This window comes from Streptomyces sp. JN8 (assembly GCF_055808075.1).
In genome coordinates this window covers 4881438-5112123 of the sequence record NZ_CM147852.1, presented here as the reverse complement: position 1 = coordinate 5112123, position 230686 = coordinate 4881438, and the positions used below count along the sequence as shown (strand labels likewise).

General features: G+C 72.8%; 186 protein-coding genes, 3 tRNA genes, 3 rRNA genes, 1 pseudogene and 1 riboswitch (2 of these 194 only partly in view). Of the genes and pseudogenes, 68 read left to right on the top strand and 125 right to left on the bottom strand.

Annotated features, from left to right (window positions below):
• The 5 genes in view from ACY0MR_RS22560 to ACY0MR_RS22540 are tightly spaced (at most 12 nt apart) and all read left to right on the top strand, a layout consistent with a single transcriptional unit that may run on beyond the window.
• Window positions 1-919: the 3' portion of a hypothetical protein gene (locus ACY0MR_RS22560; RefSeq protein WP_473554950.1), read on the top strand. 302 nt of this gene lie to the left of the window's left edge; only the last 919 of its 1221 coding nucleotides appear in the window; its start codon lies off the left edge, out of view; the stop codon is at window positions 917-919.
• Between the two features lie 4 nt (window positions 920-923).
• Window positions 924-1613, top strand: coding sequence for a DUF4129 domain-containing protein (locus ACY0MR_RS22555; protein WP_473554948.1), 690 nt, complete (start codon window positions 924-926; stop codon window positions 1611-1613).
• Window positions 1610-2812, top strand: coding sequence for a DUF4350 domain-containing protein (locus ACY0MR_RS22550; protein ID WP_473554945.1), 1203 nt, complete (start codon window positions 1610-1612; stop codon window positions 2810-2812). Before ACY0MR_RS22555 ends, ACY0MR_RS22550 begins: the two co-directional genes overlap by 4 nt.
• Window positions 2809-3792, top strand: coding sequence for an AAA family ATPase (locus ACY0MR_RS22545; protein WP_388798142.1), 984 nt, complete (start codon window positions 2809-2811; stop codon window positions 3790-3792). The genes ACY0MR_RS22550 and ACY0MR_RS22545 overlap by 4 nt, the downstream gene beginning before the upstream one ends.
• Window positions 3793-3804: 12 nt before the next feature.
• Window positions 3805-5115 (top strand): DUF58 domain-containing protein, encoded by a 1311-nt coding sequence (locus tag ACY0MR_RS22540; protein WP_473554942.1) that lies wholly within the window; start codon window positions 3805-3807, stop codon window positions 5113-5115.
• A gap of 69 nt (window positions 5116-5184) precedes the next feature.
• Here ACY0MR_RS22540 and ACY0MR_RS22535 read toward each other — a convergent pair whose 3' ends face one another.
• The 5 genes from ACY0MR_RS22535 to ACY0MR_RS22515 all read right to left on the bottom strand — a co-directional run bounded on the left by ACY0MR_RS22535 (window position 5185) and on the right by ACY0MR_RS22515 (window position 12599).
• Complete coding sequence (locus ACY0MR_RS22535) at window positions 5185-5685, bottom strand: hypothetical protein (protein ID WP_388798136.1); 501 nt, start codon at window positions 5683-5685, stop codon at window positions 5185-5187.
• Between the two features lie 196 nt (window positions 5686-5881).
• A 5S ribosomal RNA gene (gene rrf, locus ACY0MR_RS22530) occupies window positions 5882-5998 on the bottom strand.
• A 73-nt stretch (window positions 5999-6071) separates the two neighbouring features.
• A 23S ribosomal RNA gene (locus tag ACY0MR_RS22525) occupies window positions 6072-9187 on the bottom strand.
• 287 nt (window positions 9188-9474) lie between these two features.
• Window positions 9475-11000: ribosomal RNA gene (locus ACY0MR_RS22520) — 16S ribosomal RNA — on the bottom strand.
• Together the 16S, 23S and 5S rRNA genes form the textbook arrangement of a ribosomal RNA operon.
• A gap of 591 nt (window positions 11001-11591) precedes the next feature.
• Complete coding sequence (locus ACY0MR_RS22515) at window positions 11592-12599, bottom strand: stage II sporulation protein M (protein ID WP_388807188.1); 1008 nt, start codon at window positions 12597-12599, stop codon at window positions 11592-11594.
• A 119-nt stretch (window positions 12600-12718) separates the two neighbouring features.
• Between ACY0MR_RS22515 and ACY0MR_RS22510 the strand changes: the two genes are divergently transcribed.
• Window positions 12719-13681, top strand: a complete 963-nt coding sequence (locus ACY0MR_RS22510; protein WP_473554938.1) for an RDD family protein — start codon at window positions 12719-12721, stop codon at window positions 13679-13681.
• 38 nt (window positions 13682-13719) lie between these two features.
• On the opposite strand, the gene ACY0MR_RS22505 is transcribed toward ACY0MR_RS22510, so the two are convergent.
• From ACY0MR_RS22505 to ACY0MR_RS22470, 8 genes are all read right to left on the bottom strand, one after another.
• The gene (locus ACY0MR_RS22505; protein WP_392868253.1) at window positions 13720-14334 is read right to left on the bottom strand and encodes a hypothetical protein; all 615 of its coding nucleotides are present in this window, start codon (window positions 14332-14334) and stop codon (window positions 13720-13722) included.
• A gap of 197 nt (window positions 14335-14531) precedes the next feature.
• The gene (gene ahcY / locus ACY0MR_RS22500; RefSeq protein WP_361850431.1) at window positions 14532-15986 is read right to left on the bottom strand and encodes an adenosylhomocysteinase; all 1455 of its coding nucleotides are present in this window, start codon (window positions 15984-15986) and stop codon (window positions 14532-14534) included.
• Window positions 15987-16347: 361 nt separating this feature from the next.
• Window positions 16348-17316 carry a cation diffusion facilitator family transporter gene (locus ACY0MR_RS22495; RefSeq protein ID WP_473554934.1) on the bottom strand — a complete coding sequence of 323 codons (969 nt, stop codon included), beginning with the start codon at window positions 17314-17316 and terminating at the stop codon, window positions 16348-16350.
• A gap of 66 nt (window positions 17317-17382) precedes the next feature.
• Window positions 17383-18534, bottom strand: coding sequence for a mannose-6-phosphate isomerase, class I (gene manA / locus ACY0MR_RS22490; protein ID WP_473554932.1), 1152 nt, complete (start codon window positions 18532-18534; stop codon window positions 17383-17385).
• 234 nt (window positions 18535-18768) lie between these two features.
• The gene (locus ACY0MR_RS22485) at window positions 18769-19917 is read right to left on the bottom strand and encodes an SIS domain-containing protein (RefSeq protein ID WP_388807198.1); all 1149 of its coding nucleotides are present in this window, start codon (window positions 19915-19917) and stop codon (window positions 18769-18771) included.
• Between the two features lie 772 nt (window positions 19918-20689).
• Window positions 20690-20869, bottom strand: a complete 180-nt coding sequence (locus tag ACY0MR_RS22480) for a Trm112 family protein (RefSeq protein WP_388807200.1) — start codon at window positions 20867-20869, stop codon at window positions 20690-20692.
• A gap of 95 nt (window positions 20870-20964) precedes the next feature.
• Complete coding sequence (locus ACY0MR_RS22475; RefSeq protein ID WP_473554929.1) at window positions 20965-22329, bottom strand: phosphomannomutase/phosphoglucomutase; 1365 nt, start codon at window positions 22327-22329, stop codon at window positions 20965-20967.
• 103 nt (window positions 22330-22432) lie between these two features.
• The gene (locus ACY0MR_RS22470) at window positions 22433-22867 is read right to left on the bottom strand and encodes a DUF3499 domain-containing protein (protein ID WP_361850441.1); all 435 of its coding nucleotides are present in this window, start codon (window positions 22865-22867) and stop codon (window positions 22433-22435) included.
• 299 nt (window positions 22868-23166) lie between these two features.
• On the opposite strand from ACY0MR_RS22470, the gene ACY0MR_RS22465 reads away from it, so the two are divergent.
• On the top strand, window positions 23167-23622 hold the full coding sequence (locus ACY0MR_RS22465; RefSeq protein WP_361850439.1) for a metallopeptidase family protein: 456 nt from the start codon (window positions 23167-23169) through the stop codon (window positions 23620-23622).
• Between the two features lie 71 nt (window positions 23623-23693).
• Here the strand turns inward: ACY0MR_RS22465 and ACY0MR_RS22460 are convergent, their stop codons facing one another.
• The 3 genes from ACY0MR_RS22460 to ACY0MR_RS22450 form a co-directional block, all read right to left on the bottom strand.
• Entirely contained in the window at window positions 23694-25244 is a 1551-nt protein-coding gene (locus ACY0MR_RS22460; protein WP_473554926.1) for a DUF5719 family protein, read from the bottom strand.
• Complete coding sequence (locus ACY0MR_RS22455) at window positions 25241-29002, bottom strand: glycosyltransferase family 2 protein (protein ID WP_473554924.1); 3762 nt, start codon at window positions 29000-29002, stop codon at window positions 25241-25243. The genes ACY0MR_RS22460 and ACY0MR_RS22455 overlap by 4 nt, the downstream gene beginning before the upstream one ends.
• 438 nt (window positions 29003-29440) lie before the next feature.
• Window positions 29441-29704 (bottom strand): WhiB family transcriptional regulator, encoded by a 264-nt coding sequence (locus ACY0MR_RS22450; RefSeq protein WP_015033978.1) that lies wholly within the window; start codon window positions 29702-29704, stop codon window positions 29441-29443.
• A 697-nt stretch (window positions 29705-30401) separates the two neighbouring features.
• On the opposite strand from ACY0MR_RS22450, the gene ACY0MR_RS22445 reads away from it, so the two are divergent.
• The 3 genes from ACY0MR_RS22445 to ACY0MR_RS22435 are packed head-to-tail and all read left to right on the top strand — an operon-like array spanning window position 30402 to window position 33197.
• Window positions 30402-30911, top strand: a complete 510-nt coding sequence (locus ACY0MR_RS22445; protein WP_361850415.1) for a cysteine dioxygenase — start codon at window positions 30402-30404, stop codon at window positions 30909-30911.
• A 13-nt stretch (window positions 30912-30924) separates the two neighbouring features.
• On the top strand, window positions 30925-31878 hold the full coding sequence (cofD, locus tag ACY0MR_RS22440; protein WP_473554920.1) for a 2-phospho-L-lactate transferase: 954 nt from the start codon (window positions 30925-30927) through the stop codon (window positions 31876-31878).
• On the top strand, window positions 31875-33197 hold the full coding sequence (locus tag ACY0MR_RS22435; RefSeq protein WP_388807211.1) for a coenzyme F420-0:L-glutamate ligase: 1323 nt from the start codon (window positions 31875-31877) through the stop codon (window positions 33195-33197). Before cofD ends, ACY0MR_RS22435 begins: the two co-directional genes overlap by 4 nt.
• 37 nt (window positions 33198-33234) lie before the next feature.
• Here ACY0MR_RS22435 and ACY0MR_RS22430 read toward each other — a convergent pair whose 3' ends face one another.
• From ACY0MR_RS22430 to ACY0MR_RS22420, 3 genes are all read right to left on the bottom strand, one after another.
• A complete protein-coding gene (locus tag ACY0MR_RS22430; protein WP_361850409.1) occupies window positions 33235-34197 on the bottom strand; it encodes a DNA-3-methyladenine glycosylase family protein in 963 nt (320 codons plus the stop codon).
• Window positions 34198-34311: 114 nt separating this feature from the next.
• A complete protein-coding gene (manB, locus tag ACY0MR_RS22425) occupies window positions 34312-35394 on the bottom strand; it encodes a mannose-1-phosphate guanylyltransferase (protein ID WP_388807213.1) in 1083 nt (360 codons plus the stop codon).
• A 104-nt stretch (window positions 35395-35498) separates the two neighbouring features.
• Complete coding sequence (locus ACY0MR_RS22420; RefSeq protein WP_473554917.1) at window positions 35499-36992, bottom strand: peptidoglycan recognition protein family protein; 1494 nt, start codon at window positions 36990-36992, stop codon at window positions 35499-35501.
• Between the two features lie 137 nt (window positions 36993-37129).
• Between ACY0MR_RS22420 and ACY0MR_RS22415 the strand changes: the two genes are divergently transcribed.
• The 5 genes from ACY0MR_RS22415 to ACY0MR_RS22395 all read left to right on the top strand — a co-directional run bounded on the left by ACY0MR_RS22415 (window position 37130) and on the right by ACY0MR_RS22395 (window position 45032).
• Complete coding sequence (locus tag ACY0MR_RS22415) at window positions 37130-37882, top strand: TIGR03089 family protein (RefSeq protein WP_361850403.1); 753 nt, start codon at window positions 37130-37132, stop codon at window positions 37880-37882.
• A gap of 363 nt (window positions 37883-38245) precedes the next feature.
• Window positions 38246-39475, top strand: coding sequence for an LCP family protein (locus ACY0MR_RS22410; RefSeq protein ID WP_473554915.1), 1230 nt, complete (start codon window positions 38246-38248; stop codon window positions 39473-39475).
• Window positions 39476-39744: 269 nt separating this feature from the next.
• Window positions 39745-41487, top strand: a complete 1743-nt coding sequence (locus tag ACY0MR_RS22405) for an LCP family protein (protein WP_473554913.1) — start codon at window positions 39745-39747, stop codon at window positions 41485-41487.
• Between the two features lie 50 nt (window positions 41488-41537).
• Window positions 41538-43319, top strand: coding sequence for an LCP family protein (locus tag ACY0MR_RS22400; RefSeq protein ID WP_473554912.1), 1782 nt, complete (start codon window positions 41538-41540; stop codon window positions 43317-43319).
• Window positions 43320-43505: 186 nt separating this feature from the next.
• Window positions 43506-45032, top strand: coding sequence for an LCP family protein (locus ACY0MR_RS22395; protein WP_473554909.1), 1527 nt, complete (start codon window positions 43506-43508; stop codon window positions 45030-45032).
• Between the two features lie 73 nt (window positions 45033-45105).
• Here ACY0MR_RS22395 and ACY0MR_RS22390 read toward each other — a convergent pair whose 3' ends face one another.
• The gene (locus ACY0MR_RS22390; RefSeq protein ID WP_361862043.1) at window positions 45106-45639 is read right to left on the bottom strand and encodes an acyl-CoA thioesterase; all 534 of its coding nucleotides are present in this window, start codon (window positions 45637-45639) and stop codon (window positions 45106-45108) included.
• Between the two features lie 130 nt (window positions 45640-45769).
• Here ACY0MR_RS22390 and ACY0MR_RS22385 point away from each other — a divergent pair, with 130 nt between their 5' ends.
• Window positions 45770-47047: an LCP family protein gene (locus ACY0MR_RS22385; RefSeq protein ID WP_388807226.1), complete on the top strand. Its 1278-nt coding sequence runs from the start codon at window positions 45770-45772 to the stop codon at window positions 47045-47047.
• A 60-nt stretch (window positions 47048-47107) separates the two neighbouring features.
• Here ACY0MR_RS22385 and ACY0MR_RS22380 read toward each other — a convergent pair whose 3' ends face one another.
• Window positions 47108-48280 carry an acyl-CoA dehydrogenase family protein gene (locus tag ACY0MR_RS22380; RefSeq protein ID WP_473554907.1) on the bottom strand — a complete coding sequence of 391 codons (1173 nt, stop codon included), beginning with the start codon at window positions 48278-48280 and terminating at the stop codon, window positions 47108-47110.
• 126 nt (window positions 48281-48406) lie between these two features.
• Here ACY0MR_RS22380 and ACY0MR_RS22375 point away from each other — a divergent pair, with 126 nt between their 5' ends.
• On the top strand, window positions 48407-49732 hold the full coding sequence (locus tag ACY0MR_RS22375) for a UDP-glucose dehydrogenase family protein (RefSeq protein WP_361857100.1): 1326 nt from the start codon (window positions 48407-48409) through the stop codon (window positions 49730-49732).
• A 33-nt stretch (window positions 49733-49765) separates the two neighbouring features.
• On the opposite strand, the gene ACY0MR_RS22370 is transcribed toward ACY0MR_RS22375, so the two are convergent.
• The 4 genes from ACY0MR_RS22370 to ACY0MR_RS22355 all read right to left on the bottom strand — a co-directional run bounded on the left by ACY0MR_RS22370 (window position 49766) and on the right by ACY0MR_RS22355 (window position 53824).
• Entirely contained in the window at window positions 49766-50698 is a 933-nt protein-coding gene (locus ACY0MR_RS22370; RefSeq protein ID WP_392866332.1) for a membrane dipeptidase, read from the bottom strand.
• A 152-nt stretch (window positions 50699-50850) separates the two neighbouring features.
• Complete coding sequence (locus ACY0MR_RS22365; protein ID WP_473554904.1) at window positions 50851-52077, bottom strand: dipeptidase; 1227 nt, start codon at window positions 52075-52077, stop codon at window positions 50851-50853.
• Window positions 52074-52571: a 5-(carboxyamino)imidazole ribonucleotide mutase gene (purE, locus tag ACY0MR_RS22360; protein ID WP_361857106.1), complete on the bottom strand. Its 498-nt coding sequence runs from the start codon at window positions 52569-52571 to the stop codon at window positions 52074-52076. Before purE ends, ACY0MR_RS22365 begins: the two co-directional genes overlap by 4 nt.
• Window positions 52572-52630: 59 nt before the next feature.
• Window positions 52631-53824, bottom strand: a complete 1194-nt coding sequence (locus ACY0MR_RS22355) for a 5-(carboxyamino)imidazole ribonucleotide synthase (protein WP_392866329.1) — start codon at window positions 53822-53824, stop codon at window positions 52631-52633.
• Between the two features lie 134 nt (window positions 53825-53958).
• Between ACY0MR_RS22355 and ACY0MR_RS22350 the strand changes: the two genes are divergently transcribed.
• A complete protein-coding gene (locus tag ACY0MR_RS22350; protein WP_361857089.1) occupies window positions 53959-54474 on the top strand; it encodes a GtrA family protein in 516 nt (171 codons plus the stop codon).
• An 85-nt stretch (window positions 54475-54559) separates the two neighbouring features.
• On the opposite strand, the gene ACY0MR_RS22345 is transcribed toward ACY0MR_RS22350, so the two are convergent.
• Together ACY0MR_RS22345 and ACY0MR_RS22340 are read right to left on the bottom strand one after the other, a co-directional pair.
• Complete coding sequence (locus ACY0MR_RS22345; RefSeq protein ID WP_361857087.1) at window positions 54560-55831, bottom strand: ATP-binding protein; 1272 nt, start codon at window positions 55829-55831, stop codon at window positions 54560-54562.
• 218 nt (window positions 55832-56049) lie between these two features.
• Entirely contained in the window at window positions 56050-56727 is a 678-nt protein-coding gene (locus tag ACY0MR_RS22340; protein WP_187283934.1) for a response regulator transcription factor, read from the bottom strand.
• Between the two features lie 427 nt (window positions 56728-57154).
• Here ACY0MR_RS22340 and ACY0MR_RS22335 point away from each other — a divergent pair, with 427 nt between their 5' ends.
• A complete protein-coding gene (locus ACY0MR_RS22335; RefSeq protein ID WP_388806028.1) occupies window positions 57155-58675 on the top strand; it encodes a peptide MFS transporter in 1521 nt (506 codons plus the stop codon).
• Window positions 58676-58755: 80 nt separating this feature from the next.
• On the opposite strand, the gene ACY0MR_RS22330 is transcribed toward ACY0MR_RS22335, so the two are convergent.
• From ACY0MR_RS22330 to ACY0MR_RS22305, 6 genes are all read right to left on the bottom strand, one after another.
• The gene (locus tag ACY0MR_RS22330) at window positions 58756-60177 is read right to left on the bottom strand and encodes a hypothetical protein (protein ID WP_388806030.1); all 1422 of its coding nucleotides are present in this window, start codon (window positions 60175-60177) and stop codon (window positions 58756-58758) included.
• 14 nt (window positions 60178-60191) lie between these two features.
• Complete coding sequence (locus ACY0MR_RS22325; protein WP_404085087.1) at window positions 60192-61256, bottom strand: hypothetical protein; 1065 nt, start codon at window positions 61254-61256, stop codon at window positions 60192-60194.
• On the bottom strand, window positions 61253-62137 hold the full coding sequence (locus ACY0MR_RS22320; RefSeq protein ID WP_388806034.1) for a COG1361 family protein: 885 nt from the start codon (window positions 62135-62137) through the stop codon (window positions 61253-61255). The genes ACY0MR_RS22325 and ACY0MR_RS22320 overlap by 4 nt, the downstream gene beginning before the upstream one ends.
• Window positions 62137-62838, bottom strand: coding sequence for a peptidase (locus ACY0MR_RS22315; RefSeq protein WP_361859054.1), 702 nt, complete (start codon window positions 62836-62838; stop codon window positions 62137-62139). The genes ACY0MR_RS22320 and ACY0MR_RS22315 overlap by 1 nt, the downstream gene beginning before the upstream one ends.
• Before the next feature lie 255 nt (window positions 62839-63093).
• Entirely contained in the window at window positions 63094-63513 is a 420-nt protein-coding gene (locus ACY0MR_RS22310; RefSeq protein WP_361859057.1) for an ATP-binding protein, read from the bottom strand.
• 94 nt (window positions 63514-63607) lie between these two features.
• Complete coding sequence (locus ACY0MR_RS22305; RefSeq protein WP_361859060.1) at window positions 63608-63976, bottom strand: STAS domain-containing protein; 369 nt, start codon at window positions 63974-63976, stop codon at window positions 63608-63610.
• Between the two features lie 222 nt (window positions 63977-64198).
• Here ACY0MR_RS22305 and ACY0MR_RS22300 point away from each other — a divergent pair, with 222 nt between their 5' ends.
• The 3 genes from ACY0MR_RS22300 to ACY0MR_RS22290 all read left to right on the top strand — a co-directional run bounded on the left by ACY0MR_RS22300 (window position 64199) and on the right by ACY0MR_RS22290 (window position 68691).
• Entirely contained in the window at window positions 64199-65125 is a 927-nt protein-coding gene (locus tag ACY0MR_RS22300) for an RNA polymerase sigma factor SigF (RefSeq protein WP_361859062.1), read from the top strand.
• 204 nt (window positions 65126-65329) lie between these two features.
• A complete protein-coding gene (locus ACY0MR_RS22295) occupies window positions 65330-66556 on the top strand; it encodes a DegT/DnrJ/EryC1/StrS family aminotransferase (protein WP_388806037.1) in 1227 nt (408 codons plus the stop codon).
• A complete protein-coding gene (locus ACY0MR_RS22290; protein WP_473554896.1) occupies window positions 66553-68691 on the top strand; it encodes a lipopolysaccharide biosynthesis protein in 2139 nt (712 codons plus the stop codon). Before ACY0MR_RS22295 ends, ACY0MR_RS22290 begins: the two co-directional genes overlap by 4 nt.
• 19 nt (window positions 68692-68710) lie before the next feature.
• Here the strand turns inward: ACY0MR_RS22290 and ACY0MR_RS22285 are convergent, their stop codons facing one another.
• The 6 genes from ACY0MR_RS22285 to ACY0MR_RS22260 all read right to left on the bottom strand — a co-directional run bounded on the left by ACY0MR_RS22285 (window position 68711) and on the right by ACY0MR_RS22260 (window position 75893).
• Window positions 68711-69769 (bottom strand): glycosyl hydrolase, encoded by a 1059-nt coding sequence (locus ACY0MR_RS22285; protein ID WP_473554894.1) that lies wholly within the window; start codon window positions 69767-69769, stop codon window positions 68711-68713.
• On the bottom strand, window positions 69766-70224 hold the full coding sequence (locus ACY0MR_RS22280; protein ID WP_361859073.1) for a hypothetical protein: 459 nt from the start codon (window positions 70222-70224) through the stop codon (window positions 69766-69768). Before ACY0MR_RS22280 ends, ACY0MR_RS22285 begins: the two co-directional genes overlap by 4 nt.
• Window positions 70225-70358: 134 nt before the next feature.
• The gene (locus ACY0MR_RS22275) at window positions 70359-72407 is read right to left on the bottom strand and encodes a hypothetical protein (protein WP_473554891.1); all 2049 of its coding nucleotides are present in this window, start codon (window positions 72405-72407) and stop codon (window positions 70359-70361) included.
• 121 nt (window positions 72408-72528) lie between these two features.
• A complete protein-coding gene (locus ACY0MR_RS22270) occupies window positions 72529-73284 on the bottom strand; it encodes a polysaccharide deacetylase family protein (protein WP_388806270.1) in 756 nt (251 codons plus the stop codon).
• A 50-nt stretch (window positions 73285-73334) separates the two neighbouring features.
• On the bottom strand, window positions 73335-74711 hold the full coding sequence (locus tag ACY0MR_RS22265; RefSeq protein ID WP_473554889.1) for a glycosyltransferase family 2 protein: 1377 nt from the start codon (window positions 74709-74711) through the stop codon (window positions 73335-73337).
• Window positions 74712-74810: 99 nt separating this feature from the next.
• Window positions 74811-75893 (bottom strand): GNAT family N-acetyltransferase, encoded by a 1083-nt coding sequence (locus ACY0MR_RS22260; RefSeq protein ID WP_403315725.1) that lies wholly within the window; start codon window positions 75891-75893, stop codon window positions 74811-74813.
• Window positions 75894-76089: 196 nt separating this feature from the next.
• Between ACY0MR_RS22260 and ACY0MR_RS22255 the strand changes: the two genes are divergently transcribed.
• A complete protein-coding gene (locus tag ACY0MR_RS22255) occupies window positions 76090-76443 on the top strand; it encodes a VOC family protein (protein ID WP_392209108.1) in 354 nt (117 codons plus the stop codon).
• A gap of 34 nt (window positions 76444-76477) precedes the next feature.
• Here the strand turns inward: ACY0MR_RS22255 and hutI are convergent, their stop codons facing one another.
• Genes hutI through hutU form a run of 4 tightly spaced genes read right to left on the bottom strand, consistent with a single transcriptional unit; the run spans window position 76478 to window position 81961 of the window.
• The gene (gene hutI, locus ACY0MR_RS22250; RefSeq protein ID WP_388806051.1) at window positions 76478-77725 is read right to left on the bottom strand and encodes an imidazolonepropionase; all 1248 of its coding nucleotides are present in this window, start codon (window positions 77723-77725) and stop codon (window positions 76478-76480) included.
• 26 nt (window positions 77726-77751) lie between these two features.
• Window positions 77752-79092, bottom strand: coding sequence for a formimidoylglutamate deiminase (locus ACY0MR_RS22245; protein ID WP_473554884.1), 1341 nt, complete (start codon window positions 79090-79092; stop codon window positions 77752-77754).
• The gene (locus ACY0MR_RS22240) at window positions 79083-80279 is read right to left on the bottom strand and encodes an allantoate amidohydrolase (RefSeq protein WP_388806272.1); all 1197 of its coding nucleotides are present in this window, start codon (window positions 80277-80279) and stop codon (window positions 79083-79085) included. The genes ACY0MR_RS22245 and ACY0MR_RS22240 overlap by 10 nt, the downstream gene beginning before the upstream one ends.
• Before the next feature lie 17 nt (window positions 80280-80296).
• Window positions 80297-81961, bottom strand: a complete 1665-nt coding sequence (hutU, locus tag ACY0MR_RS22235; protein WP_403315730.1) for a urocanate hydratase — start codon at window positions 81959-81961, stop codon at window positions 80297-80299.
• A 102-nt stretch (window positions 81962-82063) separates the two neighbouring features.
• On the opposite strand from hutU, the gene ACY0MR_RS22230 reads away from it, so the two are divergent.
• The 6 genes from ACY0MR_RS22230 (at window position 82064) to ACY0MR_RS22205 (ending at window position 86150) form a co-directional block, all read left to right on the top strand.
• Window positions 82064-83401 carry a type III PLP-dependent enzyme domain-containing protein gene (locus tag ACY0MR_RS22230; RefSeq protein WP_451059923.1) on the top strand — a complete coding sequence of 446 codons (1338 nt, stop codon included), beginning with the start codon at window positions 82064-82066 and terminating at the stop codon, window positions 83399-83401.
• A gap of 32 nt (window positions 83402-83433) precedes the next feature.
• Window positions 83434-83919, top strand: coding sequence for an SRPBCC family protein (locus ACY0MR_RS22225; protein ID WP_404085107.1), 486 nt, complete (start codon window positions 83434-83436; stop codon window positions 83917-83919).
• Between the two features lie 151 nt (window positions 83920-84070).
• Window positions 84071-84463: a roadblock/LC7 domain-containing protein gene (locus ACY0MR_RS22220; protein ID WP_473554881.1), complete on the top strand. Its 393-nt coding sequence runs from the start codon at window positions 84071-84073 to the stop codon at window positions 84461-84463.
• Window positions 84460-85260 (top strand): transcriptional regulator, encoded by an 801-nt coding sequence (locus ACY0MR_RS22215; RefSeq protein ID WP_388806061.1) that lies wholly within the window; start codon window positions 84460-84462, stop codon window positions 85258-85260. Before ACY0MR_RS22220 ends, ACY0MR_RS22215 begins: the two co-directional genes overlap by 4 nt.
• A gap of 41 nt (window positions 85261-85301) precedes the next feature.
• The gene (locus ACY0MR_RS22210; RefSeq protein ID WP_361849058.1) at window positions 85302-85694 is read left to right on the top strand and encodes a roadblock/LC7 domain-containing protein; all 393 of its coding nucleotides are present in this window, start codon (window positions 85302-85304) and stop codon (window positions 85692-85694) included.
• Between the two features lie 84 nt (window positions 85695-85778).
• Complete coding sequence (locus tag ACY0MR_RS22205; RefSeq protein WP_361849061.1) at window positions 85779-86150, top strand: hypothetical protein; 372 nt, start codon at window positions 85779-85781, stop codon at window positions 86148-86150.
• 111 nt (window positions 86151-86261) lie between these two features.
• Here ACY0MR_RS22205 and ACY0MR_RS22200 read toward each other — a convergent pair whose 3' ends face one another.
• A complete protein-coding gene (locus tag ACY0MR_RS22200) occupies window positions 86262-87107 on the bottom strand; it encodes a MurR/RpiR family transcriptional regulator (protein ID WP_392866301.1) in 846 nt (281 codons plus the stop codon).
• Between the two features lie 375 nt (window positions 87108-87482).
• On the bottom strand, window positions 87483-88871 hold the full coding sequence (locus ACY0MR_RS22195; RefSeq protein WP_388806066.1) for a cystathionine beta-synthase: 1389 nt from the start codon (window positions 88869-88871) through the stop codon (window positions 87483-87485).
• A gap of 118 nt (window positions 88872-88989) precedes the next feature.
• Here ACY0MR_RS22195 and ACY0MR_RS22190 point away from each other — a divergent pair, with 118 nt between their 5' ends.
• The 3 genes from ACY0MR_RS22190 to ACY0MR_RS22180 all read left to right on the top strand — a co-directional run bounded on the left by ACY0MR_RS22190 (window position 88990) and on the right by ACY0MR_RS22180 (window position 92539).
• A complete protein-coding gene (locus ACY0MR_RS22190; protein ID WP_388806273.1) occupies window positions 88990-90000 on the top strand; it encodes an SGNH/GDSL hydrolase family protein in 1011 nt (336 codons plus the stop codon).
• A 112-nt stretch (window positions 90001-90112) separates the two neighbouring features.
• Window positions 90113-91333 (top strand): acetyl-CoA C-acetyltransferase, encoded by a 1221-nt coding sequence (locus tag ACY0MR_RS22185; RefSeq protein ID WP_388806068.1) that lies wholly within the window; start codon window positions 90113-90115, stop codon window positions 91331-91333.
• A 354-nt stretch (window positions 91334-91687) separates the two neighbouring features.
• Window positions 91688-92539, top strand: coding sequence for a hypothetical protein (locus tag ACY0MR_RS22180; RefSeq protein WP_473554877.1), 852 nt, complete (start codon window positions 91688-91690; stop codon window positions 92537-92539).
• Window positions 92540-92715: 176 nt separating this feature from the next.
• On the opposite strand, the gene ACY0MR_RS22175 is transcribed toward ACY0MR_RS22180, so the two are convergent.
• On the bottom strand, window positions 92716-93045 hold the full coding sequence (locus ACY0MR_RS22175; RefSeq protein ID WP_361849073.1) for a hypothetical protein: 330 nt from the start codon (window positions 93043-93045) through the stop codon (window positions 92716-92718).
• 118 nt (window positions 93046-93163) lie between these two features.
• On the opposite strand from ACY0MR_RS22175, the gene ACY0MR_RS22170 reads away from it, so the two are divergent.
• Entirely contained in the window at window positions 93164-93394 is a 231-nt protein-coding gene (locus tag ACY0MR_RS22170) for a DUF4287 domain-containing protein (protein WP_030315254.1), read from the top strand.
• 86 nt (window positions 93395-93480) lie between these two features.
• Here the strand turns inward: ACY0MR_RS22170 and ACY0MR_RS22165 are convergent, their stop codons facing one another.
• Window positions 93481-94383: a Bax inhibitor-1/YccA family protein gene (locus ACY0MR_RS22165; RefSeq protein WP_148003878.1), complete on the bottom strand. Its 903-nt coding sequence runs from the start codon at window positions 94381-94383 to the stop codon at window positions 93481-93483.
• 200 nt (window positions 94384-94583) lie between these two features.
• Window positions 94584-94668 (bottom strand) — tRNA-Leu (locus ACY0MR_RS22160).
• Between the two features lie 375 nt (window positions 94669-95043).
• Between ACY0MR_RS22160 and ACY0MR_RS22155 the strand changes: the two genes are divergently transcribed.
• Both ACY0MR_RS22155 and ACY0MR_RS22150 read left to right on the top strand, forming a co-directional pair.
• Window positions 95044-95814, top strand: coding sequence for an ABC transporter ATP-binding protein (locus ACY0MR_RS22155; RefSeq protein ID WP_361849079.1), 771 nt, complete (start codon window positions 95044-95046; stop codon window positions 95812-95814).
• Between the two features lie 88 nt (window positions 95815-95902).
• Window positions 95903-98434 (top strand): ABC transporter permease, encoded by a 2532-nt coding sequence (locus tag ACY0MR_RS22150; protein ID WP_403315746.1) that lies wholly within the window; start codon window positions 95903-95905, stop codon window positions 98432-98434.
• 59 nt (window positions 98435-98493) lie between these two features.
• Here the strand turns inward: ACY0MR_RS22150 and ACY0MR_RS22145 are convergent, their stop codons facing one another.
• From ACY0MR_RS22145 to ACY0MR_RS22105, 9 genes are all read right to left on the bottom strand, one after another.
• Window positions 98494-99801, bottom strand: a complete 1308-nt coding sequence (locus ACY0MR_RS22145) for a class I SAM-dependent methyltransferase (protein WP_473554874.1) — start codon at window positions 99799-99801, stop codon at window positions 98494-98496.
• Between the two features lie 208 nt (window positions 99802-100009).
• The gene (locus tag ACY0MR_RS22140; RefSeq protein WP_361849085.1) at window positions 100010-101389 is read right to left on the bottom strand and encodes an NAD(P)/FAD-dependent oxidoreductase; all 1380 of its coding nucleotides are present in this window, start codon (window positions 101387-101389) and stop codon (window positions 100010-100012) included.
• A gap of 380 nt (window positions 101390-101769) precedes the next feature.
• The gene (locus tag ACY0MR_RS22135) at window positions 101770-102684 is read right to left on the bottom strand and encodes a Ppx/GppA phosphatase family protein (RefSeq protein WP_388806075.1); all 915 of its coding nucleotides are present in this window, start codon (window positions 102682-102684) and stop codon (window positions 101770-101772) included.
• The gene (locus ACY0MR_RS22130) at window positions 102681-103229 is read right to left on the bottom strand and encodes a DUF501 domain-containing protein (protein WP_388806077.1); all 549 of its coding nucleotides are present in this window, start codon (window positions 103227-103229) and stop codon (window positions 102681-102683) included. The genes ACY0MR_RS22135 and ACY0MR_RS22130 overlap by 4 nt, the downstream gene beginning before the upstream one ends.
• A 40-nt stretch (window positions 103230-103269) precedes the next feature.
• A complete protein-coding gene (locus tag ACY0MR_RS22125) occupies window positions 103270-103740 on the bottom strand; it encodes an FtsB family cell division protein (RefSeq protein WP_361849094.1) in 471 nt (156 codons plus the stop codon).
• 94 nt (window positions 103741-103834) lie between these two features.
• Window positions 103835-105121: a phosphopyruvate hydratase gene (eno, locus tag ACY0MR_RS22120; protein ID WP_361849097.1), complete on the bottom strand. Its 1287-nt coding sequence runs from the start codon at window positions 105119-105121 to the stop codon at window positions 103835-103837.
• A 414-nt stretch (window positions 105122-105535) separates the two neighbouring features.
• Window positions 105536-106258 carry a transglycosylase family protein gene (locus ACY0MR_RS22115; protein ID WP_388806081.1) on the bottom strand — a complete coding sequence of 241 codons (723 nt, stop codon included), beginning with the start codon at window positions 106256-106258 and terminating at the stop codon, window positions 105536-105538.
• 3 nt (window positions 106259-106261) lie between these two features.
• Window positions 106262-106434, bottom strand: a riboswitch (cyclic di-AMP (ydaO/yuaA leader).
• A gap of 255 nt (window positions 106435-106689) precedes the next feature.
• Window positions 106690-107730, bottom strand: coding sequence for a transglycosylase family protein (locus tag ACY0MR_RS22110; protein WP_473554870.1), 1041 nt, complete (start codon window positions 107728-107730; stop codon window positions 106690-106692).
• A gap of 217 nt (window positions 107731-107947) precedes the next feature.
• Window positions 107948-109267 (bottom strand): cytochrome P450 family protein, encoded by a 1320-nt coding sequence (locus ACY0MR_RS22105; protein ID WP_388806085.1) that lies wholly within the window; start codon window positions 109265-109267, stop codon window positions 107948-107950.
• 140 nt (window positions 109268-109407) lie between these two features.
• On the opposite strand from ACY0MR_RS22105, the gene ACY0MR_RS22100 reads away from it, so the two are divergent.
• Window positions 109408-110607 (top strand): globin domain-containing protein, encoded by a 1200-nt coding sequence (locus ACY0MR_RS22100; RefSeq protein ID WP_473554867.1) that lies wholly within the window; start codon window positions 109408-109410, stop codon window positions 110605-110607.
• Window positions 110608-110640: 33 nt separating this feature from the next.
• Here the strand turns inward: ACY0MR_RS22100 and ACY0MR_RS22095 are convergent, their stop codons facing one another.
• The 3 genes from ACY0MR_RS22095 to ACY0MR_RS22085 form a co-directional block, all read right to left on the bottom strand.
• Window positions 110641-111606: a nucleoside triphosphate pyrophosphohydrolase gene (locus ACY0MR_RS22095; RefSeq protein WP_361849112.1), complete on the bottom strand. Its 966-nt coding sequence runs from the start codon at window positions 111604-111606 to the stop codon at window positions 110641-110643.
• 19 nt (window positions 111607-111625) lie between these two features.
• Window positions 111626-112270: a SurA N-terminal domain-containing protein gene (locus tag ACY0MR_RS22090; protein ID WP_361849115.1), complete on the bottom strand. Its 645-nt coding sequence runs from the start codon at window positions 112268-112270 to the stop codon at window positions 111626-111628.
• A gap of 80 nt (window positions 112271-112350) precedes the next feature.
• Window positions 112351-113382, bottom strand: coding sequence for a glycosyltransferase family 2 protein (locus tag ACY0MR_RS22085; RefSeq protein ID WP_451061707.1), 1032 nt, complete (start codon window positions 113380-113382; stop codon window positions 112351-112353).
• A gap of 126 nt (window positions 113383-113508) precedes the next feature.
• Between ACY0MR_RS22085 and ACY0MR_RS22080 the strand changes: the two genes are divergently transcribed.
• Complete coding sequence (locus ACY0MR_RS22080) at window positions 113509-116319, top strand: YfhO family protein (RefSeq protein WP_473554863.1); 2811 nt, start codon at window positions 113509-113511, stop codon at window positions 116317-116319.
• A 235-nt stretch (window positions 116320-116554) separates the two neighbouring features.
• Here the strand turns inward: ACY0MR_RS22080 and ACY0MR_RS22075 are convergent, their stop codons facing one another.
• The 4 genes from ACY0MR_RS22075 to ACY0MR_RS22060 all read right to left on the bottom strand — a co-directional run bounded on the left by ACY0MR_RS22075 (window position 116555) and on the right by ACY0MR_RS22060 (window position 119089).
• Window positions 116555-117055, bottom strand: a complete 501-nt coding sequence (locus tag ACY0MR_RS22075; protein WP_473554861.1) for a hypothetical protein — start codon at window positions 117053-117055, stop codon at window positions 116555-116557.
• 73 nt (window positions 117056-117128) lie between these two features.
• Window positions 117129-117728, bottom strand: a complete 600-nt coding sequence (locus tag ACY0MR_RS22070; RefSeq protein WP_473554858.1) for a GNAT family N-acetyltransferase — start codon at window positions 117726-117728, stop codon at window positions 117129-117131.
• Window positions 117725-118459, bottom strand: coding sequence for a DUF2625 domain-containing protein (locus ACY0MR_RS22065; RefSeq protein WP_473554856.1), 735 nt, complete (start codon window positions 118457-118459; stop codon window positions 117725-117727). Before ACY0MR_RS22065 ends, ACY0MR_RS22070 begins: the two co-directional genes overlap by 4 nt.
• Window positions 118460-118531: 72 nt before the next feature.
• Window positions 118532-119089 (bottom strand): PPOX class F420-dependent oxidoreductase, encoded by a 558-nt coding sequence (locus ACY0MR_RS22060; RefSeq protein WP_473554854.1) that lies wholly within the window; start codon window positions 119087-119089, stop codon window positions 118532-118534.
• Between the two features lie 185 nt (window positions 119090-119274).
• Here ACY0MR_RS22060 and ACY0MR_RS22055 point away from each other — a divergent pair, with 185 nt between their 5' ends.
• The 3 genes from ACY0MR_RS22055 (at window position 119275) to ACY0MR_RS22045 (ending at window position 121062) form a co-directional block, all read left to right on the top strand.
• Window positions 119275-119739, top strand: coding sequence for a hypothetical protein (locus ACY0MR_RS22055; protein WP_473554851.1), 465 nt, complete (start codon window positions 119275-119277; stop codon window positions 119737-119739).
• 91 nt (window positions 119740-119830) lie between these two features.
• A complete protein-coding gene (locus ACY0MR_RS22050; RefSeq protein WP_473554849.1) occupies window positions 119831-120520 on the top strand; it encodes an RNA polymerase sigma factor in 690 nt (229 codons plus the stop codon).
• The gene (locus ACY0MR_RS22045) at window positions 120517-121062 is read left to right on the top strand and encodes a hypothetical protein (RefSeq protein WP_473554846.1); all 546 of its coding nucleotides are present in this window, start codon (window positions 120517-120519) and stop codon (window positions 121060-121062) included. Before ACY0MR_RS22050 ends, ACY0MR_RS22045 begins: the two co-directional genes overlap by 4 nt.
• 78 nt (window positions 121063-121140) lie before the next feature.
• Here the strand turns inward: ACY0MR_RS22045 and ACY0MR_RS22040 are convergent, their stop codons facing one another.
• The 4 genes from ACY0MR_RS22040 to ACY0MR_RS22025 all read right to left on the bottom strand — a co-directional run bounded on the left by ACY0MR_RS22040 (window position 121141) and on the right by ACY0MR_RS22025 (window position 126228).
• The gene (locus ACY0MR_RS22040; RefSeq protein WP_361863337.1) at window positions 121141-121542 is read right to left on the bottom strand and encodes an LppU/SCO3897 family protein; all 402 of its coding nucleotides are present in this window, start codon (window positions 121540-121542) and stop codon (window positions 121141-121143) included.
• 122 nt (window positions 121543-121664) lie between these two features.
• Window positions 121665-123302: a protein kinase domain-containing protein gene (locus tag ACY0MR_RS22035; protein WP_473554844.1), complete on the bottom strand. Its 1638-nt coding sequence runs from the start codon at window positions 123300-123302 to the stop codon at window positions 121665-121667.
• Entirely contained in the window at window positions 123299-124090 is a 792-nt protein-coding gene (locus ACY0MR_RS22030; protein ID WP_404085137.1) for a hypothetical protein, read from the bottom strand. Before ACY0MR_RS22030 ends, ACY0MR_RS22035 begins: the two co-directional genes overlap by 4 nt.
• A gap of 83 nt (window positions 124091-124173) precedes the next feature.
• A complete protein-coding gene (locus tag ACY0MR_RS22025) occupies window positions 124174-126228 on the bottom strand; it encodes an N-6 DNA methylase (protein ID WP_473554840.1) in 2055 nt (684 codons plus the stop codon).
• A gap of 184 nt (window positions 126229-126412) precedes the next feature.
• On the opposite strand from ACY0MR_RS22025, the gene ACY0MR_RS22020 reads away from it, so the two are divergent.
• Complete coding sequence (locus ACY0MR_RS22020; RefSeq protein WP_403315785.1) at window positions 126413-127114, top strand: hypothetical protein; 702 nt, start codon at window positions 126413-126415, stop codon at window positions 127112-127114.
• 329 nt (window positions 127115-127443) lie between these two features.
• On the opposite strand, the gene ACY0MR_RS22015 is transcribed toward ACY0MR_RS22020, so the two are convergent.
• The 6 genes from ACY0MR_RS22015 to ACY0MR_RS21990 all read right to left on the bottom strand — a co-directional run bounded on the left by ACY0MR_RS22015 (window position 127444) and on the right by ACY0MR_RS21990 (window position 141423).
• On the bottom strand, window positions 127444-127923 hold the full coding sequence (locus ACY0MR_RS22015) for a hypothetical protein (RefSeq protein ID WP_473554838.1): 480 nt from the start codon (window positions 127921-127923) through the stop codon (window positions 127444-127446).
• Window positions 127924-127927: 4 nt separating this feature from the next.
• Window positions 127928-138541: a LamG-like jellyroll fold domain-containing protein gene (locus tag ACY0MR_RS22010; protein WP_473554837.1), complete on the bottom strand. Its 10614-nt coding sequence runs from the start codon at window positions 138539-138541 to the stop codon at window positions 127928-127930.
• A 270-nt stretch (window positions 138542-138811) separates the two neighbouring features.
• The gene (locus tag ACY0MR_RS22005) at window positions 138812-139435 is read right to left on the bottom strand and encodes a type 1 periplasmic-binding domain-containing protein (RefSeq protein WP_392866263.1); all 624 of its coding nucleotides are present in this window, start codon (window positions 139433-139435) and stop codon (window positions 138812-138814) included.
• The gene (locus ACY0MR_RS22000) at window positions 139432-139770 is read right to left on the bottom strand and encodes a hypothetical protein (protein WP_361854215.1); all 339 of its coding nucleotides are present in this window, start codon (window positions 139768-139770) and stop codon (window positions 139432-139434) included. Before ACY0MR_RS22000 ends, ACY0MR_RS22005 begins: the two co-directional genes overlap by 4 nt.
• Window positions 139771-139907: 137 nt before the next feature.
• On the bottom strand, window positions 139908-140654 hold the full coding sequence (locus ACY0MR_RS21995; protein WP_361854217.1) for an N-acetyltransferase: 747 nt from the start codon (window positions 140652-140654) through the stop codon (window positions 139908-139910).
• A 61-nt stretch (window positions 140655-140715) separates the two neighbouring features.
• Window positions 140716-141423: an HNH endonuclease family protein gene (locus tag ACY0MR_RS21990; RefSeq protein ID WP_473554835.1), complete on the bottom strand. Its 708-nt coding sequence runs from the start codon at window positions 141421-141423 to the stop codon at window positions 140716-140718.
• A gap of 119 nt (window positions 141424-141542) precedes the next feature.
• Between ACY0MR_RS21990 and ACY0MR_RS21985 the strand changes: the two genes are divergently transcribed.
• The gene (locus ACY0MR_RS21985) at window positions 141543-143420 is read left to right on the top strand and encodes an endonuclease/exonuclease/phosphatase family protein (RefSeq protein WP_473554832.1); all 1878 of its coding nucleotides are present in this window, start codon (window positions 141543-141545) and stop codon (window positions 143418-143420) included.
• Between the two features lie 142 nt (window positions 143421-143562).
• Here ACY0MR_RS21985 and ACY0MR_RS21980 read toward each other — a convergent pair whose 3' ends face one another.
• The gene (locus tag ACY0MR_RS21980; RefSeq protein ID WP_473561864.1) at window positions 143563-144417 is read right to left on the bottom strand and encodes an SCO6745 family protein; all 855 of its coding nucleotides are present in this window, start codon (window positions 144415-144417) and stop codon (window positions 143563-143565) included.
• A 121-nt stretch (window positions 144418-144538) separates the two neighbouring features.
• Here ACY0MR_RS21980 and ACY0MR_RS21975 point away from each other — a divergent pair, with 121 nt between their 5' ends.
• Window positions 144539-145123, top strand: a complete 585-nt coding sequence (locus ACY0MR_RS21975) for a TetR/AcrR family transcriptional regulator (RefSeq protein ID WP_473554830.1) — start codon at window positions 144539-144541, stop codon at window positions 145121-145123.
• Between the two features lie 33 nt (window positions 145124-145156).
• On the opposite strand, the gene mfd is transcribed toward ACY0MR_RS21975, so the two are convergent.
• The 3 genes from mfd to ACY0MR_RS21960 form a co-directional block, all read right to left on the bottom strand.
• The gene (mfd, locus tag ACY0MR_RS21970; RefSeq protein ID WP_388806129.1) at window positions 145157-148696 is read right to left on the bottom strand and encodes a transcription-repair coupling factor; all 3540 of its coding nucleotides are present in this window, start codon (window positions 148694-148696) and stop codon (window positions 145157-145159) included.
• Window positions 148697-148887: 191 nt separating this feature from the next.
• Window positions 148888-151458, bottom strand: coding sequence for an ABC transporter permease (locus ACY0MR_RS21965; protein WP_404085151.1), 2571 nt, complete (start codon window positions 151456-151458; stop codon window positions 148888-148890).
• Entirely contained in the window at window positions 151455-152243 is a 789-nt protein-coding gene (locus ACY0MR_RS21960; protein ID WP_388806133.1) for an ABC transporter ATP-binding protein, read from the bottom strand. Before ACY0MR_RS21960 ends, ACY0MR_RS21965 begins: the two co-directional genes overlap by 4 nt.
• A 438-nt stretch (window positions 152244-152681) precedes the next feature.
• Here ACY0MR_RS21960 and ACY0MR_RS21955 point away from each other — a divergent pair, with 438 nt between their 5' ends.
• Entirely contained in the window at window positions 152682-154247 is a 1566-nt protein-coding gene (locus tag ACY0MR_RS21955; protein ID WP_388806135.1) for an MFS transporter, read from the top strand.
• 21 nt (window positions 154248-154268) lie between these two features.
• Here the strand turns inward: ACY0MR_RS21955 and ACY0MR_RS21950 are convergent, their stop codons facing one another.
• Both ACY0MR_RS21950 and ACY0MR_RS21945 read right to left on the bottom strand, forming a co-directional pair.
• A complete protein-coding gene (locus ACY0MR_RS21950; protein WP_073915971.1) occupies window positions 154269-154457 on the bottom strand; it encodes a DUF397 domain-containing protein in 189 nt (62 codons plus the stop codon).
• The gene (locus ACY0MR_RS21945) at window positions 154454-155314 is read right to left on the bottom strand and encodes a helix-turn-helix domain-containing protein (RefSeq protein WP_073916575.1); all 861 of its coding nucleotides are present in this window, start codon (window positions 155312-155314) and stop codon (window positions 154454-154456) included. The genes ACY0MR_RS21950 and ACY0MR_RS21945 overlap by 4 nt, the downstream gene beginning before the upstream one ends.
• Before the next feature lie 103 nt (window positions 155315-155417).
• Between ACY0MR_RS21945 and ACY0MR_RS21940 the strand changes: the two are divergent.
• Window positions 155418-155898 (top strand): annotated as a pseudogene (locus ACY0MR_RS21940) (ATP-binding protein).
• Between the two features lie 9 nt (window positions 155899-155907).
• Here ACY0MR_RS21940 and ACY0MR_RS21935 read toward each other — a convergent pair.
• From ACY0MR_RS21935 to ACY0MR_RS21915, 5 genes are all read right to left on the bottom strand, one after another.
• Window positions 155908-158190 (bottom strand): FG-GAP repeat domain-containing protein, encoded by a 2283-nt coding sequence (locus ACY0MR_RS21935; protein ID WP_473554824.1) that lies wholly within the window; start codon window positions 158188-158190, stop codon window positions 155908-155910.
• A gap of 69 nt (window positions 158191-158259) precedes the next feature.
• A complete protein-coding gene (locus tag ACY0MR_RS21930) occupies window positions 158260-158640 on the bottom strand; it encodes a VOC family protein (protein ID WP_404085157.1) in 381 nt (126 codons plus the stop codon).
• Window positions 158641-158816: 176 nt separating this feature from the next.
• Complete coding sequence (locus ACY0MR_RS21925) at window positions 158817-159731, bottom strand: cellulose-binding protein (RefSeq protein ID WP_473554822.1); 915 nt, start codon at window positions 159729-159731, stop codon at window positions 158817-158819.
• A 158-nt stretch (window positions 159732-159889) separates the two neighbouring features.
• Entirely contained in the window at window positions 159890-162532 is a 2643-nt protein-coding gene (locus ACY0MR_RS21920) for an SUKH-4 family immunity protein (protein ID WP_473554819.1), read from the bottom strand.
• 7 nt (window positions 162533-162539) lie between these two features.
• Window positions 162540-163538 (bottom strand): SMI1/KNR4 family protein, encoded by a 999-nt coding sequence (locus ACY0MR_RS21915; RefSeq protein WP_361856678.1) that lies wholly within the window; start codon window positions 163536-163538, stop codon window positions 162540-162542.
• A 267-nt stretch (window positions 163539-163805) separates the two neighbouring features.
• On the opposite strand from ACY0MR_RS21915, the gene ACY0MR_RS21910 reads away from it, so the two are divergent.
• On the top strand, window positions 163806-164321 hold the full coding sequence (locus tag ACY0MR_RS21910) for a YwqJ-related putative deaminase (protein ID WP_361856675.1): 516 nt from the start codon (window positions 163806-163808) through the stop codon (window positions 164319-164321).
• A 10-nt stretch (window positions 164322-164331) separates the two neighbouring features.
• Entirely contained in the window at window positions 164332-164823 is a 492-nt protein-coding gene (locus ACY0MR_RS21905; RefSeq protein ID WP_388806149.1) for an SUKH-3 domain-containing protein, read from the top strand.
• On the opposite strand, the gene ACY0MR_RS21900 is transcribed toward ACY0MR_RS21905, so the two are convergent.
• Window positions 164786-166132, bottom strand: coding sequence for a sensor histidine kinase (locus ACY0MR_RS21900; protein WP_392866238.1), 1347 nt, complete (start codon window positions 166130-166132; stop codon window positions 164786-164788). The genes ACY0MR_RS21905 and ACY0MR_RS21900 overlap by 38 nt on opposite strands.
• Window positions 166133-166247: 115 nt before the next feature.
• Here ACY0MR_RS21900 and ACY0MR_RS21895 point away from each other — a divergent pair, with 115 nt between their 5' ends.
• From ACY0MR_RS21895 to ACY0MR_RS21865, 7 genes are all read left to right on the top strand, one after another.
• Complete coding sequence (locus ACY0MR_RS21895; RefSeq protein WP_473554816.1) at window positions 166248-167108, top strand: hypothetical protein; 861 nt, start codon at window positions 166248-166250, stop codon at window positions 167106-167108.
• Between the two features lie 13 nt (window positions 167109-167121).
• Window positions 167122-167193 (top strand) — tRNA-Gln (locus ACY0MR_RS21890).
• A 106-nt stretch (window positions 167194-167299) separates the two neighbouring features.
• Complete coding sequence (gene glmU, locus ACY0MR_RS21885) at window positions 167300-168748, top strand: bifunctional UDP-N-acetylglucosamine diphosphorylase/glucosamine-1-phosphate N-acetyltransferase GlmU (protein ID WP_388806155.1); 1449 nt, start codon at window positions 167300-167302, stop codon at window positions 168746-168748.
• A 120-nt stretch (window positions 168749-168868) separates the two neighbouring features.
• On the top strand, window positions 168869-169843 hold the full coding sequence (locus ACY0MR_RS21880; RefSeq protein ID WP_361856662.1) for a ribose-phosphate diphosphokinase: 975 nt from the start codon (window positions 168869-168871) through the stop codon (window positions 169841-169843).
• Between the two features lie 253 nt (window positions 169844-170096).
• Window positions 170097-170690: a 50S ribosomal protein L25/general stress protein Ctc gene (locus ACY0MR_RS21875; RefSeq protein ID WP_361856661.1), complete on the top strand. Its 594-nt coding sequence runs from the start codon at window positions 170097-170099 to the stop codon at window positions 170688-170690.
• Between the two features lie 108 nt (window positions 170691-170798).
• On the top strand, window positions 170799-171395 hold the full coding sequence (gene pth, locus ACY0MR_RS21870) for an aminoacyl-tRNA hydrolase (RefSeq protein ID WP_473554814.1): 597 nt from the start codon (window positions 170799-170801) through the stop codon (window positions 171393-171395).
• A 42-nt stretch (window positions 171396-171437) separates the two neighbouring features.
• Entirely contained in the window at window positions 171438-171881 is a 444-nt protein-coding gene (locus ACY0MR_RS21865; RefSeq protein ID WP_388806161.1) for a hypothetical protein, read from the top strand.
• 92 nt (window positions 171882-171973) lie between these two features.
• Here ACY0MR_RS21865 and ppc read toward each other — a convergent pair whose 3' ends face one another.
• The gene (ppc, locus tag ACY0MR_RS21860; protein WP_388806163.1) at window positions 171974-174703 is read right to left on the bottom strand and encodes a phosphoenolpyruvate carboxylase; all 2730 of its coding nucleotides are present in this window, start codon (window positions 174701-174703) and stop codon (window positions 171974-171976) included.
• 249 nt (window positions 174704-174952) lie between these two features.
• Here ppc and ACY0MR_RS21855 point away from each other — a divergent pair, with 249 nt between their 5' ends.
• The 3 genes from ACY0MR_RS21855 (at window position 174953) to ACY0MR_RS21845 (ending at window position 178549) form a co-directional block, all read left to right on the top strand.
• Window positions 174953-175924 carry an acyl-CoA desaturase gene (locus tag ACY0MR_RS21855; protein WP_388806276.1) on the top strand — a complete coding sequence of 324 codons (972 nt, stop codon included), beginning with the start codon at window positions 174953-174955 and terminating at the stop codon, window positions 175922-175924.
• Entirely contained in the window at window positions 175924-176607 is a 684-nt protein-coding gene (locus ACY0MR_RS21850; protein ID WP_148005190.1) for a TetR/AcrR family transcriptional regulator, read from the top strand. The genes ACY0MR_RS21855 and ACY0MR_RS21850 overlap by 1 nt, the downstream gene beginning before the upstream one ends.
• A 211-nt stretch (window positions 176608-176818) precedes the next feature.
• On the top strand, window positions 176819-178549 hold the full coding sequence (locus tag ACY0MR_RS21845) for an FG-GAP-like repeat-containing protein (protein ID WP_388806165.1): 1731 nt from the start codon (window positions 176819-176821) through the stop codon (window positions 178547-178549).
• Window positions 178550-178679: 130 nt separating this feature from the next.
• Here ACY0MR_RS21845 and ACY0MR_RS21840 read toward each other — a convergent pair whose 3' ends face one another.
• Window positions 178680-179522 (bottom strand): trans-aconitate 2-methyltransferase, encoded by an 843-nt coding sequence (locus ACY0MR_RS21840; RefSeq protein WP_388806167.1) that lies wholly within the window; start codon window positions 179520-179522, stop codon window positions 178680-178682.
• Between the two features lie 163 nt (window positions 179523-179685).
• Between ACY0MR_RS21840 and ACY0MR_RS21835 the strand changes: the two genes are divergently transcribed.
• Window positions 179686-180183 carry a MarR family winged helix-turn-helix transcriptional regulator gene (locus ACY0MR_RS21835; RefSeq protein ID WP_361846593.1) on the top strand — a complete coding sequence of 166 codons (498 nt, stop codon included), beginning with the start codon at window positions 179686-179688 and terminating at the stop codon, window positions 180181-180183.
• On the opposite strand, the gene ACY0MR_RS21830 is transcribed toward ACY0MR_RS21835, so the two are convergent.
• From ACY0MR_RS21830 to rsmI, 15 genes are all read right to left on the bottom strand, one after another.
• The gene (locus ACY0MR_RS21830; RefSeq protein ID WP_388806170.1) at window positions 180142-180927 is read right to left on the bottom strand and encodes a LuxR C-terminal-related transcriptional regulator; all 786 of its coding nucleotides are present in this window, start codon (window positions 180925-180927) and stop codon (window positions 180142-180144) included. The two genes, ACY0MR_RS21835 and ACY0MR_RS21830, sit on opposite strands and share 42 nt — an antisense overlap.
• 301 nt (window positions 180928-181228) lie before the next feature.
• Entirely contained in the window at window positions 181229-182368 is a 1140-nt protein-coding gene (gene galK, locus ACY0MR_RS21825; RefSeq protein ID WP_361846589.1) for a galactokinase, read from the bottom strand.
• Window positions 182365-183351, bottom strand: coding sequence for a UDP-glucose 4-epimerase GalE (gene galE, locus ACY0MR_RS21820; RefSeq protein ID WP_361846587.1), 987 nt, complete (start codon window positions 183349-183351; stop codon window positions 182365-182367). Before galE ends, galK begins: the two co-directional genes overlap by 4 nt.
• On the bottom strand, window positions 183348-184391 hold the full coding sequence (galT, locus tag ACY0MR_RS21815) for a galactose-1-phosphate uridylyltransferase (protein ID WP_473554808.1): 1044 nt from the start codon (window positions 184389-184391) through the stop codon (window positions 183348-183350). The genes galE and galT overlap by 4 nt, the downstream gene beginning before the upstream one ends.
• Window positions 184392-184551: 160 nt before the next feature.
• Complete coding sequence (locus ACY0MR_RS21810) at window positions 184552-185238, bottom strand: response regulator transcription factor (protein WP_361846601.1); 687 nt, start codon at window positions 185236-185238, stop codon at window positions 184552-184554.
• A 159-nt stretch (window positions 185239-185397) separates the two neighbouring features.
• On the bottom strand, window positions 185398-187158 hold the full coding sequence (locus tag ACY0MR_RS21805) for an outer membrane protein assembly factor BamB family protein (protein WP_473554806.1): 1761 nt from the start codon (window positions 187156-187158) through the stop codon (window positions 185398-185400).
• Between the two features lie 13 nt (window positions 187159-187171).
• Window positions 187172-189019: an outer membrane protein assembly factor BamB family protein gene (locus ACY0MR_RS21800; RefSeq protein ID WP_473554803.1), complete on the bottom strand. Its 1848-nt coding sequence runs from the start codon at window positions 189017-189019 to the stop codon at window positions 187172-187174.
• A 112-nt stretch (window positions 189020-189131) separates the two neighbouring features.
• Window positions 189132-190937 (bottom strand): ABC-F family ATP-binding cassette domain-containing protein, encoded by a 1806-nt coding sequence (locus tag ACY0MR_RS21795; RefSeq protein WP_403315840.1) that lies wholly within the window; start codon window positions 190935-190937, stop codon window positions 189132-189134.
• Between the two features lie 79 nt (window positions 190938-191016).
• Window positions 191017-192309, bottom strand: coding sequence for an acyltransferase family protein (locus tag ACY0MR_RS21790; RefSeq protein WP_473554801.1), 1293 nt, complete (start codon window positions 192307-192309; stop codon window positions 191017-191019).
• Between the two features lie 133 nt (window positions 192310-192442).
• A complete protein-coding gene (locus ACY0MR_RS21785; protein ID WP_473554798.1) occupies window positions 192443-193348 on the bottom strand; it encodes a 4-(cytidine 5'-diphospho)-2-C-methyl-D-erythritol kinase in 906 nt (301 codons plus the stop codon).
• On the bottom strand, window positions 193345-194217 hold the full coding sequence (rsmA, locus tag ACY0MR_RS21780; protein ID WP_388806185.1) for a 16S rRNA (adenine(1518)-N(6)/adenine(1519)-N(6))-dimethyltransferase RsmA: 873 nt from the start codon (window positions 194215-194217) through the stop codon (window positions 193345-193347). Before rsmA ends, ACY0MR_RS21785 begins: the two co-directional genes overlap by 4 nt.
• Before the next feature lie 71 nt (window positions 194218-194288).
• The gene (locus ACY0MR_RS21775) at window positions 194289-195539 is read right to left on the bottom strand and encodes a ubiquitin-like domain-containing protein (RefSeq protein ID WP_473554795.1); all 1251 of its coding nucleotides are present in this window, start codon (window positions 195537-195539) and stop codon (window positions 194289-194291) included.
• Window positions 195540-195610: 71 nt separating this feature from the next.
• Entirely contained in the window at window positions 195611-196483 is an 873-nt protein-coding gene (locus tag ACY0MR_RS21770) for a TatD family hydrolase (protein ID WP_361846569.1), read from the bottom strand.
• A 99-nt stretch (window positions 196484-196582) separates the two neighbouring features.
• Window positions 196583-197002, bottom strand: coding sequence for a hypothetical protein (locus ACY0MR_RS21765; protein WP_361846567.1), 420 nt, complete (start codon window positions 197000-197002; stop codon window positions 196583-196585).
• Between the two features lie 139 nt (window positions 197003-197141).
• Window positions 197142-198029 (bottom strand): 16S rRNA (cytidine(1402)-2'-O)-methyltransferase, encoded by an 888-nt coding sequence (rsmI, locus tag ACY0MR_RS21760; protein ID WP_361846565.1) that lies wholly within the window; start codon window positions 198027-198029, stop codon window positions 197142-197144.
• Window positions 198030-198081: 52 nt separating this feature from the next.
• Here rsmI and ACY0MR_RS21755 point away from each other — a divergent pair, with 52 nt between their 5' ends.
• The 3 genes from ACY0MR_RS21755 (at window position 198082) to ACY0MR_RS21745 (ending at window position 202600) form a co-directional block, all read left to right on the top strand.
• Complete coding sequence (locus ACY0MR_RS21755) at window positions 198082-199836, top strand: dolichyl-phosphate-mannose--protein mannosyltransferase (RefSeq protein ID WP_473554791.1); 1755 nt, start codon at window positions 198082-198084, stop codon at window positions 199834-199836.
• Window positions 199837-199941: 105 nt separating this feature from the next.
• Window positions 199942-201591, top strand: a complete 1650-nt coding sequence (locus tag ACY0MR_RS21750; protein ID WP_404085184.1) for a penicillin-binding transpeptidase domain-containing protein — start codon at window positions 199942-199944, stop codon at window positions 201589-201591.
• A gap of 157 nt (window positions 201592-201748) precedes the next feature.
• A complete protein-coding gene (locus ACY0MR_RS21745) occupies window positions 201749-202600 on the top strand; it encodes an EamA family transporter (RefSeq protein ID WP_388806194.1) in 852 nt (283 codons plus the stop codon).
• A gap of 36 nt (window positions 202601-202636) precedes the next feature.
• On the opposite strand, the gene ACY0MR_RS21740 is transcribed toward ACY0MR_RS21745, so the two are convergent.
• On the bottom strand, window positions 202637-202912 hold the full coding sequence (locus ACY0MR_RS21740) for a DUF7848 domain-containing protein (protein WP_473554788.1): 276 nt from the start codon (window positions 202910-202912) through the stop codon (window positions 202637-202639).
• A gap of 300 nt (window positions 202913-203212) precedes the next feature.
• A complete protein-coding gene (locus ACY0MR_RS21735; RefSeq protein ID WP_473554786.1) occupies window positions 203213-203995 on the bottom strand; it encodes an SDR family NAD(P)-dependent oxidoreductase in 783 nt (260 codons plus the stop codon).
• A 194-nt stretch (window positions 203996-204189) separates the two neighbouring features.
• Here ACY0MR_RS21735 and ACY0MR_RS21730 point away from each other — a divergent pair, with 194 nt between their 5' ends.
• Window positions 204190-204927, top strand: a complete 738-nt coding sequence (locus tag ACY0MR_RS21730) for a 2OG-Fe dioxygenase family protein (protein ID WP_361846553.1) — start codon at window positions 204190-204192, stop codon at window positions 204925-204927.
• 104 nt (window positions 204928-205031) lie between these two features.
• Window positions 205032-205649, top strand: a complete 618-nt coding sequence (locus ACY0MR_RS21725; protein WP_388806201.1) for a LysE family translocator — start codon at window positions 205032-205034, stop codon at window positions 205647-205649.
• Window positions 205650-205678: 29 nt separating this feature from the next.
• Here the strand turns inward: ACY0MR_RS21725 and ACY0MR_RS21720 are convergent, their stop codons facing one another.
• From ACY0MR_RS21720 to ACY0MR_RS21695, 6 genes are all read right to left on the bottom strand, one after another.
• On the bottom strand, window positions 205679-206194 hold the full coding sequence (locus ACY0MR_RS21720) for a YbaK/EbsC family protein (protein WP_388806203.1): 516 nt from the start codon (window positions 206192-206194) through the stop codon (window positions 205679-205681).
• A 27-nt stretch (window positions 206195-206221) separates the two neighbouring features.
• Entirely contained in the window at window positions 206222-207286 is a 1065-nt protein-coding gene (locus tag ACY0MR_RS21715; protein WP_388806205.1) for an ArsR family transcriptional regulator, read from the bottom strand.
• Window positions 207287-207518: 232 nt separating this feature from the next.
• On the bottom strand, window positions 207519-208754 hold the full coding sequence (locus ACY0MR_RS21710; protein WP_388806207.1) for a serine hydrolase domain-containing protein: 1236 nt from the start codon (window positions 208752-208754) through the stop codon (window positions 207519-207521).
• A 39-nt stretch (window positions 208755-208793) separates the two neighbouring features.
• Window positions 208794-209561, bottom strand: coding sequence for an energy-coupling factor ABC transporter ATP-binding protein (locus tag ACY0MR_RS21705; RefSeq protein ID WP_388806209.1), 768 nt, complete (start codon window positions 209559-209561; stop codon window positions 208794-208796).
• A complete protein-coding gene (gene cbiQ, locus ACY0MR_RS21700) occupies window positions 209549-210310 on the bottom strand; it encodes a cobalt ECF transporter T component CbiQ (protein ID WP_361846541.1) in 762 nt (253 codons plus the stop codon). Before cbiQ ends, ACY0MR_RS21705 begins: the two co-directional genes overlap by 13 nt.
• Window positions 210311-210342: 32 nt before the next feature.
• The gene (locus ACY0MR_RS21695) at window positions 210343-211395 is read right to left on the bottom strand and encodes an energy-coupling factor ABC transporter permease (RefSeq protein ID WP_404085192.1); all 1053 of its coding nucleotides are present in this window, start codon (window positions 211393-211395) and stop codon (window positions 210343-210345) included.
• A 144-nt stretch (window positions 211396-211539) separates the two neighbouring features.
• Here ACY0MR_RS21695 and ACY0MR_RS21690 point away from each other — a divergent pair, with 144 nt between their 5' ends.
• Window positions 211540-211917 (top strand): SsgA family sporulation/cell division regulator, encoded by a 378-nt coding sequence (locus tag ACY0MR_RS21690; protein WP_388806215.1) that lies wholly within the window; start codon window positions 211540-211542, stop codon window positions 211915-211917.
• A 65-nt stretch (window positions 211918-211982) separates the two neighbouring features.
• Here ACY0MR_RS21690 and ACY0MR_RS21685 read toward each other — a convergent pair whose 3' ends face one another.
• On the bottom strand, window positions 211983-214169 hold the full coding sequence (locus tag ACY0MR_RS21685; protein ID WP_388806217.1) for an MMPL family transporter: 2187 nt from the start codon (window positions 214167-214169) through the stop codon (window positions 211983-211985).
• 122 nt (window positions 214170-214291) lie between these two features.
• A complete protein-coding gene (locus ACY0MR_RS21680) occupies window positions 214292-214864 on the bottom strand; it encodes a TetR/AcrR family transcriptional regulator (RefSeq protein ID WP_388806219.1) in 573 nt (190 codons plus the stop codon).
• Between the two features lie 181 nt (window positions 214865-215045).
• Here ACY0MR_RS21680 and ACY0MR_RS21675 point away from each other — a divergent pair, with 181 nt between their 5' ends.
• Window positions 215046-218357 carry a S41 family peptidase gene (locus ACY0MR_RS21675; RefSeq protein WP_392866201.1) on the top strand — a complete coding sequence of 1104 codons (3312 nt, stop codon included), beginning with the start codon at window positions 215046-215048 and terminating at the stop codon, window positions 218355-218357.
• 19 nt (window positions 218358-218376) lie between these two features.
• Here ACY0MR_RS21675 and ACY0MR_RS21670 read toward each other — a convergent pair whose 3' ends face one another.
• From ACY0MR_RS21670 to ACY0MR_RS21650, 5 genes are all read right to left on the bottom strand, one after another.
• Window positions 218377-218883 carry a GNAT family N-acetyltransferase gene (locus ACY0MR_RS21670; RefSeq protein WP_388806223.1) on the bottom strand — a complete coding sequence of 169 codons (507 nt, stop codon included), beginning with the start codon at window positions 218881-218883 and terminating at the stop codon, window positions 218377-218379.
• A 129-nt stretch (window positions 218884-219012) separates the two neighbouring features.
• A complete protein-coding gene (locus tag ACY0MR_RS21665) occupies window positions 219013-219189 on the bottom strand; it encodes a hypothetical protein (RefSeq protein WP_388806225.1) in 177 nt (58 codons plus the stop codon).
• 176 nt (window positions 219190-219365) lie between these two features.
• Window positions 219366-220256: an SDR family oxidoreductase gene (locus ACY0MR_RS21660; protein WP_388806227.1), complete on the bottom strand. Its 891-nt coding sequence runs from the start codon at window positions 220254-220256 to the stop codon at window positions 219366-219368.
• Window positions 220253-221146, bottom strand: coding sequence for an alpha/beta fold hydrolase (locus tag ACY0MR_RS21655; protein WP_404085344.1), 894 nt, complete (start codon window positions 221144-221146; stop codon window positions 220253-220255). Before ACY0MR_RS21655 ends, ACY0MR_RS21660 begins: the two co-directional genes overlap by 4 nt.
• Window positions 221147-221154: 8 nt before the next feature.
• Window positions 221155-222687, bottom strand: coding sequence for a flavin-containing monooxygenase (locus tag ACY0MR_RS21650; RefSeq protein ID WP_404085198.1), 1533 nt, complete (start codon window positions 222685-222687; stop codon window positions 221155-221157).
• A 329-nt stretch (window positions 222688-223016) separates the two neighbouring features.
• On the opposite strand from ACY0MR_RS21650, the gene ACY0MR_RS21645 reads away from it, so the two are divergent.
• Window positions 223017-223652, top strand: coding sequence for a MerR family transcriptional regulator (locus ACY0MR_RS21645; protein ID WP_388806280.1), 636 nt, complete (start codon window positions 223017-223019; stop codon window positions 223650-223652).
• A 40-nt stretch (window positions 223653-223692) separates the two neighbouring features.
• Here ACY0MR_RS21645 and ACY0MR_RS21640 read toward each other — a convergent pair whose 3' ends face one another.
• Window positions 223693-224496 carry an exodeoxyribonuclease III gene (locus ACY0MR_RS21640; protein ID WP_388806230.1) on the bottom strand — a complete coding sequence of 268 codons (804 nt, stop codon included), beginning with the start codon at window positions 224494-224496 and terminating at the stop codon, window positions 223693-223695.
• A 50-nt stretch (window positions 224497-224546) separates the two neighbouring features.
• On the opposite strand from ACY0MR_RS21640, the gene ACY0MR_RS21635 reads away from it, so the two are divergent.
• Window positions 224547-225026: a GNAT family N-acetyltransferase gene (locus ACY0MR_RS21635; RefSeq protein ID WP_361848637.1), complete on the top strand. Its 480-nt coding sequence runs from the start codon at window positions 224547-224549 to the stop codon at window positions 225024-225026.
• A gap of 194 nt (window positions 225027-225220) precedes the next feature.
• Window positions 225221-226552, top strand: coding sequence for a hypothetical protein (locus tag ACY0MR_RS21630; RefSeq protein ID WP_473554777.1), 1332 nt, complete (start codon window positions 225221-225223; stop codon window positions 226550-226552).
• Window positions 226553-226730: 178 nt separating this feature from the next.
• On the opposite strand, the gene ACY0MR_RS21625 is transcribed toward ACY0MR_RS21630, so the two are convergent.
• The 6 genes from ACY0MR_RS21625 to glp all read right to left on the bottom strand — a co-directional run.
• Window positions 226731-226804: transfer RNA gene (locus ACY0MR_RS21625), tRNA-Ala, on the bottom strand.
• 94 nt (window positions 226805-226898) lie between these two features.
• Window positions 226899-227930 (bottom strand): divisome protein SepX/GlpR, encoded by a 1032-nt coding sequence (gene sepX / locus ACY0MR_RS21620; RefSeq protein WP_473554775.1) that lies wholly within the window; start codon window positions 227928-227930, stop codon window positions 226899-226901.
• Between the two features lie 137 nt (window positions 227931-228067).
• Entirely contained in the window at window positions 228068-228661 is a 594-nt protein-coding gene (locus tag ACY0MR_RS21615) for a GNAT family N-acetyltransferase (RefSeq protein WP_361848713.1), read from the bottom strand.
• A gap of 14 nt (window positions 228662-228675) precedes the next feature.
• Window positions 228676-229248, bottom strand: a complete 573-nt coding sequence (locus ACY0MR_RS21610; RefSeq protein ID WP_473554772.1) for a MogA/MoaB family molybdenum cofactor biosynthesis protein — start codon at window positions 229246-229248, stop codon at window positions 228676-228678.
• Complete coding sequence (moaC, locus tag ACY0MR_RS21605) at window positions 229245-229730, bottom strand: cyclic pyranopterin monophosphate synthase MoaC (protein ID WP_361848628.1); 486 nt, start codon at window positions 229728-229730, stop codon at window positions 229245-229247. The genes ACY0MR_RS21610 and moaC overlap by 4 nt, the downstream gene beginning before the upstream one ends.
• Before the next feature lie 57 nt (window positions 229731-229787).
• Window positions 229788-230686 carry the 3' portion of a molybdotransferase-like divisome protein Glp gene (gene glp / locus ACY0MR_RS21600; RefSeq protein ID WP_392866341.1) on the bottom strand. 361 nt of this gene lie beyond the right edge of the window, so the window shows 899 of its 1260 coding nt (coding positions 362-1260); its start codon lies off the right edge, out of view; the stop codon is at window positions 229788-229790.

The window sequence follows — 230686 nt, the reverse complement described above, 5'->3', positions numbered from 1 at the left end:
GGTGAAGACCCTCCGCACCTACTGGCGCACCGTGCTGGCCATCACGGTCACGGTCGCGGTGGTCTCCCAGATCGCCAACATCCTGGCCCAGCAGTACCTCGCCCCGGACGTTCCCGCGGCGAACCCGGACGCCACCCCCGCGGAGGCGCTCGAGCAGTCCCTCGACGCGGCCCAGGCCTCCCTGATCGGCCTCGGCCCCGCCCTGCTCGTGACGCTGATGGGGTCCCTGATCAGCGCCGCGCTGCTGACCGTCGTCATCAGCCGGGCCGTCCTCGGCCGCCCGGTCTCGCTCGGCGCCGCCTGGCAGGAGGCCCGCCCGCGCCTCCTGCAGCTCGTCGGCCTGACCCTGCTGCTCGCGGCGATGAGCTCCGCCGTCGTGATGGTCGGCCTGCTCCCCGGCCTGCTGATCGGCGGCGCCGCCGGCGTCGCCCTGACCCTCCTCGGCGGCCTCGGCGCCCTGGTGGCGGCCGTCTGGCTGATGATCCGCTTCAGCCTGGCCTCCCCGGCCCTGATGCTGGAGCGCGGCGGCGTGTTCACGTCCCTGAAGCGCTCGGCCAAGCTCGTTCAGGGCGCGTGGTGGCGCATCTTCGGCATCACGCTCCTCACCCAGCTGCTGATCTTCATCTTCTCCATGATCATCGCGATCCCGTTCACCATCATCGGCATCGCGGTCGACGGCGACGGCTTCTCCGACATGCTCTCCGGCACGTCCACCTCCTTCGGCTGGCCGTTCCTGATCGTCACGGGCATCGGCGGGGTCATCACCAGCGCGATCACGTACCCCGTGTCGGCCGGTGTGACCGTCCTCCTCTACGTGGACCAGCGCATCCGCCGCGAAGCCCTGGACCTCGAACTGGCACGGGCCGCGGGCGTCCCCGGCTACGGCCCCACCCCGGGCACCCAGACCGTCGGAGGCTGATGCCGTGACGGTCACGGGAGGAACGACCACGGCACCGGCACGGCTCACCGCCGACGACACACCGCTGGACATCTCCCGCGTCCCCGCCCGAGAGGCGGCGGAACGGGAGTTGTCCGAGCCGATGTACCACGAGAACGACCCGAACCTCCTCCAGCGCGGCCTCGACCGCTTCTGGGAGTGGGTCGGCGACCTCTTCGACGCCGCCTCCGGGGCCACGCCCGGCGGCGTGATCGGCCTCGTCGTGGTCGCACTCCTCGTGATCGCCGCGGTCGCCGCCCTGTGGTGGCGCCTCGGCACCCCCCACCGCGCACCCGGCGCCACCGGCGACTCCCTCTTCGCGGACGGCCCGCGCACCGCCCGCGACCACCGGGAGGCCGCCGCAAGCCACGCCGCCGCCGGCCGCTGGAACCAGGCCGTCCAGGAACGCACACGGGCCATCGTCCGCGCCCTCGAGGAACGCGCCCTGCTCGATCCGCGCCCCGGCCGCACCGCCGACGAGGCTGCCGCCGAGGCGAGCCGCTCCCTGCCCGCCCACGCGGACGACCTGCGCCTCGCCGTCCGCGTCTTCGACGACGTCACGTACGGCGGCCGCACCGCCGACGAGCCCGCGTACCGCCGCATCGAAGAGCTGGACACCGTCCTGGAGCGCACCCGCCCCACCCTCGACCCCGCCGCCTCGGGAACGCCCGTATGAGCCGCACGGCCACCAGCACGACGTCGACCGCCCTCTCGGCACGCCAGCTGTGGACCCGGGCCCGCGGCGCGGCCCTCGTCCTCGCCCTGGTCCTCGTCGGCGGCCTCGCACTCGCCACACTGCGCTCCTCCGACGCCCACGGCGCCCTGGACCCCCGCTCCGCCGACCCGAACGGCAGCCGGGCCGTCGCCGAGCTCCTCAAGGCCCGGAGCGTCGACCTCACCGTCGCCACCACCCTCGACGCGGCGACCGCCGCGACCGGCCCCGACGCCACGCTGCTGGTCACCACACCCGACCTGCTGACGCGGTCCCAGCAGGCCACGCTCCACCGGGCCATGGCGGACTCCACCGGCCGCACGGTCCTCATCGGCGCGGGACGCCCCTCCCTCGACACCCTCGCCCCGGGAGTCACCAGCTCCCTCAGCACCCCGGTGGAGAACCGCGCCCCCTCCTGCACCCTGGCGGCGGCCGTCCGCGCCGGCAGCGCCGACCTCGGCGGCGAGCGCTACCGCACCGCCCCCGGCACGGCCGCCGACTCCTGCTACCCCTCCGACGGCCTGCCGACCCTGCTCCGCCTCCCCGGACCGGGCACCGCCGACACCGTCCTCCTCGGCTCGCCCGACATCCTGCTCAACCAGCATCTCGACCAGCAGGGCAACGCCTCGCTCGCCCTGCAACTCCTCGGCTCCCGGCCCCATCTCGTCTGGTACCTCCCGTCCCTGACCGATGCCTCCGCCGCCGCCGACTCACCCGAGGACGGCACCACGGGCGGCTTCCTCTCCCTCGTCCCCTCCGGCTGGCTGTGGGGAGCGCTCCAACTCGCGCTCGCCGCCGTGCTCGCCGCCGTCTGGCGCGCCCGCCGACTCGGCCCCCTGGTGACCGAGCGCCTGCCCGTCGCCCTCCGCGCCTCCGAGGCCACCGAGGGCCGGGCCCGCCTCTACCGCAAGACGAACGCCCGCGACCGCGCCTCCTCCGTCCTGCGCACCGCGACCCGCACCCGGATCGCCCCGCTGCTCGGCGTCCCCGTCCAGGACGCCCACTCTGCCGACCGCCTCCTCCCCGCCCTCTCCGCCCGTCTCCCGGGGACCACGGCGGACCCCCCGCACCTCCTCTTCGGCCCGGCACCCGCCGACGACGCCGCTCTCATCCGCCTGGCGGACCAACTCGACGCCCTCGAAAGAGAGGTACGCACCTCATGAGCGCCCCGACCCCCGAGACCGCCACGACCTCGGACAGCGCCCGCGCCTCCCTGGAGGCCCTGCGCACCGAGATCGGAAAGGCCGTGGTCGGCCAGGACCCCGCCGTCACCGGTCTCGTCGTCGCCCTGCTCTGCCGCGGACACGTCCTCCTCGAAGGCGTCCCCGGCGTCGCGAAGACCCTGCTGGTCCGCTCGCTCGCCGCAGCACTCGAACTCGACACCAAGCGCGTCCAGTTCACCCCCGACCTCATGCCGAGCGACGTCACCGGATCCCTGGTCTACGACACCCGGACCTCCGAGTTCTCCTTCCAGCCCGGCCCGGTCTTCACGAATCTGCTGCTCGCCGACGAGATCAACCGCACGCCCCCCAAGACCCAGGCCTCGCTCCTGGAGGCCATGGAGGAGCGTCAGGTCACGGTCGACGGCACTCCGCGCGCCCTGCCCGACACCTTCCTGGTGGCCGCGACGCAGAACCCCGTCGAGTACGAGGGCACCTACCCCCTCCCCGAGGCCCAACTGGACCGTTTCCTGCTGAAGCTGACGGTCCCTCTGCCCTCACGCGCGGACGAGATCCAGGTCCTCACCCGTCACGCGGAGGGCTTCGACCCCCGCGACCTGAAGGCCGCCGGCGTCCGCCCCGTCGCGGGTCCCGCCGACCTCGAAGCCGCCCGGGCCGCCGTCGCCAAGGTCTCGGCCTCGGCCGAGATCGCCGGCTACGTCGTCGATATCTGTCGTGCCACGCGTGAATCCCCCTCACTCACCCTCGGGGTCTCTCCCCGAGGCGCCACCGCCCTGCTCTCCACCGCCCGCGCCTGGGCCTGGCTCACCGGCCGGGACTACGTCACCCCGGACGACGTGAAGGCCCTCGCCCTCCCCACCCTGCGCCATCGCATCCACCTGCGGCCCGAGGCCGAGATGGAGGGAGTCACCCCCGACTCCGTCATCAACTCGATCCTCGCCCACGTCCCCGTCCCCCGCTGAGAACGGCGCCCCATGGCCCTCACCGGACGAACAGCGCTGCTCGCCGCCCTCGGATCGCTCCCCGTCGGCGTCCTCGCCCCCAGCTGGGCGGGGATGCTCCTGGTGAACGCGCCCCTCTCCCTCGCAATTCTGTGCGACTACGCCCTGGCGGCACCAGTGCGAACGCTCCAGTTCACCCGAAGTGGTGATACATCCGTTCGACTCGGTGACACGGCCACCGTCCACCTCACCGTCACGAACCGCTCCCGCCGGCGACTCCGCGCCCGGCTGCGCGACGCCTGGCCGCCCAGCAGCTGGCTCCCCGGCACCGAACAGGCCGCCTCGCGCCACCGCCTGACCGTCCCCGCCGGCGAACGCCGCCGCCTGAGCACGAGCCTGCGCCCGACCCGCCGGGGCGACCGCCACGCGGAGCGCGTCACGGTCCGCTCCTACGGCCCGCTCGGCCTGGCGGCCCGCCAGAGCCATCACGAGGTCCCCTGGACGGTCCGCGTCCTGCCCCCGTTCACCAGCCGCAAGCACCTGCCGTCCCGCCTGGCCCGCCTCCGGGAACTCGACGGCCGCACCAGCGTCCTGACCCGCGGTGAGGGCACGGAGTTCGACAGCCTCCGGGAGTACGTCCCCGGCGACGACACCCGCTCGATCGACTGGCGGGCCACCGCCCGGCAGTCCACGGTCGCCGTCCGCACCTGGCGCCCCGAACGCGACCGCCACATCCTGATCGTCCTCGACACCGGCCGCACCTCGGCCGGCCGGGTCGGCGACGTCCCCCGCCTCGACGCCTCGATGGACGCCGCGCTCCTCCTCACGGCGCTCGCGTCCCGCGCCGGGGACCGCGTGGACCTCCTGGCCCACGACCGGCGTCTCCGTGCCCAGGTCCGGGGACGTTCCGCCGGAGACGTCCTGCCCGCCGTGGTCGACGCGCTCGCCCCGCTCGAACCGGAGCTGGTGGAGACCGACGCCCGCGCCCTGGCCGCGGCGGCTCTCGCCCGAGCTCCCCGCCGTTCGCTGATCGTCCTCCTGACCAGCCTCGACGCGGCTCCGATCGAGGAAGGCCTGCTCCCGGTTCTGCCGCAGCTCTCCCAGCGCCACACGGTGCTGCTCGCGTCGGTCTCCGACCCGCACGTCGCCCGGATGGCCGCGACCCGGGGCTCGATCGAGGGTGTCTACGAGGCGGCTGCAGCCACGCAGACCCAGTCCCAGCGCACCCGCACCGCGGACCAGCTCCGCCGGCACGGCGTGACGGTCGTGGACGCCTCCCCCGAGGCCCTCGCTCCCGCCCTGGCGGACGCCTATCTGGCCCTCAAGGCGGCCGGCCGCCTGTAGGCCTTCGCGTACCGATGGCCGGTCCGACAGGAAGCCGGACCGGCCATCGACGGGATGGCCCGCTCCGACTCAGCGGAACACGACGGAGGCCTCCCCGGCCGCGGCGCTGAAGGAGCCCGGGCACAGGAACGAGCCCGACACCTTGGTCGCCGTGAAGGGGGTGTTCACGTACTTCCTGGTGGCTCCGTCACGGTTCCAGACGATGTTCGTGACCTTGTAGCGGCAGGAGACGAACGACTGCTTGCCGGTCAGGTCGATGACGTCGGTCGTCGCCGTCCCGGCGGCGTCGTCGAAGGTGAAGGCCGGGTCGTTGTTGAGCGAGGCGGTGATGCCTCCGCCACAGGCCAGGTTCCCGCCGGGCTTGTTGATCGTGGACCGGTCGACGGTGAGTGCGCTCGGAGGAGTCGCGCCGGCGTCGGCTCCGGTCCATGTGCAGGTGTTGCCGGACACGACGATCACGCCGTCGACCTCCGCGCCGGCGGCCGCACCATCGCGGGCCGACGCGGGAACAGCGATGCCGACCGCCATCACGAGCGCGGCCAGACCGGTCAGAGTGGGGGTGTACTTCATGTCGCTCTCCTTGCCACGGCTTGTGGGTGGGGGGAACCCGGTCCGCTCGGCTGGGCCGCCGGCCGGGTTCGGAGTGCGCCACGGAGCGTGGCACAGCGACCTTGAAATGTCATGACTGCGTCAAGGAATGGCCGAAAAAGAGCTGAACGCAGAAAAGCCCCGCACCATGTCGGTGCGGGGCTTTCCCACAATGATTGTTCGGCGGCGTCCTACTCTCCCACAGGGTCCCCCCTGCAGTACCATCGGCGCTGAAAGGCTTAGCTTCCGGGTTCGGAATGTAACCGGGCGTTTCCCTAACGCTATGACCACCGAAACACTATGAAGTTGAACTCGACCGGCAAAGGGAGTTCATTGCTTCAGAACTAACACAGTGGACGCGAGCAACTGAGGACAAGCCCTCGGCCTATTAGTACCGGTCAGCTCCACCCATTACTGGGCTTCCACATCCGGCCTATCAACCCAGTCGTCTACTGGGAGCCTTACCCTCTCAAGGAGGTGGGAATACTCATCTCGAAGCAGGCTTCCCGCTTAGATGCTTTCAGCGGTTATCCCTCCCGAACGTAGCCAACCAGCCATGCCCTTGGCAGGACAACTGGCACACCAGAGGTTCGTCCGTCCCGGTCCTCTCGTACTAGGGACAGCCCTTCTCAATATTCCTACGCGCACAGCGGATAGGGACCGAACTGTCTCACGACGTTCTAAACCCAGCTCGCGTACCGCTTTAATGGGCGAACAGCCCAACCCTTGGGACCGACTCCAGCCCCAGGATGCGACGAGCCGACATCGAGGTGCCAAACCATCCCGTCGATATGGACTCTTGGGGAAGATCAGCCTGTTATCCCCGGGGTACCTTTTATCCGTTGAGCGACGGCGCTTCCACAAGCCACCGCCGGATCACTAGTCCCGACTTTCGTCCCTGCTCGACCCGTCGGTCTCACAGTCAAGCTCCCTTGTGCACTTACACTCAACACCTGATTGCCAACCAGGCTGAGGGAACCTTTGGGCGCCTCCGTTACCCTTTGGGAGGCAACCGCCCCAGTTAAACTACCCATCAGACACTGTCCCTGATCCGGATCACGGACCGAGGTTAGACATCCAGCACGACCAGAGTGGTATTTCAACGGCGACTCCACCATGACTGGCGTCACGGCTTCAAAGTCTCCCACCTATCCTACACAAGCCGAACCGAACACCAATATCAAACTGTAGTAAAGGTCCCGGGGTCTTTCCGTCCTGCTGCGCGAAACGAGCATCTTTACTCGTAGTGCAATTTCACCGGGCCTATGGTTGAGACAGTCGAGAAGTCGTTACGCCATTCGTGCAGGTCGGAACTTACCCGACAAGGAATTTCGCTACCTTAGGATGGTTATAGTTACCACCGCCGTTTACTGGCGCTTAAGTTCTCAGCTTCGCCCTGTCGAAACAGAGCTAACCGGTCCCCTTAACGTTCCAGCACCGGGCAGGCGTCAGTCCGTATACATCGCCTTACGGCTTCGCACGGACCTGTGTTTTTAGTAAACAGTCGCTTCTCGCTGGTCTCTGCGGCCACCCCCAGCTCACGGAGTAAATCCGATCACCAGTGATGGCCCCCCTTCTCCCGAAGTTACGGGGGCATTTTGCCGAGTTCCTTAACCATAGTTCACCCGAACGCCTCGGTATTCTCTACCTGACCACCTGAGTCGGTTTAGGGTACGGGCCGCCATGAAACTCGCTAGAGGCTTTTCTCGACAGCATAGGATCATCCACTTCACCACAATCGGCTCGGCATCAGGTCTCAGCCTTAATGTGTGACGGATTTGCCTATCACACGGCCTACACCCTTACCCCGGGACAACCACCGCCCGGGCTGGACTACCTTCCTGCGTCACCCCATCGCTTACCTACTACCACCTTGGGTCGACGGCTCCACCACTTTCCATTCCCCGAAGGGTCCGGAACGGCTTCACGGCCTTAGCATTAATGGGCTCGATATTGGGCGTTTCAAAGCGGGTACCGGAATATCAACCGGTTGTCCATCGACTACGCCTGTCGGCCTCGCCTTAGGTCCCGACTTACCCTGGGCAGATCAGCTTGACCCAGGAACCCTTGGTCAATCGGCGCACACGTTTCTCACGTGTGTATCGCTACTCATGCCTGCATTCTCACTCGTGAACCGTCCACAACTCGCTTCCACGGCTGCTTCACCCGGCACACGACGCTCCCCTACCCATCACAACACCCGTTGGGGCTTAACGCTGCAATGACACGACTTCGGCGGTACGCTTGAGCCCCGCTACATTGTCGGCGCGGAATCACTTGACCAGTGAGCTATTACGCACTCTTTCAAGGGTGGCTGCTTCTAAGCCAACCTCCTGGTTGTCTCTGCGACTCCACATCCTTTCCCACTTAGCGTACGCTTAGGGGCCTTAGTCGATGCTCTGGGCTGTTTCCCTCTCGACCATGGAGCTTATCCCCCACAGTCTCACTGCCGTGCTCTCACTTACCGGCATTCGGAGTTTGGCTAAGGTCAGTAACCCGGTAGGGCCCATCGCCTATCCAGTGCTCTACCTCCGGCAAGAAACACACGACGCTGCACCTAAATGCATTTCGGGGAGAACCAGCTATCACGGAGTTTGATTGGCCTTTCACCCCTAACCACAGGTCATCCCCCAGGTTTTCAACCCTGGTGGGTTCGGTCCTCCACGAAGTCTTACCTCCGCTTCAACCTGCCCATGGCTAGATCACTCCGCTTCGGGTCTTGAGCGCGCTACTGAATCGCCCTATTCGGACTCGCTTTCGCTACGGCTTCCCCACACGGGTTAACCTCGCAACGCACCGCAAACTCGCAGGCTCATTCTTCAAAAGGCACGCAGTCACGAGAGCCCGAAGGCTCCGACGCTCCCACGGCTTGTAGGCACACGGTTTCAGGTACTATTTCACTCCGCTCCCGCGGTACTTTTCACCATTCCCTCACGGTACTATCCGCTATCGGTCACCAGGGAATATTTAGGCTTAGCGGGTGGTCCCGCCAGATTCACACGGGATTTCTCGGGCCCCGTGCTACTTGGGTGTCTCTCAAACGAGCCGTCAATGTTTCAGCTACGGGGGTCTTACCCTCTACGCCGGACCTTTCGCATGTCCTTCGCCTACATCAACGGTTTCTGACTCGCCTCACAGCCGGCAGACTGTGAAAGAGAGATCCCACAACCCCGCATGCGCAACCCCTGCCGGGTATCACACGCATACGGTTTGGCCTCATCCGGTTTCGCTCGCCACTACTCCCGGAATCACGGTTGTTTTCTCTTCCTGAGGGTACTGAGATGTTTCACTTCCCCTCGTTCCCTCCACATGCCCTATGTGTTCAGGCATGGGTGACAGCCCATGACGACTGCCGGGTTTCCCCATTCGGAAACCCCCGGATCAAAGCCTGGTTGACGGCTCCCCGGGGACTATCGTGGCCTCCCACGTCCTTCATCGGTTCCTGGTGCCAAGGCATCCACCGTGCGCCCTTAAAAACTTGGCCACAGATGCTCGCGTCCACTGTGTAGTTCTCAAACAACGACCAGCCACCCATCACCCCACCCGACAAGCAGGTGAGTTCACTGGGGCCGGAATCTTGAAGGACGACCAGCCGGCCGTACCCTCAGACACCCAACAACGTGCCAAGCGTGAGCAACCCTCCGTGTCCTTCTTTCCACGCCGAAGCAGTACTCGAAGAACCATCAGGTTCACTCACGCCAACTAATCAACGTTCCACCCATGAGCTGACCGTGCAGAACGTTTGCCTGCAATCGGTACTGTGCTCCTTAGAAAGGAGGTGATCCAGCCGCACCTTCCGGTACGGCTACCTTGTTACGACTTCGTCCCAATCGCCAGTCCCACCTTCGACAGCTCCCTCCCACAAGGGGTTGGGCCACCGGCTTCGGGTGTTACCGACTTTCGTGACGTGACGGGCGGTGTGTACAAGGCCCGGGAACGTATTCACCGCAGCAATGCTGATCTGCGATTACTAGCAACTCCGACTTCATGGGGTCGAGTTGCAGACCCCAATCCGAACTGAGACCGGCTTTTTGAGATTCGCTCCGCCTCGCGGCATCGCAGCTCTTTGTACCGGCCATTGTAGCACGTGTGCAGCCCAAGACATAAGGGGCATGATGACTTGACGTCGTCCCCACCTTCCTCCGAGTTGACCCCGGCGGTCTCCTGTGAGTCCCCATCACCCCGAAGGGCATGCTGGCAACACAGGACAAGGGTTGCGCTCGTTGCGGGACTTAACCCAACATCTCACGACACGAGCTGACGACAGCCATGCACCACCTGTATACCGACCACAAGGGGGGCACTATCTCTAATGCTTTCCGGTATATGTCAAGCCTTGGTAAGGTTCTTCGCGTTGCGTCGAATTAAGCCACATGCTCCGCTGCTTGTGCGGGCCCCCGTCAATTCCTTTGAGTTTTAGCCTTGCGGCCGTACTCCCCAGGCGGGGAACTTAATGCGTTAGCTGCGGCACCGACGACGTGGAATGTCGCCAACACCTAGTTCCCAACGTTTACGGCGTGGACTACCAGGGTATCTAATCCTGTTCGCTCCCCACGCTTTCGCTCCTCAGCGTCAGTAATGGCCCAGAGATCCGCCTTCGCCACCGGTGTTCCTCCTGATATCTGCGCATTTCACCGCTACACCAGGAATTCCGATCTCCCCTACCACACTCTAGCCTGCCCGTATCGGATGCAGACCCGGGGTTAAGCCCCGGGCTTTCACACCCGACGTGACAAGCCGCCTACGAGCTCTTTACGCCCAATAATTCCGGACAACGCTTGCGCCCTACGTATTACCGCGGCTGCTGGCACGTAGTTAGCCGGCGCTTCTTCTGCAGGTACCGTCACTTTCGCTTCTTCCCTGCTGAAAGAGGTTTACAACCCGAAGGCCGTCATCCCTCACGCGGCGTCGCTGCATCAGGCTTTCGCCCATTGTGCAATATTCCCCACTGCTGCCTCCCGTAGGAGTCTGGGCCGTGTCTCAGTCCCAGTGTGGCCGGTCGCCCTCTCAGGCCGGCTACCCGTCGTCGCCTTGGTAGGCCATTACCCCACCAACAAGCTGATAGGCCGCGGGCTCATCCTTCACCGCCGGAGCTTTCAACCAGCCCCCATGCGGAAGCCGGTGTTATCCGGTATTAGACCCCGTTTCCAGGGCTTGTCCCAGAGTGAAGGGCAGATTGCCCACGTGTTACTCACCCGTTCGCCACTAATCCACCCCGAAGGGCTTCATCGTTCGACTTGCATGTGTTAAGCACGCCGCCAGCGTTCGTCCTGAGCCAGGATCAAACTCTCCGTGAATGTTTACCCGTAATCGGGTGACACTCGCGTTGAGCGGGACGGTCATGCCGGAATGTGGCCGACCGTCCACAGCGTCCTCGCTGTGTATGTCGCCTACCAACCACAAGGGCCGGCAGGACTTTCAAAGGAACCTCGCCATCCGAAGATGGACGGGGTATCAACTAATCTGGCGTTGATTTTTGGCACGCTGTTGAGTTCTCAAGGAACGGACGCTTCCTTCGTACTCACCCTCTCGGGCTTTCCTCCGGGCTTTCCCTTCGGTCTTGCGTTTCCGACTCTATCAGATCTTTCCGATCCGATTTCCTCGGTGCTTTCCGGTCCCTTTTGTTTTCACTCCGGGGGCCTTTCGGCGGTTCCGACTTTATCAGAATCATTTCGGCCGACCTAATCGGCGGCTTGCTTGATTCGGATGAGAATCGGGATGGCTCCGTGGAATTCAATTCCCGACCGGAGCGAGGTGAGACTCTACTTGATCGCTGCCGAACTGTCCAGTTCCAGGCAACCGTTTGAATCTACCTCCCCACGTCCGCCATGTCAATGGCTTTTGTGGGCACCGGAGGACACTAGCAGGTCCGCAGGGCCGGACGCACATCAGGCGGCGGTGGGGAGCCGGGCGCTGCGGTCGGCTTCCTCCAGGTCTCCCTGGTCGCCGGCGCGAGCGGCGCGGCCGCCGAGCACGTAGACGTAGGTCAGGAAGAGCAGCTCGGCGGCGATGCCGATGGTGATGCGGGCCCAGGTCGGCAGGCCGGAGGGGGTGACGAAGCCTTCGATGAGGCCGGAGACGAAGAGGACGAGCGCCAGGCCGATGGCCATGCCGACCGCCGCGCGACCCCGTTCCGCGAGGGCCGCGCGGCGGGTGGTGGGGCCGGGGTCGATGACGGTCCAGCCGAGGCGGAGGCCCGTGCCGGCGGCGACGAAGACGGCGGTCAGTTCGAGCAGGCCGTGGGGAAGGATCAGGCCGAGGAAGACGTCGAGGCGGCCCGCGGAGGACATCAGGCCGATGCCGACGCCGACGTTCAGCATGTTCACGAAGAGGATCCAGAGCACCGGGATGCCCAGGAAGGCGCCCAGGACCAGGCACATCGCGGCGGCCTGGGCGTTGTTCGTCCAGACCTGGGCGGCGAAGGAGGCCGCGGGGTTGCTGGAGTAGTACGTCTCGTACTGCCCGCCGGGGCGGGTCATCTCGCGGAGGTCGGCGGGGGCTCCGATCGCGGCCTGGACCTCGGGGTGCGTGCCGATCCACCAGCCGATGAGGACGGCGAGCAGGGTGGAGAGGACCGCGGTGGGGACCCACCAGCGCCGTGAGCGGTAGACGGCCGCGGGGAATCCGGCGGTGAGGAAGCGGGCCGCGTCGCGCCAGGAGGAGCGGCGGGTGCCGGTGACGGTGGCGCGGGCGCGGGCCACGAGCTGGGTGAGCCGCGCCGTGAGCATGGGGTCCGGGGCGCTCGACTGGACGATCGAGAGGTGGGTGGCCGCGCGCTGGTAGAGGGACACGAGTTCGTCGGCCTCGGCGCCGGTGAGCCTGCCGCCCTTGCGGAGGAGCTGGTCGAGGCGTTCCCACTCGGCGCGGTGGGCGGTGACGTAGACGTCGAGGTCCATGATCGGCTGCTGCTCCAGGCATCGGCTGCGGAGGGTTCCGTACTGCTGCGGCGCGCTGCGGGTCAGCTTGGCAGACTGGCGTTCGGAGGGGTCGGGAAGGTCGGAGAAGGGTGGGTGCCGTGAGTGACGTGGTGACCGGGGACGCCGTCGTACTGGGGTTGCAGCCGGCGCGGCTCCCGAGCCGGGCGCTGGCGGTGCTCATCGACCTGGTGGTGGTGTGGGCCGTGTACCTGTTGATCACGCTCGGTCTCGCGGTGGCCACCGCGTCGCTCGACGAGGCGGCGGTGATGGCGCTGTCCATCGCCTCCTTCCTGCTGATCCTGGTGGGGGCGCCGATCGCGGTGGAGACGCTGTCCCACGGGCGGTCCCTCGGGAAGCTGGCCTGCGGTCTTCGTGTGGTGCGGGACGACGGTGGGCCGATCCGGTTCCGGCACGCGCTCGTGCGGGGGGCCATGGGGGTCGTGGAGATCCTGATGACGTTCGGGGTCGTCGCCTGTGTCTCGTCGCTGGTGTCGGAGCGGGGGCGGCGGCTCGGGGACGTCTTCGCCGGGACGCTCGTCGTGCGGGAGCGGATCCCCGCGGCGCGGATGCTCGTCGTGCCCCCGCCGCCGCCGTACCTGGTGGGGCGGTTCGCCGGGCTGGACCTGTCGGCGGTGCCCGAGCCCCTGTGGCTGGAGATACGGCAGTACCTCACGCGGGCGCGTGAACTGGACGCGGTGGTGGGGCGGCGGCTCGCGGAGCGGCTTGCCGACGAGTTGGTGGCCCGGACGGGGACGCCTCCGCCGCCGGGAGTCCCGGCCGCGGCCTACCTGGCGGGTGTGGTGGCCGAGCGGCAGGCGCGGGACGCCCGGCGGGCGTTCGGTTCGACGAGTCCCGAAGCGCCCGGGTCGACCGGGACGGCCTGGATCGCGGGGACGTCGGAGGCGGCGGGGACGGCAGGTGCCGTGGGGATGCCGGCCGGGGGTTCTCCCGGGGCGCCGGCGCAGGTGGCGTCGCGGCCCGCCCCGCCGGTCGCCGCGCCTCCCGCGGTCGGCGGTCCCGAGGCGGCCGCGCCTGCCACGGGCTTCGCTCCGCCCGCCTGATCGCCGGCCACCAGAGGCCGGTCGTCAGACGCCGGTCGTCAGGGGAAGACCGAGGGCGGGGTCTGCAGGTCCTCCAGTTCGATGCCGGGGGCTGCCAGGACCACGTCGCCGGCGATGTGGACGGTGTGCCGCTCGCCCGTGTCCAGGGCGCTGACCTGGTACTCGTCCACCATCAGGGGGCCGTTGTCAGTGGCGTGCGCTTCACTTCCGATCAGGGCCCAGGACTGGTCGACCGTGAGGGGGGCGAGCACCGGGTCCGTGAGGGCGACGAGCCTGACACGGGTCTCGGGGGAATCGGGGGTGAGGCGCAGGAGTCGCGTGAGCGCGACGAGGAACGCCGGGGAGGTGCCGGTGAAGGCGTGGGCGCGCACATTGCCTTCGGTGGCGTGGGTTCCGGTGGGGTCCGTACGGACCCAGGTGACGCCGTCGAGGGCCGCGCCGCGGACCTGCCAGCCGGCGGCGTGGAGTTCCAGGCGGAGGGGGCGGCCGAGTTCGTCGACGGCCAGGTCGACGGAGCCGCGGTGGTCGCCCGAGGGGGTGGTGACCTGTGAGACGTAGCGCCAGCCGGAGGGGCCGGGTGCGCAGTGGAAGTGTTCGTCACCGAGGGGGGTGTGATCGTGCGGGTCGTGGAGCGAATAGCGGCCGCGGGGCATGGGGCGGGTCCTCGGGACGGGGGTTTCGGGGTGCGGGCGGCGGGGGCGTAGGGCCCGTGGGGTCCTGATCTCCGCCGGCCGCGTCGCCCGGGACGGGGCAGGCCCCCCGGCACGGGGGTGCGGGGGGCCTGCCTGAGTTCCTCGACGGATGTCCGGGACGGCGCCGCGTCGGTGCGCGGGCGCCGCCGGCCGGGGCATCAGTAGCGGTAGTGGTCCGGCTTGAACGGGCCTTCGACCTCGACGCCGATGTAGGCGGCCTGCTCGGGGCGGAGGGTCGTCAGCTTGACGCCGAGGGCGTCGAGGTGGAGGCGGGCGACCTTCTCGTCGAGGTGCTTGGGGAGCACGTACACGTCGGTCGGGTACTCCTGCGGCTTCGTGTAGAGCTCGATCTGGGCCAGGGTCTGGTCCGCGAACGAGTTCGACATGACGAAGGAGGGGTGGCCGGTCGCGTTGCCCAGGTTCAGCAGGCGGCCCTCGGACAGCACGATGAGGACCTTGCCGTCGGGGTACGTCCAGGTGTGGACCTGCGGCTTGACCTCGTCCTTGACGATGCCGGGGGTCTTGGCGAGGCCGGCCATGTCGATCTCGTTGTCGAAGTGGCCGATGTTGCCGACGATGGCCTGGTGCTTCATCTTGGCCATGTCCGCGGCCATGATGATGTCCTTGTTGCCGGTCGTGGTGACGAAGATGTCGGCCTTGTCGACGACCTCGTCGAGGGTCGTGACCTGGTAGCCGTCCATCGCCGCCTGGAGCGCGCAGATCGGGTCGATCTCCGTGACGATGACGCGGGCGCCCTGGCCGCGGAGGGACTCGGCGCAGCCCTTGCCGACGTCGCCGTAGCCGCAGACGACGACGGTCTTGCCGCCGATGAGGACGTCGGTGGCGCGGTTGATGCCGTCGATGAGGGAGTGGCGGCAGCCGTACTTGTTGTCGAACTTCGACTTGGTCACGGCGTCGTTCACGTTGATCGCCGGGAAGAGGAGGTCGCCGGCCTGGTGCATCTCGTACAGGCGGTGGACACCGGTGGTGGTCTCCTCGGTGACGCCGCGGATCTCGGACGCCAGCTGGGTCCACTTCTGCGGGTTCTCGCCGAGGGTGCGGTTGAGGAGACGGAGGATGTGGCCGTACTCCTCGCTGTCCGCGGTGGCGGGGTCCGGGGCGGAGCCGGCCTTCTCGAACTCGACGCCCTTGTGGACGAGGAGGGTGGCGTCACCACCGTCGTCGAGGATCATGTTCGGGCCGCCGGTGGGGGTGTTCGGCCAGGTGAGGGCCTGCTCCGTGCACCACCAGTACTCCTCCAGGGTCTCGCCCTTCCAGGCGAAGACCGGGACGCCCTGCGGGTTCTCCGGGGTGCCGTTCGGGCCGACGGCGATGGCCGCGGCGGCGTGGTCCTGGGTGGAGAAGATGTTGCAGGAGGCCCAGCGGACCTCGGCGCCGAGGGCGACCAGGGTCTCGATGAGGACGGCGGTCTGCACGGTCATGTGCAGGGAGCCGGTGACACGGGCGCCGGCGAGGGGCTGCTGCTCGGCGTACTCGCGGCGGATCGACATCAGGCCGGGCATCTCGTGCTCGGCGAGGGTGATCTCCTTGCGGCCGAAGGCGGCCAGGGAGAGGTCGGCGACCTTGAAGTCCTGGTGGGCGACAGTCGTCATGACTGAGCTGCTCCTCGTGTGTTCGCGCGTGCGAGGGTCGGTTGGGGCGCAGGGCACCACGGAGGCTCTCCGGACACAGGAATGCCCGGGCTTTCCACGGTGCCGTCGTCGGAGGCCCTCTCTCCCTCGGCCGGTCCGTGCGGACCGCCCGACCGCCATCAGCAGCGACGTCTGGCTGGTCACGAATCTACACCGGACGGCGGGGCGGGCCACAGTCCGCGGGGGACGGCCGGGCTTGATCGCGCCCCCGTACATACGCGCGAGACCCCCGGGACCTGGGGGTCACGGGGGCCTCGCGGGGCGGTGTCCGGGGACGGCGGCCGGACACCCGCCGGGGGCGGGTGGCCGGTTCCGGCGGGTGTCAGCCGTCGGTGTCGTCCGGGGTCTCCGTCAGGTCGGTGCGGGCGGGCGCGGGCTTCCGCTCGTCGTACACGTCGGGCTCCAGGTAGATGACCCGGGCGATCGGGACGGCGGCGCGGATGCGGGCCTCGGCGGCGTTGATGGCGTTGGCGACCTCGGCCGCCGAGTCGTCGTGCTGGACGGCGATCTTGGCGGCGACGAGGAGCTCCTCGGGGCCGAGGTGGAGGGTGCGCATGTGGATGAGGCGGGTGACGGTCTCGCCGTCGACGACCGCGGCCTCGATGCGCTTCACCTCTTCGGTCCCGGCGGACTCGCCGAGCAGCAGGGACTTGGTCTCGGCGGCCAGCACGATCGCGATGGCGATCAGCAGGACGCCGATGCAGAGGGTGCCGATGCCGTCCCAGACGCCGTCGCCGGTGAGCAGGGCCAGGCCGACGCCGCCGAGCGCGAGGACGAGGCCGACGAGCGCGCCGAGGTCCTCCAGGAGCACGACGGGCAGCTCGGGGGCCTTGGCCCGGCGGACGAACTGCGTCCAGGTGAGGCCGCCGCGGATGAGGTTCGACTCCTTGATGGCGGTGCCGAAGGAGAAGGACTCGGCGATGATCGCGAAGACGAGGACGCCGACCGGCCAGTACCAGGCCTCGATCGGGTGCGGGTCGTGGATCTTCTCGTAGCCCTCGTAGATGGCGAACATGCCGCCGACGGAGAAGAGCACGATGGAGACGAGGAAGGCGTAGATGTACCGCTCGCGGCCGTAGCCGAAGGGGTGCTGCGGGGTCGCCTCGCGCTGCGCCTTCTTGCCGCCGAGGAGGAGCAGGCCCTGGTTCCCGGAGTCGGCGAGCGAGTGGACGCTCTCGGCGAGCATCGACGACGAACCGCTGAAGAGGAACGCCACGAACTTGGCTGCGGCGATCGCGAGGTTGGCGGCGAGGGCCGCCACGATCGCCTTGGTTCCGCCTGACGCGCTCATGGGTGTACGTGGTCCCTTCGTCGATGCACCGGCTCTGTCGCCGCGGTTCGGCCGGTCATTGTTGCATCAGGCCACGACGGTGGCGCGGAAGACCGTCCCCGTACCGGTGAGTTCGGTCTTCTCTCCCGCGGGTACGAAGACCGACTCGCCCGCGGCGAGGGTGACTTCGCCCGCCTTCGGTCGTCCGGCGACGGCCAGCAGGATCTGCGGGGTGGGGGTGGTGAGGTCCGTCGGGGCGGCGCCGTCGGGGCGGACGAGGCGGGAGAGGCGGAACTCGTCGATCGGGGTGTCGTAGACCTCTTCGCCGGACGGGGAGGCCTCGGGGCGCAGGACGGCCGGGTCGGCCGGTTCGAAGCGGACCACGCGCAGCAGTTCGGGGACGTCGATGTGCTTGGGGGTGAGTCCGCAGCGCAGCACGTTATCGGAGTTGGCCATGATCTCGACGCCGAGTCCCGAGAGGTAGGCGTGCGGGACGCCCGCGCCGAGGTAGAGGGCCTCGCCGGGCTGGAGCGTGACCCGGTTGAGGAGCATCGCGGCGATGACGCCCGGGTCGTTCGGGAAGTGGTGGGCGAGGGTGGCGTACGGGGCGTAGTCGCCGCCGAGGCGGTCCGCGGCGGCGGCCGCCTCCGTCACGGTGTGTGCCATCTCCTCCGGGGCGGCGGTCAGCAGGGCCGTCATGACCTCGCGGAGCGCGGCCTCTTCAGGGTGGGCGTGCAGCAGGTCGACGTACGGCTTGAGCGAGTCGACGCCGAGCCCGGCGATCAGGTCCGCGGTCTCGGCCGGGGCGCGGAAGCCGCACAGTCCGTCGAAGGGGGTGAGCGCGCAGATCAGCTCGGGCTTGTGGTTGGCGTCCTTGTACGTGCGGTGCGGGGCGTCGACCGGGATGCCGGCGGCCTCCTCGGCGGCGTGGCCGGCCCGTGCCTGGGCGAGGTCGGGGTGGGCCTGGAGGGAGAGCGGGGCGCCGGCGGCGAGCACCTTCAGGAGGAACGGCAGCCGCGGTCCGAACGCGGCGACGGAGCGCTCCCCCAGTTCGCCCACCGGATCGGCGTCGATCAGCGCGTTCAGCGGGCCGCGCTCGGTGCGGGAGGGGGCGCCGGGGTGGGCGCCCATCCACAGCTCGGCCTGGGGTTCGCCGGTCGGTTCGACGCCGAGCAGCTCCGGAATGGCCGTCGTGGATCCCCAGGCGTAGGGGCGGACGGTGTTGACGAGGCGGTCCATGGTGCCTGCCAGCTCCTCGGGACGGTGACGGAAGGTGAGATGAGGGGTGTCGGGTGACAGGTGACAGGGGGCGGGTGACGGGTGGGTTACGGGGTGGTGGCCCCCGGGGTTCTCTCCCCGGGCGGACTGCGGCGGACGGTCCGCGACGGGCGCTGCGGCGGGTGGTCTGCGGCGGGTGGTCTCCCTCAGCGGTCTGCCGTGGGCCGCCCCGGGGTGGTTCGGACCCCGGGCCGGTCAGAGCGCCGTGCGGCCCGGGGTCGCCAGGCAGAGGTAGACGGCCGCGAAGTCGGTCACCGCGAGGAGTTCCGCCAGGGTCTCCAGGTCACCACCCTCCTCCGGTTCCAGCTCGCTGATCGCCGTCTCGTGGCTCAGTGCCAGCTCGCGGGCCGCGTGCGCCGCCGTCAGGCCGTCCGCGGGACGGTCCCGCAGCAGCACCACCCGGGCGCGCAGGGCCTGCGGCTCCTCGACCCGGTCGCGGAAGAAGTCCTCGGGGTCCGCGCCCGCCGCGTAGTCGCCCGCGAGGAGGACGCCGTGGGCGGGGAGGGCCTCCGGGAGTTCCGCGGCGAGCGCCGGGAGCCCGGCGAGCTCGGCGAGCACCGCGGCGAACCTGCGGCCCGCCGGGCCCGCGGCCGCGCCCTCCGTCCAGATCAGCGGCAGGGTGTCCGCGAGCTCGGCGGCCAGCGTCTTCGCCGGGTTGCTGTACGTGGCGATGGCGGGGCCGCAGCGCTCCGCCGTACGGTCCAGCCGGTCGGCGACCTTCTCCAGCGCCTCGGGCGGTGCCTCCAGGAGGCCGACCCGGTCGAGCAGCATGAGCAGCGGGGTGAACAGGGCCCACAGGGTGCCGGGGCTGGCCGCGATGTTCTCGGCGTACTCGTTCGGGGCCTCGTTCGGCGCGACGGCCATCGGTACGAACAGACCGCGCGAGCCGCTGACGGTCTCGGTCAGCGGCGAGCCCTTGGGGGCCACGGCGACGACGGTGATGCCGCGGCGGTAGGCCTGTTCCGCGAGGAGCGCCAGGCCCGGTTCGGAGCCGTCGGTCGTCGGAAGCAGCAGGAGGTCGACGGAGCCGGCCCAGCCGGGCAGCGCCCAGCGCAGGGCGCCGGCCGCCGGGGCGACGCCGGTCGGCTGGAGGCGTACGACGGGGGCGGAGGCTCCCGCCAGGGCGCCGATCAGGTCGGCGACGGCCGCGGAGGCCGTGCCGGGTCCGGCCACGAGGACCGCGCGGGGGCGGCCTTCGGGGTGGAGGTCGGCGATGCCGGCCTCCGCGGCGTGCCGGGCCGCGGTCCTGACCCGGGCGCCGGCTTCGGCCGCGCCGCGGAGGAGGCCGCGGCGGTCTGCCAGGGCGAGGTCGTCCGGGGCGTCGAGGAGGGTCTCGTCGAGCATGGGGCGGTTGCCTCCGGTCGCATCGTCGCCGCGGGCCCCTGCGGGGAGGGGGCTTCGGCTGCTGTGTGGTGCGCACCTTCTATGGTGCGGGGCTTGTGGTGCGAGTGCGGGGTCGTACGGGGTGCGGGCGGGTGCCGGATACCGGGTGCGGCGGGTCGGTCACGTCCTGTCGCGTGCGGGCGGCGGGGCTCGCGTCGTCCGGAGGGACGGAGCGGCGGGTCGGGACGTTCCCGTGCGGGGTGCGCTCCCCGCGGGCCGCGCGGGGCCGGGGGGGCCGTCCGGATGCGCGGAGGGGCCGAGGGGCGCGGCGTGGACGCGGCGGCTTCGGCGGGCGGCCGGGGCGGGCGCGGGCCGGCCTGCTGCCGGCGTCCCCCGTGCGGCGCGGCGCGGCGCGGATCCGGCGTCGGGCGGAGCAGGGGCGCCGGCCCCGTACGGGGCCTGTTCCCTGCCGGCGAGCCGCGGGACCGTCCCTCGCCACGCCCCTCTTCCGTGAGCAGGTCGTCCGCCGTCGGGGCGCCGGGGGTGAGCGGTGGAACGCGCCCCGCCCGGTCTCGCGGGGTCGTGCGGACCGGTTCCCGTCCGTCGGGTCCTGCTGGGTCCGGTCCCGTTCCGGCGTCCGGCCCCCGTCGGGGCCCGGGTCCGCGGTCCCGTCCCCGTCGCTCCGTCGTGCGGCCGGTCGTCCGTCCCGTCCCCCGGTTCCCCGCCGTTCCTCGCGGACCGGCTTCGTCGGGGCCGGGGCGGCTCCGCGCGTCTCCGCGTGGCCCCGGGGGGGCTACGGGCGGCGGGCCTCGTCCGTCAGGAGGACCGGGATGTCGTCGCGGACCGGGTAGGCGAGGCCGCAGTCGGAGCCGGTGCAGATGAGTTCGGGGGTCTCGTCCGCCGTGCGGTCGTTCAGCGGAGCGTGGCACGCGGGGCAGGCCAGGATCTCCAGGAGGCCGGCTTCGAGCGGCATGGGATGTCCCTTCGAACAAGCGGTTTCGGGCCAGGTCAGCCTACCGCCGGGGGACGGGGGTCGGCCCGTTCCCCGGCGGTGGGTGTGCGCGGGTGTCAGTCCGCGGCGCGGACCAGGGCGAGGACCTCGTCGCGGATCCGCTCCATCGTCGCCGCGTCGCGGGCCTCGACGTTGAGGCGGAGCAGCGGCTCGGTGTTCGAGGCGCGCAGGTTGAACCACCAGTCGGCCGCGGTCACCGTGAGGCCGTCCAGGTCGTCGAGGGTGACGTCGCCGCCCTCGTACGCGGCCCGGACCTCGGCCGCGCGGGCCTGCTGGTCGGCCACGGTCGAGTTGATCTCGCCGGAGGACGCGTAGCGGTCGTACGCGGCCACCAGGGCGGAGAGGGCGCCCTCCTGGCCGCCGAGGGCCGCCAGGACGTGGAGGGCGGCCAGCATGCCGGTGTCGGCGTTCCAGAAGTCCTTGAAGTAGTAGTGCGCCGAGTGCTCGCCGCCGAAGATCGCGCCCGTCTTGGCCATCTCCTCCTTGATGAAGGAGTGGCCGACGCGGGTGCGGACCGGCTCGCCGCCCTGCTCGCGGACGACCTCCGGCACCGACCACGAGGTGATCAGGTTGTGGATGATCGTTCCGCCGGGGTGCTTGGCGAGCTCGCGGGCCGCCACCAGGGCCGTGATCGCCGACGGCGGGACCGGCTCGCCGCGCTCGTCGACGACGAAGCAGCGGTCGGCGTCGCCGTCGAAGGCGAGCCCGAGGTCGGCGCCCCCGGCCACGACGCGGGCCTGGAGGTCGACGATGTTCTTCGGGTCCAGGGGGTTCGCCTCGTGGTTCGGGAACGTGCCGTCGAGCTCGAAGTACATCGGGACCACGTCCAGCGGCAGGCCCGCGAAGACGGTGGGGACCGTGTGGCCGCCCATGCCGTTGCCCGCGTCCACGACGACCTTGAGGGGGCGGATCGCCGTCAGGTCGACCAGCGACTTGAGGTACTCCGCGTAGTCGTCGAGCGTGTCGCGGTGGGTGATCGTGCCGGGAGTCGCCGCCGCTTCGGGGGCGCCGCTCTCCGACCAGGTCTCCACCAGCCGCCGGATCTCCGCCAGGCCGGTGTCCTGACCGACCGGGGCCGCTCCGGCGCGGCACATCTTGATGCCGTTGTACTGGGCCGGGTTGTGCGAGGCGGTGAACATCGCGCCGGGCAGGTCGAGGCTGCCGGAGGCGAAGTACAGCTGGTCGGTGGAGCAGAGTCCGATCAGGGTGACGTCGGCGCCGAGGCGGGCCGCGCCGCGCGCGAAGGCGTCCGAGAGGCCGGGCGACGAGGGGCGCATGTCGTGGCCGACGACGACGGCGGCCGCGTCGGTCACCCGGACGAAGGCGGCGCCGAAGAGTTCGGCGAGCGACTCGTCCCACTGGTCGGGTACCACTCCGCGGACGTCGTACGCCTTCACGATCTGCGACAGATCGGCAGTCACGGATCCACCCTCCTGAGTTCTCGGCACGCGTGTGCGGCGCGTGTGCGGAACGCCAAAGCTACCCGGAGTGGGAGGGGGGTACGCGGAGGGTGGCCGGTTGCGCTCAGTTGTCGGGGGAGCGCAGCACCCTCAGATGCCCTCGGCGGCCGACCTCCATGGGGTCGCCGCCGCGGCCTCCGCCGCTCTTGCCGCCGGCCTCGGCCGTGCGCTCCTGGGGGCGGGCGGCCTCGCGCACCGCGTTGGCCAGGGCTTCGAGGTCGTCGCCGCTGGGGCGGGGCGGGGCGGATCCGTCGGTCAGCCGCACGACCTCCCACCCGCGGGGGGCGGTCAGGCGCTCGCTGTGCGGGGCGCACAGGTCGTAGCAGTGGGGCTCGGCGTAGGTGGCGAGCGGGCCGAGGACCGCAGTCGAGTCGGCATAGACGTACGTCAGTGTCGCGACGGCAGGGCGGCCGCACGCAGTGCGCGAACAGCGACGTACAGGGCTCACGACGTTGGACGGTACCGCACTCTTGAGCGGGCCGCGACGACTCTCCCTCAGGTCACTCCCCCGTGTCGCGGTGTGACCTCCGCCACCCCCACCCGTACGGGAGCCGCTCCGACCTGCGCGGGAGGGGCCGCAAGGGGGCGGCGACAGGACGCGATCCGGACAGTCGAGGGTATGGATCCGGTCAACCACGGCCAGATGGCCGATCGTCCCGAGCCCGCGAAACGGGCGGACCGTTGGCCTGAACGTTCAGGTTGCGACAGGGGGTGGGGTGCCGGGCCCGGAGAGCGCGGGAAGGTGGCGAGGATGCGCCACGGTGCTCGGGTGCCGATGGGGGTTACGCTGCGTCAGTGATGGACACTCCTGTGCCTCCGAGCCCCCCGCACCACTCCTCGGAGCCCCCGGCGGAGCCCCGGGTGCGCCGCCGCGACCGGCACGGCCGCGGGATGCGGGGACCGGTCGCCCCTCCCCAGGTGCCGCTCTCCACGAGCCGGGCCGACACCTTCCGCGACCTCGTCCTGGACTCGGTGGAGCGGCTGGAGCGGCGCTGGCCGCAGCTCGCCGACGTCGAGTTCATGGTGATGGAGGTGCCGCCGACGGTGCCGGGCGAGACGGTGCCGCTGGGCGGTTCCGCACCCGCCGAGAAGGGCGATCCGGCCCGGGTGGTCGTGTACCGGCGTCCGGTGGAGATCCGCTCGAAGAGCCGGGACGAGCGGGCGCTCCTCGTCCACGAGGTGGTCGTGGAGCAGGTCGCCGAGCTGCTCGGGCTGTCCCCCGAGTCCGTCGACCCCCGGTACGGGCAGGACTGACGCGGGGGCCCGGCGGAGCGGGGGCCGGACCCCCGTCCTCGCGGAGCCCGGCCCGATCGGCGGGACACCCTCTAGTCGAGGACCCCGAGGTCCTGGCGGGCCGACGGGACCTCGACCGTGCCGCGGTCGTCGACGAAGGTCTGGACCGTGAACATCGGGGTGCCGTCCTGCGGCACCGCCAGCATCCTCGACGCGTACACCCTGCCGCCCGAGAGCGGTTCGACGGTCAGCGCGTAGGAGCCCTTGAGGCCCTCGGGGACCAGGTCGGTCAGGGCGGTCGTGGTGCCCCCCTTGACGGTGACCGTCCTCGACACCGCCGTCCCGCCGGCGGAGCCGGCCGAGGCCGTGACCTTGACCTTCGCCTCCTCGCCGACGGCGGTCAGGGCGAGCGTCGTCGTCCCCTCGGCCCGGTTGTCGGCGATCGTCGCCCGGCCGGAGACCGCCCCGGTCGCCGGGACGAACGCGACCTCGGTGTCGTCGCCCTTGCCGCGGACCACGCGAAGCGCGGCCACCACCGGGGTCGGCTTCTTCGGGTCGGCGGGGCTGAGCATCAGCGAGCCCACCTCGCCGCGGGTGAGGCCCGGCAGTTCGACGGAGGCCGTCATCCCCGACTTCACGTGCAGGGAGCCGGCGCTCGCCGGGACGATCGTGCCGTTCCGGGTGACCAGCTGGACCTTCAGGTCGGCGTCGTCCTCGCCCGGGACGAAGGCCACCAGGCGTACGGAGGCGGCGTCGGCCGGGATGCCGGGGAGCACCGCGGTGCTCGCCGGGTCGGCGGAGGCGGCGAGCCAGTCGCTGCCGAGCTTCTCGTCGGCGGCGCCGATGGCCGCGCCGACCCGTCCGCTGCGGGTGGTGACGTGGACGGTGACGGACTGCTGCGCGGTCTCGCCCGTGAGGGTGGACAGCAGGACCGGGACGGTGGAGTGGGCGGGGACCGGGATGCCCTCGGTGAACTGGGACTTGAGGACGCCCTCGGGGCCGTACAGCTCGATGTCGGCGACGGCGGCCGTGTCGTCCGGGTTGGTGAGGTGGACGTAGTCCTGGCGCTCCTTGGCGGTGGAGGCCGCGGGGAACCAGAAGTCGGTGTCGGGGGCGCCGCAGCTGAGGCCGAGGAGGCCGCGGGCGCCGCCCGCGGGGACGACGGTGGTCTGCTGCACGGTCCAGCCGGGGGCGAGGGTGCCGGTCGCCGCGCCGGTGAGGGCGGGCACGGCCGGGCCGTCCGCCTCGGCGGTGACGGGCTTGCCGGGGGCGGTGACCGTGGCCGGGGCCTTCGGGGCCTTGTCCTTCTTGCCGCCCTTGGTGGCGCCTCCGGCGGTCGTGGTGCTCGTGGCGGCCCGCAGCAGGGCGGTGGCGGCGGGCTTGCCGGCCGTGCCGGAGCCTCCCGTGGTGCCCTCGGCCGTGTCGTCCGTGCCGCCGGGCGGGGTGTACGAGGTGTAGAGCGTCTCGGCCAGCTCGGAGGTGCTGGGCATCGGGCAGGCGAGGCCGGCGCGCTCGACGGGGAGGCGGGTGGGCGCCGTGGCGCGCGAGGCCGCGGCACCGTCCGGGGTGGTGAGGGACGCGAAGCCGGTGACGGCGGCGAGCGCCGTGGCGCCCGCGATCAGGGAGAGGGTCGTGCGCTTCACTGGTTGCTGCTCCCGTCGGGACGCTGCTCGGTCTCGTGGCCCTGGGGGTGCCCGTAGCCGTAGGTGTACGGGTCGTACTGCTGCGGGTCGTACGGCTGCTGCGGCTGCTCGTAGCCCTGCTGCCCGTACTGCCCCTGCTGGGGGTCGTACTGCTGCGGCTGCTGGTCGTAGCCCTGCTCGGGGTACGCCTGGGGGTCGTACTGCTGCGGCTGCTGGTCGTAGCCCTGCTGGGGATACGCGTAGGCCTGCTGCTGGTACGGGTCGGCCGCGTACTCCTGGTAGTAGCCCTGCTCGGCGTACCCCTGGGGCTGGAGCTGCTGCTCCTCGTGGGGCCCGGGCTGCTGCTCCTCGTGGGGCTGGGGGTGGGCGGGGTCGTAGCCGCCGCCGTCCCAGTCCCGGGGCTGCTCGTCGCCCGGCAGGCCCGGGATCGCCGCGGTCGCCGGCGACGGCTCCGGGCCGTTCCCGGTCTCGCCCTCCGCCTCGGCCTCCGCCGCGGCGCGCAGGCGGCGGGCCCGGCGGCCGTCGCCCTCGGTCGCCTGGGCGGGGATCACGAGCCCCTCCTCGGGGAGGTCGTCGTCGATCTCGCGGCGCCGGCCGGGCAGGGCGAGGACGAGCAGGACGACGGCGAGGCCGACCTGGGCCCAGATCCAGGCGCTGCGGGTGAGCGGCTGGTCGTAGGTGAGGTCGAGGCGGCCCGCCTGGGCGGGGAGCTCGAAGCCCTGGGCCCAGCCGTCGACGGTGGTGCGGGTCAGCTCCTTGCCGTCGAGGGTGGCGGTCCAGCCCTCGTCGGCACGGTCGGCGAGGCGCAGGACGCGGCCGGCGGGGCCGGCCGGGATCTCGGTGTGCGCCTCGACGGGGCCGGCGGCCACGGGGACCGGGGCCGTGCCGTCGGCGGGCTTCGCCGCCGTGCCGGTCGTCGTCTCCGGGGTCTCGGCGGCCGGCGGGACGATCATGACGCGGGCGATCTCGCGGTCCACGCGCCAGAGGGCGCTGCCGTCGAGCTGGCTGAGGCGGCTGAGGCCGGGGGTGGAGTCGAGGACGCGGCCCATCTGGCGGGGCGCGCCGTCCCGCACCAGGACGTAGCGGATCGCGTAGCCGCTGAGCTGCTCGGTCTGGTCGGCGCCGGAGCCGGCGACGAGGTGGGCGACGACGTCGTCCAGGCGGGGGTCGGGCTCGGCTCCCGCGGTGAGTTCGGCGTCGCCGAGGCGGGCTCCGGAGCCGCGGACCAGGGTGTACGCGACCTCGCCGGGCGAGGTGCCGCCGAGCACCAGGGTGCGGGGCTGGTCGCGGGTGCCGGACTCCTCGGCGACGAAGGCCGGGACCTGGACCGGGTCGCGCCGGGTGAGCGGGCCGTCGGCACCGGCGATCATCCAGCCGGCCGCGGCGACGGCGGGGCCGACCGCGCAGGCGAGGGCGATGAGGGCGGCGACGGGCTGGCGCCAGCCGAAGCCGTGGGCCGCGACGCGGGTGCGGCCGCGCTCGGCGCCGATCATGCCGGCGGCGATGAGGGCGGCGCCGTAGACGAGGGTGGCGGGTCCGGCCCAGCCGGTGCCGCCCGCGCCGTTGGAGAGGGCGGCGAAGAGGAGGCCGGCGAGGCCGGCGGCCCAGGCGGCGTGGACGGCGAGCCGGCGCTCCTCGCGCAGCAGTCCGGCCAGGCCCGCGAGGACGAGGCCGGCCAGGAGGAGGCCGCCGGTGGTGCCGGGGCCGCCGGGGCTGGTGGCGAGGAGGTCGAGCGCGCCGGCCGTGCCGGTGCGGATGTCGAGTCCGGCCTCGCGGAGGAACGCGGCCGGGTCGGTGAGCAGGGTCAGCGACCAGGGCGCGAGGACGAGGAGCGGGGTGCCGACGGCGGCCAGGAAGCGCAGCCCGTAGGCGGTGATGTCGGAGCGGCGCACGACGAGCACGCCGAGGCCGAGGAGGACGGCGAGCGGCCACACGACCGGGGTGAACGCGGTCGCGAAGGTCAGCAGGAAGGTGTAGGCCCAGGTGGCGCGCCAGCTGGGCCGGTCCGGGCGGTTGAAGCCGTGGGCGGCGACGGCGGCGCGGGCCATGAGCGGCAGCAGGATCGCGAGGATCGCGGTGCCGAGCCGGCCGGTGGCGAGCGCCCCGGTGGCGGCGGGCAGGAACGCGTACGCGATGGCGCCCCAGGCGCGCAGCAGCCGGGACTCGACGAGGCCGCGGGCGGCGAAGTACGCGGTGAAGCCGGCGAGCGGGACCGAGCAGACGAGCAGCAGGGTCAGCGCGGTGGAGGTGGAGCCGAGGAACAGCGCGGAGAGCGCGGCCAGGACGGCGAGGTACGGCGGGGCGGTCTGGGTGCCGCCGGTGCCGAGGGGGTGCCAGCCGTCGGCGTACCGCGACCAGAGTTCGGAGACGGTGTCGGGGGCGGGCAGCAGGGCGCCGCCGGCCAGCGAGCCGCCGGCGAAGAGGTTGCGGGAGGCGACGAGGGAGATGACGAGCAGCAGGGCGAAGAGGACCGGGCCGGGCTTGCGGGCGATCTTCTTGAGCCGGGCGAACTGCTCGACCTCCAGGTAGTCGGCGTCGTCGCCGCCGGGCCCGGACTCGACGACGCCGTGGCGGGAGCCGCCGGAATCGGCCTCGGAACCGCCGAAGTCGGCGGTGATCTGCTCGACGGCGGCGCGGACGGTGGCGCCGGGCGGCGGGAACAGCGGGCGGAGTTCGCCCGCCGGGACCGCGGGGTTCTTGCGGCGCTTGCGGGCCGCGAGGATCTTCTCGGGGCGCAGCAGGGTGGCGAGGAGGCCCATGAGCTCGTCGACGGCCTGTCCGGGGACCTTGCCGACGAGGTAGGCGAGGGTGCGGAGCAGGGTGCTGACGACGAGTCGGACGAGGACGTACGGGAGGGCGGCGCCGCGGGTGTTGGCGAGGAGGGTGTAGACGGCGCCGGCCTTGTCGACGCGGTGCGGGTTGGCGGCGGTGCGGCCGGCGCAGTCGACGGTGCGGCGCTCGCGGGCGGAGGCCTCGGCGTGCCGCAGGACGGCGTCGGGGGCGATGAGGACGCGGTGGCCGGCGGAGTGGGCGCGCCAGCAGAGGTCGACGTCGTCGCGCATGAGGGGCAGGCGCCGGTCGAAGCCGCCGAGTTCCTCGAAGACGTCGCGGCGGACGAGCATGCCGGCGGTGGAGACGGAGAGGACGGAGCGGACCTGGTCGTGCTGGCCCTGGTCCTGTTCGCGGCGGTCGAGGCCGGTCCAGCGGCGGCCGCTGCGGGCGATGGAGACGCCGGTCTCCAGGAGCTGCTTCCGGTCGTACCAGCCGCGCAGTTTGGGGCCGATGACGGCGGCGTCCGCGTCGGAGTCGGCGACGCGCAGGAGTTCGGCGAGGGCGTCGGGCTCGGGGGCGCAGTCGTCGTGGAGCAGCCAGAGCCACTGGACGGGTTCGCCGTGCGGGAGTTCGGGAAGGTCGTACGCCTCGTCGTTCCAGGTCCGGCTGACCGGGTCCCAGCCGCTGGGGCGCTTCAGGTAGGCGAGGTCCTCGGGTCCGAGCACGGGCGCGGTGCGGGCGGCCTCCTCGACGGCGGCACCGAAGCCGGTGCGGCGGGCGAGGTGGAGGACGCGGTCGGCGCCGATGGCGTCGGCGAGGAGCTGCGCCGAGTCGTCGGCGCTGCCGGTGTCGGCCGCGACCGCGTTCTGCACGGGGCGTTCCTGGGCGAGCAGCCCGGCGAGGGCGTCCGGCAGCCAGCGGGCGCCGTCGTGGGTGACGAGCACGGCGGTGACGACGTGTCGCGGAAACTCAGGAGTCGAGGACATCGAGCTACGGGCCCTCCGGCCGGGGTCGCCCCGCGGGGGGCGTGGGAAGCGTCTCGGACGGAGGCCCACACTAACGGCTGCACGCGGAGCGGTCCGCCGCCCTGGGGAGGGAGCGGACCGTCGCTCTGTGGACAGAGCGGGAGGAAGGGGCCCGGGGTCCGCGGGTGGGGAGGGCGGCGCGGTTCGGCTCGTCGGGGCGCCTCGCGGGGGCGGGAACAGCGGGGTGGGCGGCCCTCGTCGGGGCGTCGTCCGCGGGTGGGGACGGCGGGCCGGATCAGCTCGCCGGGGCGGGCTCCCGGGGGCGGGGGGCGCGGGCGGGTGCGGCCCGCCGGGACACGGAACGGTCCGCCGCCTGAGGGGGAAGCACAGGGGGCGGACCGTTCGTGGTGGTGCGGCGTGCGCGGGGCCGTGCGGGCGTCGCCCGGCTCGCGCGGCGGATCAGACCGCGGCCTTCTTCAGGCGGCGGCGCTCCCGCTCGGAGAGACCGCCCCAGATGCCGAATCGCTCGTCGTTCTGCAGGGCGTATTCGAGGCATTCGGAGCGGACCTCGCAGGCGAGGCAGACTTTCTTGGCTTCTCGGGTCGAGCCGCCCTTCTCGGGGAAGAAGGACTCGGGATCGGTCTGGGCGCACAGCGCGCGCTCCTGCCAGCCGAGTTCTTCGTCCGCGTCCTCGACCAGCAGTTCCTGGAACAACTCGGTCATGTGCGCCCCTCGTCTGTTCTGTGCGTCCCCGTGGTCTTGCCGTTGCGAACCCGGCCGAACGACACGAGTGAAATTACAAGTTCGTGCTTTACGCGAGTCAAGCCGAGATCTGCTATTGGGCCTCGTATTCACTCTGCGGAACCAAGCCTATGCGGAAAGTGTTCAAATCACCAAAAACAAGACACATGCCACCGGTCCGGCTCCACCGTGCGCGGCCCTCACAGGGGAGGACGTCCGAGACTTGGATCTTGTTGCGATCCAGCCATGGAAGCGATCCTGATCACAGTCCGGTCACGGACCGGTCGGGTCCACACGGTCACCGAGCGTGGTCGATCGGGGGGCGCCGCCATGTTTACGGGCACGACTGAAGCGCCATCTGTCCTGGTCCGCGGCTGAACAAACCTTTCTCCCCGCGGAGTAACCGGATGAGGTGAAACATTACCCCCAAATCGGGCATTGAGTTGACAGTCGGGTGTCGTTCCGGCCACCTTTGGTGGCATGCCAGCAACCGCAGCGCACTCCGCGACCCACAGCCGTGGGTTCCGCAGCGCTGTCCAGGCGCGCTGTTGCTGTTGCTGTCCCAGCTGTTGATGCCGTAGAGCTCCAGCTTCTCTCCCCCAGCGTCACCCTGCGTCACTCGCGTCACCTCTTCGTGACCCCCCACCGCTTCTGTTTCTGCTGAGGAACCTCCCCACCCATGAACATGGACAGCGACCTTCAGATCGCCGGCGACATCCTCGAGGTCCCGCACCTCCTTCAGCCCGAGCGCGCCCACCCCGAGACGGTGGCCGACTTCGCCGGGCTCGCGCGCTCGATCGCCGACGACCGCGCCCAGTGGGCCCCGTACGTCGAGTACGACGCCACGACCCGCTGGTACCACCGGCTGCGCACCGGCCCCGGCTACGAGGTGTGGCTGCTCTCCTGGGTACCGGGCCAGGGCAGCGGACTGCACGACCACGGGGTGTCCTCCGGCGTGCTGACCGTCCTGGAGGGCGAACTGACGGAGCGTACGGAGCGGGGCACCCGGTCGCTCGCGCCGGGCTCGGAACGGGTCTTCGCACCCGGGTACGTCCACGAGGTCGTCAACGACTCCCTCGAACCGGCCGTCAGCCTGCACGTCTACTTCCCCGGCCTCACCGAGATGCCCATGCACGAGTCGCTCCAGGCGCAGTGCGCCCCGGCCGCGCCCGAGGCCGCGCTCGCCTGACAGACTGCGGGGCATGCGCATTGTGGTTCTGGCCGGCGGCATCGGTGGTGCCCGTTTCCTTCGCGGCCTCAAGCAGGCCGCGCCGGACGCGGAGATCACGGTCGTCGGCAACACCGGTGACGACATCCATCTCTTCGGGCTGAAGGTCTGCCCCGACCTGGACACGGTGATGTACACCCTCGGCGGGGGCATCAACGAGGAGCAGGGCTGGGGACGCACGGACGAGTCCTTCACGGTCAAGGAGGAACTCGCGGCGTACGGCGTCGGACCCGAGTGGTTCGGCCTCGGCGACCGGGACTTCGCGACCCACATCGTCCGTACCCAGATGCTCGGCGCGGGCTACCCGCTGAGCGCCGTCACCGAGGCCCTCTGCGACCGCTGGCAGCCGGGCGTGCGCCTCCTGCCCATGTCCGACGACCGCGTCGAGACGCACGTGGCGATCGAGGTCGACGGCGAGCAGCGCGCGGTGCACTTCCAGGAGTACTGGGTGAAGCTGCGCGCCTCCGTGGACGCCAAGGCGATCGTGCCGGTCGGCGCGGAGGCCGCGAAGCCCGCGCCGGGCGTCCTGGAGGCCCTCGCCGAGGCGGACGTCATCCTCTTCCCGCCGTCCAACCCCGTGGTGAGCGTCGGGACGATCCTGGCCGTGCCCGGGATCCGCGAGGCGATCGTCGCGGCGCAGGCGCCCGTCGTCGGCCTCTCCCCCATCGTCGGCGGCGCCCCGGTGCGCGGGATGGCCGACAAGGTGCTCGCGGCGGTCGGCGTCGAGGCCACGGCGTCCGCGGTCGCCGGGAACTACGGCCCGGAGCTGCTGGACGGCTGGCTCGTCGACACCGTCGACGCGGACGCGGTCGCGGACGTCGAGGCGGCGGGCATCCGCTGCCGGGCGGTGCCGCTGATGATGACCGACGTCGACGCGACGGCCGCCATGGCGCGCGAGGCCCTCACGCTCGCCGAGGAACTGCGGTGACCCTGCGGGCGGAGGCGGCCGGGGCCCCCTCCTACCGGGTCTGGGCCCTGCCCGGGCTGCCGGAGGTGGCGGCCGGGGACGACCTGGCCAAGCTGATCGCCTCGGTGGCGCCGGACCTCGCCGACGGGGACGTCCTCCTCGTCACCTCCAAGATCGTCAGCAAGGCCGAGGGGCGGGTGGTCGCCGCCGACGACCGCGAGGAGGCCATCGACGCCGAGACGGTGCGGGTGGTGGCGCGGCGCGGCACCCTGCGGATCGTCGAGAACCGGCAGGGGCTGATCATGGCCGCCGCCGGGGTCGACGCCTCCAACACCCCCGCCGGGACGGTGCTGCTGCTGCCCGAGGACCCCGACGCCTCGGCGCGGCGCATCCGCACCGGACTGCGCGAGGCGCTCGGCGTCGACGTCGGCGTCGTCGTCACGGACACCTTCGGGCGCCCCTGGCGCGGCGGGCTCACCGACGTGGCGATCGGCGCGGCCGGGGTGCGGGTCCTCGACGACCTGCGCGGCGGGACCGACGCCTTCGGCAACCCGCTGAGCGCGACCGTCGTCGCCACCGCGGACGAGCTCGCCGCCGCCGGCGACCTGGTGAAGGGCAAGGCGGCGGGGCTTCCGGTCGCCGTCGTCCGGGGCCTTCCGCACGTGGTCGGCGGGGACGGGGAGCCGGGGGCGCGGGCGCTGGTGCGCGGCGCCGGGGACGACATGTTCCGGCTGGGCACCTCGGAGGCCGTACGGGAGGCGGTGACCCTGCGCCGGACCGTGCGCGAGTTCACCGACGACCCGGTCGACCCGGGCGCGGTGCGGCGGGCGGTCGCCGCGGCCGTGACGGCGCCGGCCCCGCACCACACGACTCCGTGGCGCTTCGTACTCCTGGAGTCGGCGGAGTCGCGGCTCCGGCTGCTCGACGCGATGCGGGACGCGTGGATCGCGGACCTGCGGCGGGACGGCCGGTCCGAGGAGTCCATCGCGAAGCGGGTCCGGCGCGGTGACGTGCTGCGCAACGCCCCCTACCTGGCGGTGCCCTGCCTCGTCATGGACGGCTCGCACCACTACGGCGACCCGCGCCGGGACGCGGCCGAGCGCGAGATGTTCGTGGTGGCGGCGGGCGCGGGCGTCCAGAACTTCCTGGTGGCGCTGGCCGGTGAGCGGCTGGGCTCGGCGTGGGTGTCCTCGACGATGTTCTGCCGGGACGTCGTCCGGGAGGTCCTCGACCTGCCGGCCGACTGGGACCCGCTGGGCGCGGTGGCCGTCGGACGGCCCGCGGAGGCGCCGCGGGAGCGGGCGCCGCGGTCGGCCGCGGAGTTCGTCGAGGTCAGGTAGCGGCGGGCGGTCTCGCGCTCCCCGGCCGTGCCGTTCCTCAGAGGGCGGTGATGTTGCCCGGCGTCATGCGGGGCGCCCTGCGGGGCGGGACGCGGCCGCTGAGGAGGATCAGGCGGGCCGCGCGGTGCCGCTGGCCCGCGTAGGGGGCCAGGAGGGCGAGCATCGCCTCGTCGTCGGCCGTCCGGTCGCCGGCGAGCGCCCAGCCGACGATGCCGGGGAGGTGCAGGTCGCCGGTGGTGACCTCGTCCGGGGCGCCGTTGCTCCGCTGGACGGTCTCCGCGCTCGTCCACGGGCCGATCCCCGGGACCCGTTCCAGGCGCTCGCGGGCCGCCGGCGGGTCCATGAGCACGGCCTCCTCCAGGCGGGCCGCGACACGGGCGGCGCGGACGATCGTCGCCGAGCGCTTGCCGTCGACGTTCGCGAGGTGCCACTCCCACGAGGGGATCTGCGTCCAGGTCCGCGCGTCCGGCATGACGTGCATGCCCTCGGGGGCCGGGCCCGGGGCGGGCTCGCCGAACTTCCGCACCAGGTGGCGCCAGGCCCCGTACGCCTCCGTCGTCGTGACCTTCTGCTCCAGGACCGTCGGGATCAGCGACTCCAGGACCAGGCCCGTGCGGGTCAGCCGGAGGCCGGCGCGGCGGCGGTGCGAGGCCAGGACCAGCTTGTGGCGGGGGACGAAGGCGGCGGGATCGTCCTCGGCGCCCAGCATGGCGGGGGCCCGGTCCAGGAGCCAGGCGGCGCCCGCGCCCCAGGCCTCGGCCGTGGCCGCGCCGTCCCGGACCGCGAACCGGATCGTGCCGGGGCCGTCGGGCGTGCGGCTCGCCCGCCAGACCGAGCCGTCGGGGGTCACGCGGAAGGTGGGGTCGGCGGGGCCGCGGCGGAGCGGGCCGAGGGTGAGGCCGAGGTCCGGCGCGCCGGCCGCCGGGCCGCCGCGGGGGACGGGGGTCTCGCCGCCGCGGATCGTGGTGCGGGTGGTGGGGGGTGTGAAGCGGCCGGACATGGTCCCGAGCGTAGCCGGGCGGGGGCCGCGCCCGCCGCCGCTTCGGCGGGGGCGACCCCCGCGGAGCGCGGGGGTCGCCCCCGGACTCCGCGGAACGCCCGCCCGCGACGGGGACTACTGGTCCGAGGAGAAGCGGACCGCGCCCGGGGGAAGCGTCGTGTCGCACCAGACGCGGACGCCCTCGCGGAGTTCGTTGTCGGCGCCCACCTGGGCCCCGTCCCCGATCACCGCGCCCGCCAGGACCGTCCGCGCGCCGATGCGGGCTCCCGCGCCGATCAGGGAGTCGGTGATCACCGCGCCCGGTTCGACGACCGCGCCGGCCAGCAGCGTGGAGCCCGCTATGCGCGCGCCCTCGCCGACCACCGCGTCCGCGCCGACCACCGTGCCGCCGGTCAGCTTGGCGTCCGGGGCCACGCGGGCGGACGGGAGGACCAGGCGGTCGCCGCAGCGGCCCGGCACGGCCGGGGAGGGCGCGCGGCCCAGGACCAGGTCGGCGGAGCCGCGGACGAAGGCCTGCGGGGTGCCGAGGTCCAGCCAGTACGTGGAGTCGACCATGCCCTGGAGGTGCGCCCCGGAAGCGAGGAGCTCGGGGAAGGTCTCGCGCTCGACCGAGACGGGCCGGCCGGTGGGGATGGTGTCGATGACCGAGCGGCGGAAGACGTACGCGCCGGCGTTGATCTGGTCGGTGACGATCTCCTCGGGCGTCTGCGGCTTCTCCAGGAAGGCCGTGACGCGGCCGGTGGCGTCCGTGGGGACCAGGCCGAAGGCCCGCGGGTCCTCGACGCGGGTGAGGTGCAGCGAGACGTCCGCGCCGGAGGAGGAGTGGGTGGCGACGAGGGCCTGGATGTCCAGGCCCGTGAGGATGTCGCCGTTGAAGATCAGGACCGGGTCGTCGGGGCCCGAGTGGAGTCGCGAGGCGACGTTGCGTATCGCACCGCCGGTGCCGAGCGGCTCCTCCTCGGTGACGTACTCCAGGCTCAGGCCGAGCGACGAGCCGTCACCGAAGTGCGGCTCGAAGACCTCGGCCAGGTAGGAGGTGGCGAGCACGATGTGCTCGACGCCGGCGGCACGGGCGCGGGCGAGCTGGTGCGTCAGGAAGGGGACGCCGGCCGCCGGAACCATGGGCTTGGGCGTGTTGACCGTGAGGGGTCGCAGCCGTGTTCCCTTGCCACCGACCAGGAGGATCGCTTCTGTCACCTTGTCGTCTCTGCTTCCTGTTCGGGGCCCGTCGGCTCGCCCGTCTCGGTCGTCCGTGCGATATGACCGGTCAGTTTATGCAGACGGTTGCCCCGATGGCCCCCTCACGGCCTTCCCTGGTACTTCGCGGAGCTCGTACGGGCCGTGCCGAGCTTGCCGTAGAGCTTCACTCCGGGGCACTCCGTGGCGAATCCGTCACGGTGTCCGGCGATGGCGTTGAACTTGACGCTCTTGCCCTTCTTGTACAGGTTTCCGCCACCCGAGACGAGATAGGTCGTGCCCTTCGGATTCACCCCGTGCAGCCCGAGCTTCCAGGCCGTCAGGCGGGCCACGGCGGTCACCGCGGCGGCCGGCGGGGCGCTCTTGCTGAAGGTGCCGAGCACGGCGATGCCCATGCTGTTGGTGTTGAACCCGAGGGTGTGCGCGCCGAGGACCGGCTTGGCCACTCCCCCGGCCCGGCCTTCGTAGATGTTTCCGCACTTGTCGACGGCGAAGTTGTAGCCGAAGTCTCGCCACCCACTGCTCTGGACGTGGTAGCGGTAGATACTGCGGAGGACGGAGGGGGCCTGCGCGCAGGTGTAGTTGTTGCCGGTGGCGCTGTGGTGCACGAAGGCGGCCTTGATGCTCTTCGTGTAGACGAAGCCCTTCTCGCGGATGCGCTCGTCCGCGCCCCACCCCTTGCGGGTGATGATCTTGGGCTGGGGGCCGATGTACGGCTTCGCGGCGGCAAGCTCCGGCGCCTGGGCGTCGGCGGGGGTCCGGGCGCCGTCCGCGGCGGCCGCCGGGGCCATCGCCTCCCGCCCCCGCGACAGGTACGGGAGCGAGAGCTCCGTCTCCTCCTTGGACAGGGCCGGGATCCAGGTCGCGCCGTACGGGGCGAGCTGGGTGTTCACCGCACTCGACGCCGCCTCCGCGGCGCTCAGGCGGGCGAGGGACAGCGAGGCCGCCCCCGTGCGGGACCACGCGGCGGCGGTCGCCGTGGCGGCCGCGGCTCCGGTGGCCGCCGGGTCCTGCTCCGGGTCCTGCTCCGGGGCCCCGCCCGGGGCCTCGCCGGGGTCGACCAGTTCCAGGCGCAGGCCCTCGGGGAGCGGTTCGTCGCCCCGTACCCGGATCTCCACGCCGTCCGAGTCGCCCACCCACAGCGGCGCCGTGGATCCCTTGAGGGCCGTCCCGTGGCCCTCCGCGGTGTCCGGGTCGGCACCGTGTTCCTCGTTGTGGGTCTCCACGTCCTGCCACTCCGACCAGGCTCCGCCGCCGGAGGCCCGGGTGCGGACCTGCACGACGCCGTGCAGGGGGGCCGCCGGGTCGTCCCACACGACGCCGACGAGGGAGAAGGGTCTGACGTCCCGTCGGGTGAGTCCCTGGACGTCGGTGTCGTCCGTCCCGCCGCCCAGCGCCCGGTCGGCGTCGCCCAGCGGCTCCAGGGGGAGCGACTGGGTGGCGCCGGGCAGGTCGGGCGCGGGTGGCTGGGCGGAGACCGTCGGTGGCAGCCCGAGCGCCGAGGGCACCGCGGCCGCCGCGGGTGCGGCAAGGGGAACCGGCAGGGCGAGGACCGTCGCGCAGGTCACGGCGATCGAGGAGGCGAGTGAGGCACGCATGGGCCGATCGTGCGGATCCCCGGGGCGTTCCGCGCGCCGGGAAACCGTCGCGAAACCGACTGCCCGTCAGGCCGACCGGTGGACGGCGTCACCGGTACGGCGGACCCGCGCGCGGCGGCGCGCGTACGCTGTCCGGCGTGAACGCCACCGACCGCACCCCCGCCGACCTGCTGCGATCCGCGCTCGCCGCGGACCCCGCCCGCCCCTTGGTCACCTTCTACGACGACGCCACCGGTGAGCGGGTGGAATTGTCCGTCGCCACCTTCGCCAATTGGGTGGCCAAGACGGCGAACCTGCTCCAGGGCGAGCTGTCCGCCGCGCCCGGCGACCGGCTCGCGCTGCTGCTGCCCGCGCACTGGCAGACGGCCGTCTGGCTGCTCGCCTGCTCGTCCGTCGGGGTGGTGGCGGAGGTCGGCGGCGATCCGGCCGACGCGGACCTGGTGGTCGCGGGGCCCGACGCGCTGGACGCCGGGCGCGCCTGCTCGGGCGAGCGGATCGCGCTCTCCCTGGCCCCACTGGGCCGCCGCTTCCCCGTCGCGCCCGCCGGTTACGCGGACTACGCGGTGGAGGTCCCCGGCCAGGGCGACCGGTTCGCCCCGTTCGTCCCGGTCGACGCGGCCGCCCCCGCGCTCGTCGTCGACGGCCTGGAGCTCGGCGGCGCGCAGCTCGTCGAGCGGGCCCGGGCGGACGCGGAGGCCCTCGGACTCACGCCCGGCGCCCGGCTGCTCTCCGGGCTCGGCTACGAGGACTGGAAGGGGCTCTCGACGGGCCTGTACGCCCCTCTGGCGGCAGGCGGTTCGGTGGTCCTCTGCCGGAACCTGGACCGGCTGGCGGCCGACGCGCTGGCCCAGCGCGTGGAGAGCGAGCGGGTCACCGTCACCGCGGCCTGAACCCCGCCCGCCGCACCCGCGCCCCGCACCCGCACCCCGGACCCGCCCCGAGCGGTCGCCCGACCCCGCACCGCACCACGCCCCGAGCGCCGGCCGGACGGCTCGCCGGGGCGGGCCGGGGCGCGGGCCGGCCGGTCGCGTCCGCCGGCCCCGGCCTCCGCCGACCAGGGTGCAGAAGGGCCGCCGGGAGTCCGTTCGGCCTAACGCCGCGCCGAGTCCCCGGGTCCGCACGCCCCGTCCGGTACATGATCGGCCGGGGGGAGTCGACTCCTTCCGCACAACCCTGCGTCGGGTTCGGCCGTCTCCTTCCACGACCGGCGACCGCCCGGCGCGCCTCCGACGCCACGAAGGACGGACTCAGACGTGACGGACCGCGCGGGTACGCCCGCCGAACCGGACCCCCCGGCGACGGAGGGCGCGGCGGCGGAGGGCACGGCTCCCGGGGCCGCCGAAGAGCCGCGGCGCCGACGCCACTGGCTGCGGTGGACGGCGCTCGGCGTCTCGCTCGTGGTGCTGGCCGCGGCCGGGGTCGGCTGGTGGTTCTACCGCAAGCTCGACGGCAACATCACGACGGACACCACCGCCGCCGACGAACTGCGGCGGTACGAGAAGGAGCGCCCGCCGGCGGTCGCCTCGGCCGCCCGGAACATCCTGCTCATCGGCTCGGACACCCGGTCGGGCGAGGGGAACCGCACGTACGGCAAGGACCAGGGGACCCAGCGCTCGGACACCACGATCCTGCTGCACCTGTCGGCGGGCAAGAAGAGCGCGACGGCGGTCTCGGTGCCCCGGGACCTGATGGTGACGATCCCGGGCTGCCGCAAGACGGACGGGACGCGGACCCGTGAGCAGTTCGCCCAGTTCAACTGGGCGTTCGAGTTCGGCGGGACGGCGTGCACGATCCGCACCGTCGAGAAGCTGACCGGGATCCGGGTGGACCACCACATGGTGATCGACTTCCGGGGCTTCAAGAAGATGGTGGACGCCGTGGACGGCGTGGAGGTCTGCCTCAAGGAGCCGGTGGACGACCCGGCCGCGAAGCTGAAGCTGCCCGCCGGGCGCCAGACCCTCCACGGCGAGCAGGCCCTGGGCTTCGTACGGGCCCGCAAGTCGCTCGGCAACGGCAGCGACACCGAGCGCATGGACCGGCAGCAGCAGTTCCTGGGCGCCCTGGTCAACAAGGTGCAGAGCGACGGGGTGCTGCTGAACCCGACCAGGCTGTACCCGGTCCTGGACGCGGCCACCAAGGCGATCACGACCGACCAGGGGCTCGACTCGCTGCGGGACCTGTACGACCTGGCGCGCTCGATGCGGGCGATCCCGACCGACAGGGTGCAGTTCCTCACGGTCCCCCGCCGCCCCTACACGTACGACGCGAACCGGGACGAACTGGTCCAGCCGGCGGCGAGTCAGCTCTTCCGGCAACTGCGGGAGGACCGGGCCGTCGTGGTGACCCCGGGCGAGGAGAAGAAGGACGGGACGGGCACGGGCGGGACCGGCGCGGACGGCAAGCCGGACGACGCGGACACCCCGGCTCCCTCGACGACTCCGACCTTCACGGGGCGCAACGCCGCGGAAGGGGTGTGCTCCTAGCGCGGGGGGTCCGAGGGGGCCGTGGGGACGGCGGGTAAAGGGCGAACCAAGGGGAGGGCCGGGAGGGATGAGGTTTGGGCAAATTGCCCGGTTGTAAGGGGCGTGGAATTTGTCACGCGCGTCGCCCCGCGCTGAACTGGGCGGATAGTGTGGCGCGATCCGGTGCACCCCGACCGCGTGGTCGCACTCACCAAGGATCGAACGACCGAGAGAGCGGCGCCCACTGGGGGAGGCGCCTCGCGTGGCACCGACGGAGGACTCGAGTAACCGTGGATGCGCACAGCCGTGGACGGGCGGACGAGATCGACCCCGCCGACCAGTGGGTGCTCAACCCGCAGACGGGCAACTACGAACTGCGACTGGACGACTCCGCTGGGCAGTCCCCGGCGCAGGCGCCGTCCGGAGCCCGCAGAGCCACCGTTCCCGCCCCCGCCTCGCGCGACACCTCCGCCGACTCCGCCGTCGAGGCGCCCGTGCCCGGCCAGCGCCGCCGGCGGGTCCCCGAGCCGGACGCCGGCCGGGGCCAGGCGTCGCCCGCGAGCCGCCGCAAGCGCAAGCAGGGCGCGTCCCGCAAGAAGAAGGTCCTGCTGTGGACCGGCGGCACGATGGCCTTCGTCCTGGTCGCCGGCGCGACGGGCGCGTACCTGCTCTACAACAAGCTCGACGGCAACATCGACGTCGTCGACCCCGTGGGCTCCGAGAGCAAGGGCTTCCGCAAGGGCGAGGCCTTCAACGTCCTGATCATCGGCACCGACAAGCGGACCGGCGAGGGCAACTCGGGCTACGGCGACACCGACAGCCCCGGCCACGCGGACACCACGATCCTCTTCCACGTCTCCAAGGACCGGACGAACGCCACGGCGCTCTCCATCCCGCGCGACCTGATGACGACGATCCCCGAGTGCCAGTCGCGGCAGCCCGACGGCAAGATCCTCACGATCCCCGGCCAGCAGCAGGCCCGCTTCAACGTCAGCCTCGGCCAGGACGGCCGCGACCCGGGCTGCACCATGCGGACCGTCAAGGAGCTGACCGGCCTGACCGTCGACCACTTCATGATGGTCGACTTCAACGCCGTCAAGGAGCTGACCTCGGCCGTCGGCGGCGTGAAGGTCTGCGTCGAGAAGGCCGTCGACGACCCCAAGTCGCACCTGAAGCTGCCGGCCGGCGAATCGGTCATCGAGGGCGAGAAGGCGCTCGCCTTCGTGCGGACCCGCTCCAGCTTCGGCAACAAGAGCGACCTCGACCGGATCAAGGTCCAGCAGCAGTTCCTCGGTTCGATGATCCGGCAGATGAAGTCGAACGAGACGCTCACCAGCCCGACGAAGCTCTACGACCTCGCCCAGGCGGCGACGGACGCGCTCACCGTCGACAAGGGCATAGGGTCCCTCGGCAAGCTCCAGGACCTGGCCAAGGAGCTCTCCTCGATCGACACGAAGAACATCGCCTTCGCGACGCTGCCCGTCATCGACAACCCGGACGAGCCGAAGCCGATCACCGTGGTGCCGCACCCGACGCAGGCGCCGCAGCTCTTCGCCGCGATGCAGGCCGACACCTCGCTCACCGAGGTGAAGAAGAAGCAGCAGGACGCCAAGAACGCGCAGGCGCAGGCCCAGGCGAAGCTCCTCCAGGGCACCCGGGCCGAGGCCGTCGACGTGCGCGTCGACGTCTTCAACGGCAGCGGCATCACGGGCGCGGCCCAGTCGACCATCAGCTGGCTGCAGAACGAAGAGGGCGTGACCCGCTCCACCAACAAGAGCAACGCCCCCGAGAAGGCGGCGAAGACGACGCTCACCTATGCACCGAACCAGGCCGATCAGGCCCGCAAGCTCGCGGACATGATGGGGCTGGCCGCCACGGCGCTCAAGCCGGGCACGCAGGACGCCGGGGAACGCGAGCCCATGACGCTCGTCCTCGGCGCCGACTTCAAGGGCGCGGGGGTGCCCATCAGCGGTCCGGTAAAGGCGCCGGACGTCGAGAAGGTACAAGCTGACAAGCAGGTGTGCGCCAAGTAGTCCGGAAACACCGGCACATGGCGCGCTCCTGACTGACGAGGGGACCTGGGGTGGGACAGAACAGCGTGCGTGGGGAGGGAACGCGTGGACGCGTTCCACGCGCCCGTGATGCGGGCTGGGACGACGACCTGTACGACGCCGGTGCGGCCACCGGCGCCGGGCCGGACGACGCTCCCGGGGAGGCGGACGCGGAGGCGGCCGCCGACCGGACGACCCGCGCCGAGCGCCGTCGCGGCGCCGGCGGCCGGGGCGAGGGCGGTGCGAACGGCGGCGGCGCCGACGGCCGGTCGGGCCACCGCCGCGGCGGCTCGCGCCGCCGTGCCAAGAAGGCCGGCAAACGCAAGGCGCTGCGCTGGGTCGCGGTCACCCTGGCGGTCCTGATACTCGGGACGGCCGGCGCCGGATACCTGTACTACGAGCACCTCAACGGCAACATCCGCGGCGGTTCGCGCGCGGGCGGCGACAGCGGCGTCAAGAAGGCCGCGCCCAACGCCCTCGGCGACACCCCGCTCAACATCCTCCTGATCGGCTCCGACAGCCGCGCCGACGCCAAGAACGTGGCCCTCGGCGGCGGCAAGAACCTCCGCGACGCGAAGCCGCTCGCGGACGTGCAGATGCTGCTGCACGTGTCCGCCGACCGGCAGAACGCGTCCATCGTCTCCATCCCGCGCGACACCATCGTGCCGATCCCCAAGTGCACCGGCCAGGACGGCTCCACGTACGCGGCGACGACCACCTCCCCCATCAACGAGACGCTGGGACGCGGGGGTCCCGGCTGCACGCTGACCACGTGGGAGAGCCTCACCGGGGTCTACATCGACCACTGGATGATGATCGACTTCGCGGGCGTGGTGGCGATGGCCGACGAGGTCGGCGGCGTACCCGTCTGCGTGAAGACCGGCGTCTGGGACAAGCCGACCCGGCTGGTGAAGGGCGGCTCGGGCCTCAAGCTGCCCGAGGGCACCCACGAGATCCAGGGCAAGCAGGCCCTCCAGTGGCTCCGCACCCGGCACGCCTTCGGCAACGACCAGGGCCGGGCCAAGGCCCAGCACATGTACCTCAACGGCATGGTCGAGAAGCTCCAGAAGCAGAACGCCTGGAGCGACACCGGCCAGCTGATGGGCCTCGCCGAGACGGCCACCAAGGCGCTCCAGGTCTCCGACGAACTGAAGTCGGTGAAGCGGCTCTTCGACCTGTCGATGCAGCTCAAGAACGTGAAGATGAACCGCCTCACGACGGCGACGGTCCCCACCACCGAGTGGTCCCAGGACCGGAACAAGCTCCAGATGGTCAAGTCGTCGGCCGACAAGATGTGGGCGATGCTCCGCGACGACATCGCCTTCGACAAGAACGGCAAGCCGGCCTCGGCCAAGCCGAAGCCGGGCGCGTCCGCGAAGCCGACGACCCCCGCCGAGGCCCCGGGCGCCTTCGCCGTCACCGTCGCCAACGGCACGGCGGGCACCGAGGGGACGCCCGTCGAGGGCCGTGCGAAGGCGATCACCGCGGTCCTCACCGACAAGGGCTTCACGCAGGCCGGCGCGTCCAAGGAGCCTCGGCCCCGCGAGGACACCGCCGTCCTCTACCCGAAGGACGGCGGCGACCAGGCCAAGGCCAACGCCGTGTCCGTGGCGAAGGCCCTCGGGCTGCCGGACTCCAAGGCCCGCGCCGACGCCGGGGTGGAGGGCATCACGCTGGTCGTCGGGGCGGACTGGCGCGAGGGCGACGCGTACAAGAAGCCGGCGGCGGAGGCGGGCGACCTGCCCGAGGGCGCCGACGACAAGGCGACCTGCATGGACATCTACTCGGTCTACAAGTGGGACGGGAAGAGCTGACCCCTCCCCGCGCACGCCCGGCGGCCGGGTCCCTCACGGGGCCCGGCCGTCGGCCGTCGGGGCGGCGGCCCGCGTCCCGGAACCGGGCCCGAAGCAGACGCGAGGACGGCGGATCCGCCGCTCGCGTTACCGCGAACGGGGGACAGCGGGCGTGCCGCACGGGTGGTGCTGCCTTGCGCTGATCGTATGGGCCTACCGTGCTCACGGTTCCCTTTGTCACACCCGCGGAGGTGTCCGTCCGTGCCCACACCGCCCCGCACGCCCCGTCCCCGGCCCGCCGCCCGATCGGCGCCGGTCCGTCGGAGGCGGAGGCGCCCCCGGTGGGGGATGCGGATGGCGACGGCGCTCTCCGTGACCGTGCTCGCGGCGGGCGGGATCGGGCACGCCATGGTGACCGGCCTCGACACGGGGATCACCCGGGTCGACCCCTTCAAGGACATGAAGAACCGGCCGCAGGCGGGCCACGGCATGAACGTCCTGGTCGTCGGCACCGACGGGCGGGACCGGATCACCCCCGAGGAGAAGGCGAAGTACCGGCTCGGCGGCGCGCCCTGCCACTGCACCGACACGGTGATGCTGGTCCACATCTCGGAGGACCGGGAGCGGGCGAGCGTGGTCAGCCTGCCCCGGGACTCGTACGCCGAGATGCCCGAGCACACCGATCTCACCAGCGGGAAGAAGCACCACGCGCATCCGGTGAAGCTGAACGCGGCGTACGCGGAGGGCGGGCCCTCGCTGACCGTGCGGACCGTGGAGTCGATGACCGGGGTCAAGATCGACCACTACCTGGAGGTCGACTTCACGAGCTTCATGCGGACGGTGGACGCGGTCGGCGGGGTGCAGATCTGCACGACCCGGCCGGTCAAGGACGCCTACTCCGGACTCGACCTGCCCGCCGGCACCCACGAGCTGGACGGCGGACAGGCCCTCCAGTACGTGCGCTCCCGGCACATCGACGGGGCCGCGGACATCGGTCGGATGCAGCGGCAGCAGCGGTTCCTCGCGGCGCTGGTCGAGCGGATCACGAGCGGCGGGGTCCTGTTCAACCCGGTGCGGTTCAGGGAGGTCGCCACGACGTTGCTGAGCTCCGTCCGGGCCGACCAGGACTTCGGCACGGACCAGCTGCTCGCCCTCTCCAAGGCGATGCGGGGCTTCACGCCGGCGTCGTCGGAGTTCGTGTCCGTGCCGATCGGGGACATGAGCTTCCCGGTGAAGGGCATCGGGTCGACGGTGAAGTGGGACGCGGCCAAGGCCCGGAAGCTGTTCGCGGCGCTGCGGGAGGACCGGCCCCTGGCGGCGCCCTCCCAGGGTGCGGCGTCCTCGGCCAAGGCGCCGCGGAGCGTGGTCGTGGACGTGGCCCCGCGGACCGTGCGGGTGCAGGTCTACAACGGGACCCGCACGGACGGACTCGGCCGGAAGGTCGACGACGCGCTCCGCGGCACCGGCTTCGACACCACCCGGACGCCGATGACCGGGACCGGGAAGGAGCGGGCGCGGACGCTGGTGGAGTACGACCCGCGCTGGGACCGCTCGGCGAAGAGCCTGGCGGCGGCCCTGCCGGGCGCGGAGCTGCGGCCGGTGCCCGGGCGGGGCGGCACGCTGCGGGTGACGGTGGGCGCCGACTACAAGGGCGTGACGGCGGTCCACGGCGAGGAGACGGTGCGCAACGGGCCGTTCGAGGCCGTGACCGGGGACAAGGTGGTCTGCCCCTGAACCGGCCGGCCGGGCGCCCGGCCGGCGCGGCGCGGCCGGCGGACCCGCACGGGCCGGCCGGTCCCGCGGACGCTCAGTCCTCGTAGCCCTCGGCCACCCGGCGCTCGCGGAGCTCCTTGATCGCCTGGCGGCGGGCCAGCCGGTGGGTGCGGCGGATCTGGGCCTCCTGGTTGCGGCGCTTGTCACGCTCCGTCTCCGGGACGACCTGGGGGACCGGCCGGGGCTTGCCGTCCGCGTCGACCGCGGCGAAGACCAGGTACGCGGAGCCGACCTGGGTGGCGGGCGTGGACTCGTTCCAGCGCTCGGCCAGGACCCGCACGCCGACCTCCATCGACGACCGGCCCGTCCAGTTCACCTGGGCCTTCACGTGCAGCAGGTCGCCGACCCGGACCGGCTCCAGGAAGACCATCTCGTCCATGGAGGCGGTGACCGCCGGGCCGCCCGAGTGCCGGCCCGCGACGGCGCCGGCCGCGTCGTCCACCAGTTTCATGATCACGCCGCCGTGCACCGTACCGAGGAGGTTGGTGTCGTGGCTGGTCATGATGTGGCTGAGGGTGGTGCGGGAGGCGGAGGTGGGCTTGCCCGGGATATCGCCCTGATCTGTCATGCCCTCCACCATATGCCGGGTCCCCCGGCCGTCGCCGTTCGGTCCGCTTTGCATCAGCTTGGCAACAGCACCGGCCCGAACTTCCACCCGCCCTGTCGCGCGGAAAGGCATCCCCGGCACACTGGTCCGCATGAATGACTGGCCCGAAGACGGCGGCTACGGCCGTGGCAGCGCGAACCCCCAGCCCGAGGGGCCTCGCCGGATGAGCCATGTGCAGCGTCCGCAGGTTCCGCAGCAGCCGCCTCGGCACGACCAGGGCTACAACCCGAACTTCACCCAGGCCCAGGGCTCGGGGTACGACTCCGGTTACAGCTCGGGCCAGGTCTACGGCGGTCCGCAGGGCCGCGGCCCGCAGGGCGGCGGGCGCGGCACCGTGCCGCCGCAGTACACGCCGGGCCCCGGCTCCGGCGGTCCCGGCCGCCCCGCCCCGGACTGGCGCAAGCGCATCAAGGTCGGCTCGATCGTCCTGGTGGTCGCCGTCGCGGCCTGGGGCATCGGCACCTACGCCTGGGCCAGCTCGCAGATGCGGAACGAGGTCGACCTCTCCAAGGTCATCGAGCGTCCGTCCGAGGGCGACTGCACGACGTACCTGATCGTCGGTTCGGACAGCCGCGAGGGCATGTCCGCCGAGGAGAAGAAGAAGCTGCACACCGGCTCCGCCGAGGGCAAGCGGACCGACTCGATGATGATCCTCGCGGCCTGCTCCAGCGGGAACACGATGGTCTCGCTCCCCCGTGACTCCTGGGTGACGATCCCGAACTTCGTCGGCTCCGAGTCGGGCAAGTCGTACCCGGCGCGCGGCGGGTCCAAGCTGAACGCGGCGTACGCGATGGACGGCCCCGAGCTGCTCGTCCGCACCGTCGAGTTCAACACCGGGCTGCGCATCGACCACTACGCGGAGATCGGCTTCGCCGGCTTCGCGAACATCGTCGACGCCCTCGGCGGCGTCGAGCTGAACATCGAGAAGGGCTTCAAGGACAAGAAGTCCGGCGCCGACTTCCAGGCCGGCACCCAGACCCTCAACGGCGAGCAGGCCCTGGCCTTCGTCCGGACCCGGTACGCCTTCGCCGAGTCGGACCTGCAGCGGACGAAGAACCAGCAGAAGTTCCTGTCCGCCCTGGCCAACCAGGCGGCGACGCCGGGCACCATCATCAACCCGTTCGCGCTGTACCCGACGCTGGGCGCCGGTCTGGACACGCTGATCGTGGACAAGGACATGTCCCTGTACGACCTCGGGAAGATGTTCTTCGCCATGAAGGGCATCAACAGCGGTGACGGCAAGTCGATGAACATGCCGATCTCGGGCAGCGCGCCGCAGGGCTCCCTCAAGTGGGACATGCCGAAGGTCAAGCAGCTGGTGCAGCAGATCCAGAACGACGAGAAGGTCACGGTCGAGTCGGGCCGCTGACCCCGTCGGACGGACCGAGAGGGCGCTCCCGCCCGGTGGCGGGGGCGCCCTTCGCCGTGCCTACGGGAGGTTGCGGGCCATGACGATGCGCTGGACCTGGTTGGTGCCCTCGTAGATCTGGGTGATCTTGGCGTCGCGCATCATGCGTTCGACGGGGTAGTCGCGGGTGTAGCCGTAGCCGCCGAGGAGCTGGACGGCGTCGGTGGTGACCTCCATGGCGACGTCGGAGGCGAAGCACTTGGCGGCGGCGCCGAAGAAGGTGAGGTGCTCCTTGTCGCCGCCGGCGGAGACGCGCTCCGACTTCGCGGCGGCGGCGTAGGTGAGCTGGCGGGCGGCTTCGAGCTTCATGGCCATGTCGGCGAGCATGAACTGGACGCCCTGGAAGTCGGCGATGGGCTTGCCGAACTGCTTGCGTTCGGTGACGTAGCCCTTGGCGTAGTCGAGGGCGCCCTGGGCGATGCCGATGGCCTGGGCGGCGATGGTGATGCGGGTGTGGTCGAGGGTCTTCATGGCGGTGGCGAAGCCGGTGCCCTCGGCGCCGATCATGCGGCTCGCGGGGATGCGGACGTTGTCGAGGTAGACCTCGCGGGTGGGGGAGCCCTTGATGCCGAGCTTCTTCTCCGGGGCGCCGAAGGAGACGCCCTCGTCGGACTTCTCCACGACGAAGGCGCTGATGCCCTTGGAGCGCTTGTCGGGGTCGGTGACGGCCATCACGGTGTAGTACTCGGAGACGCCGGCGTTGGTGATCCACCGCTTGACGCCGTTGAGGACCCAGAAGTCGCCGTCGCGTACGGCGCGGGTCTTCATCCCGGCCGCGTCGGAGCCCGCGTCGGGCTCGGACAGGGCGTAGGAGAACATCGCGTCGCCCTTGGCCAGCGGGCCGAGGTACCGGTGCTTGAGCTCCTCGGAGCCGGAGAGGATCACCGGCAGCGAGCCGAGCTTGTTGACCGCGGGGATCAGCGAGGACGAGCCGCAGGCGCGGGCGACCTCCTCGATCACGATGACCGTCGCGAGGGCGTCCGCGCCCGCGCCGCCGTAGGCCTCCGGGACGTGCACGGCGTGCAGGTCGTTGGCGACCAGCGCGTCCAGGGCCTCCTGCGGGAACCGGCCCTCCTCGTCCACCGCGGCGGCGAACGGCACGATCTTCGCCTCCGCGAGCGCACGCACCGACTCCCGGAGCATGTCGTGCTCCTCGGAGGGCCGATACAGGTCGAAATCAGAAGAACCTGACACTCTCACTCACTCCCACACTTGCTAACTACCGTTAAGTAACCCAAAGCGTAGGGCGTGACCCGGCCGCGGACCAGAGCACGACTATGCTCGGGCAGGCATTCCGCCCGACGTTCCCTGGAGACCCGCATGGCCCTCAAGATCACCGTGATCGGCACCGGCTACCTCGGCGCCACCCACGCCGCGGCCATGGCGGAGCTGGGCTTCGAGGTCCTGGGGCTCGACGTGGTCCCCGAGAAGATCGAGCTGCTGTCGTCCGGCCGGGTCCCGATGTACGAGCCGGGTCTGGAGGAGCTCCTCGCGAAGCACGTCGCGGGCATCGAGGGTTCGAGCGGCCGGCTGCGGTTCACCACCTCCTGGGAGGAGGTCGGCGCCTTCGGCGACGTGCACTTCGTCTGCGTGAACACCCCGCAGAAGCACGGCGAGTACGCCTGCGACATGAGCTACGTGGACGCCGCCTTCGCCTCCCTCGCCGCGGTCGTGCGCGAAGGGGCCCTCGTCGTCGGCAAGTCGACCGTGCCCGTCGGCTCGGCCGAACGGCTCGCGGGCGTCCTCCCAGCGGGCGTGGAGCTGGCCTGGAACCCGGAGTTCCTGCGCGAGGGCTTCGCCGTCCAGGACACCCTGCACCCGGACCGGATCGTCGTCGGCGTCCAGGGCGACCGGGGCGAGAAGCTGCTCCGCGAGGTGTACGCCGGGCCGGTCGGCGACGGTTCGCCCTTCGTGGTGACCGACTTCCCCACCGCCGAGCTGGTGAAGACCTCCGCGAACTCCTTCCTCGCCACCAAGATCTCCTTCATCAACGCGATGGCCGAGGTCTGCGAGGCGGCCGGCGGCGACGTCGCCAAGCTGGCCGAGGCGATCGGGCACGACGACCGGATCGGGGCCAAGTTCCTGCGGGCCGGCATCGGCTTCGGCGGCGGCTGCCTGCCCAAGGACATCCGGGCCTTCATGGCCCGGGCGGGCGAGCTGGGCGCCGACCAGGCGCTGACCTTCCTGCGCGAGATCGACTCCATCAACATGCGGCGGCGCGGCCAGATGGTCGAGATGGCGCGCGAGGCCCTCGGCGGCGCCACCTTCCTGGGCCGCCGGGTCGCCGTCCTCGGCGCCGCCTTCAAGCCGGACTCCGACGACGTCCGCGACTCCCCCGCGCTGAACGTGGCCGGTCAGATACACCTCCAGGGCGGCCAGGTCACCGTCTACGACCCGAAGGGCATGGACAACGCCCGCCGCCTCTTCCCCACCCTCGGGTACGCCGACTCCGCCCTCGACGCGGTGCGCGGGGCGGACGTCGTGCTGCACCTCACGGAGTGGCGCGAGTTCCGCGAGCTGGACCCGGCGGAGCTCGCCGCGGTCGCCGCCTCGCGGGTGATCCTCGACGGCCGCAACGCGCTGGACGCCGAGCGCTGGCGTGCGGCCGGCTGGACGTACCGGGCGATGGGCCGCCCGCGCGCCTGAGCACACCGGCGGACCGGACTCCGGGACGGGCGGTCAGGCGGCCACGGGCCTGATGCGGTTCGTCCGCGCCAGGAACTCCGTCTGCCGCAGCGCCCGCGTCACGTTGCCGTGCGCGAGGCCCACCAGGTCCTGGGCGGACCAGCCGCGCCGGAGGAGCTCCGCGAAGAGCGGGACGTAGCCGACGGCCGGGGCGGTGGTGCGGGAGATTCCCGCGACGTGCGCGCCCGCCCGCTCGCGGACCCGGTCCAGGAGGTCGGCGGCGGCGGCCGGGTCGTCGGTCACCGTCACCATGCAGACCGCGCCGTTCCCGCCGAGCAGTCCGAGGACGTCGTCGGACAGCTCCTCCGGGGCCGCCCTGGTGAGCAGGGCGGGGGCCCGGGTGGCCTCCAGGGCGCGCCGGACCGTGTCCTCGTCGGCGCCCGAGAGGTCCACGGCCAGGCCGATGCGGTTCATCTCCCGGACCGCCCCGCGGGCGAAGCGGTCGAAGAGCGGGAGGTTGACCGCCCGTACGCCCAGGGCGTGGTACGCCCGGAGGGTCGCCGCGGACGCGTCGAGCGCCGTCCAGCCGACCGGGCCGAGCAGGGCGGCCACCCGGCCGCAGTTGCGGGCGTGGGCCATCTCGGAGGTCGTCTGCGCGAGGCGCAGGTCCTCGGGGCAGCCGGCGACGAGGGCGCGGACGGCGTCGATGCGCCGCAGGGTGCCGACGACGCTCGCCGATTCCTCGCCGGGTCCGGCGTCCAGCGCCCAGAACTGGGCTCCCGCCTCCGCCGCCCGGACGGGCGGGAGGTCCTCCGGGTCGAGGGACCCGGGCAGTTCGGTGCGGCCCTCGACGACGGGCTGGGCGGCCAGGAGGGCACGGGCCCGGGAGGTCTCGTCGAGCGGCGGTGGTGGGTCGGGGGGCGCGGGCTCCCCGGCGGCGGAAGGGACGGTGGAGAGCGCGGGAGGGTCGTCTACGAGTTCCGCCATGGTCCTACTCCAACTCGGCGATGCAGTACCGCCTCCGCGGAGTGCGGCGGGGCAGTACGGTCCACCCTGCCACCGGGCCCGCGAGGGGGCCCGGTGGGCCGGGCCGACCGGGTGAACGGCCCGGGCTCCGGTGCGGGCCCGGGCCGGTGCCGTCAGGCGTCCGGCGCGTCCAGGGAGTCGATCGTCGCGTTGGACGGGGCCGTACGGCTCCGCAGGTCGCGCGCGACCGCCTCCGCGTCGCGGAGGACGCGGACGCTGTTGGACCAGGTCAGCTTCGCCAGGTCCGGGCGGGACCAGCCGCGGTGCAGCAGCTCCGCGACCAGGTTCGGGTAGCCGGCGACGTCGTCGAGCCCGGCCGGGGTGAAGGCCGTGCCGTCGAAGTCGCCGCCGATGCCGATGTGGTCGATGCCGGCGGCCTCGCGCATGTGGTCGAGGTGGTCGGCGACCGTGGCGGCGGTGGCGATCGGCCGCGGGTTCGCCTCCTCGAAGGCGCGGTGCAGCTTCATCGCCTCGGCCGTGGTGTCGAGGTGATCGAAGCCGTGCGCCCGGAGGTTGTCGTCGGCCCGCGCGGTCCACTCGACGGCCGCCGGGAGGATGAACTTGGGCACGAACGTGGCCATCGCGACACCGCCGTTGGCGGGCAGCCGCTCCAGCACGTCGTCCGGGACGTTCCTCGGGTGGTCGCAGACGGCCAGGGCCGAGGAGTGCGAGAAGATCACCGGCGCCGCGGTGGCGTCGAGGGCGTCCCGCATGGTCGTCGCGGCCACGTGCGAGAGGTCGACGAGCATGCCGGAGCGGTTCATCTCGCGGACGACCGCACGGCCGAAGGCGGACAGCCCGCCCACGCCCGGCTCGTCGGTCGCCGAGTCCGCCCAGTCGTTGTTGTCGTTGTGGGTGAGCGTCATGTAGCGGACGCCGAGGGTGTGCAGCGCGCGGAGGGCGGCGAGCGAGTTGTTGATCGAGTGGCCGCCCTCGGCGCCCTTGAGGGAGGCGATGCGGCCCTGCGCGCGGGCCGCCTCCATGTCGTCCGCGGTCAGCGCCGGGGCGAGGTCGCCCGCGTACCGCTCCAGGAGCTGGTCGACGACGTCGATCTGCTCCAGGGTCGCGCTGACCGCGTCGTCCCCGGTCAGCCGGCACGGCACGTACACCGACCAGAACTGGGCGCCCACGCCGCCGGCCCGCATCCGCAGCAGGTCGGTGTGGAGCGCGCCCGTCTGGTCCGTGCCGATGTCCATCCGGTCCAGGTCGTACCGGACATGCTCGCGCAGCGCCCACGGCAGGTCGTTGTGGCCGTCCACCACCGGGTGGTCCGCGAGGAGTTCGCGGGCCTCCGCGAGGCGGTCGGCCGCGGTCCCGGAGGCCCCGTCCGCGGCGCTCACTTGGCGAAGCCGAACGACTCCGCGCCCTCGACCTTGGCCCGCAGGCGCTTGCCCTTCTCGGTGGCCTGGTCGTTCAGCTCCTGCTGGAACCCGCGCATCCTGTCCAGCAGTTCGGGGTCGTGCGCGGCGAGGATCCGGGCCGCGAGGAGCCCCGCGTTCCGCGCGCCGCCGACGGAGACCGTGGCGACCGGCACGCCGGCCGGCATCTGCACGATGGAGAGCAGCGAGTCCATGCCGTCGAGGTACTTCAGCGGCACCGGCACGCCGATGACCGGCAGCGGGGTGACGGAGGCGAGCATCCCCGGCAGGTGGGCCGCGCCGCCCGCGCCCGCGATGATCGCCTTGAGGCCGCGGCCCGCGGCCTCCTCGCCGTACGCGATCATCTCGCGCGGCATCCGGTGCGCGGAGACGACGTCGACCTCGTACGGGATCTCGAACTCGTCGAGGGCCTGCGCCGCCGCCTCCATGACGGGCCAGTCGGAGTCGGACCCCATGACGATGCCGATCACGGGGGCGGTGGTGGTGCCGGGGGCGGTGCCGGGGCTCGTGCTGCTCACTCGGTGATCGTTCCTCGCAGGTAGCCGGCGGCGTGGCGCGCGCGCTCCAGCACGTCGTCCAGGTCGTCGCCGTAGGTGTTGACGTGCCCCACCTTGCGGCCGGGCTTCACGTCCTTGCCATACATGTGGATCTTGAGCTGCGGGTCCCTGGCCATGCAGTGCAGGTACGCGGAGTACATGTCCGGGTAGTCGCCGCCCAGCACATTGCACATCACGGTCCACGGGGCGCGCGGGCGCGGATCGCCGAGGGGCAGGTCGAGCACGGCCCGGACGTGGTTGGCGAACTGCGAGGTGATCGCGCCGTCCTGGGTCCAGTGGCCGGAGTTGTGCGGGCGCATCGCCAGTTCGTTGACGAGGATGCGGCCGTCCGTGGTCTGGAACAGCTCGACGGCGAGGTGCCCGACGACGCCGAGCTCCTTGGCGATGCGGAGGGCCAGCTCCTGGGCCTGCCCGGCGAGCTCCTCGTCGAGGTCGGGGGCGGGCGCGATCACCGTGTCGCAGACGCCGTCGACCTGGCGGGACTCCACGACCGGGTAGGCGACGGCCTGGCCGTGCGGGGAGCGGACGATGTTCGCCGCGAGCTCGCGCACGAAGTCGACCTTCTCCTCGGCGAGGACCGGGACGCCCGCCATGAAGGGGTCCCGGGCGTCCTCCGGCGTCCGGACGAACCAGACGCCCTTGCCGTCGTAGCCGCCGCGCACGGTCTTGAGGATGATCGGGAAGCCCCCGACCTCGGCGGCGAAGGCCGCCGCGTCCCCGGGGTCCGCCACGATGCGGTGCCGGGGGCTGGGCGCGCCGATCTCGTCGAGCCGCGCGCGCATCACCCCCTTGTCCTGGGCGTGCACCAACGCGTCGGGCCCGGGGCGGACGGGGATGCCGTCCGCTTCGAGGGCCCGCAGGTGCTCCGTCGGGACGTGCTCGTGATCGAAGGTGATCACGTCACATCCGCGCGCGAAGTCACGCAGCGTAGCCAGGTCGCGATAGTCGCCGATGACGACCTCGCTCACCACCTGGGCCGCAGAGTCCTGCGGGGTGTCACTGAGCAGCTTGAACTTGATGCCGAGGGGGATGCCCGCCTCGTGGGTCATTCGGGCGAGCTGACCGCCACCGACCATGCCGACTACCGGGAACGTCACCCTCTTAGGGTATCCGCACCATCGGTGAACACTCGTCCGGCTGTGCTTTGGCACAACAACGGTGCTGGTGGGAAGTGGGTCACCAGGCGGTTTACCCGGTACACGGGCGGGTGACAGGAGCGCTGGTTAGCATGGTCGGGTTGACGTCACCCGGACGTCATCCGGACGGACGGGACAGAGCGATCACCATGAGTGAACCCGGTGCGCTGCGCACGCGACTCGACCTGCTCGCCCGGGAGGTCGCCAAGTTCGGGGTGGTGGGCGGTCTCGGCGTCCTGGTGAACCTCGGCGTCTTCAACATCGTCCGGGGCGCCACGGACATCCCGATGGTCCGGGCCAGCCTGATCGCCACGGTGGTCGCGATCGTCTTCAACTACGTGGGGTTCCGCTACTTCACGTACCGCGACCGGGACAAGTCCGGACGCACCAAGGAGATGTCGCTGTTCCTGCTGTTCAGCGTCGTCGGCATGGTCATCGAGAACGGCGTGCTCTACGCGGCGACGTACGGCTTCGGCTGGGACGGCCCGCTCGCGAGCAACTTCTTCAAGTTCTTCGGCATCGGGATCGGGACCCTGTTCCGCTTCTGGTCCTACCGCACGTGGGTGTTCCGCGCCCTGCCGGCGAAGGAGGCGGTGCAGACCGCCGAATCGTTCCTGGAGCAGGCGCCGCGGCAGACGAGCCGCCGGCAGCCCGACCGCGTCTGAGCGCCGTACCCAGGAAGCCCCCGGTCGACCGTCCCGACCGGGGGCTTCTCCGTGCCCCGGAGGGCCCGCGGCGCCGGGGCGCCGGTCAGCGCACGGGGCGCTCCCGCTGGCCGTCCGCGACGCTGTGGACCTCCCGGCCGAGGAACAGGGCGAAGACCGGCGGCTGCTGCTGGACCAGCTCCAGCCGGCCGCCGTCCGCCTCCGCGAGGTCGCGGGCGACGGCCAGCCCGATGCCGGTGGAGCTGCGGCCGCTGACGGTCCGCTCGAAGATGCGGGCGCCGAGGTCGGCGGGGACGCCCGGGCCCTCGTCGGTGACCTCGATCACCGACTGGTTGCCGGTGACGCGGGTCCGCAGGGCGACCGTGCCGCCGCCGTGCATGAGCGAGTTCTCGATCAGGGCCGCGAGGACCTGGGCGACCGCTCCCGGGGTGCCGACGGCCCGCATCCCCTGCTTGCCCGAGTGGACGATGGCCCGTCCCGCGCTGCGGTAGGCGGGCCGCCACTCCTCGATCTGCTGCTTGATGACCTCGTCCAGGTCGAAGGCGACGGCGGAGCCCGTGCGCGGGTCCCTGGAGTTCGTCAGGAGTCGCTGCACGACGTCCGTGAGCCGCTCGACCTGGGTGAGCGCGATCGTCGCCTCCTCCTTGACGGTGTCCAGGTCGTCGGCGAGCGCGACCTCCTCCAGGCGCATGGAGAGGGCCGTGAGGGGCGTGCGGAGCTGGTGCGAGGCGTCCGCGGCGAGGCGGCGCTCGGCGGTGAGCATCCGGGCGATGCGCTCGGCGGAGGCGTCGAGGACGTCCGCGACGCGGTCCAGCTCGGGCACCCCGTACCGCTTGTGCCGGGGGCGGGGGTCTCCGGAGCCGAGGCGCTCGGCGGTCTCCGCGAGGTCGGTGAGGGGGGAGGTCAGCTTGTTGGCCTGCCGTACGGCGAGCAGGACGGCGGCGATGACGGCGAGCAGGGCGACCGCGCCGATGATCATGAGGGTGCGGCCCACCTCGGCGGTGACCACCGAGCGGGACTCCTCGACGACCACGCGCTCGCCGCGCTCGCCCTTGGCGAGGCCCCGGGTGACGTCGCCCTCCGGGCGGGTGCCGATCTCGATCGTGTCGCGGCCGGGGATGTGGATCTGGGCGTACCGCTTGGCGCCGCTCTGCTCGGACAGGATGTTCGGGTTCACCGGTTCGCCGCCGATGAGCCGGCTGTCGACGATCGAGACGATGCGGAGGGCCTCCAGGTCCACGCTCTCCTGGGCGCTGCTGGAGATGGTGCGGGTCTCGACGATGACGAGGGAGAGACCGAAGACGCCGATGACGACGAGGACGACGGCGAGGGTGGAGTTGATGAGGCGGCGACGCACGGTTGCCCTCCGGGCGGGGACGGTGACGCCTCCGAGCGTACGGGGGCGGGCCCGCCGGAAGGGCCTCGACGTGGGGGCGCGCCCGGGGCGCCGGATCGCGGGGCCGCGACGCCGCCCGGGGCACCGGGCCGTGGCACCGCCGGGCCGTGGCGCCGCCCGGGGCGTCGCCGCCGGACCGGGTGGGGCCTCGGGCCGCAGGGGCCGTCCGGCCCCCGGGGTCAGCTCTTCTCGAAGCGGAAGCCGACGCCCCGGACCGTCGCGATGTAGCGGGGGTTCGCAGCGTCGTCGCCCAGCTTCTTGCGGAGCCAGGAGATGTGCATGTCGAGGGTCTTCGTCGAGGACCACCAGGTCGTGTCCCAGACCTCGCGCATCAGCTGGTCCCGGGTGACGACCCGGCCCGCGTCGCGGACCAGGACCCGCAGCAGGTCGAACTCCTTCGCCGTGAGCTGGAGCTCCTCCTCGCCCATCCAGGCCCGGTGCGACTCGACGTCGATCCGTACGCCGTGGGTGGCCGGGGCGACGACGGGCTCGGTGGAGCCGCGCCGCAGCAGGGCCCGGACGCGGGCCAGGAGTTCGGCGAGCCGGAACGGCTTGGTGACGTAGTCGTCCGCGCCCGCGTCGAGCCCGACGACCGTGTCGACCTCGTCGGCGCGTGCGGTGAGGACCAGGATCGGGACCGCGTGGCCCTCGGCGCGCAGCCGGCGGGCGACCTCCAGGCCGTCCATGCCGGGCAGGCCGAGGTCGAGCACGACCAGGTCGACGCCGCCCTGGAGGCCGGCGTCGAGGGCGGTGGGGCCGTCCTCGCGGACCTCGACCTCGTACCCCTCTCTCCGCAGGGCGCGGGCCAGCGGTTCCGAGATGGAGGCGTCGTCCTCGGCGAGCAGTACACGGGTCATGGGGTGATGGTAGTCCGCACGGGTGCCGGGTCGGGGCATGATCCTCAGGGACCGGAGAAGCCCTGGAGATCCTGTGGCCATCCTCCATACGACCTTCGAATAACCTCCTGCGGTTGCATCATCACCTGTGATCCATCTCTCAAGTCCTTCCATATCCGGCCCTGTCGTGTCGTATGGTGGCTCGACGTCTGTAGCGGTAATCGGGGACCTTTGGCCTGCTTCGCGGGTCGAGGTCCTCTTCTGCGTGAGGTCGGCACAGCCGAACCTTGAGGACAGTGAATGACCTGTGGGCCGGGTCCCGGGGCGCGACGACGCATCTCCCGGGGCGTGGATCCCGGCGGATTCCCCGTGACTCCGCCGGTGCCGGCCTCCCCCACCGGGCGCACCACGCTCACAAGGCGCGCGTCCCGACAGAGCAAGGATCGACATGGCGTCCAGCCTGACGACGACTTCGGCCGGAACCCCCGGTTCCGAGAAGACGTTCTTCGGCCACCCCCGCGGCCTGGCCACCCTCTTCATGACCGAGATGTGGGAGCGCTTCTCCTACTACGGCATGCGGGCACTTCTCGTTCTGTACCTGGTCTCCGGCGGCGCGGACGCCGCGACCGGCAGCCAGGGTGGCGGCCTCGCCATGACGGCGGCCACGGCGACGGCCATCTACTCGGTGTACGTCTCGATGGTCTACCTGATGGCCATGCCCGGCGGCTGGTTCGGCGACCGCGTCTGGGGCGCCCGCAAGACCGTCGCCATCGCCGGTTTCGTGATCATGGCGGGTCACGCCTCGCTCGCGATCCCCGGCCAGGCGATGTTCTTCGTCGGTCTGGCGCTGGTCGCCGCCGGCTCCGGTCTGCTCAAGGCCAACATCTCCACGATGGTCGGCCACCTCTACGACGGCCCGGACGACCCGCGCCGCGACGGCGGCTTCACGCTCTTCTACGTCGGCATCAACCTCGGTGCCTTCGTGGCGCCGTTCGTGGTCGGCACCGTCGGCGAGAAGGTCAACTGGCACCTCGGCTTCGCGCTCGCCGCGCTGGGCATGGGCCTCGGCCTGGTCCAGTTCCTGCTGGGCACGAAGAACCTCAGCGCCAAGAGCGACGTCGTCCCGAACCCGCTCACCCCGGCCGAGCGCAAGGGCATCCTGGTCAAGGTCGCCCTGGTCGTCGTCCTCGCCGCCGCCTTCTACGGCGTCGTCGTGGCCATGGGCATGTACACCCTGAACTGGGCTCTGGTCCCGATCACCCTCGCGGGTCTGATCATCCCGGTCGCCGTCCTGGTCCGCATCAAGCGCGACAAGGACCTCGACAGGACCGAGCAGTCGAAGATGACCGGCTACATCTGGTTCTTCGTCGCCGCCGCGATCTTCTGGATGATCTACGACCAGGGCGGCTCGACGCTGTCGCTGTTCGCGGACGACAAGACCGCGGACACCGTCTTCGGCTTCGGCTTCCCGGCCACCTGGTACCAGTCGCTCAACCCGCTCTTCGTGATGGCGCTGGCCCCGGTCTTCGCGTGGCTCTGGCTCTGGCTGGCCCGCAAGAACCAGGAGCCGAACACCATCGTGAAGTTCTCGATGGGCCTGGTCCTCGTCGGCGCGTCCTTCTTCGTCTTCGTCGTCCCGATGAACATGGCGGGCGGCGGCGACAAGGTCTCCCCGATGTGGCTCGTCTCGATCTACATGATCCAGACCATCGGTGAGCTCTGCCTCTCCCCGGTCGGCCTCTCGGTCACCACGAAGATGGCCCCGCAGAAGTACGCCTCCCAGATGATGGGCGTCTGGTTCCTCGCCGTCACCGCGGGCGACTGCACCACGGGTCTGCTCTCGCTGGCCGGTGTCGACCTGAACGGGACGGGGATCATCGCCATGCAGGCGACGCTCGCCGTCGCGGCGGGCATCGCGATCTACATGTACCGCAAGAAGGTCCAGGGCCTCATGGGCGGCGTCCACTGACGTCGCTCCACCCCCGGCCCGTACGAAGGCCGCCGCACCGTTCCGGTGCGGCGGCCTTCGCCGTTCCCTCCGGCCGGTCGTCAGCGCCTCAGACGCGCCCACGGGGTGAAGGTGAACACCGCGCCGCCGAGCAGGATCACCGTGCCCGCGACGAGGGCGAGGGCCCGCAGGGCGCCGTCGTCCTCGGCGCCGGTCTCGGCGAGGTTCCCGCCGTCGGAGCCGCCGGAACCCGAGCCCGAGCCCGAGCCGCTGCCCGAGCCGGAGCCGCCGGCCGCGCCGCCCGCCTGCTTGCTCGTGTCCAGTTCGAGGGAGGCCTTGACGGCGCCCTTGACCTGGCACGGGATCTCCATCGCCGAGCTGCCGAGGGTGACCTTGATGGTCAGCGTTCCGGGGCTGAGCGTGGACGTGCCGGTCGCGCCGGGCTTGTACGTGCCCTTCATGTCCGGCAGGTTCACCGGGTCGCCCAGCTTCAGCGCGGTGGGGTTGGGGGGTCCCGAGACGTTCACGGTGCCGCTGTCGGCCCCGCCGATCCTGACCGCCATGGAGCCCTTGAGGGCTCCCGCGGGGAGGGCCGCGGGGCTGTTCATGACGCCCTTGGCCGTCCGGACCGTGAGGTCGTACACGCCGCCGTTCTTCCTGGCGTCGATCGTCACCTTGCCGTTGATCGACTCCGGGCCGGGGGCCGTGCAGCCGAACGTGACGGCGACCTCCTTGCCGGGGAAGGACGTCTGGCCGCCGCCCCCGCCGCTCGTCCCGCCCCCGGAGGATCCGCCGGAGGAGGACGTGGACCCCGAGCCGGAGGATCCGCCGGTGCCGTTCGAGCCGCCGCCGGTCGTGGTGGAGCCCCCGGTGGTGCCGCCGGTGCCGCCGCCCGTCGTCGTCCCGCCGCCCGTCGTCGTCCCGCCGGTGGTCGTGGAACCGCCGGTGGTCGTCGTGGACCCGCCGTTCGCGCCGCCCGTGGTGGTGCCTCCGCCGCCGGCCGTGACCTTGATCGTGGCGCCGACCGGCACCGTCTCCTTCGGGGTGCACTTGGTGTCCGTGGACAGCGGCTTGGACACGTTGATCGTGTACTTGTCGGGGGTGAGGGTGACCTCGCCCGCCGCGGTCAGCTTCAGCCTGCCCTTCATCTCGGGCAGCACCATCGGACTGTTCTTGGGGATCGGCGGGTTCTGCCGGGGCCCCTCCATCGCGACGGTGCCGGTGCCCGCGCCGCCCACGGTGAGGACGCCGGTCGGCTTGACCGTGTCCTGGCCGAGGTCGAGCACGTCGGGGTTCTTCGAGGCGGCCTGGACCGTCTTCCAGACGATCTCGACCTCGTCGCCGACCTTCGCCTCCGCCGGTGCCGTGATCAGCACCTTCGTCGTGCCCTGCACGGGCGGAAGTCCGGAGATCGACGGCGGGATGCACTCCGTCTTGTACGAGACCTCGGCGGCCTGGGCGGGGCCGGCGGAAATCAGGATCCCCGCGCCGCCGAGCATCAGCGCGATTCCGGCCGCGCTCATCCTCCGTTGCGTACTCACGCATGTCCCTTCGTCGTCGGGCTGCTCTCTGGGGCTGACGGTGCGGAGTCAGGACTGAACCACGGCAGGACCGCGGTGGGTTCGTCGTCCCCCGGGCCCCCGGGCGCGGGCTCGCGCGCGGGGCCGGGGGCACGGGTGCGGAGACGGGCCAGGGGTGCGGTCCGGGGCCGCGCGCGGGGCCTCGCCCGGGCGGGGCCCGCCGCCGGACGGACCCGGTCGACCACGGCCATGCCGATCCGAAACAGCGCCGCCGGCACGACCACCGCGAGCAGCAGCCAGAACAGCGTCACGCCCCAGGGCCTGCCGACCCCCCACGGCTGCTCGACCAGGACCTTGCCCCCGTACCGCACGGAGACCTGGTAGTCGCCGTGCGCGCCCGCCGTCAGTTCGACGGGGAGCCGGACCAGGGCCTTCCGGCCGGGGGCGATCGTGCCGCGCCACTGCCGCTCCTCGTACTGCGGGGCGAACACGCCGTGGCTGGAGCCGACCTCGAAGACCGGGTCCTTCACGGGGGCGGAGCCGAGGTTGCCGACGGTGAAGACGACCTCGCGGGCGGGCGGCGCCCCGAACCAGGTGAGGAGGCCGCCGGAGCCGTCGAGGCGGACGGCGGCGAGGACGGCGAGCCGGCCGTCGCCCGAGGCCTCGGGGAGCGGTTCCACGGGATGCCCGGCGACGGCGAACTCGCGGTCGACGGCGTCCTGCTGGCCGGTCACCCCGGCGACGTGCACCACGCAGGGACAGGGCTCGGGCGGTTCGGCGACCGGCAGTTTGGCGCTGAAGGCGCCCCGGGCGTCCACGGTGGCGGCCCGGCCCTCGGTGTTGGCGCAGGAGTTGGTGCCGCCGACGACGCCCTTGCCGGGCGCCGCCCGGCCGCAGATCAGCAGCATGAGCAGGGCGCCGGGCTTCCAGCCGCTGCCGCTGACGGTGACCTCGCCGCCCTTGCCGCCCTCCGCGCGGGAGAGTTCGACGGCGGGGCCGGGGGCCGCGGCGGAGGGCAGGGCCGGAAGGAGGCCGAGGGCGAGCACGGCCGCGAGCACGGCCGCCGTACGTGTCCACCTCATGTGTGCGCTCCCGCCGTGGCTCGCTGGGTACGGGACCTGGCGCGCCGCCGTGCCGCGTGGACGCCGCCGGCCGCCGCCGTGAGCAGCAGTCCGGCCGCCCCGGCGACCGCCGGGCCCGAGGTGAAGGCGGCCTCGGCGCGGGCGGTGGCCGGGGCCGCGCCCTCGGCGGTGGCGGTCAGGCGGACGGTGACGGAGTCGAGGGACGGCGGGTCGGGCCAGGCTTCGGTACGGGTGGTCCGCTGACCTGGCCTCAGGGTGAGCGGCAGGGGCCGGCCCGGCCGGTCGAGGACGGTGCCGAGGACCCCTTCGGCGCGCACCGCGAGGCGCGGGGCGAGGACGGTGGTGCCCCGGTTGACCAGGGTGTAGCGGAGGGTGCCGGTCGCGGTGTCGACGTGGACGTCCTCGACGGTGAGCGCGGCGAGCCGGGGGCCGCTGACCCGGAGCCGCAGGTCGACGCGGACGTCCCGGCCGGCGGCGGTGGCGCGGACCGTCCCCCGGTGCTCGCCGGGCGGGGCGTCGGCGGGGACGGTCACGGCGAAGGGCACGTCCGCCCGGGTCCTGGCGGGCACGGTCACCGTCCGGGCGGCGAAGGACACGGGTGCGCCCCGGCCGTCGAGCCGGACGGTGAGCGGCCGGGTGCCCGGGTTGGTCAGCGACAGGGTGTCCTGGAGGACGCTGCCGGCGGGGCCCTCCAGGTAGGCGTAGGGCCGGCCGGCCGCGGGTGCCGCCGTCCAGGAGGCCGGGGCGTCGGCGGGCGCCGGGGCCCGGATGCCGGCGGTGGCGTTCGCCGCCGTGGTCAGGGCGTGGGCGGGCGCCGTCGCGACCACGCCGGTGAGGGCGGTCGCGACGGCGAGGAGCCCGGTGGCCGCCGCCGTCCGCATCAGCGAGCCGTGCGCCGCGTGAGCCAGAGGACTCCGGCGGCGCCGGTGAGGAGGACGGTGCCGCCGAGGGTGCCGAGGGCCACGGCGGAGTCGAGCGGTCCGGTCTTGGGCAGTTCGGCTCCGGTGCCCTCGTCGTCGCCCGTGTCGGCGGGCGGCGGGGCGGCGGAGCCGCCGGAGAGCCCGGTCACCTCCAGTTCGAGGGCGGGGCCGGGGTTGTTCTTCGGCTTGCAGACCGCCGCGTCCATGCCGAGGGCGTGCACGGTGAGCGTTCCGGCCGTGAAGGTGACCTTGCCGTTCTTCTTCGGCGTGTAGGTGCCCGTGAGCGTGCCGATGCTGATGGGGGTGTCGGGCGGGATGGCGGCCGTGTTCGGCGTTCCCTTGACCTTGACGGTGCCGGAGTCGGCGCCGCCGAGGACGAGTTCGGCGCGCGGGGTCATGACGCCCTTGGGCAGTTCGACGGGGCTGTCGGAGACGCCCTTCTCGAACGACATGGTGACCGTGTACGCGCTGCCGTTCTTCACGGCCTTGATGCCGACGGGCGAGACGGCGCCCTTGGGCCCGATCTTCGTCTCGCAGGCGTAGTCGACGTCGACGACGGCCGCCTGGGCGGTCGGTGCGCCGGCGAGCACGGCCGCGCCCGCCACCGCGACCGCCGCCGTGAGCGCGGCGGTCCTTCTCCTCCGGTTCGGCTCCTTGGACACCCCGAGCACCCCTCACCGCAATGGACCTGACGGTCTTTCAGATTGGGCGTCAAGGTACGCCCGGGCCCTTGCGGAGGGAAGAAGAGGGACGGTGAAAGTCCTCGGCGGGATCGGGAAAGCCCGCCCGGGCACCCGTCACCCGCGGCGGAGCCGGACGGAAGCGGGGTGCGACAGGCGGGCGCCGGGGCCGACGGGGAGCCGGGCCGGCGACGCGGAGTCAGGCCGGCGCCGCGGAGTCGGGCCGGTGCGGCGGAGTCAGGCCGGTGCGGAGAGTTCGGCCCAGACGGTCTTGCCGGGGGAGCCGGGGGTGCGCTCGATGCCCCAGTCGAGGCAGAGCCGCTGCACGATGAACATGCCGTGGCCGCCCGGGCGGCCGGACCGGTGCGGCATGCGGGGCGCGGGGGTTCCGGCGCCCCGGTCGGTCACCTCCAGGCGGAGCGACTTGGGCAGCCGCAGGACGCGGAGGCTCTCGGGGCCCTCCGCGTGCAGGCAGGCGTTGGTGACGAGCTCCGAGACGACGAGCAGGACGTCCTCGGCGGCGGCCCTGCGGTCGGCGGTGGCGGCCGGCAGCCAGCCCCACTCCTGGAGCGCCGACCGCGTGAAGTCGCGGGCGAGCGGCACGGTGCCACTTGCCTCGCCGAGGGCGAGCGTACGGACGTCGGAAGCGTGGTCCATCAGCGCTTCACCTCACCGATCGACGGGACAGAGGGCGGGACGTACGGGCGGAGCAGGGGGCCGGGTCGTGGGGGCGGCCCCGGCGCGGGGCGGGTCAGCCGGGCAGGGCTGTGGCGAGGGTCTCGTGCAGGGTGAAGACGGCCTCGGCGCCCGTGATGTGGAACACCCTGGCCACCGCGGGCCGCATCCCGACGAGGTGGACGCCGCCGCCGGCGGCCTCCGCCCGCAGTCGGGCGCCCAGGAGCACGTTGAGTCCCGTCGAGTCGCAGAACTCCAGACCCGCGCAGTCGACGACGAGCCGCGAACGGCCCGCGTCCACCGCCTCGTCCAGCGGGACGCGCAGCAGTTCGGCGGTGTAGTGATCGAGCTCACCCACCGGAGCGAGGACAGCGGCCCCGTCCACCGTCCGGACCTCGACGCGCAACCGCGCGGGCGGTGCGCTGCCGATGTTCTCCCGGTCCATGGCCGTGCCTCTTCTCGCTCTCACGGATGCCGACTGACGTGCCTCGAACCCTACAAGTGCGATGCCCCTTCGCGCACACGAGGTCTGCCACATAACCGGACAATTCGGAATATCGATACTTGCGACCTTCGGCGTCGAGCAGGTAGGCCTAGGAGGGAACACCCGACACGACCGGCTTCGGAGGCGCCGCAAACCGCAGCAGAAGAAACACGAAGGAGACCCATGTCACCCCGGCTCGACGCCCCGCGTACCCCCGACGCGCCGTCGGCAGCGGTCCTCACGGACCACCCGCTCGGCCATCCCACCGAGCTCCCCCACGCCTTCCCGCAGGACCGCGCGCTCACACTCCCCCTCGACCGGCCGCTCGACGACATCGGACCGGTCGACGCCCGCGCCCTGTCGAAGCAGCTCTTCGCCCGGCTCGCCGAGCTCGAAGAGGGCACCCACGAGCACGCGTACGTCCGCAACACGCTCGTCGAACTCAATCTGGCCCTGGTCCGGTTCGCCGCCGCCCGCTTCGGCACCCGCAGCGAGCCGATGGAGGACATCGTCCAGGTCGGCACCATCGGCCTCATCAAGGCGATCGACCGCTTCGAGCTCAGCCGCGGCGTGGAGTTCCCCACGTTCGCGATGCCGACCATCATCGGCGAGATCAAGCGCTTCTTCCGCGACACCTCGTGGTCCGTGCACGTGCCCCGCAGGCTCCAGGAGCTGCGGCTGGAGCTCGCCAAGGCGGGCGACGCGCTGGCCCAGCGCCTCGACCGCGCCCCCACCGTCGCCGAACTCGCCGAGGAACTCGGCATCGCGCCGGAGGAGGTCGTCGAGGGCATGACCGCGAGCAACGCGTACACCGCCAGCTCGCTCGACGCGCAGCCCGACGAGGAGGACGGCCCCGGCGGCGAGGCCACGCTCGCCGACCGACTGGGCTACGAGGACCGCGGCATCGCCGGGATCGAGTACATCGCCTCCCTGAAGCCGATGATCGCCTCGCTGCCCGCCCGCGACCGGCACATCCTCTCCCTGCGCTTCGTCTCCGGCCTGACCCAGTCGGAGATCGGCACCGAGCTCGGCATCTCGCAGATGCACGTGTCCCGGCTGCTCGCCCGCACCCTCGCCAAGCTGCGCCGGGGGCTCACTCTGGAGGAATGACCTCCACCCGCTCGTCCGAGCCGCCAAACTGGCTGCGGAAAGGGCCCGTTCACGGTCTTTCGACCCGTGACGGGCCCTTTCGCGCGCCACGCCCCGGTCCCCGCCGGCGGTGGCCCCGGAGGGCAACCGCACGGCGTGGGGCCCGTGTTGACGCGGCGTCCGGAATGGGCCACATTGAGCCCGGGGTTCAGGGGGGAATCACACATGTTCTCTGCGTACGCGGATCTGGAAGAACGCATGCGCGGCCGACTGGGGGGCAGGGAGTGCCTCTACGTGCCGTCGTGCCGCTTCGGGCTGTTCCTCGCGCTGCGCCACTGGTGCAGACCGGGCGGCAAGGTGCTCATGTCGCCCGTCAACGACGACGTGATCCTCTTCGTCGTCCTGGCCGCCGGGCTCCGCCCCGTCCAGGCACCGCTCGACCCCCGGGACGGCTCGATCGACCCGTCCGCCGTGCCCGAGTCCGTCTGGAAGGACCTCTCCGCCGTCCTCACCACCAACCTCTACGGCAACCCCGACCCGGCGCCCGAGCTGCGGGGCCACTGCGACCGGCTCGGCATCCCGCTGATCGAGGACGCCGCCCACGCGATCGGCTCCACCGTCGGCGGCCGCCCCGTCGGCACCTACGGCGAGGCGTCCGTCTTCAGCCTCTCGAAGCACACCGGAGCCAAGACCGGCGGCTTCCTCTCCCTCGCCGACCCGGCACACCGCGCCGAACTGGCCGCCGCCCGCGACGCGCTGCTCCACCCGACCCGGCACACCGCCGAACTGGTCCACCTCGTCCGGCCGTACGCCGAGTCCACCCTGCGCGGACTGCGCCTGGTAGGGGCCGCGCGGGCCACCGTCCGGCGGCTCGGCCTGGAGGAGCGGGAGGAGATACGGATGCCGCTCCGCGCCGAGGAACTGGCCCGGGCCCTCACCGCCGCGCCCGCGCTCGACCCCTTCCACTCCTGGGTCCGCGTCGACATGCACGACTACCGGCTGCGGCCCGGAGCCGGCCGGCTGCGCCGCACCACCCGCAGGTTCGGCCTGCTCGACGACGTCCTCGCCGCCCACCGGACGGGCACCGCCCTGCTCCTGTCCGGCGGGTACGGCACGGCGGAGGCGTTCCCCGACCGGGCCGCCGGACAGTCCCCGGACGGCCCGCCCCAGCCGCTCTACCGGGTGCCCCTGCTCGTCGAGGACCGGCACGCGGCCGTCGCCGCCCTCGCCCGGCGCCGGATCACCACCGGCTACCTCTACGACCCGCCGCTCGACAGCTATGCCGGCGAGGCCTTCACGGACCCCTCCCCCGCTCCGGAACCGGCCGCCTGGTTCGCCCGGCACGCCCTCCCGGTCGACCCGCGCCGCGCCGCCGAGGCCCTCGCGGTGCTGCGCGGCGCCGGGATCCGCCCGGCGTCGCGGCCCTCGATGGTCCCCGGCGGGTCGCGGTGACCGGGACGGTGCGACTGCGGGGCTCCCGCCGGGACGCGGCGGGAGGCGGGTCCGCGCGCCGCGACCTGGTGGCCGGGGCGAAGGACGTCGGCGGCGGGGGCGGCGCGGACGACTCCGGCGAGAACTCCCTGTTCCGCAACGCCTACGCCCTGATGCTCTCCACCGGCGTCTCGGCGGCCCTCGGTCTCGGCTTCTGGCTGATCGCCGCCCGCTACTACTCGGAGGAGGCCGTCGGCCAGGGCTCGGCCGCCATCGCCGCCCAGCGGATGCTCGCCTCGATCACGGCGACCACCCTGTCCGGCGCGGTCGTCCGGTACGTCCCCCGGGCCGGCCGGGCCACCGGCCCGCTGGTCGTCCGCCTCTACCTGTTCAGCACGGTCGTCGTCACCGTGGCCTGCGGCGTCTTCCTGCTCACCCTCGACCTGTGGGGACCCTCGTACGCCCCGCTCGGCAGCCTCTCCGCCGGGATCTTCTTCACCGCGTCCGCGGTCGGCTGGGCCCTGCTGACCCTCCAGGACGGGGTGCTCACCGGCCTGAGACGGGCGTTCTGGGTGCCCGTGGGCAACGCCGTCTTCTCCCTCGGCAAGCTCGTCCTGCTCGTCCTGCTCGCGGCCGCCGTGCCCGTCCTCGGCGTCTTCGTCTCCTGGGCGGCGGCGATCGTCCTCTCCGTCCTGCCGCTGGGCTGGCTCGTGTTCCGCCGCCTCATCCCCCAGCAGGCCAGGGCCGACCGCGACCGCGAGCCGCCGGGCATGCGGGAGATAGGCCGGTTCATCGCCGGGGACTCCGTCGGCGCGTTCTTCAGCCTCATCATGATCAGCCTGCTGCCGGTCATGGTCGCCGTCCGGTTCGACGCCGCGCACAACGCCTTCTTCTACACGGCGTACACCGTCGGCGGGACCATGGAGTTCATGGCCATCAACATGGCCTCCTCGCTCACCGCGCACGCCTCGCACAGCCCCGAGTCCCTCGCCGAGGGCGTCCGGGGCGCCCTCCGCCGCATGGTGCTGCTCCTCGTCCCCGTCGTCCTCGTCCTGGTCGTCTTCGCGCCGCTGATCCTCGCCCCCTTCGGCCAGGGGTACCAGGAGAACGGCTCCACCGTGCTGCGGCTGCTCGCCGCCGCCGCGCTCCCCCGGGTCGCCGTGGAGCTGTACATCGGCGTGCTGCGGGTCCAGGGCCGTACCGGCATGCTCGCCGTCCTCCAGGGCGCCATGTGCGTCCTCGTGCTGGGCAGCGCGGCCGTGCTGCTCGGCCCGTACGGCATCAGCGGGGCCGGGATCGCCGTCCTCGGCGCGATGACCCTGATGGCGGTGGCCTGCGTACCGGGCCTGCGGGCCACCCTCAAGGGCCGGACGCCCGCCGAGCGCCCCCGGGCGGCGGCCCGGGTGAAGGAGCGCGAGGAGGACGGCTACGGCACCAACTGGGCGCGGGAGAGCGCCTATCTGCGCGGGGCGCACGATTCGGTGACGCCGGCGTTCGGCATTCCGGTGTACGTGCCCCCGCGGCGCGACGCGGAGCCCGCGGGCCCGCTCGCCCGGCCGCTGCCGCCCCCGGAGCCCCGTGCGGCGGTCGCCGCCGACCGGTGGGGCTCCGGGCTGTGGCTCCTGCTCGGCCTCGCGGCCGGGCTGTTCTGGTTCCCGCTCGCCCGCTCCGGCGAGCTGGACGTCGCCACCCTGTCGGGCACCGGCCTCCTCGCCGCCCTGCCCCCCGTCACCCTCGTCGCGGGGCTGCTCCTGGTCGTCCTCCAGGGGGCCGCCGTCGCCCTGCGGTACTGGCGGCCCGCGTTCGCCGGCACGGTCCTGCTCGCCACCTTCCTGGCCCTGCACACCGCGCCGCCGCTGCTGGGCCTGCGGCCGGCCGACGCCGAGGGCCCCGGGGCGGCCCTCCTGGGCGAGGGGATCGAGCGGGCCGTCGCCCCCGTGACCCTCCAGGCGCTGAGCCTGCTCCTGACGGCGGTGCTGCTGCGGGTGGTCGGGGTGGGCGCGCGGGTCACGGCCGGTGTCGTCTGGGTCCTGGTCTGGGCGGGCTGGGCGGGGCAGCAGGCCTTCGCCACCGCCCCGTTCCCGCTGTTCCTCGGCCTGGCCGGCGGCACGATGGCGGTCGTCGCCTTCCGCGGCCTGACCTCGGGACGGCAGTGACCGCCGGCGCGCCGCGCCGTCAGCGGTCCGGGACGGGCTGCCGGAAGTACGGGGCGCGGCCGGCGATCCGGTAACCGTCGAGGGCGGGCCCGGAGTCGACGGTCAGATCGCAGCCGGGTCCCGGGACGGCCCGGTTCCAGTGCACGTACGCGCGCGCGTCCGGCAGGGTCGGGGCCGCGTCGGGGATCGCGCGGTACCAGTCGCGCTGCCGCTCGGGCCGCTCGGGGTCCGGGGCGGTGGAGAACTCGGAGAACATGATCGGCTTGTCGTCGGAGACGTTCTTCCGGAGCCAGGCGTAGCCGGGGCGCTGGCTCCGGCCGAAGTCGAGCCACTCCGGCGACTCGTGGCAGAGGTAGTAGTTGTACTGGTCCATGCCGATCCAGTCGACGTAGGCGTCCCCGGGGTAGAGGGCCTTCATCTGCGCGGCGTTGCCCGTCCAGCCCGACACCGTCCACACCCACACCACGTTGGTGACGCCGAGTGCGGCGAAGCGGTCGTGCAGGTGGCGGTAGGCGGCGACGTACTCCTCCGGCGTCCCGGCGCCCTCGGGGATGCGGAAGTCCGCCTCCTGGTCGAAGGAGAGGAAGACCCGCTTGCCGTACTCCTTGATCCGCCGGGCCTGCGGATCGATGACGGAGGCGTCGTACCTCCCGGCGGCGACGTTCTTCCAGCCGAGCTGCCGCTCAGTCCAGTCGGCGTGGTGCTTCTTCGTCCACACCGTGGACTCCCAGGCCAGCATGAGGAGCCGCTCACGGCCCAGTTCGCGCTCGTCGGGGGTGAGCAGTTCGCCGTCGGCCCTGCTCCCCGACATGTCGTGGTACGTGTAGACGAGGTCGAGCCGGCGGCCGATCTTCTTCTCGAAGGCGTACACGGGCCGGGTGAGCGAGCTGTCCTCGTCGTAGGGGATGTACGCGCCCCACCAGGCCCCGCACGGGGCGACCAGGACGGCGTCGGGGGCGCAGCGGTCCTCGTCCTCGGCGAGGACCGACCAGACCCCGATCCCGGCGGTCAGGGCGCCGACGGCGGCCAGCGCGGTCACGAGCCGGGCCCGGGCGCCCCCGGTGCGCCGCCGGGTCATCCGCCCCCACCGGCCCCTCGCGCGCGGAACCCGGGCGGGCGGAACCGGGGCGTGCGGGCGGGCCGGGCGCCGTCGCGCTCGACGGCCCCCCGGGTGGCGGCGGGCAGCGGGACTCCCGGGAGGACGGCGACGACGCTCACGAACACGGCGAGGAGCACCAGGAAGAGGGTGAGCGAGAAGGACTTCGTCAGGAAGAGGGCGGTCGCGACGAGGGTCGCCACGGACAGGCTGACCGGCGCGGCCAGCGCCAGCGCCTCCAGACGGGCGCCGGGGCGCAGTCCGGAGGGCTGCGGGAGCAGCAGGGCGAGGCCGGGCCCGAGGACGACGAAGGCCAGGACGGGGATCCAGCGCGCCGGCGAGCCGCCGGGGAAGGCGGTCGCCGCGAGGGCGACCCATCCGGAGGCCGCGAGCGCGGCTCTGCGCTGGACGCGCGGGGTCAGGCGTGGGTGGGCCATGGCGTACCTGCTCCTCGTACGGGTGGGCGGCGGGTGGGGCGACGGGCGGTCCGTCGGGGGTTCGGCCGGAGCCGGGCGGTCCCGGTCCGCCGGTGGCCGGCGGTCGCGGGTCCGCCCTGTGGCGGCGGTCCTGGTCAGCCGGTGGTGGTGGGCCGGTAGCGCAGGACGAGCCCGTACCGGCTCTCCTCGACGACCGCGAACAGCGGCGACGCCTTGAGCGCCACGCCGAGGCGGGCGAAGCCGCCCTCCGGGAGGTAGCCCTCGCCGATGACTGCCTCCCCCTGGGTGGGGGTGAGGATCACGTACGCCGGGCGGCCCGCGGGGATGCCGCCGGCCAGGTAGCCGGCCGGGTCCTTCAGCATGCGGAGGTTCTCGTCGACCTCCTGCTCGGTGAAGAACCAGCGCTCGTACCGGTCGTAGCGGTAGTACGAGTCGGCGAACGCCCCGGTGGCGGCCAGGATCAGCGCGCCCTCGGGGGCCCGGTCGAAGGCGCGGCGGGTGAGGGCGGTCTCGCCGGGCGGCGCGTAGTGCATGCCCTCCTTGCCGTAGTACGAGGGCAGGAAGCCGGCGAGCATGGCGACGAGGGTGACGGGCAGGGCGACGGCCGCCGTGCGGCGGGCGATCGAGGCGGCCCGGCCGGCGGCCCCCGCGGCGGGGACGAGCGCGGCGGCGGCGAAGAAGGCGGCGCCGGGGAGGCCGAAGAGGTAGACCCGGAAGATCATCTCGCCGCCGTAGTCGTTCACGGCGAACGCCGGGAGGGGCGCGGCGGCGGTCAGCAGCAGCGGCAGCGCGCTGCGGACCAGCCGGCGGCGGAGGAGTACGGCGGCGACGGCGAGGCCGCCGAGCGCGAGCACCATGAGGATGTTGGCGCTGCCGACGAGTTCCGGTCCCGGACCCGTGGGATCGCCGGCGAAGCCGGGCCGTGAGTTGCCGAGCAGGTCGCCGGCCTTCTCGCGCAGGGTGCCGAGCGTCTCCAGGAACAGCTCCCGGCCCATCGTCAGGTTCCAGACCAGCATGGTCAGACCGGTGACGGCGAGGAGCCCGAGGTTGCGGTAGCGGCGGGTGAGGCAGAGCGCGAAGAGGCTCGCGCACAGCATCACCGGGGTGAGCTGGTGCGAGGCGTTGATGGTGGCGATGACCGGGAGGAGGAAGAGGACGGCGACGGCCCGCTGCCGGGTGGTCGTCGGCGGCGGCACGGCCGCCGCGGCCGGGTCGAGCGCGGCGCGGTCGCGCAGCGCCCCCGCCGAGCCGGGCAGGACGAAGTGCCGGACGACGACGGCGAAGACGGTGAGGTAGAGCAGGTACGAGAAGCCCTGCGGCGAGAGGTAGTCCTGGCCCACCCAGTTCGCCAGCTGGAAGATCCACACGCCGGTCCACACGAGCCGCCAGTCGTCGCTGAACGTGCGGTAGACGAGGATCAGGACCGGGACGGTGAGGAGACCGAGCGCGACGGGCGCCCAGTTGATGAACGAGGCGGCGGCGTCCACGCCGAAGGCCCGGACGAGGGCGGCGTCCAGGGAGAAGAAGCCGGGCCACTGGTCGTAGGCGGACATGCCGCCGGAGAGTTCGGTCCCGGGGTGGACGGTGCCCTGGGCGAGCAGTCTGCTGATGATCGCGTCGTGCTTGGACGCCCAGGCGTAGCGGACGGAGTCGTAGAGGATCGCGGGCGGCGCCTTGAGGGCGACGAGCATGGCCGCGCAGTAGGTGGCGGGCCAGAGGGGCACGGTGCCGGCGCGGCGAAGGGTGAGGACGAATCCGCCGGTGAGGACCACGAGGGCCGCGTAGTACACGAGCGGGAAGCGGTCCAGGAGACCGAACTGGTCCATGTCCCGGAAGTCGATGCCGGGCAGCGCCCAGAGCCAGAGACCGGCGGCGAGGAGCAGGGGGGCGAGGTTGAGTGCGTCCGGGGAGCGGACGAAGGCGACGAGCCGGCCCCGGGCGGCGGCGCCCCCGCCGGCCCTGCCCTCCTCGCGAGCGGGGCCCGCCGGGGCGGTCCCGCCGCCGGAGTCCGCCGGGCCCGTCTTCCGTGCGGGCCCGGGCGGGCCGTCGGCGGCGGTCGCCGTCGGCGCGGACCCCCCTTCCGCTCCCGGGCGTTCGGCCTCCCGCCCCTCCCCGCGGTCCGCGGCGGCGGGTTGCGGCGGCACCCCGCCCCCGGTCACCGGTGCGGGCCCCTGACGCTGCACGGCCTCTCCCCCCACGAACATCCCTTTCGCCGACGTACGGAACGTACTTCGGATGCGTTCGGCCTTTCAACCGCCGGTCGGATCGCCGGAGTTGTCGATCATGCGCGTGCCGCTGCCGGCGCTAGCCGGCGAACTCGGGCCCCTTCAGCAGGGCGCGGGCCCTGCGGTACATCCGCCAGCCGACCGTGGGCAGCGAGTCGGGGTACGGCGCCGTCCGCGCACCCCGCCCCTCCATCCACCGCTCGACGTCGGCGACGGTGTGGCTGCGCCGCACGATCAGCCGGGCGATGCGGTAGATCTCGTCCGAGCCGGAGCTGAGCGCGTGCCGGACGGCGACGGCCGAGGCGTACCCGGCGGCCCTGGCGGCCCGTCGTACGGCCGGGCTGTTGTACCCGTGGGGGTAGGCGAGGTGGCGGACCTCGTGCCCGAGGACGTCCTCCAGGACCGCCTTGGACTCGCGCAGCTCCCGGCGGAGCGCGGCCGGTGCGAGGGTGTCGAGCTGCGGATGGGTGGCGGTGTGCGCGCCGACCTCCATCCCGTACTGCTCCAGCCGGGGCGCCTGGGCGAGGGTCATCATCGGCGCGGGCGGCAGCAGGCAGGGCCGGCCGCGGGTGATGGCCCCGGTGGTGAGGTACGCGGTGGACGGCAGCCCCCGGTCGGCGAGGGCCTCGGCGGTCGGTCCCACCAGATCGGCGAAGCCGTCGTCGAAGGTGAGGACGACGGGCCGGGGCGGCAGCGGGGCGCCGGTGGCGACGTGCGCCGCGAGCGTGCCCACGGTGACGGCGGTCCGGCCGCTGGCGACGACCGCGTCGAGCTGGGCGGCGAACTCCCGCGGTGAGACGGTGAATTCGGCGATCCAGTCCGGGGGGTCCGCCATCACGGCGTGGTAGAGCAGGACGGGTATGCGGGTGCGCGCGGAGCCGCCGGTCACCGGGTCGCCTCCGCACTCCCGTGCCGGGCCCGCCCGTCCTGGGCGGGGGGACCGGCGGGGCCCCGGGCCCGTGCGCGGCCCCGGGCCCGGGCCTTGGCGTAGCCGATCGGGCCGTAGAGCATGCCGCGCCGCTCCAGCCGGGACAGGGAGGCGGGCCAGGGGTGGTGCTGTGCCCCGTGCTCGCCGGGGACGCCGGCCTCCGGGGTCTCCCCGCGCCGGGCGGTCATGGTCCGGGCGTGCGCGAGGCCGCGCGGCAGCCGGGCCAGCAGGGCCGGGAGCAGGCGCGGGCTGCGGACCAGGGTGGCGGTGAGGTAGGCGGTGAGCCCGGCGCCGTAGCCGTACGCCTGGTTCCTCAGGTCCTGCCAGGTGTCGCGGTGGTGGTGCCAGACGAGGGCCTCGGAGGTGTAGCGGAGGCGGAAGCCGGCGGCGAGGACCGCGACGAACGCGTACAGGTCGTCCCCGCCGCGGGCGGCGGTCCCGGTCCCGGTCGCCGGGTCGAAGCCGCCCGCCCGGCGCAGCGCGTCGGCGCGGAAGGCCATGTTGGCGCCGGAGCCGAAGCTGCCCGCGGTGAAGGGGAACAGCGGCTCGTCGGCGGGCGGGGTCGCCGGGTCGTAGAGGCGGGGGGCGAAGCCCTTGGCGAAGCCGCCGTGGGATTCCAGGAGGACCTGGGCGGGGGTGCCGAGGCGGGCGGGCAGGATCAGGCCGGTGACGCAGCCCAGGCCGGGGTCGGCGGCGAAGGGGGCGGTGAGGGCGCTCAGCCAGCGCGGGTCGGCGATCACGTCGTCGTCGGTGAAGGCGACGACCGCCCCCTCGGCGGCGGCGAGGCCGGTGTTGTGGGCGGTGGCGAGCCCGGGGACGTCCTCGCGCACGTAGCGGATCCGGTCGGCGTGCTCGGCGTACGCGCGGGTGACGAGCTCGCGGGTGTCGGTGGTGCGGGGCGCGTTGTCGACGACGATCAGCTCGAAGTCCGGGTGGTCCTGGGCGAGGAGCGAGTCGAGGGCGCGGGCGAGCGGCCCGGGGCGCTCGCGGGTGGCGACGACGACGGAGGCGCGGGGCGGGGGCGCGGGGGGCGGCGTCCCGGGGGCGGGGGTCCGGGCGGCCGCGAGGCGTTCGGCGTCGGTGCCGGGCCGCCCGGCGTCGGCGAGCCGCCGCCGGGCGAGGCCGGCCAGGACCGCGGCGGGGTCCACGCCGTCGGGGACGGTGCCGACCACGGTGGCGGCGGGGCGGCCGCGGAGGCGTATGAGCGCGAAGACGTCGCCGGGCACGACGGGCGGTCCGCCGGGCGCCGGGCGGAAGCCGAGGACGGGCCCGTCGGGCGCGTCGAGGTCGAGTTCCGCGACGGAGAGGGGCCGGGGGGCTGGCGTGCTGCTCATCGGGGCTCTTCCCAGGGACGTACGGAGACGGGCGGGGCGGGGCGCGCGGGTCGGGGCGGGCGGGTGCGGGAGGACACGGGACGTCGGGGCCGCGGGGGGCTAACGGCGGCCCCGCAGCCGGGCGACGCCGTTGAGCGCGGACCGGCCCCGGGCCGCGAGGGCCGGCCGGGTGCGGACGAAGCGGTGGACGCGCAGCGGGGGCTCCCGGCGCAGCCAGTGCAGGGCGCCCCGCAGGCCCGGGCGGACGACGGCCCCCTCGTACACCGTCAACTCCCCCGTCTTCAGGGAGTCCTTGTACTCGGCGGCGCCGCGCCCCAGGTCGAGCAGCCGGATCCCGGCGGCCGCCGCGGCCTCGGCCATCCGCAGATGGAGGACGAGCCCCGGCGAGTACGTGGCGAACGCGGGGTCGTACGCCGGGAACCAGCAGGACAGCACGGTCCGGGACCGCAGTCCGAAGTGGGCGGCGATCGGCCGGTCCGCCACGTACAGCACGGACAGGACGCCGGAGCAGCCGGGGGTGCGGAGGGCGTGCAGCCGGCGGACGAGCGCGCTGATCCACTCCTGGGCGAAGCGGTCGCCGCGGCCGGTCCTGCGGTACTGGGCGGACTTCCACTCCATGAGGGTGCGCAGGGCCTCCGGGTCGCGCTCGTCGAAGACGAAGCGCACCTCGCCGTCCGCCCGGCGGCCGAGCTTGCGCTCCTTGGCGAGGGTGGTTCTGAGGAACTTGGGCGACTGGACGCGGAGCAGGGCCTCGTAGGCCGCGTACCCCTCGCCGACGTCGATCACGGGGGAGGCGAAGGACTCGGCGGCGGCACCCTCGAAGACCGGCTGCCCGTCCTCCAGGTTGTCGAACTCCCAGACGGCGAGCCCGCAGACGCGCAGCAGCGCCCGGGCGTGCGGGCGGAGTCCGGGGCGCAGCACGGCGCCCTGGCTGTCGGAGACGCCGAAGCCGATGGCGCGGCCGCCGCCGAGGAGGCCCTTCTCGTACGGGAGGAAGCCGACCGGTTCGCCGTCCTGCCACCAGACCGCGACCCGCGCGCCGGGGCGGACCTCGCCGACCGCCCGGGTGAACTCCGGTTCCATGAAGGGGTTCGCGGGCGCTCCCGACGTCGCGCGCAGCTCCCGCCACGCCTCGATCTCGCGCTCGCCCAGCTCCGCCGGCCGCACGACGCGCACGCTCACAGCACTCACCTGCCGACCCCCGGTCCACACCCCGATCCCGCGACCGGGACAGACAGGACGGTACCGGTCCATGGTCACCCGTGGCAGGGATACCGGGGCTTTCCGTGACCGACGTGGTGCCGCGGGGCGGACGGGAGTCCGACGACGCCTCTAGGGTGCCGGGTACGGGAAGACCGCCGACCTCCGGGAGCACCCGATGACCGTCCGACGTGCCGTGCCCAACCTCCGCACCTCGGAGCCGGAGCGGAACCGCGACTTCTACGCGCTGCTCGGGTTCGAGGAGGTCATGAACCACGGCTGGATCGCGACCCTCGCCTCCCCGGCGGCGCCGACGGCGCAGATCAGCCTGATGGCCGCCGACCTGACCGCGCCCGTCGTCCCCGACATGAGCGTGGAGGTCGACGACGTGGACGCGGCCTACGGGGCGGTCCGCGCGTCGGGGGCGGAGATCGTCCACCCGCTGACCGACGAACCGTGGGGCGTGCGGCGCTTCTTCGTCCGCGACCCGGACGGCCGGGTGGTGAACGTACTGGGGCACCGCGCCTCGTAGGAGGCGAGCCGTCCGGGCGGTGCCCGGTCCGTGCTCAGGCCACCCGGACGCCCGCCCGCCAGACCTCGTTCACCAGCGGCACGCCCGGCCGGTAGGCCAGGTGGACGTGGGACGGGGCGTCGAGGAGGGCGAGGTCGGCGCGGGCGCCGGGGACCAGGCGGCCGACGTCCGTGCGGCGCAGGGCGGCCGCGCCGCCCGCGGTGGCCGACCAGACCGCCTCGTCGGGGGTCATGCCCATGTCCCGTACCGCGAGCGCGATGCAGAAGGGGACCGAGGACGTGTAGGACGAGCCGGGGTTGCAGTCGGTGGACAGGGCCACCGTCACGCCCGCGTCCAGGAGCCGGCGGGCGTCCGGCCACTGCGCGCGGGTGGAGAACTCGGCGCCGGGGAGGAGGGTGGCGACCGTCGTTCCGCTCGCCAGGGCGTCCACGTCGGCGTCGGTGAGGTGGGTGCAGTGGTCCGCGCTCGCCGCGTCCAGTTCCACCGCCAGCTGGACGCCGGGGCCGTAGGTGAGCTGGTTGGCGTGCACCCGCGGGTGGAGCCCCTTCGCCTTGCCGGCGGTGAGGATCGCGCGTGCCTGGTCGCCGTCGAAGGCGCCCTTCTCGCAGAAGACGTCCACCCAGCGGGCGTACGGGGCGCAGGCGTCCAGCATCGCTCCGGTGACCAGCTCGACGTAGGCGGCGGGGTCGTCGGCGTAGTCGGGGGAGACGATGTGCGCGCCGAGGTAGGTGACCTCGTCGGTGTGCTCGGCGGCGATGCGGAGGGCGCGTGCCTCGTCCTCGACCGTGAGGCCGTAGCCCGACTTGGTCTCGAAGGTCGTCGTGCCCTGGCGGAGGGCCTCGCGGAGGTGGCGGGCGACGTTCGCGGAGAGTTCGGCGTCGGTCGCCGCGCGGGTCGCCGCGACCGTGGTGCGGATGCCGCCGGCCTCGTAGGGCCGGCCGGACATGCGGGCGTTGAACTCGGCGGTGCGGTCGCCCGCGAAGACCAGGTGGGAGTGGGAGTCGACGAAGCCGGGGAGCACCGCGCGGCCGCCGGCGTCGATCCGGTTGTCAGTGGCGGGTGCTTTGCTGGATTCACCGACCCAGACGACGCGGTCGCCGTCGATGACGACGGCCGCGTCCTGGATCAGGCCGAGAGGGGTTCCATCACCGGAGGAGGGGTCGTTGGTGACGAGGCTGGCGATGTTGACGATGGCGGTGGCGGTCGTCGCCACGGCGCTGTTCGCGCTCGTGGGGGCGGAGCTCGCCGCCGGGTTGTTCGTCGCCGCGGGGCCCGTGTTCATGATGAGAGGTGTCTCCTTCAGGCGCTTCAGCCGCGCAGGGCGGCGATCGAGTCGGCGAGGGCCCGCGGCACGTCCGGCACGGTCTGGTGGATCCCGTCCCGCACGATCCGGCGACCGCCCACGACCGTGTGCCGCACGTCCGCGGCCGACGCTGCGAATACCGCCGTCTCGGCTGCCAGACGCGGTACCGGTCCCGCTGTCCTGACGGAGTCCAGCGCGAGGGTCGTGAAGTCGGCCGGGGCGCCGGGCTCCAGGGTGCCCGCCTCGGTCCAGCCCAGGGCGGCGTGGCCGTCGGCCGTGGCCGCGCGGAGGAGTGCGGCGGCCGTCCAGTGGCCGCGGGTGCGGGTGCGGAGGCGTTCGTTCAGCTCCATCGCGCGGGCCTCCTCCAGGAGGTCGATCACCGCGTGGCTGTCGCTGCCGAGGGAGAGCGGGGAGCCGGCGCGCTGGAGGGCGACGGCGGGGCCGATGCCGTCGGCCAGGTCCCGTTCGGTGGTGGGGCACATGCAGGTGCCGGTGGACGTCGAGCCGATGAGCGCGATGTCGGCGTCCGTCATGTGCGTGTTGTGGACGCCGGTGGTGCGGTGGTCGAGCACGCCGTGGTCGGCGAGGAGCTGCGTGGGCGTGCGGCCGTGGGCGGCCAGGCAGGCCTCGTTCTCGGCGGTCTGCTCGGACAGGTGGACGTGCAGGGGTGCCTGCCGGTCCTGGGCCCAGCGGGCGACCGTGGACAGCTGGTCCGCGGGGACCGCGCGCACGGAGTGGATCGCGGCCCCGATCCGTACGCCGTCGCGTTCCTTGAGGCCGCCGACCCGCTCGGCCCAGGCGTCGGCGGTGCCGTCGGAGAAGCGGAGCTGGTGCCGGTCGGGCGCGGCGCCGAAGCCCGAGGAGAGGTAGGCCGTGTCGAGGAGGGTGATGCGGATGCCGGCCTCGCCCGCGGCGGCGATCAGGGCCTCGCCCATGGCGTTGGGGTCGGCGTACGGCGTGCCGCCGGGCGCGTGGTGGAGGTAGTGGAACTCGCCGACGGCCGTGATGCCGGCGAGCGCCATCTCGGCGTACACGGCGCGGGCGAGGGCGAAGTAGCTGTCGGGGGTGAGCCGCTGGGCCACGTGGTACATGACCTCGCGCCAGGTCCAGAAGGTGCCGGAGCCGACCTGGACGGTGCCGCGCAGGGCGCGGTGGAAGGCGTGCGAGTGGGCGTTGGCGAGGCCGGGGAGCGTGAGGCCGTGGAGGGCGACGGCGCCCGGGGGCGGGGTGTCCACCCCGGTGCGGACGGCCGCGATCCGGCCGTCGGAGTCCACGTCCAGGGCCACGCCCGGCTCGACGTGGGTGTCGAGCCAGGCGTGTTCCAGCCAGTACGTCGTCAGCGGCACGCCAGCTCCTCCAGTACGTCGGCGAGTGCGAGGACCCCGGCCACGCAGTCGTCCTCGGCCGCGAACTCGGCCGGGGAGTGCGAGACGCCGGTGGGGTTCCGTACGAACAGCATGGCGGTCGGGATCGATTCGGAGAGGATTCCCGCGTCGTGTCCCGCTCCGGTGCCGAGGACCGGGACCTTTCCCGGCCCGCCGAGGATCCGGGACAGCTCGTCGCGCAGGGCGTGCGAGAAGTCCACGACCGGGGTGAAGGACTCCCGGACGACGGTGAGGTCGATGCCGTGCCTTCCGGCGTAGTCGCGGGCCGCCGTCTCGACGCCCGCCACGACGGTGTCGAGCGCGTCCTGGTCGGCGGCGCGGGCGTCGAGCCAGCCGCGGACCAGGGACGGGATGGCGTTGACGCCGTTCGGTTCGACGGCGATCTTGCCGAAGGTGGCGACGGCGCCGGCCAGCTCGGCCTCGCGGCGGGCGGCGAGGACCGTCTCGGCGTAGGTGAGCATCGGGTCGCGGCGGTCGACCAGGCGGGTGGTGCCCGCGTGGTTGGCCTCGCCGGCGAAGTCGTACCGCCAGCGGCCGTGCGGCCAGATGGAGGAGGCGATGCCGACGGAGTCCCCGGACAGGTCGAGGGCGCGGCCCTGCTCGACGTGGAGTTCGACGAACGCGCCGATGCGGGCGAGCCGCTCGGGGTCCGGACCGATGGCGGCCGGGTCGTAGCCGGCCGCCTCCATGGCCTGCGGGAGGGTGGTGCCGTCGGCGTCGCGGAGTTCGTACGCCTGCTCCTTCGTCAGCCGGCCGGCGGTCAGGCGGGAGCCGACGCAGGCGAGGCCGAAGCGGGCGCCCTCCTCGTCGCCGAAGTTGGTGATGGCGAGCGGGCGCTTGAACGAGACGCCGCGCGAGCGGAGTTCGTCGAGGGCGGCGAAGGCGGAGACGACGCCGAGGGGGCCGTCGAAGGCGCCGCCGTCCGGGACGGAGTCCAGGTGGGAGCCGGTGACGACGGCGTTCCCGGCGGCGGGGTCGCCGAGCCAGGCCCACTGGTTGCCGTTGCGGTCGGTCTCGACGTCCATCCGGCGGGCCTCGGCCTGCATCCGGAACCAGAGCCGGCAGTCGGCGTCGGCCCCGGTCCAGGCGTAGCGCCGGTAGCCGCCGGAGGCGGCGCTGCGGCCGATGGGCCGCAGCGACCGCCACATGGCCTGGAAGGTGGCGCTCACGCGTCGTCGCCCTCGCGCATCGGGACCCGGACGCCCTTCTCGTCGGCGACCCGCTCGGCGATGTCGTAGCCGGCGTCGACGTGCCGGATGACGCCCATGCCGGGGTCGTTCGTCAGGACGCGGCGGATCTTCTCGCCCGCGAGCTTGGTGCCGTCGGCCACCGAGACCTGGCCGGCGTGGATGGAACGGCCCATGCCGACGCCGCCGCCGTGGTGGAGGGAGACCCAGGAGGCGCCGGAGGCGACGTTGACCATGGCGTTGAGCAGCGGCCAGTCGGCGATGGCGTCGGAGCCGTCGAGCATCGCCTCGGTCTCGCGGTACGGGGAGGCCACCGAGCCGCAGTCGAGGTGGTCGCGGCCGATCGCGAGGGGAGCGGCGAGGGTGCCGTTGCCGACCATGTCGTTGAACATGTCGCCGGCCTTGTCGCGCTCGCCCTGGCCGAGCCAGCAGATGCGGGCGGGCAGGCCCTGGAAGTGGACGCGCTCGCCGGCCATCTTGATCCAGCGGTGGAGGGACTCGTTCTCCGGGAAGAGGTCGAGGATCGCCTTGTCCGTCTTGTGGATGTCGGAGGCCTCGCCGGAGAGGGCGGCCCAGCGGAACGGGCCCTTGCCCTCGCAGAACAGCGGCCGGATGTAGGCGGGGACGAAGCCGGGGAAGGCGAAGGCTCGGTCGTAGCCGGCCAGCTGGGCCTCGCCGCGGATGGAGTTGCCGTAGTCGAAGACCTCGGCGCCCGCGTCCATGAAGCCGACCATGGCCTCGACGTGCCGGGCCATCGACTCGCGGGCCCGGACGGTGAAGCCGGCCGGGTCCTTGGCGGCCGCGTCGGCCATGTCCTCGAAGGCGACGCCGACCGGGAGGTAGGAGAGCGGGTCGTGGGCGGAGGTCTGGTCCGTCACGATGTCGATCGGGGCGCCCTCGGCGAGCATCTGCGGGAGCAGCTCGGCCGCGTTGCCGAGGAGGCCGATGGAGAGCGGGCGGCGGGCGTCGCGGGCCTCGACGGCGAGCTGGAGGGCGTGGGCGAGGTTGTCGGCCTTCACGTCCAGGTAGCGGTGCTCGATGCGGCGCTCGATGGCGCGCGGGTCGACGTCGACGCAGATCGCGACGCCGTCGTTCATCGTCACGGCGAGGGGCTGGGCGCCGCCCATGCCGCCGAGGCCGGCGGTGAGGGTGATGGTGCCGGCCAGGGTGCCGCCGAACTTCTTGGCGGCGACGGCGGCGAAGGTCTCGTACGTGCCCTGGAGGATGCCCTGGGTGCCGATGTAGATCCAGGATCCGGCGGTCATCTGGCCGTACATGGTGAGGCCGAGCTGCTCCAGGCGCCGGAACTCCTCCCAGTTGGCCCAGTCACCGACCAGGTTGGAGTTGGCGATGAGGACGCGGGGGGCCCACTCGTGGGTCTGCATGACGCCGACGGGGCGGCCGGACTGGACGAGCATCGTCTCGTCCTGCTTGAGGGTCCGGAGCGTGCGGACCATGGCGTCGAAGGAGCGCCAGTCGCGGGCGGCCTTGCCGGTGCCGCCGTAGACGACGAGCTTGTCGGGGTGCTCGGCGACCTCGGGGTCGAGGTTGTTCTGGAGCATCCGGAGGGCGGCTTCCTGCTGCCATCCCAGGGCGCTCAGTTCCGTACCGCGCGGGGCCCGTACGGGGCGGGGTCCTGACATGGCGTGCCTCCTCGATTGTCGACTGGATATTCACATCCTGGCGTCATGAATAGTTGTAGTCAACAGCTGCGGGGCCGCACGTCCCGGTGATGGGATGGACACATGGCCTCCTCCCGCCGCGATCTCGCCGTCCGCGCCTCCGTCGACCAAGGTCTCCTCTCCGCCGCCGAACCGGTCGTCGCCCTCCTCGACACCGCGGGCATCCGCGCCTCCGCCGCCGCTCTGACCAGCGCGTTCGCCGCCGTCACCGACGCGCCCGTCCTGCACGCCTTCGCGGTCAAGGCCGCCCCGCTGGTCCCCGTGCTCCGCCTCCTGCGCGAGGCCGGACTCGGCGCCGAGGTCGCCAGCCCCGGCGAGCTGGCCCTGGCCCGCGCCGCCGGGATCCCGGCCGCCGGCACCGTGCTCGACTCCCCCGCCAAGACCCCCGCCGAACTGCGCCAGGCCCTCGCGCTCGGCATCGCCGTGAACGCCGACAACCTCCAGGAGCTGGCCAGGCTCGACGCGCTCGTCGCCGCCACGCCCACCTCCTCACCCCTCGGAATCCGGGTGAACCCGCAGGTCGGAGCCGGATCCATCGGAGCCCTCTCGACCGCGACCGCCACCTCCAAGTTCGGTGTGGCACTGCGCGACGAGGGCGCCCGCAAGGCGGTCGTCCAGGCCTACCTGGAACGTCCCTGGCTGACCCGCCTGCACACCCACACCGGCTCCCAGGGCGTGCCGCTCGCCCTGATGGCGGAAGGCGTCGGCGAGGCGTACGCGCTCGCCGAGGAGATCAACCGCACCGTCGGCCGGCAGCAGATCGACACCCTCGACATCGGCGGCGGGCTGCCGGTCGACTTCCACTCCGACGAGGAGACCCCGACGTACGCGGAGTACGCCCGGCTGCTCGCCGACACCGCCCCCGGGCTCTTCGACGGGCGCTACGGCCTGGTGACCGAGTTCGGCCGCTCGCTGCTCGCCAAGCACGGCACGCTCCTCGCCCGGGTGGAGTACACGAAGACCTCCGGCGGCCGGCCGATCGCCGTCACCCACGCGGGCGTGCAGGTGGCCACCCGGACGGTCTACGCCCCCGAGGCCTGGCCGCTGCGCGTCCTCGCGTACGACTCCGGGGGCCGCCCCCGCACCGGGGAGGTCACCGTCCAGGACGTCGCGGGCCCGGCCTGCTTCGCCGGGGACCTGCTGGCCGCGGGCCGCGCCCTGCCGCTGCTGCACCCGGGGGACGTGGTGGCCGTCCCGGACACCGGCGCCTACTTCTTCGCCCACCACTACGCGTACAACAGCCTGCCGCGGCCGGGCGTCCACGGCTTCACGGTGACGGAGCCCGGCGACGGGGACGGCGGCGACGCGGTGGTCGCCTTCACGACCGTGCGGGAGGCCCAGACGCTCGCGGAGATCGTCGCCGAGGCGGGCGGGGCGCACGCGGACGCCCTCGTCCGGTAGCGCGGGCCGGGCGACGCGGTTTCGATGAAGCCATGACTGGAACGGGAACCGGTTCGAACACCACGACCGTCGTCGTCGAGCGACGGGTCGACGCCTCCCCCGGGCGGGTCTGGGAGTCCATCACCGACCTGCCCGACATGCCGCGGGTCCTCTCCGGCGTCGAACGGGTGGAGGTGCTCACCCAGGGCGGCTTCGCCGTCGGCACCCGCTGGCGCGAGACCCGGCGGATGCTGGGCAAGGAGGCCACCGAGGAGATGCTGGTGACGGAGTGCGAGCCGCCGGACCGGTACGTCACGGTCGCCGACTCGCACGGCATGCACTACGTCTCCGAGATCACCCTCACGCCCGACGGGACCGGCGCGACCACCCTGCGGATGACGTTCTCCGCCCGGCCCGCCCGCGGCCGGAGACAGGGGTTCCTGGGACGGCTGATCGCCCGCTTCGGCGCGAAGGCGGTCGCCAAGGCGCTCGCGAAGGACCTGTCCGAGATCGCGAACGCGGTGGAATCGAAGTCCTGACACGCGACCTGACACACATTCCGGTCCCGATTCGGACAGGGCCTGGCATGTTCCGATGGAAAATGCCAGAACACCCCACGGAAGCCGCTGCGTTCAGTAACGTCACCGTCACTGCCGTACGTCCGCACGCCGCATCGGGAGGGGAATCCGCGTGCCCGGAATCGACGAGTGCCTGATGGAGGCCATGACCCTGCCGGGGGCTCGCGGCGCCTCCCTGGTCGACTGGACCAGCGGGCTCGCGCTCGGGACGGCGGGCGACTCACCGGTCGGCGACCACGAGACGACGGCCGCCGAGACCGCGGAGATAGCCCGCGCCGCCGCCGAGTTCGACTCCTTCACCGCCGAAGGGGACATACCCGGCGACGAACCGCCCGTCGAGGACCTGATCGTCACCACCCGCGCCGGCTACCACGTCCTCCGCTTCGTCGAGACCTCCTTCGACAGCAGCGTCTTCCTCCACCTCTGGCTCGACCGCGACACCGGCAACCTCGCCCTCGCCCGGATGCGCCTCCGGGACCTCGCCGAACGGCTGGTCCTGGGATGAGCGGGCCCGGAGCGAGTACCGTCGCCACCCCCGTCTCCCCCATGCTGGTGCGGCTCGCCGCCGAGAAGGCCACCGGCGCCCTGCTCCGCGACCACGGCACCCTCTACCTCGTCGACGGCCGCGTGGTGCACGCCGAGAGCCCCGCCGCCCCCGGCGTCGACATCCTCCTCACCGCCGGCGGACGACTCCCCCGCGAGGGCTGGGACGAAGCCGTCGACCGGGCCGGCGCCCACCGCGCCGTCGGCCGCTTCCTCGTCGACAGCGGCCGGCTCCACGACGGCGAACTGGAGATCTGCCACCTCGGCGCCGTCTTCGACGCGGCCTTCTTCGCCCTCTCCCCCACCAGCGGACCGACCCGCTTCCGGTACGGGGTCGGGCACTGGTTCGGCACGGTCCGGCCGGTCTCCGCCGAGGCGGTCGAGCGGGAGACGGTGCGCCGCCGCGAACTCCTCGACGCCGTCTGGCCGTACGCCGCCGTCGACACCTCCCCCGTCGCCCCGCGCCGCGCCGCCCCCGGCCAGACCGTGGGAGCCCGCCAGCGGGCCCTGCTCGCGGCCGCGGACGGGCAGCTGACCCCGGCGGAGCTCGCCCGGGTGCTCGGCCGCCCCGCCTTCCACACCCTCCTCGACGTCCGGCGGCTCGCGGCCGCCGGACTCGTCGACACCCCGCTCGACCCCGTCCCCCCGTCCCCACCACCGCCACCGCTCATGCCCGCCCTCTTACCGGCCCTGCCGGTGGCCGATCCCGACATCGCCCTGCTGCGCCGGCTCCGTGACGCCCTGGAGGCACACCTGTGATGAGGCGTGCCCTGCGCCTGCGCGCCGAAAGGAAACAGCTCATGACCGCAGAAGCCGAGGTCCTCGGCGAGCTCAGACGGCTGCGGGCCCGGCTGCCCCAGCTGACCGGTGCGCTCGCGGCCAGCGCCGACGGGCTCGTCCTGGCCCACGACACCGTGGACGGCGAGGCCGAGAGCGTGGCCGCGCTGACCGCGGCGGCGCTCGGCGTCGGCATGCGGCTGACCGACAGCACCGGCCAGGGCCGGTTCCGGGAGCTCCTGGTGCGCGGCGAGAACGGCTACGTGGCGACCTACGCGGCGGGCGGCTCGGCCGTCCTGACCCTGCTCGCCGAGCCCCGGATCAACGTCGGGCGGCTCCACCTGGAGGCCCGCAGGTCCAGCGTCCGGATAGGCGAGCTCGTCGACGGCGCGCTGGAGCGCAGAGACCTGCACTGACACGGAACGAACACCGCACGAGCACCACCCGGACGACCCGTACACGAGAAGACACCACGTACACGAGAAGGAAGTGCGACACCCATGGCTAACACCGAGTCCTCCCTCAAGGAAGCCGCCGCCATCGAAGGCGCCATCGGCGCGGCCCTCGTCGACTACACGAGCGGGATGGCGCTGGGCACGATCGGCGGCGGCAAGGAACTCGACCTCAACATGGCCGCGGCCGGCAACACCGACGTCGTCCGGGCCAAGGTCCGGACGATGGAGATGCTCGGCCTCGGCGAGGAGATCGAGGACATCCTGATCACCCTCGGCCGCCAGTACCACATGATCCGGCTGCTCAAGGGGCAGGGCAAGAGCGGCCTGTTCCTGTACCTCGCCCTGGACAAGGAGCGGGCGAACCTCGCGATGGCGCGCCACCAGCTGAAGAAGATCGAGGCCGAACTCGACGTCTGACCGGCCCTCGCGGGCGTGGGGCCTCCTCGACGCGCGGGCCCCGCGCCGCCGCCACCCGCGGGACCGGGCCGCCCGGCGGACACCCGCGCCGCGCCCTTCACGGTCCCGGAGCTACTCGACGAACAGGCCCCGCGCCGCCGCCTTCGCGTCGAACTCCTCCAGACGCGCCTGCGCGTCCGGGAGCTCGTCCGCCATGGCCTCCAGCAGGACCCTGCCGAGCATCATCGGCGCACAGGCGGTGTCGAAGGCGAGCCCGGTGCCGACGGCGGCCGGGATGAGCAGGTCGCTGTGCGCGGCGACGGGCGCGAACGCCGACTCGGCGACGGTCACGACCGTGAGCCCGGCCGCCCTGGCGTACTCCAGGGCCTCCACGACCTCCCGCGGGTGCCGCGGGAGCGCGAAGCACAGCAGGGCCGTGGCCCCGGCGCGCACGGCGGCGTCGACGCGGTCCGTGAGCATGGACCCGGCCTCGTCGAGCAGCCGGACGTCCGGGTGCACCTTGGCGGCGAAGTAGGCGAAGCCGCGCGCCTGTGACGAGGCGGCCCGCAGGCCCAGCACGGGCAGCGGCCGCGAGCGGGCGAGCAGCCGGCCGGCCTTCTCGACGGGCCCGGGGTCGGCGAGCAGCCCGGCCAGGTGCCGGAGGTTCTCGATCTCGGCGAGCACCGCCTGCTGGTACTCGTTGAGCCCCTCGTCCGCTCCCCCGGGCGCGCCCGGCTCGGGGGGCGCGACCTCGCGCAGGTGGCGGCGGAGCGCGGGGTACCCGTCGAAGCCGAGCGCGACGGCGAAGCGGGTCACGGACGGCTGGCTGACCCCGGCGAGCTCGGCGAGCTCCACGCTGGAGAGGAAGGGCGCGTCGGCGGCCCGGCGCACCATGCAGTGCGCGATCCGCCGCTGCGTCGGCGTCAGCCGGTGCCCCTCGAAGAGCGCCTGCAGCCGACCGGCCGGGCTGTCGCTCATGCCGCCGCCCCTCTCTCTCGCACCTATTCACCCGCGAAGGGCTCTGCATAAGGATATGCAGGGGGTGCTCGGGAGAGAAGCGGGAACGGGAAGACCGCCGGAAAGGCCCGGCCGGGCCTCCCCGGCGGGAGGTCGGCGCGGGGACCGCCGCACCCCCGGAACCGGGGGGCGGGACGACGGCGGTCCCCGCGAGGACACGGGCCCGGGTCAGGGCCGGTCTCCGCGTCCGTGGCGTCGTCGGGAGTCCGGGAGCCGCTCCGGAAGTCCGTGACGCCGACAACCACTACTGTGCCGGAGGCGTGTTAAGCGGGTGCTGCGCGGACGTGTCGCCCTCGTACCGATTGCGCGAACGCACCCGCCGCCCCCGCCCGGGGGCTACTTCCCGCCGTTGGCCAGGAAGGCCAGCAGGTCCTGGCGGCTGACCACGCCGGTCGGCTTGCCCTCGACCAGGACGATCGCCGCGTCGGCGGTCTCGCCGAGGACGTGCATCAGGTCGCCGACGGGCTCGCCGGAGCCGACCTGCGGCAGCGGCGCGCTCATGTGCTGCTCCAGGGCGTCCTCCAGGGAGGCGCGCTTCGCGAAGAGGGCGTCGAGCAGCTCGCGCTCCACGACCGAGCCGACGACCTCGGCGGCCATCACGTCGGGGTGGCCGGCGCCCGGCTTCACGATGGGCATCTGGGAGACGCCGTACTCGCGGAGCACCTCGATGGCCTGGCCGACGGTCTCGTCCGGGTGCATGTGGACGAGGGAGGGCATGGTGCCGCCCTCCTTGTGGCGCAGGACGTCGGCGACGGTGGCGGTGGAGGTGTCCTCCAGGAAGCCGTAGTCGGCCATCCACTCGTCGCTGAAGATCTTCGACATGTAGCCGCGGCCGGAGTCCGGCAGCAGGACCACGACGACGTCGTCCGGGCCGAGCTCGCGCGCCACCTCCAGGGCGGCCACGACGGCCATGCCGCAGGAACCGCCGACGAGGAGGCCCTCCTCCTTGGCGAGGCGGCGGGTCATCTGGAACGAGTCCTTGTCGGACACGGCGACGATCCGGTCCGTGACGTTCCGGTCGTAGGCGGTCGGCCAGAAGTCCTCGCCGACGCCCTCGACGAGGTACGGGCGGCCGGAGCCGCCGGAGTAGACCGAGCCCTCCGGGTCGGCGCCGACGACCTGCACGGAGCCGCCGCTGGCCTCCTTGAGGTAGTTGCCGGTGCCGGAGATGGTGCCGCCGGTGCCGACGCCCGCGACGAAGTGGGTGATCTTCCCCTCCGTCTGCTCCCAGAGCTCGGGGCCGGTGGTCTCGTAGTGGGAGCGCGGGTTGTTCGGGTTGGAGTACTGGTCGGGCTTCCAGGCACCGGGGGTCTCACGGACAAGGCGGTCCGAGACGTTGTAGTACGAGTCCGGGTGCTCCGGGTCGACCGCGGTCGGGCAGACGACGACCTCGGCGCCGTACGCGCGCAGGACGTTGATCTTGTCGAGGGACACCTTGTCGGGGCAGACGAAGATGCACTTGTAGCCCTTCGTCTGGGCCACGATGGCCAGGCCGACGCCGGTGTTGCCGGACGTGGGCTCGACGATGGTGCCGCCGGGCTTGAGCTCGCCGCTCTGCTCGGCGGCCTCGATCATCCGCAGGGCGATCCGGTCCTTGACCGAGCCTCCGGGGTTGAAGTACTCGACCTTGGCCAGGACGGTCGCCTGAATGCCCGCTGTGACGCTGTTGAGCTTCACCAGCGGGGTGTTGCCGACGAGGCTGATCATCGAGTCGTGGAATTGCACCGTAATCTCCGGGGTCTCCGTAATGGTGTGGCCAGCGTATGCGTAGTCGGAGCGGGTTACGGGGCAGTTAGACCCTGAACGGCTTGAAGGAGGTGACGGCCCCATGTCGAGGGCGAGGGTGGCGCGGCGGATCGCGGCGGGTGCGGCGTACGGCGGCGGGAGCATCGGGCTGCTGGGTGTGGCGGCGGTGGGCGTCCTGCTGGCCGAGATGCAGATCGCGAAGCGGACGGTGGGCGGCGGCGCGGCCCCGCTGCCGCCGGGAGCGGACGGCCTCTACGGCCGCGCGTTCGGCACGGACGACCCCCTGCGACTGGCCCTTCTGGGTGATTCCACGGCGGCGGGTCAGGGGGTGCGCCGCTCGGGCCAGACGCCCGGCGCGCTGCTCGCCTCCGGCCTCGCGGCGGTGGCGGAGCGGCCGGTGGTGCTGCGGAACGTGGCGCTCTCCGGCGCCCGCTCCGACGACCTGGAGCGCCAGGTGTCGCTGCTGCTGACCCAGCCCCTCGGCCCGCCGGACGTCTGCGTGATCATGATCGGCGCCAACGACGTGACGCACCGGATGTCGCCGACGGAGTCGGTACGGCTCCTGGCGTCGGCGGTCCGGCGGCTGCGGACGGCCGGCGCGGAGGTGGTGGTGGGCACCTGCCCCGACCTGGGGACGATCGAGCCGGTCTACCAGCCGCTGCGCTGGCTGGCCCGACGGGCCTCCCGGCAGCTGGCGGCGGCGCAGACGATCGTGGTGGTCGAGCAGGGCGGCCGGACGGTGTCGCTGGGCGACCTGCTCGGGCCGGAGTTCGCCGCCAACCCGCGCGAGATGTTCGGCGTGGACAACTTCCACCCCTCGGCGGAGGGGTACGCGACGGCGGCGATGGCCGTGCTGCCGACGCTCTGCGCGGTGCTCGGCGTGTGGCCGGAGACGGACCGCCTGGAGCCGGCGCGGCGGGAGAACATGCTGCCGGTCGCGAAGGCGGCGGCCGAGGCGGCGCGGGAGGCGGGCACCGAGGTCACGGGTGCGCGCGCCCCCTGGGCCCTCCTGAAGCACCGCAGGCGGCGGCGCCTGCCGGTCCCGGCGGAGGCGGCGCGGGACGCCCGGGGCGAGGGGGCCGCGGAGACCCCCGCCTCCACCAACTGAGCGCTCGCTTAGAAAAGAGGTCCGCATCACATGCCCAGCCCGGTGACCCCATGCGGTACGTACGGGTAACTTCCCTTTCAGTCCGCCCACTCCGCACCCTCATGGAGCCGTGATGCCCGAAGCCGTGATCGTCTCGACCGCCCGCTCGCCCATCGGCCGGGCCTTCAAGGGCTCCCTCAAGGACCTGCGGCCGGACGACCTCACCGCGACCATCGTCCAGGCCGCCCTGGCCAAGGTGCCGGAGCTCGACCCGCGCGACATCGACGACCTGATGCTGGGCTGCGGCCTGCCCGGCGGCGAGCAGGGCAACAACCTGGGCCGCATCGTGGCCGTGCAGATGGGCATGGACCACCTCCCGGGCTGCACGATCACCCGCTACTGCTCCTCCTCGCTGCAGACCTCCCGCATGGCGCTGCACGCGATCAAGGCCGGCGAGGGCGACGTCTTCATCTCGGCCGGTGTCGAGATGGTGTCCCGCTTCGTGAAGGGCAACTCGGACTCCCTGCCCGACACGCACAACCCGTTCTTCGCCGACGCCGAGGCCCGCACCGCCGAGGTCGCCGCCTCCGAGGGTTCCACCTGGCACGACCCGCGCGAGGACGGCATCGTCCCCGACGCGTACATCGCCATGGGCCAGACCGCGGAGAACCTGGCCCGGCTCAAGGGCATCAGCCGCCAGGAGATGGACGAGTTCGGCGTCCGTTCGCAGAACCTCGCCGAGCAGGCCATCAAGAACGGCTTCTGGGAGCGCGAGATCACCCCGGTGACCCTCCCGGACGGCACCGTGGTCTCCGCGGACGACGGCCCGCGCGCCGGCGTCACCCTGGAGGGCGTGCAGGGCCTCAAGCCGGTCTTCCGCCCCGACGGCCTGGTCACCGCCGCCAACTGCTGCCCGCTGAACGACGGCGCCGCCGCGCTCGTGATCATGTCGGACACGAAGGCCCGCGAGCTCGGCCTGACCCCGCTCGCCCGCATCGTCTCCACCGGCGTCTCGGGCCTCTCCCCCGAGATCATGGGCCTCGGCCCGGTCGAGGCCTCGAAGCAGGCCCTCAAGCGCGCCGGCCTGACCATCGGCGACATCGACCTGGCCGAGATCAACGAGGCCTTCGCGGCCCAGGTGATCCCGTCCTACCAGGACCTGGGCCTCGACCTGGACAAGGTGAACGTCAACGGCGGCGCCATCGCCGTCGGCCACCCCTTCGGCATGACCGGCGCCCGGATCACCGGCACGCTGATCAACAGCCTCCAGTTCCACGACAAGCAGTTCGGCCTGGAGACCATGTGCGTCGGCGGCGGCCAGGGCATGGCGATGGTCATCGAGCGGCTGTCCTAGGCCGTCTCCTTCGGATCCTGCCGGACGGCGCGGGTCAGGCAGGATCCGGAAGACACCCCCTGGGGCCGGGCCCCGGCCGCCGGGCGCCTGCCGCGGGACGGGGGGTGCGCCGGTGTGCGTCTCCCCGGGCCGAGCCGCCCAACCGCACCGCGTCCGAGCCGTGACCGAATCTCCCCCAGGATGTGACCTACGTCCCGGGGGAGTTCGTTTTCCCAGGTCAGAGCCGTTTCGGGACTAAACACCTGGCAGAAATACCTGTCCAATTCGTGACGTAATGCACTGACAGCGGGCCCCACCCCGGGACAAGCTGATGTAGGAAGTCGGGGGGATCGACTCGGAATCGGGAGTACGTCAGTGAGCACCATGCCTCTTGCCCTGCTGCTGACCACGGCCGCTGCCACGGCCGTGGGCGCTGCCGCCCTGCACGCCGTCCACGGTCTCCGCAAGCAGGTCACGGCCCTGCGGAGCGAACTGGCGGCCGGGCACGGCGTCACCGTTCCCGCGGCCCGTGCCACGCCCGCCGCCGAGATACGGGCCGCGGTCGCGGAGGCGCTGGCCGAGGAGCGCGAGCGCGAGCTCGCCGAGGCGCGGGCCTTCTGGGCCGCGCAGGAGGCCCGGGACGCGGCCGACGCCCCGTCCCTGCTGGGCGGCCTCGGCGGCCCGGTCGACGACGGCACCTTCTTCGTCCCCCGCCAGGCCGACTTCGTGGGCCTGGAGGCGATGGCCCTGGAGGCCATGGAGGCGGAGGCCGCCGCGCTCGACGGCCCCGACGCGCTGGACCCGCTGGACCCGGTCGACGCCTTCGAGGAGTACCCGGAGGACTCGGCCGAGCTGGCCGCCGCCCGCCGCAGGCACCCCTCGCACCCGGACTTCGTGCCGGTGCAGACCCCCGTCGTCACCGACCACGAGCGGACCGTCGCCCGCCTCGAGGAGCTGGCGGACACCGCCACGGCCCTGACGGACGTGCGTCCGGGCCCGCTGGGCACGCTCGACGTGTACGTGTTCGCCGACGGGACCACGCTCTGTATGACGCCGGGGCACCGCGAGACCGCGGAGCGCCTGGCGGAGGCCCTGCGCTCCGGCCGCACGCCGGTGCTGCTCGGCGGCTCGGGCGTCTCGGGCGCCTTCGCCCTCACCTTCTCGTACGGCGAGGCCGACGACGAGAACGTCTACATCCTCGCGGACCGCGTCATCGCGTCCCTCTGATGTCACGCCCCTCGCGCCGCTCGGCCCCCCGGGGCCTCGCGGGCTTCGGGGCGCCTGGGCGGCCTCCGACCGCCGACCGCGGGCGCGCCCCGCTCTGAACGCACGGGGCGGGTCCCACCGCCCGACCGGCACCGCGCCCTCGCACCGGGCGCCCCGGCCCGAGCGCTCCGCCGGCCCTACAGCCCCGAGCGCTCCGCCGCTCCACGGACCAGTTCCACGGCCTCCGCCAGCTCCCCCTCACGGGAGTCGGCCGGGGCCGTTCGCAGGATCTCGGCCAGATCGTTCCCGGCGACGACCAGCTGGTCGGCCACGGTGAAGACCCCCGCGTCCGGCATCGTCCGGGGCTCCCGCCCCGGCTCCTCGGCGCGCTGGGCGCGCGCCGCCAGCTCCCGGGCGAGGGCCAGGCCCTCGGCCGCCGCGCCCCGCTGGAGGCGGCTCTGCGGGGCGGCCCGCAGCCGGTCGGCGAAGCGGTCGACGGCCGCGGTCAGTTCACTCGTATCGCGCACCCCGCGACCCTACGCGCCGCCCCGGGCCCCTTGCCAACGGGCGCGCACTTGGGCACGGTGACGTGAGGAAGTGCCAGGAGTACGAGGAGCACGCGGTACGACGCGTCCGGAGGCGCCGATGTCCCATACATTCTCCGAAGAGACCCACCGCAACATGCTGGCCCGCATCCCGGGCCGCACCGGTCGTGAGATCGCCGACTGGATGCGCACCGTCGAGGAGGGCCCCTCCCTCCTCCGGTTCGAGGAGCGCGTGAGCTGGCTCCGCGGGGCGCACGAGCTGGCGTACGGCCACGCGAAGGCGATCCTGCACGAGTACGACCTGCGGAGGGCGGCCCGGAGACTGCTCTGAGGTCCGGGCGCCGCCCGTCGTCACGGAACGCGGAAGGGCCCGCCCGGCGCGAAGCCGGACGGGCCCTTCCCCCGAGTCGGGAGGCGTCAGTCGTCGCCCTGCAGGATCGACAGCAGACGCAGCATCTCCAGGTAGATCCACACCAGGGTCATGGTGAGACCGAAGGCGGCCAGCCAGGCCTCCTCGCGCGGCGCGCCGTAGGTCACGCCGTCCTCGACCTGCTTGAAGTCGAGGGCGAGGAAGCAGGCGCCCAGGATGATGCCGATGACACCGAAGAGGATGCCGAGGCCGCCGCTGCGGAAGCCGAGGCCGTCACCGCCGGCGAAGACGGCGAACAGCAGGTTGGTCACCATGAGGAGCATGAAGCCCATCGCGGCGGCCATCACGAAGCCGTAGAAGCGCCGGTTGACCCGGATCCAGCCCATCTTGTAGGCGATCAGCACGCCGGCGAAGACCGCCATGGTGCCGAGGACCGCCTGGATGACCACGCCGTCCGCGATGTACGTCGACACGGCGGCCGAGATGACACCGAGGAAGACGCCCTCGAAGGCCGCGTAGCCCAGGATGAGCGCCGGCGACGGCTTGCGCTTGAAGGACTGCACGAGCGACAGGACCAGGGCGACCAGGGCGGCGCCGATGGCGATGCCGTAGGACTTGCCCAGGTTGGCGGGGTCGACCGGCAGGAGCAGCCAGGACAGGACGGCGGTGAGGACGACCGTGCCGAGCGTCATGGCCGTACGGCTCACGACGTCGTCGATCGTCATCACGTTGCCGCGGGCCTGCTGCGGGGCACCGGGCTGGGTGTCCTGCGGGGCGTACGGGTTGGTGGCGTACGGGTTCGTCGCGCCCTCGGCGTACGGGTTGCCGGCGGCGTACGGGTTGGTCCCGACGGCGGGGCCCCCGGCCTGCGGCTGCTGGCCGTTGAAGCCCGCGGTGCCGTTGTCGCGGCTGAACCCCCGTCGCGAGAAGACCGGGTTGCTGCTCCTCATCTCACTCCTCCATGGCGTGCCGCATGCGCGCGGCCTCGCGTCAAGAGTAATGCGTAGGCAAAAGAAACTCTCTAGTGCTCGGGGAGGATCTTTTCCCGTACGGTTTCGATCTTCGCACGAGTGTGTCGCGGAGCGTCACGGGGGTCCGCGCGTGAGTGAGGGGCCTCTCCGGGCCGCAGGTGTCCCACCTGGGGCCCGGGTGGTGCCCGGAACCGGACTCGAACCGGTACGGCCCGAAGGCCAGCGAGGTTTAAGCTCGCCGTGTCTGCATTCCACCATCCGGGCGTCGCGAAGCTCCGCGTTGGCACATGAGCCTATCGGGGCGCGTCCCTCGTTCAGCCGAAACATCATCCCGATGTTGTCTTATTTTATTGACGCTTGAGGGTGCGTCAGTGCAGGTGGGGGCCGTTTCGCCGGACTGTGACAGGGGTCGCAGGCGCAAAGCCGCACCCCCCGGAATGACGAAAAGTCGTCGCACGTCTGTCACATCGGCGCGAACCCGTCTCTCAGGGCCGCCGTCATACCTCAGGAGGAGGATCGGGGCCCCCGGTCCGACTCGAGACTGCCCCGGGAACGGGCACGTGGGCGGACGATCCGAGCGAGAACGCTCGACACGATGGAGGGGTTCCCGCAGAAGCCCCGCAGTGACAGGAGTCCCTCGTGACCACCACCCCCACCGTGTCCCGCGCCACCGCGGTGGCCGCCCGCGCCACGGATCTCTCCAAGGTCTACGGACACGGCGAGACCCAGGTGGTCGCCCTCGATCACGTCACGGTGGACTTCCGCCAGGGCGAGTTCACCGCGATCATGGGCCCCTCCGGCTCCGGCAAGTCGACGCTCATGCACTGCGTCGCCGGCCTGGACTCCTTCTCCTCCGGCTCGGTCCGGATCGGCGAGACGGAGCTCTCCACCCTCAAGGACAAGCAGCTCACCCAGCTGCGCCGGGACAAGATCGGCTTCATCTTCCAGGCCTTCAACCTGCTGCCGACCCTGACGGCCCTGGAGAACATCACGCTGCCGATGGACATCGCCGGCCGGAAGCCCGACAAGCAGTGGGTGCAGAAGGTCATCGACATGCTCGGCCTCTCCGCGCGGCTCAGCCACCGCCCGACCGAACTCTCCGGCGGCCAGCAGCAGCGCGTCGCCGTGGCCCGCGCCCTCGCCTCCCGCCCCGAGATCATCTTCGGCGACGAGCCCACCGGAAACCTGGACTCCCGCTCGGGCGCCGAAGTCCTCGGCTTCCTGCGCAACTCGGTCCGCGAGCTGGGCCAGACCGTCGTCATGGTCACCCACGACCCGGTCGCCGCCTCCTACGCGGACCGCGTGATCTTCCTCGCCGACGGCCGGATCGTCGACGAGATGCTGCACCCGACGGCGGACGGCGTGCTCGACCGCATGAAGGCCTTCGACGCGAAGGGCCGTACGAGCTGACGCGACGGCGCCGGAACCGGACTCGAACCGGTACGGCGCCGCCCAGCCGCCCTGATACCCGTCCGCCCTCCTCCTCCAGGACACACCCATGTTCCGTACCGCCCTGCGCAACGTCCTCGCGCACAAGGCGCGGCTGCTGATGACCGTTCTCGCCGTGATGCTCGGCGTGGCCTTCGTCTCCGGCACCCTCGTCTTCACCGACACCCTCGGCCAGGCCTTCCGCAACCAGTCGGCCAAGAGCTACGACGACGTCGCCGTCGCCGTCGAGATGTACCCGTCCGCCGAGGAGGCCCGGAAGACCCCCGGCCTCTCCCAGCAGGTCGTCGACAAGGTCGCGAAGGTCGACGGCGTCGCCTCCGTCACCCCCCGCGTCGACGGCTTCGCCGGTGTGCCCGACAAGAACGGCAAGCTGATCGGCGCCGGGTGGTCCAACAAGGGCACCAACTTCGCCCCCGGCAAGGACGGCAAGGACCGCGCCTACAGCTTCACCTCCGGAAACGGCCCCGCCTCCGCCGGACAGATCGCGCTCGACAAGGACACCGCCGACAAGGGCGGCTACAAGGTCGGCGACACCGTCCGCGTGGCCACCAACGGGCCGGTCAAGGAGTACGAGCTCTCCGGCGTCTTCACCACCGAGGACGGCGCCGTGAACGCCGGCGGCAGCCTGGTCGTCTTCGACCGCGCCGTCGCCCAGAAGCTCTACCTGAAGCCCGGCTTCTTCCAGAACCTGACCGTCACCGCCGCCCCCGGCGCGGACGCGGTCGAGCTCCGCGACAAGATCCTCACCGTCGTCCCGAAGTCCGCCACCGCCCAGACCGGCGCCGTCCTCGCCGACCGGCAGGCCAAGGACATCGAGGCCGGTCTCGGCGCCCTCAACCAGGTGCTGCTCGGCTTCGCCGGCATCGCACTCTTCGTCGGCGTCTTCCTCATCTCCAACACCTTCACCATGCTGGTCGCGCAGCGCACCAAGGAGCTGGCGCTGATGCGCGCCGTCGGCGCCTCGCGCCGGCAGATCACCCGCTCCGTCCTCGCCGAGGCCGGTCTGGTCGGCCTGCTCGCCTCCGCCGTCGGCTACGTCCTCGGCATCGGTCTCGCCGTCGGACTGCGCTCCGGCATGAACGCCTTCGACCTGAAGGTCCCGGACGGCCCGCTGGTCCTCGGCACCACCCCGGCCGTCGCCGCCTTCGCCGTCGGCGTGCTGATCACCACGCTGGCCGCCTGGCTGCCCGGCCGCCGGGCCGCGAAGATCCCGCCGGTCGCCGCCATGAACAGCGTCCACGCCAGTGTGAGCACCAAGTCGCTGGTCGTACGGAACTCCATCGGCGCCGCGTTCACCGCGCTCGGTGTCGTGCTCATCGTGCTCGGCGCGGGCCAGGGCGGCGACAACGGCCGCCTGCTGATCGCGGGCGGAGCCTTCCTCACCCTCATCGGCGTGATCATCCTGATCCCGTTCCTCTCGCGGCCCGTGATCGCCGTGATCCGGCCCCTCTTCGTGAGCGTCTTCGGGGTCTCCGGCAAACTCGCCGGGCTGAACGCGGTCCGCAACCCGCGCCGCACCGGCGCCACCGCCTCCGCGCTGGCCATCGGCCTGACCCTCGTCACCGGCCTCTCGGTGCTCGGCACCACGGTCGGCACGGCCCTCGACAAGATGACGACCGACCAGATCAAGGCCGACTACATGGTCTCCATGGCCAGCGGCAACGGTCTGAGCCAGGAGGCGCTGACCGCCCTGCAGAAGGCCCCCGGCGTCACCGCGGTCTCCCCGCAGCAGGCCGGAGCCTTCGACCTGAAGGGCTCGTTCGTCTCGGTCTCCGGGGTCGCCCCCGGTCAGATCGAGAAGCTCCTCGACCTGAAGGTGGTGCACGGCTCGCTCTCCGCCGTCGGCGGGAACACCATCGCCGTCGACGCCGAGGTCGCCGCGAAGCGCGGCCTGAAGACCGGGGCCACCGTCCCGGTCGAGTTCCTCGACAAGCGCAAGGGCGAGCTGAAGGTCGGCGCGATCTACGAGGCCAACGAGTTCGTCTCCCCGGTCCTCGCCGACCACCGGCTGGTCACCGCGCACGAGGAGCAGGCGTCCATCCGCGAGATCTACGTCTCGACGAAGGGCGGCGCCAGCGCGGCCAACGAGCGGGCCCTGGCGAAGGCCATGGGCGACAACCCGGCGATCCAGGTCATGGACCACAAGGACATCCGTGACGCCTTCGGCGGCCCGATCAACATCATGCTGAACATCATGTACGGCCTGCTCGGCATGGCCCTGATCATCGCCGTACTCGGTGTCGTCAACACCCTCGCGATGTCCGTCTTCGAGCGCCAGCAGGAGATCGGCATGCTGCGGGCGATCGGTCTCGACCGGCGCCGCGTGAAGCGGATGGTCCGTCTGGAGGCCGTGGTCATCTCGGTGTTCGGCGCGATCGTCGGCATCGGTCTGGGCGCGTTCCTCGGCTGGGCCATCGGCGAGACCTTCAAGAGCAGCCTGCCGGGCTACGCCCTGGTCCTGCCCTGGGACCGGATCGGGGTCTTCCTGGTCCTGGCCGCCCTGGTCGGCGTCCTCGCCTCCCTGTGGCCGGCCCGGAGCGCGGCCAGGCTGAACATGCTCGCCGCCATCAAGGCCGAGTAACCCCCCGGAACCCGGAAGGGCCGGCCCCCTGCCAGGGGCCGGCCCTTCCGGCGGGCGCCTCAGGCCTTCTCGTTCCAGACCCGCGGCCGCAGCGCCGTCCCGCTCCGCCCCGACACCGGGGTCTTCACCGCGAGGAACTGGTTCACGCCGATCCGGTTGCGCTCGAAGGAGACGGCCGAGGCCGCCATGTAGAGCCGCCAGATCCGCGCCCGGCCCGGCGAGGTGAGCCGGACCGCCCGGTCCCAGTCCCGCTCCAGGTTGGCCACCCAGCGGCGCAGCGTCAGCGCGTAGTGCTCGCGGATCGCCTCCACGTCCCTGACCTCGAAGCCGGCGTCCTCCAGGGTGCCCAGCGTGCGTCCCATGGGGGCGAGTTCGCCGTCCGGGAAGACGTACGCGTCGATGAAGGGATCGATCTCGTACGCCTCCTCGTCCGGTTCGGGGCGCCGCGAGATCTGGTGGTTCAGCAGCCGCCCGCCGGGCTTGAGGAGCCCGTACAGGATGTCGGCGTACTCCCGGTACCGGACCACGCCGACGTGCTCGGCCATGCCGATCGAGGAGACGGCGTCGTACGGGCCGTCCGCGACGTCCCGGTAGTCCTGGACGCGGATCTCGACCAGGTCGGTCAGCCCCTCCTCGGCGATCCGCTTGCGGGCGTACGCGGCCTGCTCGCGGGAGAGGGTGATGCCGACGACCCGCGCCCCGTACTCCCGGGCGGCGTGGAGGGCCATGGAGCCCCATCCGCAGCCCACGTCGAGGAGCCGGTCCCCCTCCTTCAGGTCCAGCTTGCGGGCGATGAGGTCCAGCTTGTCGCGCTGGGCGTCCTCCAGGGTGGCGTCGGGGCCGTCGGAGGCCCAGTACGCGCACGAGTAGACCATCGACGGGCCGAGGACCAGCTCGTAGAAGTCGTTGCCCACGTCGTAGTGGTGACTGATCGCCTGCCTGTCGCGGCGCCGGGTGTGCCGGCCGCCGCTGCGGCCGCGCACCTCCTCGGCCGGCGGCTGCGGGGGCGGCAGCGGTCCGGCCAGCTTCAGCAGGGCTGCCGCGGCGGCACGAAGCCGCGGGTCGCGGGCGGCCGCGAGCAGCCCCCTGCCGTCCCCGTCCCGCTCCCAGAGCAGGCCGGAGAGGGCGTCCAGGAGGGCGTACAGGTCGCCCTCGACGTCCAGCTCCCCGGCCACCCAGGCGCGGGCCATGCCCAGTTCGCCGGGCTTCCAGATCATCCTCCGCAGGGCGCGGCGGTCGCGGACGACCAGGACGGGGCCGCCCACCGGCCCGGCCTCGCTGCCGTCCCAGGCTCGCAGCCGGACCGGGAGCGGTCCGCCCAGCAGCTCCTCGGCGAGAGTCGCCAGCCGCGACGCGGCGTCGGCCATGGTGCACACCTCCGTGATCTCGTGCCCCAGAAATGCTCGTCACCAAGGGAACACCGTCCGTAGGCGTTTGCAGTCCCGGCGCAGCGCAATCAGTCGGCAAAACACGCGAAGGGCCGTCCGCACCACGGATGGCGGACGGCCCTTTTACGGCCTTGCGTGTACTTGTCCTACTGGTCCTGCTGGTCCTGCTGGTACCGCCGGGCGACGGTCAGGAGGCCTTGGCCTTCTCCTGCGCCGGGGCGGCCGGCGCGGGGGCGGGCTTGGCGGCCTCGTAGAACTCCTCGCGCGGCGTCTCCATGGCGCCGAGCGAGACGACCTCGCGCTTGAGGAACATCGCGAGGGTCCAGTCGGCGAAGACGCGGATCTTGCGGTTCCAGGTCGGCATCGCCATGCCGTGGTAGCCACGGTGCATGTACCAGGCGAGACGGCCCTTGAGCTTGATCTTCACCTTGCCCATGACGATCATCGCGACGCCCTTGTGCAGGCCGAGACCCGCGACCGCGCCCTTGTTGGCGTGGCTGTACTCCTTCTGCGGGAAGCCCCGCATGCCGGCCACCACGTTGTCGCCGAGGACCTTGGCCTGGCGCAGCGCGTGCTGGGCGTTCGGCGGGCACCAGGCGTTCGGGTTGCCCGCCTTGCGGCCGACCATGTCCGGGACCTGGGCGTTGTCGCCCGCGGCCCAGGCGTAGTCGAGGCCGTTGATCTGGAGCTTCTCGTTGCAGTCCACGTGGCCGCGGGGGCCGAGCGGCAGACCGAAGCGGGAGAGCGCCGGGTTCGGCTTCACGCCGGCGGTCCAGACGATCGTGTTGGAGTCGACCTCGAGGCCGTTCTTCAGCACGACGTGGCCGTCGACGCAGGAGTCCATGGAGGTCTCGAGGTAGATCTCGATCCCGCGGCTCTCCAGGTGCTCCTTGCCGTACTGGCCGAGCTTGGGGCCGACCTCGGGAAGGATCTTGTCGGCCGCGTCGACCAGGACGAAGCGCATGTCCTCGCGCGACACGTTCTGGTAGTACTTCGCGGCGTCCCGGGCCAGGTCCTCGACCTCGCCGATGGTCTCCGCGCCGGCGAAGCCGCCGCCCACGAAGACGAAGGTCAGCGCCTTGCGGCGGACCTCCTCGTCGGTGGTCGAGTCGGCCTTGTCGAGCTGCTCGAGGACGTGGTTGCGCAGGCCGATGGCCTCCTCGATGCCCTTCATGCCGATGCCCTGCTCGGCGAGGCCGGGGATCGGGAAGGTACGGGAGACGGCGCCCATCGCGATGACGAGGTAGTCGAAGGGCAGCTCGTAGGCCTCGCCGACGAGCGGCGAGATCGTGGCGACCTTGCGGTCCTGGTCGATGGTGGTGACCCGGCCGGTGAGCACCTCCGCTCCGCGCACGACGCGTCGCAGCGGGACGACGACGTGGCGCGGCGAGATGCTGCCGGCGGCGGCTTCGGGGAGGAAGGGCTGGTAGGTCATGTACGACCGCGGGTCGACGACCGTGACGGTCGCCTCCGCGTAGCGCATCTTCTTGAGGATGCGCCGAGCTGCGTACAGGCCTACGTACCCGCCGCCTACTACGAGGATCCTGGGACGCTCCGTGGTGCTCATGAGATCGAGTATCCACCCCTCCTGAGGGGGGTGCTCGTGCGCCCCTTCACAAGGTCTCCGGACACCTCTGCTACACTCCGCCGCCCACGTGATCCATGTCATGGTGCTGCAAAGGAACCGGGGCACCCGGGCGGACGTTGTTCACCCCCTGTGAACTGGACCGGAGAGCCTCCGTTAACCCCGAACCGGAGCCCCCGTTCACACGATGGAAACGTCGGGCGGATCCGCCTCCGCGCCTGCGAAAGGGCCCTGAGGCACCACCCGGAGGGCCCAAACACCTCGTTCGGACCCCACTTCGGCGCCACCAGGGCCCTTTTCCTTGTGAAGAACTTCACGAACTTTCCCGGCGCGGTGTCGCGGGAAGCCTCGATAGGTGCCCGCTATGCCACGGATAGGGCGATCCCATCGAGGATGTCGTGCTCGCTGACGACGACCTCGTGGGCTCCGACCCGCTCGACGATCTCCCGCAGGACGAGCGCGCCGGCGATGATCACGTCGACCCGCCCGGGATGGATGACGGGGATCGCGGCCCGCTCGGCGTGGGTGGAGGCGAGCAGCCGCTCGGCGACCTCGGCGACCTGCGCGGCGGAGATCCGGGCGTGGTGGATCTTCTCCGAGTCGTACTCCGGCAGCCCGAGGGCGATGGCGGCGACCGTGGTGACCGATCCGGCGAGTCCGACGAGGGTCTCGGCGGTCCCGATCGGGACGGTCTCGGCGGCGAGGTCGAGCGCGGCCCGGACGTCGGCGCGGATCGCCTCGGCCTCCTCCGCGGTCGGCGGGTCGTGCCGGACGTGCCGCTCGGTCAGGCGGACGCAGCCGATGTCGACGGAGCGGGCGGCCTCGACGTGCCGGTTGCCGACCACGAACTCGGTCGAGCCGCCGCCGATGTCCACGACCAGCCGGCGGTCGTCGCCGTGCAGCTCGCCGGTGGCGCCGGTGAAGGAGAACGCGGCCTCCTGGTCGCCCGTGATGACCTCGGGCTCGACGCCCAGGATCTCCACGACCCCGTTCACGAAGTCCGCGCGGTTCTCGGCGTCGCGGGAGGCGGAGGTGGCGACGAAACGCAGCTTCTCGGCGCCGAGGTCCTTGATGACCTCGGCGTACGCGCGGCAGGCGGCGAAGGTCCGCTCCAGGGCCTCGGGGGCGAGCCGGCCGGTCTTGTCGACGCCCTGCCCGAGCCGGACGATCGTCATCCGGCGGTCGAGCTCGACCAGCTCCCCGGTCTCCGGGTGGACGTCGGCGACCAGGAGGCGGATGGAGTTCGTGCCGCAGTCGATTCCGGCGACCCGGGTCACTCCGCCCCCTCCTTCTTCTCGTCCCCGTCCGCGCACGGCGTGACGCAGGCGCCCTTCGCCCACCACTCCGGCAGCATCGCGAGCGCCTCGTCGCCGAAGGGGTTGACGCCGGGTCCGGCGGCCAGCGAGTGGCCGACGAGGACGTGCAGGCACTTCACCCGGTCCGGCATGCCGCCGGCGCTCGGGAACCCCTCCAGGACCTCGATGGCGTCGCGGCGCGCGATGTAGTCCTCGTGCGCGGCCCGGTAGGCGGCGGCCAGCTCCGGGTCGGTGGCGAGCCGGGCCTGCATCTCCTTCATGACCCCGTTGGCCTCCAGGGTGCCGATGGCCGAGGCCGCCCGGGGGCAGGTCAGGTAGTACGTGGTCGGGAACGGCGTGCCGTCGGGGAGCCGGGGCGCGGTCTCGACGACGTCCGGGTTCCCGCACGGGCAGCGGTGCGCGATGGCGCGCAGGCCGCGGGGCGGCCGGCCGAGCTGGAGCTCGAAGGCGGCGATGTCCTGCCCGGTGGGCTCGGTGCGTTCGGTCTGCGGAGGGGGCGTTTCCATGTCTGCCTTGCTCGTATGTCGGGGCGACCGGTAGGCCGCGTCAGGGGCGGTCGGCGTGGTCGACGCCGTCCCAGAGGTTGTCGTACCAGGGGCGGTCCGCCGCGCCCTGGTCCCCGCGGGGCCGTTGCTCGGCGTCGGGGTCGTTCACGGTGAACCCGGTCTCGCCGGGCAGCACGTAGTGGAGGTGCTCGCGGGCGAGGCGCCGGACGTAGGCGGGGTCCTGGAGGCGCGCCTTCTCGTCCCGGAGCTCCTCGACCCGCCGGGCGGCGTCGGCGGCCCGGCGCTGCTGCTCCGCGATCTCGCCCTGCTGGGAGACGTAGCTCCGCATCGGGTAGGCGAGCGCCACGACCAGCGAGCAGACGACCAGGGCGAGGAAGGCGGCCCGGCCGGTGAGCCGGGAGCGGCGGGCCTGGCGTCGGGTCTGGGAGCGGTAGACACGGGCGGCGGTCTGCTCGCCGAGCAGTCTGATCCGGGTCGCGGTGGAGAACCGGTCCCGGTCCTTCGCGGCCATGTCGTGTCGCCTCCCCTGTTCACGCGGACGTCCCCGCACACGGTACGGGACCGAGTGCGGGGACGTACGGAACTGCCGGGGGTGACGCCTGCCGTCAGCCCTTGAAGCGCGGGAAGGCGCTGCGGCCGGCGTAGACCGCGGCGTCGTCGAGGATCTCCTCGATGCGCAGCAGCTGGTTGTACTTGGCGACACGGTCCGAGCGGGCCGGGGCGCCGGTCTTGATCTGACCGCAGTTCACGGCGACCGCGAGGTCGGCGATGGTGACGTCCTCGGTCTCGCCGGAGCGGTGGGACATCATGCACTTGAAGCCGTTGCGCTGGGCGAGCTCGACGGCGTCGAGGGTCTCGGTCAGCGAGCCGATCTGGTTGACCTTGACCAGGAGGGCGTTCGCGGTGCCCTCCTCGATGCCGCGGGCCAGGCGCTCCGGGTTGGTGACGAAGAGGTCGTCGCCGACGATCTGGACCTTGGTGCCCAGCTTGTCGGTGAGGACCTTCCAGCCGGCCCAGTCGTCCTCGTACAGCGGGTCCTCGATGGAGACCATCGGGTACGCGGAGACGAGCTCCTCGTAGTACTCGGTCATCTCGGCGGCCGAGCGGGACTTGCCCTCGAACTCGTACGCGCCGTCCTTGTAGAACTCGGACGCGGCCACGTCGAGCGCGAGCGCGACGTCGGAGCCCGGGGTGTAGCCGGCCTCCTTGATGGCCTCGACGATGAGGTCGAGGGCGGCGCGGTTCGACTCGAGGTTCGGCGCGAAGCCGCCCTCGTCGCCGAGGCCGGTGGAGAGGCCCTTGCGCTTCAGCACGGCCTTGAGGGTGTGGTAGATCTCCGCACCCCAGCGGAGGGCCTCGGAGAAGGACTCCGCGCCGATCGGGGCGATCATGAACTCCTGGATGTCCACGTTGGAGTCGGCGTGCGACCCACCGTTGAGGATGTTCATCATCGGAACGGGCAGCAGGTGCGCGTTCGGGCCGCCGAGGTAGCGGAAGAGCGGGAGGTCCGAGGCCTCGGAGGCGGCGTGCGCGACGGCGAGGGAGACGCCGAGGATGGCGTTGGCGCCGAGGGAGCCCTTGTTCTCGGTGGCGTCCAGGTCGAACATGGCCTGGTCGATCAGGCGCTGCTCGGTGGCGTCGTAGCCGACGAGCTCCGGGCCGATCTGCTCGATGACGGCGAGGACGGCCTTCTCGACACCCTTGCCGAGGTAGCGGTTCGGGTCACCGTCGCGAAGCTCGATGGCCTCGAACGCACCGGTGGAGGCACCGGACGGGACAGCAGCACGGCCGGTGCTGCCGTCGTCGAGGCCGACCTCGACCTCGACCGTGGGGTTGCCTCGGGAGTCCAGGATTTCCCGGGCTACGACGACGTCGATGGACGGCACGAGCATCTCCTTTTTGGGATGTGACGCTGGATGTGACGCAAGGTCGGTGCAGGGTCGCTTGGCCTTGCGACAAGAGCCTAACCGGCTCGCGGGCTCCGGCCAGCCGGGCGCCCGCCCCCTGGGACGAAAAAGGACCCAAGGGCAGGCATGTCGGGACGAAGAGCCCCAGACCTACCGGCGGGTAACCGCCGCGGCGGGCCGGTCGTCGCGCCGGCCCCTCCCCGCTTCTCCGGTCTTCTCCGGTCTTCTCCGGTCTTCTCCGGTCTTCTCCGGTCTTCTCCGGTCTCCTCCGGGCGCGGGCCCGAAACGGGGGAACCCCGGCCCGGCGCGCACGGGGGATGGGCGCGTCGGGCCGGGGTGGTCACCGCGGGAGGGTCGGAGGGTCCGCGTGAGCCGCCGGACTCACGCGGACCGCCGGGCTCACTTCAGGTGAAGCTGCTGGCCCGGGTAGATGAGGTCGGCGTCCTCGACGACGTCCTTGTTGAGCTTGAACAGCTCGGCCCAGCCGCCCTTGACGCCGTGCGCCTGGGCGATCTTGCTGAGGGTGTCGCCGGTGGCGACCTTGTACTCGCCGTCGCCCTTCTTGACCTTCTTGCCGGTCGGGGTGGTGACGGTCTTCTTCGCGTCGGCCTGCGGAGCGGCCTGCTGCGCGGCCTTCTTCGGGGCCTGGCGCTTCTCGCTGCGGGTGGTCGGCTGCTCGGCCTTCCGCTCCTGCTGCGGCTGCTGGGTGCTCTGCTGCGGCGCGCTCTCGGTGGCGCCGCCCTCGTAGGAGGCGCCCGAGAGGCCCACGCCGCAGGACGGCCAGGCGCCCTTGCCCTGGCCCGCGAGGACCTTCTCGGCGACGGCGATCTGCTGCGACTTCGACGCCTGGTCGGCGGTCGAGGCGTAGGCGGTGCCGCCGTACGCGGCCCAGGTGGAGGCCGAGAACTGCAGACCGCCGTAGTAGCCGTTGCCGGTGTTGATGGACCAGTTGCCGCCGGACTCGCAGGCGGCGACGCGGTCCCACTCCGAGGCCGTGGCGGCCGAGGCGGTGCCCGCGGTCATCAGCGGGGCGGCCACGGCGACACCGGTGACGCCGACGAGCGCGGCGACCTGGGTGGCCTTGGAGGGACGGCGGTGTTTGCCCTTGGCGGAAAACAGCATGGGGATTCTCCTCACCGACGCCTGTGAGGTGAGCTGTCGGGTTCGGGCCGGAAGGTGCCCGGCCGCGTGTCCTAGCACGCGGCTTCACCCCAAGCCGGTCTTCGGCCGTCTGTCTCAACGGCCGGGACCGGCACTTACCTTGGGTCCCCCACTCCTGCCTTCGGCGCTTGCGCGACGATGCCCGTCGGCCGACGGCAGGATTCGGCGTTTCGGTCGACGGGGCCCGCGGTGGCGAGCGGTGACGACCGTAGACACAGACCCACCGGAAGTTCAAAGACCCTCATAGGGGAGAAATCGCCCCTGCTTGCCTTCCGGTGGGTCGTGTTTGCGCAGGTGAGAGGTGACGGGAGCAAAGTTTGCGGGCGCGACACGCCAGTTGGGGTGAAGAGACCCATGTCTCACTTGCCCAGAACCGGACATACGCGCCCGAACTACTCCGCCGACGCGGTCGAACCGTTCGTCAGGTCAAGCGCCTGACCAGGGAGGATGAGGTCCGGATCGAGGCCCACGGTCCGCCGGTTGGCGTCATAGAGGGCGGTCCAGCCTCCGGGGAGTTCGTTCTCCTGTGCAATGTCGGAGAGGTTGTCACCCGGCTGCACGAGGTAGGAGTCCGACTTGCCCTGACTGTCCGTTGCGTCCGTTTCCTTCGAAGCGTCAGCAGGCGACGCCTTCAGCGGCTTTTCGTCCAGCTCGTTATCCGGAGAGGCATGTCTACCTGATTCGGTAGAACTGTCCGGGTTGCCGGTTTCCTCCGGTGCGGCGTCGCCCCGGTGCTTGCCGGTGCCGGGGGTCGCCGACGACGGGTCGTCCGCCGGCGCACCGGGTGCGGTGGAGCCGGGCGCGCCGGGCGTCACGGACGCGTCGGGCGTGCCCGGGGCGGTGGGCGCGGCCGGGTCGCTCGGGTCGGTCGACGCGGGCGGGCTCGTCGGCGCGGTCGGCGAGACGGGTGCGGTCGGCGTGACGGGCGTGGCGGACGCGTCGGGCGACGCCGTCCCCGGGGCCTTCTGCTCGGCCTCGGACTTGTCGGCCTCCTCGGCCCCCTTGTCGGCCTCGGCGGCCTCTCCGGAGGTCCCGGGCAGGCCGGCGTTCCAGTTGGACTCGGGAACCGGTCCGGTGGGGGCCTTGGGGACGCTCGTGGGGCCGGGGTCCACACCCGGGGACGCGCCGTCGTTCTTCAGGCCGGCGATCGGCGCGCAGGTGGCCCACTCGTTCGAACCCTTGGCGAGGGCCTTCTCGGCCACCGCGATCTGCTGGGCGCGGCTGGCGAGGTCGGGGCTGGGCGCGTACGACAGGCCGCCGTGGCGCTCCCAGCTGTCCTGGGTGAACTGGAGCCCGCCGTACATGCCGTTGCCGAAGTTGGCGCTCCACTGGCCGCCGGACTCGCATTCGGCGACCCGGTCCCAGGTGGCCGCGTCGGCGGCGGAGGCGGACCCGGTGGCGAGCAGCGGCAGCGCCATGGCGGAGCCGGTCACGCCCGCGGCGACGACGATTGCGGGGGCCTGACGGGGGCGACGGTGACGTCCGTTCCCGGAACGCATAGAAGCGCCTTTCGCGTGACGACTGTGTGGGCGCGCCCGAGTTGTCACACCTGGCCGAATTACTCAACCACGTTGACGAACCGAGCTGACGGGGAAGGTAGCCGTATTCGAACGCTCATCACAAGTCGATGCACCCGCGATCACGTGAAGATCACATTTCTGACGGACTCTCACTTTGTGTGAGTCGCACGGAAGGGGAGAACTCGACCGGAAGCGTGCGCAAACCGCGCATGATGAGCCCTCCGCGCCAGCGCAGTTCCGCGGGATCCGCGGCAAGTCGCAGGTCCGGCAGCCGGGTCAGCAGGGTGGCGAGCGCGGTCTGTCCCTCCAGCCGGGCGAGCGGCGCGCCGAGGCAGTAGTGGATGCCGTGCCCGTACCCGAGGTGCTGGTTGTCGCGCCGCGCCAGGTCGAGCACGTCCGGCCCGTCGAACCGCTCCGGGTCCCGGTCCGCGGCGGCGAGCACGACGAGGACGGGGTCGCCCGCCGGGATGTCCTGCCCGCCGATGGTCAGGGGCTCGGTCGCGTACCGCCAGGTGGCCATCTCCACCGGTCCGTCGTACCGCAGCAGTTCCTCGATCCCGGTCTCCAGGAGCCCGGTCTCCCCCGCCGCGACCGACGCCTGGAGCAGCTCGCGCTGCTCGGGGTGGCGCAGAAGCTGGTACATGCCGTTGCCGATGAGGTTGACGGTCGTCTCGAAACCGGCGAAGAGCAGGATGAAGGCCATGGCGGCGGCCTCGTTCTCGGTGAGGTGCTCGCCGTGGTCGGAGGCCTTGATGAGTCCCGAGATGAGGTCGTCGGCCCCTTCTTGCCGCAGGCCTTCCCGCTTGCGGTGGATCAGCTCGGCGAGGTAGCCGCGCATCTTCTTCACCGACCGCGCGACCCCGCCGCGCGGCCCGCCGCCGTGCCGGATCATCATGCCGGCCCAGTCGCGGAAGTCGTCCTGGTCCTCCTCGGGCACGCCGAGCAGGTCGCAGATCGCGTAGATGGGGAGCGGGAAGGCGAACTCGTGGATGAGGTCCGCGCTGCCCTTCTCCACGAACCCGTCGATGAGCCGGTCGGTCAGCTCCTGCACGCGCGGGGTGAACTCGGCGACCCGGCGCGGGGTGAAGGCCTTGGACACCAGCCGCCGCAGACGGGTGTGGTCCGGCGGGTCGATGTTGAGCAGATGCGTCATCAGCTCGGCCTTGCGCTCGCCCGGAATGCCCGTCTTGCCCTTGGCGTGCGGGGACTCGTCGTGGTGCGCGGGGTTCTTGGAGAGCCGCTGGTCGGCGAGGGCCTGCCGGGCGTCCCCGTACCGCGTCACCAGCCAGGCCTCGACCCCGCTGGGCAGTGTCGTCCGGTGCACGGGCGCGTGCTCGCGGAGCCAGGCGTACGCGGGGTACGGATCGCTCGCGAACTCCCAGGTGAAGAGCTCGGGCGCGGGGGCCGACGCGGGGCAGGAGGCGGGCGGGGTGCCGGGGGTGGTGCTCACTCCCCGACGGTACAGGGCCGTCCGGAGGGCGCGGTCCGGCGGTACGGGGAGCGCGGTCCGGCGGTACGAGGGGCGCGGTCTGCCGGATCCCGCGATCAAGAAGGGGGTGGTGCCCTAGATTCTTGTCGGTGGATCCTCAGATGCTCCGGAGCACGTTCGCGGTGGTCGAGAGACGGGCCGAACACGCCGTCACCTTCTTCTACTCGCATCTCTTCTGGAACAACCCCGCCATGCGCGAGCTGTTCCCCGAGGACATGCAGCCCCAGCGGGACCGCCTCTTCGCCGCGCTCACCCATGTGGTGACCCACCTGGAGTCCCCCGGTCTCCCCGGCTACCTGGGGCAGCTGGGCCGCGACCACCGCAGGTTCCTCGCCGACCCCGGGCTCTACGCCGCCGTCGGGACGAGCCTCCTCGCCGCCTTCGCGCACGCGGCGGGACCCGCCTGGACCCGGGAGGCCGAGAAGGCCTGGGCCGAGGCGTACGGACACGTCGCCGATCTCATGATGGCCGGGGCCGAGGAGGCGGCCGCGGCCGGCGAGCCCGCCTGGTGGGACGCGGACGTCGTCCGGCACGAGCGGCGCGGCGAGGACCTGGCCATCCTCACGCTGCGGCCCCGGCAGCCGCTCCCCTTCCTCCCGGGGCAGTACGTCAGCGTCGGCTCGCCGCGCGTCCCGCGCGTCTGGCGCACCTACTCCCTCGCGGACGCCCCCCGCCCCGACGGCACGGTCGAACTCCATGTGAGCCGGATCCCGGGCGGCGCGATGAGCACGGCCCTCGTCGCCGGGACGCGTCCGGGCGAGACGCTGCGGCTGAGCGCGCCCGGCGGCGGCCTCACCGCGTGCACGGAGCCGGGCGGACTCCGTACCTATATATGCGCGGGCACGGGCTGGGCGCCGGTGAGGGCGCTGCTGGCGGAGGCGGCGGAGGCCGAGCCCGACCTGCAGGGGCGGCTGTTCATGGTGGCGCGCGCGAAGGAGTACCTGTACGGCCGGGAGGACGCGGAGCGACTGAAGAAACGTCTCAGCGGCCTCAGCGTCACCTACATCACCTCGGCCCCCGGCCATCGCAGGGACCAGGCGACGGAACGGCTCGTCCAGGCGCTGCGGGCCTGCGTCCACTGGCCCGCGCACGACGTCTACCTCGCCGGCCCGCCGGGCTTCCTGACCGAGGTCGCGGAGGTGCTGGAGGAACTGGGCACCGACCCGTACCGCATCCACCACGACACCCTGCAGCCGGTGGGCCGCTTCACGGCCCGCCCCCACACCGCGGCGGAACGCCTCCTGGGCCCGCCGCCCCCGCTCTGGCACAACCCGGGGGCACGGGTCCCGCGCGAGCGGTAGCGCCGGCCGGCGGCGCGGGCCGCCGCGGCCGCGTCAGGCCTCCACGCCCTCCGCCGCCCGGATCGCGTCCCGGTAGGCGCGGGCCGCCGCGCGCAGGGCCGCCTCCGGGTCCACGCCCTCCGCCTCCGCGCGGACCGCGAGGGCCAGCAGGTCGTAGCCGACGCCCGGCTCCGCCGGGAGGGCCACGTCGAGGCCCGCCGAGCGCACCCGGCCGCCGAGCTTCGCGGCGAGTGCCAGCCCCGGCTGGCCCAGCGGCACGCCGTCCGTCACGGACTCGCGCTGCTTCTCGATCGCCTTGGTGCGCAGCCAGTGGGCCCGGACGTCCTCCGGCGTCCGGGCCTCCGCGTCCCCGAAGACGTGCGGGTGCCGGTGGATCAGCTTCTCGGCGAGGTCCCCGGCGACGTCGTCCACGGAGAAGGGCTCCTCCGGGTCCTCCTCGGCGATCCGCGCGTGGAAGACGACCTGCAGCAGGACGTCCCCGAGCTCCTCGCGCAGCGCGTCCCGGTCGTCGTCCTCGATCGCCTCGACGAGCTCGTACGCCTCCTCGATGCCGTACTTGACGAGCTCCTTGTGCGTCTGCCGGGAGGACCAGGGGCACGTGCGCCGGATGCGGTCCATGATCTGCACGACGTCCAGGAGGCGGGCGCCGGGCAGGTCGTACGAGCCGGGCAGCAGTTCCAGGTCGGGCATCGCGAGGCGGCCCGAGCCGGCGAGGCGGGCGAGTCCGTCGGTGAGCGGCCGGTCGCCCTCGCCGGAGGGCAGCAGCAGGACCGTGCGGCCGCCGGCGCAGTCGGCGACCAGCTCCTCGGCGGTGGGCCGCAGGTGCTCGACGGCGACCCCGGCCTCCCGCAGGTACGGCAGCTGGGGGTGGTGCTCGTCGGGGCAGAGCACCCGGTCCGCGCCGTGCAGCGCCTGCCAGGCGGGCCAGGACAGCAGTCCGGGTGCCACACGGTGGCTGGCGGTGAGCAGGACGATGCGGCCGGGGCTCTCAGTTGTCACCCCTCGAACTTACTCCGCCTCACGCACCGGCCGGGACGGCGCCCGGGTCCTGGCTGATCTGCCGCAGCCAGGGCGCGGTGGTGTCGCCGAGCCTGACCTGGGCGTCGTCCCAGGTGCCGTAGCGCGGGTTCACGTCGATGGCGAGGTCCTTGGAGGCGGCGGAGAAGACCTCCGTCAGCTTCCGCTGCCCCTCGGGGGTGTCCTTGACGCCCAGCTTGGCGGCGATCTTGTTCATGAGGACGTTGCGGCGGACGACGTCGTCGATCTGGCCGGGCGCCACGCCCTGCTCCTGGAGGAGCACGTCCTTCAGCCGGTCCTCGCCGCCGCTCTCGCGGACGAACGCGGTCCTGGTCTGCTGGAGCTCGGCGCGGGTGACGCCCACGCCGTTGTCGGCGGCGACCTTGTCGACGACCCGGTCGAAGATCATCACGTTGAGCTTGCGGCGGGGCAGGTCCCCGGTGGCCTGGACGAGCTGGGCGGCCTGCGGGGAGCGCTCCTGGGCGGTGCGCACGTCCTGCACCTGGGCCTGCAGGCTGGAGACGTCGATCCGCTCCCCGCCGACGACGGCCGCCGCTCCTGGATGGGCGTCGCTGCCGCAGGCGGTGAGCAGCGGGGCCGCGGCGAGCAGTGCGGCGGAGACGGTGAGCGCAGTGCGGCGGTGCAAAGGAGCCTCCCGGGCTGGTCGTGCGTCAGTTGAACGACCTTGCGGTGATCGATGTTAGGGAGTCGCCCGGGCCGGAGCCACTACTTCGGTGCGACTGTTTCCCACAACGACTCACGGGCACCCCGGGTGTCGGCCGGTACCGGCCCCTTCTCCGCCCCCGCGCGCGCCCCTTCGTACGCCCCTTCGCCCGTTCCCTCGTGGGTCTCCTTGACCAGGTAGTGCGGCCGGCGCTTCACCTCGTAGTAGATGCGGCCGACGTACTCGCCTATCAGCCCGACCATCACCATCTGCACGCCGGCGAGGGCGGTGACGGCGACGAGGAGGGTGACGTACCCGGGGGTGTCGACGCCGTGGGCGAGCGCGTCCCCGACGATCCAGACCGCGTAGCCGACGGCGACGAGGACCAGCAGGAAGCCGAGGTGCACGGCCGCCCTGAGCGGCTTGTTGTTGAAGGAGAGGAGCCCGTCGAGCCCGTAGTTGAGGAGCTTGCCGAGGGTCCACTTGGAGCGTCCCTCCTCGCGGACGGCGTTCTCGTACGAGAACGTCGTCGTCCGGAAGCCGACCCAGGAGAAGAGGCCCTTGGAGAACCGGTTGTACTCGCCGAGGCCGAGGACCGCGTCGACGGTACGGCGCGACAGGAGCCGGAAGTCCCCGACGCCGTCGACGAGTTCGACGTCGACCAGGCGGTTGACCGCCCAGTAGTAGAGGCGGGCGGTCAGGGTGCGGGTGACGCGGTCGCCCTCGCGGGTGCGGCGGGCGACGACCTGGTCGTATCCCTCGGCGTGCAGCGCGACCATGCGGTGCACCAGCTCGGGCGGGTGCTGGAGGTCCGCGTCCATGATCACGACGGCGTCCCCGGCGGCGTTGCGGAGGCCGGCCAGCATCGCCGCCTCCTTGCCGAAGTTCCGGCTGAAGGAGACGTAGCGGACGTGGCGCGGGTCGCGCGCGGCCAGGTCCTGGAGGAGCGGGAGCGTCCCGTCCCGGCTTCCGTCGTCCACGTAGACGATCTCGAACTCGCCGTCCAGTCGGGCGAGTTCACGGGTCACATGGTCGTGGAAGCGGGCGAGGACGTCTTCCTCGTTGAAGCACGGGACGACGATCGAGAGCAGCACGCCGACCACGACAACGGAGCCCGGTGTCCCGGCCGGTCCGCGGGGATGGCGCCGAGAAGACCATTGCGTGAACGGGGTCGCGGGGACCGGATCCGCCCGGTCGGGCGCTGGCATATTCGACGGGTCATGCCGAACGCCACTCGTCCGCGGGGCCCCTCGACGGCCGCCCCCGCGCCGCCCGCCGCCGCGGCCCCCGCGCCCCGGCGCGCGTCCGGGGGGCCGCGCTCCGCGCTCCTCGCCGCGCTGATCACCGTGCTCGCCGTCTGCGGCGGCGACGCGGTCGCCCGGGTCTTCCCCTTCGGCCCCCGCCACCGGGCCGTCAACGACCTCGCGAACCAGTTCGTGCCCTTCCACGCGCACCTGTGGGACCTGCTGCACGGCCGCGCGGACGGCGGGCTGCTGCTCGACTGGCAGGCGGGATGGGGCACGAGCTTCCTCCCCGACTACGGCACCTACCTGTCGAGCCCCTTCGCCCCGCTGGTCGCCCTCCTCCCGCGCGGGGACGTCGAGTACGCGGTGTACGCGATCACCGTCCTCAAGACGGCGGTCGCGGCGGCGGCCATGACGCACCTGCTGCGCCGGACCGGCCCCGGCCGCTGGTGGTGGGCCTCGGCCCTGGGCGCCTCGTACGCGCTCTGCGGCTGGTCGCTCGCGGAGGGCACGTACAACCCGATGTGGCTGGACGGCCTGATCGCCTTCCCGCTGCTCTGCCTGGTCGGCGAGTGGGTACGGCAGGGCGTGCGGCCCGTCCTGGGGCCGCTGGCCGTCGCGGCCTGCTGGGTGGCGAACTTCTACACGGCCTACATGGCGACGATCGGGGCGGCCCTGGTCCTGGCCGTCCGCCTCACGGCGGAGCACGCCCCGGCGGGGACCGCTCCCGCGCGCACGACCGAACGCGGCACGGCCGCCGCGGGTGCGGCCGCCGCAGACGCGGGCCCGCCCGGCCAGGGCGCCCCCGCCGCGGCCGCTCCGGGCCCGACCGCCCCCGGCCTCCGCGCTCCCGGCCAGGCCGCCCCCGCTGGGGCCGCCCCCGCTGGGGCCGCCCCCGCTGGGGCCGCTCCCGCCGCGGCCGCTCCGGCCGCGTCCGCCGACGGTGGTCGGCGCCCCGCCGCGCGCGGTGCCGTCCGCGTCCTGCTGCGGGCCGGGCTGACGACCGGGACCGGGATCGCCCTCGCGGCGCCCGTCCTCGTCCCCGTCTTCCTCGGCTCGCGCCACGCGCACCCCGGCCTGGTGAAGGAGTTCGACCCGGCGCCCGCGACGGACGTCCTCGCCCGGCTGCTCCCCGTGACGTACAGCTTCGCGACACCCGCGGCCTTCGTGTCCACGGCGGTGCTCCTGCTCGTCGCCGCCCTCCCGTTCCGCCGCGAGATCCCCGGCCGCCGGCGGTGGGCGTGGGCGGGGCTCTGCCCGGCGGTCGCGGCCTCCCTGCAATGGGGGCCGACGCACCTCGTGTGGCACGCCTTCGCCACCCCGAACGGCAGCCCGTACCGCCAGACCTTCGTCCTCGCCGGCGTCCTCGTCCTCGCCGCGTGGACCGGCCTCGCCCACGGCCCCCCGGGCCGCCGCGCGCTCCTCGGCGGGGTCGCGGTGGTCGCGGCCCTGTCCCTGGGCGCGCTCCCCAGCCCCTTCCTCACCCCCTGGGCCCTCGCCCTCACGGCCGCGGGCCTCGCGGCGACGGCCGGCGCGCTGCTCCTGACGCGACGGGGCCGGCACGGGGCGCTGGCCGCGCTCCTGGTCGTCGGGACGGTGGTCGGCCAGGCCGCGGCGACGACGGCGTACGCGGACCGGGAGCGGCTCGCCCGGCTCGACGACTACCCGCCGTGGGGCGACGGGCAGCGCCGCAGGGCGGCGGCCCTCGCCGAGGCGGACGGCTGGCCCGCCCACCGCACGGACCCCGGCCTGCCCCGGGTCGCGGGCAACGACCCGCTGCTGCTGGGCGGGCAGGGCGCCGCGTACTACAGCAGCCACACCCCGGCGGTCCTGACGGAGCTGATGACCGCCCTGGGCGGCGGCTGGACCTCCCGGGGCCGGAACCTGCTGAGCCTGGACAACCCGGTGACGGACGCGCTGTTCGGGGTGGGGGCGCGCTGGCGGGCCGGAGAGGTGGTCCGCGCGGACCCGTCGGCGCCACCGCTCCCGCTGGTGACGGTACGGCCGCCGGGCCCGGGTCCGGCGTACGGCCCGTCCCCCTTCCGCAACCAGGAACTCCTGCTGGGCGCCCGGGTGTACGAGGCGCCCCGGGCGGGCGGCGCGTGCCGGGTGGGCACGGAGGTCTTCCTCTGGGCCCCCGACGCGACGGGCACGGCGGGCCTGGGCCGGTACGAGACGGAGCTGCTCGGCGGGCGGCCGAAGCGACGGGCGGCGCTGACCTCGCTGGGCGTGCAGGAGCGGGCGGAGGCGCGGCCCCGGATCCCGCGCGGCGGGACGGCCGAGGTGCGCTGCCTGGACCGCGACCGGCTGCGCGCGGCGGTGGCGGCGCTGCGCGGCCGGGCCGCGACGGGGGTCGAGGTCCGGTCGGACGGCCTCACGGCCACGCTCCCGCCCGGCGCGACCGGCACGGCGGTGGTGGCGGCCCCGAGGATCGCGGGCTGGCGGTGCGAGGGGCGGCCGGCCCGGGCGTACGGCGGTCTGCTGGCCGTCGGCATCCGCCCGGGGGCGACGGCCGTGCGCTGCGCCTTCCACCCACCGGGCCTGCGGGCGGGCCTGACGGCGGGTGCGGCGGGCACGCTGCTGCTCGCCCTGTCGTGGCGCCTCGGCACCGGGTCCCGCCGACGGGCGGGAAGCCGGGCGGGAGGCCGGTTGGAAGGCCCGGCAGGAGGCCCGGCGGAAGACCGAGCGCAGGGTCCGGCGGGAAGCCGGGCAGAGGGCCCGGCGGGAAGCCGGACAGAAGGCCGAGCGGAAGGCCCGGCGGGAAGCCGGGCAGAAGGCCGGACGTAAGGCACGGCGGGAAGCCGGGCAGAAGGCCGGACGTAAGGCACGGCGGGAAGCCGGGCAGGGGGCGTCGGGTGAACCCTGGGCCTGGTCGGCCCGGGTGGGTGCCCTGTCCCGCGCCCTGGGCTCGGCTCGCGGCCCGCCCACGGCCCGGGACCCGGGCCCGTACTCCTGTCCGCGCCCGGGTCTCGGCGCGATGGGGCCCTTCCCGTTCCCCCGACCCGCCCGTGCCCCGTCCCGCTCAGGTCGTGAGCGCGTCGATGCGCCAGCCGATCGCGCCCGAGGCGCCGGGGCGGCCGGTCACGGTGAGTGGGAGCTCGGCGGGTGCGCTCGTGATCCGGTGCAGCACGGTGACGCCGTCGCACGGCACGGCCGGGATCTCCCGGCCGTCGACGACGGGCACGACCGCCCCGTCCCCGGCGCAGACCAGGGTCAGCCAGTAGGCGGCCCCCTTCTTCAGGAGCGCGCGGTGGTGCACCCCGTCCTCGACCCGTTCGGTCCCCGACATGACGAACGCCGGATCGTCCGGGGAGACGGTGTCCAGGACGGACTTCACCCGCTCCATCCGTTCCTCCTGCTCCTCCCGCGCCGCCGCGGTGCGCCCCCGCTCGGGAGCGGACGCGGCGGGCGGGGTCGTCGGGTCCGGTTCCGGGGCGGGCCCCTGGCCCGTGCACCCCGCGGCCCCGAGCCCGAGAAGGCCGAACGCGGCCCCCTTCACCAGATACGCGCGCACTCCGGTCATCCGTCCGCCTCTCCCCCGTGATCCCATGTCCCCGGTCGGCGACGCTAGTCCACGGCCGGGCGGCGCCGTCGGGCTATCCGCGTTCGCTGAGCAAGATCTGAGGAACACCAGGCGGCGGGAGCGGTCGGTCGTGCCGCTCCCAGCGGACCTCGCCGTCCTCCACCCGGTCCGTGGGGGCGAGGCCGGCCGCGGCGGCGACGGCCGCCGACGCCGCGTGGTCCGGATGGACGTGGGCCACGATCGTCCGCGCGCCGTGCTCCACGAGCAGGCCGACCAGTCCCCCGGCCGCCTCCCGGGCGATGCCCCGCCCCTGCCAGCCGGTGCCGATCACCCACGCGACCTCCGCGACCCGGCCGCCCTCCGTGACCGTCGCCTGCACGGTCCCGGTCAGCCGGCCGTCGGAGCGCAGCCGGACGACCCAGTTGGCCCAGACCGTCGCCGGGTCCGGCGACCCGGCCGCCAACCGCTCGTACCGCGCCCGCAGTGCGGCCGGGGACAGCGGAGCCCCGCCGATGAACGCGTGCAGGGCGGGATCGTCGAGCACCCCCGCCATCTCCTCGGCGTGCGCGACGTCGAGCGGTACGAGGTCCAGGCGGGCGGTCCGTACCGTCCGCGCGGCCACCCCGCCCGCCTCCGCCGCCCACGGGCCCTCCGGGCCCGGGCCCGTGCTCACACGTCCCCCAGGAAGCCGGGGTCGGTCTCGTCCAGCCCCACGCTCGTCTGCCGGGCGAGGCCCAGCAGTTCCGCCATCGCCACGACCCGGCGGCTGGTCCCCGCGAGGTCCCGGTGCGCCTCCGCCGACCACAGCGGCGGGTACAGGGTGAGGCCCCGGTCGCCGTCCAGCGGGCGGACCTCCTCCCGCCAACCGGGCCAGCGCAGGCCCTCGTAGAACTCCTCGGTGCCGCCGGACAGCATCCACGACAGCCAGGCCCCGTATCCGGCGCCCAGCGCGTCCCAGCGCAGCGAGTCCGGCGCGAAGTACACCATCTCGCCCGGCTGCCCCGGCAGCCCCGTCTCGTCCGCCGTTCCGCCCTGGAGGACGAACGCCCCGCCGAGCACGTCGTGGGCCACGACGAGGCCCGCGCCGGGCCGCCACCCCGGGTCGGCCGCCGGGTCCGCGGGGAAGCCGTTGACCCGCGCGAGGGACGGCAGCCGCCGGTCGTCGGCGGCGGACGGGCTGCCGTAGACCCGCAGCCAGCCGTCGTCGACGAACGCCCCGCCGCTGTGCAGCAGGAAGGCCCCCAGGAAGGACCGCACGGTCACCTGCGTCCGCAGCAGCGCGGCCGCGCCCTCCGCCGCGTCGGCCTCCAGGATCTCGACGGGGACGGGCGCGGCCCGCAGCTTCTCCCCGAGGACCGGCCACGCGGGGTCCTCGACCTCGGTCAACTCACTCAGTTCACGCACCGGGGCATGCTCGCACGCCCACCGGCGCGAGCGCCCGCCCGGACCGGCAGCGGGCCGCCACGGGGCCCGCGGTCAGCGGACCGCCCTGGTGGCGCTGCCGAGGATCCGGGTCGGGGTGACGCGGACGACCACGCGGACGTGGTCCGCCGGGGCCTCGGCGTACTCCTTGCCGCCGCCGGGACCGAGGTACTCCTCGGCGATGCGGACGGCCACCGCCCGGCCGGTGTCCTCCGTGACGGCGGCCGTGCCGCGTATCTCGACGTACAGGTCGGGGTCGGCGGGGTCGAAGACGGTCAGGCCGACGCGCGGGTCCCGGAGCACGTTGCGGGCCTCGCGCCTGGCCCGGGTGGTGGAGATCAGCAGCTCGTCGCCGTCCCGGCTCACCCAGACCACCGAACTCTGCGGGCCGCCGTCGGGGTTGAGGGTGACCAGCACGGCCATGTGCCGGGCGTCGAGCAGGCCGCGTACGACGTCGTTCATCACGGGACCCGCTCCCGGCGCGGGAGCCGGGGCCGTGCCGGTGCCGGGGGCCGACACGGCGGTCGGTGGGTTCGAGGGTGTGCTCGCCGGTTCGTTCGCCGGTGCGTCGGTCGTGGTGTCGGTCGGTGCGTGGGTCTCGTCAGAGGGCATGTCCGAGAGGCTATGCGGGCGCTCCGGGGCGCCGCACCGGGAGTTCCGGCCGCGCGGCCGGGACTCCCGCGGAAAGTTTCCCGGGTCCGGTCGCAACCCCAGGGGGTGACGCACGTCTGGTGGTGTGAAGGCGCCCTTCAACCGATCCACCCGACCGTGTCCGACCCCTTCCACGGGAGAAACCCATGTCCAGCCACTCCAAGCGGACCTTCCGCACCCGCCCCCGGATCCTGGGCGTCGTCGCCGGTGCCGCGCTCCTCATCGGCGGCGGCTTCGCCGCTCAGGCCCTCGCCGACTCCGGCCCGCGGCCCGCCCCGGCGCGGCCCAAGGCCTCGGCCCCGGACGCCGCCCCCGCGGCCCCGGCCCCCGCCGCGCCGAAGCCCGCGGCCCCGGCCGCCCCCGCAGCACCGAAGCCCGCGTCGAAGCCCGTACCGAAGCCGGTTCCGAAGAGCGCCGCGCCCGTCGCCGCCCCCGCCCCGGCCGTTCCCTCGGCCGTGCCGAGGGTCGTCGCGCCCGGCGAGCCCCGCCCGGTGGCCGAGCCCGCGCCCGTCGACGAGCCGGGCGCCCGCCCCGCACCCGCCCCCGCGGTCCGGCCGACGGCCGCCCCGGCGCCCGTGCCGGCTCTGGCCGCGCCCCGCGCCGGGAAGTAGTCGCCGCGCGGTAGCACCGAGGAGCGGCGGCCCGGCCGGACACGCGCACGTCCGGCCGGGCCGCCCGCCGTCCCGCAACGGATCGAGGACCGTGCAGTTGTCGTACGCCGTACCCGCCCCCGGACCCGCCGCCCGGCCGTCGCCCTGGTGGGCCCGGCTGCTCGCCCGCACGCCCCGGACCCGGCCCCGGGAGCGACCGGGGACGGACACCGCGCCGCCCGGCGCCGGCGCCGCGGCCGGAACCGTACGGGCACGCCGTCCGCACCGGCCGGCGGCCCCCGGGGAGCAGGGCCCGCCGCCCACGCTCACCGAGCTGTACCGGGCCCGGCGGCTCGACATGGTGCGGCTCGCGGTCTTCCTCGTCGACGACCTGCCCACCGCGGAGGACGTCGTGCAGGACGCGTTCGCCGCCGTGTGCCGGACGTACGGCACGTCCCTGCGCGGACTGCAGGACCCGGGCGCGTACCTGCACACCGCCGTGGTCAACGCCGCCCGTTCCGTGCTCCGCAGACGCCGCACCGCGCGCGCGTACACCCCGCCGCACCCGGTCGCCGCGGCGCCCGTGGACGAGGGGCTGCTGCTCGCCGAGGAGCACCGGCGCGTGCTCGACGCGCTGGCCGGGCTGACCCGGCGCCAGCGCGAGGTCCTCGTCCTGCGCTACTGGTCGGAGCTGACCGAGGCGCAGATCGCGCAGGCCCTCGGGCTCTCGCGCGGCACGGTGAAGTCCACCGCGAGCCGCGCGCTGGACGCCCTGGAGAAGAAGCTGGAGGCGGGCCGATGAGACCGCGTGCGGAAGACCCCGGAACCGTCGTCGAGGAACGGCTGCGCGCCGCGTTCGCCGCGCGCGCGGCCCTCGTCACCCACCGGAACCTGCGCCGTGACGAGCCCCCGGTGGGGCGGAGCTGGGGGCTGCGGCGGGTGCGCGGCGTCGCGTTCGCCTCGTTGGGGGCGGTCGCCGCGGCGGCGGCCGCGTACCTGCTCGTCCTGGTGCCGGCCGACGGTGTCTCCCCCCTTCCGGCGCCGCCCGCGCGCCCGCCGGGGGTCGGCGAGTCCTCGGCCGTGCCCACGCCCTCCCCCGTCGCCCCCTCGGTCACCGGGCCGGACGTCCCGCCGGAGCCGGAGCCGGAGGCGGTACGGGGGCCGGAGGGCGCTCCGCGGACGCCGGACGGCGGCCCCGGACCGACGGCCGGTCCGCCGACGGGAACGGCGACGGGGACCCCGCGCCCCGGAGCGGACCCCGCGCCGCCGGCAGTCCCGCGGCCCGGCGGGCACACCACGGATCCGGCCGATCCCGGCGATCCGGTGGCGACCGGCCGGCCGTGACCGCGGGGAGGGCGGGACGCGTGAAGGGCCGGAACCCCGGCGGGGTTCCGGCCCTTCACGGACGTCCGGGTGCGCGGACTACTTCTTGACCGGGACCTCTTCGAGGCACAGCACGAACTTGTCCGACTCCAGCTGCTGCGCGAGCGCCGACAGCTCCGTGCCGCACTTGTTCACGTCGAAGGTGTCGTCGATGACCTTGACGACCTTGAACAGGTCGGCCTTGCCCGAGGAGCAGTCCGTGGTGTCGACCTTGGGGTCGTTGTCCGGGCCCGTGACGGTGACGCACTCGCCGGCCTTCGCGTGCACGGGGGCGTCGCCGGTGAGGTACGGCAGGCCGAACTTCACGCCGACGGCGACGATGATCGCGACGACGACACCGCCGACCTTCTTGAGGATGCGGCTGCCCTTGCTCGCGGGGGCGGCGGGCTGCTCCGGGGCGGTGGGCTGCTCGGAGGTGAAGGGCGCGGGCGGCGTCGTCATGAGTGATTCCTTGGGGACGTGAACATGATCAGACGCGAACGCTACATGCGCCAAAAAGGACAAAAGCTGATCAGGGAGAACCGTTGACCGATCAGTTGTCGAGTCGTGACCCTGGCACTCCGTCAGGAGCGCGGCCCCAGCCGGCTCTGGTGCTCCAGCACCCGTCGCAAGTCCGCCGGAAGCGGGTGATACGGGCCGAACGCCCGCTCCGCGTCGAACAGCAGCCGCTGGAGCTGCTCCCGACCCTCGGTGTGCTCCCCCGTCGCCACGAGGAGCAGCGCGATCCGCTGCCGGATGTCGAAGGCGCGCTCCCGGTCGCCCTCGTAGTACGGCAGGACCGCGCGGAACTCGGCGAGCGCGGCGGCCGTCTCCCCCAGCTGCTCCAGGCAGAGGGCGGCGTCGTAGCGGAACTGGAGCCCCTGCGGATCCGCCGGCCCCGCCTCCGCGTCGCGGTCCGCCGCGAGGCGGCGCAGCTCGGGCAGGGCGCGACGGTACTGGCCGTCGTCCATCAGCGTGGACGCGTACTGCTTGCGCAGGATGCGGACGACCGGCGAGCGCTCGCCGTGCTCGACCGCGGCGGCGGGAAGGATCCCGCCCAGCATGTCGACGGCCCGGGTGAGCGCGCCCTCCCCGAGCAGCCGCTTCACCTCGTCGACGGCGGCGGCGACATCCGGGCGGGCGGGAACGGCCGCGGGCGGGGGCGGGTACGAGGTCCGCGGATCGCCCACGGAGTCGGCACGGGCGGGCACGGGCGGAGGCGGCGGCGCGCCGACGGGCTGAGGCGGCGGGGCCTGCGCCGGAACGCCGTGCGCCGGTCCGGCCGCGCCCGGCGGCACCGCGGACGCCGTCGGGCGGTCCGGCCAGGGGGCGTACGGACGGAGGAACGGCCGGGTCGGATCCATCGGCCCGGCCGGGGCCCCGCGGGCGGGGAGCAGCGGCAGCAGCTCCTCGTACACCTCGTGCGCGCCGGACGGGCGTTCCCGCGGGTCCTTGGCGAGCAGTCGCAGGACGAGCGCTTCGAGGGGCTCGGGGACCTCGGGCCGCAGCTGGCGGAGCGCCACGGGGGACTCGTACAGGTGGCGGTGGAGGACGCCGAGCGCGGTGGATCCGGCGAACGGCACGTTCCCGCTGAGGAGTTCGTGCAGCAGCACACCGAGGGCGTACAGGTCGGTGGAGGGCCCGACGGCGCCGCCCATGGCCTGCTCGGGGGCCATGTAGGCGGGGCTTCCGATGGGGGAACCGGTATGGGTGAGACGGGTGGTGTCGCTGTCCAGGACCGAGGCGACGCCGAGGTCGAGGACGAGGACGGATCCGTCGGGGCGGACCATCACGTTCCGCGGCTTGAGGTCGCGGTGGACGATCGGCACGGCGTGGACCGCCGCGAGCACGGCGCACAGCTGCGCGGCGACGGAGACCGCCCACTCCCACGGGTACGGGTCGTGCTCGGCGAGGTGGTCGGCGAGGTCGGCGCCCTCCACGTACTGCATGACGAGGTACAGGTCCTCGCCCTCGCTGCCGGCGTCGTGGACGGTCACGAGGCCGGGGTGGTCGACGTGCGCGGTCACCCGGCACTCGCGCACGAAGCGGCGGCGGAGTTCGTCGGCGGCGGTGGACGGGCCCGTCAGGGTGGCCGGCCGGAGCAGCTTCACCGCGACCCGGCGGTCGAGCCTGCGGTCGTACGCCGTCCAGACCTGGCCCATGCCGCCCTGCCCGATGACGGTGGCGAGCTCGTAACGCCCACCGATCACACGCCCGTTCACGCCCGACCGTCGCCTTCCCCGGACTGCCGGAGCAGGTCGCTGAGCTCGTCGAGCTCGGCGCGGACCTGGTCGATGCGGGGGGCACGACCGGGCAGCGGGTGCGGGGCCGGGCCGGGGTCCGGGGCGGGCGAGGCGTCCGGTGTCCGCCCGGGGGGCGGCGGGGCCTGCCCGGCGGGTGGGGCGGGGGCGTACGGGTGGGGGGCCGACGCCGGGTGGGCCGGGGCCGGCTGCGGGCCGGGGGCCGGGTGCGGGCCGGGACGCGAGCCCGGGGCCGGCGCCGTGACCGCGGCGGGCGGGTAGCCGTACCCCGGGGCGGCGTGGCCGGGCGCGGCGTACCCCGGCACGGCGTACCCGGGCTGCGGCGTGCCGTACGCGTACCCCTGCACCTGCCCCTGTCCGTGCGGCCCGTGGGGCGGCGAGGACGGGGACGGAACCATGATCACGACCGGGGCCGGCTGGTGGTGCCGGATGTCGACCACCAGGAAGTAGCAGGTCACGATCGCCATCTGGACGAGCAGCACGATCATGCCCGCGGTGTTCATCCACGTACCGGCGAAGCGCTGCTCCAGCGGCACCACGCACCCGACGTTCAGCACCAGTTGGGCCCAGAAGAGCGTCCAGTCCCGTCCGGTGCGGCGCATGATCGCGATCCGGAGCATGGCGACCCACGCGAGGAAGCCGAGCGACAGGACCACCAGGACCGTGATGAGGACCCGGACGGTGATCGTGGCCGCCGACGGGCCGGCGGCCCGCGGCGGCGGCGCGGGCGCGGGCACCTGACCGTACATACGACGCTCCCCCAGGACGCTTGACCGGACCATGCCTGACCGGACCGCCGGGGTCGATCAGACCAAGAGAGTATGACGGCCCTTCACGCGGGCTCCACGCTTCCGTCCGCGAGACCGTCGTACAGCCCCTGGACCAGCTGCTCGCCGAGGCGGGCGGCGAGCCGCAGGGTCTCCTCGAACTCGGCGAGCGACTTGAAGTGGGCGCCGTGCCTGCGCTGGTCGGCCAGGGGCAGCCGGGGCAGCTGGAGGCGGCGCACGTCGAGCCGGGCCGCGGTCGAGGCGAAACTGCTGGCCTGCCGGTTGTTGGCGGTGCCGCGGAGGAACCCGGCGAGGAACCAGGGGTCGAGGGCCGCCGGTTCGGGCCGCAGGAGCTGGAGGTTCCGGCCGAGGGCCGCACCGGCGGTGGCCGCGTCCACGACCCGTGCGACGGCGCCGCCGCCGAGGACGGGGACGACGACGTCGCCCTCGGCGACGAGGACGGGCTCCTCGCCCTCCTCCCCGGGGCCTCCGGCGGGGAGGGCGCCGGAGGGCACCGCCCCGGACAGGACGTCGTGCTCGGTGAGGACCGGCACCCCGCCCCCCGCGGGGGCCGTGCCCGCGCCCCCGGTCCGCAGCTGGAGGGCTCCGGTGCGGGCGAGTTCGCCGACGGTGGTGAGGGGGCGGGGCGCGGGGCGCGCCGGGACCGGGGTGGGGGCGAGGCCGCGGGTGCGGCGGAGGGTCTCGTCGAGTCGGTCGCGGACGGCGGCGAGTTCGGGGGCGGTGCCGCCGGCGGCGGGGGCGGCGAGGTAGCGGGCGGGTGCCAGGTCGACCTCGTCGTCGAGGAGCTCGATGACGGGGACGGCGCGGGCCACGGACGCGTCGCCGCCGCGGCCGGCCCAGGCGTCGAGCACCGCGTTCCGCAGGGCGGGCCAGGGGAGTTTGTCGCGTCCGGCGTCCGGGACGAGCCCCGCGGTGTCCACGAACAGCGTCTCCGCCGGGGGCCGTTCGTCGACGCCGGGGCGGACGAGCACCCAGAGGTGGAGCGGGATGCCGTACGGGGGTGCGGCGCCGGCCGGGAGGGCGACGACGGCCCGGAGCGCGCCGCGGCGCAGCAGGTCGGCGCGGATGCGGCGGCCGGAGCGGCGGGAGGCGACGGCGGGCGGCATCAGGAGGACGGCGGTGCCGCCGGGGCGGAGCCGGGCGAGGGCGTGCTGCACCCAGGCCAGCTCGGACTCCGTGCGGGCCGGGAAGCCGTACTCCCAGCGGGGGTCGTAGGCGAGTTCGTCGTGGCCCCAGGCCCGCTCGTTGAACGGGGGGTGGCACAGGACGGCGTCGGCGGCGAGCGCCGGGAAGGCGTCGGCGCGCAGCGTGTCGCCGGCGGCGGCCCGGACCTCGGCGTCGCCGTGGAGGGCGAGCCGGAGGGCGGAGAGGGCGGCCAGGTCGGGGGCGGCGTCCTGGGCGTGGAGCGCGGTGGGGTGCGGGACCGCGCGCAGCAGGCCGCCGGTGCCGGAGGCCGGGTCGAGGACGCTGGCGACGGGGCGGCCCTGGGGTGCCGCGGCGGCGGCGAGGGCGGCCATGAGCTCGGCCAGCGGGGGCGGGGTGAGCGTGTACTGGCGGGGGTTGGCGTCGAGGTGGCGGCCGAGCAGGAACTCGAAGGCCTGGCGGGCGCCGCCGAGCTCGACGGCCAGCTCGACGGCGGCGCGGAGCAGGGGGACGGCGGGGAGCGTCTCGGCGGCGGTGGGGGTGTGAACCGACCTGTGCGGGCCGAGGCGGGCGGTGAGGACCTCCTCGAAGACGCCGGGCAGGAGTGCGCCGAGGCGGTCGTCGGGGAGTGCGGCCAGTTCGGTCCAGGCGCCCGGGCGGGAGCGGAGGAGGAGCAGGGCGCAGCCGGTGTGCAGGAGGCCGGCGACGGTGCCGCCGGGGTGGCCGGAGAGCTGCTGCCAGACGCGCTCGCGGAGCGGGACCTCGGCGAGTTTGCCCTGGTCGCGGAGCCATTGCTCGATGTCGGCGAGGGAGAACGACGGGCTGGTCTCGGTGCCGCCGACGGGCTTGGGGAAGTCGGCGTGGCGGCGGCGCCAGTTGCTCACGGCGGCCCTGCCGACGCCGGCGAGCCGGGCGATGCCGGCGGCGGTGACCTCTGTCGTGCTCTCTTCGGGCACCTGTCCGTCTCCCCTCGTACGTGTGTGAACACACGGAGCATAGCGCCCGATCCGGTTCACGGCGTGAGCGGACTTGAATCCTGTTGACCGTGTTGACTCGGTTCACAGTCTCTGCTGTGATTGATCCATCGGAACACGGAGTCCCGCAACGGAGTCCCCACAGCGCCCGGAAGGTGCCACAGCCATGTCTCAGCAGAAGCGCAACTGGTTCGCCCGCCACAAGGTCCTCACCGCCGCAGGCGCGGTCGTCGCGGTCGTCGTGATCGGCGCGGCGATGGGCGGGGGCGGCGACACCGGGCCCACGGCGGGCGCGAAGCAGGAGCAGAAGCAGCCCGCGAAGCAGGACGGCGGCGACAGCGGCGGGAAGGCCCAGGACAAGCCGAAGGGCCCCACGATCGACGGCGACGGCGACTTCGAGGTCGGCTCCGACGCGAAGCCGGGCCTCTACCGCTCGACGGGCAACGAGGACGCGGGCTGCTACTGGGAGCGCGCGAAGGACGCCTCGGCCGACACGGACTCGATCCTCGCCAACGACAACGTGACGGGCACGGCGTACGTCGAGATCAAGGCGACGGACAAGCTCTTCAAGTCGACGGGCTGCGGCACGTGGGAAGCGGTCGACCCGAAGGCGAAGGGCACACCGGGCACGACGCTCAAGGGCGACGGCGGCATGTTCAAGGTGGGCGCGGACATCGCCCCGGGCACGTACAAGTCGACGGGCAACAAGGACGCGGAGTGCTACTGGGAGCGAGCGAAGGACGCGAGCCACGGCACGGACTCGATCCTGGCGAACGACAACGCGACGGGCACGGCGATCGTGAAGGTGAGCGCGTCGGACGGGTACTTCAAGTCGTCGGGGTGCGGCGACTGGGTGAAGACGGGCTGAGGGGGGCCACCCGTCCCCGCATCCCAGGAACGCAAGTGCCCCACCGAGCGAATGGACGGGGCTCCCCCACGACCTGCTGGGCCGTCGGCCTCGATTCCTCGACACCTGCCCCCTCCGCGAGGAGCACAACGGTAAGCAACGTCATGCCGATCAGCCCCGGGAGATTATCGGCCCCGAAGTCTCCTCACATGGAGCATCACTGCCTCGCGAGCTCACAGCAAAACGAAGGTGCCCCGCCGAGCAAATTCCTCGGCGGGGCACCTTATGCCCTGAAAATTGGGCCGGAGAAGGATTGGCGACCGGGTCGCCAATCCTTCAGACCAGTCAACTCAGGAACTTGAGATCAGTTCCTGCTGAAACCCGATGATCGCGAGACAGCGAGCATTTTCTCGCTCCACCTCGGGTGTCACTTCCGGCATTTCCTCGCGGTCTACGGACCCCTCGTAACAGTACGACAGGATTCCGTAGACACCCTCAGCGGTCATTCCGTCCGCCGGGATATCGAAACAATCGGAGACCGCCGAAAGGAAATGGGTAGCACCGGGCTCCTCCACCTCGTCGTCGACGTCCTCCAACTCCTCCATGAACCCATCCGGAGCAGTTGCCGTCGCCAGCCCCTGCTCAAGAGCGCGACGACATTCCGCCAATCCCCGCTCGATCACGGACCGAGCGGCCAGGTCAGCCAGAGGAGGCACCATCGACTCGAAGGTCCATTCGGTGGCGCGTACCGCGATCGCGAACCTGACGGCTGGCGACATCGCCTCCAGCCGGGGTAGCTGGGATTTCATCTCAAAGTCCCAGAGCAGCATCGCTTCACTCCAACAGTTCAATACCTGGATACCCGGCAATACGTCCAGCGCAGTCTTGTCGCGCTGGTCCGCATGCAGGCCTGGACGGAGCCACCCTACCATTGGCCGGCAAGCGGCCCTGGTCTACCGCATTCGCCATGAGCTGCTCGGCGTCGGTCTGGTTGGGCCCGGTGTACTTCTTCCCGAAGATTCTCGTGTATCCGAGCTTCGCAGCCAGTTCACGGATTGCGGGAGAAGTCTTGTTCCGGTTCACCGTGTAGACAAGCTCACCCCCGAATTCACCGGTGGCGACCGTCATCTTGTTGTGCGCGTACTGGCCGTCTTCCGGGGTCTTCTTCCCCACTCGCACCGCATCATGGATCGATCGCGCATCGGCCCTCAGCTGGTCGTTGGACTTCGGCTGCGGAATCAGGCAGTTGTCGTCGTCCCCAGCATTGGCGTTGTGCACCAGTACCGAGCCGTCGGAGTCACCCGCACGTACGTGGTACGTGTGCAGGCCCTCAACGCTCAGGTCGTACGTGACGCGCTGCGCCTTGTACTGCTTCACCTCGACGATGACTGTCGGGGCGCCCGAGTCGCCTTGGAGCCTCTGGCCCTTCTTGAGGTCAGCCGCCTGGGTCCAGGCGTTCCGGTCGACCTCGTAGAACTGGTGGTGCTTCGTCGTCTGGATCGTCTTCGGGCCGGCCTTCGTGGCCACGACGACGTCGACATAGTCGCGGTCCGTCTTGGTGACGATGACCGCCCTGACCCGGTGCTTCTCCTTGCTCTTCTTGCCGGGCTCGGCCGTCAGGACGTAGTCACCGACCACGACCTCCGAGATCGGCTTGGCCGTGGCGTTCGCCATGACCACACCGGTCAGACCCGTGAAGGAGTGCGGCGTGCAGCCCTTGCGGCCGAACTTGCTGGCCGCCGCGCCGAACAGGCCGCCGACAGCGGCGCCCGTAGCGGTCGCCTTCGCCGCGCCTCCGACGCTGCAGCCTTCCGCGCTGCCGACGCACGAGACGCCGTAGCTGACGGCGCCTTCCGCCGCACCACCTGCCGCGCCCTGCGCCGCGCCCTGGGCGATCTTGCCGCCCACGCCCTGCAGGAGCCGGCCGGCCGCGCCCGCGGCCATGCCGCCGACGGCGCCGCCGAGGGCACCAGTCGCGGCGCCGAGCGCCACGGTCCCCAGGAAGCCACCGACGCTCTTCGGGCCGTCACTCATCAGGTAGCCGACACCGTTGGCCGCTGCGCCCGCGAGCGCCGCACAGCCGATGGCTCCGGCACCTGCGGTCAGCGCCGTGCAGCCGGCGAACACCACGAGGCCTGTCGCCACCGCGGCGATTCCAGCAGAGTGCTGCTTCACATAGTTGGCTGTCGCCTTCGCCGCCTTCTTGACGGCTCTGCCGACCTTCTTGGCCGCCTTCACCACCTTCTTGGCGACGTGTTTGACGGCCTTGGCGACCTTCCGCACGGCCTTCTTGACGTGCTTGACGACCTTGTGAACAGCACGCTTGACCCGGTGATACGTCCTCTTGACGTATCTCTTGACCTTTCTGACGCTGTCGGCGACGTAGCGGACCGCCTTGCGGACTGCCCTCTTCGCCCGCTTCACCACCTTCTTGACGGCCTTCTTGACGACCTTCGCCGCCTTCTTGACGACCTTCGCGACCTTCTTGACCGCGGCCTTCGTCTTCTTGTAGGCCGACTTGACCTTCTTGGTCACCTTCTTGGCGACCTTCTTGACGGCCTTCTTCGCCCACTCGAACCAGTGGCCCGTCGGGTCGACGCCCGTCATGGGGTTGCCGTTCGCGTACGCGTAGCGGTTGGCCCCGATGGAGGACGGGACGCCGCTGGTGGCGACCGTGTCACGGCTGTTGAACTGGCCGGTCTGCGGCGAGTACCAGCGCGCGGCCATGTTGACCTTGGCCGTCTCCGGGTCGGTCCAGCCGGACTGGTAGCCCAGTGCGCCGAGCATGCCGGTGGTCTGGACGACCTTGCCGAAGGGGCTGTACGTCGTGGAGCCGGTCAGCGCCTCGCCCGTCGCGGTGAACTGCGCCACCACGTCGTCGTGCATGTCGGTGAGGGCAAGGACCGACGAGACCGCCGTCTTCACCCCCACCAGGGAGTTGTCGGCGTTGCGGCTGTAGGACGTCACACCGTCCGAGGCGACGTCGTTGCCGGCGCCGCTGTACTGGAAGGTGTGGAGGGCGACGCCGGTCTCGTCCTTGGCTTCGAGGACGCGGTCCAGGCCGTCGTAGGTGTAGCTGCGGTCACCCTCCTGCATCACACGGTTGAAGGCATCGGCCTTCACCGGGGTGATGCGGCCGCCCTCGTCCATCACCGAGCTCATCGTGCCGCGCGCGGTGTAGGTGTAGGAACTGTGGCCGTCCGAGGTCAGCCTGTTCCTCGCGTCGTACGTGTACGTGTCGCCGCCCACACGAGTCCGGTTGCCGGACGCGTCGTAGCCGTAGTTCTCCGTCGTGGTCCCGTTGTTCCAGGACGTCAGGCGGTCGGCCCAGTCGTACGTGTACGTGTTGCTGGTGGCACCCGTGACGCCCGTGGTGATCTTGGAGGTCTCGTTGTCGTTGGCGTCCCAGCCGTAGGTGGTGGAGGCGAGGTCCTTGCCCGTCGGCGAGGTCAGCTTGTCGCTGGTCAGTCGCTGCAGGGAGTCGTAGCCGAAGGTGCGCTTCGACTTGCCCGTTCCGTAGTCGATCGACTTGAGCTCGTTGTTGACGCCGTAGGCGTACGTGGCCGTCGTTCCGGTCACACCGTCGTTGACGGTCTTGAGCCGGCCGGCGGTGTCGTAGCCGTACGTCGACGCGCCCGAGGCGTCCGTCCGCGCGGTCATCGCCCCGTCACCGTTCCAGGCGAAGGAGGACGAGCCCGAGGGGCCGGAGGCCGAGAGGAGCAGACCGCGGTCGTCGTAGGTGAAGGTGTTCTTGGCCTCACCCGCGCCCGCGACGGCCGAGATCCGGTCGTCGGCGTCGTAGTCGTAGGTGTGGTCGACCGTGGCGGCTTCCGCACCCGTGCCCGACTGACGCACCAGACGGCTCTTGGCGTCGTACGCGTAGGAGACGGTCACGCCACCGGGCGAGCGCATCTCCTTGGCACGGCCCGCCTGGTCGTACACCGCCGTGAACGTCCGGTCCGAGAGGTCCGGATGGGTCGGCGTCGACGGCTCGATCTCCGACTCGGGAAGGCCCCACGGGTTGTACGTGGTGAGGAACCGGTTCCCTCGCCCGTCGGTGAAACGGGTCCGATTGCCGGCGACGTCGTACCCGTACGTCGTCGTGATCGACTCCGTGGCGGACACCGGCTCGACCAGCTTCGTGACGAGACCCGTCGGATCGAACGTGAAGGTCTTCGTATGACCGCGGTAGTCCGTCAGCGAGACCGGATTTCCGGCGCGGTCGTACGTGGAGCTGCTGGACCGCAGCACCGCGCCCTGCGCGTCGAGGTCCTCTACCTTGATGAGCTGGCCGTACCCGTCGTACGTGTTCCGGTTGCTCGTGCCGTCAGGGTCGGTGGCCGTGAGGACCTGGCCGTCCATGTCGTACGAGAACCGCGAGACGTTCCCCGCTCCGTCGGTGGTCTCGACGACCTCACCCGCGGAGTTGTACTTGTACGACTGGGTCACCCCGGTCGGGGAGACCTCACGGGAGAGCTCGCCGCCCGGAGCGTTGTACTCGTTGATGGACGTGTAGGCGCGCTGGGTCGGCTGGCGCACGATGTCCGTGCTGGTGACCGGCCGCTCCAGGTAGTCCCAGGTGGTCTCCTGTCGGGCGCCGTTCGGCCGGGTGGCCGAGAGCTGGTCGCCGTTGGTGTCGTAGGTGTACTTGGTCGTGCCGCCGCCGGGTTCCGTGACCGAGGCCAGGTCGCCGAGCTGCGTGTAGGTGTAGGTGGTGCGGTTGCCGAGGGGGTCGATCTCCGCGGTGACCTGGCCGAGCTTGTTGTACTCGTTCCAGGACGTGGCCTTGATCGGGGTCGAGGAACCCGGCGCCAGATAGTCGGGGGAGGACGTCGAGGACTCCTGGCCCTCGCCGTCGTAGGCCGTCACTGACACGTTGCCGAGCGGATCCGAGGCCTCTGTCTCTTCACCGAAGGTGTTGTAGCCGGTCATGGAGACGGGACGGACGGAGACCGGGGTCCCGCCGCTCTGCTCCGCCATGACGGCCGGCTCGGTGACCGAGGTCTGCTGGCCGAGCTCGTCGTAGCCGTAGTCCGTGACGTTGCCCGCGGTGTCCGTCTGGGACACCGGCAGACCGCGCTGGTCGAGCTTCCACGAGGTGGTGCGGACCGAGGAGCCCGCGGCCGGCAGGGTGCCGCCCTTGAGCGCCGTGATCTGCGTCGAGGTCAGCGCCTCCGAGTAGACCTGGACGTCGTCGATGCCGCCCTTGAACTCGTAATCGTAGTTCCCGGCGCCCATCTTGTGACGGCCGATCTGGAACGGACCGGTCGCCTCCCAGTTTCCGGCGACCGCGACTTCCTGCGCGAGCGTGCCGTTGACGTACAGGCGCAGCTTGGACGCCTGGGCGTCGTACTGGCCGACCAGGTGGGTCCAGGCTCCGGCGACCGCCGCGGACGGGGCGGAGACCGCCCGGTCGTAGGCGAGGGGCAGCGCGTCCGACCGGGGACGGGCGAAGGCCCAGCCGGTGTTGGCCGCGTAGTACAGCACGAAGCCGTACACCGTGCCCGCGTCCTGCGACAGGACCGTGCGGCCCGTCGTCAGGTCGGACAGCTTGGCCCATGCGGAGACCGTGAAGCTGCCGGCCGTGTTCACGGCCGGGCCCGAGGCCTGTGCCCAGGAGTTGACGTCACCGTCGAAGACGGCGCTGCCGCCCCGGTCGGTGTTCCAGTGCATCCCGGTGCCGTGGGTGCCGGTGTTGTTGCCACCGGAGGAGTCCGCCAGGCCGAAGCCGGTCGTCTCGTCCAGCTTGTAGCGGGAGACCGGAGCCGTGGTGCCGTCGTGAACAGTGTTGCCCGTGACGTTGCCCAGATGGTCGTACCGCGTGTCCGTGGTGGACCTGTCACCCGTCGCCGGGTCGTACTCCGTCTCCGAGACCACGTTGTCGTCGGGGTCGTAGGAGACCTTCGTCGAGCGCGCGAACCCGTTCGGATCGAACACCGAAGAGGTCGTCCGGTCGGCTGCGTCCACCGTGAAGGTGGTGCGCTTCTGACCGTCGTCGGTGACCTGCTCGATCAGGTTGCCCTCGGCGTCGTAGGTGTTCGCCTGCTCCGTGAACGACTTGCCGTTCTGCGGGTCCTTGCGGACCACGCTCGCGGCGAGGCCGTCGTCGGTGTAGGTGTACGCCGTCACCCAGCCCATGGCGTCGGTGATCGAGGCCAGCCGGCCCGCCGGGTCGTACGCCCGCGACTCCTGGACGAGGGTCGTCGCGGGAGTCGGGTTGTACGGGTCGCCGGTGTAGTTGAGCAGGTTGGTGGTCAGCGGACGCTGCTCACCGTCGAAGGTGTAGGTGTTGACGTTCCCCGCGGGATCCGTCTCCTTCACCTTGTTGCCGTACCGGTCGTACTCGAACGACGTGGTGTCGCCGCCCGGGTCCGTCCTGCTCGCCATCTGGTTGTACGCGTCGTACGTCATCGACGTGGTGCGCGCCGTGTCGCCGCCCGTGAGGTCGGACACGGTCTGGGACAGGATGTTGCCGTCCGCGTCGAACGCCGTGGTCGTCTTGGCCTGGTGCACCGCGCCCGTCACCCGGTTGGTGACCTTCGGGTCGGTGTCGGTGACGACCTGGTCGTTCTTGTCGTACGTCTGCGAGGACGTGAGACCCGCGGGGTTGGCGTCGGAGATCTCGGTCTTGGAGACCTGTCGACCGAGGTTGTCGTACGTGAACTTCACCTTGCCGCCGTTGGCGTCGGTGATCTCCGCGAGATCACCGTTGGCGAAGTACGTGTACGACGTCTTCTTCCCGCCGGCCGTGGTCACCATGGCGACGAGCCCGGCGGGGGCCGTCGCCGTGCCGCCCTCCGCCGCCGGGGTGGCGGCGGTGGTGTAGGTCGTGGACGCGGTCCGTCCGTTGGGGTGTCCCGGTACCGGCGGAGTGGTCACCGAGAGCAGGTTGCCGCCGGTGTCGTAGGAGTACGACGTCTTGTACGTGTCGTCCGTCGGGCCCGAGGAACGGCCGTCGCGCTCGGTGAGCACGAGGTCGTTGCGCAGGTCCATCGGCGGCAGCACCGTGGTCGCGTCCGGGAAGTAGGTCGAGTACTCGGTCGAGCACTTGTTGGCCTTGGTGTCCTGGCAGGTGGTCTGGGAGACCGCGTTGCCGCGTACGTCGTGGCCCGTGATGGAGCGGTTGCCGTTGGCGTCCGTGATGGTGTGCAGGAAGCCGCCGGTGTCGTAGCCGTACGTGGTCCGCTTGCCCTCGGTGTCGATCGCGGCGAGGAGGCGGTTGCCCAACTCCGCGTCGTACACGTAGGTGAGCGTCTTGTCCGTCGGGTCGGTCAGCTTGACCGTCCGTACCGGCGCGATGCCGGAGGACGCCTTGTAGGCGGACCAGTGCGTCGCGACGTCCGCGTCGGTCAGGCCCTTGGAGTGGACCGCGACCTCGGCGATGGAGCCGGTGAAGTAGCTGACGTCGCCCGGGGAGCTGAACCAGCCCTTGCCGAAGCCGCCACCGATGAAGGTGCGGGTCGTCGACTGGTCGTTGGCGGCGCCGGTGAAGTCCTTCTGCTTCACACCGTCCAGGTACAGCGTCTGCGTCGTGCCCTTCGCCGACAGCACCGCGTGGTGCCACTTGTCGTCGGTGACGGTGGCGGTGGTGCCGAAGTCGGCGGTGCCGCTGCCGCTGACGCTCCACCAGTGACCGCGGAGCTTCCCGTCCGCGCCGACGTACAGCAGCGGCGAGTACGCCGCGCCCGCGCCGAGCGGATCGTTCGGGGCACGGGCCTGGTCGCTCATGATCACGCCCGGCTCGGCCGTCTTGAACCAGAGTTCGACCGAGCGGTCGGCCTTGGCGTGCAGCGGGCCGTACGGGATCTCCACGAAGGAGGTCGAGCCGTCGAACGTCGACGCGCTCGCGTCACCGGGACCGAAGGGACCCTCGTCGCCCTGGATGACGTTGTTGTACGTGCCGAAGCCGGTGTTCACCTGGTTCGCGGCCTGCGCCGCGGCCTGGGTGTCGTCCAGGCGCCAGTAGCCGGCCGGGGCGGTGCCCATGACGGCGGAGCGGTAGACCTGGGACGAGCCGGTGATGGTCGGCGGGTTGAGCTTCCAGGTGCCGCCGTTGCCGTCGGTGGCCTGGAGGACCAGGTCGTCGGTGGTGCCGTAGACGACCGAGGCCTGGGTCTTGCCGCCCGGGGTGGTGATCGTCTGCAGCAGTCCGGCGGACCGCTTGGCGGCCTGGTACTGCGTGGCGATCACGGAGGCGGCGAGAGGCTCGGAGAAGATGGCCACCTCGGCCATCTGACCCGCGAAGTGACCGAGCTTGTCGTTCGGGTTCATCGACGGCCAGCCGTCGGTGTTCACGCCCGCACCCAGCGAGACGTAGGGCTGGACCCAGTCGTTGATCGTGCCCGCGAGGGATCCCTGTGAGACGCCGTCCAGGTACAGGGTCTGGGTGTTGGCCATGCCCGTGAGGACCGCGTTGTGCCACTGGCCGTCGGTGACGGTCGCGGTGGACGTGATCGTCGACATGCAGCCCGGGGACATGGCCAGGCAGCCGCGCAGCTTGCCGTCCATGCCGACGTAGACCGCCGGGGTGTTCTTCGTGGTGTTGGCGACCGGATTGGAGTCGCTCAGCGGCTTGTCGCCGTAGTAGAAGAGGACGCCTCCGGCCTGCGTGGTCTTGAACCACAGGGACACCGAGGTGTACGAGGGCGTCGCGCCGGGGGCGCTCGGCATCTCCACGTACGAGGTGGTGCCGTTGAACGTGGCCGCCTTCTGGGTGGAGCCCGCGAGGGGGCCCGTCCCGCCCAGCGTCACGTTCTGGTACGTGCCGTTGTACTGGCCCTGGTTGGCGTCGATCGCGTCCTTCGCGATCGTGCCCGAGGTCTCACCGAGGCGCCAGTAGGCGAACGGGTCGGCGTCGAGGACCGTGGTGCGGTAGTGGTTGCCGGTGGCGTAGGTGTACGTCGTGCACTTGGACCAGTCGGCCGGCGGGCACACCTTGGTGAGCTGGTCACCGGTGTAGGTGTACTGCCAGGTCTGGGCCGTGGCGGCATCGCCCGCGGTCGACGGGTCGGTGGCGACGGTCTGGACGTGCCAGACGGTGGCACCGGCCGGCTGCGACCAGGCGAGGGTGAGGGAGCGCTTCGACGTCTCGTTGGTGATCTTCGTCAGCCGCTTGTTCGCGTCGTACGCGAACGTCTCGGTGCGCCCGGCGAAGTCCTTGATCGCCTTGATCGCGTACGTACCGGCCTTCGCGGTCGCCTGGGTGAGCGCGTACTCCGTGAAGTCCTTGTCCGTCAGCGTGAAGCCGACCGCCGGCGAGACGGCGGCCGCCAGACGGGCGTAGCGGCCCAGCGGAGGCACGAAGGTGCCGTCGGTGTTGCGGCCGAAGGCGACCTGCTCACCACCCGGGTAGGTGATGACGACGCTGGTGACCGTGCCCGCGCCGTCCTTGACCTCGGTCGCCTTCATGTCGGCGATCGTCGACCAGCCGGCGCCGAAGGCACCGTCGATCCGGGGGTCGAGGCTGTTGTAGGAGCGGTCGATCTCCAGGGACGGTCCGATGACGGGTACGTCGGCGTCGGTGTCCTCGGTCGTGTAGTTGCCGTCCGACGGGTCGAACTCGTGCCCGTCCGTGTTCTGGGCCAGACCCGAGGTGACGGGCGGCTGCGGAACGGCGGTGGTGAAGCTGCTCGAGTAGACGATCTCGGTCGTGCCGTCGCTGACTCCGACCAGCCAGTCGTAGTTCTTCGACCACTTGAGCTTGCCCGCGGGGATCTTCCAGTTGCTCTTGGTCAGAGCGCCGGAGGAGCTGACGAGCGTGGTGCCGTCGTAGACCTCGAAGGTGTACGACAGCGGGCTGGGCCCCTTGTCCGCGTCGCTCGCGTACACGAGCAGTTCCGGCTGAAGGGTGTTGGCCTGGAAGTTCTCGGGCGGGTACGACGCGTTGACCTGCGGCGCCGTGTTGGCCGTGTACGTCAGATCCAGGGCCGGGCGGAAGCCGGCGGTCGCCGAGTTGTCCGAGTGGAACTTCTTCCAGTGGAGCATGTCGTTGGTCGGGGCGGTGAGCGCCAGACCGTAGTTCGCGGCTCCGCCGGCGACGTTGTTGAACCACGTCGTGTTGAGGGAGACCGGCATCTTCACGCCGACCGAGGCCGAGTTCCCGCTGTTGGAGCAGGAGGCGCCGGGGGCGGGCGTGGCCGTGCCCATGGCCGGGCCGAAGCTCGGGCCGGGGTAGCTGGTGACTCCGGACGGGGTCCAGGACTGGGTGATCGGGTGCACCGAGAACGACTGGGCGGCGCAGGTGGAGGACCAGAGCGCGTAGACGTTCAGGGTGGCGGCGGTGACCCGCTTGCCCGCGAGCGTGGTGCCCAGCGAGGAGAACTGGAGGAACGAGTTGGTCTTGTTCGTTCCCGAGTCGTAGGAGCCGACCTTGATCTGGGTCTCGGTGGAGTGGTCGCCGCCGATGGTGTTCTGGGCGTACGTCGAGTTCGACGCGGTGACCGTCGGGTCGACGGTGACCGGGTAGACCCGGGCGGGGTCGTCGAGCCAGGCGCGGTCCGCGGTCATCCGCAGCGCCGGCTCGCCGTCCACCGTGACGAGCTCGTAGGTGACGGCCCGCGACCGGGCGGGGTCGCCCGAGCGGGGGTCGACCCTGGAGTCCTCCATGAACGCGTGCGGGATGGTCGCGGTGACCTTTCCGTTCGCGTCGGTGAACTCGACGTCGCCGTCCTCGGCGACGCGGGGGGTGAGGCCCTTCACCGCGAGGGGGAAGGTCCAGGAGTTCGCGGCCTGCGGGGAGCGCAGGACGACGTTCTCCTTGAAGCCCTCGGCCAGCGGTACGAGCTGCACGTCGGTGTCCGGCAGCACGTCCGCGTAGGTGACGGTGCCGTTCTCGGCGACGGTGGGCTCGGCCTGCGCGGCGCCCTGGAGGGCGTACGCGAGCGAGCGTCCGGCGCCGAAGTCGACGGAGGCGAGCTGCTCGTCGGCGGCGGTCGGCGCGAACTCGACGTCGAGGGAGTTGGCCGTCTGCTGGAGGCGGCCGTCCTTGTCCTCGGTCAGGCTCGTGTCGATCGCCTTCCACGTGCCGTCCGCGCCCTTGAAGTTGGTGCGGCCGGCGAAGTGGCGGACGGTCGTCGAACCGTCGGCGTTGACGTAGTAGTCCGAGGTGGCCGTGGACTTCTCGGCGTCGCGCTTGCTGGTGCGGGCGTCGAAGCTCTTGGCGGTGCCCGGCGCCTTGCCGGTGCGCACCTCGTCGGGGTCGTCGGTCTCCCGCTCGAACGGCGGGAGTTCGCCCTTGCCCTTGCCCGGCTTGCGCCCGGCCTTGCCCTCCAGGCTGGTGGCGTCGGCGGAGGCCTGGTGGCTCTTGCCACGGGCCGTGCCGCCCTGCTGGTCAGGGGTGTCGAGAGGGTTCTCGCTCACCCACTTCCAGAGCCCCGAGAGGGAGAGCCTGGGCATCTTCACCGGTTCGAGCGTGACGCCCGCGGCGAGCGCCGACTCGGTGGTGAGCATGAGGAACAGTGAGATCAGTACGGAAAGAGCCGTAGCCCTCAACCTGCGTCTCCCGGTGCGACCCGGTGGGAACAGGCGAGGGCTACGGACCCGGCGTATACGCATGGGCCAGCCTTTACTAACGCGATTCTTACAAAGCCTCGCGAGCCTGCCCGATGACGGTTCACCAGTTCACACCAGGGTGCCGAACTTTACTCTCGCTTTACCCGACGGATGGAACCCTTCCGGACAACTCGGCCCGGAGCCGCCCACGGGGGACAGCCGGGTCGCTCAGCCCTCGCGGGCGAGCCGCTTCACCGTCGCGGCGATGTCGTCCTTGAGGGTCGCCCCGGGCGCCACCCGGACCAGGTTGTCGTGGGGGGCTCCGGCGCCCGTGCCGACGGTGACGAAGCGGACCTTCGGGTTCTTCTCGACCGCCTCTTCGGCTGCGGTCACCTGCGGGGCGCCCGAGGCGACGACGATCTCGCAGTCGCGCTGGACGAGGCCGTTGAGGAAGGGTCGGGCGTTCTCCACCGACTTCCCGCCCATCACCGGGACGAACGTCACGCGGATGCGCTTGTCCAGGGACGCCGCCTGCATGCCCTCCCAGACGGGGGCGGCCGGCGCTCCGGTCACGATCCCCTGTTCGTCGGTCAACAGGCAGGCGTCGTAGTCCTGGTAGGCGCGGGCCCGGGTGTCGGGCGGGGTGCCCGGCCGGTCCGAGCCGGCGAACAGCCAGGCTCCGACGAGGCCGACGACGAGGACCAGGACCGAGGCGAGGGCCCAGCCGACCCGGCCGCGCAGGGCGCCGGCGCCGGTGGCGAGCAGTCCGGGGATCCGGGCGGCCCCGGACTCCGCGGCCTCCCTCTTGGCCGCCTCCCGCTCGGAGACGCGCCAGGCGCGACGGGTCTTCACCGGTCGCCCCCCTTGACCGCGAGGCAGTGCGCCGCCGCGCCGAGGGTGGTGGCCGCGAGCAGCACCGTGTCGAGGAGGAAGGGGACGCCGTGGGTGCCCTCGGGCGTGAGCGCGATCTGGAAGCACCAGGCGGTCGAGGCGCCCGTGAACAGCAGCGCGGCGATCCAGTCGCCGCGCGTCCCGCGCCGCAGGGCGAACGCGAGCGAGGGCACCAGACCGAGGACGCCGAGGCTCAGCAGCGGCACCAGCGCGAGCCCGACCCGGGCCGGACGGCCCGGCAGTTCCTTGGGGCGCGGGGACTCCACGCCCTTCTCCAAGCGGACGGCCTGGTTCACGATTCGCGAGACCTCTCACGGAGGCGCACGCCGAGGGGTCGGGGCGCACGGATGTACGACAGGGGACGCCGTACGGTACATCCCCCGCCGTGAAGATCGCCCTCGGGGTCCCGCTCGGCGGCGGGACCCCGTACGCGTCAGAGGCGGTGCCGCACCCACACATTGGGCTCGACGTAGACCGCGTAGCCGCGCGAGGCCTCGCAGTGCACGGGCACGAGCGCGCCCTCGACCTCGACCGGCCCGTCGGTGTCGAAGGGGAGTCCGGTCCACGCGCGCCACTGCTCGACCGAGCCCGAGACCGTCATCGAGGCCGGGGCGACGGACTGGACGACCCCGCCCGCGCGGACGTGGACGCGCAGCCAGGCGTCGTGCGGCAGCCCGTCGGCCTCCCGGGTGCGGAAGGCGTACTCGTGCATGGGGGCGGTGGGCTCCAGGTGCTTCCCGTTGGGGCGGACCGGGGCGACGACCTCGGCGAACCCGCGGCGCGCGGCGTTGTCCCGCATGGCCGCCAGCATCCGGTGCGAGAGGCCGCGGCCGAGCGCGCCGGTGTCGACCGTGATCTCGATGGCGCTGACGGTGTCCGGCTCGCGGCCGTGCTTCAGGTCGGAGAACGCCCAGAGCAGCACCTCGTCCCAGCCGCGCGGCGGCAGCTCGCGGCGCCCGTCGAGGTCGAGCCGGAAGGGGACGCTGAAGCCGCGGGCGACGACCCTGCCCTCGGTGTCGGTGGCGACGAGCACGTACTCCGGCAGCTCGCGCACGATCCGCCCGATGTTCGCCCAGCCCACCGGGTCGTACATCATGAACTCGGGCCAGAGGTCGCGCATGCCCCACATCGGCCCCTCCAGTTCGGGGCGCTCGGCGAGGGTCGATATGTTCAGGTCCATGCGGGCAGGCTAAAGATCGTCTTCCCGGTGCGCCAACAGCTTTTCTCCCAGGTCGGGGGCGCTACGGGAGCTTCTGCTGCGGGCAGGTCGCGAGGACCCGCTTCATCGCGTCCCGCTCGCCGCCGGTCACCCACACCCGGTACTTCTTCTTGACGGCGATCTGCCGGGCCACGTAGGTGCAGCGGTACGCCTTGTTCGGGGGCAGCCAGGTGGCCGCGTCGCCGTCGGACTTGCGGCGGTTGGTCGAGGCGTCGACGGCGAGCAGGTTGAGCGGGTCGTTGGCGAAGCGGCGCCGGGTCTCGGCGTCCCACGTGCCCGCGCCCTTCTGCCAGGCGTCGGAGAGCGCGACGACGTGGTCGATGTCGACCTTGCTGCGGCCCCGGAGGTAGCGGACGGTGGTCCCGGTGTACGGGTCGTCCGTGAGGGTGCCGGAGGCGACCTTGCAGTGGCCGTCGGTGAACCGGACGCCGTTCAGGTCGCGCTTGAGTATGTCGTCGCGGGTCCCGCAGCCGTTGCCGTCGACGTCCGCCCAGGCGGCTCCGAACTTCTCGCGCTCGTACCCGGTCTTCGGGGCCCGGCCCTTCACGGTGAGGGTGTCCACGGCGGCGAGGGCGGTGCCGCGGGCGGCGGGCCTGCCGCCCGCGCCGCCGGCGGACTCCGGTCCGTCCCCGGCCGGCCCGGCTCCGGGCGTGCAGGCGGTGGCGACGAGCGCGGCGGCCGCGAGCGCCGAGGCGGTCAGGGCTGATCGAAACGTCCGTTCTGTGAACATCCGTCGATTCTAGGCCCGTTGCGGGTTCCGGGACCCGGACGGGCCACCCGCAGGAAGAACGGAACAGGCGTTCGACTACCGTTCACCCCTTCTACGACACTCCCTCAGGAGGGGTTCCCTTGCGAAGATTTGGGCTCTTCCGCGCCCTGCTGGCCACGCTGGCCTTCATATGCGCGGCCACGGTGCTGACGGCGCCCCCGGCGGCGGCGGACACGGTGGGCTACGCGACCGCTCCGCCCCTCAGGACGTACACGTACAACATCTGCGGCAGCAGCGGGACCGAGGGCTGCAACGCCACCAAGGAGGAGGACGACGCCCGCGTCAAGACGATCGTCGACGAGACGACGGGCGGCGTCTGGAACGCCGACTACATCTTCCTCGTCGAGGTCTGCAGCTATCAGTTCAACCGGATGGACGCGACCCTGAGGACGCGGGGCTACACCGGCCGCTACGTCGAGACCGTCCCGGCGGGCAGCCTCTCCACCTCGACCGGCCGGGCGCTCTGCGTCGACTCCTCCGGAGCCGGCACGCCCCGCAGCTACGGCATGGCCGTGTTCGTCCGCGGCTCCTTCGTCGAGTCCACGGTCCTCACCCTGGACACGAAGGCCGCGATCCAGCAGACCGTCCCCGGCGCCACGGGCGAGGACATCAAGTCCCCCTGCATCAAGTCCTGGGTGCAGAACCGTGTGACCTGGGCCTGCTCCGTCCACCTGTGGTGGGGCGCCCCGAACCGGCCCGCCGCCCCCGCCCCGGGCGCGACCGCGGCGGAGATCGCGGCGTACGAGGACAAGCTGGCCCGGCACCAGGTGATGACCCGGGAGGCCGACGCCCTGGTGGCCCGGTCCACCGAGTGGGAGCAGGCGGGCATCCCGGTCATCCTCAGCGGCGACTTCAACTCCACCCCCTGGGGCGACGTGCTCAACCGGTTCTACGAGCCGGCCACGGGCGACGGCGCGTACGGCACCTTCGTCGAGGCGGACGAGACCGACTTCGACGACGTCACCCCGTACGGCAACTGCAGGACGCCGGGGCTCACGCGGTGCCGCGTCGGCGAGCTGACGATGTACGACAAGGCGCACGGGAACCGCGTGCAGAAGCTCGACTACACCTTCTTCAGCGCCCGGTTCTTCCGCGGCGTGGTCGGTGACGTGCCCGCCGAGCCGAAGACGACCACCGGCAAGTGGATCTCCGACCACCTGCCGCTGCGCGGCGCGGCCTTCTGGAAGGACTGCGGCGCCTACGGCACCACCCCCGGCGCCGTGTACCGGAGGGACGCGGCCGGCGGCCTCTACCGCTACGAGGGCCGTGCCTCCGGCACCACCGCCGCCCTCGCCAAGCCCTGCAAGGTCGGCTTCGGCTGGGGCGTCATGAAGGCCGTCGCCCGTCAGGGCACCACCCTCGCCGCCGTCGACACGGCCGGCGTCCTGTGGCACTACCCGCTGAGCCCGGTGGACGGCACGTACTCCGGTGGCACCAGGAAGCAGGCCGGCACCGGCTTCCAGGGTGACGACGTGCTCCTCGCCCCCGGCGACTTCGACGGCGACGGCATCGCGGACCTGATCAGCCGCGACGCCGCCGCCCGCACGTTCTGGCTGCACCGGGGGACCGGCGAGAACGGCTACGCGCCGCGCACCCCGATCGTCGAGCCCGGCGGCGAGACGCACCTCTACCAGAGCGTCGTCGCCACCGACCTCGCCCACGGGACGGGCGCCGCGCAGGGCGCGGCCGACCTGGTCGCCGTCGACGAACTCGGCTACCTCTGGCTCCACGAGGGGAACGGCGACGGAACCTTCGCCGCGCGCCGGATGATCGGCAACGGCTGGCAGGTCTACGACGCCCTCGCCGCCCCCGGCGACCTGAACGGCGACGGGAACGCCGACCTGGTCGGCCGCGAGGAGGGCGGCGACCTGTACTTCTACCAGGGGGACGGCACCGGCGGCTACGCCCCGAAGGCGAAGATCGGCTCCAGCTTCCCCGCGGCGGAGATGCTGTTCTGACCTGCGGCGAGGGGTGCTCCGCCGAGCGCTCCTGAGCCGGCGGGGCGAGGGCCCGGGTGTCGCGTGTGCGACGCCCGGGCCCTCGCGCGTCCCGGTCCGGTACGGTCGCACGCCGCGCCGGGGCTCCCCGGTCCGGCCCGGCTCACACCTTGCCGATGCCGAGCGTGTTCTCCGAGGGCAGCAGCCCGGAGCCGACGGCCGCCAGCCAGGGGCCGCCGAGCAGGTCGGCGAGGCGGGCGGTGCCGTCCGGGCCGAGGGCGGTCCAGGGGGCGGCGGCGAGTTCGTCCGTACGGCTCTCGACGCCGGCGCGCAGGGACCGGCCGGCCTCGGTGGCTCCCCCGTCGGCGGTGAGGAGGCCGCGGGCGGCGAGCCGGTCGCGCGCCGCCGCCCATTCCCCGGCGCTCCAGCCCCGGCTCGCGAAGACGTGCTCCGGCGCGGCGCCGACCGCCGCGAAGGAGACCAGCGACTCGACCGGGTCGAGGCCCGCGTCGGCGAGGGCGGCGAGATGGCCGTCGCCCCGGTGCTCGCGCAGGATCGTCGCGGCGTGCCAGAGGTCCAGGTGCGGGGCCTCGGGCCGGGGCAGGGCGGCGTTGGCCACCGCGAGCGGTCGGGTGACCGCGGCGGGCCCGGAGGTCGCCGCCACGCAGGCGGCGGTGCGGGCGAGTTCGGCGGCCTCGGCGAGGCCGGGGTCCGCGAGGAGTTCCTCGCCCAGGACGGCCCGGTAGGCGCGGTCGACGGCCCGGAGCCGCGCGGCGAGGACGTCGGCGGGGGCGGCGGTCTGCCACGCGGCGGGGACGTACCGGGCGATCATCGCCGGGCTGAAGCTGTGGAAGGCCCGGGTCACCCGGTCCGCGTCCGCGGGCCCGAGGGGCGCGGCGCGCCAGGCGACGTAGGCGGGCCAGCGCTCGGAGGTGACGTAGCCGAGGGCGGCGGCCTCCTCGAAGGCCTCGGGGGCGTAGTAGAGCAGGGCGTGCAGGGGTTCGAGCAGATGCCACATCTGACGTACGCGTCCGGACTCCACGGCGGGCTCCTCTTCGCTCTCATCATCTAGCCACTGACTAGACAGTGCGTCCGGCTGCTGAACTTGTCAATGACTAGACGGCGGCTAGGCTCCTCCCATGACGCCCACGAAACGGAGCTCCTACCACCACGGCGACCTGCGGCGGGCCGTCCTCGACGCCGCCCTCGGCGTCATCGCCGCCGAGGGCCCCGGCGCGCTCAGCCTGCGCGACCTCGCCCGCCGTGCGGGCGTCTCGCACGCCGCGCCCGCCCACCACTTCAAGGACCGCGCCGGGCTCCTCACCGCCCTCGCGACCGAGGGGTACGCCCTCCTCGCCGAGGCCCTCGCCGCCGCCCCCGAGCTGCGCGAACGCGGGGTGCGGTACGTGCGGTTCGCGGTCGCGCACCCGGCGCACTTCCAGGTCATGTTCCAGCCGGAGCTGCTGCGCGCCGACGACCCGGACCTGCTCGCGGCCAAGGAGCGGGCCTCCGCGGAACTCCGGGCCGGCGTCGCCGGCGTCGCGGACGTCCCCGACCCCCGCGCGGCCGGCATCGCGGCCTGGTCGCTCGCCCACGGCTTCGCGACGCTGCTGCTCACCCGGAACGTCCGGGGGGCGCTCGGCGACCGGGACCCCGAGGACTACTTCCGCGAGCTCGCCGGACTGCTCTTCACCGACCGGCTCCCCCCGGAGGAGCGGCCGTAGGAGAGGCCGGACCTCTCCTCCGCCCGCCCCGCGCTACGACCCCAGGATCGTCGTCAGGAACTCCCCGGTCCACGCGAGCAGTTCGCGTCCCACCACCGGCTTCCCGCCGATCTTGCCCGTCGTCGGCCGCGGCACCAGGATCTGGTGCACGGCCGGCTTGATGACGGTCCGCGGGTGGAGCCGCTTCAGGCGCAGTTCCTGCGACTCGCGGAGCTCCACCGGGGCGAACCGGATGTTCGGGCCCTGGAGGACGATCTCGCCGACGCCGCACGCGCGGGCCAGCATCCGCAGCCCCGCCACCAGCAGCAGGTTCTCGACCGGCTCGGGCAACTTGCCGTACCTGTCGGTGAGTTCCTCGCGGACCGCCCTGATGTCCTCCTCCGAGTTCGCCGAGGCGATCGAACGGTAGGCCTGGAGGCGGAGCCGCTCCCCCGGGGCGTAGTCGTGCGGCATGTGGGCGTCGACCGGCAGCTCGATCTTCACCTCCAGCGGGGCCTCCTCCTCCGCTCCGCCCTCCATCTGCGCCCGGTAGTCCGCGACGGCCTCGCCGACCATCCGCACGTACAGGTCGAAGCCGACGCCCGCGATGTGGCCGGACTGCTCACCGCCCAGCAGGTTGCCCGCGCCGCGGATCTCCAGGTCCTTCATCGCCACGTACATGCCCGCGCCCATCTCGGTGTGCTGGGCGATCGTCGCGAGCCGCTCGTGCGCGGTCTCGGTGAGCGGCTTCTCCGGCGGGTACAGGAAGTAGGCGTAGCCGCGCTCCCGGCCCCGGCCGACGCGGCCGCGCAGCTGGTGCAGCTGCGAGAGGCCGAAGTTGTCGCCGCGCTCGACGATCAGGGTGTTGGCGTTGGAGATGTCGATGCCCGACTCGACGATGGTCGTGGAGACGAGGACGTCGAACTTCTTCTCCCAGAAGTCGACGACGACCTGTTCGAGGGCGGACTCGGACATCTGGCCGTGGGCCGTCGCGATCCGGGCCTCGGGGACGATCTCACGCAGCCGCGCCGCCGCCCGGTCGATCGAGTCGACCCGGTTGTGGATGTAGAAGACCTGGCCCTCGCGCAGCAGTTCGCGCCGGATCGCGGCGCCGATCTGCTTCTCCTCGTAGGGGCCGACGAAGGTGAGGACCGGATGGCGCTCCTCGGGCGGGGTGGTGATGGTCGACATCTCGCGGATGCCGGTGACCGCCATCTCGAGCGTACGGGGGATGGGGGTGGCCGACATCGTCAGCACGTCGACGTTGGCGCGGAGCTTCTTCAGCTGCTCCTTGTGCTCGACGCCGAAGCGCTGCTCCTCGTCGACGATGACCAGGCCCAGGTCCTTGAACTTCGTCTCGGAGGCGAAGAGCCGGTGGGTGCCGATGACGACGTCGACCGAACCCTCCCGCATGCCCTCCAGGGTGGCCTTCGCCTCCGTCTCGGTCTGGAAGCGGGACAGCGCCCGCACCTTCACCGGGAACTGGGAGTACCGCTCGCTGAACGTGCCGAAGTGCTGCTGGACCAGCAGCGTCGTCGGGACGAGGACGGCGACCTGCTTGCCGTCCTGGACGGCCTTGAACGCCGCCCGGACCGCGATCTCCGTCTTGCCGTAGCCGACGTCGCCGCAGATCAGACGGTCCATGGGGACCGTCTTCTCCATGTCGTCCTTCACCTCGGCGATGGTGGAGAGCTGGTCGGGCGTCTCCGCGTACGGGAAGGCGTCCTCCAGCTCGCGCTGCCACGGGGTGTCCGGGGCGAAGGCGTGCCCGGGGGCCGCCATGCGCGCCGAGTACAGCTTGATGAGGTCGGCCGCGATCTCCTTGACGGCCTTCTTCGCGCGCGCCTTCGTCTTCGTCCAGTCCGCGCCGCCGAGCCGGTGCAGGGTCGGCGCCTCGCCGCCGACGTACTTGGTGACCTGCTCCAGCTGGTCGGTCGGGATGTACAGCCGGTCGCCGGGCTGGCCGCGCTTGGCGGGCGCGTACTCGACGAGGAGGTACTCGCGGGTGGCGCCCTGCACGGTCCGCTGGACCATCTCCACGTACCGGCCGACGCCGTGCTGCTCGTGCACGATGTAGTCGCCGACCTCCAGGGTCAGCGGGTCGATGGTCTTGCGGCGCTTGGCCGGCATCCGCTGGCCGTCCTTGCCGGCCGCCTTCTGGCCGGACAGGTCGGTCTCGGTGAGGACGGCCAGCTTGAGGGCCGTGTCGACGAAGCCGTAGTCGATGGAGCCGCAGGCCACGTGCACGACCGAGGGGGAGATCTCCGCCAGGTCGGCGTCGAGGCGGGCGGCGATGCCCTCGCCGCCCAGCACCTCGACCGTGCGGCTCGCGGGGCCGTGGGCCTCTGTGACGTAGACCGTGCGCCAGCCGTCGGCCAGCCAGCCCTTGGTGTCGGCGAGCGCGCGGGCCGTGTCGCCGCGGTACGACTCGGGGGCGTGCATCCCGAGCGTCAGGGTGTCGCCGTCGGCGCCGTCGGCCGTCGCGTCCGCCGCGAACGGCGACACCGACCACCAGGACATGCCCAGCTCGCGGGCCCGGTCCCGGACGTCCGCGATCCCCCAGAGCGAGGCCGCGCCGACGTCGATGGGGGCCTCGCCGCCGCCGGCCGTGGCCGCCCAGGAGGCCTGGAGGAACTCCTGCGACGTCGCCACCAGGTCCGCGGCCCGGGTCCGCACCCGCTCCGGGTCGCAGACCACGGCCATGGCGCCCTTCGGCAGGACGTCCAGCAGCAGCTCCATGTCGTCGACGAGGACCGGCGCGAGGGACTCCATGCCCTCCACGGCGATCCCCTCCGCGATCTTGTTCAGGAGCTCGCCCAGCTCCGGGTGGAGCTCGGCGAGCGCCGCCGCCCGCTCCCGCACGTCCTCGGTCAGCAGCAGCTCGCGGCAGGGCGGCGCCCACAGGCCGTGCTCGGCCACCTCCAGGGACCGCTGGTCGGCGACCTTGAAGTAGCGGATCTCCTCGACGTCGTCGCCCCAGAACTCGATCCGGAGCGGGTGCTCCTCGGTCGGCGGGAACACGTCCAGGATGCCGCCGCGCACGGCGAACTCGCCGCGCTTCTCGACCAGCTCCACCCGGGAGTACGCGGCGGCCGCCAGGCCCTCCACGATCTCGTTCAGGTCGGCCGTCTGCCCGCTCCGCAGCGCCACCGGCTCCAGGTCGCCGAGGCCCTTGACCTGGGGCTGGAGCACGGAGCGGATGGGGGCGACGACGACGCTGACCGGGCCGGCGGCCGGGTCGTCGTCCCGCGGGTGCGCGAGGCGGCGCAGGACGGCGAGGCGACGGCCGACGGTGTCGGAGCGGGGGGAGAGCCGCTCGTGCGGCAGGGTCTCCCACGAGGGGTACTCGACGACACGGTCCGGGTCGAGGAGCGAGCGCAGCGCGGCGGCGAGGTCCTCGGCCTCCCGGCCGGTCGCGGTGACCGCGAGTACGGGACGGCCCGAGTCACGGGCGAGCGCGGCGACGGCGAAGGGGCGGGCGGCGGCCGGACCGACGAGGTCGACGTGCGGGCGGTTGCCGTCGGCGGCTGCCTTCACCGCCTCGGCGAGGGCGGCGTCCTTGACGACGACATCGAGCAGACCGTGCAGGCTCATGGAGCTTCCATCCCGGGTTCGGACGACGGGGGCGGGCAACGCGAACAGCCCGACACGTCGCACGGGCCGGGGCTCCCAGCGTACGACGAGCCACGGACGCCCGCCTGCGAAGCCCGCCGGTGCACGCCCGCGCGGCCCTCCACCCCACCCCCGTGCGGGCGGAGAGCCGCACTGTCCGAGCGCCTTCCGGACTACTCGCTCGCGATCGCGTTCAGGACGTTCATCCGACCCGCCCGGAACGCCGGGACCAGCGCCGCGAAGAGGCCCACGAAGGCCGAGCCGACGAAGACCGTCACGATGGTCGGCCAGGGGATCTCCAGGACCCCGAGGCCCTCCAGGGCCAGCAGCTTCTGGGCGGCCGTGCCCCAGCCCATGCCCAGGCCGAGGCCGAGGAGCGCGCCGAACAGGGCGATCACCACCGACTCCAGCCGGATCATGCGGCGCAGCTGCCGGCGGGAGAGCCCGATGGCCCGCATGAGGCCGATCTCCCGGGTCCGCTCGACGACGGACAGGGCGAGGGTGTTCACGACGCCGAGGACGGCGACGACGATCGCCAGGGCGAGGAGCCCGTACACGATGTTGAGCAGCTGTCCGACCTGGTCCTTCAGCTGTTCCTTGTAGTCGGCCTGGTTGCTCACCTTGTACTGCGGGTACGGCACGAGCGCGTCCTTGAGCGCCTGGTAGGCCGCGTCCTCCTGGCCGTCCTTCGCGCTGGCGAGCAGGAGCAGGCTCTGCGGCATGCGGTCGGCGGGGACGTACTCGGCGAGGGTGGCGACGTCGATGTACATCACGCCCTTGTCGACCTGTCCGGTGTCCGCGGTGATCGCCTTCACCGTGAGCTTCGCCTTCTCGCCGCCCTTGAAGGCGAGGGTCAGGACGTCGCCGACCTTGACCCCGTGCTCGGCGGCGTAGTCGCTGCCGACGGACATGGCGCCCTTGCGGTAGGCGTCGGTGAGGGTGCCGGCGGTGGTCTCCCGGCGCAGGTCCCGTACGTACGTCGGATCGGTGGCGGCCAGGTCGGCGGTGGTGGTGCGGCCGCGCGGGTCGGTGACGGTGGCGTCCACCCACTTGTACTCGCTGACGTGGTCCAGGCCCGGGGTCTTCTCCAGGGCTGCGAGGGCCTGCGGGACGACCGGCTGGCCGGTACCGGACTGGACGATGAAGTCGGCGCCGACGGAGCGGTCCAGTTCGTCGGTGGCCGAGGCGACCATCGAGGATCCGACGACCGACAGGGCGGCGACGAGGGCGAGGCCGATCATCAGGGCCGCGGCGGTGGCGCCGGTGCGGCGCGGGTTGCGGAGCGCGTTCCGCTCGGCGAGCCGGCCGACCGGGCCGAAGATCCGCAGGACGACGACGCCCAGGGCGCGGACGACCCCGCCCGCGAGGAGCGGGCCGACGACGACGAAGCCGAGCAGGGAGAGGACGACGCCGAGGCCGAGCCAGAGGGAGCCGGGTGCGGCCTCCTCGGCGCGGGCCGCCGCGACGAGGGCGGCCGCTCCGGCGGCGGTGAGGGCGAGGCCGATGGCGCCGCGGACCCGGCCGGCCCGGCCGTCGGCGGGGGTGCCCGCGTCGCGGAGGGCGGCCATCGGGGAGACCTTCCCGGCCCGGCGGGCCGGGATGTAGGCGGCGAGGACGGTGACGACGATGCCGAGGGCGAGGCCGACGACGGGGGTCGTCCACGCGACGGTGAGGTCGTCGGTGGAGAGTTCCATGCCGATCGAGGACATGAGCTTCATGAGTCCGACGGCGAGTCCGACACCGGCGGCGACTCCGGCGACGGAGCCGACGATCCCGAGGAGCAGGGCCTCGATGAGGACGGAGCGGTTGACCTGCCGGCGGCTGGAGCCGATGGCCCGCATGAGGCCGATCTCACGGGTGCGCTGGGCGACCAGCATGGAGAAGGTGTTGACGATGAGGAAGATGCCGACGAGGAAGGCGATTCCGGCGAAGCCGAGCATCGCGTACTTCATGACGTCGAGGAAGCCGGCGACGTCCTCGCGGCCCGCGTCGGCGGCCTCGGCCGCGGTCTGCAGGGTGTAGCCGGTGCCGATCGAGGCGGCGATGTCCGCCTTGAGCGCGTCGTCGCTGACGCCGGGCCGGGCGTCGACCGTGATCTGGGTGAACAGGTCCTCCTTGCCCAGGAGTTCGCGCTGGGCGACGGAGGTCTCGAAGTAGACGACGGTGGCGCCGGGGTTGGTGACCTTGAAGTCGACGATGCCGGAGATCTTCGCGGTGAAGTCGCCGACGACGGAGATGGTCCGCAGTTCGTCACCGAGCGCGAGGCCGTGCTTCTCGGCGGTGTCGCCGTCGACGACGACCTCGGTGGGGCCGCGCGGCTCGTGTCCGGAGGCCATCTCCACCGAGCGGAGCTCGTTGGTGCTCCAGTTGACGGCGATGGTGGGCGCACCGCTGGTGGGGCCGATGTTCTTGTTCTTCGCGTCGACGACGGTGACGCCGGTGGAGACGACGGAGCCCTGTGCGGCCTGGACTCCTTCGGTCTTCCGGACCTGCTCGACGAGCGAGGCGGGGAAGGACTCGGGGCGGCCGCCCTGGGGCACGTCGCCGGGGTCGGTGTCCTTGGGGCTGACGGTGACGTCGGAGGCGGTCGACGCGAAGAGCTTGTCGAACGTCGTGTTCATGGTGTCGGTGAACACGAGGGTGCCGCTGACGAACGCGACGGAGAGCAGGACGGCGACGGCGGAGAGCGCCATGCGTCCCTTGTGCGCGAAGAAGTTGCGCAGGGAGGTCTTCAGGACGCTCATGAGGTCCGCCCGCGCGCGTCGAAGTCCTTCATCCGGTCGAGGACGGCGTCGGCGGTGGGCCGGAGCATCTCGTCCACGATCCGCCCGTCGGCGAGGTAGAGGACCCGGTCCGCGTAGGAGGCGGCGACCGGGTCGTGGGTGACCATGACGATGGTCTGCCCCAGTTCGTCGACCGAGGTGCGGAGGAAGCCGAGGACTTCGGCGCCGGCCCGCGAGTCCAGGTTTCCGGTGGGTTCGTCGCCGAAGATGATCTCGGGTCGGGCGGCGAGCGCGCGGGCCACGGCGACGCGCTGCTGCTGGCCGCCGGAGAGCTCGTTGGGGCGGTGCCTGAGCCGCTCGGAGAGGCCGACGGTGTCGACGACCCGGCGGAGCCACTCGGCGTCGGCCTTGCGGCCGGCGATGTCCATGGGGAGCGTGATGTTCTCGATGGCGCTCAGGGTCGGCAGCAGGTTGAACGCCTGGAAGATGAAGCCGATGCGGTCCCTGCGCAGCTGCGTGAGCTTCTTGTCCTTGAGCCGGGTGATCTCGGTCTCGTCGAGGAAGATCTCGCCGCTGGTGACGGTGTCCAGGCCGGCGAGGCAGTGCATCAGCGTCGATTTGCCGGAACCCGAGGGTCCCATGATGGCGGTGAACTGTCCGCGGGCGATGTCGACGTCGACGGAGTCGAGAGCGACGACGCGGGTCTCCCCGGCGCCGTACGACTTGACGACCTGACGCGCCCGCGCGGCGACGGCCGTCGTCCCTCCAGTACCCCCGTGCCTGGGGATGGTCACAGCCGTGGTCACGGTTTTCTCCTCGGAGCGTGAGTGGAGCGCGGGTGGAGCGCGGGTGGTGGTTTGTAAGTTCAAGTTAAGGAGCGGGGCCGGGAGTTCTCCTCCTCCGCCGGGACGAACAACCCCTGGGCCGTATGGGGGAGATCCCCCTAAGGGGCGTCCACCCGGGGCACCCCCGCCGCCCGGTGGGCGCCCGCACCGCCTGCGCTCCGGGGCGGGCGGCCGTGCCCCCGACCTCCCCGTCGGCCCGTCCCGCCCACGTCCGGACGGGCGTGAGGGCCTCCACCCTGAGGTGGAGGCCCTCGGCCGGGCCCAGGGCGGAGGGCCTCGGCTCGGCCCTCCGGTGGAGGGCCAGGGGCCCGGCCGGAAGGCACGGGGGGTTCCACCGCCTCGGGTGCGGGTGAGACCCTGACGACCGACATTTAGGTGTACGAAGAAAGGAAGCGCGCGGTGACCGAGTCCTCCACGACGCCGGCGGGCGGCCCCGCCGGCAGGGCCGGAACGCCCACCGCCGCACCCGGCCCGGCGCGGCCCCGCCACCGGGGCCCGGTCGTCGCCGCCCTCATGCTCGGCATGGGGCTCGCCGCCATCGACGGCACGATCGTCTCCACGGCCGTCCCCCAGATCGTCGGCGACCTCGGCGGACTCTCCGTCTTCTCCTGGCTGTTCTCCGGCTACCTGCTCGCCGTCACCGTCACCCTGCCCGTGTACGGGAAACTCAGCGACACCTTCGGCCGCAAGCCGGTCCTGATCGCCGGGGTCGTCCTCTTCCTCATCGGCTCCCTGCTCTGCGCGGCCGCCTGGAACATGGCCTCCCTCATCGCCTTCCGCGTCGTCCAGGGCCTCGGCGGCGGCGCGCTCCAGGGCACGATCCAGACCATCGCCGCCGACCTGTACCCGCTGAAGGAACGCCCCAGGATCCAGGCGAAGCTCTCCTCGGTGTGGGCCGCCTCCTCGGTGGCCGGCCCCGCCGCCGGCGGCCTCCTCGCCGGGTACGCGGACTGGCGCTGGATCTTCCTCATCAACCTGCCGATCGGCGCGGTGGCGCTGTGGCTGATCGTCAGGCACCTGAAGGAACCGGCCCGCACGACTCCCCGCGCGCCCGTACGCATCGACTGGGCGGGCGCCCTCGCGATCTTCGCGACCGGCGCGCTGCTGCTCACGGCCCTCGTCCAGGGCGGTGTCGCCTGGCCCTGGCTGTCGGCCCCCTCCCTCGGACTGCTCGCCGGGTCGGCCGTCCTCGGCGTGGTCACGGTCCTCGTGGAGCGACGCGCGGCCGAACCGATCATCCCCGGCTGGGTCTGGCGCCGCCGGACGATCTCGGCCGTCAACCTCGCGCTGGGCGCGCTGGGCCTGCTCATGGTCGCGCCGACGGTGTTCCTGCCGACGTACGCGCAGTCCGTCCTCGGCCTCGGCCCGATCGCGGCCGGGTTCGTGCTCTCGGTGATGACGCTGAGCTGGCCGATCAGCGCGGCGTTCTCGAACCGGGTCTACGGCCGGATCGGCTTCCGGCTGACGGCCGTCATCGGCATCTCGCTCGCCCTGCTCCTGCTCCTGGCCTTCCCGTTCCTGCCGTTCCCGGGGGAACCCTGGCAGCCCGCCCTGATCATGCTGCTCCTGGGCGCGGCCCTCGGCCTCTTCCAACTGCCGCTGATCGTCGGCGTGCAGTCGACCGTCCCGTACGAGGAGCGGGGCACGACCACCGCGTCCGTCCTCTTCTGCCGCCAGGTCGGCCAGAGCGTGGGCGCGGCCCTGTTCGGCGCCGTGGCGAACGGGGTGCTCGCCGCCCGCCTGGGCGGCGGCGACCTGGACACCCTGGCGCGGGCGCTGGACGCGCCCGAGTCCCTGACGGCGGGGGCGATGGACGGCCTGCGGCGCGCGGTCGACGCGGCCGTCGACTACGTCTTCGTGGGCGCGGCGGGCGCGGCGGCCCTGGCGCTCCTGGTCCTGCTCACCCTGGCGCCCCGCCGCTTCCCGGTCCTGGAGGAGGGGGAGCGGCGGAGCGCGGAGGGCTGACGCGTACAGGCGGCGGTTGTACTACTCCGCCGAGGCGAGCCCGACGAATCCGGCCCACGCCTCGCGCGAGACGTGGAGGGCCGGCCGGGAGACGTCCTTGGAGTCACGGACGTGGACGGCTCCCGCGCGGGTCGCGACCTCGATGCAGTCGCCGCCGTCACCGCCGCTGTAACTGCTCTTGAACCAGGCGAGGGGCTCCGCGCTGTTCATAGCTCTCCCAACAGTTTCTCGATCAACTCCAGTGATTCTCGCGGGCTGAGAGCCTGCGACCGGATGATCCCATAGCGAGCGGCGGCGAGAACCGTCTGCTTGGGGTCGGTCTCCAGGGCACTGGTGCTCTGGGCTTCGGCGTAGACGAATCTCTTGCCGTCCTCGCGCGTGACGACCGTGAACGGTCCTTCCAAGCCCGCGTTGTCCTCGCAATCGAGTGGCATGACCTGGATCTCGACATTCCGTCGCCCTCCGACGAGGAGGAGCTGCTCCAGCTGACCGCGCAGCACCTCCTTGCCGCCGACGTTGCGCCGCAGGACCGATTCGCACATGACGAAACTGAGGAAGGGCGCGGGTCGCCGCTCGAAGATGGCCTGTCGAGCCAGCCGCGCGGTCACGCGCTGCTCGATGGTCTCGGCGTCGAGCGGCGGACGCCGGTTGCTCAGCACCGCTCGCATGTACTCCTCGGTCTGCAGCAGTCCCTTGACCGCCAGCGTGTCGTACGCCAGCAGCTCTATCGCCTGCTTCTCCAACTGCGCCATCCCCTGGAAGAACGCCGGATACTGCGCCCTCTCCAGCTGGTCCTTCCAGACCTTCAACAGACCGTCCGCGCCCAGCACTTCGTCCGACCGGTCGATCGCACGCGGCGGCGGAATCCGTCGCCCCTGCTCGAACGACGCGATGGTCGACGCCGAGTAGCCCAGCCGCTTGCCGAACTCCTCCCGCTCCATCCCCGCCCGCGTCCGCAGGGTCTTCAGGCTCTGCCCGAACGCCGCCACCACGCCCTGCCCGGACTTGTCCGCCGTCTGGGCGCCCTCCGCCTCGTCGGCCCCGGGCTCCGCCTGCTCGTCCGCCACCGCGCCCCACCTCTCGTACCGGCACCGGCACCCCACGTACAAGCGGGTCGCGTCAGTGCGTCACCACTGGTCACGCTACGCCACCAAGAGGAGCTTGGAGGGCATGACGAGCGACAACCTCAGCCCCACGGCCACCACCCAACTCGATGGTGTCTCACCTCACTTGGACCGGCGGGTCTTCGCCCTCCGCTTCACCTCGACCGCCCGGGGCGCCCGCCTCGCGCGACGGCTCGTCGCCGTCCAGCTGGACGAGTGGGGTGTCGCGCGGGACCGGCGCGCACGAGACCGTCGTTCTCGTAGCGGCCGAGCTGGCGACGAACGCCGTACGGCACGGGCACGTGCCGGGGCGGGACTTCCTGCTCCTCCTGCGCCTGCTGCCCGCGGTCCCGGCCGTCGCGCGGGTCGAGATCGGGGACACCCGGGGGGAGCGGATGCCGGTGCGCCCCGGCCCCCGTCCGGAGGAGGGACTCGCGGACGGGGGCCGGGGGCTGCTGCTCGTGGAGCGGCTCGCGGACCGCTGGGGCTGGTACCCCAGGGTCGGCGCGCCGGGGAAGACGGTGTGGGCTGAGTGCGCCCTTCCCTGAACGGTCCGTCTAGAACACGGCGTTGTAGGTCGTCTCCTGGGTGAGGGACACGGCGGCGCCGCGCTTGAAGGGAGCCGACCAGTCGCCCGTACCGGCGTAGAAGGTCTCGGCGCCGTTCGAGGCGACCAGGTCGGCCCGTCCGTCGCCGTTGGCGTCGCCGACGGCGGTGAGCCCGGCGAACCCGCCCCACCCGGCGCCCACCCTGGTGCGGGCGGCGAAGGTGCCGTCGCCCTTGCCGAGGTACAGCCAGAGGACGCCGTCCTTGTCACGGGCGACGAGGTCCCCGGCCGGGCCGCCGGCGAGGTTGCCGGTGGCCGTCAGCTGGTTGTAGACGCCCCAGCCGTGGCCGATCTGCTTGCGCGCCGCGAAGGGGGCGGTGGCCGAGCCCGTGCCCTTGTAGAGCCACAGGGCGCCCGCCTTGTCCGTGGCGACGAGGTCCGCGCGGCCGTCGCCGGTCAGGTCGCTGCCGCCCGCGAGCTCGGTGTACGTCTGCCAGCCGGACCCGATCCTCGTGCGGGCCGCGAGCGGCTTGTCCCGGTCGCCCGTGCCCTGGTAGAGCCAGAGGACGCCGCTCTTCTCCCGGGCGATCACGTCGGGCGCGGTCGAGCCCGCGACGTTCCCGACGGTCTCCAGCCGGTCGTAGGCTCCCCAGCCGCCACCGACGCGGGAGCCCCCGGTGTCCGCGAGGGAGCCGCCGGGAGCGGCCGGGCGGGTGCCGAGGCGCCACAGCACCCCGCCGGTGTCCCGGACGAGGAGGTCGGCCGTGCCGTCGTCGTCGAAGTCGTGCGGGGCCGCCGGCCGGGTCACGGTGAACCGGCCGGTGGAGACGACGTCGGGGCCGATGCCCTCGTCGGGGCGGGCGGTGAGCTGCCACTCGTACGTGCCGTTGCGCGCCGGGGCGTCCCAGTCGGCGGCGTCCAGGTCCTTGCCGTCCCAGTGCCAGGTGAGGCGGCCCGGCAGGCCGGGGGCGGCGGGGTTCTGGGCGTACAGGCGGGTGTTGATCGTCCTGCCGCCGCCGACGCGGGTCAGGGTCAGCCACACGTCGGCGTCCGCCCGGGACAGGTCCCAGCCGAAGTCGAAGCCGCGCGCGGCCTGCTCGCCGGTCAGGGTCGTCGGGGTGGTCGAACGGGTGACGGCCAGGACGGTCGACTGCCCGGTGGACGCGACGAGTACGACGTCCGGACGGCCGCCGTCGGAACGCGGCGAGACCCGGTAGAGGCCCTCGCCGTGCTCGGGGGTGCCGCCGCGCACGAGGAGGCTGCCGTCGGGGCCCGCGACGGCGGACGAGAAGGCGGTGAGGAGCTGGACCTTCTCGCCGGTCGCGACGGACTGGGCCGTGAACGGCCGCACCGTCGGGCGGGGCTGGCCGGGCACCGAGGTGGACGATTCGATGTGGGCCTTGCGGCCGGACGCCACCCAGCCGCCGACCAGGTACAGCGGGTCGCTCAGGTCGTCGTCCGACGGGATCCACCGCTCGGTGGTGCTGTCGCGCGCGAAGGCGACGATCCCGTGGACGGACCGGCTGCCGGACATCCGGGCCTCGCGCCAGGCCACGTGGGTGCCGGAGACGGCGCCCTCACGGGCCCACTGGTCGTCGAACTGGGGGTACCACTTCGAGGTGCCCGAGGCGAGGTCGACGAGGATCTTGACCGTCGTCCCGGTCGCGTCGAGGCTGCACTCGTAGAGCACGGAGGCGGTGTCGGTCCAGCCGTCGCGGCCGTCGGCGCAGTCGATTCCGGCGCCTCCGGCCACCGCGCGGGCCTTCGGCGGGTTGCCGTCGAGGGTGACGGCGTACTGCTTCTGCGGGCCGCCGGCCACGTACTGCCCGAGGAGCATGGTGGCGCCGGCGACGCCCTCGAAGAAGAAGCCGTCGCCGAGGGCGTCGAGGCTCACCTCCCGGGGGGCCGGCGCGGCGGTGGGCTTCGCCAGGTCGTAGACCCGGACCACCCGGCCGGCGACCGGGGCGGACCGGTCGACGGTGACGACGAGGTCCGCGCCGCCGGCGGCGGCCTCGGTGGCCCCCGGCAGCACGACGGACGAGCCGTCCGCGTACCAGGTCCAGCGGAACTCCGGCGCGGCGCCGCGGGTCTTCGACAGGAAGCCGTTCGGGCCCGCGCCGACGACGTCGGCGTTGCGCGGGAACGGCACGGGGGCCTGCTGGTCCTCCTGCGCGGCCCCCGACGTGGGCGCGGCCGTGGCCGGGAGCGTGGTGAGCGCACCGCTCGTGGCGGCGAGGACGACGGTGACGGCGACGGCCGCGAGACGGCGGCCGCGCGTGCGTGTGACGTGCATGTTCATGTTCCCTCCCCTGGGAATCGGGAGGTTAGCCGACGGGTGGGGCCCGGCCGTCACCGGCCTCCGTCAGGCGCCCGCCCGCCTCCGCGGCGAGAGGCAGAACGGGTGCCCCGCCGGGTCCAGCACCACCCGCCACAGGTCGGGGCGGGGCTGGGCCGCCGGTACGGTCGCGCCCCACGCGACGAGCCGGGCCACCGCCTCGTCCAGGTCGTCGACCTCGAAGTCGAGGTGGAGCTGCTGCGGGACGTCCGGGGCGGGCCAGGTCGGCGGGCGGTGGCCGTCGACCCGCTGGAAGCCGAGGAGCAGCCCGTGCTCCCCGCCGCCGACGCCGGCGAACTCCCCGTCGGAGCGCTCGTGGAGCGGCAGCCCGGTGGCCCGGTGGTAGAAGTCGGCGAGGGCGAGGGGGTCGTCGCAGTCGAGATTGACGGCGGTCGGTCGCATGAGCATGGGGGCGAGCCTAGACAGTCGGCACGGCCGGGAGCGGGGCGTCCCGGGAGGCGGACCGGAGGCAGGCGGGAGGCGAACGGGAGGCAGGCGGGAGCCGAGCGGGGGGCAGGGGGGAGCCGAGCCGGAGGCGGGAGGCGCCTCTGACACGGCCCGAGGCGGTGGCCCGCCTCCCCCGACTACCCCTCGTCGCCGCCCCTGTTCCCGTTCCCGTTCTCGTTCTCGTTCCCGTCCGTCGTCCCCGCGCGACCCGTCAGGGCCGCCAACGAGTCGCGGATGTGGTCCATGTGGCCGTGGATCTCGTCCCGGGCCTCCTCGTGCTCCCGCAGCACCCGCTCGGTCTCGCGCTCGACCCGCTCCGCCCTCATCCGGGCCTCCGCGAGCAGTCCGCCCGCGCGCGCCTCCGCGTCCTCCTGGCCGTGCCGGGCCTCCTCCTCGGTCCGCGCCAGGGTCCGCCGTGCCTCCGCGAGCCTCGCCTCCGCCGCGGCGGTCAGCTCCCCGTGGTGGGCGTCCAGGGCGGCCGCCCTGCCGTCCGCCGTGCGGTCCGCCTCCTCCCGTACGGCCTTCTGCTCCGCGTCCTGCTCCGCGAGGAGGTCCGCCGCGCGCCGCTCGGTCTCCTCGAAGGCCTCCCGCGCCCGCGTCAGCAGCTCGTCCGCCGCGCGCCGGGCCTCCGTCGTCAGCTCCTCGGCCCGCGCCCGCGCCGCCGCAAGGGTCTTGCCCGCCGCTCCCTCGGCCGCCTCCCGGACGCCGTCCGCGTCCGCCCGGGCCGTGTCCGCCGCCTCCCGGGCGGCCGTGTCCGCCGCCTCCGCGAGGGCCTGCGCCGCCGCCTCGGCGGACCGTACGAGCGACTCGTCCTCCCGCTCGGCCAGCTCCAGGATCTCCCCCGCCCGCGCGCCGAGGTTCTCGTACCGGTGCGGTACGAGCGCCTCCACGGCCGCGCGCAGCCGGGCCGCCTCGGCCTCCGCCTCCTCGGCGAGGACGGTGAGCCGCGCGGCCCGCTCCCAGGCTCCGTCACGGTCCCCGGCGAGCGCGGCGAGGTAGCGGTCGACCTGCTCCGGCCGATAGCCGCGTCCCCGTCCGACAGCGAAACTCATCCCCTGGCGCCCCTTCCCTGTGACCCGACCGAACGTCCAGGATGCTGCATCAGAACGGACAAAAGACGCCCAACGTGCACACACGTCGAGCGCCTTTCATCACATTCTGTCCAGGGAGTCTGTCCAGCGGTGTCCGCGGGAAACCCCGGCCCCTCCTCCTACAGAAGGCCGTCCCACATCTGCTCCAGCAGCACCGACCACCAGTTCTCCGGCGACGACAGCGCCGCCGGGTCCAGCATCGCCAGCTGCGCCTGGAAGTCGACCGTCCAGCGGCCCGCCTGCTCCGGGTTCAGCCCGAACCGCAGCCGCCACATCCGGCCGAGCAGCGCCATCGCCCGCGTGAACTCGGGCAGCCCCGTGTTCACGAACTGCGCCGGCACCGACTGCCCGCCCGGACCGGCCTCCACCGGCACCGCCACGATGTGCGCGGTCCCGTACTGGACGCAGATCGCCCGGCCGAAGTCCGAACCGAGCACCAGGTACGAACTCGCGTCCGGTGCCGGCTGGACCTGCCGCTGCGCGGCGAGCTCCGCCAGCGTCGGCACCACCGGCACCGCGGGCTGCGCCCAGAAGAACGGCCCGAAGTCCGCGGGCAGTCCCGCCCACACCAGCGTGCGCGCCACCAGCTCCGGCACGCCCTGCCGGGACACCGCCCGCTGGTCGAAGCGGAGGATGCCCGGACCGAACGCCCCCGCCAGCTCCTGCGCGATGCCCTCCGGCGGGATCGGCGGCGCCGGCTGCACCTGCGGCAGCGGCGCCCGCACCGGCGCCGGCCGCGCCGGACCGTCCGCGACCTGGTGCAGCTCGCCCTGGTGGGTGAGGAGTTGCCGCATGCCCTGCTGACGGCCCGCGTGATCACGGCCGTACGGGGCGATGCTCGTGATCCGCGCCTGCGGCCAGGTCTCCCTGATCATCCGCGCGCAGTAGCCGCCCGGCAGCTCGCAGGACTCCAGCTCCGTGTGGAGCTCCAGCACCTGCTGCGGCGGCACGTTCATCGCGCGCAGCTCGTGCAGGATCTGCCACTCCGGATGCGGGGTGCCGGGCGCCGAACGCCGGATGATCTGCGCCTCGGAACCGTCGGGCGCGCGGTAGCGCAGCACCGCCTGGTAGCCGGGGCCGACCGTCGGCTGACCCGCCGGCTGCGGATAGCCGTACGCCGGCGGCGCGGCCCCCGGAACCGGACCGGGCACGGGGCCCGGCGCGGGCGGCGGGGCCTGGCCGCCGTGCAGCGGCGGGGGCGGAGCCGGCGGACCCGGAGGCTGCGGCGCCACCGGACCGGCCGGTCCCGGGTGGGCCAGCATCGTCGCCGCGTGCTCGATGCCGCCCGCGGGCGTGCCGGGCACACCCGGCGGCGGCGGAGGCGGCGGCGGCGCGCCCGGACCGCCCTGGTTCGGATGCGCCAGCATCGTCGCCGCGTGGTGCACGGGCTGCGGCGGCGCGGGCGGGGCCGGAGCCGGCGGCGGGCCGGGCGGGCCCGGCTGCGCGGGCGGCGTGGGACCCTCGGGCCCCAGCTGCGACACCAGCTGCGTCGGGATGTACGCGCCCGCGCCCGACGACCCGCCGGGGACGCCGGGAGCTCCGGGCGGCGGCGGGGGCCCGGCCGGACCGCGGTTCGCCTGCGGCGGCAGCGCGGCCTTGCTGGTCGCCTCGTCCGCGATGTCCCGGGCACCCGGCGCCGAGGGCGCGGGAGCGGGAGCCGGCGGAGGCGGCACGCCCGGACCGGCGGCCTGCGGCGGCGCCGAGGGCGCGACCGGACCCGCCGGAGCGGGGCCGGGCGCCGGCGCGGCCGGGTTCAGCCGGGGCGACACCGCCGTCGGGGGCAGCGCGCTGCCCCCCTTCATCAGGGCGGTCGGCGCGTCCGCGCCCACCTGCGGCGGCGGGGTGTCCTCGTCGTCCGTGCCCGACAGCGGCGGCGCGAACACGGTCGCGGGCAGCGGCACCGCACCGTCCGCCCCGCCCGCACTCGCGTTGGCGTCCGCCCACGGGCTCGACGCCGGCGGCGGGGTCGGCGCGGAAGCGGGAACGGGCGGAGCCGCGGGCGCCACCGGAGCGGCCGGGGCCGCCGATGCCGCCGGGGCGTCCGGACCGGCCGGAGCCGTACCGGCCGGAGCCGGGCCACCGGAGACGCCGGCCTCCGGACCCGCCGGCGCCGGAACGCCCGGGGCCGCGGACCCCGGGCCCCCGGACGCCGAATCCGCAGCCGCGGCCGAATCCGCAGCCGGACGCTCCGCCGGAACCCCGTCCATCGCCGTCGGCTCGTACGCGACGGAACCCGGCACCGCGGACACCCCCGCGCCCTCCGAGGCCGACGACGACGAGGCGACCGAGGCCGACGGCCCCGACTCCGCCGCCGCCACCGGCTCCGACACGTCGTCCGCCGACGCCGAGGACGCACCGCTCTCCTGCGACGCGTTCGGCTGCTTCGGCAACCCGATCCGGTCCGCCGCGTCCTGCAACCACTCCGGGGGACTCAACAGGAACGACGTCTGGTTCAGATCGATCCGCGCCGCCGGCACCGCCGCCTGCGCCGGAACGTCCTCCGCCGCCCCGTACTCCTCCTCGTACCGGCGGATGACCTCACCCACCGGCAGCCCCGGCCACAGCGTCGCCTCACCGCTGTCCCGGGCGATCACCAGCCGCTGACGCCCGCCGTCCGACGTCGGACCGCCCTCGCGGTCCTCCGCCCACACCACGAACCCCAGCTCGAACTCCCGCACCCGCACCTCACGGTGCTGGTACCCCGGCAGGTCGCCGTTGATCCACTCCTCGGCGCGCTCCTGCGCCTGCGCGAAGGTCACCACAGCCCACTCACTCCCCCACCGGGACGACCGGCACCGCACGCGCGAAGCCGCCGTCCACCATCAGGTTCGCCACCGTCTCCAGCTCCGGCGGATTGCCCGCCAACCGCTGGAGGAACGCATCGAAGTCCGCACCGCACGGGAGCAGCAGCCGCCCCACCCGCTCGGCCGCCGACCAGCCCGCCGCCGCCTCTCCGGAGTCCCGGGCGTCGTCGTACGCGCAGAACCACACCGAACCGACCCCCTCACCCCGCACCTTCAGGGCGACCAGACCACCCTGGACGAACGCCACCCCCAGGTAGTCCTTCGTCAGGTGATCACGCAGGCACTTGTTGACGTAGACGAGGTCGTTGACCCCCGCCTCCTCCCGCACCGTGAAGAAGGGCTGGTCGACCAGCAGCCCCAGCTCCGCGTCGAGCGCCGCCCCCACCGGGGCGCACCCGCCCGCCGCCCGCAGGAACGACCGGTACGCCCCCGGAAGCCGGTAGCCGAGGTCCTCCTCCACGCCCTGGAGCTGCTGCTCCGACACCGACACCCGCCCCTTCGGCAGGCCGAAGTGCGCCGGCCGGGTCTCCTGCAGCGGACGCGTGCCCCGCTTCATGTGGTCGACGGCGGCCGTCGCCACCCCGCCGTGATGACGCAGCAACGCCTTCACCTCGACCGGCACCAGCTCCATCCGCCGGCTCCGCGCCACGTGGTGCCAGGTCCAGCCGTGCGGCGTCGCCACCGAGGGAATCGTGTCCCACAGCTCATGACCCGTCGCCGCCATCGCCGCGTTCGCCGACACGTAGTCGGTGAGCCGCAGCTCGTCGACACCGAAACCCTCCGGCGGATCGGCGATCTCCGCCGCCGCACGCGCGTACGGCGAGAAGTCCGGGAACCCGAACTCGTCCACCCGCACCCCGCGAGGATGCCGGGAGGCCCGGACCGGATCCGGAAAGTGCACGACCTGCCCGGCATAGGCGGCGTTCGGTGGCGCGGTGTCCTGCCCGAGCCGACCTGTCGTCATGGCGGTTGCCCCCTGCACTGGCGTCGCTGACTGCTACTACCCGCAGCCGCTGGCTGCTCCTGACTGATGCCGCACAGCCTATGCGCTGCCACAAGACCCCGAACCGGCCCGATCCGGCGGTGACCACGTGTCACGACGCCATGACAGGTCGACCATGATTCCGACACACCGAAGCGCCGTTTCAGCGCCCCAGCTTCCCCATATGGCTCCCTATTTGGCAGGCTGTCCACGCAACTCGGGGGATTGCAGGAGGGGAAGACCAGCACCATGCACACAGCACCGACGCCCACACAGGGTGACCCACGCCTCAACTGGAGCAGCAGCGCCGACACCACGCGCGCACCGTTACTGCGTCAGCGCCGCGACGGCATCCTCCCCACCGTCGGGGCCGCCCTCTCCGTCCGCGGCGAGACGACCCTCACCTGTACCGCCGGCCGCGGCGACCGGCCACCCGCCCTGCACGCCCTCGTGCAGGACTTCCTGGACACCCTCACCAGCGGCCAGCGCGAACGCTTCACCGGACGCTGCCCCGAGGCCATCCTGCTCTCCCGGCACCTCACCGCCGCCGAGAACGCCCGCTCCAAGCGCGCCCAGCGCAAACCGCTCACCCCCGGCGAAGCCCGCCGCTCCCTCAAACACGCCAAGCTCACCGCCCGGCACATCCGCGAGGACGGCGACCCCCTGCACGGCAGCTACGCCGCACCCTGCCGCTCCTGCACGGCGATGCTCGCCCACTTCGGCGTCCGCACCGTCGACCCCACCACGCCTGTCGAGAACGGCTGACCCCACCCCCATGCCCGACCACCTCAGCACCACCCGGTTCCCGGTCAACGTCGACGCCGCCCTCCGCGAGGCCGGCTGGCAACCCGGCCGCTGGGACATCAAACTCGCCGAGGAGTGGGCGGACACCCTCCGCGCCCACCTCTCCCCCGCCGGACACCGGCACAGCGTCTTCCCCGCCGTCGTCGAGGCCTGGGCCGAGTTCGGCGGCCTCCGGATCACCGCGCCCGGCCACGGACGCCAGATAGCGCCCGCCGCCGTCCGCTTCGACCCGCTCGCCGGACTCCACCTCTCCCGCACCCTCGCCGACCTCGGACGCGCCCTCGGCACCGAGCTCGCCCCCCTCGGCGAGGAGGGCGACCACCAGGCGGTCCTCGCCATGGACGTGGAAGGCCGCGTCTACAGCCTCGACCACGCCGGCGACTGGTACCTCGGCAAGGACATCGACACCGCCCTCGCCACCCTCGTCACGGGCGCACAGCCGACCCGCCTGACAGCGGGCTGACCGTCGGCAGCACCGCCGACACCCGGAAACCCCCCGCGTCGGTCGCCCCCGACACGAACACCCCGCCCAGCCGCAGCACCCGCTCCCGCATGCCGACCAGCCCGTTCCCCCCACTCGGCAGCCCCACGTCCGCGACCCCCGGATCCACCGGACACGGACCGTTCTCCACCTGCATCGCCACCTCCGCCCCCCGATGCGCGAGCCGCACCACCACATCGGCCCCCGCCGCATGCTTGTGGACGTTCGTCAGCGCCTCCTGCACCACCCGGTACGCCGTCCGCTCCACCTCCGGCGCATAGGACCGCGCCTCCCCCACCACCACCAGGTCCACCACCGTCCCCGCCAGCCGCGACTGCTCGCACAGCCCCTCCAGCGCGTCCAGACGGGGCCCGTCCTCGGCGGCGGCCTCGGCGGCAGCGGCGGCGGCCCGCCCCACGGCCGCGAGCGGCACGGAGACGGGAGCCACCGGAGCCGCCCCCTCCCTCAGCACCCCCAGCATCTCCCGCAACTCCGTCAACGCCTGCCGCCCCATGTCCCCCACGAGAGCCGCGTTCCGCACCGCCTTCTGCGGATCCTTCAACGCCACCGCCTGCAAGGCGGCCGCGTGCACCACCATCAACGACACCCGATGCGCCACCACGTCGTGCATCTCACGCGCGATCCGCGTCCGCTCCTCCTGCCGCGCCCACTGCGCCCGCTGCTCCGCCCGGTCCGCCAGCAGCGACAACTCCTGCTCCAGGCTGTCCGCCCGCTCCCGCAGACTCTCCATGAGCCGGCGGCGCGCCCCTATGTAGAGGCCGAAGAGCAGCGGCGGGGCGTTGAGCCCGAGGGTCACGAAGACCGCGACGACCGGCACGTACCAGCCGCTCGGGTCGATGTCGGGCTGCCCGACGTCGGCCTGGGCGACGTCCTGCCGCATCCGCACGGCGGTCACGACGAACACGGCGACGGTGGACATCCCCGCGAGCAGGGCGGTGATCCGCCGGGGCACCTCGGAGGCGGCGAGCGAGTACAGCCCGACGATCCCCATCAGGAAGCCCATCTCGGCGGGCGTCACGGCGATCGACACGAGCACGACGACGATGGGCGAACGCCGCCGCACCAGCAGTACCGACCCGATCACCAGTCCGAACAGGACCCCGACGGGCACGGGCAGCGCGGCCTTCTCGGCGAACCCGACCCCTTCGAGGCCGCACTCCAGCGCGGACACGAGAGCGAGCCCCACATCCAGGACGGCACTCCGCCGTCTCCCCCACCACCACCGATTCCCGACGCCCACGGCGCCCCGGTCTGCCCCCGTCACGGTCATACCCACCACCCTACGGGCGAGCCCTCGCGTCAACCCGGCACACACCAGTCCCTCGAACTGTTGAATCGACAAGGCTTTCGACCCGGACGTCCGCATTACGGACGATGGTGTTCGTATGACAGCCGAATCGAGCACGTACGCCGACTTCGAAGGCCTGCGGGACCAGGCCCTCGCCCTCCGCCGCGAGGGCCTCAGCCGCCGCCGGATCCGGGACCGCCTCCACATCCACAACAACGACCTCCTCAACCGCCTCCTCGAAGGCGAACCGCCACCGGAGTGGACGAAACGCCCCAACGCCAAGGACGACCTCCGAGACCGAGCCAGGGAGCTCCGCCTCCAGGGCATGACCTACGACCAGATCCAGCTGGAACTGGGCTGCTCCAAGAGCTCGATCTCCCTGTGGGTCAGGGATCTGCCGAAGCCGGAACGCCGCGATCCGACCGAGCAGGCGAGGCTCGCGGCACGCAAGAGGTGGGACCACGAGCTCCAGATCCGGGACGTCGCCCGTCAAAAGACCAAGGGCGAGGCGATGCTCGAGGTCGGAGCACTGTCGGATCGAGAGCTGTTCCTCCTGGGCGTCGGCCTGTACTGGGCCGAAGGGTCCAAGGACAAGCCCTACGCCCGCAGGGAGCACGCGATCTTCGTGAACAGCGACACCGACGTGATCCGCGTCTACCTGGCCTGGCTGAACCTCCTGGGAGTCACACACGAGCGTCTCCGCTATCGCGTCATGATCCACGAGTCGGCGGACGTCGCCGCGGCAGAGCGGTACTGGGCGGAAGTCACGGGCGTCGACAGGGCGCTCTTCGGCAAGACGACACTCAAGAAACACAACCCCAGGACCGTCCGTAAGAACGTGGGCGAGTCCTACCGGGGCTGTCTCGTCGTATCGGTTCTGCAAAGCGCCGAGCTATATCGACGCATCGAGGGGTGGTGGAGGGGAATCGCGTCCGACTGCCAGGCCCGGCTCGGGTAGGGTCTGCTGCAGATCCGCCGTGGGGTAGCGGCATCCCGCAGGCCTTTGGAGCCTTGAGACGCTGGTTCGAATCCAGCCGGCGGAGCACACATCGGGTCCTGACCACCACGGTCAGGACCCGCGCTCATGTCCGCCCCCCTGCCCCCCGGTATCCTTCGTGCGTCCACCACCCAAAGCCGAAGGGCATTCCCGTGAGCGCCAAACGCCCGGCCGCCGTCGTCGTCCTCGCAGCGGGTGAGGGCACCCGCATGAAGTCGAAGACCCCCAAGGTCCTCCACGAGATCGCCGGGCGGTCGCTCGTCGGGCATGTCGTCTCCGCCGCCCGGGAGCTGGAGCCCGAGCACCTCGTCGTGGTCGTCGGGCACGCCCGCGAGCGGGTGAAGGGGCACCTGGACGAGCACTACGCCGGGACCCGCACCGCCGTCCAGGAGGAGCAGAACGGCACCGGCCACGCGGTGCGGATGGCCCTGGAGGAGCTCGGCCGGGCGCCCGAGGGGACCGTGGTCGTCGTGTGCGGCGACACCCCGCTGCTGTCCGGCGAGACGCTCCGCGCGCTCGCCGACACCCACGCCGCCGACGGGAACGCCGTCACCGTGCTGAGCGCCGAGGTCCCGGACTCCACCGGGTACGGGCGGATCGTGCGCGACCCGGCGACCGGGGCCGTCACCGAGATCGTCGAGCACAAGGACGCCTCCGACGCGCAGCGGGCCATCCGTGAGATCAACTCAGGGGTGTTCGCGTTCGACGGGCAGCTGCTCGCCGACGCCCTCGGCAAGGTCCGGACGGACAACAGCCAGGGCGAGGAGTACCTCACCGACGTCCTGAGCATCCTGCGCGAGGCGGGGCACCGCGTCGGCGCGTCGGTGGCCGGCGACCACCGCGAGATCCTGGGCATCAACAACCGGGTGCAGCTCGCCGAGGCGCGCGCGCTGCTGAACCGGCGGCTGATCGAGCGGGCCATGCTGGCCGGCGTGACCGTGGTCGACCCGGCCTCGGTGTTCGTGGACGTCACCGTGACCTTCGAGCCCGACGCCGTCCTGCTCCCGGGCACCCAGCTGATCGGGGCGACGCACATCGGCGAGGACGCCGTGGTCGGCCCGAACACGCGCCTGAAGGACACCCGCGTCGAGAAGGGCGCCCGCGTGGACAACGCGGTCGCCGACTCCGCCGTGATCGGCGAGAACGCCTCGGTGGGGCCGTTCGCGTACCTCCGTCCGGGGACGAACCTGGGCCGGAAGTCCAAGGCCGGCACGTACGTCGAGATGAAGAACGCGACGATCGGCGAGGGCACGAAGGTCCCGCACCTCTCGTACGTGGGCGACGCCACCATCGGCGAGTACTCGAACATCGGCGCGGCCAGCGTGTTCGTGAACTACGACGGCGAGGCGAAGCACCACACCACGATCGGTTCGCACTGCCGGACCGGGTCGGACAACATGTTTGTGGCTCCCATCACGATCGGGGACGGCGCGTACACCGCCGCGGGGTCCGTGATCACGAAGGACGTGCCGGCCGGTTCGCTCGCCGTCGCCCGGGGCCAGCAGCGGAATATCGAGGGTTGGGTGGCCCGGAAGCGTCCCGGCAGCGCTGCCGCGCAGGCCGCTCAGGCCGCCTCGGAGGACTCCGCCGGCGAAAGCTGACCGGAAACGGGTACGTCGAACTCGGCGTACCGTGATACGTGCACACAAATTCGGCTGGCTCGCACACGCGCACGACAGCTCGTGGCGGCGGCCAGACAACACGTCTGAGGAGACAGTGCTGTGACCGGGATCAAGACGACCGGCGAGAAGAAGCTGATGCTCTTCTCCGGCCGCGCCCACCCCGAGCTGGCCGAGGAGGTCGCGCACCAGCTGGGTGTCGGCCTCGTTCCCACCAAGGCGTTCGACTTCGCCAACGGTGAGATCTACGTCCGCTTCCAGGAGTCGGCCCGTGGCGCGGACTGCTTCCTGATCCAGAGCCACACGGCTCCGATCAACAAGTGGATCATGGAACAGCTGATCATGATCGATGCGCTGAAGCGGGCCTCGGCCCGGAGCATCACCGTGATCATCCCGTCGTACGGCTACGCCCGCCAGGACAAGAAGCACCGCGGTCGCGAGCCGATCTCGGCGCGTCTGGTCGCGGACCTGCTGAAGACCTCCGGTGCGGACCGCATCCTGACGGTGGACCTGCACACGGACCAGATCCAGGGCTTCTTCGACGGTCCGGTGGACCACCTGTCGGCCCTGCCGGTCCTGGCGGACTACGTGGGCGCGAAGGTCGACCGCACCAAGCTGACGATCGTCTCCCCGGACGCCGGCCGCGTGCGGGTCGCCGACCGCTGGTGCGACCGTCTGGACGCCCCGCTGGCGATCGTGCACAAGCGCCGCGACAAGGACGTCGCCAACCAGGTCACCGTCCACGAGGTCGTCGGTGACGTGAAGGGCCGCGTCTGCGTCCTGGTGGACGACATGGTCGACACCGGCGGCACGATCTGCGCCGCGGCGGACGCCCTGTTCGCGCACGGCGCCGAGGACGTCATCGTGACGGCCACGCACGGCATCCTGTCGGGCCCGGCCGCGGACCGCCTGAAGAACTCGAAGGTCAGCGAGTTCGTGTTCACGGACACGCTGCCGGTTCCGGGTGCCCTGGAGCTGGACAAGATCACGGTGCTGTCGATCGCGCCGACGATCGCGCGCGCGGTGCGCGAGGTCTTCGAGGACGGTTCGGTGACGAGCCTCTTCGAAGAGCACTGAGACGCGGCCGTACCGCAGGCGTGAGGGCCGTTTCCCCGTTCGGGGGAGCGGCCCTCCGCCGTGTCCGGGTGATCCAATTGGGTGGTGGGGCGGCGGGCCGGTAGACTGCCGTAGTTGCTCGGCGAGGGAGGCCGTACCCGTACGGATGTACAGGGTCACGGCGGTCCGTTATCGACGCGCTCTTCGTAGCAGGCCATCGCCAGTCGTGGCCGGGTGACCCAGACTTTCGTCACCTTTCTACGAGGAGTGCACCATGTCCGAGGTCAAGCTCGCCGCTGCCGTCCGTACCGAGTTCGGCAAGGGCGCGGCCCGTGCGATCCGCCGCAACGCCCAGGTTCCCGCGGTCGTCTACGGCCACGGCTCCGAGCCGGCGCACGTGACCCTGCCGGCCCACGACCTGGCCCTGGCCCTGCGTACGCCGAACGTCCTGCTGTCCCTGGACATCGACGGCAAGAACGAGCTCGCGATCCCGAAGGCCGTCCAGCGCGACGCCATCAAGGGCTTCCTCGTGCACGTCGACCTGCTCCTCGTGAAGCGCGGCGAGAAGGTCACCGTCGAGATCCCCGTGCAGGCCGAGGGTGAGCTGGCCGCCGGCGGCAACCTGCTCGAGCACGTCCTGAGCACCGTCTCCGTCGAGGCCGAGGCCACCCACCTCCCCGAGGCCGTCACGGTCTCCGTGGAGGGCCTGGAGGCCGGTGCCTCCGTGCTCGCCGGCGACCTGGAGCTGCCGAAGGGTTCGACCCTGGTGACCGACGCCGAGGCCGTCGTCCTCCAGGTCCTGGCCGCGCAGGCCGAGGAGCCGGCCGCCGAGGCCGAGACCGAGGCCGCCGAGGGCGCCGAGGCCTGAGCCGTAGGCTCTGCCTGACGTGACGGGGTGACGGGCCGCACGGCCCGTCACCCCGTTTTCCGTATCTGGATGTTCCTGGACGTAGTGGGACGAGGAGACCCGACGCACATGACGGATGACGCGAACGCGCCCTGGCTGATCGTCGGCCTCGGCAATCCCGGGCCCGAGTACGCGGGTAACCGGCACAACATCGGCTTCATGGTGGTGGACCTGCTGGCCGAGCGGATGCGGGGCTCGTTCAAGCGGGCGGGGAAGGCGCAGGCGCAGGTCGTCGAGGGCCGGATGGGTCCGCCGGGGCCGGCGAGCCGCCGGGTGGTGCTGGCGAAGCCGATGTCGTACATGAACCTGTCGGGCGGGCCGGTGACGGCGCTGCGGGACTTCTACAAGGTGCCGACGGCGCATGTCGTGGCGATCCATGACGAGTTGGACATCGACTACTCGGTGCTGCGGCTGAAGATCGGCGGTGGCGACAACGGGCACAACGGTCTGAAGTCGATGACGAAGGCGATGGGCGCGGAGTACCACCGGGTGCGGTGCGGGATCGGGCGTCCGCCGGGCCGGATGCAGGTGGCGGACTTCGTGCTGAAGGACTTCTCCTCGACGGAGCGCAAGGACCTGGACTGGTTCGTGGACCGGGCGGCGGACTCGGTGGAGTGCCTGGTCGCGGAGGGTCTGGAGCGGGCCCAGTCGGCGTATAACTCCTGAGGCCTGCGGGGCTCGCGCGGTACGACTGTACGATCGCGGGTCATGACGCACGTCCGTAACGCCGCCATGGCCCTCGTCGCCCTCCTCCTGCTGGTCGCGGGCGCCTGGGCCTCCTGGAACTCGGCCCAGCACGTCCTGCTCGCCAAGGGGCGGGAGCACGGGACGCTGACGGTGACCGGCTGCACCGACGACCTGTGCAGCGGCCGCTACGCCCCGGAGGACCCCGCGTCGCCGCGCCGGACGCTGACGATCGCGCGGTCGGTGGCGGCGGAGAAGGGCGTGACGATCCCGGTGGTGGTGAAGCCGGGCACGGACGAGGGCGTGCGCACGGGCTGGGGCGGCGGCCTGCACGCGTGGCTGCCGCTGGGCGGGGCGCTGCTGCTCGCGGCGCCGCTGATCGGCGGGGGGCTGCGGCTGCCGAGGACGGCGTGGTCGGCGGCCGGTCTCGGCGCGGCGCTGCTGGTGGCGGCGTTCTTCGCGCTGTGAGCCCGCGGGTCGCCCGTGCGCGGTGCGGCCGGACGGCGAGGTGCCCCCGTGGAGGGTTCTCCACGGGGGCACCTGGCTGTGCGGGGACGGGATCAGCCGGTGTTGCGCAGACCGGCGGCGACGCCGTTCACGGTGAGGAGCAGGGCGCGGGCGAGCAGCGGGTCGGGCTCTTCGCCGCGCTCCGCGGCGCCGCGCTGGCGGGCCAGGAGGGCGACCTGGAGGTAGGAGATCGGGTCCAGGTAGGCGTCGCGGATGGAGAAGGTCTGCTGGAGGACCGGGTTGGAGTCCAGGAGCTTCTCGCCGCCGGTGATCTTGAGGACCTCGGCGACGGTCAGCGCGTGCTCGGCCTCGATGGTCTCGAAGACGTGCTTGAGCTCGTCGGGGACGAGGGTGTCGACGTAGTGCCGGGCGATCCGCAGGTCGGTCTTCGCCAGCGTCATCTCGACGTTGGAGAGGAAGTTGCGGAAGAAGTGCCAGCGCTCGTACATCTCGCCGAGGACCGGGTCGAGGCCCGCTTCGCGGAGGGCCTTGAGGCCGGAGCCGACGCCGAACCAGCCGGGGACGATCTGGCGGGACTGGGTCCAGCCGAACACCCACGGGATGGCGCGGAGTCCGTCGAGGGAGACGCCGGAGCCGGGGCGGCGCGAGGGCCGTGAGCCCAGGTGCAGGTCGGCGAGCTGGTCGACGGGGGTGGAGGCGAGGAAGTACGCCGGCAGGCCGGGGTCCTCGACGAGCTTGCGGTAGGCGGTGTGGGCGGCCTCCGAGACGGTGTCCATGGCCGCGTCCCAGCGGGCGAGGGCCTCGTCGGACTGGCGCGGCGCGGTGTGCAGGGCGGAGGCCTGCAGGGTGGCGGCGACGGTCAGTTCGAGGTTCTCGCGGGCGAGGGAGGGGATGAGGTACTTGTCGGAGATGACCTCGCCCTGCTCGGTGACCTTGATCTCGCCCTCCAGGGTGCCCCAGGGCTGGGCGAGGATGGCGTCGTGGGAGGGGCCGCCGCCGCGGCCGACGGTGCCGCCGCGGCCGTGGAAGAGGCGGAGGCGTACGCCGTAGCGGTGGGCCACGTCGCGGAGGCGGCGCTGGGCGCGGTGGATCTCCCACTGGCTCGTGGTGATGCCGCCGAACTTGGAGGAGTCCGAGTAGCCGAGCATGACCTCCTGGACGTCGCCGCGGAGCGAGACGAGGCGGCGGTAGGAGGGGTCGGCGAGCATGCCGTCGAGGATGACGTCGGCGGCCTTGAGCTCGTCGGTGGTCTCCAGGAGGGGCACGATGCCGATCTTGGCCCAGCCGGCGTGGAGGTCGATGAGGCCGGCTTCGCGGGCGAGGACGGCGGCGGCGAAGACGTCGTCGGCGCCCTGGCACATCGAGATGATGTAGGACTCGATGACCTCGGGGCCGAAGCGCTCGAAGGCTTCCTTGACGGTGTGGAAGACGCCGAGGGTCTTCTCGCCGGCCGCGTCGAGCGGGGCGGGGGTGGGGGCGAGCGGGCGGCGCGAGCGGAGTTCCTTGGCGAGGAGCTTCTGCCGGTAGTCGCGCGGCATGTCGGCGTACCGCCAGGACTCCTCGCCGAGGCGGTCGAAGAGCTGGCCGAGGGCGTGGTGGTGGGCGTCGGCGTGCTCGCGGACGTCCATGGTGGCGAGCTGGAGGCCGAAGGCGGAGAGGGTGCGGATGGTGCGGTCCATCCGGCCGTCGGCGAAGAGCGCGCCGCGGTGCTCGCGGAGCGAGGTCTGGATCAGGGTGAGGTCGTGGACGAGTTCGGCGGTGCCGAGGTAGTCGCGGCCGTCCTGGTGGGGGGTGCCGGAGGCGAGGCGCTCGCGGGTGTTGACCAGCTTCTGCCGGATGCAGGTGGCCTTGAGGCGGTACGGCTCCTCGGCGTTGAGGCGCTTGTAGCGGGGGCTGATCTCCGGGAGGAGGTCCAGGTCCTGCTGGAGGGAGTCCAGGAGTTCCTGGGTGGCTCCGGCGTAGCGGATGGAGTTGGAGAGGAGTCCGCGGAGGTAGTCGACGAGTTCGAGGGCGTCGGTGATGCCGTGCTCGTGCTGGAGGATGAGGATGTCCCTGGTCACCTGGGGGGTGACGTTGGGGTTGCCGTCGCGGTCGCCGCCGATCCAGGTGCCGAAGGTGAGGGGGCGGGTGCCGGCGGGGAGTTCGACGCCGACCCGCTGGAGTTCGGCGGCGAGGTCCTCCAGGACGTCGCCGACGGCGCCGGCGTGGAGCTCGTCGAGGTAGTAGATGGCGTTGCGGGCCTCGTCGGCGGGCTCGGGCCGGACGACCCGGAGTTCGTCGGTCTGCCAGATGAGGTCGATGTTCTCGGCGAGCCGCAGGTCGAGCCGGCGGCGGTCGGCCTCGATGACCGGGGTCTCCAGGAGGGCGGCGATGCGGCGGAGCTTGTTGAGGACGGACCGGCGCGCGGCCTCGGTGGGGTGCGCGGTGAAGACGGGCCGGACGTTGAGGTTCTTGACCGTCTCGCGGACGTGCTCGGGGTCGCCGTCCTTGAGCATGTCGACGGTGCGGGCGAGGAGGCCGCCCTCGGCGGCGCGCTTCTCGCGCATCTCGCGGCCGCGGTGCACCTGCTCGGTGACGTTGGCCAGGTGGAAGTAGGTGGAGAAGGCGCGTACCAGCTTGGCGGCCGTCTCCAGTTCGACGCCGCGGAGCAGCTCGGCGGCGGCCTCGCCGTCCTCGCGGGTGAGGCTGCGGACCCGCTCGACGAGGTCGAGGATCTCGTGGCCCTCCTGGCGGACGAGGGTCTCGCCGAGGAGGTCGCCCAGTCGGCGGATGTCGGCGCGCAGCTCGGCGCTGGCGGTGGGGGTCTGGTCGGCACTGCTCACAGGTGCGGCTCCTTGCAGTGTTTGAGCACGTCTGGAGGGGTTCTGGAGGCTTGCGGACCGCGCTGTCCGACGCACCCAGGATAGGTGTCCATCTGCTGGACGGCGGTCAGGGTCCCCTTGTGCCCCCTTGCCGCGCGTCCTCGCGCTGCCATACTTACGACGCCGTAGGTTACGGGAGCGTAGCCTCGCGTTCGTTTCGTGCCGTTCCGCGCTGTTTTCATCCTCATCCTCATCCCCCGGGGGACACCCATGACCTTGAGCCCTGAGTTGCTCGCATCCGATCAGGACCACCTGCCGTCCGGCACGCTCGGCGGGGACAAGAAGCGGTCGGTCGAGCAGATCACGCTGATGCTGTTCATCACGGTGCCCTTCGTGGCCGTGGTCGCGGCGGTTCCGCTGGCCTGGAGCTGGGGCGGCGTGTCGTGGCTCGACCTGGGTCTGCTGGTGGCGATGTACTTCATCGGGTGCCACGGCATCACGATCGGTTTCCACCGCTACTTCACGCACGGGTCGTTCAAGGCGAAGCGGCCGCTGCGCATCGCGTTGGCGATCATGGGTTCGCTGGCGGTGGAGGGTCCGCTGGTGCGGTGGGTGGCGGATCACCGCAAGCACCACAAGTTCTCGGACGCGGAGGGCGACCCGCACTCGCCGTGGCGTTTCGGTGAGACGGTGCCGGCCCTGATGAAGGGGCTGTGGTGGGCGCACATCGGCTGGATGTTCGACGAGGAGCGGACGCCGCAGGCGAAGTACGCGCCGGATCTGATCAAGGACCCGGCGATCCGGCGGATCTCGCGCGACTTCATCTTCTGGACGATGCTGTCGCTGGCGATCCCGCCGCTGGTGGGCGGTCTGGTGACGATGTCCTGGTGGGGTGCGTTCACCGCGTTCTTCTGGGGGTCGCTGGTGCGGGTCGCGCTGCTGCACCACGTGACGTGGTCGATCAACTCGATCTGCCACGCGGTGGGGAAGCGGCCGTTCAAGTCGCGGGACCGTTCGGGGAACGTGTGGTGGCTGGCGGTGCTGTCCTGCGGCGAGTCGTGGCACAACCTGCACCACGCGGACCCGACGTCGGCGCGGCACGGGGTGCTGCGCGGGCAGGTCGACTCCAGTGCGCGGCTGATCCGCTGGTTCGAGCTGGCGGGGTGGGCGCACGACGTGCGCTGGCCGGCGAAGGAGCGCATCGAAGCCCGCCGCCAGAGCGTGTCCGCCGACGCGGCATGATGGAAGACGTGGCGATCGACGGCAGGACCAGTGGCACCGGCAGCGGCGAGCAGAAGCCCCGGCGGGGCCGCCGGGTGCGGATGACGGGCGCGGAGCGCCGGGAGCAGCTGCTGGACATCGGCCGGACCCTGTTCGCCGCGAAGGGCTTCGAGGGCACGTCGGTGGAGGAGATCGCGGCGAAGGCCGGGGTGTCCAAGCCGGTGGTGTACGAGCACTTCGGGGGCAAGGAGGGGCTGTACGCGGTCGTGGTGGACCGGGAGATGCGCCAGCTCCTCGACGGGGTGACGGGTGCGCTGACGGCGGGGCATCCGCGGGAGCTCCTGGAGCAGGCGGCGTTCGCGCTGCTCGACTACATCGAGAACTACACGGACGGGTTCCGGATCCTCGTCCGGGACTCGCCGGTGGCGCAGTCGACGGGCACGTTCGCGTCGCTGATCAGCGACATCGCGACGCAGGTGGAGGACATCCTGGGGCTGGAGTTCAAGGCCCGGGGGTTCGATCCGAAGCTGGCGCCGCTGTACGCGCAGGCGCTGGTGGGAAGCGTGGCGCTGACGGGCCAGTGGTGGCTGGACGTCCGCAAGCCGAAGAAGGCCGAGGTCGCGGCGCATCTGGTGAATCTGGCGTGGCACGGTCTGGACGGTCTGGAGCCGAAGCCGCGGTTGATAGGGCACCGGAAGAGCTGACGGCGCGGCCGGGTGGGGCTCCGGGTCGTCGGGGGGCCGATGCGCGGGGCCGCGCTTTTTCCCGGCGACCTCTGTCACCCCCGGACGGTATGCTCCCGAACACCCGGAGGCGTTCGCCCTTCGTACGCGCTTTCTGCCGTGCGGGGGTGTCGCGGACGCCCGTTTCCGGTCCGACGACATTCTGATCCCTGGGGGGGATCTCTTGCGTTCTGTGCACCTCACGCGTGCCCGCCTCACGGCGTGCACCGCTCTCGTCCTCTCCGCGGGCATGCTGCTCGCGACCCCCGCGTCGGCCGACCGGCCGGCGCCGCCCCACCCGGCCGTCGAGAAGCCGGCGTCCGACGTCACCACGCCGCCGCTGACCCGGCCGGTGCCGGGCGCGGCCCGGGCCGGCGCCGCCGGTGCGGCCGGCGCCGGCGCGGCCGCCGCGACGGGGTCCCGGGTCCCGGACCCGCTGTCGGACTTCGACGGCGACGGCGTCAGCGACCTGATCTACCGCGGCTGGAACGGCACCGTCTACACCGCGACCGCGCAGGGCGGGGGCGGCGCCTTCAACGAGGGCAGCCTGCCGCTGCCGAAGGACATCGTCCCGATCGGCAACCAGGACGCGGTCGGCGGCGGCCCCGAGGTCCTGGTGCTCTCGGAGCAGGGCGCGCTGACCATGTACGCGGACGCCACGCCCACCTCGGCGTCGTACGCGTGGCAGGGCAAGGGCTGGCAGATCTACAACAAGCTCTTCTCGCCGGGCGACGTGAACGACGACAACCTGGCGGACGTGCTGGCCCGCGACACCACCGGCACCCTGTACCTGTACTACGGGACGGGCAAGCGCAGCGCGCCGCTGTCGGCGCGGGTGCGGGTCGGCTCCGGCTGGAACACCTACGACCAGCTGATCGGCATGGGCGACAACAACGGCGACGGCTGGGCCGACCTGTACGCCCGCGACACCGCCGGCACGCTGTGGTTCTACCCCGGCACGGGCGACAAGACCACGCCGTTCGGCGCCCGCAAGTCCGTCGGCGGCGGCTGGAACATCTACAACACGATCGTTCCGGTGGGCGACGACAACGGCGACGGGAACGGCGAGCTGCTCGCCCGCGACACCAAGGGCACCTTCTGGTACTACACCGGCAAGGGCAACGGCACCCTGGCGGGCCGGGTGCAGGGCAGCTCGGTGGGCGGCTGGGAGGGCGTTCCGCAGTTCGGCGGCGCGAGCAACAGCCCGGTGGCCGCGACCAAGGAGGGCGTGCTGGCGCGGGACTCGGCCGGCACGATGTTCTGGTACGGCAGCCGGACCAACGGCGTGCTGACCGCGCGCGGCCAGCTCGGCGACACGGGCGGCTGGCGGGGTGCGGACTACACGCACCTGGCCTCGCTGGACCCGGACAACTCGTCCGACATCGCGCAGCTCTTCGACAACGGCCTCTACGTCGACGGCGTCTACATCGGTTCGGGCTGGGGCGTCTACAACGCGCTCGTCGGCCCGGGCGACCTGAGCGGCGACGGCAAGGGCGACCTGCTGGCCCGCGACCGCTCCGGCAACCTGTACCTGTACAAGGGCAACGGGCAGAGCACGGGCTTCGCCTCGCGCATCAAGGTGGGCGGCGGCTGGGGCGCGTTCAACAAGATCGTCGGCGCGGGCGACTACACCGGCGACGGACGCGCGGACATCGTGGCCCGCGCCACGGACGGCGTCCTGTACGTGTATCCGGGAACGGGCAACGCGACCGCGCCGTTCGGTGCGCGGAAGGAGGTCGGCCGCGGCTGGAACACGTACAGCAAGGTCATCGCCCCCGGCGACCTGAACGGCGACGGCAAGGGCGACCTGCTCGGCGTGACCTCGGGCGGCGACCTCTGGGGCTACCAGAACGCCGGGTCCGGCAAGTTCGGCGACCGGTACAAGATCGGCCCCGGCTTCCAGATCTACAACGCCATGTCGTAGGAACCTCGGGCGGGCGCGGGCCCGGCGGGCCCGCGCCCTCGTGCGGACGCCCCGCACCGGACTTCCGGTGCGGGGCGTCCGCATGTGCCGGGGCGGTCCGCACCGAGGGGCTCGCGCGGCGGCCGGGGCGTCAGAGGGGCTTGCGGGCGACGGCGAAGATCCGCCGGAACGGGAAGACCGTGCCGTGCGGACCCCGCGGGTAGGCCTCGCGGAGGAGGTCCCGGTACTGGCCGAGGAAGGCGTCGACGGCCTCCCGGTCGTCGCCCAGGGTGGTGAGGACGGGCCGCAGCGCGGTGCCCTTGACCCAGTCCAGGACGGGGTCCTCGCCCTGGAGCAGCTGGCAGTAGGTCGTCTCCCAGACGTCCGTCTCGCAGCCGAGGCCGGTGAGGCGGTCGAGGTAGTCGGGGGCGTCGAGGATGTGGACGAAGCGCCGGCCCTGGTCGCCGAGCCGGTCGCGCCACTCGGGGGTGTCGCAGAGCTCGCCGAGCAGGGCGTGGCTGGGGGAGGTGAAGTTGCCGGGGACCTGGAAGGCGAAGGTCCCGCCGGGCCGGAGTCCCTCGATCCAGCCGGCGAAGGACTCGGGGTGGTTGGGCACCCACTGGAGGGCGGCGTTGGAGACGATGAGGTCGTAGGGCTCGGTGGGGGTCCAGTGGGCGGCGTCGGCGGACCGGAAGTCGATCCAGCCGCCGCCGCGGGTGGTGCCGGACCAGTCCTTCCCGGCTTGTTCCAGCATGTCGGGCGAGAGGTCGAACCCGGTGATGTGGGCGTCCGCCCAGCGGTCGGCCAGGAGGGCCGTGACGTTTCCGGGGCCGCACCCGATGTCGGCGATTCGGGCGGACCGGTCCTGGGCGGGCAGGTGCGGTATTCGGGTGAGCAGGTCGAGGAAGGGCCGTGTGCGGTGGCCCGAGTGGCGGAGGTACTGCTGTGGATCCCAGGTCGGCGCGGATGGTGCGGCGGATTCCACGGAATGCATGTTCGAAGCCCCCTTGCTGGCACGAGTTGCCGAAGCGGAACGGAGTTCCGGGCGGGTCCCTTCCCCGTAGTCCGGGGAAATATATCTTGACTCCAAGATACTCGACATCGAGAAACTCCACCCCAAGAGACTTTATGTCAACAGACCCTCTACACTGATCGTCATGGAGGACGAGGTCGACCGACTGGTCGCAGCATGGCGCCGCGAGCGCCCCGACCTCGACGTGGAACCGCTCGAGGTGCTCAGCCGCGTCTCGCGGCTCGCCCGGCACCTCGACCGCGCCCGTCGGCTCGCCTTCTCCGAGCACCAGCTGGAGCCCTGGGAGTTCGACGTCCTCACCTCGCTGCGCCGCGCCGGAGCCCCGTACCAGCTCTCCCCCGGCCAGCTCCTGACGCAGACCCTGGTGACCTCCGGGACCATGACCAACCGCATCGACCGGCTCACCAAGAAGGGCCTGGTCGAGCGGCTCCCCGACCCGAGCGACCGGCGCGGCGTGCTGGTCCGGCTCACCCCCGAGGGCCGCGACCGCGCCGACGAGGCCCTCGCCGGCCTGCTCGCCCAGGAGCGCGCCATCCTGGCCCAGCTGTCCGGGCCCCAGCGCGGCGAACTGGCCGCACTGCTACGCCGGCTGACCGCCCCGTTCGACAACATCCCCGGATAGCCCGGGCGGCGGCACCACGCCCAGCTGGGCAGGCCCCACGCCCGCCCGGCGGGCCAGCGCGACCGCCGCCAGGGTCGAGTGCACGCCCAGCTTCCCCAGCACGTTCTGCATGTGCGTACGGACGGTGTGCGGGGACAGGAAGAGGCGCTCGGCGACGGCCTTGCGCCCCAGGCCCGCCACCATGCAGCGCAGCACCTCCCGCTCGCGCGGGGTCAGCGACTCCACCAGCCGCTCGCTGTCCGTGCGGTGCTTGCGGGCCGCCGTCAGCTCCCGCAGGACGCCCGTGAGCAGTGCGGGCGGCAGGTGCGTCTCGTCCCGCAGCACCCCGCGGACCACCGCGAGGAGCCGCTGGAGCGAGCAGTCCTTCGCGACCCAGCCGGAGGCCCCGGCCTGGAGCGCGAGCGCCGCCCGCTGCGGGTCGTCCTTCTCCGCCAGGACCACCGTGCGGACCGCGGGCTGGAGGCCGCGCACCGCCGCGACCAGGGAGATCCCGTCGACGGCGCCCTCGGCGTCGTCCGGCACGGCACGGGCAACGGCCCCCGCGGGACCGGCGCCCAGCTCCGCGTCGACGAGCAGCACGTCGAACCGGCGGCCCTCCGCGGCGGCGCGCTCCAGACAGCGCAGGGCGGCCGGGCCGCTTCCCGCGGCGGCGACGTCGACATCGGGCTCGGCCGCGAGTGCGGCGGCCAGCGATTCGGCGAAGACGCGGTGGTCGTCCACCACGAGGACACGGATGCGTGCCACGGACACCCCCAAGTGTCGAGGAACGGGAAAGCCGACGCGGGCACGGCGTCGGAGGCGGGGTCCGCCACTGCTCGGCCGCCGCCGTGCGATGACTGCTTACCCCGCTGCCGACGCCGTACCCGACCGGGTCTCGCCCCCTGAACAGCACCGGCCCCCACCGGCGCTGCCCCTCAGCGTAGGGGCGGGGCGTCACGGCGGGGGCCGATTCACGGAACTGTCCGAAGTCGTACGGGAGTGCGAGGGGTGCCGGCGGCCCGGTGCGGGGCCGCCGGAGCACCACGGGAGGGGTGCCGCCGGACGGTCAGAGGCGCCGGGCGCCCGCCGAGGGGACGGCCGGGAAGATGCCGGGGGCGGCGAGGCCGGCCTCGGCGAAGGCCTTCCCCACGGCGGCGGCGACCGCGTCCGCCCGGTCGGCGTCGACCAGGACGACGGCGGAGCCGCCGAAGCCGCCGCCGGTCATCCGGGCGCCCAGCGCCCCGGCGGCGTTCGCCGTCTCGACGACCAGGTCGAGCTCCGCGCAGGAGACCCGCAGATCGTCCCGGAGGGAGGCGTGGCCCTCGGTGAGGACGGCGCCGACGGCCCGGGGGTCCCCCGCGTCGAGCAGCGCGATCGTCCGCTCCACCCGGGCGTTGTCGGTGACGACGTGCCGCACGTAGCGGCGCACCGTCCCGTCGCCCAGCCGGGCGAGGGCCTCGGGCAGATGCGCGGCGCTCACATCGCGCAGGGCGCGGGCGCCGAGCGCCCGCGCACCCGCTTCGCACCCCGCGCGCCGCTCGGCGTACGCGCCGTCGCCGAGCGCGTGCTTCACCCGGGTGTCCACGACCAGCAGCCGCAGCCCCTCGCGGGCCAGGTCGAAGGGGACCTGGCGGTAGGAGAGGTCGCGGGTGTCCAGGTACAGGGCGTGGCCCTCCTCCGCGCAGGCCGAGGCCATCTGGTCCATCACCCCGCAGGGGACGCCGACGAAGTCGTTCTCGGCGCGCTGGGCGAGCCGGGCGAGTTCGGGCCGGGACAGCCCGAGTCCGAACAGCTCGTCGAGGGCGAGCGCGGTGACGACCTCCAGGGCCGCCGAGGAGGAGAGCCCGGCGCCGGTCGGCACGGTCGAGCCGAGGTGGACGTCCGCGCCGGTGACGGCGTGACCGGCCGCCCGGAGCGCCCAGACCACGCCGGCCGGGTAGGCGGCCCAGCCGCCGCCGGAGAGCGGTTCGAGGGAGTCGACCGCGAGCTGGACGATGCCGCCGTCGACGTCGGCGGAGTGCAGGCGCAGGATCCCGTCGTCGCGGCGGGAGACGGCGGCGACGGCCGTGTGCGGAAGGGCGAGCGGCAGCACGAAGCCGTCGTTGAAGTCGGTGTACTCCCCGATCAGGTTGACCCGGCCGGGGGCGGCCCAGACGCCGTCGGGGGCGGCGCCGTACAGCGCCTCGAAGTCCTCGGCGACGCTCATGCGCGGCCCTCCTCCCCGTGCCGCGCGCGGGCGAAGGCCCACGCGTCGGCGATCACGTCCGCCAGGTCCGGGCGGGACGGCGTCCAGCCCAGGCGCTCGCGGGCGGCCTCGGCGGAGGCGACGAGGACGGCGGGGTCGCCGGCCCGGCGCGGGGCGAGGACCTCCGGGATCGGGTGCCCGGTGACCTTCCGCGCGGTCTCGACGACCTCGCGGACGGAGAAGCCGTTGCCGTTGCCGAGGTTGCAGACGAGGTGCTCGCCGGCGGTCATCGCGTCGAGTGCCAGGAGGTGGGCCTCGGCGAGGTCGGCCACGTGGATGTAGTCGCGGACGCAGGTGCCGTCGGGGGTCGGGTAGTCGTCGCCGTACACGGAGATCGCCTCGCGGTCGCCGAGGGCGACCTGGAGGACGAGCGGGACGAGGTGGGACTCGGGTGCGTGCCGCTCGCCGAGGGGGCCGTGGGCGCCCGCGACGTTGAAGTAGCGCAGCGAGACGGCGGCGAGGCCGTGGGCGGCGCACTCGCCGCCGATCATGTGGTCGACGGCGAGCTTGCTCGCCCCGTACGGGCTGGTGGGCGCGGTGGGTGCGGTCTCGGTGATCGGCACGCTCGCCGGTTCCCCGTAGGTGGCGGCGGTGGAGGAGAAGACCAGCTTGCGGACGCCCGCGGAGCGCAGGGCGGCGAGCAGGGCCATGCTGCCGCCGACGTTGTTCTCCCAGTACTTCTCGGGCGCCGCGACGGACTCGCCGACCTGGGAGAACGCGGCGAAGTGCAGGACGGCGTCGTAGGAGCCGTCCAGCCACCGCGCGGCGTCCTGGACGCGGCCCTCGACGAACTCGGCGCCGGCCGGGACGGCTTCGGCGAAGCCGGTGGAGAGGTCGTCGAGGACGGTGACCCGGTGGCCCCGCTCCAGGAGGTGGGCGGCGACGACGCTGCCCACGTATCCCGCCCCGCCGGTCACCAGGTACTTCTTTCCTGCGTCGGTCACGTGCCTGCCACCTCTCTGAGTCGCCGGGCCGCCGCCTCCGGCGGCACGTCGTTGCTGAACGCGCTCATGCCGGACTCCGTGCCCGCGAGGTACTTGAGCCTGCCGGACGTCCGGCGGACGGTGAAGAGTTCCAGGTGCAGCGCGAACTCCTCGCGGTCCGCACCGGTGAACGGCGCCTGGTGCCAGGCGGAGATGTACGGCGTCGGCGGCTCCTCCGGTCCGAAGATCCGGTCGAAGCGCCTCAAGAGTTCCAGATAGATCTGTGGGAACTCTGTGCGGGCCTCCGCGTCGAGCGCGCGCAGGTCGGGGACCCGCCGGTTCGGGTAGAGGTGGACCTCGTACGGCCAGTGGGCGGCGTACGGCACGAAGGCGGTCCAGTGCCCGGTCTCCAGGACGATCCGCTCGGCGTCGGCGCGTTCCCGGGCGACGACGTCGTCGAAGAGGTTGCCGCCGGTGCGGGCCCGGTGCTCGGCCGCGTGGTGCTGCATGAGGGCGGTGCGGGGGGTGGCGGCCGGATAGGCGTAGATCTGCCCGTGGGGGTGGGCGAGGGTGACGCCGATCTCGGCGCCGCGGTTCTCGAAGCAGTACACCTGCTCGACGCCGGGGCGGGCGGCGAGTTCGGTGGTGCGGTCGGTCCAGGCGTCGAGCACGAGGGCGGCCCGCTCGGGGGTGAGGTCGGCGAAGGAGGCGTCGTGGTCGGCGGTGAAGCAGACGACCTCGCAGCGGCCCGAGGCGCCGGCGAGGGTGGGGAAGCGGTTCTCGAAGACGACGACCTCGTAGTCGGGGGCCGGGATCTCGCTCTGCCGTCCGTCGCCGGAGGGGCAGAGGGGGCACTCGCCGACGGGCGGGTGGTAGGTGCGGCCCTGCCGGTGCGAGGCGACGGCCACCAGGTCCCCGAGGAGCGCGTCGCGGCGGAGCTCGGTGGTCGAGGCGACCGGGTCGAGCGGCCGGGTGTCGGCGGCGGTGCGGACGGCGTCGTCGCGGGTGTCGTAGTAGATCAGCTCGCGCCCGTCGGCGAGCGTGGTGGCGGTCTTCTTCACGGGACCCTCCGGCGGTTCCAACATAACCACGCACAAGGAACCACATTCCAACATCACCGTCAACGGTGAAGCCCGGCCACGCCCGCGAACGGGGGGACCGGGCTTCACTCGAAAGCAGGACGGCCGACGGCCACCGTGCCGGGACCCCGAGGACCGGACCTCAGAGCGACGGGCCCCGCTGCACCGGCACCGCGCGGTCGAGCAGCCCCGTACGGGCCGCCAGGGCCGCCGCCTCCAGACGCGACCCCACCCCCAGCTTCATCAGCACCCGCTGCACGTGCGTGCGGGCGGTGCTCGGCGCGATCCCCATGCCCTCCGCGATCAGCCGGGTGTCCTCCCCCTCCGCGACCCGGACGAGGACCTCCACCTCCCGCTGCGTCAGCAGCCGCAGCAGCCGCTGGCCCTCGTCGTCGGGCTGCGCCGAGGGGTGCAGCAGCTCGGCGAAGGCCGACTGCAGCAGCTGCGGCGCCACCGCGGCCTCCCCCGCCCTCGCCTTCACCAGGGCCCGCTCGACGCCCTCGATCCGCTCGTCGTGCCGGACGTACCCCGAGGCCCCCGCGGCGAACGCCGCCGCGATCCCCCGCGGCGAGGGCACCGGGCCCAGCACCACCACGGCCACCTGCGGCCGCTCGCGCTTGATCCGTACGACCACGTCGAAGGCGCCCGGCTCGGCCGGGGCCGCCGTGCCCAGGAGGCAGACCTCCGGCGCCCGGCCCACCACCAGCTCGGCCGCCCCCGCCACCGGCGCGGCCGCCGCGAGCACCCGGTGCCCGCGCAGCTTCAGCGCCGAGGCGAGCGCCTCCGCGAGCAGGCGGTGGTCGTCCACCACCACGAGCCGTACGCCCATCCCGGTCATCCCCCATCCTCCGGGCCGCCGTCCGCCGGCCACCCGCTCGACCCCGAATTCCTCACCCACCGGCACCCCGCGCAAACGGCCCGGCGCGTCGGGGTGAACCGACGCGCCGGGCCGCGCGAACCTCACGGCATCCGTCCGATGCCGACGCGCTCAGTGGGTGCTGAACGACACCGCCAGGTACTCCTTGTCACCCGGCGAGGCCGACGCCCGCGGCTTGGAGAGCATCATGTCGGACATGAACACCCGGCCGTCGCGGTACAGGATCTCCGCGTAGTCCGGGGAGAAGCTGTTCTCCACGTCGTGGATGGTCTTGTCCGCCGGGTTCTCCAGGAGCAGGGTCTCCTTCATCGTGGCGCCGTCGATGGAGACGATCCGGCCGCCCTTGTCGTAGGGCGGTTCCTTGTAGGCGATGATGTTGCCGCCGTCCATGCGGAGCGGGACCAGGGTGTACTTGTCCCCCGCGTCCGCCTTCTCCGGCGCCGTCCGGCCGGTGGCCAGGTCGAAGGCGATGAGCTCGTTCGTCTCGTCGCCGAACTCCCCGGTGGAGCCCTCGTGCTGCTCGGTCGGCACGTACAGCCGGCCGTTGCCCACGACGACCTGCGTGCAGGCCTCGACCCGGGTCGAGCGGCAGCGGCCCGCGTACTGGTCGGCGTCCGCGGTGATCTTCGCCTTCAGCTTCCCGGTCTTCTCGTCGATGGAGAAGAAGTCCGAGATGCCGCTGCCGTCGCCGGCGCTGTCGCCGACGTCGGCCGCCACGACCAGCGGCTTCGTGGAGACCACGGACGCGTACTTGACGCCGGTCGGCATCTTGTACTGCGCGACCGGGGCGCCCGAGACCGGGTCCAGGTTCTGGATCATCACGTACTGGGCGTCGTACGGACCGCACTTGCGGACCGCGACGAGGCCCTCGCCGCCGCCGTACCCCTGGTCGAAGCAGTTCTGGTCGTTGGCCTGCGGCTTCCACCGCGGGTTGCCGTTGGCCAGGTCGAAGGCGGCGCCGCCGTCGGTGCCGCCGGCCGCGACCGTCTTCCCGCTGAGCGTGATCTCGCTGAAGCGGACCTTCTGGTCCCCGGCGGTGCCGCCGGTGACCGAGGTGGACCACAGCAGCTTGCCCGCGTTCAGGTCGACCAGGCCGACCTCGGTGCACTGCTGGTAGTAGCGCGGCGCGACCCGCTTCTTGGCCTCGAAGAGGACGGGCACCTTGTTGTCGGCCGTCACATGGCGCGAGCTGCCGCAGACCTGACCGGTCAGGGGCAGCTTCCACAGGACCGTTCCCTTGTCGCGGTCGTACGCCACGATCGAGTCGATGCCCGTCTTCACGTACGCCTTGTCGGTGATCCACGAGCCCGAGACGTCGGTGACGTCCGGCACGGCCGGCTGCTCCACCTTGAACGTCATCTTCGCCTGGGTGTCCGCCGGCGGCTTCTCCTTGCCGCCGCCGCCGATCCCCTTGGTGTCGCCGGAGCCGCCGTCGGTGCCCTGCGCGGTGCCGCCGGTGCCCTTCGACTCGTCGCCCTTGCCGCCGTCACCGGAGTTGGCGTACCAGATGCCGGCGCCGACGATCAGGACGACGGCGACGACCGCCGCGATGATGATCTGGACCTGGGCCGACAGCTTCCCGCGGCCGCCCGGGGCCGCGGCCGGGACCGCGGCCGTGGGCGGCTGCTGGTAGCCGCCGTAGCCCTGCTGCGGCTGGGGCGGGTAGCCGTACGGGGGCTGCACCGGCTGCTGGTAGCCGCCGTAGCCCTGCTGGGGCTGCGTGGGCGGCTGCGCCGGGTAGCCGTACGGCTGCTGCGGCTGCTGCGGGTAGCCGTAGCCGGGCTCCGGCTGCTGCTGCGGCGGCGTCGGGGCGCCGAAGCCGCCCTGCGGGTCCGGGGGTTGGTTCGGCGGGGGCGGGGGTGGCTGCGTCATCGGTCCGTGTACCTCACTTGCTGAACGCCATCATCGTCTTGACCAGCTTTTCTTCCTTGTCGTTCGAGGCGGAGACCCGCCCGCTCGCCACGACGAAGGTGCCGGCGCCGTACGCGTAGCCCGGGCTGTAGAAGTTGTTCTCGACCTGGGCCGTCGACGCCGGGTGCTGGAGCACGATCTTCGGCGCGCCGCCGGTGGGGGCGATCGTCGCGACCGCGCCGCCCTTGTCGTACGACGGGTCCACGTACACCAGGACCTGGCCGCCCTCCATGCGGAGCGGGATCATGCTCTGCTCGCCGGGCGCCTTGGACCGCCACTTCGCCTTGCCGGTCTTCAGGTCGAAGGCGACGACCTCGTTGGGGTTGCCGTACGAGGTCTCGGTGGCCATGTAGAAGGTGTTCGCGTCGGCCGCGACCCCGGTGCACCCCTGGAGGTTCTTCCCGAAGATGACGAAGCCGCCGCCGCACGAGGGGGCGAACTTGTCCTTGCCGCCCTGGATCTGCGAGCGGAGCGACCCGTTGGCGTTGAGCGAGAAGATGGTCCACTTCTTCTGCTCGCGCTGGGTGGCGGAGACGACCAGCGGGTCGACCGAGTAGACCCGGTCCACCTCCCAGTCGCTCTCCAGCTTGAACGTCCACTTGGGCCTGCCCGTGTTCGGGTCGACCTCGCTGACACCCTGGAGCTTCTTCGTGGTGCTGCCCGAGGGGCAGTCCATGGCGGCGATCAGCTTGGTGCCGCCGGCGTACGCGAAGGGCTTGCAGCCGCTCGTGGCACCGGTGAAGAGCTGCCGGCCGTCGGCCAGCGAGAAGCCGTAGGAGCTGCTGGTGCCGGAGACGGTGACGGTGTTGCCGCTGATGGACAGGGTGTTGTCCGAGAAGGCGAAGAGGCCCTTGGGCTTCGGCACGGCCTTCTTCCAGCCCGCCTTGCCGGTCTTCAGGTCGACCTGCTGGAGCGAGGTGCACTTGGCGCCGTCCTTGGCGCTCTCGGCGTAGGCGAAGACCATGACGCCGTTCGCCGAGGGCTCCGCGGGCGCGGCGCACAGCTCGAACGGCACGTCGACGTGCCACTTCTCGGCGCCGTCGCTCAGGTTGTAGCCCGAGACGCCCTTGTACATCGCCTTGACGACGGTGTCGCCGACGATCCACGGGCCGAGGACGTCGGCGCCGTTGCGGGGCAGGTCGACGTTGTTCTGGAGCAGCCAGTTGACCTTGGCCTCGCCCGCCTGGCGGCCGGCGTTCAGGTCGTCGTCGCCGCCGTTGGAGCCGTCGCCCGAGCCGTCGCCCTTGTCGACCGACTCGCTCGGCGAGGGCGCGCCGGTGGAGGCGCTCGCGCTGGTCGACGGTCCGGCGACCGGGTCCTTGTCGTCCCCGCCGCCGACGACGGCCCAGGTGGCGACGGCGGCCACCAGGACGGCGCCCGCGGCCACGGCGGCGACGAGACCGGTACGGCCCTTGAGGCCGCCGCCGGAGGGCGGCGGGGTGGGGGCGCCCGGGTACCCCGGCTGGGTCGGGTGGCCGCCGTAGGGGTTCTGCTGCTGACCGTACGGTCCGGGCTGCTGCGGCTGGCCGTACGGGCCCGGTTGCCGGCCCTGCTGCGGGTAGCCGTAGGGCTGCTGGGGCGGCTGGCCGTACGGGCCCGGCTGACCGGGCCCGCCCTGCTGCGGGTATCCGTAACGGGGCTGCGTCGGCTGACCGTACGGGCCGGGCGCGGCCGGCGGCGGGCCGGCGGGCGGGGGCGGGGTCTGCGGCGCCTGCGGCGGGACGGGCGGCACCGGCGGCGTCCCCTGGTGCGGCGGGCCCTGGTTCGGATCCTGGGGAGCTCCGAAGCCCCCCGGCGGCTGGTTGCTGGGCGGCTGGGTCATCAGCGGTTCCCCCTTGACGTGAGCGGGTTTTCTTTCTACCACCCACGCGCCGGCGCAAAAGCGACCGGTCCGCCCCTTGTACCCAAGGGAGGACCGGCCTGTGATGCCCTCGTTATGCGTCCTCGGCCAGCTCGAGCCAGCGCATCTCCAATTCGTCCCGCTCCCCCGCGAGTTCCCGGAGCTCGGCGTCGAGCTTCGCCACGAGCTCGAAATCGGTCGCGTTGTCGGCGATCCGCCCGTGCAGCCTGCCCTCCTTCTCGGAGAGCTTGTCGAGCTGCCGCTCGACCTTCTGCAGCTCCTTCTTGGCGGCGCGCGCGTCGGCGGCGGAGAGGCCCGGCTTGCTCGGGGCGGGCGCGGCGGCGGGAGCCGGGGCGGCCGACTCGATCATCTTCCGGCGCCGTTCCAGGTACTCGTCGATGCCGCGGGGCAGCATCCGCAGGGTGCGGTCGCCGAGCAGCGCGAGGGTCCGGTCGGTGGTGCGCTCGATGAAGAAGCGGTCGTGGGAGATCACGACCATGGAGCCCGGCCAGCCGTCGAGGAGGTCCTCCAGCTGGGTGAGGGTCTCGATGTCGAGGTCGTTGGTGGGCTCGTCGAGGAAGAGGACGTTCGGCTCGTCCATGAGGAGGCGCAGCAGCTGGAGGCGGCGGCGCTCGCCGCCGGAGAGGTCGCCGACGGGCGTCCACTGCTTCTCCTTGGAGAAGCCGAACTGCTCGCAGAGCTGGCCCGCGGTCATCTCGCGGCCCTTGCCGAGGTCGACCCGGTCGCGGATCTGCTGGACGGCCTCCAGGACGCGGAGGGTGCCGGGGAGTTCGGTGACGTCCTGGGAGAGGTAGGCGAGCCGGACGGTCTTGCCGACGGTGACGGAGCCCGCGGCGGGCTGGATCTCGCCCTGGCTGACGGCGGCGTCGGCGAGCGCCCGCAGGAGGGAGGTCTTGCCCGCGCCGTTGACGCCGACGAGGCCGATGCGGTCGCCGGGGCCCAGCTGCCAGGTGAGGTGCTCCAGGAGGGTCTTGGGACCGGCGGTGACGGTCACGTCCTCCAGGTCGAACACGGTCTTGCCGAGTCGCGCGTTGGCGAACTTCATCAGCTCGGAGGTGTCGCGCGGCGGCGGCACGTCGGCGATCAGCTCGTTGGCCGCCTCGATGCGGTAGCGGGGCTTGGAGGTGCGGGCGGGGGCGCCGCGCCGCAGCCAGGCCAGCTCCTTGCGCATCAGGTTCTGCCGCTTCGTCTCCTCGGTCGCGGCGATGCGCTCGCGCTCGGCGCGGGCGAAGACGTAGTCGGAGTAGCCGCCCTCGTACTCGTGGACGGCGCCGCGCTGGACGTCCCACATGCGGGTGCAGACCTGGTCGAGGAACCAGCGGTCGTGGGTGACGCAGACGAGGGCGGAGCGGCGCGCCTGGAGGTGCTGGGCGAGCCAGGAGATGCCCTCGACGTCGAGGTGGTTGGTGGGCTCGTCGAGGACGATCAGGTCCTGGTCCTCGATGAGGAGCTTGGCGAGCGCGATGCGGCGGCGCTCGCCGCCGGAGAGCGGGCCGATGACGGTGTCCAGGCCGTTCTCGAAGCCGGGCAGGTCGAGCCCGCCGAAGAGGCCGGTGAGCACGTCGCGGATCTTGGCGCTGCCGGCCCACTCGTGGTCGGCCATGACGCCGATGACCTCGTGCCGGATGGTGGCCTCCGGGTCGAGGGAGTCGTGCTGGGTGAGCACGCCGAGGCGCAGCCCGCCGCTGTGGGTGACGCGGCCGGTGTCGGCCTCCTCCAGCTTGGCCAGCATCCGGATGAGGGTGGTCTTGCCGTCGCCGTTGCGGCCCACGACCCCGATCCGGTCCCCCTCGGAGACGCCGAGCGAGACGCCGTCGAGCAGGGCACGGGTGCCGTACACCTTGCTGACAGCCTCGACATTGACCAGATTGACGGCCACTTTGACTCCTGTACGGGGGATCGATCGATCTCCCAGAGTACGTTGCCGCGCACCCCGCGCGGACGGGCAGTACCGCCCGTCACCGCGATCCGCCGCGCCCCGCCCGCTCGACGAGGAGCCAGCCCGCCAGCGCGAGCCCGACGGCCGCGGGGGCGGTGACCGGGACGGCTATCAGGGTGGCGGAGTGGCCGTCGAGGAGTCCGGCGAAGCCGGTCAGGGAGAGCCCGAGGACGCCGAGGAGGGCGAGCGTGATGCCGACCGCGGCCACCGGGCCGCCCCGTCCGGTCGAGGGGGCGGCCGGGGCCGGGGCCTCGAAGCGGCGGAAGGCGGCCACGAGCAGGGCCGTGAGGAGGGCCGCCGCGAGGAGGCGGAGGGGGACCTGCGTCCACCAGGCGCCGGTCGCCGGGGCGGGCAGCTCCCGGTCGAGGCCGAGCAGGGCGCCGTACACCCCGAGCATCGCGGTGAGGTGCCAGAGGAACGCCGTCATCGCGACACCGTTCGCGGCGACCACCGTGCGCCACACCCCGGCGCGGGCCACGAGCCGGGTCCCGGGTCCCCGGAGCAGTTCGACCACGCCGACCACCCACAGGCCGTGGCAGAGCAGGGCGAGGGTGGGCGGCGCCATGTTGGAGACCTTCTCCCCCGGCATTCCCACCATCGAGAGCGGGTAGGGCCCGAGGGCGACGAGCGCGGTGGCGCCGAGGAGGCCCGCGCCGGCGAGCAGGGCGGGGCGGCGGATCATGCCGTCGGCGCGGAGGAAGCCGAGCTGGTGGACCGCCAGCCACACGAAGGCGAAGTTGAGGAACTCGACGAACGGGACGTCCGCGGCGAACCGCAGCACGTCGACCGCGACGGCCCCGCCCGCGAGGGCCGCGAACGCGCCCCAGCCCCACCGCTCGTGCAGGCGCAGCAGCGGCGGGGTGAAGGCGACCATCGCCAGGTAGATCCCGATGAACCAGAGGGGCTGGGTGACCAGCCGCAGCGCGACCCCGGTGAGTCCGCCGTCCGCCCCGGACAGCTGGAGGACGAGCGCGGCGGCCCCCCAGACCCCGACGAAGACCATCGTCGGCCGCAGCAGCCGCTGGAGCCGGGCCCGGAGGAAGGCCGCGTACCGGGGCCGGGAGCGGTGGGCGAGGGCGTGCGAGAAGCCGCCGACGAAGAAGAACACCGGCATCACCTGGAACAGCCAGGTCGCCACCTGGAGTTCGGGCACGACGGCGAGCAGGTTGCCGACCTGTCCGTCGGCCGTGACGGCCGCCATCAGCCAGTGTCCGAGGACGACGACGGAGAGCGAGGCGACCCGGAGCAGGTCGACGTACCGGTCCCGGCTCGCCGGCGTTGCGGCGGCGAGCTCACGCGCGCTGATTCCCATGCCCGTACGGTCCCGCGGGGGGCCGGGCGGGCGACAGGGCGCGGGTACTCAGCCGGCGGCTGAGTACGGCCCAGGGGGTGCCGTCGCACTCCCGTCGTCGCCCGCGGGGCGGACGGGAGTTCGACGACAGGCCCTATACGAGTCGGGCGCCGGGGGCCGGTGAGGTGGCCGTGTGGGTCGTGCGGCAGGTGTTCGAGGCGAGCAGGGCGGTGGCGACCGCCTCCGCGGCCTCGGCGTCCTTCACCAGGAACGCGGTCGTCGGGCCGGAGCCCGAGACCAGGGCGGCCAGCGCGCCCGCCGCGGTGCCCGCCGCCAGCGTCGCGGCGAGCGAGGGGCGCAGGGAGAGGGCGGCCGGCTGGAGGTCGTTGGCGAGGGCGGCCGCGAGGGCGGTGGTGTCGCCGGCGCGCAGGGCGTCCAGGAGGACCGGGGAGGCGGCGGGTTCGGGGACGTCGGTGCCCGCGGTGAGGCGGTCGAACTCGCCGAAGACCACCGGGGTGGACAGGCCGCCGTCGGCGACGGCGAAGACCCAGTGGAAGCCGCCGCCGACCGGGATCTCCGTCAGCTTCTCGCCGCGGCCGGTGCCGAGCGCGGCCCCGCCGACGAGGCTGAACGGGACGTCGCTGCCGAGTTCGGCGCAGATCTCCAGGAGTTCCTCGCGGGAGGAGTCGAGGCCCCAGAGCGCGTCGCAGGCGAGCAGGGCGCCGGCGCCGTCGGCGCTGCCGCCGGCCATGCCGCCGGCGACGGGGATGTCCTTGGCGATGTGCAGGTGCACGTCCGGGGCGATGCCGTGCCGGGCGGCGAGCAGTTCGGCGGCCCGTGCGGCCAGGTTGGTGCGGTCGAGCGGGACCTTGTCCGCGTCCGGGCCCTCGCAGGTGACCGTGAGGGTGTCGGCGGGGGTGGCGGTGACCTCGTCGTACAGGGAGACCGCGAGGAAGACGTTGGCCAGGTCGTGGAAGCCGTCGGGGCGGGCGGCGCCCACCGCGAGCTGGACGTTGACCTTGGCGGGGACGCGGACGGTGACGCCTGCGGGGATGGTCATGCCTTGGCCTCCGCGATCCGGGCGAACTCCTCGACGGTGAGTCCCTCGCCGCGGGCCTGCGGCGAGATCCCGGCCTTGACCAGGGCCTCCTCCGCCGCGGCGGGTGAGCCGGCCCAGGTGGCGAGGGCCGCGCGCAGGGTCTTGCGGCGCTGGGCGAAGGCCGCGTCGACGACGGCGAAGACCTCCTGGCGGGTGGCGCTGGTGGCGAGCGGCTCGCTGCGGCGGACCAGGGAGACGAGTCCGGAGTCGACGTTCGGCGCGGGCCAGAAGACGTTGCGGCCGATGGATCCGGCGCGCTTGACCTCGGCGTACCAGTTGGCCTTGACCGAGGGGACGCCGTAGACCTTGTTGCCGGGCTTGGCGGCGAGGCGGTCGGCGACCTCGGCCTGGACCATGACGAGGGTCCGCTCGATGGTCGGGAACCGCTCCAGCATGTGGAGCAGGACCGGCACGGCGACGTTGTACGGCAGGTTGGCCACGAGCGCGGTCGGCGGGGGGCCGGGCAGTTCCTGGACGTGCATGGCGTCGGAGTGGACGAGCGCGAAGCGGTCGGCGCGGGCCGGCATCCGGGCCTGGATGGTGGCGGGGAGCGCGGCGGCGAGCACGTCGTCGATCTCGACGGCCGTCACCCGGTCCGCGGCCTCCAGGAGGGCCAGGGTGAGGGAGCCGAGTCCGGGTCCCACCTCCACGACCACGTCGTCGGGCCGGACCTCGGCCGTGCGGACGATCCGCCGGACGGTGTTGGCGTCGATGACGAAGTTCTGGCCCTTCTGCTTCGTGGGGCGTACGCCGAGGGCGGCGGCCAGCTCACGGATGTCGGCGGGGCCGAGGAGGGCGTCGGGGCTTTCGGGGCCGGTGGTGGTGCTCACCGGTACAGCCTACGGGGCACGGGTGGGCCCGACCTACGGTTCACCCGCGGCGCCGCCGGCCGCGGGTGGGCTCATCCGTGCAGTCGTCTGCCGCAGTGCGGCCACGGGCCGGCCCCCCGCTGCACGTACAGCTTCTTCGCCCGGAAGGTCTGCTCGGCGGCGGGCGCGTTCTGCGCGGTGCCGGTGCCGCCGAGGGAGCGCCAGGTGCCGGGGTCGAACTGGTAGAGCCCGCCGTAGGTCCCGGAGGGGTCGACGGCGTCGGGGCGGCCGCCGGACTCGCAGGCGGCGAGCGCGGCCCAGTCGAGGCCGTCGGCGCCCGCGAGGGAGGTGGGCATCGGCCGGGTGCCGACCCTGACCTGCCGGCTGACGGGTGCGCGGACGATCTCCTCGCCGATCCGGCGGGGCTTCTGCCGGACGCCGTTGACCGTCCGCAGGCTGTAGGTGACGCGGCGGACGCCGGCCCGGCCCTGCCGGTCGACGACCTCGGTGCCGGTGAAGAGTCCGGGGTCGCGGGTGCGCTCGACGGCGTACGGCACGGCCTCCTCGCGCGTCTGCTTCGAGCCGGTGATCCGGAGGACGGTGACCGTCTGGCCGTCGCGGGGGAAGGACTCGGGGACGACGGAGGTGGCGTCCTGCGCGGAGAGGGTGATCCCGGCCTCGGCGAGGGCCTCGCGGACGGTCGCGGCGTTGGTCCGGACGGTCCGCTCGCGGCCGTCGGCGAGGAAGGTCACCGTCCGCTCGGTCCGTACGTCGAGGGCGAGGCCGCTGCGGGAGATGGCGGCGCCGCGGGAGACGGAGAGGTAGGCGCCCTCGGCGCGGACCCCGAGCTGGCGCAGCGCGCCCTCGACGGTCCGGGCGGTCGTCCACACCTGGCGGCGCTGCCCGTCGAGGGTGAGGGCGACGGGGCGGCCGTACCGGACGACGATCTCGTCGCCGCTGGTGAGGGCCTCGGCGGGGGCGGGGGCGACGATGTCGTGGGCGCCGACGGTCAGGCCCTGGTCGGCGAGGAGTTCGTCGACGTCGTCGGCGAAGGTGTGGAGGGTGCGCGGGACGCCGTCGACGGAGAGCCGGACGGCCTTGTCGTCGGCGACGAAGGCGCTGGTGCCGCCGGCGAGGAAGGCGACGACGAGGGCCTGCGGGACCAGCTTCCGCAGGCCTTCCCCGGCGGGCCCGGTGGTCCTGCGGCGGCGGGCGGCCCGCCGGGACCCGGTGCGGGAGGCCTGCCCGGGGACGACGAGCGGCGCGGCCTGGGTCGGCTGGTCGTGCACGGACAGGGGCGCGGCCCGTCGTCCGGCGCGGTGACTGCCCTGGGAAGTGCTCACGAGGCCGGGACCCTACCCGGACCTCCGTCACGGGGTGCGCCGACCCGGCTACGACACGTAACCGTTATGGATCAGTAATCGAAGGCGCGGGCCGTGTTCACCGCGACGGCCTCGGCCATCTCGTTCTCGCCGATGCCGCGCACCTGCGCCATCGCCCGGAGGGTGACGGGGATCAGGTAGGGGGCGTTGGGGCGGCCGCGGTAGGGGGCGGGGGTGAGGAAGGGGGCGTCGGTCTCGACGAGGACGAGGTCCAGCGGGGCGACGGCGAGCGCGTCGCGCAGGTTCTGGGCGTTCTTGAAGGTGACGTTGCCGGCGAAGGACATGTAGTAGCCCTTGGCTGCGCAGATCTCGGCCATGGCGGCGTCGCCGGAGTAGCAGTGGAAGACGGTCCGCTCGGGGGCGCCCTCCTCGTCCAGGACGCGCAGCACGTCGGCGTGGGCCTCCCGGTCGTGGATGACCAGCGCCTTGCCGTGGCGCTTGGCGATCTCGATGTGGGCCCGGAAGGAGCGTTCCTGCGCGGCGATGCCCTCGGGGCCGGTGCGGAAGAAGTCGAGACCGGTCTCGCCGACGCCGCGGACGTACGGGAGGGCGGCGAGGCGGTCGATCTCGGTGAGCGCGTCGTCGAGGGCGGCGTCGCCGCCGCCCCGGCGGGGGCCGTGGCGGGACGAGTCTCCACCGGGGTCGCCGAGGACGATCCTCGGGGCCTCGTTGGGGTGCAGGGCGACGGCGGCGTGGACGTGCTCGTGGGCCGCGGCGGTCTCCGCGGCCCACTGGGAGCCCTTCACGTCGCAGCCGACCTGCACGACCGTGGTCACTCCCACGGCGGCCGCCTTGACCAGCGCCTCCTCGACGGTCCCGGACTGGAGGTCCAGGTGGGTGTGCGAGTCCGCGACCTCCACGAGGAGGGGTTCGGGCAGCGGCGGCGGGGCGTCCTTGGCACTCATGCCCCCGATCGTACGAGGGGCGCGGGCGCCGGTGCGCGGGAACCTCCCGGGCCGGGGGCGGGCCGGGGCGCCCGGACCGGGGAGGAGTCGCTCGGGGGGCTACTGGCGGCGCCTGAAGGGGTGCAGGAGGTCGGACAGGTGCCAGTGGTGCGGCACCGGGGGCCCCTCGGGCCCGTCCTCGGTCAGTTCCTGGCCGATCGGCCCGGCCATCGACACGGGCTTGGTGGCCCGCGCCCCGCGCTGGTGCTTCTCGGTGGCGGCGATCAGGTCGAGCACCGACGACACCTGTCCCGCGCGCATGATGCGGACGACGTGGCCGCCGCAGTTCATACAGGTGGGACTGGACAGCGGGGACGGGACCTTCTCCCCGTCGGCCTTGTAGACGACGAATTCGTGGCCGGCGGCGTCGACGTGGTGCTCGATGTCGTACGCCTGCTCCCAGCCGTATCCGCAGCGCATGCACGCGAAGGCGTACGCCTCATGGGCGACGGATATGCCGGTGCCGGTGATCTCGGTCATGCCAGCTCCTCTCCACTGATCCAGTGGACGCCTTTTCGGGCCGGAGCGCATCAGCTCGGGAGGAACCATGGAAGGCTTTTGGCTCTTCCCTTGCCAAGCGCCCTGCGAAGAGTCCCGGCGCCGGGTTCGGCTTTGCCTTTCAGATTAGTCCTTTACCCTTTCCGGGGCCCGGTCCAGCCGCATTCTTTGCCGCGACGACGGCATCGAAGACCTCCCGCTTGGGAAGTCCCGCGTCGGCGGCGACGGCGGCGATCGCCTCCTTGCGCCGCTCCCCCGCCTCCTCGCGCACCCGCACCCTGCGCACCAGTTCCTCGGCGTCGAGTTCGGCGGGTCCCGTCTCGGGCGCGCCCTCGACGACGACGGTGATCTCGCCGCGGACGCCCTCGGCGGCCCAGGCGGCGAGCTCGGCCAGCGGACCGCGCTTGACCTCCTCGTACGTCTTGGTGAGCTCGCGGCAGACGGCGGCGCGGCGCTCGGCGCCGAAGACCTCGGCCATCGCGGCGAGGGTGTCGTCGAGCCGGTGCGGGGCCTCGAAGTAGACGAGGGTGCGGCGCTCGTCGGCGACCTCGCGGAGCCGGCCGAGGCGCTCGCCCGCCTTCCTGGGCAGGAAGCCCTCGAAGCAGAAGCGGTCCACGGGCAGGCCGGAGAGGGCGAGCGCGGTGAGGACGGCGGACGGGCCGGGGACGGCCGTCACCTTGACGTCCTGCTCGACGGCGGCGGCCACGAGCCGGTAGCCGGGGTCCGACACGGACGGCATGCCCGCGTCGGTGACGAGCAGCACACGGGCGCCGCCGACCAGGGCCTCGACCAGCTCCGGCGTGCGGGCGGACTCGTTGCCCTCGAAGTAGGAGACGACGCGCCCCGTGGTGTGGATGCCCAGGGCGCGGGTGAGTCCGCGCAGCCTCCGGGTGTCCTCGGCGGCCACGATGTCCGCGTTCTCCAGTTCGGTGGCGAGTCGGGGCGGAGCGTCCGCGATGTCACCGATGGGGGTCCCTGCGAGTACCAGCGTTCCTGTCACACGGCCCATCCTCCCAGCACGGAGAGGCGACGTGCACAGGCGCGTTCCCTACGATGGCGCGGTGACCAGTACCGCACCCGAGGCCCTGGAGGGCCAGCACCCCATGGCGGAGCCCGTGGCAGAGCCCTCTCCGTGGCACCAGCGGCTTCGGCGTTTCGGCTACGCGCCGCCCGCCGGCAGCGCCGCCCCCATCGGGCTGCGCGAGCGGCTCGTCCCCTCGTACGTCCGTCCGTCCCCGCGCGTGATGTCCCTGCTGGGCCTCGGGCCCGACCGGTCGGAGCGGCTGTGGCGGCTGATGGCCTGGGGCGGCCCGCTCCTGGTCACGGCCGTCGCGGGGCTGCTCAGGTTCTGGAACCTGGGCAAGCCGAACGCGGTGATATTCGACGAGACGTACTACGCGAAGGACTCGTGGGCCCTGATCAACCAGGGGTACGAGGGCGCGTGGCCCAAGGACATCGACAAGACGGTCCTCAGCGATCCCGGGTCGGTCCTGGTGCCGACCGATCCCGGTTACGTGGTCCACCCGCCGATGGGCAAGTGGGTGATCGGGGTCGGCGAGAAGCTGATCGGCTTCGAGCCGTTCGGCTGGCGCTTCATGGTGGCGCTGCTGGGCACGCTGTCGGTGCTCATGCTGTGCCGGATCGGCCGGCGGCTCTTCCGCTCCACGTTCCTGGGCTGCCTGGCGGGCCTGCTGCTCGCCGTCGACGGCCTGCACTTCGTGATGAGCCGCACGGCGCTCCTCGACCAGGTGCTGATGTTCTTCGTCCTGGCGGCCTTCGGCTGTCTGGTCCTGGACCGCGACCGGACCCGGGCGCGGCTGGCGGGGGCGCTCCCGGAGGACGAGGAGGGGGTGCTGCGGCCGGACGCGGAGATCGCGGAGACGCTGCGCCTGGGGTGGCGGCCGTGGCGGATCGCGGCCGGTGTGATGCTGGGCCTGGCGGCGGCGACCAAGTGGAACGGCCTGTACGTCATGGTGGGCTTCGGCCTGCTGACGGTGCTGTGGGACGTCGGCGGACGCCGCACGGCCGGTGCGGTCCGCCCCTATCTCGCGGTGGCCAGGAAGGACCTGGTCCCGGCGTTCGTGTCGGTGGTGCCGGTGGCGATCGTCACGTACCTGGTGACGTGGACGGGCTGGATCGTCAGCGACAAGGGGTACTTCCGGAACTGGGCCGCCGACCAGGACAAGCTGGACGGCGGCGGGACGTGGGGCTGGCTGCCGCAGTGGCTGCGCAGCCTCTGGCACTACGAGTCCGAGGTCTACAGCTTCCACGTGGGGCTCACCTCGCCCCACACGTACGAGTCGAACCCCTGGTCGTGGATCGTCCTCGGCCGGCCGGTCTCCTACTTCTACGAGTCGCCCGCGCCCGGCACGGGCGGCTGCCCCGCCTCGGCGAAGGAGAAGTGCGCGGCGGAGGTGCTGGCCCTGGGCACCCCGCTGCTGTGGTGGGCGGCCTGCTTCGCGATCCTGTACGTGCTGTGGCGCTGGGCCTTCCGGCGCGACTGGCGGGCGGGCGCGATCGCCTGCGGCATCGCGGCCGGCTGGGTTCCGTGGTTCCTCTATCAGGAACGCACCATCTTCCTTTTCTACGCGGTGGTCTTCGTCCCGTTCCTGTGTCTGGCGGTGGCGATGATGCTGGGTGCGATCGTGGGACCGGCGGGCTCCTCGGAAAGGCGCCGTACATTCGGCGCGGTGGCGGCCGGCTGCATCGTTCTCCTCATCGTCTGGAATTTCATCTATTTCTGGCCCATCTACACGGGGACTCCCATTCCGCTGGACCAGTGGCGGAACCGTATGTGGCTCGACACCTGGGTGTGAGATCGGAATGTGACCTGCCGCTCTGACGGAGAAGCAGAAAGGTGCTCGACACACGCATGGGGCGCTGCTTGACTCGTGGGTTCACACGGGGAGGGGAGCGCAGCCATGCGCAGTGGGACCAAGGTCGCGATCGTCGGGGGCGTGTTCGTCGTCGTGGCGAGCGGGGTCGGGTACGGGGGGTACAACCTCTGGAACGGCGTGATGGGCGGTGACGCGACGCCGAAGACCAACTCCGGCGAGGCGCCGCGGACCGGGCCCGTCACGGACGAGGAGGTCACCGCCGTCGCGCGGGACTTCCTCGCCGCCTGGGCCGCCGGCGAGCCGGAGAAGGCCGGGCAGCTGACGAACGACCCGGTGGCGGCGGGGCCGGCGGTGGCGGCGTACCGCGAGGGCGCGCGCGTCACGGAGGCGGTGATCACGCCGGGGACGCCGGTCGGGACGACGGTGCCGTTCACGGTGAAGGCCACGATCACGTACGAGGACGTGTCGAAGTCCTGGTCGTACCAGTCCCGGCTGAGCGTCGTGCGGGGGCAGGCGACCGGCCGGGCGCTGGTGAAGTGGGCGCCGTCCGTGCTGCACCCGAAGCTCCTCACGGCCGGGGCGACGCTGCGCACGGGGGTCGCGAAGACGCCGCCCGTGAAGGCCGTCGACCGGAACGGCGCCGAGCTGACGGCCGCGAAGTACCCCTCGCTGGGGCCGGTCCTGGACGAGCTGCGGACGCGGTACGGGGCGAGGGCGGGCGGCGAGACCGGCGTCGAGACCTGGGTCGACTCGGGCGGTTCGACCGTCCCGGACACCACGCTCCTCGTCCTGTCGAAGGGGAGGCCGGGCACGCTGGAGACCACCATCGACGCGGGCGTGCAGGCGGCGGCGGAGAAGGCGGTCGCCGCGCACTCCTCGGCCTCGGTGGTCGCCGTCCAGCCGTCGACGGGGGCCGTGCGAGCGGTCGCGAACAGCCCGGCGGGCGGGTTCAACACGGCGTTCTCGGGCGCGAAGATGCCCGGGTCCACGATGAAGATCGTCACGGCGGCCCTGCTCCTGGAGAAGGGCCTGGTCAAGGCCGACCAGGTCGCCGAGTGCCCGCCGAGCGCCATGTACTACGGCCGGACGATCACGAACCTCGACGGGTTCTCGCTGAAGGGCGCCACCTTCGGGGAGGGCTTCGCCCGCTCCTGCAACACCGCGTTCATCAAGAAGATCGACGACGTGGAGAAGACCGAGGGCGACGACTCCGGCCTGGCCCGGGAGGCCAGGGAGGTCTTCGGCATCGGCCTCGAATGGAAGACGGGCATCAAGTCCTTCGACGGCTCCGTCCCCGAGGCGACGGGCGGCGCGGCGGCCGAGCAGTACATCGGCCAGGGCACCGTGCAGATGAACCCGCTGAACGTCGCCTCGATCACGGCGACGGCGAAGGACGGCCGGTTCCGGCAGCCGTACCTGGTCCCGGCGGACCTGGACGACCGGACCTTCGCCGAGGCCGAGCGGGCGCTGCCGCCGGCGGTGGCGCGGCAGCTGCGCGACGTGATGCGCACCACGGCCACGGCGGGCTACGGCACGGCGGTCGGCCCGATGGGCTCGGTGCGCGGCGACAAGGGCGCGAAGACCGGTTCGGCGGAGGCCGACGGCCAGGCGACCTCGGACAGCTGGTTCACGGCGTTCGCGGACGACCTCGCGGCGGCGGCCCTCGTCGAGGAGGCCGGGCACGGCGCGACGGCCGCCGGGCCGCTCGTGGCGAAGGTGCTGAACGCCCGCTGATCCACCTCGTGGAACCCGGTCGCGTGGCCCGTACATCCAACGCTAGCGTGCGGGCCATGACCGCTGAGGAGACCCCGTCCCCCGCCCACCCCCGATACGCCGCCGCGCCGCGCGAACCGTCCCGCGACGCCGAGATCCGCCGCCGCGAGGCCACCGCGTGACGCCGCTCGTCACCCTGGCCGTCCTGATCGCCGCCGTCACGCACGCGAGTTGGAACGCGCTGGCCCACCACATCAGGGACCAGCTGCTCTCGTTCACCCTGATATCCGGCGGCGGCGCCCTCATCGGCCTGGTCACGGCCCTGTTCGTGCCGCTGCCCGCGGCGGCGGCGTGGCCGTACCTGGCGGCCTCCGCGCTGCTGCACGTCGGCTACATGCTGCTGCTCATGCGCTCCTTCTCGCTGGGCGACTTCGGCCAGATGTACCCGATCGCGCGCGGTACGGCCCCGCTGGCCGTGACGGCGCTCGCGGCGGTCTTCGTGGACGAGGTCCCGGACGGCTGGCAGCTGCTGGGCGTCGCCGTGGCCTGCGCGGGCCTGACCGGCCTCGCCGTGTGGGGCATCCGCGGCACGGGGACGCGCCCCCACTGGCCGGCGCTCCTCGCGGCCGGTGCGACGGGCCTGGCGATCGCCGGGTACACGGTGGTGGACGGGGTCGGCGTCCGCGCCTCGGGCACCCCGCTCGGCTACATCGCGTGGCTGATGGTGCTGGAGGGCCTGGCGATCCCGGCGTACGCCCTCTGGACCCGGCGGGCGGCGCTGCTCCCGCAGCTCCGTCCGTACGCGGGACGCGGCCTGCTGGGCGCGCTGCTGTCGGTGATCGCGTACGGCCTGGTGCTCTGGGCCCAGACGAAGGCGCCGCTGGCCCCGGTCGCGGCGCTGCGCGAGTCCTCGATCATCGTGGGCGCGGCCATCGGGGCCGTGCTGTTCAAGGAGCGTTTCGGCGGGCCGAGGATCGCCGCGGCGGGACTGATGGCCGTCGGGATCGGGCTGATGCTGCACGCGGGCTGAGGCCTCGGCCCCCGACGCCGGCGCCCGGCTGCGGGCTCAGCCCCCGGCGCCCAGACCGGCGCCCGGCTGTGGGCCGTCCCAGGACGCCCGGAAGAAGTCGGTGCGGACGCGCCGGAAGCCGGTGTGGCCGGTGGCCTGCGCGTGCGCGAGGCACCAGACGGCCGGCCCCCGCCCGTCGTCGGCCGCGCCGGAGCCGTCGAGGCAGGTGGTGCACTCGGCCTCGGTGACCGTGCCGCTGCCGGTCCGGTCGGCGCGCAGCGCCCAGAGCCGGGGCCGCCGGGCGGTCCGGTGGGAGGCCTCCGCCGGGCTCACCTCGCTCCTCCGCCCGCTGCCGGCGGGGACGCGGCGGGGCGGCGTTCCGGCGGCGGTAAGTGCCGGGGGATCCGGTCGGCCCGGCGGTCGCCAGGATCGCTCACGTCGACGCTCCTTCGAAGCGGTGGCCACGCCCCGGACCGTTCGCGCGGTCGCGGGGGACTTGCTGCTTCTCGTACGGACCAGCAAGATCAACTCACCGTTGCGGTCGAGATACGGCACGTGATCGCCGTCACAGCATGCCCACGCGCATCAGAAGAACGCAAGGCTGTCCGGACACGTTCGGGCGCCCCACCTGTCTCACTCCCCGAGCACCTCGGCGAAGTGCCGGTTGACCGCCAAGAGGCCGCCGTCCACCCGCAGGACGGTGCCCGTGATCCAGGACGCGTCCGCCGAGGCCAGGAACGCCACCGCCGCCGCCACGTCCTCCGGGGCGCCCACCCGCGCCAGGGGGTAGACCCGGTCGCCCAGGCTCTCCAGGTCCCGGTCCCGGCCCGACCACGCCGTCGTCGCGATCGTCCCGGGGTTGACCTGGTTCACCCGCACCCCGCGCGCCGCCGCGTCGCCCGCGAGCGTCCGGGTCAGCGACGCCAGCCCCGCCTTCGCGGCGCTGTAGGCGTGGTTCCCGAAGTCCGTCTCGGCGTTGACCGAGCCGATGTTGACGATCGCGCCGCGCCCGCCGGCCGCCGCCAGGTGCGGCAGCGCCGCCCGGGAGCAGCGGACCGCGCCCATGAAGGTGAGGTCGTGCTGGACGCCGAACACCGCGTCCGGCTCGTCCTCGAACCGGTCCCGGTCGGCCGTCACCGGGCCGAGGGCGTTGTTGACGAGGACGTCGAGCCCGCCGAAGACCTCCACCGCGTACGCCGTCGCCGCGTCCACCGAGGCCTGGTCGCCCACGTCGCAGTAGCGGTGTCCGGCGCCCGGGATCGTCTCCGCCGTGCGTCGCGCCTCCGCCTCGTCCACGTCCGTGACCAGGACCCTCGCCCCCTCGGCGGCGAGCCGCCGCGCCGTCGCCGCGCCGATGCCGCGCGCCGCGCCCGTGATCAGTACCGCGTATCCGCCGAAGCGTTCCCTGAGGTCCATGCGTCCGATCTCAGCACCCGGCCGCGGGGACGCGCCAGCCCTTCGTAACATCCCGTTCACCAATTCCCCGCCCCCATACCCGGATAATGCCGCGCCGCGGCAATTCGGCCAGAGCCGAAAGACTTTGACACACCCCCGGCGTGAATACCACGATCTACCTCGCCGCCGACCACGCATTCATCAGGGGGAAAACCATGTCCACATATCAGTCGGGTGTCGAGGAAATCGCCGGTGCTCTTTCCTCCCGGAGCTACGACCTGATCTCCGGCGAGAAGGTGCAGCAGCTTCTCCGGCTGCGTTCCGAGGACGCGCTGGACGACCTGGAGGCGTTCCGCGACAGCTGGTCGCGGATGCCGCTCGACAGCTACATGGCGGACGGCGGCCGCTACCGCCGCCGCCGGCACGCCACCCTCAGCGCGCCCCGCGCGAGCACCGACTACCGCGTCGAGGAGCACCAGCCGCACTACCAGGGCCTCGACTACAACACCCTCAACGGCGGCGTCGCCCGGCACTACGAGCCGTTCGAGGACCAGATCCTCCGCGGCCGGACCATGGACAGCCTGCTCACCCTCGGCTGCGACATCTTCGGCCGCCTCGCCCCGTACTCGGGCTGGCACATCGAGGCCCACCAGTTCCGCATCGAGGTGAACGGCGAGGAGGTCGGCCTGCCCACGCCGGAGGGCGTGCACCGCGACGGCGTCACGTTCGTCCTGATGGCGATGGTCGGGCGCGCGAACGCCACCGGCGGCGAGAGCACCGTGTTCAACCTGGACAAGCAGCCCGTCGAGAAGTTCTCCCTGACCGACCCGCTGGACGTGGCCCTCGTCAACGACGAGCGGGTCTACCACGGCGTCTCGCCGATCGAGCAGATCGACCCCGCCGCCCCGGCCTCGCGCGACGTGCTGGTCATCACCTACCGTCACAAGCCGTGATGCCAGGGGCGGGTGGGAGGGGACGGGCTCCGCGGGAGCCCGGGCCCTCCCACCCGCCCACCCCTTGAGTGAGAACGTGAGCGAGAAGGCGGGAAGTCGGGAACATGGGTCAGCTCATCGCCGTGGCGGTCATCACCGTTCTGGCTGTCATCAGCCCCGGCGCGGATTTCGCGATGACCGTCCGCAACAGTTATCTGTACGGAAGGACCGCCGGAGTTCTCGCGGCCGCCGGAATTGCACTCGGTGTTCTCGTCCACGTCACCTACACAATGCTGGGCGTGGGACTCCTGGTCTCCCGGACCCCCGTGCTCTTCACGGCGATGAAACTCATCGGCGCCGCATATCTGGTGTACATCGGCTACAAGACGTTCGTCACCAAGGCCCAGGTGGACATCGACCTCTCGGAGGACGGCGGCCTCTCGAAGGCCGGCGCGCTGCGCACCGGCTTCCTGACGAACGCGCTCAACCCGAAGACGATGCTGTTCGTGCTCAGCACCTACACCCAGGTGGTCAGCGCGGACACCCCCGTCTTCCAGCAGGTCGGCTACGGACTCTTCATGTCCTTCGCCCACCTGGTCTGGTTCGCCCTCGCCGCGGTCCTCTTCTCCAACCAGGCCCTGCGGTCCCGGCTGCTGCAGCGGCAGACCGTGCTCAACAAGGTGATCGGGGCCGTCCTGGTGGGCCTGGGGATGCTGCTCGCGCTGACCCCCGCCATGGCCTGATCCGCCCCTCCGGCCCCGCCCGCCGCGGGTCAGTCCGTGGAGACCCGCTCCACCCGCGGCTCCGCGATCGCCCGGTAGTCCTCGGACGACAGGGCGATCGAGCGGTCGAGCCGCGCGGCGTTGAACCAGAACTCCCGGTGCGTCAGCAGAGCCGGGTCCACGAGGAGTTCGAGCCGCTCGTCGAAGGCGAACGGCAGGATGGTGCCGCTCGGCGACCCCGCGAGGTCCTCGGCGATCTCGGGGGAGGCGAAGGAGACGTAGGTGCCGCCGTACAGCGCCTTCACCGCGTTCAGGTCGATCCGCCGGTCACCGGGGACGACGACCAGCGCGAACCGCTTCTCCTTCTTGCCGATCTTGACCATGGCGATGATGCACTTGGCCGCCTCGGCGAGCGAGTGCCCGCGCAGCGCGCTGACCGCCTCGGTGCCGCCCTCCGGGGCGTGCTCGACGATCCGGTAGGCGGCCCCGCGCTCGTCCAGCAGGGCGAGCAGCTTCTCGTACGTCCCGCGGTCGGTCGCGGCGTCGGTGACGGCGTCGGCGGTCATGGGGGTTCCTCCTCGTTGCGGCATGTTTCAAGTGGTTTCGTATGACGGCGCGTTGACCCTACGCCTGTTGTCCAGGTGCCTGAGCAGCGCGACACCCGAGGCGTCGAGTTCGTACAGCACCCGGACGCCCGCCCGGCGCCGGCGCACCACGCCCGCGGCCACCAGGGAGGTGAGGTGCTCGGAGACGGTGCTCGGCGCGAGTCCGAGCAGCGCCGCCAGGTCCGAGGTGGTGGTCGGGGCGACGAGTCCGCGGACGACGCCGGCCCGGCTGCGGCCGAGCAGGATCTCCAGCCGGTCGCCGCGCGCGGGTTCGTCGGCCCCGGCGCCGGCCCGCCGCCCGGGACGGGTCTCGCAGGCCAGCACGGCGGCCCCCTCCGCCTGGTACGACACGGCCGTCACCCCGTGCGGGGCGAAGCCCAGGAGCGAGGCGCCCCGGCCGAACACCAGGGGGACGAGGACGATGCGGGACACGTCGGTCCGCGCCGCGATCCGGCCCGGGGGCCCGGCGTGCAGCCGCAGCACGTCGCCGCGCCGCGAGATGCCCCCGTTCAGGGTGCCGAGCAGGCGGTCCGGGCCCTGGGTGGCGAGCACCCGGGCGCGCAGCAGGATGTCGTCGTCGGTGACGGTCCGCAGCGATGCCTCGTACGGGGCGAGGGCGGCGCGCACGTAGCGCGGCAGGAAGGCGCACAGGTCGGCGATCCGCGCGGCGGGATCCGCGTACAGCGGGCGGACCTCGGCCGGGACGCCCTGCGGGAACCAGCGCTCCAGCTCCTCGCGCACCCGCGCCGGGGACACCGCGCGGAGCAGCGCGATCTCGTCGGCGAGGTCGGGCTGCCGGGCCGAGGACGGGACGGGGAGGAGGAACGACGGCAGGGTGCCGCCGCCGGCCCGGAAGAGGTGGACGAGCCAGCCCGGCAGGGTCACCGCGGACCGCAGCAGGGAACGGCGGGCCGCACGGCCCCAGTTGGTGTACGGCCACGGCACGAGCCCACGGTGCGCGGACAGCAGGCCGATGCTGCCGAACGCCTCCCAGAGCCGGCTGTCGGCGATCCGAAGGGCTCCGGCGTGGATCCCGTGCTCGGACGTCGTCAACGAAATCTCGATCACATGCGCCCCCGTGCGCCCGGTCCACCGGGCGGTGGAGCGGGCACACGCTAGCGCTCGGATGATCACCCCTCCGCGTCCCGGAAGCGCAGAATGTCAGGTCGCGCGCGGAGGAATGTCAGGTCGGGGAGGACCCCGGCGGCGGCGCCGCCGCGAGGCCCGCCGGACCTCCCGCGCGGGACCGGCGGGAGGACCCGCCGTCCGCCCTGCGAGGAGCGGTTCACCCCGTCCGGGCCAGTACCGATCCGACGGCCCGCACCAGGGACTGGGCCCGCGGATCGGCCGTCACCGTCTTGCGCATGCCGTTCGTCACATAGCCGAAGGCGATGCCGGAGTCGGGGTCGGCGAAGCCGAGGGAGCCGCCCCGGCCGGGGTGGCCGAAGGAGGACGGGCCGAGGAGCGGGGAGGCCGGGCCGTGGAGCATGTGGCCGAGGCCGAAGCGGGTGCCGACGAGCAGCACCCGGTCCGCGCCCGCCGACTGCTCGGTCCCGGCGAGCGCGAGGGTGTCGGGGGCGAAGAGGCGCTCGGCGCCGTCCACCGGGCCGAGGGTGGCCGCGTAGAAGCGGGAGAGGGCGCGGGCCGTGGCCACTCCGGCGGACCCGGGGAGTTCGGCCGCCCGGTAGACCGGGTCGTTCTCGTCGGGCTTGGGGTCGATGACCCCGAAGGCGCGCCGGGTCAGGGAGTCCGGGTCCTGGTACGCCTCGGTGACGGAGCGCTTGGGGCGGAGCCGGAGGGCGCCGCTGCCGGGCGGTTCGATCTCCTCGACGGGGCCGAGGCGGCCGACCCGGTGGGCCTCCGCGTCGGGGAGTCCGATCCACAGGTCGAGGCCGAGGGGGTCGGCGATCTCCTCGGCGACCCAGCGGCCGATGGTGCGGCCGGTGGTCCGGTGGACCAGGCCGGAGAGCAGCCAGCTGAAGGTGTGGGCGTGGTAGCCGTGGACCGTGCCGGGCTCCCAGACGGGGGCCTGCGCGGCGATCGCGCCGGTCGCGGTCTCCAGGTCGACGGCCTCGGCGAGGGTGAGCGGGCGGTCGAGGACGGGGACGCCGGCGCGGTGCGCGAGGAGCTGGCGGACGGTCACGCCGTCCTTGCCGGCCGCCTTGAACTCGGGCCAGTACGCGGCGACCGGGGCGTCCAGGTCGAGGAGCCCGCGCTGGTGCAGCAGCAGGGGGACGGCCGCGGCGACGCCCTTGGTGGCCGAGCGGACGACCTGGGCGGTCTCCTCGCGCCAGGGCTCCGGGCCGTCGCCCTCGCCGTGGGCCGCCCCGGCGTCGACGTCCCTGGCGCCGGCCCAGAGGTCGACGACCCGCGCTCCGTCGTGGTGGACGGCGACGGCCGCACCGCGCTCGCCGCGCTGCTCGAAGTTGCGCAGGAACGCGTCCCTGACCGGCTCCCAGCCCGCCGCCACCGTGCCCTGGACGTCCACGTCCCACTCCTCCGTCGTCGATCCGACCCCCATGGTGCAACGCGGAGGGGGGAGGGCCGATTCCGGGGTCGGTCAGGCCACCGACTGCGGCACGAAGCCGAACGGCAGCTCCAGGCGGTGCCGGGCCATCAGCTCCGCGTCGGCGAGGATGTCGCCGGTCCGCCCGTCGGCGGCGATGACGCCCTCGCTGAGGATGACCGCGCGCGGGCAGAGCTCCAGGGCGTACGGCAGGTCGTGGGTGACCATGAGGACGGTGACGTCGAGCGAGCGGAGGATGTCGGCGAGCTCGCGGCGTGAGGCGGGGTCCAGGTTCGACGAGGGCTCGTCGAGGACGAGGATCTCCGGCTCCATGGCGAGGACGGTCGCGACGGCGACCCGGCGGCGCTGCCCGAAGGACAGGTGGTGCGGGGGCCGGTCCGCGTACTCCGCCATCCCGACCCGGTCGAGGGCCTCGCGGACGACGGCCTCCAGCGCGTCGCCGCGGAGACCGGCCGCCGCGGGCCCGAAGGCCACGTCCTCGCGCACGGTCGGCATGAACAGCTGGTCGTCGGGGTCCTGGAAGACGATGCCGACCTTGCGGCGGATCTCGGCGAGGTGCTTCCTGCCGACGGGCAGCCCGGCCACGGTGACACCGCCCGCGCCGCCGGTCAGGATGCCGTTGAGGTGGAGGACGAGGGTGGTCTTGCCGGCGCCGTTGGGACCGAGGAGGGCGACCCGTTCGCCGCGGGCGACGGTCAGGTCGACGCCGAAGAGGGCCTGGTGGCCGTCGGGGTACGCGTAGGCCAGACCGCGCACGTCGAGCGAGGGGGCGGGCGTCGGGGCGGCGGTCATAGGGTCCATCCCAGGAGGCAGATCAGCAGTGCGGTGAGCGGGAGCGCCGCGGCGCGGGCCCACTGGGCGCGGGTCGCGGTCACCTCGTCGATGACCGGCATCGTGCCGGTGTAGCCGCGGCTGACCATGGCGAGGTGGACCCGCTCCCCGCGCTCGTACGAGCGGATGAAGAGGGCGCCCGCCGACTTGGCGAGGACGCCCCAGTGGCGGACGCCCCGCGCCTCGAAGCCGCGCGAGCGGCGGGCGACGGACATCCGGCGCATCTCGTCGGTGATGACGTCGCCGTACCGGATCATGAACGAGGCGATCTGGACGAGCATCGGGGGCAGCCTGAGCCGCTGGAGGCCGAGGAGCAGGGCGCGCAGCTCGGTGGTGGAGGCGAGGAGCACGGAGGCGGCCACGCCGAGGGTGCCCTTGGCCAGGACGTTCCAGGCGCCCCACAGTCCGGGGACGCTCAGCGACACCCCGAGGACGGTCGTCTGCTCGCCGGGCACCACGAAGGGCATGAGCAGCGCGAACGCGACGAACGGGATCTCGATGAGGAGCCGCCTCAGCAGGAAGCCGGCCGGGACGCGGGCCTTCGCCGCCACGGCCGCGAGGAGCAGGGCGTAGAGGCCGAACGCCCAGACGGCCTCGCGGGGCGTCGAGACGACGACCACCACGAAGCCGAGGACCGCGGCGAGCTTGGTGTGCGGGGGCAGCTCGTGGACCGGCGACCGCGCGTGCCGGTAGAGCTTGTGGGCGTGCCCGGCGCCCATGTCAGGCGCCTGCCGTCGTCGCGGGTCCCATGTCAGGCCGTGCTCTCCGCGCTCTCGGCGTGCGCGCGTCGGCGGCGGACGACCCAGAAGGTCCCGGTGCCGACGGCGAGGGTCGCGCCCACGCCGATCGCGCCGGCCAGCCCGCCGGAGAGGCGGGGCGCCTCGATGCCCTTGACGCCGTAGTCGGCGAGCGGGGAGTCGGCGGCGGCGTGGTCCTCGACCTTGCTGTCGATGCCCTTGTCGGCGGCGACCTTCTCCAGGCCGTCGGGGTCGGCGGAGGCGTAGAAGGAGACGAAGCCGGCGAGGACGAGCGCGGTGACGAGGCCGCCGATCCACAGCTTCCTCGGGGAGCGGGCGGGCGCGGGCCGGTCGGCCGGGGCGGCGTCGACCAGCTCGCCGCCGACGCGCAGCTTGAGGGGGGCGGCGAGGCCGCGGGCGCCGTGGACGAGGTCGGGGCGGACGGCGATGACGGCGCCGACGGTCAGCGCGGTGATGACGGCCTCGCCGATGCCGATGAGGGTGTGCACGCCGACCATGGCCGTGAGGACCTTGGAGACGGGGACGTCCGTGGTGCCGCCGACGGCGTAGAGGGCGGTGAAGGCGGTGGCCGCGGCCGGTACGGAGACCAGGGCGGCGACGAAGGAGGCCGCGGTCACCGAGGCCCGGGTGCGGGGCAGCAGCAGGACGAGGCCGCGGAAGAGGCCGTACGCGACGAGGACGGTGACGACGCCCATGACCGTGATGTTCACGCCGAGCGCGGTGAGGCCGCCGTCGGCGAAGAGGATGCCCTGCATGAGCAGGACGACGGCGATGCAGAGGACGCCCGTCCACGGTCCGACGAGGATCGCGGCGAGCGCGCCGCCGAGGAGGTGTCCGCTGGTCCCGGCGGCGACCGGGAAGTTCAGCATCTGCACGGCGAAGATGAAGGCCGCGACGAGCCCGGCGAGCGGGGCCGTGCGCTCTCCGCCGTGGCCCTCGCCGAGTTCCCGCCGTGCCCCGCGCAGGCTCACGGCGACGGCGCCGGCGGCGACGACACCGGCGGCGACCGATACGGGGGCGTTGATGAATCCGTCAGGTACATGCACGTCCTGAATGATGAGCGCTCCTGCAAAGTGCTCGCAAGAGCACACAGGTCACAGAACGGCGGCGCATGGTTCCCGCTCTCGCCGGGCAGGAGGGGTGCATGAGTCGATAAAGTCGACAAGAGGACAAACTGTGAGGAGCCCGCGATGGCCACCGCCGCAGACGACTCGGACCTCGACCACGCGGTCGAGGACCACGCCAAGGGACGCATCATCAGCGACGCCCCGCTCTCGCGGCCCGTCCCCGTCGACCTCCGGTTCGATCCGGAGTTCTCGCCCGCCACCGTCCGCTTCGTCTTCCCCGGCGACGTCGAGTGGTCCTTCCCCCGCGTCCTGCTGGAGACCGGCCTGCGCGCGCCGACCCGCCGCGGGGACATCGGCGTCTGGCCCTGCGGCCGCGTCCAGACGGTCGTCGAGCTGCACAAGGACGACGGCGTGGTGACCGTCGTCCAGTTCGACACCACGGCGCTGACCCGGTTCCTGAAGCACACGTACGCCGCCGGCGCGTCGGTGACGACGGGCTGACGGCGTACGGACGGGGCCGGGCGGGACCGGGCCCCAGGGGTGCGCCCTGAGGCCGGCCCCTCGGGTCAGACCTTCACGAGGTCCGGCTTCGGGGTGCCGCCGGCGGTGTCGGCGGCGAGGCCCTCGCCCTCCACGTCCACGTTGGGCAGGATCCGGTCCAGCCACTTCGGCAGCCACCAGGCCTTGTGGCCGAGCAGCGCGAGGACGGCCGGGACGATCGCCATGCGGACCACGAAGGCGTCGAAGAGGACCGCGACGGCCAGGCCGAAGCCGATCATCTTGATCATCTGGTCGGTCATGCCGATGAAGCCGGAGAAGACCGCGATCATGATCACCGCGGCGGCGGTGACCACCCGGGCGCTGTGCCGGAAGCCGGTGACGATGGCCTCGCCGGGGCGCTCGCCGTGGACGTACGCCTCCCGCATGCGGGTCACGAGGAAGACCTCGTAGTCCATCGCGAGGCCGAAGACGACACCCACCATGAAGATCGGCATCATCGACATGATCGGGCCGGTCTGCTCGACCCCGAAGAGGCTGCCGAGCCAGCCCCACTGGAAGACCGCGACGACGGCGCCGAGGGCCGCGACCACCGAGAGCAGGAAGCCGAGGGCCGCCTTCAGCGGGACGAGGACCGAGCGGAAGACCACGGTCAGGAGCAGGAAGGCCAGGCCGACGACGAGGGCCAGGTAGGGCACCAGGGCGTCGTTCATCTTCTGCGAGAAGTCGATGTTCATCGCGGTGGCGCCGGTGACGAGGACGTCGTCGCCGGTGGCGCCCCGGATGTCGTGCACGAGGGTCTCGGTCGCGGCCGAGGACGGGCGGTCCTTCGGGACGACCGTGATCATCGCGGCGTCGCCGGCCTTGTTCGGGGTCGCCGGGGTCACGGCGGCCCAGCCGTCGAGGCGCTTGATGGTGGAGACCGTGCGGTCGGCGGTCGCCTTGTCGCCGTCCACGACGACGAGCAGCGGGCCGTTGAAGCCGGGGCCGAAGCCGTCGGAGAGGGTGTCGTAGGCCCGGCGCTCGGTGGTGGAGGTCGGCTTCACGCCGTCGTCCGGGAGGCCCATCTCCAGGGAGGCGGCGGGCAGCGCGATCGCGCCGAGGCCGAGGACGCCGACCAGCAGCACCATGACGGGGCGGCGGATGACGAAGCGGGCCCAGCGGGTGCCGCCGTTCGGCCTGCCGCCCTTCCCGCCGTCGGCGGCACCGTCGGCGGCACCGGCCGCCGCGGCCTTGCGCTGCTTGCGGCCGACGACCTTGTCGCCGGCGAAGCCGAGCAGGGCCGGGATCAGGGTGAGCGCGATCAGGACGGCGATCACGACCGTGCCGGCGGCGGCGAAGCCCATCTTCGTCAGCATCGGGATGTTGACGACGGCCAGGCCGACCAGGGCGATGACGACGGTGAGACCGGCGAAGACGACGGCGGAGCCCGCCGTGCCGACGGCGCGGCCGGCGGCGTCCTCCTTCTCGCGGCCCTCGGCCAGCTCCGCGCGGTAGCGGGAGACGATGAAGAGCGCGTAGTCGATGCCGACCGCGAGGCCGATCATCATCGCGAGGGTGGAGGTGGTGGAGCCGAGGTCCAGGACGTTGGCGAGCGCCGTGATCGAGGAGACGCCGATGCCGACGCCGATGATCGCGGTGAGCAGCGGCAGTCCGGCGGCGACGAGCGAGCCGAAGGTGATGACGAGCACGATGCCGGCGATGACCACGCCGACGATCTCGCCCGCGCCGGTCTCGGGCATGGTCTGGAGGGCGTCGCCGCCGACCTCGACGGTCAGCCCCTTGCCCTGCGCGTCGTGACCGGCCTCGGTGAGCGCCTCGCGCGTCCCGTCGGTCAGCTCCATCGCGTTGACCTTGTAGGCGACGGAGACGTAGGCGGTGGAGCCGTCCCGGGAGACGGCCTGCCCGGTGTACGGGTCGGTGACCGAGACGATCTGGTCCGAGCCGGACTTCAGGGCGGCGACGGTGTCCTCGACGACGGCCTTGTGCGCCGGGTCGGTCATCTTCTGGCCCTCGGGGGCCTTGAAGACGACGCGGGCGGTGGCTCCGTCGGCGCCGGCGCCCGGGAAGCGCTCCTCCAGGAGGTCGAAGGCGCGCTGTGCCTCGGTACCGGGGATCGAGAAGGAACTGGAGGTCGCGACGGGTGCGGTGGCGGCGCCGATCCCGGCGACCGCCAGGAGGGCCACCCACAGGAGGGCGACGAGCCGTCGGCGCCGGAAGGCGGAACGGCCCAGCTTGTACAGGAACGTGGCCACGGGGGCGTACTCCCATTCTTGGTGGGACAGGGCATGGGGAGCCGGCCCGACGGCGTGAGCGGTTCGACGTCAGGTGGAGAGGGTGGAGAAGGCGGTGAGGGGCTGTGCGGGTACTGCGGGGTTCAGACGCCGAGTGAGGGGAGCACGACGGCGTCGACGTACGCGCTGAGGAACGCGCGGTCGACCGGCTGATCGTCGATCAGCGGCCGGGCGACGAACGCACCGATCAGCATGTGCGGGATGAGCTTCAGCGCCGGGTTCCCGGCGTCGACCTCACCCCTGCGGACCGCTCTGCGCAGCACTTCGTCGAGGCCGTTCATCTCGGGTTCGATGAGCAGTTCGCGAAGCGCCCGGTGCAGTTCGGGGTTGGCGTGGACGGCATGGGCCAGGCCCCGCATCAGCGCGGAGTCCTTCTCCATCTGACAGTCGTCGGTCCGTGCCATCAGTTCGTGGAAGTCGCCGCGCAGCGAGCCGGTGTCGATCTCGGAGAGGTCGGCCGGCTTGTTGGCGCGCAGCGCCCTGGCGACCAGCTCGGGCTTGCTCCCCCACTGGCGGTAGAGGGTGGCCTTGCTGGAATGGGTGCGGGCGGCGACGGCGTCCATGGTGAGGGCGTCGTATCCGACCTCGCGGAGGAGGTCGAGCACGGCTCCGTACAGCTCGGACTCCCGCTCCGGGGTGAGTCTGCTGCGGGCCATGGCCGAACCTCCGGACCGAACGAAACGGTTTCGTACAGTACGAAGATACCCCTGCCTCCAACGAAACGAAACCGTTTCGTACGTGTCCTGGGCCACACCGGAGCAGCGCCGCCCCGACCCCGAAGACGCCCGCAAGTACGTACGAGTTGCCGCACCCCCTCCGCGCGGAAAGCATGAAGAGGTGAGTGACGACGTCGCGTATCTCCGCTTTCCCCACCTCCACGACGACCTGCTGTGCTTCGCCGCCGAGGACGATCTCTGGATCGCCCCGCTCGTCCCCGAGGGCCACCGCCCCGGCCGGGCCTGGCGGCTCACCGTCGACCGGACGCGGGTCGGGCACCCGCGCTTCTCCCCCGACGGCCGGCAGATCGCGTACACGAACTGGCGCAGCCTCGACCCAGAGATCCACCTCGTCCCCATCGACGGCGGGCCCGCCCGGCGGCTCACCTACTGGGGCTCGACCGACACCCGCGTCTGCGGCTGGACTCCCCCCGACCGGGACGGCCGCTCCGACATCCTCGCCGTCTCCTCCCACGGCCAGCCCTTCTCCTACTTCTCCTGGGCCTACAACGTCCCCACCGACGGCTCCCCCGGCGGCCGGCTGCCCTGGGGCCCCGTCTCCGACATCGCCGTCACCGAGCACGGCGCCCCGGACGGGCAGGAGGCCGAGCGCCGCACCCTCCTCCTCACCGGGAAGCCGCCGCACGAGCCCGCCGCCTGGAAGCGGTACCTCGGCGGCGCCACCGGCCGCCTCTGGCTGCACGGCGAACGGCTGCTCCCCGACATCGGCGGCCACCTCGACTGCCCGATGGCCGTCGGCGGCCGGGTCGCGTTCCTCTCCGACCACGAGGGCGTCGGCAACCTCTACTCCTGCCTGCCCGACGGCACCGGACTGCTCCGGCACACCGACCACGACGAGTTCTACGCCCGGCACGCCTCCAGCGACGGCCACCGCGTCGTCTACCAGTGCGCCGGTGACCTGTGGATCGTCGACGCCCTCACCCCCGACTCCCGCCCCCGGCGGCTGGAGGTGCGGCTTGGCGGCCAGCGCGTCGGCCGACGCCCCTACCAGGTCCCCGCGGCCCACCACATCGACGCCGTCTCCGTCGACGAGACCGGCCGGGCCAGCGCCGTCTCCGTGCGCGGCAGCCTCTACTGGCTGACCCACCGCGACGGCCCGGCCCGCACCATCGTCGACACCCCCGGCGTCCGGGTCCGGCTGCCCGAGATGCTCGGCAGCGGCGGCCAGGTCGCGTACGTCACCGACGCCGCGGGCGAGGACGCCGTCGAGGTCGCCTACCTGCCGCGGGCCAGCGGCGACCGGCCGCCGCGCCGGCTCGCCTCCGGCGACCTCGGACGGGTCGAGGAACTGATCGCCGACCCGGACGGCGAGCGGCTCGCCCTCGCCTCCCACGACGGCCGGCTGCTCCTCGTCGACACCGCCGAGGACGCCGACGGCGAGGTCACCGAACTGATCCGGTCCGTCAACGGGCCCGTCCGCGACCTGGCCTTCTCCCCCGACGGCGCCTGGCTCACCTGGTCGCACCCGGGCATCGGCCGCTCGCTGCGCTCGATCAAGATGGCCCGGATCTCCGGCCCCGGCGCACGGACCGTCGTCGACGTCACCAACGGCCGCTTCGAGGACGAGAACCCCGTCTTCACCCGCGACGGCCGCTACCTCGCCTTCCTCTCCTGGCGGGGCTTCGACCCGGTGTACGACGTGCACACCGGCGACCTGTCCTTCCCGCTGGGCTGCCGCCCCTACCTGGTCCCGCTCTCCTCCGCGACCCCGTCCCCCTTCGCGCTGCTCCCCGACGGCCGCCCGGCCGCGGGCGGCCTCGACCCGGCCGACGACGACACGGAGTCCACCACCGACGGCACGGTCACCGTCGAGATCGAGGGGCTCGCCGACCGGGTCACCCCCTTCCCGGTCTCCGCCTCCAAGTACTCCGCCCTGCACCCCGTGAGCGGCGGCGGCCTGGTCTGGCTGCGGTGGCCCATCTCGGGCGCGCTCGGCGAGACCTTCGCCAACCCCACCGACACCTCCGGCCGGCCCACCCTGGAGCACTTCTCCATCGTCAAGGCCCGCAAGAGCGAACTCGCCAAGGATCTCGACTGGTTCGCCGTCAGCGGCGACGGCACCCGGCTCGTCGTCGCCGACGAGGGCGACCTGCGGGCCGTGCCCTCCACCGAGTCCGGTGACGGCGACTCCACGGTCTACCTGGACCTGCGGCGCATCCTCCACGAGGTCGAGCCGGGCGCCGAGTGGCGGCAGGCGTTCGACGAGGCCGGGCGGATCGTCCGCGCCTACTTCTGGGAGCCCGACATGGGCGGGGTCGACTGGACGGCCGTCCTCGACCAGTACCGGCCCCTCGTCGAACGGGTCTCCTCCCCCGACGAGTTCGCCGACCTGCTCCGCGAGGTCATGGGCGAACTGGGCACCTCCCACGCGTACGTCACCCCCGCCCGGCGCAACGAGGGCCCCCCGCACTACCAGCGTCCGATGGGCCTGCTCGGCGCCAACCTCGTGCACCGGGAGGCCGGCTGGACCGTCAAGCGGATCCTCCCCGGCGAGTCCTCCGACTCCAAGGCCCGCTCGCCGCTGGCCGGCACCGGCATCCGCGAGGGCGCCGTCCTCACCCACGTCGACGGCCGTCCCGTCGACCCGGTCGCCGGGCCGTACCCGCTGTTCTCCGGCACCGGCGGCACCACCGTCGAGCTGACCTTCACCCCCGCCGAGGGCGAGGGCCGGGCCCGCCGCGTGGCCGTCGTCCCGCTCGTCGACGAACGGCCGCTGCGCTACCAGGACTGGGTCGCCAAGCGCCGGGCCGTGGTCCGCGAGCTCAGCGGCGGCCGCTGCGGCTACCTCCACATCCCCGACATGGGCGGCTCCGGCTGGGCCCAGTTCAACCGGGACCTGCGCATGGAGGTCTCCCGGCCCGCCCTGATCGTCGACGTCCGCGGCAACGCCGGCGGCAACATCAGCGAGCTCGTGATGGAGAAGCTCACCCGCCGGATCCTCGGCTGGGACCTCACCCGGAACGCCCAGCCCGTCTCGTACGCCTCCAACGCCCCGCGCGGCCCCGTCGTCGCCCTCGCCGACGAGGCCACCTCCTCCGACGGCGACATGATCACCGCCGCGTTCAAGCTCCTCGGCCTGGGGCCCGTCGTCGGCCAGCGCACCTGGGGCGGGGTCGTCGGCATGACCGGCCGCCACCGCCTCGGCGACGGCACCCAGATCACCGTCCCGATGAACGCGGCCTGGTTCCCCGAGTACGGCTGGTCCCTGGAGAACCAGGGCGTCGAGCCGGACCTCGCGGTCCTGCGCACTCCCCTCGACTGGGCGGAGGGCCGGCACGCCCAGCTCGACGACGCGGTCGAGGTGGCCCTCGCCCTCCTCGCCGAGACCCCGGCGTCCAGCCCCCCGGGCTACACGGACCTCCCCGACCGCTCCCGCCCGAAACTGCCCCCGCGCCCGGAGGACGCCCCGTAGGGGGTGGCCGCCGGCTCCCTCAGGCGGCGCTCCGTCCGAGGGAGTCGGCCAGGTCCAGCTCGTACGACGTCCCCGCCCGCCCGTCGAGCGTCACGCTCCCGACCGCGCCGAAGCCGACGCGGCCCAGCACGGCCCTCGAACCGTCGTTGTCGAGGGTCGTCACGGCGGTCAGCCGGCTCAGCCCGTACTCCTCCCGCGCCCGCCGGCACACCTCCCGCACCCCGGCCGTCGCCACCCCGCGCCCGGTCGCCCGCTCGGCGACCCGGTACCCGAGCTCCGCGGAACCGTCGCCGACGTCGACGAGGTTGAACCGCCCGAGGATCTCGCCGCCCTCCCCCACGAGCACGTGGAAGTGGATGCCCCCGGCCTCCTGCTCGTCGAGCAGCGCCCGGTGCCGCTCCTCGAAGTCGGTGAAGTACGCGTCCCCCCGGTCGGGCACGGACGCGGCGAAGTACGCCCGGTTCTCCCGCTCGAAGACGAGCAGGGCGGGGGCGTGGTCGGATCGCAGTCGCTCAAGTACGGCCATGGGCGCCACCGTACGAAGAACCGCCGCCGGCTGCGTACGACTTTTCGGCCCGTCGTGATCACGCACACGCGGAGACGCACCCGGCGGACCGGGTGCGCCTCGCTCGACACGGCACGCGCGGGGGGCGTGTCAGGCGTCGTAGTCCTGGTCGAGACGGTCCTGGGCCTCCTGCTGGGCCCTGCGCGTCTCCTCGTCGGGGCGGCCGCGGCCCCGGGAGGCGCGCTCGGACGCCTCGTCCCTCGCCTTGCCCATGGCCTGCCGCCTCAGCTGCTCCGACCTGTCCTCGAACTGCTCTGCCTTGCCCATGAACGTTCACTCCTCGAAGGGTGGGAGGGGCCGGGGCGAGGTGCCTGCCGGGCCTCGACCAGCCTTGCACGGGCGTACATTCCACGCATGTCGATCGATCACGGACGGCTACCGGGCCCGGAGCGGCCCGGCGGCGGCCCGGCGGGGTCCCCTCCCGCCGGGCCGCCGCACCGGGGTCAGCGCGCCGCCGAACGGCCCGTCCGCTCCTCCTCGTCGGCCGCCCCGCCCGCGCCCACCAGGCCCTTGGAGACCGTGCCGAGACGCGGCTCGAAGCGCCGCATCTCGCGCTGCCCCACCGTCGCGATCAGGCCCGGCAGGTAGCCGCGGACCGACTGCATCCCGCGCAGCCACCACTGCGCGTAGACGTGGGGGGAGCGCCGCTCGATGCCGGCGACGATCCGGTCGACGGCCGGGCCGAGCGGGTACGTGCGGTTCGACGGCCACGGCAGCCGCTGCCGCAGCTCCTTCATCACGTCGTCCTGGTCGGCGCCCCGCACCATGTCGGTGTCCGTCCAGGAGAGGTAGCCGACGCCGACCCGCACGCCCTTGTGGGCCACCTCGGCGCGCAGGCTGTGCGCGAAGGCCTCCACGCCCGACTTGGAGGCGCAGTACGCGGTCATCATGGGCGCCGGGGTGATCGCGGCGAGCGAGGCGATCTGGAGGAAGTAGCCGCGGGACTCCATGAGGACGGGCAGGAAGGCCCGGCCCGTCACCGCGCCGCCGATCAGGTTGACCTCGATGACCCGCCGCCAGGCGGCCGGGTCGGACTCCACGAAGGGACCGCCCGCCGCGACACCGGCGTTGGCGACGACGATGTCGACCTTCCCGAAGCGCTCCTTGACCTCGGCCGCGACCGTGGCCATCGCCTCGTGGTCGGTGACGTCGGCGTGCCACCAGTCGGCCTCGGTGTGCAGCCGGCCGGCGACCTCCTTGAGCTGCTCGGGCTCCAGGCCGACCAGCGCGATCCGCGCACCGCGCGCGGACAGCTTGCGGGCGAGGAGCTCCCCGACGCCGCGGGCGCCGCCGGTGACGACCGCGACCTGTCCTTCCAGGCTCACCCGGCTCATGCCTTCTCCTTCACTTCCAGGTACGTGTCGGTCAGTTCGCGGATCCGCGCGGTGACGGCCTCGGGGGCCTCCACCGGTGTCATGTGTCCCATACCCGCCAGTTCGACCAGCCCCACGCACTGCGGGAGCGCCTCGGCCATGGCGCGGGAGTGGACGGGCGGGGTGAGCCGGTCGGCGGTGCCGACGACGACGGCCACGGGCAGGTCGAGCGACCGCAGGCCGGCCTCCAGGTCGAGCTCGGAGAGCACCCGGGACCACCCGACGCGGGCGCCGCGCGGGCAGGCGTGCACGATCCGGGCGCAGGCGTCCACCCGCTCGGGTGCCGAACCGGGGCCCATCGTGGCGTACTTGAGGATCCTCTTCGAGACGGCGTTGACCGGCCCGAGCGGCGCCTTCGCGCCGAGGACGCCCCGGGTGAGCCGGGTGCGCCGGGCACCGGCCCGGCCCGGCACGACGGTGGCCTCGGCGGTCAGCCGCGAGGGCCCGGTGGAGCAGAGCAGCACGGCCGCCGCGTGCTCCCGGAAGCCGGGCCGGTCCGCCGCCGCCATCACGGTCATGCCGCCCATGGAGTGACCGGCGAGGACGGCCTTCTCGCCGGGGGCCAGGGTGCTCGCGAGGACCGCCTCGAGGTCGTCGGCGAGGGCCCGGGTGGCGTAGCCGGAGGGTCCGGCGGGGACCGGGGACCGGCCGTGGCCGCGCTGGTCGTAGGCGATGACCCGGTGGTCGGCGGCGAGGGCCCGTATCTGCTCGGCCCAGAAGGCGATCGAGCAGGTCCAGCCGTGGGCGAGGACGACGGCGGGTGCGCCCTCGGGGCCGTACACCTCGACGTGGACGCGGGCTCCGTCGGCGGAGACGGCGGTGAGTTCGCGGGAGGGGGGCAGCGGGGTCAGGTGCCGGCTCACTTGGCGGTCTCCTTCGCGCGGGTGCCGCGGGTCTCGGCGGCGGCGGGCTTCACCGGCTTCGGGGCGCGGACGACCTCGTACTCGGAGAGGTCGACCTGCCGCGTCTCGCGGCGGAACTCCCCGGTGGTGCCCGGCCACAGGGTGGTGTTGCGCCCGTTGGCGTCGAGGTACCAGCTGTCGCAGCCGCCGGCCTTCCAGACGGTGCGCTCCATCCGGGCCTGCACCTTGCGGTTCCAGGCGCCGACGGCGGAGGGCCGGACGGCGAGGGCGGCGCGGCCGCCGAGCACGTTCAGCTGGCGCAGGTAGTCGGCCATGTAGTTCAGCTGGGACTCGATCATGAGGATCATCGAGGAGTTGCCGAGGCCGGTGTTGGGGCCGATGACGGTCATGAAGTTGGGGAATCCGGCGGCGGTGGCGCCGCGCAGCGCCTCCATGCCGCCCTTCCAGGACTCGGCGAGGGTCTTGCCCTCGGAGCCGACGATCCGCTCGGCGATCGGCATGTCGGTGACGTGGAAGCCGGTGCCGAAGACGATCGCGTCGACCTCGGTCTCGGTGCCGTCGGCGGCGACCACGGTGGAGCCGCGGACCTCGCGCAGACCGGAGGCGACGACGTCGACGTTGGGCCGGGCGATCGCCGGGTAGTACGTGCTGGAGAGCAGGATGCGCTTGCACCCGATGCGGTACGAGGGGGTCAGCTTGGCCCGCAGGGCCGGGTCCTTGACGGACTTGGCGATGTTGGCCTTGGCGAGCCTCTCGACGATCCCGAGCTCGCCGGGGTGCTTGGTGAAGGCGCCGACCTGGAGCTCGCGGATGCCCCAGAGCAGGCCGCGGCGGAGGGTCCCGGTGACGGGCAGGGCGCGGTGGAGCCAGCGCTCGGGGCCGGTGATGGCGCGGTCCATGCGGGGCATGACCCACGGGGGCGTCCGCTGGAAGAGGGTCAGCCGGCCGACCCGCGGCTGGATCGCGGGCACGATCTGGATGGCGGAGGCGCCGGTGCCGACCATGGCCACGCGCTTGCCGGTCAGGTCGTAGTCGTGGTCCCAGCGGGCCGAGTGGAAGACCTTGCCCGGGAAGTCGGCGAGGCCGGGGACGTCCGGGATCTTGGGGTCGGAGAGCGGCCCGGTGGCGGAGACGACGACCTCGGCGCTGAAGGAGCCCCGGCTGGTCTCGATCTCCCAGCGGAGCGCCTCGGCGTCCCACTCCATCCGTACGACCTCGTGGTTCAGCCGCAGGTGGGGGCGGATGCCGAAGGTGTCCGTGACGTGTTCCAGGTAGGCGCGGATGTGGCGCTGCCCGGAGAAGGTCCGCGGCCAGTCGGGGTTGGGTGCGAAGGAGAAGGAGTAGAGGTGGGAGGGGACGTCGCAGGCGCAGCCGGGGTAGCTGTTGTCCCGCCACGTGCCGCCGACGGAGTCGGCCCGCTCCAGGACCACGAAGTCGGTGATCCCTTCGCGGCGCAGCCGGACGGCGGCGCCGAGGCCGCCGAATCCCGATCCGATCACCGCCACACGTACCTGCTCGTGCTTCGCCATGCCGCCTCCCGCACACCCGGCCGATCACGCCAGCAATCACTGGCACAGTCGGGACTGTAGAGCAGCTCCATACCGAGCGGTAGGGGTCGGACGAGGGAAAGTTACCGGCGGTACAACATAGGCTGGCGTCCGTGGCTGAAGGATCAGGCAAAGGGACAGGCGACGGATCAGGACCCGGCCCGGTGACGCACGCGGGCGGCTCCGAGGACCCGCGGGCCGGCGCGGGCGCGGGCCCGCGGCGGGCCGCGCCCGACCCCGGGGCCGCCCCGGGGACCGGGACGCACGCGCCCGAGGACGCCCACGAGCCCGAGGGCCTGCGCGAATACCGCATGGAGGAGCTCGCCGCCGCCGCGGGCATCACCGTCCGCACCCTGCGCTTCTACCGCGAGCGCGGCCTGATCCCGCCGCCCCGCCGCGAGGGCCGCATCGCCTGGTACGACGAGCAGCACCTGGCCCGGCTGCGCACGATCGCCGCCCTCCTGGAGCGCGGCCACACCCTCAACGGCATCGCCGACCTCACCACCGCCTTCGAGAGCGGCCGCAACGTCCGGGAGGTCCTGGCCCTCGGCGCCCCCAGCGAGGAGGAGCCGGTCCGGCTGACCCCCGAGGAGCTCGCCGACCACTTCGCGGGCGAGGTCACCCCGGAGAACCTCGCCGCCGCCCTCGACCTCGGCTACCTCGTCACCGACGGCGAGGAGATCATCCACATCAGCCGCCGGCTGCTCGACGTCTCCGCCGCGCTCGTCCGGGAGGGCGTCCCGCTCGCCGAGGTCCTCAAGGCCGGGGCCCGCGTCCGCGAGCACGCGGACGCCCTCGCCGAACTCTTCACCGACCTGCTGCGCACCCACGCGGCCGAGGACGACCTGCGGCGGCTGCGCCCGCTCGCGAAGAGCGTGGTCGAGGCGGAGCTGTCGATGGCGCTCGACCGCCGACTCGGCCCGGGAACGCCGCGGGACACCCCCTAGAGGGCGTCCCGACGGGCCGGGAGGGCCTCCCGGCGGGCCCCTACGGCTGGTAGACCGCCGTCACGGGCGCGTGGTCGCTCCACCGCTCGGTGTGGGTGGCGGCCCGCTCGACGTACGCCTTGACGGCCCTGGCGGCGAGCCCGGGGGTGGCGAGCTGGTAGTCGATGCGCCAGCCGCTGTCGTTGTCGAAGGCGCGCCCCCGGTAGGACCACCAGGAGTAGGGCCCCTCCTGCTCGGGGTGCAGGGCGCGGACGACGTCCACGTACCCGCCGTCGCCCTCGTCGAGCACCTGCCCGAACCACTCCCGCTCCTCGGGCAGGAAGCCGGCGTTCTTCTTGTTGGCCTTCCAGTTCTTGAGGTCGGCCTCCCGGTGCGCGATGTTCCAGTCGCCGCAGACGACGACCTCGCGGCCGTCGGCGGCGGACCGCTCCCGGAGCTCCTTCAGGTACGGCAGGAACTCCCCCATGAACCGGTACTTCTCGTCCTGGCGCTCGGTCCCGACCTCGCCGGACGGCAGATAGAGGCTGGCGACGGTCACGCCGGGCAGGTCCGCCTCGACGTAGCGGCCGGCGGTGTCGAACTCGCTCGACCCGAAGCCGACGCGGACCCGGTCGGGCTCGCGGCGGGTGTAGAGGGCGACCCCGGCCCGGCCCTTGGCGGCGGCGGGCGCGTGGACGGTGAACCAGCCCTCGGGCGCGCGCACCTCGGGCGGCAGCTGGGCCTCCTCGGCGCGCACCTCCTGGAGGCAGACGGCGTCGGCGGTGGTCTCGCCGAGCCACTCGACGAAGCCCTTCTTCGCGGCGGCACGGAGGCCGTTGACATTCACGGACGTCACAGTGAGCATCCCGGGAGAATACCGACACCCCCTCATCGCATACATGTACGATGACACGCATGAACATCCAGCCCACGCCCTACGACCACCCCGACGCCGTCGCGCTCAACGACGCGGTCCAGGCGGAGTACGCCGTCCGCTACGGCGACGAGGGCGACGCCACACCGCTGGACGCCGGGATGTTCGCCCCGCCGCGGGGCCTCTACCTGCTCGCCTACGACCCCGACGGCGCCCCGGTCGCCACCGGCGGCTGGCGGACCCAGGACGAGAACGACGAGGGCTACGAGAACGGCGACGCCGAGCTCAAGCGCATGTACGTGATCCCCGAGGCCCGCGGCCTGGGCCTGGCCCGCCGCATCCTCTCCGCCCTGGAGTCCGACGCCCGCGACGCCGGCCGCACCAGGATGGTCCTGGAGACGGGCACGGCCCAGCCGGAGGCCATCGCCCTCTACACGTCGAGCGGCTACGAGCCCTGCACCAAGTTCGGCCTGTACCGCACTCACGACAACAGCCGCTGCTTCGCCAAGCCGCTGACCTGAGCCCCGTCTCCCTCCCCCACCGCCCCGCCCCCTGACGGCATCCCTCCCACCCGGCGGCCGTCGCCTCCGCGACGGGGCGGGAATTCAGGAGCCGAAGTCCGAGCCGTGCGGTAGAACTCGTAGCGCCGCACGGGCCGCCTCCACAGGCACCCGGTCCGCGGCATGTCTCGACACATCCCTTGGGGGGGACCGAAATGTTCAGAGCACGGGCGGCAGTGGCCGCCGCGGGCGCGGCCGCGTTCCTGGCCGCCGGCATTCCCGTCGCGTACGCCGCGGAGAGCCAGGCTCCCACCGTTCGGTGGGCCTCCAGCGTCTCGGACGACCTGGGGACCCTCCAGGTGGCGATCAGCTCCGACAGCGCCGTCACCGCGATCAGGGCCCACATCGTCTCGCCGGTCACCGGGCAGGAGGTGGCGGTCGTGGAGACCGACGCCTTCGCGCTCCACTCCGGCACCGCGGACGACGGAGTCTGGCGCACCGGACAGCCGCTGTCCCTGCCGGCCCTCGGCGACTACACCGTGCGCGTCGAGGCGACGGACGCCGACGGCGACCGCACCACCGCCGACTCCGCCGGCGGCCTCGCCTACTACGTCCAGGCGGTCTTCGAGGACGTGCGGACCGACCGCACCGAGGTCGACATCGACGACCGCCAGGTGAGGGTGGACGGTGTCCTGAAGGGCCGCCGCCCGGACACCCGCGCGCTGGAGCCGCTGGTGGACCACCCGGTGGTCCTCGACGTGGACTACATGCCCGATCGCACGGCCCGCACCGATGAGCAGGGACGTTTCTCCGCCTCGGTCACCGTCAACCTGGCCACGCAGATCCAGGCCGTCTACCGGCACGCCGACGAATTCCCGTACGTGCTGTACGGCTCGTCCTCCGAACTGCCGGTCGGAATCCGCCAGGTGGCCACGCGCTGGACCGTCCAGAGCCTCGCCGAGCCCCGGACGATCGACTTCGGGCAGGAGGTCTCCCTCACCGCGACGCTGGAGCGTGAAACCCCGCAGGGGTGGGCGCCCTTCGCGGGCCAGAGCGGCGGAGTCCTCTTCGAGCCCGCGGCGCCGGGCCAGTCCGCGGTCGTCGGCGGCTTCACCACGGACGAGGCGGGCAGGATCGCCTTCACCCACGCCCCGTGGGAGACCGGGTCGTTCCTCCTCACCTCACGCAGCGACGACCCCTTCGTCGCCCCCGCCTCCGTCAACAGCGCGCCGGTCACCGTGCTCCGGTCCGCGGCCTTCTCCCGCTTCACCGCGGTCCGCACGCAGGACCGGGGCGTGCTCGTCGAGGGCGGGATGGAGTTCACCGACGGCTGGACCCCGGGGACCATCCCGGTGCGCGTGCAGCACTCCCGCGACGGCAGGACCTGGAAGGACGTGACCACGGTCGAGGCCTACTGGTCCGGCCAGGACTACGCCTTCTCCGCCGAGATCGCCTCCGCGGCGCCGGGATTCCTCCGCGCCCGTTTCGACGCGACCTCGTCCTTCCGCGCGGCCACATCGGCCGCCGTGAAGCCCAGCCGCCCCTGACCGGGCTCCCGCTCCCGGCCGATGGACCGGGAGCGGGAAACGCGGAAACGGAAGATCCCGCCCGGTCGAAGACCGGGCGGGATCGCCATACACGCACCAACGACGAAGATCCCGCCCGATCTTGCGATCGGACGGGATCTCGTCACGTTCCCGAGAGCTACTCGCGAACTGTCGTTTGTGGACCTGTGGGGATTTGAACCCCAGACCCCCTCGATGCGAACGAGGTGCGCTACCAGACTGCGCCACAGGCCCTTGCGACGTGTGAAACATTAGCACCCCGACCGGCTCAGACAAAAATCCATTGCCCCGCAGGTCAGCCGGGGGCCGTCGCGGGCCCCCGGCGGGGTCATTCGTTGGCCGCCCGGGGGCGGTCGTCGTCCGCGTACTGGTCGAAGAGCGGGGTCCGGCCGTGGTCGCGGTCCCGGCGCGGCGGGGTGGTCCGCCGGCGCGGGGCCGGGGACGGGGCGGGGGTCGGGTCGGCCGCCGTGGAGGAGCGCGCCGCGCTCCAGGTCTCCGGGTCCGTGACGTCGACCCCGCTCGTGGCGCGCGGGGCGACCGGGGCGGTGACGTACGTGGGCAGCGGCACCGGGACCGGGTCCCAGCTGTCGCCGCGGGCCGGGCCGCGCTCGCGCTGCTGGTCGACCCACTCCGCGTGGTCGGTCTGCTCCACCAGGGCCCGCCGGTCCGCCTCCTGCGGGGAGGGGGGCTGGGCGGACTCGGGCGAGGGCTCGGGCGTGGGGGCCGGACGCCGGCTCTCCCGCAGCCGGGCCGCCGCCGCCTCCGCGCGCCGCCGGTCCATCACGTAAACGAAGCGGCGCCGCTCCTGGATCCGCAGGTGCACGATGTACGCGCTGAGGAGGAGGGCGGGCACGGCCGGCGCCCAGAGGAAGGGGACCCCGCCGACGGCGGCGACGACCGCGCCGAGGGTGAAGGCCGCGAAGAGCAGCGTCGTGGTGCGCCGGCGGCGGGCGAGGACCTTGCCGCGGCGGGCGCGCTCGGCGGCGGCTCCGGACGCGGGGCGGGACGGCGCGGCGTGCGCCGCCGGGTCCCGCGGCTCCCGTTCGGGGAGTTCCAGACGCGCTTCCGTTCTGGCCGCGGGCGCGGAGAACGCCCGGACGTCGACCGAGCTGAGGTGCTCGGTCTCCACGTCCGGGTCCACGTCGGGCGTCGGACCCTCCGCCGTACGGTCCCGCTCCTTCAGCTCCCTGGCATAACGGCGCTCCATGCCCGCCCGTCCGGAAAGCAGCCGGATGGCGGTGCTGAAGCGTTCCGTCGGACGTGCTTCGTTGAGCTCGTCCTGCCTGCGGAGCCACATCGGTACCAAGTAGGCGGCCCAGGCCCCGACGATGACTGCGTAGATGAGGCCGCTGCTGCTCACGCCTCACACGGTAGAGGGGTTCGTGCGAAGGCATCGGCCAATTGGCCCGGTGTGTCGCACGATCTGGCTGATATCACTGAACTTTTTTGTGATTGTTCAGATCGATTGACTGCCAACTACCGATTGAATTCGAACACTTATCTTATTCTCGCGTGGTGCCAGCGCTTCAACAGCCCCTCCGGCACCTCCTCCGCCGTCAGCGCGAAGACCAGATGGTCCCGCCACGCGCCGTCGATGTGGAGATAGCGGGGCCGCAGCCCCTCCTCGCGGAATCCCAGCTTCTCGACGACCCGGCGCGAAGGCCCGTTCTCCGGGCGGATGCAGACCTCCATGCGGTGCAGGCCGACCGCGCGGAAGCAGTGGTCGACCGCCAGCGCGACCGCCGTCGGCATGACGCCCCGCCCGGCCACCTCGCTGTCCACCCAGTAGCCCACGTGCCCGGAGCACATGGAGCCCCAGGTGATGCCCGCGACGGTCAACTGCCCGACCAGCCGCCCCCGGTACTCGATCACGAACGGCAGCATCCGCCCCGCGTTCGCCTCCGACCGCAGATGGCGGACCATCTGACGGTAGGTCGGCCGCTGGGCCGGCGGCCCGCCCGGGGGAGGCGGCGGAACCGTCGCCTCCCAGGGCCTCAGCCACTCCCGGTTGCGCCGGTTCACCTCGCGCCAGGCCGCGTGGTCGCGCATCTTTATCGGCCGGAGCAGCACGTCTCCGTCCACCAGGACCACCGGCCAGCTCGGGATCACGACGGTCTCGGGTGGTCGCCGCCACGGATCTGGTCGACGGCGTGACGCAGGATCGGCTCCAGGACGGTCAGCCCGTCCCGCACACCGCCGGAGGAGCCCGGCAGGTTCACGATCAGCGTGCCGCCCGCGACCCCGGCCAGGCCCCGGGAGAGCGCCGCCGTCGGCACCTTCTCCCGGCCGTACGCCCGGATCGCCTCCGGGATGCCCGGGATCTCCCGCTCCAGGACCCGCCGCGTCACCTCGGGCGTCTCGTCGGTGGGCGAGATGCCCGTACCGCCGGTGGTCACGATCACGTCGTACCCGGCGGCGACCCCTGCCCGGAGCGCGGCCTCCACCGGCGCCCCGTCGGGGACGACCTGCGGGCCGTCCACGGCGAAGCCGGTCCGGCGCAGGGCCTCCGCGATCAGCGGGCCGCCCTTGTCCTCGTAGACCCCGGCGGCCGCCCGGTTCGACGCCGTGACGACGAGCGCCGCGTACGGGGAGACCAGAGCCCCGCCGACCTCGTCGCCGAGCGCCGGCGGCGGATCCGCGTGGTCGTGCCCGCCCGGCTCCCGGCCCGCGCGCGTCACGACCCGCTCCGCGTCCAGTGGCCCGACTTGCCGCCCGTCTTCTCCTCCACCCGTACGTCGGAGATGACCGCGCCCTTGTCGACCGCCTTCACCATGTCGACCACCGTGAGGGCCGCCACCGAGACCGCGGTCAGGGCCTCCATCTCGACGCCCGTGCGGTCCGTGGTCTTCACGGTCGCCAGGATCTCCACCGCGTCATCGGCGACCGCCAGGTCCAGGGTCACGCCCGACACGGCCAGCGGATGGCAGAGCGGGATGAGGTCCGGGGTCCTCTTCGCTCCCATGATCCCGGCGATCCGGGCCGTGGCGAGCGCGTCGCCCTTCGGGACGCCCTCGCCGCGCAGCAGCTCGATCACGCGCGGCGAGACGAGGACCCGCCCGCTGGCCCGCGCCGTGCGGGAGGTGACGTCCTTCGCCGAGACGTCGACCATGCGGGCCGCGCCCGCCTCGTCGATGTGGGTGAGACCTTGCTGCGTGCTCATCGCCGTGACACTCCCGGTCGCTGTGTGGGACGACACCGTACCCCCACCCTCGCCCTCTCAGCCGAGGAGGACCACTTCCAGCTCGGCGCCCGGCTCCACGCTCTCCGTCTCCTCCGGGACCACGAGCAGGCAGTCCGCATGCGCGAGGGCCGCGATCAGATGGGATCCGGCACCGCCCACCGGAGTGACGGTGCCCGCCGCCGGGTCGTACGTCCCGCGCAGGAACTGCCGGCGCCCGGCGGGCGACGACAGCGCCGCGGAACCCGCCAGCTCCGCCCGCACCACGGGCCGGTGCAGGTCCTCCACCCCCATCAGGGCGCGGATCGCGGGCCGGACGAACAGCTCGAAGGAGACGTACGAGGAGACCGGGTTGCCCGGCAGCGCGAGGAGCGGGATCTGCTCGGCGCCGATCGCGCCGAAGCCCTGGGGCTTGCCCGGCTGCATGGCCAGCTTGCGGAAGTCGACCTGCCCGTCGGCCGTCAGCGCCTCCTTGACCACGTCGTACGCGCCGACGCTCACCCCGCCCGTGGTCACGATCAGATCGGCCCGGATCAGCTGGTCCTCGATGGTGGCGCGCAGCGACTCGGCGTCGTCGGCGACGGCCCCCACCCGGTAGGCGAGAGCGCCCGCGTCCCGCGCGGCCGCGGCGAGCGCGAAGCTGTTGGAGTCGTGGATCTGGCCCTCGGCCAGCGGCTCGCCCGGCTGGACCAGCTCGCTGCCGGTGGACATGACGACCACCCGGGGGCGGGGCCGCACCCGGACGGTGCCGCGGCCGATCGCGGCGAGCAGCCCGATCTGCGGCGGCCCGAGCACCGTGCCGGCCGACAGGGCCAGCTCACCGGCCCGCACGTCGCTCCCCCGCTCGCGGACGTGGGCGCCGGCCGTCGCGGCGCGGTGCACCCGGACCTCGCCCGACGCGCCCTCGGGGGCGGCGCTCGCGGCGGTCATGCCGGTGG

What these genes read in the sequence shown, in the direction of transcription:
- ACY0MR_RS21930 (WP_404085157.1), bottom strand. Translation starts at nt 158,640, where the DNA reads ATGCTCATGCGACCGACCGCCGTCAATCTCGACTGCGACGACCCCCTC.
- hutI (WP_388806051.1), bottom strand. Translation starts at nt 77,725, where the DNA reads ATGAACACGGGCCCCGCGGCGACGAACAACCCGGCGGCGAGCTCCGCC.
- ACY0MR_RS21990 (WP_473554835.1), bottom strand. Translation starts at nt 141,423, where the DNA reads ATGTTCACAGAACGGACGTTTCGATCAGCCCTGACCGCCTCGGCGCTC.
- hutU (WP_403315730.1), bottom strand. Translation starts at nt 81,961, where the DNA reads ATGTCAGGACCCCGCCCCGTACGGGCCCCGCGCGGTACGGAACTGAGC.
- ACY0MR_RS22130 (WP_388806077.1), bottom strand. Translation starts at nt 103,229, where the DNA reads ATGGAAACGCCCCCTCCGCAGACCGAACGCACCGAGCCCACCGGGCAG.
- ACY0MR_RS21680 (WP_388806219.1), bottom strand. Translation starts at nt 214,864, where the DNA reads ATGGCCCGCAGCAGACTCACCCCGGAGCGGGAGTCCGAGCTGTACGGA.
- ACY0MR_RS22115 (WP_388806081.1), bottom strand. Translation starts at nt 106,258, where the DNA reads ATGCTGTTTTCCGCCAAGGGCAAACACCGCCGTCCCTCCAAGGCCACC.
- purE (WP_361857106.1), bottom strand. Translation starts at nt 52,571, where the DNA reads ATGGGGTCCGACTCCGACTGGCCCGTCATGGAGGCGGCGGCGCAGGCC.
- ACY0MR_RS22020 (WP_403315785.1), top strand. Translation starts at nt 126,413, where the DNA reads ATGTCTCAGCAGAAGCGCAACTGGTTCGCCCGCCACAAGGTCCTCACC.
- galK (WP_361846589.1), bottom strand. Translation starts at nt 182,368, where the DNA reads ATGAGCGTCGCCGAGGACTTCGAGGCGCTGTACGGCGCCGCCCCCGAC.
- ACY0MR_RS22200 (WP_392866301.1), bottom strand. Translation starts at nt 87,107, where the DNA reads ATGAGCGACAGCCCGGCCGGTCGGCTGCAGGCGCTCTTCGAGGGGCAC.
- ACY0MR_RS22495 (WP_473554934.1), bottom strand. Translation starts at nt 17,316, where the DNA reads ATGAGCGCGTCAGGCGGAACCAAGGCGATCGTGGCGGCCCTCGCCGCC.
- ACY0MR_RS22420 (WP_473554917.1), bottom strand. Translation starts at nt 36,992, where the DNA reads ATGCGTGCCTCACTCGCCTCCTCGATCGCCGTGACCTGCGCGACGGTC.
- ACY0MR_RS21725 (WP_388806201.1), top strand. Translation starts at nt 205,032, where the DNA reads ATGGGTCAGCTCATCGCCGTGGCGGTCATCACCGTTCTGGCTGTCATC.
- ACY0MR_RS22170 (WP_030315254.1), top strand. Translation starts at nt 93,164, where the DNA reads ATGTCCCATACATTCTCCGAAGAGACCCACCGCAACATGCTGGCCCGC.
- ACY0MR_RS22310 (WP_361859057.1), bottom strand. Translation starts at nt 63,513, where the DNA reads ATGGACCACGCTTCCGACGTCCGTACGCTCGCCCTCGGCGAGGCAAGT.
- ACY0MR_RS22300 (WP_361859062.1), top strand. Translation starts at nt 64,199, where the DNA reads ATGTCACCCCGGCTCGACGCCCCGCGTACCCCCGACGCGCCGTCGGCA.
- ACY0MR_RS21800 (WP_473554803.1), bottom strand. Translation starts at nt 189,019, where the DNA reads ATGACCCAGCCGCCCAGCAACCAGCCGCCGGGGGGCTTCGGAGCTCCC.
- ACY0MR_RS21735 (WP_473554786.1), bottom strand. Translation starts at nt 203,995, where the DNA reads ATGGACCTCAGGGAACGCTTCGGCGGATACGCGGTACTGATCACGGGC.
- rsmI (WP_361846565.1), bottom strand. Translation starts at nt 198,029, where the DNA reads ATGGGCCGTGTGACAGGAACGCTGGTACTCGCAGGGACCCCCATCGGT.
- ACY0MR_RS21875 (WP_361856661.1), top strand. Translation starts at nt 170,097, where the DNA reads ATGTCCGAGGTCAAGCTCGCCGCTGCCGTCCGTACCGAGTTCGGCAAG.
- ACY0MR_RS21810 (WP_361846601.1), bottom strand. Translation starts at nt 185,238, where the DNA reads ATGGGCGTACGGCTCGTGGTGGTGGACGACCACCGCCTGCTCGCGGAG.
- ACY0MR_RS22280 (WP_361859073.1), bottom strand. Translation starts at nt 70,224, where the DNA reads ATGGCCCACCCACGCCTGACCCCGCGCGTCCAGCGCAGAGCCGCGCTC.
- ACY0MR_RS21705 (WP_388806209.1), bottom strand. Translation starts at nt 209,561, where the DNA reads ATGGACCCTATGACCGCCGCCCCGACGCCCGCCCCCTCGCTCGACGTG.
- ACY0MR_RS21750 (WP_404085184.1), top strand. Translation starts at nt 199,942, where the DNA reads ATGCGCAGTGGGACCAAGGTCGCGATCGTCGGGGGCGTGTTCGTCGTC.
- ACY0MR_RS22465 (WP_361850439.1), top strand. Translation starts at nt 23,167, where the DNA reads ATGGACACTCCTGTGCCTCCGAGCCCCCCGCACCACTCCTCGGAGCCC.
- ACY0MR_RS22505 (WP_392868253.1), bottom strand. Translation starts at nt 14,334, where the DNA reads ATGCCCCGCGGCCGCTATTCGCTCCACGACCCGCACGATCACACCCCC.
- ACY0MR_RS21650 (WP_404085198.1), bottom strand. Translation starts at nt 222,687, where the DNA reads ATGGCGAAGCACGAGCAGGTACGTGTGGCGGTGATCGGATCGGGATTC.
- ACY0MR_RS21765 (WP_361846567.1), bottom strand. Translation starts at nt 197,002, where the DNA reads ATGACCGAGATCACCGGCACCGGCATATCCGTCGCCCATGAGGCGTAC.
- ACY0MR_RS22535 (WP_388798136.1), bottom strand. Translation starts at nt 5,685, where the DNA reads ATGAAGTACACCCCCACTCTGACCGGTCTGGCCGCGCTCGTGATGGCG.
- ACY0MR_RS22125 (WP_361849094.1), bottom strand. Translation starts at nt 103,740, where the DNA reads ATGGCCGCGAAGGACCGGGACCGGTTCTCCACCGCGACCCGGATCAGA.
- ACY0MR_RS22150 (WP_403315746.1), top strand. Translation starts at nt 95,903, where the DNA reads ATGTTCCGTACCGCCCTGCGCAACGTCCTCGCGCACAAGGCGCGGCTG.
- ACY0MR_RS22265 (WP_473554889.1), bottom strand. Translation starts at nt 74,711, where the DNA reads ATGAGCAGCACGCCAGCCCCCCGGCCCCTCTCCGTCGCGGAACTCGAC.
- ACY0MR_RS21630 (WP_473554777.1), top strand. Translation starts at nt 225,221, where the DNA reads ATGTTCAGAGCACGGGCGGCAGTGGCCGCCGCGGGCGCGGCCGCGTTC.
- ACY0MR_RS22295 (WP_388806037.1), top strand. Translation starts at nt 65,330, where the DNA reads ATGTTCTCTGCGTACGCGGATCTGGAAGAACGCATGCGCGGCCGACTG.
- ACY0MR_RS22140 (WP_361849085.1), bottom strand. Translation starts at nt 101,389, where the DNA reads ATGAGCACCACGGAGCGTCCCAGGATCCTCGTAGTAGGCGGCGGGTAC.
- ACY0MR_RS22325 (WP_404085087.1), bottom strand. Translation starts at nt 61,256, where the DNA reads ATGAGGTGGACACGTACGGCGGCCGTGCTCGCGGCCGTGCTCGCCCTC.
- ACY0MR_RS22210 (WP_361849058.1), top strand. Translation starts at nt 85,302, where the DNA reads ATGACCGCAGAAGCCGAGGTCCTCGGCGAGCTCAGACGGCTGCGGGCC.
- ACY0MR_RS21995 (WP_361854217.1), bottom strand. Translation starts at nt 140,654, where the DNA reads ATGGACCTGAACATATCGACCCTCGCCGAGCGCCCCGAACTGGAGGGG.
- ACY0MR_RS22230 (WP_451059923.1), top strand. Translation starts at nt 82,064, where the DNA reads ATGGCCTCCTCCCGCCGCGATCTCGCCGTCCGCGCCTCCGTCGACCAA.
- ACY0MR_RS22430 (WP_361850409.1), bottom strand. Translation starts at nt 34,197, where the DNA reads ATGTCCGGCCGCTTCACACCCCCCACCACCCGCACCACGATCCGCGGC.
- ACY0MR_RS22010 (WP_473554837.1), bottom strand. Translation starts at nt 138,541, where the DNA reads ATGCTCACCACCGAGTCGGCGCTCGCCGCGGGCGTCACGCTCGAACCG.
- ACY0MR_RS22285 (WP_473554894.1), bottom strand. Translation starts at nt 69,769, where the DNA reads ATGACCCGGCGGCGCACCGGGGGCGCCCGGGCCCGGCTCGTGACCGCG.
- ACY0MR_RS22545 (WP_388798142.1), top strand. Translation starts at nt 2,809, where the DNA reads ATGAGCGCCCCGACCCCCGAGACCGCCACGACCTCGGACAGCGCCCGC.
- ACY0MR_RS22455 (WP_473554924.1), bottom strand. Translation starts at nt 29,002, where the DNA reads ATGTCCTCGACTCCTGAGTTTCCGCGACACGTCGTCACCGCCGTGCTC.
- ACY0MR_RS22375 (WP_361857100.1), top strand. Translation starts at nt 48,407, where the DNA reads ATGGCCCTCAAGATCACCGTGATCGGCACCGGCTACCTCGGCGCCACC.
- ACY0MR_RS22055 (WP_473554851.1), top strand. Translation starts at nt 119,275, where the DNA reads ATGTCCAGCCACTCCAAGCGGACCTTCCGCACCCGCCCCCGGATCCTG.
- ACY0MR_RS22350 (WP_361857089.1), top strand. Translation starts at nt 53,959, where the DNA reads ATGAGTGAACCCGGTGCGCTGCGCACGCGACTCGACCTGCTCGCCCGG.
- ACY0MR_RS21915 (WP_361856678.1), bottom strand. Translation starts at nt 163,538, where the DNA reads ATGACGACAGGTCGGCTCGGGCAGGACACCGCGCCACCGAACGCCGCC.
- pth (WP_473554814.1), top strand. Translation starts at nt 170,799, where the DNA reads ATGACGGATGACGCGAACGCGCCCTGGCTGATCGTCGGCCTCGGCAAT.
- ACY0MR_RS21850 (WP_148005190.1), top strand. Translation starts at nt 175,924, where the DNA reads ATGGAAGACGTGGCGATCGACGGCAGGACCAGTGGCACCGGCAGCGGC.
- cofD (WP_473554920.1), top strand. Translation starts at nt 30,925, where the DNA reads ATGCGCATTGTGGTTCTGGCCGGCGGCATCGGTGGTGCCCGTTTCCTT.
- ACY0MR_RS21770 (WP_361846569.1), bottom strand. Translation starts at nt 196,483, where the DNA reads ATGAGTGCCAAGGACGCCCCGCCGCCGCTGCCCGAACCCCTCCTCGTG.
- ACY0MR_RS22205 (WP_361849061.1), top strand. Translation starts at nt 85,779, where the DNA reads ATGGCTAACACCGAGTCCTCCCTCAAGGAAGCCGCCGCCATCGAAGGC.
- ACY0MR_RS21790 (WP_473554801.1), bottom strand. Translation starts at nt 192,309, where the DNA reads ATGGGAATCAGCGCGCGTGAGCTCGCCGCCGCAACGCCGGCGAGCCGG.
- ACY0MR_RS22255 (WP_392209108.1), top strand. Translation starts at nt 76,090, where the DNA reads ATGACCGTCCGACGTGCCGTGCCCAACCTCCGCACCTCGGAGCCGGAG.
- ACY0MR_RS22480 (WP_388807200.1), bottom strand. Translation starts at nt 20,869, where the DNA reads ATGCCGCTCGAAGCCGGCCTCCTGGAGATCCTGGCCTGCCCCGCGTGC.
- ACY0MR_RS21925 (WP_473554822.1), bottom strand. Translation starts at nt 159,731, where the DNA reads ATGAGTTTCGCTGTCGGACGGGGACGCGGCTATCGGCCGGAGCAGGTC.
- ACY0MR_RS21980 (WP_473561864.1), bottom strand. Translation starts at nt 144,417, where the DNA reads ATGTGGCATCTGCTCGAACCCCTGCACGCCCTGCTCTACTACGCCCCC.
- ACY0MR_RS21660 (WP_388806227.1), bottom strand. Translation starts at nt 220,256, where the DNA reads ATGAGCCGGGTGAGCCTGGAAGGACAGGTCGCGGTCGTCACCGGCGGC.
- ACY0MR_RS21635 (WP_361848637.1), top strand. Translation starts at nt 224,547, where the DNA reads ATGAACATCCAGCCCACGCCCTACGACCACCCCGACGCCGTCGCGCTC.
- ACY0MR_RS21720 (WP_388806203.1), bottom strand. Translation starts at nt 206,194, where the DNA reads ATGACCGCCGACGCCGTCACCGACGCCGCGACCGACCGCGGGACGTAC.
- ACY0MR_RS22145 (WP_473554874.1), bottom strand. Translation starts at nt 99,801, where the DNA reads ATGGCCGACGCCGCGTCGCGGCTGGCGACTCTCGCCGAGGAGCTGCTG.
- ACY0MR_RS22340 (WP_187283934.1), bottom strand. Translation starts at nt 56,727, where the DNA reads ATGACCCGTGTACTGCTCGCCGAGGACGACGCCTCCATCTCGGAACCG.
- mfd (WP_388806129.1), bottom strand. Translation starts at nt 148,696, where the DNA reads ATGAGCCTGCACGGTCTGCTCGATGTCGTCGTCAAGGACGCCGCCCTC.
- ACY0MR_RS21950 (WP_073915971.1), bottom strand. Translation starts at nt 154,457, where the DNA reads ATGAACAGCGCGGAGCCCCTCGCCTGGTTCAAGAGCAGTTACAGCGGC.
- ACY0MR_RS22215 (WP_388806061.1), top strand. Translation starts at nt 84,460, where the DNA reads ATGAGCGGGCCCGGAGCGAGTACCGTCGCCACCCCCGTCTCCCCCATG.
- ACY0MR_RS22370 (WP_392866332.1), bottom strand. Translation starts at nt 50,698, where the DNA reads ATGGCGGAACTCGTAGACGACCCTCCCGCGCTCTCCACCGTCCCTTCC.
- ACY0MR_RS22485 (WP_388807198.1), bottom strand. Translation starts at nt 19,917, where the DNA reads ATGCTCGACGAGACCCTCCTCGACGCCCCGGACGACCTCGCCCTGGCA.
- ACY0MR_RS21910 (WP_361856675.1), top strand. Translation starts at nt 163,806, where the DNA reads ATGCACACAGCACCGACGCCCACACAGGGTGACCCACGCCTCAACTGG.
- ACY0MR_RS21975 (WP_473554830.1), top strand. Translation starts at nt 144,539, where the DNA reads ATGACGCCCACGAAACGGAGCTCCTACCACCACGGCGACCTGCGGCGG.
- ACY0MR_RS22185 (WP_388806068.1), top strand. Translation starts at nt 90,113, where the DNA reads ATGCCCGAAGCCGTGATCGTCTCGACCGCCCGCTCGCCCATCGGCCGG.
- ACY0MR_RS22270 (WP_388806270.1), bottom strand. Translation starts at nt 73,284, where the DNA reads ATGGCGGACCCCCCGGACTGGATCGCCGAATTCACCGTCTCACCGCGG.
- manA (WP_473554932.1), bottom strand. Translation starts at nt 18,534, where the DNA reads ATGGACCGCCTCGTCAACACCGTCCGCCCCTACGCCTGGGGATCCACG.
- ACY0MR_RS22330 (WP_388806030.1), bottom strand. Translation starts at nt 60,177, where the DNA reads ATGAGCGCGGCCGGAATCGCGCTGATGCTCGGCGGCGCGGGGATCCTG.
- ACY0MR_RS22045 (WP_473554846.1), top strand. Translation starts at nt 120,517, where the DNA reads ATGAGACCGCGTGCGGAAGACCCCGGAACCGTCGTCGAGGAACGGCTG.
- moaC (WP_361848628.1), bottom strand. Translation starts at nt 229,730, where the DNA reads ATGAGCACGCAGCAAGGTCTCACCCACATCGACGAGGCGGGCGCGGCC.
- ACY0MR_RS21645 (WP_388806280.1), top strand. Translation starts at nt 223,017, where the DNA reads ATGGAGGAGCTCGCCGCCGCCGCGGGCATCACCGTCCGCACCCTGCGC.
- ACY0MR_RS21670 (WP_388806223.1), bottom strand. Translation starts at nt 218,883, where the DNA reads ATGGCCGTACTTGAGCGACTGCGATCCGACCACGCCCCCGCCCTGCTC.
- ACY0MR_RS22395 (WP_473554909.1), top strand. Translation starts at nt 43,506, where the DNA reads ATGGGCCTACCGTGCTCACGGTTCCCTTTGTCACACCCGCGGAGGTGT.
- ACY0MR_RS21805 (WP_473554806.1), bottom strand. Translation starts at nt 187,158, where the DNA reads ATGACGCAGCCACCCCCGCCCCCGCCGAACCAACCCCCGGACCCGCAG.
- ACY0MR_RS22515 (WP_388807188.1), bottom strand. Translation starts at nt 12,599, where the DNA reads ATGGACCTCGACGTCTACGTCACCGCCCACCGCGCCGAGTGGGAACGC.
- ACY0MR_RS21935 (WP_473554824.1), bottom strand. Translation starts at nt 158,190, where the DNA reads ATGCACGTCACACGCACGCGCGGCCGCCGTCTCGCGGCCGTCGCCGTC.
- ahcY (WP_361850431.1), bottom strand. Translation starts at nt 15,986, where the DNA reads ATGACGACTGTCGCCCACCAGGACTTCAAGGTCGCCGACCTCTCCCTG.
- ACY0MR_RS22445 (WP_361850415.1), top strand. Translation starts at nt 30,402, where the DNA reads ATGAACATGGACAGCGACCTTCAGATCGCCGGCGACATCCTCGAGGTC.
- ACY0MR_RS21640 (WP_388806230.1), bottom strand. Translation starts at nt 224,496, where the DNA reads ATGCTCACTGTGACGTCCGTGAATGTCAACGGCCTCCGTGCCGCCGCG.
- ACY0MR_RS21855 (WP_388806276.1), top strand. Translation starts at nt 174,953, where the DNA reads ATGACCTTGAGCCCTGAGTTGCTCGCATCCGATCAGGACCACCTGCCG.
- ACY0MR_RS22225 (WP_404085107.1), top strand. Translation starts at nt 83,434, where the DNA reads ATGACTGGAACGGGAACCGGTTCGAACACCACGACCGTCGTCGTCGAG.
- ACY0MR_RS22305 (WP_361859060.1), bottom strand. Translation starts at nt 63,976, where the DNA reads ATGGACCGGGAGAACATCGGCAGCGCACCGCCCGCGCGGTTGCGCGTC.
- ACY0MR_RS21730 (WP_361846553.1), top strand. Translation starts at nt 204,190, where the DNA reads ATGTCCACATATCAGTCGGGTGTCGAGGAAATCGCCGGTGCTCTTTCC.
- ACY0MR_RS22385 (WP_388807226.1), top strand. Translation starts at nt 45,770, where the DNA reads ATGAATGACTGGCCCGAAGACGGCGGCTACGGCCGTGGCAGCGCGAAC.
- ACY0MR_RS22060 (WP_473554854.1), bottom strand. Translation starts at nt 119,089, where the DNA reads ATGCCCTCTGACGAGACCCACGCACCGACCGACACCACGACCGACGCA.
- ACY0MR_RS21665 (WP_388806225.1), bottom strand. Translation starts at nt 219,189, where the DNA reads ATGGGCAAGGCAGAGCAGTTCGAGGACAGGTCGGAGCAGCTGAGGCGG.
- ACY0MR_RS22040 (WP_361863337.1), bottom strand. Translation starts at nt 121,542, where the DNA reads ATGACGACGCCGCCCGCGCCCTTCACCTCCGAGCAGCCCACCGCCCCG.
- ACY0MR_RS22165 (WP_148003878.1), bottom strand. Translation starts at nt 94,383, where the DNA reads ATGAGGAGCAGCAACCCGGTCTTCTCGCGACGGGGGTTCAGCCGCGAC.
- eno (WP_361849097.1), bottom strand. Translation starts at nt 105,121, where the DNA reads ATGCTCGTGCCGTCCATCGACGTCGTCGTAGCCCGGGAAATCCTGGAC.
- ACY0MR_RS22540 (WP_473554942.1), top strand. Translation starts at nt 3,805, where the DNA reads ATGGCCCTCACCGGACGAACAGCGCTGCTCGCCGCCCTCGGATCGCTC.
- ACY0MR_RS21690 (WP_388806215.1), top strand. Translation starts at nt 211,540, where the DNA reads ATGGCCACCGCCGCAGACGACTCGGACCTCGACCACGCGGTCGAGGAC.
- ACY0MR_RS22075 (WP_473554861.1), bottom strand. Translation starts at nt 117,055, where the DNA reads ATGACCGGAGTGCGCGCGTATCTGGTGAAGGGGGCCGCGTTCGGCCTT.
- ACY0MR_RS21865 (WP_388806161.1), top strand. Translation starts at nt 171,438, where the DNA reads ATGACGCACGTCCGTAACGCCGCCATGGCCCTCGTCGCCCTCCTCCTG.
- ACY0MR_RS21900 (WP_392866238.1), bottom strand. Translation starts at nt 166,132, where the DNA reads ATGACCGTGACGGGGGCAGACCGGGGCGCCGTGGGCGTCGGGAATCGG.
- ACY0MR_RS22450 (WP_015033978.1), bottom strand. Translation starts at nt 29,704, where the DNA reads ATGACCGAGTTGTTCCAGGAACTGCTGGTCGAGGACGCGGACGAAGAA.
- ACY0MR_RS22335 (WP_388806028.1), top strand. Translation starts at nt 57,155, where the DNA reads ATGGCGTCCAGCCTGACGACGACTTCGGCCGGAACCCCCGGTTCCGAG.
- ACY0MR_RS22550 (WP_473554945.1), top strand. Translation starts at nt 1,610, where the DNA reads ATGAGCCGCACGGCCACCAGCACGACGTCGACCGCCCTCTCGGCACGC.
- ACY0MR_RS21835 (WP_361846593.1), top strand. Translation starts at nt 179,686, where the DNA reads ATGGAGGACGAGGTCGACCGACTGGTCGCAGCATGGCGCCGCGAGCGC.
- ACY0MR_RS21840 (WP_388806167.1), bottom strand. Translation starts at nt 179,522, where the DNA reads ATGCATTCCGTGGAATCCGCCGCACCATCCGCGCCGACCTGGGATCCA.
- ACY0MR_RS22320 (WP_388806034.1), bottom strand. Translation starts at nt 62,137, where the DNA reads ATGCGGACGGCGGCGGCCACCGGGCTCCTCGCCGTCGCGACCGCCCTC.
- ACY0MR_RS21965 (WP_404085151.1), bottom strand. Translation starts at nt 151,458, where the DNA reads ATGAGCGTCCTGAAGACCTCCCTGCGCAACTTCTTCGCGCACAAGGGA.
- cbiQ (WP_361846541.1), bottom strand. Translation starts at nt 210,310, where the DNA reads ATGGGCGCCGGGCACGCCCACAAGCTCTACCGGCACGCGCGGTCGCCG.
- ACY0MR_RS21710 (WP_388806207.1), bottom strand. Translation starts at nt 208,754, where the DNA reads ATGGGGGTCGGATCGACGACGGAGGAGTGGGACGTGGACGTCCAGGGC.
- ACY0MR_RS22080 (WP_473554863.1), top strand. Translation starts at nt 113,509, where the DNA reads ATGCCGAACGCCACTCGTCCGCGGGGCCCCTCGACGGCCGCCCCCGCG.
- ACY0MR_RS22015 (WP_473554838.1), bottom strand. Translation starts at nt 127,923, where the DNA reads ATGCTGCTCTGGGACTTTGAGATGAAATCCCAGCTACCCCGGCTGGAG.
- ACY0MR_RS22240 (WP_388806272.1), bottom strand. Translation starts at nt 80,279, where the DNA reads ATGTGGCGGTCGCTGCGGCCCATCGGCCGCAGCGCCGCCTCCGGCGGC.
- ACY0MR_RS21785 (WP_473554798.1), bottom strand. Translation starts at nt 193,348, where the DNA reads ATGACCATCCCCGCAGGCGTCACCGTCCGCGTCCCCGCCAAGGTCAAC.
- ACY0MR_RS21895 (WP_473554816.1), top strand. Translation starts at nt 166,248, where the DNA reads ATGACAGCCGAATCGAGCACGTACGCCGACTTCGAAGGCCTGCGGGAC.
- ACY0MR_RS22030 (WP_404085137.1), bottom strand. Translation starts at nt 124,090, where the DNA reads ATGTACGGTCAGGTGCCCGCGCCCGCGCCGCCGCCGCGGGCCGCCGGC.
- ACY0MR_RS22100 (WP_473554867.1), top strand. Translation starts at nt 109,408, where the DNA reads ATGCTCCGGAGCACGTTCGCGGTGGTCGAGAGACGGGCCGAACACGCC.
- ACY0MR_RS21905 (WP_388806149.1), top strand. Translation starts at nt 164,332, where the DNA reads ATGCCCGACCACCTCAGCACCACCCGGTTCCCGGTCAACGTCGACGCC.
- ACY0MR_RS22390 (WP_361862043.1), bottom strand. Translation starts at nt 45,639, where the DNA reads ATGACAGATCAGGGCGATATCCCGGGCAAGCCCACCTCCGCCTCCCGC.